Below are 230,686 nucleotides of genomic sequence, written 5' to 3'. Positions count from 1 at the left end.
AGGCTAAAAACCGCGTTTTGTTTGAGGACATAAGTGCGAATTTTGACTCGCCTAGCTTTTCCAACAGCGCACTTGATGGTTATGTCTTTGCTTTTGAAGATAAGGATGAGCCTTTAAACATAAAAGGCAGCATTTTTGCGGGGGATTTTAAGGAATATGAACTTGGCAAAAATGAAGCTTATAAAATAATGACCGGTGCTAAAATTCCAAACAATGCAGATACGGTGTTAATGATAGAAGATGAGCTTATAAAAGATGGCAAACTCATCGTAAAAAAGGACATAAAGGCCTTTAATGCTGTTAGGATAAGGGGTGAGGAGTTTAAAAAAGATGAATTATTGCTTAAAAAAGGTGAAATTTTAAACTCAGCACGCATAGCTCTTTTAGCCTCTCAAGGAATTTCAAAGCTAAAGGTGGCTAAAAAACTAAATATAGCCGTTTTTTCAAGCGGAAATGAAGTGGTTGAGCCCTCGCAAAAAAAAGAAGATTTTCAAATTTATAATGCCAACGCAAGTGCTATCATAGCCATGCTTGGCAATGAAAATCTAAACATAAGCTATCTTGGCATTATAAAAGATAAGTTAGATAGTATCAAACAAGCACTAGGTACCGATAAATACGACATTGTGATTACAAGCGGCGGTGCTAGCGTAGGAGAGGCTGACTTTATGAAACAGGCCTTAGAGGAGTTGTCATTTAAAGAGATATTTAGCAAAACCGAGGCTAAATTTATAAAGCCAACGAAGCTATTTTGTAAAAATTCTAATTTCGTGCTTGTCTTGCCAGGAAACACGGTCTCGGCGCTTTTTTCTTTATTTTTCTTTGCTAAGACTTTGATTTTTAGCTTGCTTGGTGCAAATTTTGAGTTTGAGTTTATAAGTGCTAAGTGCAAGGATGAGATAAGATTAAAAAATAAAAGAAATAATATCTTGCTTGGCGAGCTAGAAAATGGGTATTTTATACCAGATATGAGCTTATCTGCTGCTAAAATCACTGTTTTGGCTAGAAATTCTTATATTTTCATTAGCGATTATTTTAAGGAAAGCATAAAAGAAAATGAGGAGATAAAACTCATAAAAATGCTTGACTTTTAACGTCTTTTAATATAAAATTACACTTCTTTGCGGGAATAGCTCAGTGGTAGAGCACAACCTTGCCAAGGTTGGGGTCGCGAGTTCGAACCTCGTTTCCCGCTCCACTTTTTAAAATTCACTTTCACTTCATTTTCCATTCACACAATCTTCACATACTATGGGTATCATTACAGCATAAATTCACTTTAAGGAGAAAATATGAAAAAGTTAAAAGTTGTAGCTTTGGTTACTTTGTTTTGTGCGAGTTCTTTGCTTGCGGATATGGCTGTTGCGCCAAATACCCTACCGGCTAAAATTCATAGCTTTGTAAAACAACACTTCAAAGGTGCTAACATAATGTTTGCTGAAAGAGATATGACTTCTTATGATATAGACCTTTCAGACGGAACAAAGATAGAATTTAACATAAATGGTGATTGGACTGATATAGACGGAAGATATAAGCCTATACCTACAACCTTCTTGCCAAATGCTGTAACATCAAAGGTAAAAGCTTCGCAGCCAAATGCTCAAATCATAGAAATTGACAGAACCATAAATGGCTACAAGTTCAAATTTAACAATATGATGGAAGTTTATACTGATGCTAATGGTAATGTTATAGGTCAAAAATTTGATGATTAAAAGAGTTTTAAACTCTTAGGATTTTTCAAGGAGCAAGAAAACTTGCTCCTAATTATCTAAATTATCTAAATTATAATCTAATCACCTCTAACACGAAACTTTCCTTTCGCGTCAGAGTTTTATTTCACAACAACTCAAGACAAACTAAAACCTCACCCCATATTCAACCTTAGCATTAAAGTCTATATTTTCTTTATATCACTTTAAAATAATACTCTAGAATAAAACCTAAATTTAAGATTTCAGAGCTATCAAAACACCCTCTATCAGTTTTTTTATGTCTCCGTCTAAGATGGCTTCTACATTGCTAAAAGCTTCATTTGAGCGGTTGTCTTTGACTTGTTGGTAAGGAAAAAGCACATAAGATCTTATCTGATGTCCCCAGGCTATATCGCTTTTTTCGCCAGCATTATTTTGCGCTTCTTGTTTCATAAGTTCTAGTTCATAAAGCCTTGATTTAAGCATTTTCATAGCTGTGGCTTTATTTTTATGCTGGGAGCGATCGTTTTGACACTGCACTACTATACCGCTTGGAAAATGCGTAATTCTAACAGCTGATTCTGTTTTATTTATATGCTGGCCCCCTGCTCCACTGGCTCTGTAATAATCTATCCTTATATCCTTATCTTCTATATCTATTTCTATATCATCATCAAGTTCAGCACTTACCATAACACTACAAAAACTTGTATGTCTTCTACCTGCACTATCAAAAGGAGAGGTTCTAACTAGGCGGTGTATGCCATTTTCAGCCTTTAAATAGCCATAAGCATTATCGCCCTTTACCAAAAAACTCACATCCTTTATACCTGCTTCCTCGCCCTCTTGAAAGTCCAAAGTTTCTACCTTAAAACCCTCCCTCTCGCAAAATCTAAGATACATTCTATAAAGCATAGAAGCCCAGTCATTGCTCTCAGTGCCACCTGCTCCTGGATGTATGCTAACTATAGCATTTTTACTATCTTTTTCATCGCTTAAAAGCATAGCTATTTCAAGACTTACTATGCTTTCTTCTAAATTTTTACTATCCTCAAAAAGTGCTTTTAAAGTCTCCTCATCATTTTCTAAATTCGCTAAATCAAAAAGTTCTTTTGCGTCATTTATGGAATTTTTAGCATTTTCATACTGCTTTAACAAGTTTTCAAGCTTTGTTTTTTCCTTGCCTAAAATTCCAGCTCTTTTTACATCCTGCCAAAAATCAGGCGAATTTTCAAGTTCGCTTATTTCTTTTAATCTTTTTAAGCCTTGATCTGGGTTTATGATGGATCTTATGTTATCCACCTTATTTTGAAGGGTTTTTAATAATTCGCTGTATTCGTAGTTATCCATAGAAGTCTTTCTTAAAATTTTTCTTGATTTTAACAAAAAAATCAAAACAATACATTTTGTTTTACGAAATTTAATTTTGGCTTTAAAATTTAAGAACCGTTCTTAAACAAGATAGAACCAAGTCTTATCATATTTGAACCGCATTTTATAGCCAGCTCATAATCCGAGCTCATTCCCATAGAGCAAATGTTTGCTCCGTATTTTTGAAGCTTTTCATAAAGTTTATATGTGGCTTCAAAGCTTTTTTGAATTTCTTTTTTATCAGCACTGTTTGCACCTATGCTCATCACCCCACAAAGCCTTATATTTTTACATTCTTCTTTGATTTGCAAATACTCATCAAGTGCTTTTTGAATATCAAGCCCTGTTTTAGAAAGCTCATTGGCTGAATTTATCTCAAGCAAGGTATCAAGCTCATAATCAAGCCTCTTATTTACAGCCCTTGCTAACTTTAAGCCATTGCAAGACTGCCATAAAATAGGTCTTTGTTTTAGTAAAAGATTTATTTTATTGCTTTGTAAATTTCCTATAAAGTGCCATTTTATAGGCAAATCCTTTAGCTCCTCTTTTTTTAAAGCAAGAGCTTTGACCTGATTTTCTCCAAATTCTAAAATTCCTTGCTTAAATTTTTCCCTTATAGCCTTAGCATCCACATACTTACTAGCAGCTACAACCCGCACATTTAACTTAAGTATCTCATCTATCATTTTTTACCTCGCTTACCTTATCTAAAAGATAGACTATATGCTGCCAAGATATGTTTGTAGCGTCACTTAAGCCTATCTCGCAAGTGCTTGAGCTTGAAAAGGCTAAATTTACATTCTTATCCTCATAAAATCTAGCTAAGTTTTTTGTGGCATTTATATTAAGCTCTGGCGTAAAAAAGCCCTTATACCCAGCAAAACCGCAACAAGCTGTGTTGTGCTCTAAAATTCTTTTGCTGGTGCATTTTTTAGCAAGTTCTTTCATATCTAAATCTATACCCATCTTTTTAGATGCACACATAGAATAAAGTGCTATATCCTCATCCAAGCACCTTAGCTCAAGTCTTGGTAAAACTTCTTTAAGTAAATATGTGCTTAGATCATAGATTAAAAACTCAGCTTTTAAGTCCTTTATAAGCCTTGCACTACAGGCTGAGTGATCTATGACTATGGGTATAGTGCCATTTTTGCTTAGTTTTTTTAGTATGCTTTTATTTTTTTCTAAATTTTTTTGCATTATATCTTCATAGTTTTCAAAAGCCTTGCCACAACACATAGTTTTTATCTCCTTTGGATAAAGCACAGATATAAAAGCCTTTTTACAGATATTTTCAAAGACTTCTTGTATGCTTCTTTTATCATTTGCTAAGTGTGACGGTGCAAAGGCTCTATTTATACAGCTTGTAAAATAAATCACAGACTTTTCCTTGCTAAAATGCTTGTTTTTTAGCTCGTATGAATTAGCTCTTGGCATAAATTTTCTAGTAGCAGGAGTAAATTTTAGGCTTTTTCTTAGGCTTATGCTAAAATTTGATAACTTATTAAGATGAAAAAGTGAGCTGGTTTTTAAGGAAAATTTAGCCATATCTATGCTTGTGCTAAAATTTTCATAAGCATAAGAGGCTATTTTTTGAGAAAATTTTGAGCTTTTTTTCCTTTCTTCTAATGCTAATCTCGCAGTATCTATGCCTATAGGGCAAAGCTCTTCGCACATAGAACAAGCAGCACAGGTTTCATTTGAAAAGTATTTTAAGCCTCTTTTTAGCTCTTTTAGCTTTTTTTTGCTATCCTCATCTTTTAAATTTTGTAGTCTTTTAAGCTCTCTTTGCAGGGCTATTCTTTGTCTAGGACTTAGGCTAAGTTTATTTGATGGACAATTTTTCTCGCAAAATCCGCAGTCCATACAGCCCTCTAAAAATTCTTGATCTAGCTCTGTGATTTCTTTAATATTTTTTTTGTAAATATCCTTATCATCACTTATGATAACATCGGGATTTATAAGTCTTTTTTCATCAAAAATTTCTTTTATCTTTTTATTTATCTTATAAGCTTTTTTGCCCCATTCAAGCTCTACAAAAGGAGCTATCATCCTGCCTGTACCGTGCTCTGCTTTTATACTGCCACCAAAAGAAGCTATCATCTTAGCCATATCAGAGATTAAATTTGAGAAATTTTCAAATTCTTTTTTATCGTTTAAATTTGGAGTGATGATAAAGTGCATATTTCCAGCCAAGGCGTGTCCTAGCAAAATGGCATTGTCAGCAAAAGAGTGCTTTTTAAAAAGCTCTAAAAGCTCTGAAATTCCTCTTGCAAGATCCTTTAGCTCAAAGCAAATATCCTCAGTTATGACAGAGGTTCCTTTTTTTCTAGCACTTGCAGCTATGGGTAAAAGTCCTTTTCTTATCTTCCACCAAGAAGCACATTCTTTTTCATCCTTTGAAAAACGTAAAGGCAAGGAACTAGGATGAGCACTTAGGGCATTTTTTATCTTTTGTATATTTTCATCCAAAAGTTTTTCATTATCATTTTCCGTTTGTATCAGTATGCAAGCCGTGTCTTTTTTTACAGATTTTAAAAACTCAGGCACTCCTTTAAATTTTGAAGCTGTTTTTAAACAAGCATAATCCATAATCTCAGCACTGCTAATAAGCTCATTTAAAGAAGCTAGGGTATTTACGACCTCACAAGCTTTTATAATGTCTTCATAAAAGAGCAAGGCACAGGCTTTATAGGGCTTATCCTCTACGCATTCAAGCTCCACCCTTGAAAGAAAGCCAAGTGTGCCCTCGCTTCCCACAAAAAGATGAGTGATGATGTCTATAATGTCCTCAAAATCAAGCAAGGCATTTATGCTATAACCTGTGGTATTTTTTATCTTGTATTTTTTTCTTATAAGCTCTTGCAAGGCTTTATCTTTTAAAATTTCAGCCCTTAAGGCTAAAAGCTCATCAATCATCTTTTTATGTGTTTTTTTAAACTCACTTATGCTTTTTTCATCGCTGGTATCAAGTAAAAAGCCATCTGCTAGTATCACTCGAATGGATTTTATAGTGTTGTATGAGTTTTGCTTTACCCCGCAACACATCCCGCTTGAGTTGTTATTTACAATTCCAGCTATGTGTGCTGCTGCTATGGTGGCTGGGTCAGGTCCTATTTTTTTATTAAATTCTTTCAAGGCTAAATTTGCATCAGAGCCTATAACTCCTGCATCAAGCATTATGCTTCTTGCATTTTTTGAAATTTTTATCTTAGAAAAAGAAGAATCTAGTACGATTAAAATACTATCACAAGAGCTTTGACCGCTTAAGCTAGTACCAGCACCGCGAAAGCAAAGCGGGGTATTATACTTCTTAGACAAAGCAAAGGCTCTTATCACTTCTTCTTCGCTTTTTAATAAACACACAAGTTTTGGAGTTAGGGCATAACAACTCGCATCAACTCCATAAGCAAAACATCTTAAATAATCCTTATAAACCCTGCCTTTAAAAAGCTCCTTAGCTTCCTTATAAAAACCTTCATAATCTTGCATATTACTCCTTTTTAATTAGGATAAAATTTGACTTTTTTATGTAATTTTGCTAAAATTATAGTCTTTTTCTTGTAAAAGAAAGCTAAACTTAAGATGAAAGGAAGTGAGGATGAATAGCATTAAAATCAAGTCTATTTTTCTTGCTTCTTTTAAAAGTACTATGTCTTGTTGTATGCACACTTTTGTGTGCAAAAATTCTTAATCTCATTTAGTATATACATATACATTCTGGTTTTCAAACTAAAGTTTTTTAATGTTTTTTTAACTCTTTAAGGAGATAAATTTGAATGAAATTAAACAAAAATATCTAATAAATTTTTGGGAAAATAAAAAAGGTTTTATAGCACTTGGAGTTTTTTCTGCTGCTTATTTTGGTATCTTTGCTGTTAATTGGGGAGTAACTAGCGAGATGACAAGACTTGGAGGAGAATTTTTAGAGCTTTTTGGAGCTGATTTAAGCTCTTATTCTTACTATCAAAATTTAGGACTTCATGGTAATGCAACAACTAGAATTTCAGGCATAATGCTTCTTGGTATGTCTATAGGTTGTATAGTTGCAGCACTCTTAGCAAATAAGGTTAAATTTCGCTTACCAGCTAGTTCTTTAAGGGTATTTCAAGCTATAGTTGGAGGACTGCTCTCAGGCTTTGGAGCCAGACTTGCCTTTGGTTGTAATTTGGGAAATTTTTTCTCTGGCATTCCTTATTTTTCCTTGCATACTTGGCTTTTTGCTCTTTTTATGGTGCTTGGAATTTATCTAGCCGTAAAGCTTACAAATACTAAATTTTTTAAACCAAAAGCAAAACTTGTAAGGGTAAATAAAAAGGATGAGGGTTTAGAAATACACGAAAAAAGAGCTAAATTTTACTTTTTCTTAGGTATATTTGTCTTTGTTCTTTTTCTTTCTTGGCTGCTTTATCTTTTGATAAATTACCACGATATTAATCCTAGCGATAGAAAAAGTATGCTTTCTTTAGCTTTAGTTTTTGGTTTTATCTTTGGTTTTATCATATCAAAATGCCAAATTTGCTTTACTTCTTGCTTTAGGGATCTGTTTTTATTTGGTAGAGATTCAGCCATAAAAGGTGCTATCATAGGTATGATGATAGCTACTATCATAGCCTTTGCCTTTACTCTTTATGGGCACGAGCCAAAGCTTACTCAGCTTTCTTTAAGCGTGGCTATGGGAGCTTTTTTGTTTGGCTTTGGTATAGTTTTTGCCGGAGCTTGCGAGTGCGGCTGGGCTTATAGAATGTGGGAGGGACAAAGTCATTTTATGATAGTTGGAGCTGCTAACATAGCAGGAACTATGATACTAGCCTTAAGTTATGATTTCTTTCCGCAAGGCTTTAAGGAGGGCGTAAAGATAAATCTTCTTGATAGCTTTTCAAATTTAGGTGGGCTTGCTTTAAACTTGCTCTTTTTACTTTCTATGCTTATCTTAGCATTAGCTTATAAAAGATATTTTTTCAAAAGGATACAAAGATGAATATAACTTATACTTTAAATTTACAAGGTGAGGCTTGTCCTTATCCTGCTATGGCTACCATAGACGCTCTAGCTGAACTGAAAACTGGAGAAATATTAGAGGTTTTATGCGACTGTCCTCAAAGCATAAATTCCATACCGGATGACGCTAAAAATAGAGGTTTTGAGGTGCTTGAGATAAATCAAGATGGACCCGTGCTTAGATTTTTAATCAAAAAGCCTTGAAAAAGCACTGCCTTTTGGGCGGTGTTTTAAGTGGCGCGCTCAAGAGGATTCGAACCTCTGACCTTTTGAACCGCAATCAAATGCTCTATCCAGCTGAGCTATGAGCGCAAGAAAAAGCAAAATTATAGCGAATTTTCCTTAACTTAAACTTCTTTTAGCATAAAATTCTTTTTTAAACTCCGAAAAACTATCTTTTAAAATGGCTTCTTGCATAGCTTTTACTAAGCTTAAATAATAATGCAAATTATGCAAACTTGCAAGTCTAAAAAAAGTAAGCTCTTTTGCTCTAAAAAGATGATGTAAATATCCTCTTGAAAAATTCTTGCAAGTATAGCACTTGCAATCTTCATCTATAGCCCTTTCATCTCTTAAAAACTCAGCTTTTTTGATATTTATTTTGCCAAAATTTGTAAAAAGAGTGCCATTTCTAGCATTTCTAGTAGGCATAACGCAATCAAACATATCCACCCCTCTTTCAACGCATTCTACCAAATCTTCAGGTGTTCCAACTCCCATTAAGTATCTAGGTCTATTCTCATCTATAAATTCACTCACAGCCTCAACAGTATCATACATCAAAGCATTTTCCTCTCCTACGCTAAGTCCTCCTATAGCAAGTCCGTCAAAGGATAGTTCGCAAAGCTCTAAGGCACAAAGCTTTCTTTGCTCATAAGAAGTGCCTCCTTGTATGATGGCAAAGATGTTATTATCTAGGTTAAGTCCTTTGCTTTGCCTTTCTTTATGATAGTTTATGGACTCTTTAGCCCATTTTATAGTCCTTTGCACGGACAAGATCACTCTTTTTTCATCACTTGGCAAGGCAACTAAGTCATCAAGCACCATCATAATATCTGAATTTAAAAGATATTGCGTATCAAGCACTGATTTAGGAGTAAAAAAATGCCTTGAGCCGTCTATGTGGCTTTTAAATTCTATGCCTTCTTCTTTGTGTTTTGAATTTTTGCTTAATGAAAAGGCTTGAAAGCCCCCACTATCTGTTAAAAAAGACCTTGAAAAGCCTGTAAAGCCGTGTAAGCCCTTAAATTTAGCTACTATGTCAGCACCCGGACGCAAATAAAGATGATAAGTGTTTGCAAGTATGATTTTTGCATCAAGTATAAGAGAAAGGTCTAAAAAATCAAGACTTTTCACACAAGCAGCCGTGCCAACAGGCATAAAAATAGGAGTTGTAAAAGAACTATGGCTTGTTTTTATCTCGCAAACTCTTGCTCTACTATCTTTATGTTTTATTTTAAATTCCATTTGTTATAATTAGCCTTTTTCTTTTGGAGTTTATATGAATCAAATTTTACTCATACTTGATGGAATTTTAGCAAAGTATTTCTTAGAAAGGCTTTGTTTGCAAAAAACTTCTGATTATCATTTTGATGTGGTGTATTACAATGAGGACTCAATAGACTTAAAACTAGAAAATGAGTATATAAAATTTATAAAATTTGACCCAAGCTCGGCTAGTAAGCTAAAAACTTTGTTTTTGAAAAATTCTTACAGCCAAGTTTTTATACATATGAAAGAGGAATTTGATGTAAAAGCCGTTTATGACAATATAAGGCAGATTGATGAGGAAGTAAATATAGTTTTGGTCGATTTTTGGGGGCTTAGTATAAATGATGATAAATGCGATCTTGTAGATGTTAGAAGCTCTTTGAGTGAGTATTTATTATCTTTCTTGCCGGATGTGCCAAATTTAGCTCATAATATAGGGCTTTCAATCGGAGAGATTATGGAGGTAAAAGTGCCAGCTTATAGCATTTTTGCTTATAGACATATCTCGTCTATATCGCAGAAAAAATACAAAATAGCACTAATTTACAGAAATAAAAGAATTCTCGTACCAAGCCAATCAACCATGATAATTCCTAATGACAGCTTGCTTTTAGTGGGCGAACCCTCGGTTTTACAAGGAGTTTATCATAATATCAAAGGCGGCACAGGCCAGTTTCCCTCACCTTTTGGCAATAATTTATACTTGTTTTTGGACATGGCTTTGTGTAGCGAAAATGAGCTTTTAAAAGCTTATAATGCAGCCTTGTTGATGCAGAGCAAAACATCTAGCAAAAGGCTTTTTATACATGTTATAAATGTCAAGCTTTCTAAGCTTTATGATGAGTTAAAATCAAATTCTAAGGCCTTTATAACCGTTTATTTTGATTATAAAAATACAAGCACGAAAAATATCAAAAGCATGCTTATGAATGATGATTTGGGGCTTATAATAATAGACGATAAGAATTTCAAAAAAAGAAAAGCAGAATTATTTAAGCTTAAAATTCCTGTTTTAAAGATAGGTGACTGTGATTTTGACGAGCTTAGTGAAGCTGTGATTTTAAATTCAAACGAAAACGAGCTAGAAAACCAAGCAAATCTCATGATAGATTTAAGCAAACAACTAAAACTAAAAGCTTTGCTGTATCATTACGAGCCTGAAAATGACTCTAAAAAGTTGATAGAACACATAAATAGCCTTTCAAAGCTATACAACAAAGAACTTCAAATCATAAATAATAAAGGCAAAAACCCGATAATAGAACTATCAAACAAGCAGGCCATGCTTCAGTTTATATACTTTAAAAAAGATTTGCTCGATTTTTCTTTACAAAACATCTTTAGTATGGATTTAAATACCTTGTATTACAAGCTTAACAAAAATTATCAATTTTTTATACCAATTAGCTAAGTTAGGATAAAATAAAAGTATGAAAATAGAAGTAAAACTAAAAGAAAATTCGTATCAAGTCTTTATAAATGAGCTTAAAGAGCTTGAATTTAAGGGCAAAGTAGCTATCATTAGCAATGCAAAAGTAGCCGGACTTCATATGCAAAGCTTACTTTCAAAGATAAAAGCTGATGAGCTTTTTATAATTACCATAAAAGATGGCGAAGAGTATAAAAGCCTTGCTACGGCTGAGGAAATTTTAAATCAACTTTTTACTTCCAAGCTAGATAGAAAAAGCACTTTAATAGCACTTGGAGGAGGAGTTATCAGCGATATAGTGGGCTTTGTAGCTAGCATTTATCAAAGAGGGATTGATTTTATAAACATACCCACCACGCTTTTAGCTTGCGTAGATGCTGCTGTGGGCGGAAAAACAGGTGTGAATAATTCTTTTGGCAAGAACTTAATAGGCACTTTCAAACAGCCAAAGGCAGTGTATTGCGAAAGCTCTTTTTTAAAGACCTTGCCTCAAAGAGAGCTTAGTGCTGGTATGGCTGAATTTATCAAAATGGCTTTAAGCTTTGATGAAAAGAGCTTAGAATTTATAGAAAAGCTAGATGAAAAAGATTTTTTTGAAAGCTTTGATGATGAAATATACAAGCAAATCATAGCAAAAAGCGTAGAGCTAAAGGCTGATGTAGTTAGCAAAGATGAAAAAGAAAATAACTTAAGAATGCTCTTAAACTACGGACACACCTTTGCTCACATAATAGAAAATCAAACAGCATACAAAGGCTTTTTGCACGGTGAGGCAGTGGCTATAGGTATGAATATGGCAAATCGCCTTGCCTTAAATTTAGGACTTTTAAAAGAAGATGAAGTAAAAAAAGTACAAAGACTTTTAAGCAAATTTAAGCTACCTACAAGCTATAAAATAGAGGATGTAAATGAGTTTTACGAAGCCTTTTTCCTAGATAAAAAAACGCATAATGAAAAGATAAATTTTATACTCTTATCAAAACTAGGCGAGGCTTTTATAAAAAATGATGTGCCAAAGGATGTGCTTTTAAGGACCTTAGAGGAATTTAAATGAAGCAAAAATTATATTTTAAGACCTTTGGTTGCAGGACAAATATCTATGATACAGAGCTTTTAAAGTCTTACATAAAAGATTATGAGATTATAAATGATGAAAAAGAGGCAAATGTCATAGTAGTAAATTCTTGCACCGTTACAAATGGTGCTGATAGCGGCACGAAAGCTTATATAAATTCTATGCAAAATAAGGGCGTAAAGATAGTTTTTACAGGTTGTGGGCTTGAGCTTGGTAAAAAAATGCTAGATGAGGGTAAAATTTTTGGACTTTTAGCTCCTGCAAAGAAAGCTAAGATAAATTCCTTACTTTTAAAAAATGAGAAATTTTTAGAGCTAGGAGACTTAAAATTTAAAGATAATGCCTTGCTAAATTCTTTTCAAGCACATACAAAAGCCTTTGTGAAAATTCAAGAAGGCTGTGATTTTAACTGCTCTTACTGCATAATCCCATCAGTTAGAGGTAAATCAAGAAGCCTTGATGAAAACTACATACTAAAACAATGCGAACTTTTGCTTGAAAACGGGCATAGTGAGCTAGTTTTAACAGGTACAAATATAGGCTCTTACGGACTTAAGGAAAAAAGCACACTAGGTAAGCTTTTGCAAAAAATTTTTAAGCTAAGGGGCTTAAAAAGACTAAGGCTTGGAAGTTTAGAACCTAGCCAGATAGATGAAAGCTTTAAAGAAATTTTAGATGAAAGCATACTAGAAAGACATCTACACATAGCACTTCAGCACACAAGCGATACTATGCTAAAGATAATGAAAAGAAGATCAAGGCTTGATGAGGATAAGGCTTTATTTTCCTTTCTTAAAGACAAGGGCTTTGCCTTGGGAACTGATTTTATAGTAGCACATCCCGGAGAAAGCGAGGCTGTTTGGCAAGAGGCTTTAGAAAATTTTAAGGATTTTGCCTTAACTCATATACACGCTTTTATTTTTTCTCCTAGAAAAGACACTGCCTCAGCTTTGATGAAAAATGATATAGAAAAAAATGTAGCAAAACAAAGACTTCACACTCTAAGAGCTATAGTAAAGGATAATAACTATAAATTTAGGCAAGAAAACAAAGATAAAAGTCTTTATGTTTTGATAGAGCAAAAAAAGGATGGGTATTTTGAGGGCTATGATCAATTTTACAATAAGCTTAAGATAAAAAGCGAAAAAAATTTAGAAAAAACTTGGCTAAAACTAGACAAATACGAGGTTTTAAGAGATTATAATGAAAACTTAGGAGTAAATTTTGAGTAAAAATAAAAAGATTATAATTGCTTCTTTGCTGGTGCTTTGTGTTTTATTTGGCATAGTTTATATAAAAAATGAACCAGAATATATAGACAAGGCTCTTTATCAAAGTTTTTTGGATAAAAATTTGATAGAAAAAGCTATCTTAAATGACAATGAAATCATCTTTAAGGCAGCAGGAAGCAAGTATGTCATCATAAAAGAGGGCATTGACATAGATGAGCTTTTAAGAAAGGTGCCTATAGAATTAAAAAAAGATTATGATTTTTTATTTTTTGTTTTCATACTTACAGCCTTGTTAGCTATGTTTTTTTCTATACTTTATTTTGCAAGAAAAAGGACAAATTTCATCATACAAAGCCCACAAAATAAGCAAAATCAAAACGCCATCTCAAATTTAGACTACTCAAATTCCATAAAACCTGTGATTTCTAATATAAGCTTTGATGATGTGGCAGGTGTTGATGATGTAAAACTTGAGCTAAGCGAGATAGTGGATTTTCTTAAAAATCCTAAAAAATACAAGGACTTTGGTATAAAAATGCCAAAGGGCGTTTTAATGGTAGGACCTCCGGGCGTTGGTAAAACCCTCATAGCAAAGGCTGTAGCAGGAGAGGCTTCCGTGCCATTTTTTTATCAAAGCGGAGCTTCTTTTGTAGAAATTTATGTAGGAATGGGAGCAAAAAGAGTAAGAGAGCTTTTTTCTCGTGCTAAAATGATGTCTCCAAGTATCATTTTTATAGACGAGATAGACGCTGTGGGCAAGGCTAGAGGAGAAATTTCAAATGTAGAAAGGGATAATACCCTAAATCAACTCCTAACCCAAATGGACGGCTTTGAGGACAATAGCGGAGTGATAGTAATAGCCGCTACAAATAAAATAGAACTTATGGATCCAGCCTTGCTTCGCTCAGGTCGCTTTGATAGAAGGGTTTTTTTATCCTTGCCAGATTTTAAAGATAGGCTTAAAATTTTAGAAATTTATATGAATGATAAAAAGCACAAGGCTGATTTAAGTGTTATAGCTAAAGCAACGGTTGGTTTTAGCGGGGCTGCTCTTGAAACCTTGGTAAATGAGGCTGCTATAAATGCCTTAAGAAGAGAGGCTAAGGAGGTTGAGGAAAGTGATTTTTTCGCTGTTTTAAACAAGGTTTTAACAGGAAAGAAAAAGATTTTAAGCTTTAGTGAAGAAGAAAAGAAAATTCAGGCTACCTATCAGGCGGCTAAGGCTCTTTGTGCTTATTATTTTGATGTGGGCTTTGATAAGATCACCTTGATAGAGGATAGATTTAAGGAGTATGAAAAACATATAAAATCAAAATCAGAGCTTTTAAATAAGATCAAGGTTTATCTTGCTGGAAGCTGTGCTATGAGGCTAATTTGCAATGAAACTTATACAAATTCACAAAATGATTTGCTAAGGGTAAAAGAGCTTGTAAATTTTATGCTAAACTTTGATATGAGTGATGACTTTTCCTTAGATGAGCAAAAAAAAGAGCTAGAAAAATACATAGAAAGTATGAAGGATAAGATATTAAAACTTGCTGATTTACTTTTAGAACAGGAAAAGCTTGAGAGTGCTGATGTAGCTATGATCTTAAATGAGGGTATGTAGTGGATATAGTAAAAATAGGCATTCTTAGCATAAGCGATAGGGCTAGTGCCGGAGTTTATGAGGACAAATCAGGCAAAGAGATAAAAAAACTTTTACAAAGCTACATAAAAAATGAAATGATCTTTCATTATGAACTAATACCAGATGAATACGAACTGATAAAGCAAAAGCTAATATACCTAAGCGATGAAAAAAAATGCGATCTCATCTTAAGCACAGGTGGCACGGGACCTGCACCAAGAGATGTAACGCCAGAAGCAACTGAGGCTGTTTGCGAGAAAATGCTGCCTGGCTTTGCTGAGCTAATGAGGCAAGAAAGCTTAAAATTCGTGCCAACTGCTATACTTTCAAGGCAAGTAGCTGGTATAAGAAAAAAAAGCCTCATCATAAATTTACCCGGTCAGCCAAAGGCGATAAAAGAATGCTTAGAGCCGGTATTTGCAGCCATACCTTACTGCATAGACTTAATAGGCGGTGCTTATATAAAGACAAATGAGGATATTATAAAAGCTTTTAGACCTAAAAAATAAGTTTTTAATAAAAACTATAAAGAGCTAAAGCAAGTTTAGAATTTGTTTTTTTTTTTTTGATATACTTACCATCTTTATTGTAGCAAAAAAGGATTAAATTTTTAATAAAGGCAAAGAATGACAGCTTATGTGCATATAGGAACGCCAAAAACTGGCACTACTAGCTTACAATGGTTTATGGCTAAGAATTATGAAGTTTTAAAAAACAAAGGTTTTGTTTATAGTAGGGTTAGCTTATCACTGGCTAGGCATGGTTATCTCAATCGCATAGTTAGATTGTATTTAGAAGGTAAAACAGAGGATAAATTTGTAAAAGATACTATTAAAAATTTAAAAGAAGAGCTTAAGCAAAATACTAACAAAGACTTTATTTTTTCTTCTGAGGATATTCTTTGGTGGCATAAGGATGTGGATAAAGCAGCTCTTGCTTTGAAAGACTTTTTCACTGAAGTGGGATTTGATGATATAAGGATAATTCTTTATATACGCTCTCAAGAGGATTTGCTTCTTTCTTTGTGTTCTCAGGAGACTAAAAATGCTGACCCAACTTACAATGCGAAGGAAAGCAAACCAGAAAATAGTCCTAGATTTCAAATGTATGAATATAAGGCTTTAGCTAAAGCTTTTATGAATACCTTTGGCAAGGAAAATCTCATACTAAGGCTTTTTGATAAGAATGAATTTTATCAAGGTGATTTAATAAAAGATTTTTTACATATATTTAACTTAGACTTGGATGAAAGTTTTGTGCTTATCCCAAACAAAAATGAGAGTCTTGATTTGATAGGTTTTGAGCTCTTAGAAAGTATAAATACACATTTCAAATGCTTTACTTGGGAGCATAATGGTAGGAATAGTTTTATACCTAATTATTTAGCGATGGAGACATTTCTATCCAAAGACCCCTCCCTTAAATTTATGCCTAAAAAAGAAATATATGAATCTTATATAACTTATTTTGAAGAATCAAATGAATGGGTAAGAAAAGAATTTTTTCCTCATAAAGAAAGACTCTTTCCTAAAAAAGATTTAAGCACTTATAAAGAAAACTATGAGTTAAAAGAAATGAAACCAGAGTATTGGGATAGAATAGCAAATTTTATAGTTGATTTTGCCAAGGATAGAAAAAATATCATAGATAATAAAGATAAAAAGATACAAGAGCTAAATACTCAAGTTTCAAATTTAAATTTAAATGTCTCAAACTTACAAAACGAAAATTCCTCTTTAAAACAAATTCTATCCTCTCAAGAACACAAAGCAAAAACACTAAAACTTTCTTTCTTAGAAGAAAAGGTAAAAAGAAAAGTTCTTAAAAATACACTTTTGGAAAAAAATTTAGGCTTTACTCATGAGGATATATTGCAAAGTAAAATTCTAAATCAAAAAGTAAAAGATTTAGAAAATCTTTTATCAAACATTCAAAGCCCTCAAGCAAATATCTACACAAGTGCAAAACTTAGAGTGCAAAATCATCTAGCCTACAAACTTGGACAAGCCCTAATCTTAAATTCAAAATCTCTAAAAGGCTATATAAGAATGCCTTATGTTTTATCTTATATAAAAGAAAAGCATAAACTTGAACAAAAAGCTTATAATGAAAAAATCTCAAAAAATCCTTATTTAAAATTACCTTCTTTGGATACTTACCCAGACTATGCAGCTGCCTTAAAAGAAAAGGAATGCCTTACATATAAACTTGGCGAAGCCTTGATAGAGGCTAATAAACGGGGGGGGGGCATTGAAATATATAAGATTTATGAAAGATGTGCGTAGGATAAAGAAAGAATTTAAAAGGATAAAAAATAAAGAGCTTAAGTAAAAGCCCTTTTACACTGCTGTTTTTGCGTTTATCCTGTGAAATCTTTCAAAAATGTCTTTTGCCTCAGATAAAACCAAATCTGTTGGCATTCTAAAGCCATTTTTATAAGCCTCATCAAAGCTAGGTCCATAAGCAGCAGCCTTGCCATACTCACTTCCTCTTACTCCAAAGTTCTCTTCAGCCCACAAAGAAAAGTGCAGTGTTGAAAATCTATCACTGTTAGCATTTTCTAGGATATAGTTCATAAAGTCAAATTGGGAATTTAGCAAAGCTATATCCATAGGCTTTTCGTGTTTGCTTAGTTTTTCCATAGCCATATTATAAATTTCAACCTTAGGATCAAGCTTTGTGTCTCCTCCGCCTAAGGCAGGGCTTGAGCTTTTGATAAAGCTTAGAAATAAAGACTCTAAGCTTTTGCTACCGTCCTCATTTTCATACATAGAAAAATCAGGATTAAAGCTAAATTCACTACTTATATCAGCGTCTTTTTTCATATTTGTATTAAAATCAAGCTCAAGCACACCTGAATAATCAATACCCATAGTCATCAAAGATAAATAAATATCATTTTTCTCTTTTATATCAGCCTCATTTTTATAGATATGTGTTACTGAGACATCGCTTATATCGTGGGTATGGCTTATAAAATCGTATTTTGATTTACTATACTCTACTCCCTTTGGCAAAGCCTCTAAATCACTTTGAGAAAAAGAGTCCTTGTCAAAAAATGAAGCCTTTTTTGCAAAATCAGCAAAGAGATTATAATTTTGCCCTATGATGTGAGCCATATCAAGCTCGGCAAAATAAGACTTAGCACCTACATAGGAGGCTCTGTGAGGATTGTTTGATTTATTTTGTGCATACCTTTCCATCTCATCTAAAGTGCTTTTGTGAATTTTAAAATCAAGTGGTATATTTGCAGCTAGGTTAAAATCAGCACCCATAAAGCCTTTTTCATCGACAGAGTAGCCGTAAGCAAAATTTGATTTTACAGTTTTATCAAGTGATGATAGGGCAGATATTATGCCTAAATCAGCCTTTTTTACCTCAGTGTTAAGGCTTGATAAATTTTTATTTTTGTATTCTATCTTTGCTTCGCTTAAGGCATTTTGTAAGGCGTTATCTTGTTGTATTTCATATAATTTTGAGTTTAAATTTTGTGCAAAGACATTAGCAAAATTTAAAGACGAACTTTGTTTTGCTTCTTTTTTGGCCTTTGAGTAGGCTAGTATAGAGGAATTATCGTAAGGATTTATAACTGACATTTTACATCCTTTTGGGGCAAGCATTAGAAAGTATCTAATGCTTGTAAGTTTAGTTTAAAAGTGAGGCGATTTTGGTTTGTAAAATATTGTTTTGATGAGCCATCATAAAAGAGGCTGAATTTTGCTTTAAAAAGCCTTCGTTTAGTTGATTTACATTTACTGCCATATCATTATTTAAAAGCCTGTTTTCAGCGTCTTTTAAATTTACGCTATTTTCCATACTTGCGTTCATATTGCTATAAATGGCATTTATCCCAGCACCTATATCAGCTCTTAATCTTGACACATCCTCTGAAAATCTTTGTATGGCGTCTGTATTATCAAGGCTTAATTCGCTTGTGTTTATAGGATTTAAATTGGTCTGCTCCACTCCTGAACCAACCACAAATTCCATAGACTGAAACACATTTTTGCCATTATACTGAGTATTATTAAAAGCGTCGTTTATAGATGTTATAACTCTTTGTGCTTCGGTATTTAGCATAGCTCTTTGGTTATCGCTTAGTGCAGCGTTATTAGAGCGGACAGAAAGCTCACTTAGCCTGTCAGCACTTTCATTTATGCGGTTTAAACTAGAATCAGCAATTTGCAAAACAGCTATCGCATCATAAGAATTTGCTATGCCCTGATCTACAGTGCTATATTGCGACATTAAAGAATCTGCTATAGCCAAATTTGCTCCGTCTTTTCCATCTATAGCACGCATAGCAGCTATGCGGTCTAGTGCTGTATCACTAGTTTTCTTAGCGTCGTTTAGGTAGTTCGCCTGAGAAATTCCTTGCGGATTGTTATTTATAGTCATATTAACCCCCTTATCTAACTTTTATCATTATATGCTTTGTCAGCTGTTTTGAAACTTAAAAAGAACAATATAGCTTGAAAAATAACCAAAATTTTAGCAAGCAACTCACTTTGTTTATGAAAGGAAGCAAAATCCTCGCTAGCAAAGTAAGATATATCTAGTTCCTTACTCATCACCTGCACTTGAAAATCAAGCATAGGCAAGGTGTAATAAAATAAGAAAAGCAAAGATAGTGCCAAAATTATCACAGAAAGTATAATTTTTAAAATTTTTAACTTCTTATCCTTAGAAAAGCTCTCATAAACGGCATTTACAAAGGATACAAAAAGCAAAAAATAAGCAAATTTAAGAAATATTTGCGTCATTATCAGCCCACTTTCAAACCTATCAAGCAAAATTTCGCCATCAAGACCACTTGGCGGGTAGAATATATAAGATGTTACAACTATACCTATGAAAAGCTCTATGCCTATTACAGAGGCTAAAAGCAGTAAATTTACAGCTCTCATAACCGTCCTTGAGATAATAATTTGTGTTGATTTTATTTGTAAAATATTAACGAAGCTTAAATTCAAGCTCTCTTTGGCGAAAATCAGGCATAAGTTTTTGCAAATTCTCGTAAAATTCTCTTTGATGGTGAGGAAATTTTAGGTGGTTTAGCTCGTGCAAGATGACATATTCTATAGCTTTTAAGCTTTTTGATAAGAGGTTTAAATTTAAGTTTATGTAAGCTTTTGAGTGATTGCAAGAACCCCAACGCGTTTTCATCTTTTTTATCTTAACTTTTTTTATCTGTCTTGGAAATTTATCTTGCCATTTTTTTATATAAAAGCCAAAAATTTTCTCAGCACTCTTTCGTAAAAAAAGCTCGTATTCTTGCTGATTTTTACTAAGTATCATGCCTTTATGCACCTTACTTTTGCTTATATTTTCATCAAAGCATAATTTATAAGCCTTGCCTAGAAAAAATACCCTTGATGTATCCTGCTCTTTTGCCTTTCTTAAAAGTTCGTATTTCTCGCAAAGCCATTTGTAGTGTTTGTCTAAAAATAACTTCACATCATCATCCAAGCAAGTAAAAGGCACTGTTAGCTTTAAATTTAAGTTTTTATCAATTTTTAATCTTAGATATTTTACTTTCTTGTATTCTTTTAGTATGCTGAAATTTTTATATCTAAGCTCTTCTAAACCAAAGATTTTCCTTGCCATTTCCTACTCTTCCACCTAAAAGCATTAGTAAGCCCTCTAAAAAATTCATCACACAAAAACCCTATCCAAACACCCAAAATTCCAAGCGAAAAATAAAAACACAAAACATAAGCAACAGGCAGCGACACGCCTAACATAAAAACACAAGCACTTAAAAATGGAAACCTAGCATCCCCGCTTGCACGCAAGGAATTTACCATGACTATGTTAAATGTTCTTGACACTTCTAAAAATATAGAAAGCAAAAACAAAGGCTTCATTATGTCCTTAAATTCTTGGCCTAAATTTAAGATATTCATAATAAAATCTTGAAAAATATAAAAACACACAACAACAAACAAGGTTACAAGGATAGAAAAATAAAAAGCCCTCCAAGTGTGCTTGTAAGCGACATTTAAGAAATTTGCCCCTACTAATTTGCCTATGATTATCTCATTTGCTACGCTAATTGCCTGTCCTGTTAGCATTACAAACATAGAAATTTGAAAATAAACAGTTTGAACGCTTAAATTTGCGGGACCCAAAGAGGCAACGAAAGAAAAGGCTATGGCGTACTGCACCACCCAAATCAAATTTTCACCGGCAGAAAAAACACCCACGCCTAAAATTTTCTTAAGCACAGAAGTGTCAAGCCTTAGCAATTCTTTAAAATCTATTTTAACCTTTAACTTAAAGAAAAACACAAAAAGCAGTATGCTTATGGCAAAAAATCTTGATATGATATTTGCTACACCTACTCCAAAAAGCTCTAAATTGGTGTAGTTTAGTACATAATAATTCACACTCACAACGACAAGATCCATGGTAAATGAAGCTATCATAACCCAATACACAAGATTATAAACCCTTATAATAGCTGCTAAAACTATGGCTATGGCGTCAAAAAACAGACAAATGGCCAGCAAATGCAAGTAAATTTTACTATGGGCTAAAAGCTCTTTTGGTATATTCATAAGTTCTAGTAAAAAATCCCCGCACAAAAATATAAATACAGCACAAATAAGGCCTAAAATAGCATTAAAAAACAAGCTTTGATGTATAGCTTTTTTGGCCAAAACACTATCTCTTGCACCGATGGCCTGGGCGATAACTATGCTACAGCCAACGCTTAGAAAGCTAAAAATTGTAAAAAATATGCCTATGATTTGATTGCCAGCACCCATGGCACCGACTAAGTAGTTTGAATACTGCGTGACCATGTATGTATTTATGATGATTGTTAAATACCTTAGCAACATCTCTAAAAAAATGGGTATTGTAAGCTTGTGTAAAGATAGCTGCTTAGTAGCCATAAATTTCCTTTCAAAAACCGTTCATTATAGCAAATAAATCAAAACAAATATAAAATTAAAATATATGTGCTAGAATGCTGGCAAAGGATTTTAAAATGTATGATAAAAAAGAATTTTACCTAGTGATTGCGTGCGTGAATTTATGCTTATTATCACTGTGTTTATTTTTCTTTAAAAATAGCTTCTTAAATATCATTTTAAGCTTTGAGCTCGCCTTCATAGCAAGCTTTTTGATAATATTTTTATCCTTTAAATCATACGAAAAAAATATCACATCCAAAAGCCATGATATAAAAGCAACTTTAAAAGAGCCACTTTTTGAACTAAAAAAGATTAAAAAAAATCCTATCTTTGTAAAATTTTATGTAAAAAATGACGATTTAAGGCCAAATTCAAAAGAAAAGATAAAATATATGGTTTGGTTTTTTAGCATTTCTAAAATCTTGTCTTATGTTTTTTTGGTATTATTGTTTTTGTTTTTAAATAAGAATGGATATTTGGTAGTAGGTGCGTTCTTGCTTGGAGTTGCTATTTTGCCGCTTAGTGTTCTTGTACTTACTGTAAAAAGAGTAAGATAAACTGTTAAGAGAAAAAGCGATGATTAAGAGAATTTTATTTTCAATGTCTTCTTTATTCATATCAATGGCGTTTCTTTTTGTTGGAAATTCATTGATAATAAGCTCTGTTGGTGTTATACTAAAAGAAAGTGGGATGAGTTCTTTTGGTATAGGGCTTGTGAATTCTTGCTTTTACTTTGGGGCTTTGCTTGGCACCATATCAGCTCATAAAATAATCTCAAAGATAGGCCATATCAGAGCTTTTGGTGTTTTTACCTCCTTATTTTCAATCTGTATAATCTTGCACTCGCTAAGCTATAATGTAATTTTTTGGTCTGTGCTTCGCTTTATCTTAGGCTTTTGTTACTGCGCCTTGCTTATGCTAATAGAATCTTGGCTAAATGAAAAGGCTAAAAATACCGTTCGTTCAACAGTGCTTGGCTTTTACGAAACTGTGTTTTATTTCTCCTTTGGTATAGGTGTTTTGCTAATTGGCGTGAATTTTGATAATGCCACTATCTTTGCTATAAGTGCTTGTTTGATTATGTTTTCATCTTTACCTCTTAATCTAATCCGCATAAAACAACCGCAACAACCAAAAGCAAGCAAAATTTCCCTGCCAAAAATATACACCCTAGTTCCTTTGGCCTTAGTAACTAGCATAATAGCTGGCATGCTTTTAAATGGCTTTTTTTCCATGTCCTCGCTTTTTATACTTCTTCAGGGATACGGCGCTAAGGAAGTTTCTTACTTTATGTTTAGCGTTGTGCTTGGTGGCTTTTTGTCTCAGTTTTTAATAGGCACAATTTCTGATAAAATGGGTAGGAAATTTACCATTATACTTTGTGCTAGCATTTCTCTTGCTGTTATGCTCTTGTTTTTATTTTTTGATATGAATATATATTTGCAGTGCGTTTTTGCCTTTTTGTTAGGAACTTTAACCTGTCTTTATGCTTTGGCCTTGGCTAGAGCCAATGACATGCTAGAGGATAAGTCTTTGACTGTTGAAGTCGGCAGGGCTGTGCTTTTTTGCTATTATCTTTCCTCTTTATTCTCTCCTTTGATACTTGGCTTTTTAATGCAAAAATTCGGCCACATGGGCTTTGTGTGGTTCTATACTGCATGTTTAGTCTTTTTAATACTCTTTGCCATAGGAAAACCAAACATACAAAGGGGAAGATATAAACGAAATCCGGGCAATATGGTGATTTACGATGATTAATACTCAAGTAAGAAACAGCATAAATGTAAGCTCGAACAAAACGGATTTAAAGGATGTTGTTGGCAAGCAAAACCAAAGCGATAACACCAAAGATGCCCTAGCTCTTGCACTAAAAAAAAATTTAGGCCTAATACAACAGGGCACAAACCCTTCTCAACTCCCGCTTAACGACACGCAAGAGCTTAATTTAAAGCTAAAAAGTTTAATTAATAAATTTCTAGACCAACTTCACTCGCAAGGTTCTACTAGCGATAAATTCATAAAGCAAGGCTCTGCCTTAAATTTCGCACCAAATTTTAGCAATGAGCTTAAATTTTTAGCAAGCGAAATGCAAAAAAGCGATATTTTTAAGGATGTTTTAGTAAAGCTAGAGCAAATTTTAAAACCTGCAAGCGAGACTAAAACTAGCAATCTAGCAATGCTTTTTAAAAACTCGGGCGTATTTTTTGAGGCGAAATTAAAAGACGCTTTAAGCCCTGAGCTTTTACCAAAAAGCTTTCATAGCCTTGTAAATGCCATTAAATCCGTAAGTAGTGATAAGATAGCTAATGAAATAATAGCCTTAGCAAATAAAGAGCTAGACCCTAAATCTTCTTTAAGCGAATTAAAAAATATCATACAAAATGAGCAAAATATAAATAAAGAAGTCATTAAAAATAGCTCTTTTAAAGCCTTGCTAGAGCTTGGCTCAAAGCTTGAAAATTTCAAAAAATACATAAGCAAAAATCCAAGCCTTGCCCAAGAAAAGATACAAAATTTAGCAAGTAAAATTTTAACTGACTTGAACAAATTAGAACCAAAATTAAAAGCGGAGATAAATAAATTAGAAAATTTGGCCTTAAAGGACACAAGTTTTTTAAAGAATTTAAATCAGTCTTTTTTAAGCCTAAAAGAAAATTTAAAAAACATCTTAAACCCTACGCCCCAAAACAAAAATCCCTCAAATAACAATACGCCACAAATAAACACGGTTAATATAAAAACTCAAGAAAAAGAACACACAAATCCATTTTTTAGCAAAAACACAAATAACGATAATAAAACAAGCCAAAAGCTAGAACCAAGCAGTGTTGAAGCAAAAAATGACAGTATTTTAAAAAATGAACTTAAAGATGAAAAAATAGAGACAACAAAGGATAAGATAGAAGCTGATAAAGAAGTTGATATAAAAGAAAATTCCAACAAAAACTTGCAAAAAAGCACTAAAGTAGAAGCTAATGAGCTTAAAAATGATGATAACAATACAGATAAAAATTCACAAACAAAGATAGAAAACACAGACGTAAAAGAAGAAGAGCAAATAAAACAGAGTGAAAATAAAGAAGCAGTAGATGTAGAGGAAAGCAAACAAGAGGTTTCAAAAGAAAATAAAGAAGAAATTTCAAAAGAGAGTAAAGAAGAAATTTTAGATGAAAAGCAACAAGACAATAAAACAAGCACAAAAAATGACAAAGAAATAAAATTAGATGAAAATAAAAGCAAAAACACCGCAAATTTAAACGATGTTAAAGATGATATAAAAAAAGATAGCATAAAAACTGATAATGTTAATGTCAAAGATGATGAGGCGGTGCAAAATAAGGACTTGAAAGCAAATTCACAAAGTCAAAATACAGCAAAAGAAACAAGCCAAAATCCGCAACAACAAATTCAGCAAAAGCAAGAAACGGTTAAAAATCTCATATTTGCAAATGAAAAAATGCAAATGAAAGAGCTTGAAAATTTAAATCAAGATATAAACAAGCTCATAAAAAGAGTAAATGAGGGCTTAAAGCAGCTTGATTCTAGCTCTTTTGAGGCAAAGCTAAACATTAACGACATCAAAAATATAGAACATAAAATCAAAGAAGCGGTGAAAGACCTAGCAAAAATTACAGTTAAAAATAACGATGACATAGCAAACGAACTAAGAAACGATATAAAATCCACCCTGCTTCAAACAGCAAGCCTAGCAAAAGCAAATGATAACGAAGCTGTGGCAAATCAAGCAAACCGCCTTTTAGCACAAATTGAAATCAACCAGCTACTATCCTTAGCAAATGATTCTATAAACACGCACATACCATTTTTCTGGGAGGATTTAAACGAATCTAAGGTTATATTTAAAAGAGGAAAAAAGGATAAATATTTTGCTCAAATTAAGCTAAATTTCGCAAAGCTTGGCGAACTCGATGTGTTAATTTCCTTAAACAATGAAAAATACATAGATATCAATATCATGGCTGAAAACAAAGAATTTAGAAAAACCATATACGAAAATGCTCACGAACTAAAAAGAGCCTTAAATAAAGTAGGACTGTTAAGCTCAAATTTCTTTGTAGGAGATATAATCCGCTCTAAATTTGACACGATAAGCGTTAAAAACCGTGCCTATGACTTTGAAATGGGTATAGATAAAAAGGCTTAGGTAGTGGCTAAAGAGGTGCAAAAAAGAAAAAAAGCCGTGGCCTTAGGCTATAAAAAAGAAGTAAATAATGCTCCTAAAATTTTAGCAAGCGGCAAGGGCGAAAGTGCTGCAAAGATGATAAGTCTAGCAAAAGAACACGGAGTGCCGATAAAAGAGGATGAGGACTTGGTTGAAATTTTATCAAAGCTTGATTTAGGAGATGAAATTCCACCAAGCATGTATAAGGCTGTAGCTGAAGTCTTTGCCTTTATTTATCAAATGGCTAATAAAAAATAAGCTAGCCTTAAACTAGCTTATTATCTTTTTAATTGATTGACTATAGAAAGCATTTCATCGCTTGTAGTTATTGCCTTTGAGCCTGCTTCATAAGCTCTTTGTCCTGTGATTAAATCTGTCATTTCCTCAACAAGCTGCACGTTACTCATTTCCACAAAACCGTGTCTTATAGCTCCAAAACCATCTTGTCCTGCAACTCCTATAGTAGGCGCACCGCTTGCTCCTGTTTCAAGATATAAATTATCGCCCATTGAGTGAAGTCCGGCTGGGTTGATGAAATTTGCTATTTCAATTTGGCCTATTTGAGTTTCTTCAGTTTCTCCAGGAAGCATAACAGAAACCGTACCATCCTTTGCTATGCTTAAATACTGCGAACCTTCTGGAATAGTCATTTGAGGTATGAGATAGTATCCATCTGAATTTACTATATTACCTTCTGAATCCTTTGTAAATTGTCCATTTCTAGTGTAAGCTGTAGTACCATCTGGAAGCTGAACCTGAAAAAAGCCATTTCCTTCGATAGCCACATCAAAATTCTCAGTGCTTGTAGCCTTATATGAGCCTGGAGAAAATATCTTAGTTACAGCTGTTGGACGCACACCAAGCCCTACTTCTATGCCTGAGGGATGCAAGGTGGTATTTGAAGTCGAAGTTCCAGCATATTTCATAACCTGATACATAAGATCAGCAAATTCGGCACGTGATTTTTTAAAGCCTACAGTGTTAACATTTGAGATATTGTTTGATGTAACATCTATTTGAGTTTGTTGAGCTATCATTCCTGTAGCTGCTGTATGCAAAGATCTTAACATTTTTACTCCTTTATAAAGCTAATCATTCTACGCATTTACAGACGCTAATTTATTAATGGCGTCTTGATTTAGATCATCCATGTGCGAAGTCATCACCTTTTGATACATTTCAACCATACGGTTTGCCTCGATAAGTCCTGTCATTTCCAAAACAGCATTGACATTAGAACCTTGAGAAAATCCCTGTCTTATGGAATTTGAATCTTCTAAATCCCTAATTCTTGTCAAATCATCATCATAAATTCTATAAACATTGTCGCCGTCTTTTTTGAGATTTCTTACATCATCAACTTGAGCGACAAAAAATCTAGCCACATTTGCCCCATCTACTTCTATATTGCCATCTTTATCGGCATTTATGAAAGTTGCACCCTGTTCTATTTGTATGCCGTCATCTTCTGGATTATTAAAATAATTTGAGCTAAGAACCCTGTATCCTTGCTTATTTACCAAAAAACCATCAGAGTCAAGCTGCAAATTCCCATCCTTGCTTAGTCTTATCTCACCATTGCTTGTTTTAACAAGATAAAAAGTATCCTCTCTTGTCATGGCAAAATCAAGCTGATTATTAGTGGCTTTTAATGTGCCTGTGCTAAAGTCTGTATAGGTATGATTTACCTGCGGAACTCTGTCTATGGTGGTATTTACAAATCTTGAAGCATCTCTTGTATGATTTTCAATAGGAAGCTCGTCCTGAACCTCTCTAAAGATGCGTTTAAAATCCGCTATTACCACATCTTCTTTTTTATAGCCGCTGGTGTTTATGTTGGCTAGATTGTTACTAATAACATCTACTCGGTTTAGCTGAGTTACCATTCCTCCAACGGCTTGATAATATCCATTTTGCATAATTAACCCCTAAAATTACTTAATTTGTCTGTGTTAAAGCAAAGACTGTGCCAAGTTTAAAAAGTCTAAATTTAAAGTAAAATTTATTAGCAAAGTGATACAATGTAAGGTTAAATCAAAAAATAAGGAAAATTCTATGTCTCCTAAAACAGATAAACAACTAGAAGAATGCTTTATAACTAACGCTAAAAACTACATAACTTACGAAAAATTAGTTAAATTTATGTCAAAACCACCAACGCTAGCAACAGCTAAGAAAATTGATTCTCTTAGCAAAAAATACAAAGTAAAACTCTACTCATCAGCCGAAATAGCAAAGATGAAAAACATAGCAGAGGCAAAAAAAGAGCAAGAGGAAAAAGAAAAGCTGCAAAATATGAATTTCGAGCAGGAATTTGATTTGGCTAGCGAAAATGAATTGCTTGAATGGTCAAGGTCTGATTCGCCTGTTAGGATGTATCTAAGGGAAATGGGGCAAATTTCCTTGCTTAGCAAAGACGAGGAAATTGAAATTTCTAAAAAAATAGAGCTAGGCGAAGATATCATCATAGACGCTTTTTGCTCCGTGCCTTATCTCATAGACTTTATACTTGATTATAAAGAGCCTTTGATAAATAGAGAAAGAAGAGTTAAGGAGCTTTTTAAGAGCTTTGATGACGAGGAAAAAGATGAGGATGATTACGAGGAAAAAGATGAGGATTTAGATAGCGAGGATTTGGACGAAAATTCTAACGATATGCAAGGCAAAAGGCCTAAGAAACAAAATGACAAAAAAGACGATGAGAGGGCTTTAAAGGTTATAGAGAAATTTAAAGCGCTTGAAAAGGCTAAAAAAGAATGGCTTAAAACTACTCAAAATTTCAAGGAAGTAGAAAGTAACGAGCTTTTTAACAAGCTTAGCATAGCGTTTAAGAAAAATATACTAAAAGAAAAGCTCATGGACTTAGGGCCTACTTCTAAGCTAATTTCTGAGATAGTAAAGTCAATGGAAACTGCTTTAAAAAGTGATAGCGACTTTGACAAGGAACTTAAAAGGCTTGAATACCGCTTGCCTATGTTTTCTGACGAGCTTAAGAATAGACACAAAGACATACTTAAAAACATAACACAGTTAAGCAAGGAAGAAATCAGCGAAATGGCTTTAGAAACCACCATGGTGAGCACTTACATGGAGATTAAAAAGCTTTTTCAAACAAAGGAAGCCAGCAAAAAAAGCTTTGATTTGGAAAAAGAGCAGCTAAAAGAAATTTTGGAGCAGATTAAAAGAGGTAAGAAAATTTCGGATGAGGCTAAGGGCAGAATGGCCAAGTCAAATTTAAGGCTTGTAGTCAGCATAGCCAAAAGATATACAAATAGAGGCTTGCCGTTTTTAGACCTCATACAAGAGGGAAATATAGGGCTTATGAAAGCTGTGGATAAATTTGAGTATAAAAGAGGATACAAATTCTCAACCTACGCTACTTGGTGGATAAGACAAGCCATATCAAGAGCCATAGCCGACCAAGCAAGAACTATAAGAATTCCTATACATATGATAGAAACCATAAATCAAATCAACAAAATAATAAGAGAATATCTGCAAAAAAACGGCAAAGAGCCTGATGTAATGACCATAGCAAATGAAGTGGGTTTAAATGTAGATAAGGTAAAGCAAGTTATAAAGATAACTAAAGAACCAATCTCACTAGAAGCACCTATTGGCAATGAGGATGATGGTAAATTTGGGGACTTCGTAGAGGACAGAAGCTCGCTCTCGCCAATGGATCATATACTTAAAAATGATTTAAAAGAACAAATTGATGAAGTTTTAGACCAGCTAAATGACAGGGAAAAAGCTGTTATAAAAATGCGTTTTGGGCTAATGGATGATGAAAGCGATAGAACTCTTGAAGAAATCGGCAAGGAACTAAATGTAACAAGAGAAAGAGTTAGACAAATAGAAAGCTCAGCGATTAAAAAACTAAAACACCCTAAGGTTGGTAGAAAGCTTAAAAACTACATAGAGGGCTGGAAGTAAGATACTTCCAGCTTAAATTATTTTACAGCGCAACCGCAACTGCAACCGCAGCTTGAACTCATAAATTCTTTCAAAGCTTGCACATTTGGCATTTCTGTGATTTCTTTTACTATCTCTTTATAAGCTATCTTGCCGTCTTTTATAACGAAAACAGCTCTAGCCAACAAGCCTTTTAAAGCACTATCAGCTATTAAAACGCCGTATTTTTGAGCTAGTTCTTTCGAAACGAAATCGCTTGCAACTCTTAAATTTTCAATTCCCTCAGTTGTGCAAAATCTTCCCATAGCAAATGGCAAATCTTGGCTTACAACTATCACTTCAGCCGCTGCACCAGCCGCATTTTTGTTAAATTCTCTAGCCTCGGTAGCGCAAACAGGAGTATCAAGGCTTGGAACAGTTAAGATAACTTGTGTCTTGCCCTTTTCACCTACAACTATATCGCTTAAATCTTGCGCCTTTAAAGTAACAACAGGAGCGTCATCTCCAACATTTAAAGTATTTCCCTCAAGCTTTACAGCGTTACCCTTAAAAGTTACTGAACTCATATTTTTCCTTTCTTTTTTAAATTTTTAACTGATTATAATGCTAATTTATTAATAAATGCGAAGCTTTGGCAAAAAAATTTAATTTATCTCAATAAATATATCGGTTTTTCAAAAAATCGTAATTGTTGTATCTTTTGAATTGAAAATTATTTTTCTTGAAATGTTTTTTAAAGCTTAGATTGTAATTTATATTAAAATTAAGAAATATGCTTGTGCTTGTGGGTAACTCGCTTTGATAATCCTGCCTGATTAAAGATATGTTAAAGATAGGATAAGGACTATAGTTTATAGACTGGGTGCTTTTTTCGCTATCTATCACAAAATCCACCCCGATAGCACTATAAATAGGCAACCTTAAATTTATCCCTATCTCCGTATCATCTTTTATAAGCTTGTCATCAAAATCATAATAATTTGTAAAAAACTTAAAATAATTTCCGTAAGCAAATTCACTGCCAAATGTGTAAAGTTTGTTTTCTTGATAAGTGTTTATAAAGCCGTTAAAACCGAAGGTAAAATCGCCTTGATAAAATCTATTTACAAGACCATTATAGTAATTTACATAATTTACATCCACAAATAATTCTCTTTGAAAAAGCAAGGAGGAAAAGTGATTTTCATAAAGCAAATTTATGTTTTTTATATTAACAGTTTTGCTGTTAAAGTCTATATTGTTTATGGTATTATCAGCCGCTGAACCGCTTTCTAAAATTCTGGATAAAAATACATTTGTATTGTTGCTAAAGTCAAAGCTTTCGCCGCTATATCTATTTATTGGCTTAAACAAGCTCGTATTTAAATCATACAGCTTCCATTCGGTAGCAAAAACAAAAATGCAAGATAAAAAAAGATATAAAAAATACTTCATAGCTTAAAAATAGCGTCTAAATATAAATTTATAACAACAAATAAAATGATTTAAATTTTCATAATTATATAAAAATAATTACAAACAAATATTTAACTTTAAATTCAAAATACAAATAGCCCTATGTTTGCTTCAATGACAGTCGCTGACATAATTTTGATTTTTTATAAAATTTATATATTTTTAAAAAATTATCAAAGCTCGTCTCATCTCTTTATCAAATGCTAATTTAAGAGAGGTTAAAAGATCTACATAAGTTTTTATAACCTTTCTTATATCAACTTGAAGTTCGATAGGATCTGCTTCTTTGCTGCTTAGGAAAACTATATCTTCATACTCTTTTTTACGAACACTTGTCTTTATAAAATCAAAATTAAGAACACTATTAAAGCCGCTATGTTGTGAAATTTTTATAGAAATATCAGGTCTTAGGATAAAATTTATAAATTTATAGGCATTATCTACATTTTTAGCATTGCTTGTGATAGCTAGATAATCAATCCATATAGCACCATTTTCTTTAGGAAATATAAATTCTAAATTCGCATCTTCTTTTTTCATAACAAAGGCTTCATTAATCCACATGGTAGCCAAGGCTATATCTTTCATATATCTAACACTAACTCTTTCTTTTAGAGGAAGTTTTGTATCGATATTTATAAATTTAGCAGACTTTAAAATAGACAATAAATTATCATAAGCTTTTTTTATCTCATCGTTATCTCTTGTATTTCTTAGATATCCAAGAGACATGAGAGAAATTTGTAGCATCTTATCAGGTTCATTTAACAAAAGAATTTTATCTTTAAATTTTACATCAAACAAATCACTCCAAGAATTTATATTTAAATCCCCTAAAGCAAGCTTGTTATAAAGTAAGCCCATAATCCTAGCTGTTAAAGGGATAGAGTATTCTTGGTGAAGGTCAAAAGCTTGATTTGTATAATTTATCATAATCTTATCTAGATTATTTATCCTTTTTTTATCTAGTTTTCGCAAAAGCCCTCTATCCCTAAGAGCTAAAATCATATAGCTTGCAGGTGTTATTAAATCATAATTTGCATCATATGTCATTCTCAGCTTTGAATACATCTCAAAATTATCTTTAAAGGTGCTTAAATTTACTTTTATACCGCTTTCGTTTTCAAATTCATCTAAAATTTCCTTAGAAAAATATGAATCCAAGGCATATAAATTTAACTCCTTAGCCCCTAAGAACGAAAAAAGCACGAGAAACAAAATCGCAAATTTCATAAACAATCCTAGTAAAAGCTAGGCCAGTTGTATTGATTAGGCCATTTATCTTTATCTAAAATTTTTCTATTAAATTCAAGCCCCATATAATAAATATACTCATTGTTTATGTCATCCTTTACTTTAAGTGCAACATAAAACACTCTATCGTTGTTTTCATCTTTAATTAACATATCATCCAAATACATAGATAAAACAGAATATTTACCATCAATTCTTACAAAGCTTTGTGCCTCTAAAGAATTTGAATATTCGTAAAAATTAAAGATAAAAGAGCCCAAGAAAGAATTACCTGAATGTAAAATTTGAGTAGTTTTGGATGCAGCAGCTGTACTTAATCTAGGACTTTTAAAATTAATATCTGTGATATTTAAATCTATAAATCTAAATTTAGCAAGAGCCGCATTGTAAGCTGTGGATTTTGCTAGCTTGACCTGAGTTTCATTGTCTAAAATAAAAAGCTTGTATTCCAAAGGCACAGCATTTAAACTTATAGAATTTATGATAGAAAGTGCATTTTTAGCCCAGTTAGAAATTTGCTTCTCGTTTTTAAAGACTAAATTTACAGATGATGGAGCCTTTATGCTTTGATTTTCATCACTATCTCCTACTATATTTAGCAAAGTATCTCTAAGCGATATCAATTCACTAGGGCTTAAAGAGGCATTAGCATCACCGTCTTTATAAATAGGAAAATTTTTAAATTTGTCTTGCAGGGATTTTGCATCTTGCATACCGTGTATCCAAGAATCCTTTCTCATTAAATTTTCACCACTTTTAAATAACTTATACCACCAAGGTATGTTATTACCAATACCTGCATATTTTAAGGCAAAGTCCTTTGTGCCTATAATGCTAAAAATTTTATTTGCTTCTATAGCAGATGAAGAAAGACTAAGCCAAGCTTTTATAAAAGAATCACAAAGCTCAGAAAAACTAGGGCTTAATTTTGCCATTTTCTCCTCTAAGTTTCTTAAGGCATTTTCACTTTCGACCAAAAGCTGTCTTGGCAGAGAATTTGACTTTGTTTCTTGTAAAATTTTATAAGTATTTGAGTAGATGTTATAAAGCTCGGCATTTATATCATTTGCCTTTGCCTTAGATATAAAAGTATAAAATTCATTATAATCTTTAAAAGACGGAGATAAAGAATCAGCATAAGAAGCCCAATATCTTATAAAAGCAACAGAGTAAGAATTCATCACATCATAAATGCTTTTAAAATCACCCAAAGCATTTGAAAAATCAAGACTTAAATCATCTTTAAATATCTTGTGTGTAATTTCCCAAAAGGTTTTTATATATTTTTGCGCAACTCTAGGACTATACTCTTTTTTATAATTTAAATCAAAATAAATAGACTTATTAAAAATGCTTATATTATCATCCTCTTTAGCGACTAAATCCATCATTTCAATAGTAGTCTTAGGGTATGAGCTAAGCATGGTTTCAGCCCATTTAGCCTCTGAGTACTGTGCTGTTTGAGAGTGCATAATCTTTAGTCTTGATATTAAAGCTGAGAGCATTTTGTCGTTTTCGTATTTTTTTTCATACTCTTTTAGCTTGTCTAAATTTTTAACTACCTTTTCTTGATAGTTTTCTAATAGAAGTAGCAAGTTATCGTTAACATCTACTATTGTTATAGCAGGATTATAAGCAAGCTCAAACAACTCACTAACTACAACATATAAAGGAGTTTTTGCTTTTTGCTCATCGGGTTCTGTATTTTCAAAAATAGGAGCAATGACGCCTACATTAAATGTTTGCAAAGATGAGTAGTTTTCATCAACAACCATTAAGCTATTTCTATTGCTTTCCTCTAGGTATATATTGCTTATTGAATATTCTGTGCCTCTTGAATAGTTTTTTGCATACGATCTTAAAAAGTCAAAATCTTCTTTGTGAAGTTTCATAAAATCCTCATAAGATATAGATGCAAGAAATAAGAAATTAAATCTCCCTCCTATATTTGCATTTTTGCTTATAAATTCGGTATTTTCAAGCTTTAAATCTATAAAATTTATAGACTGCTTAAGCAAATTTGAATGCAAATTCTCTCTTTCATAAATAGAAGTAAAATAATCAGCATTGCTTTGTAGATTATTTTTACTAAAATTTGATATATCCATAGAATTTAACTCATTTATGAGATTGTTAAGCTCTAAGCTAGAGTAAATTAAAGTTGTAACCTGTTTATAAAAAGAATCTGGGTATATAGAACCATCAAGCCAAGCATTAATCATAGAATTCACTCCCGCTCTAACTCCGTTTATATAAGAACTAGATAAGATTAAAGATTCTGTAAATTTTTCATCATCAAAACAAAAGTGCATATTGCTTGGAGACATATATAAAAGTATGTCTTTATTTAACTCTGGCAGGATAAAAGCAAGCATAGCACCTGCTTCTTTGAACTGCTCGCAAGATTTTGCACTAGATAAATTAAGCAAAGCCTTTAAAGCCTCTCTTTTTTTGAGGCTAAAAGGTTCTAAAGCACTCCTTGTAAAGTGTTTTTCTAAGGTTTCAACAAGAGGGATTAAAACCATTTTTTTATATACAGAATTAAATAAAAAAGACCTTTTCTCCCAAGCTATATTAGATGAGTTAAATTTCAAAAAACTAGCAAATTTAAAGCCAAAAGGAGCAGTCCATTTAGCTTCAGAATCTCTTAAAGAGCTTAGATAAAATCCCTCTCTACTTAAAAGTGAATCATGCGGCATAACTTCTGCACCATAATACACTCCATCAGCCTCATGTCCAAGTCCTATTAATACAGAATTATCTATATCTTTTAAAGAAAAAAGGTCGGCTAATTCTCTATAGTAATGAGGATTATTTCCTATGCTATCTTTAATGGAATCTTGATTAAACAAAATAGCGCCAAGCCAAGATAAAGAGAAAAAAACTACGATAAAAAGTGATATGAAGTGTGGTATATTGCGTCTTAAAAGCTCTTTTGGAGTGAAAGTAGCAAGTTTTAAGTCCTTAAAAATTTGATACTTAAACAACCTATCTATAAAAAAGCCTTGTCTTTGCATAAGCTCCTCAGAAACAGGTGCTTCATCTATGCTTTTATTGTGTAATTTTGCAAAATGTTTATTTAAAGAATATCCGCCATCTTTTGCTGAAGTAAAATACAAGCCCTCAAACAAAAGAGAAGAATTAAGAGATGATTTTTTATCGGAAAAAATTATTTCAAAATATATTTCTAAATTTGTGCTTAGCTCATTTACATTTTCAGCAAACATATAAATTTTAGAAGCTTCATCAAGTCTATTAAATTCATCTTTTGTGATATCGTGTCTTAGCAATAAACCGTTTCTGCCAAGTCTTAATTTATGTATAAAATCCTGCCAGAAATTAGAAAATTCCATCTCATCATAAAAATGATCTTTGCTTTTATATCCTAATTCCGTGCTTTTAATCTCATCGCTTACATTTGAAAAATACTCTCTAAAGCCTGATATAACGTCCATTTTTGTTACAAGCACATAGCAAGGCAAGGACATTCCAAGGCCATTTAACAAACGATTTGTTTCATTTTTTATAATATTAGCCTTTTTTCTGCTTAAATTTTCATCATCTACAAATAAAGAATCTGCAGGAATTGTGATTATTAAAGCAGATAAAGGCTCTTTTTTATGCTTCTTTTTTAAGGTATTTATGATGCCATACCACTGCGAACTACTTCCATCAAACCAGGTATCAAAAAACACCCTACCACTAACATCAGCTACTACTGCATTATTGTTTAGCCAAAATTTTATAAAAGGAGGCTTTCTACTACCATTTTTTCCAACTTCATCATCTTGAGTGCTAACCATATCCTGACTTGAGCTAGCTATCAGGGTGGATTTACCAGATGAGGGCTCGCCTAAAATCATAAACCAAGGATTATCATATAAGCCTTTAAAATTATCCTTTAGTTTTTCTTTGCAAAGCTCAAAAGAAGTTCTAATAATCTCAAGCTCATCTTTTGACATCTTCTTTTTTATATCATCGCTATCCTTGCCACCTCTTGCTAAATGTGCTATCCTTTTCCAAATAGCAAGCTCATTTTTTATCTTTTTGCTTTCTTTCATCTTGGAGATAGAGGATTTTAACTTCATAAATCTTGGCAGCAAAAACGCAAATAAAACTAAACAACATATTACAATAAAAACAATAAAAATAATATTCGTAACACTCATAAATCTAACCTTATTCTAAAGAGCTTGATGAGGAGGCATTGTAGCTTGCGTTTACAGCATCTACTGCCTCATCTATACTTTGCATAATATAGGCTATATTTTCATCAAAAACATAGTAATTCAAAGACAAGGATATAAAAAATGCCACAAAAGCAGCTATGTAAGAAAAAAGTAAAATTTTGTTTTTGCTATATTTTGGTTTTTTTTCTGTAAGCTCATCGTATTTTATATCGCTTATCTTAGTCTTATTTATATCAAGTTTTTCAGAAAGTCTGCCTAAGCACTGTTTCATTTTTTTATCTATTTTTTTAAGATCGTTTTTATAAACACCGTTAAAACCAAGCCCCATGAAAATATATAAAAGCTCCACTCTGTCATTTCCCATAGGATCTTCTAAGGTTTCATCTAAAATATCAAAGAATTTATCATCACCCGAAAGCTCGTTGTATTTTCTACTAAGATTTTTCCAAGTTTTTGAAAAGGAAAAATCGCCCTCCTTAATGGTATAATCTATAAAAAACACCAAAGCCTTTTCTATGTATGAAAATTCTTGTGCTAGCATAGGGTTGCTATAGCATTTATCTTTTATTTGATTTAGCATTATATTTATATCATTTATTATCATATCTTCATTTGGTTCTGTGTGCTTTAACTTGAAAGAATATATATCACACATGTATAATATCAAAGGTCTTATAAGTTCTTCTAGCCTGTTTGTTTGCATTATTCCTCTTCCTTATTGTAAACAAAAAATAAAGAAGCCTTAAAATCAGCAAACATTTCAGGTAGCAAATCTATCACAGCACAAGCTTCTTTACAAATATTATCCCAAGCTTGATTTGGTATTATCTTAAAAAACAAACCATCTCTTACAGCGGGTAAATATCTAGGTGGGTTTCTTAGCTCTTTTAACTTAACTCCTCTAGTTCTATTTTCAAGCTCACTTTTTGCTAGTAATTTAAAATTATCCCCCTGCTCTACCGCCAACTTAACCGCATCTACATTGGAACTAGTATTTATACAGATATAAAATTCATTTGAATTTTTTACATCATCTAGCTTAAAAACACTTGTATAGTGATCATCATTTAATGTAAAGTCATATTGTATATAGTCTAAATACCCTCCCATAGACAGCACCGATCTTATATTGGTAAATAAATCAGAAAAAACTTCCATTAAGTTGTTGTGATCATATTCTAAAACCTCGTCTTTGTTTGACAATGGAAATAAAGCACAAAGCTCGCCCAAAAAAGATCTTAGTTTTAAATACATTTCAAAAGGGCTTATCTTATCCGTTTGAAGCGTAGATGATATGTAAGGCTCGTAGGAATTTAATAATCTAAGCTGCATTGTGTTAAAAAGATTATCCCCAATAATCCTTTCTGTGCTATATCCAAAACTTCTTAAATCCTCTTTGATGTGATTGATCTTTTTTCTTATTAGGTGTAATAGCTCCAGTAAATACTCTTTTAAAACACAGTCGCTACTTATCACAAAAAAAGGAGGACAATACCTCTTATCTATGCCTATCCTAGGCGAATTTACATTTCTTGAAATCCAAAAAAGCCTACAAACAGGTAAATATATATAGTTTTCATCTTTATTATCTGTGCTTAACTTGACATTATAAACTCTTTTTAGAAGTGAAATTTCATTATTGCCTGTATTTTCATCATTTACTATATATTCTTTAGTGCTGTATAATTTGTTTTGTTCTATCTTAGAATTTAAATTTGGCTCATTTTCGCTATACACAGGCAAAGCTAAATAAAGTAAAAAATTATCCTTATCTAAGCAGGAATCTACATCTATATCGCAGTTTTTTAACACAGCATTACCCGGCATAGAAAGCTCTACTCCATTAGGCATAATGGCAGAAAATTTCCTAAGTCCTATACGAAGGTCATCTAAAAGCTCCTCTTTTATCTCACAGTCTATAAAACCATAATGATAAAAATTACAAAGTCTAAATAAAGCCCTGCTATTATCAAAGATAGAATTTTGCATTTGTTGAAAATGATGCGGCTGTAAAAAAAGCCCATCAGACCAATGTATGTATTCTTTAAACATAATCTTAACACTCCTTACTTATCATAAGATGGCTTTGAATCAATAAAGGTAAGCCCTGTAGGTCTAAGTTCTATATAATAATGAGTTTTTCTTAGAAAATAAGACTTTATATCAGTAGGCTTTATGGACTTCATAATTTTTCTAGCATTATCATCAAGTCCTGGTAAATTTACAAGCACGATTAAGTCTGTAAAACCTTTTTTGTTCCAAGCCTTCCATTGTTTTTCATGTTCTGAAAACAACTGCTCTGGTTCTTTATTAGATGAAAAATGTATGGTGTATGGCTCCAAACTCTTTCTTAAAGGATTATCAACCTCAAAATATGTATCTATCTTATAATTTTCTAGCCACCTTTTCTCGCTTTCATTCACACCAACTATATCAAGTTCTAAACTAGGATAATAGCCATACTCTTCTTTTAAATCAGGCGAGAAATAAACAGTGATATTGTATTTAGAACAAGCACAAAAAAGTAAGGTAAAAAAAGTTAGCAAGATAAATTTTAAAGTATTATTCATCCTCATCTCCTCTAAAGCGTGTATTTTTAACTTCCTTTCTTTCTTGCATTAAGATAAGCTCATGCGGTGCCTTATCTTTACTTAAACTTTCTTCCCAATTATCCTTACCATAAGCTATATCAAGTCCCATTTTAAAAAATAACTCATATCTTTGCTTAGGCTTTCTTTCTCCTTTTTCTAAGGATAATTTAACCAAGGCTGCCTTTGCTGTGTTTGAAACTAATGCATTTGGAGCTTTTACAAAAAGCTCACCTTGTAAATTTAAATTTCCATAAGCATAAAAAGTGCTTAAGGCTAAAAGTCCCTCAGCATCGCCTTCTATGCCACTTGCACTTTCAAAAACCTTTTTGCTATTTTCCTCATCTGGAGATACTATCCAAGCATATATGGAATTTAAAGCATTATTTATCCTTGCTTTGTGTTTAGCTTCATCTTTTTTTGGAAAATAAAGCTCAAGTTGTTCCTCTATCTCTTTTTTATTTTCATCTAGTTTTGCTTTTAATTTATCCATCTCTTTTTTTAAATCACTATTTTCATACTCATCCTCAAAGACTGGATTTTTAGCCTTTTCAATGAGTTCTTCTTGATATTTTGGAAGATAAATTCCTGTTTCTTTTTCTATCTCTTTATATATATTTTCTTTTATAAAGTTAAACTCAGCTAGAATTTCAGGCTCTACCTGTGCTTCTAGCTCCTTATGTCTAGCCTTTAACTTTTCTATCTCTGCTTCTAACTCGCCTTGTTTTTTCTCAAATTCTTTTTGTGCCTCTTTTGCATTTTCCTTTGCCTTTGCAATAAGCTCATCAAACCACTGCGGCATAGCAAAGGAATTATCTTTTTTATCTTTACTTTCTTTAAGCTCAAGCTCTTTGAGTTCTTTTAAAAGCTCTAATTCGCAGCTATAAAGCCACCATATCATCACTCTTTTATGTAGGGCATAAACTAAGAAATCACAAGCTTGCTTAAAAAGTTTATTTTTCTCTAAAAGCTCCAAAAAAACAAAAACATCATCATTGCTTTGCTTTGCTAATTCTTCTAAGTTCTCATCTAAAACATAGCCCTCTTGTTCTATCATATCCTTTAAACCACTGTGCTTAAAAAATATGATATGTTTATCTTTCCATTCTAATTTATCTGACATTTGTTACTCTTTCTAATTATTAGTTTCTACATCTAATCTGCGAACCCTGATATTGGCACCTTCAGTGCCTGTAACTATTTGTTCTGCTTGTTGGACAGCTGATCCACTATCTGCTAAATTTTGCCCTGAATTGCTACCGTTGGTGGATTGTCTTCTAAGAGATTGACTACGGTCTTCTCCTACTTGTCTGTCTGCTTGTAATGATTGGCTAGTTTCACTCACAGATGTAGTATTGCCTCCTACATAATTTTCAATCTTTTTTCTAAATGCTGCAAATATCATAGGAGATAAGGCAGTAATAGCTATAGATGCACTTGCATAGCCAGCAGCCATTTGTAATAATCTATTTGAAGCTTCATCATTATCTTTAACTTTCTTTTTTATTACAACTAACATATTATCAATCCTTTTATTTTGTTTCAACTGAAGAAACAATATCAAAACAAGTATCTATTATATCACGAGCTACTTTCACAGAACTTTTAAAAATATCTTTAGCTATATCAGGCTCAATGCCAATCTCGATACCTGCTGTCTCATCGTTTTTAACATACTCAAATTTAATAAGTCCAGTATTAAGTTCAGTATTTGGACCACTTAAGGACATAGATGTTTTTCTAAAGGAAGCAAGAGGTTCTTTTTTTATAGCTTTATATAGCATATAGATAATAGATGCCAACGCTATTGTAGCTTGTTTAGCTGCTATAGAAGCTGCTAAGGCTGTTTCAGCATCATCTACGTTTTTCTTTTTTAATTTCATAATCTTTAATATAAAAGAATTTACTTCTATTTCAAGTGCAAACATATAATTTATTAGATCTATAATATTTTCAGACTTTACCTTTTTCAAAACAAATAATTTATATAGAATGCTTCCAAATGCTTTTAAATATTTTAACTTATAAACATCATCATAATAAGGTTCTGCTTTACTCTGTCCTTTTTTTATATCATTTATCTTAAAAGATAAATCAACTGTTCTACTTAAGGACTCAGAAACTTTCACAAGAGAACTAGGCGAGGTAAATCTTATATTATGAGAGTGCATTTTAGCATAAGCACAACCAAGATATAAACTTGAGCCATTTCCATTTAAATCTAGATTAAAATCAGCTCTAGCTGATATATCAGGCCCTTCTATACTTACACCATCTACAGGTTCTATAGATAAGGAACTATTAAAAACAGAAGAAGAATGATGCGTAGCATTTAGATGAATTCCAGCCTCTGTTATCTCTATAGAATTTTTACCCACTCTAAATACTATGCTTTTTGGTGATTTTATCTCTATGGTATTTTCTGTGGTTACAAAAAGATCATTAGCAGCTAGATACATATCTTTGCCACTATGTGCGAAAATATGTTCATCGGCGTCTAAATTTATACTACCGGCTGTGTCTAAGACTATTTGATAGCTTGGTGTGAAATTTTGATCTTTTTTTATATCAAAATTATCACTAAGACTCAAAGAATCTGAAGTTCCTAGTATATCATTATACATGCTTTCTTTTCTTTCTTTCATAGATCTTTTATTCCAATATTCTATAGTCTTGTCAAAAGCATAGTTTTTGCCTATCCCTATGTAACTACCATTTCTGGTAAATTTATCGTTAGCACTATCTTTTTCTATCTTGTACTCATAAGATAAGAAAAGCTGGTCTAATAAATCATCAAGTAATTCATTTTCTTGATTGGTAGATTCTTTAAAAATACTAGCTTGCTTACTTCTATCCAAAGTTGATTCTTTTTCCTCTAATAAATAAGAGTGTAAAAACCACTCAGAGCCTGCCTTCATAACTAGCACAACATCATTTACTTTAGGCCTTCTAAAAAAAGTGCTTGTTAGACCACCAATAGCACTTGTTATATAAACTGTTATAGTAGTGCTTGTGCCATCTAAAAGCTTTGCTTCAAAAGTATTGTAAGTTTTATTATTAGTGTTGCTCACATTTGAAACATAAGCTTTTTGTATAAACGAACTTGCATTAAGCTCTGTATTGTTAAGAGCGGCAGTTTTTAACTCTGTATTTAAGGCTAGGCTAGGATTAAAATTTTTAGTATTTACGCTTCGCACAGTATTTAAGGCTAGGCTAGGATTAAAATTTTTAGCATTTACGTTTCGCACAGTATTTAAGGCTTCATCATTAGCACTATCTATATAGCCATAATAATTTACATCTTCTTTTTTAAAGGCTACAAAGTCTATATTTATCTCATTTGTATTATCTATGCCAAGTACATTATCTTCGCTTATCTTTTTGCTAACAAATAAGTTAAAGGCACAGACTCTAGCTTCTATATCTTGAGAAAAATTTTCCTTAGAAAATTTTACAATGCTTGTAAGATCTAATTCTATATCAGCACAGTTTGCATAAATCTTGCTCTTTGTTCTAATCATTTTATTTATATTCTTTGTGAAAAAGTCATTTATATCTTTTTCAAAGTTATTGTCTGCTACATATTGAAGAGCGTATCTTCTATCATCTTTTATTTCTAAAAAGCTATCAGTTAGACTTAAAGAGTTTAAACCCAAGATCTCATTTGAATTTATAGTTTTGCCCAAAAAACTTAAACCCGTGCTTAGTTCTATAGAATTTTCTTTGTAATAATAATTAAGCCCGTATAACCTTAAAAGTTTCTTAACATAGCTTAAATTGCTTTCTTGTTGTTGCTGATATATGATTTTATGTGTGTTATTAAAATATTCTTTATCCCTAAGAGAAGGGCTTATATTTTGCTCTACAAATAATGCCTTTACAATATAATCAAAATCTTTATCCTTAAATTCTCTAGTTTTTAGCTCCAAACCTTGTAAGATAGCCTTAGGCCTTACATCAAATTCATAAGCATAAGCTTTTATCTCCTCATTTCCAAGGGAGTTAAATTTCAAAAAGCCCTTATTTCTCATTGCACTTAAGATGCCAAAAAATTTCTTATTTTTTGTCTTGCCATCCTTTATGTGACTTATGTTTATCTCTATGTCTTTTTGTTTAAAATTAAGCAAATCATCATAAGTTTTGTCATTTTTTAATAAAACAAAGACTTTGTACTCATACTCACTAGATATACTTTCCTTTGCCTCAAATTTATGAGCTATCATAAAATCATCTAAGCTAGTATCGCTTTTAAATGATACTTTTATTTCTATGTTATCAGCATTCATATTTTTACCTATTTTAAAGTTGTAAGCACCATTGACTGAGCTACTGGCATTGAAAGTGGCACACCTGTTATAGGATTACTTCCTGTTATCATACTTGTAAGCACTGCCACTGGTTTTCCGCCATAAAGCTTATTTATAGCACTTGTGCTTGATATAACTCCAACTATATTCGCTCCGCTAACGCTATCTCCTACGCAACTTACAGGCATACCCTTGTATATAGACTTTACATAACCCGGTGCACTTACTATATCTGCTGTAGCTGACATAGATGTTAGGGTAGCAACTGGCATTGGCATTTAATCCTCCTTATACTCAAATACATACTCAAACTTAGAATCGCTCGCGCTTATACTAAGCTTACTTATCTTTTTATTTTGCATAACGCTATTTAAAAAGTTCATACTAAGATCTGGCAAAAGCTCATTATTTATAATGCTATCTATCATTCTAGCACCAAAGGCTGAGTTATCACACCTTGATATAAGCTCATCTTTTAGACTGTCATTATAGCTTAGCTCTGCCTTGTAATTTTGGCGTATCCTATCTTGTATCTTTTTAAGTTTTAAATCTATTATCTTATATAAATTCTTTTTTGATAGTGGATAATAAGGCACTACAACAAGCCTACCAAGCAAAGCTGGTGGAAAAACCTTTTGCATAGGTTCTCTTATAGCTCTTTCTAAAATTTCTGCACTTGGGTAATTATTTTCGTCCTCGCAAAGATTAAAAATTTCCTCATCTCCTACATTTGTAGTAAGTATGATAATGGTATTTCTAAAATCCACAAGCTTACCAGCACCATCTTCCATCCTACCCTTATCAAAGACTTGAAAGAAAAGCTCATGCACATCCTTATGTGCCTTTTCTATCTCATCAAGCAAGATAACGCTATAAGGCTTTTTCCTAACAGCCTCTGTTAAAATTCCACCCTCTGAATACCCAACATAGCCCGGAGGTGCTCCTTTTAAGCTAGATACCGTGTGTGCTTCTTGGAATTCACTCATATTTATAGTTATGATGTTATTTTCGCTACCATAAACAAGTTCTGCTATACTTAAAGCAGTTTGAGTTTTACCAACCCCAGAAGGTCCAGCTAACATAAAGATAGCTTGAGGTTTGCTCTCATCTGATAATTTAGCTCTTGATGTGATAATTCTTTTAGCTATTAGCTCTAGGCTATGATCTTGCCCTATAACATTCTTGCAAAGCTCTTCTTTTAAATTTAAGATATTTTTAAGCTCAGTATTTAACATCCTGCCTAGTGGAATTCCTGTGTATTCCGATATTACAAGGGCTATGGCTTGTTCATCTACAAAAGGAAGCACCATAGGATCATCTTCTTGCAAGGAGTATAAATCTTTTAAAATTTCTTTAAGCTCTTCTTTAGAGCTTAAGTCTTCTTTTTCATCTGCTAAAATTTTTTCTCTTAGGCTCTTATATTTAGCAACAAGCTCATTTTCCTTAACAAATTTATCCTCTAACTTTGCCTTTTTACTTTCTAAATTTTTTATATCCTCTTTTATTTTTTCTATAGCTTCACTGTGCTTAAAGCCCTCTTTTTCCTCTCTTTGCAAAAGTTCAAGCTCTAAGCTTTTAGCCTCTATCTCTTTTATAAGATTTTCTATATTGCTAGGCAAGGAAGATTGCGAAAGTGCCACTCTAGCACAAGCTGTATCTAAGATACTCATAGCCTTATCAGGTAGCTTTCTAGTTGGTAAATACCTCCTTGTAAGCTTAACACTTGCTATTATAGCCTCATTACTTATACTAACTTTATGAAAATCTTGCAAAGAAGAGGTCATTTTTCTCATCATCTGTATGCATTTTTCATCATCTGGCTCATCTACAGCTATATTTTGAAAACGTCTTGAAAGGGCTGGATCTTTTTCAAAATACTTAGTATATTCTTGCCAAGTAGTAGCAGCTATACATCTTAATTCTCCTCTTGCAAGTGCTGGTTTTAAGATATTAGCAGCGTCATTTTGCCCTGCACTACCCCCAGCACCGATTAAAGAATGTGCCTCATCTATAAAAAGTATGATTTTAGAATCTGAATTTTGAATGCTTTGTATAAGATTTTTAAACCTTTCTTCAAATTCTCCTTTCATACTAGCACCGGCCTGAAGTAAGGTCATATCCAGACTTAAAAGCTTAAAGCCCTTTAAAAAGCTAGGCACTTCATCTTTTGCAAGTTTCACAGCTAAACCCTCCACAAGAGCTGTTTTTCCAACTCCTGCCTCTCCTGTTAGGATAGGATTATTTTGCCTTCTTCGCATTAAGATATCTATCATCTTTCTTATCTCTTCATCTCTGCCTACTATCTCATCTATCTTGCCTTCTTTTGCTCTTTGTGTTAAATCAAGAGTATAAAGACTTAAAGCATCGCTTAGACCCTTATCATTTAAAAGCTTATCAGCCTGTCCTGTAGAAAGCTTTGAGCTTTTTTCATCTTGATTAGCTTCTATACTATCCTTTGTTATATTTAAAAAATTTTCCTGCAATAAATCAGCATTTATCTTGATAAATTCCTCACTCATATTTTCAAGCCTTGATGAGAGGTTTTTATTTTGCTTTAAGGCTAGTAAAATATGTCCTGTTCTAATCTTATCCACAGCAAAGACTATAGAAGAAAAGATCCAAGCTTCTTGTATAAGAAGCTCTATATCATTTGAGAAATTTTGTATGCTAGAAGCACCTCTTGGTAAGCTATCTAAATATTTAATAAGATCCTTAGATAAAACAGAAAAATCAAGCTCAAAATGAGAGATTATTTGGTGAAAATCGGTATTTTCGCTCATTATTATCTGATTTATAAAATGCACTATTTCAACATAAGGATTGCCCCTTGTTTTACATAAAATAGTAGCACTTTCTAAGGACTGATAAGAAGTTTTATTTAATTTTGAAAAAAGATGAATTCTTTTAATCTTAGCCATTTAATTTACTACCTTTCATTTTTAAAGCCCAGTTAAAGGCATTTATCTGTATATCTAACTCAGCATTTTTGGATGAAAGCCAAGAGTTAACACCTAAGGCACTTTTAGCATCTAGATAGCTTTTTACATCGCTATCCTTTTTTAGCCTAAATTTTATAATGTATTCTATGGGCTTACTTAGATACATATTTATAAGAGCTATAAGTCTTAAAAATCCTAAGCTTCTCGGTATAAAATTTTTATAATCTTTTAAAGAAATTTGATCTAGCTCTAAAATTATCCTTTTATTCTTGCTAAAATAATGCTTACCTATTTGGGTATTTTTTCCTAAAATAGCACTTTTTGGATTAGACAAAACACATAAAAACTCCTTAGGTATACTAGACTTTGTGTTTATATGAGTAAGAATTCTAAAAGGGAGCTTAAAAAAAGTGCTTAAAATTTTTTCAAGCCCATCCTTGCTTCTAATCTTTTTTGATAAAAAATGAGCATAAGTAATTTGAGTATCATAGGGAAGTATATGCTTTTTGTCTCTGTGTAAATTTTGAGTATTTGCACAAAAAGAGCTTATCATATCATAAAAATTATCCTCTTCTTTAGAAAAGCTTAATGTTTGATTATTCACACTCTTAGCCTTATAATATAGGCTTAGCATTCTGTGGTTTATGATGTCTAAAAAGGATTGTATGCCTTTGTCTTGATGATTAAAACTTCTATTCATCACAAAATTTGTAAATTCAAGAGGCATAACAGAATTTGGACCCAAAAGTCCAAAGAAATACACCTTAAGAAGCACTTTATCATCTTTGATGTCTATATCAGCTATCTCGCTTTCTGCAAATTTCAGATGAGGAACTTGAGAGAATCTTATAATTTCATCCTCATAGTTTAAAGCGTATCCAAGCTTTGTTTTTTTAGGATATTTGCTTTCTATATATCTTAGCAAGGTAAAAAAGTCAGGCAAACTTTGCTTTTTTTCTATCCTTTTTTTTATATCTTTAACTAAGAATCTAATGTCGTCCATCTTTTTACAAAACCTTGTTCTTCCGTGTATAAATTCATTTCTATGTGTGAATTTAAAGGCGAAAAAAACCTAAAAAAATTCCACAAAACATTTGCAAATACAAAATAACCAACATCTTTCATCTTTTGCTCAGAAAAAAGTACATCAAGGCTAAAACCTTGTTCGTAAAAAATATTATTATCATCTATAAATCTAAAATTTTTGGTGTTCACCTCTATAGATAAAATGCTATTTAAAATTCTTTCAATTTCTTCTAATGCTAAGGTACTGTATGATTTTATGATTTTTCTTATGATATGAAGCAAATTTGAAGAATCTTGCCAAAGTATATTTGATAAATTTATCATTATGTGATTTAATCTTTGCCACTCATCTTTACTTGATAATAAAGAAGTTTTTGGTTTGCTAGGAAAGGAGTGTAAGATAGCTTCTTTTATGTATTTATTTGTAAAAATAGCACTATGTCCTTCTTTTAAAAACAACGGTAAATCTCTATTTGTACAAGTTATATCTGCGTCAAATTGATAAATTTTATCTATTTTTTCATTATATTTTTCCCCAGCTATACTTACAAAAACATCTTCTCCTACATAAGAGCTTCTGTTTGAGCTGTTTAAATCCTTGCTTTTTCTATGTGTGGAAAAATAATCATAATTTTGCTCCAAAGCAAGCTCATTATCAGTGTAGTAAAAAGGCTTTGCAGAAAAAAGTAAGGAAGTATTATCATCATAAAAATTTACACTCTCAACATCATAAACCTCATAGTCATTTGTATTTAAGGTATCTGGCACTATGTGATAGCTAAATTTTGGCTCAAAAAAAGATTTATTTGTCCTTTTTTTAAACAAATTTATCAAAGCTATGTAATTTATCTTTATGCTATCTGTGCTAATGATATTTTTAATATCAAAGGAACTTTTTTTAAAGGCAAAAATAAGCTCAAAGCCGCCTGAATTTAAATTTTTAAAGAGCTCTTTTAAGTTTTTAAGTCTAAAAAATTTAAATAAATTTGGATAAGAAAAATACTCCTCAAAAGCAAGCAAAGAATATAATTCTTTAGCATAAGAATCAAGATATCTAAGCTCTTCATCAAGGGCTAGTAAAGATACTTTTGCATCTTTTGAAGAATAGATCTTGTCATCTTGTCTAAGATATACACAGTCTAAATTTGATATTAAATAAGAAAGTATCAAAGAAGCATTAGATTCTGTTTGATTTATATAAAAATCAATAAAATCAAAATTCTCATTTAAATTTAAGCTTGTGGAAAGACTTAAAATGAGTAAGGATTTTACATCTTCAGCCACAGCATAAGTTTGCAAATCCTTATCAACATACTGCAACTTATCTATCTTAAATGGATATAAAAAGCTTTGCCACATAGGTCGGTATCTACAAAGAACCGAACTAAAATCTAGCTTAAAATCAAAAAATTCGTCCCTTGTTATCTCTAAACAAGTATCTAACTCATCTTGTTTAATATCTAGCTCAAGTATAGCACAAGATGGAATGGGACAAAGACTTTTAGAAGAAAGTGAGTTTAATACACTCTCAAGTATATTGGTAAAATTAGAATTTATACCTTCATCAATCCTAGCGGCAAGAAAGGCGCTTCCTTCTAATAATCTTTCAACAAAGGGATCCTCACAGTCAAACTGCGATATATCAAGTCTTGAAGCTATTTTTGGAAAATTCTTAGCAAAATCAGAGGCAGAGCTTTTTATGTAATGTAAATTTTTTAAATAATAATCCAAAAAGTTATTATTCAAATTTTTCTCCTAAAAAATCTATAGAACAAGAACTTCTCTCAAAATCAAAATTTAAATTAAAAATAAATTCTTCTCTTACATCATTTATATTAATCAAAGCAGAAATTCTCAGCTCATACAAATATTTTAAGCCGTTATCAAGTAAGGATATATCCAAGCTATTTTTATCAATCCTTGGCTCAAAGGATGAAATTTGATAAATAATCTCATCTTTAAATTTTTCTATACTAATTTTAGATAAATTCTCCCCTGAAAAATCCTTCATCCCGTAGCATAAAACAGTATCTTTAAATCTTTCATCTAGTATATGAGACTTTGAATGAAAAAGCATTTTAAGATTACTCATAATATCTTGTTTTAAAATTTGCAAACTAGACTTATCATAATCCCTCTCATAAGAGGGATTATCATCTAGCAATTTACTCAAAGTAAAAGGTAAGGATGAGTAATGCTTTTTACTATGCATAAAACTATCCGTTTATGGTTTGATCAAATGAAGCTTCCACAACACCATCTTTGGTATTATCAGGTTTTATAGGTGTAACCTTCCAAGTGATTTTTCCAGCTATCAATTCCACTTTTTCTATGGCTTGATAAGCAGTGTCTGCTTCTACTTTACGAGCTACAGTTGATATTTCAGCCTTTGAAATTTTTACACTTTCCATGGTTAATTCATAGGTTGGAATTTGATTATTACCTATAGAACGACAAACTTGAAATTCTATCTTATTTATCTTTTGTCCTGTCATACAATAATGCTGTAATTTAGGAGTAGCCTTATCTACAACATGAGTAAAAGAAAAAGGTATAAGATGTCCGCGTCCTGAAACCTCGTGCGATTTCCCAATAGCTACATTTTGCATAGCACCGTGAGAAAAGTCAATAACCTCTATCCATTTTTGGTGATTTTGTTCATTTGACTCACCGTCAATACCCTCAATTTTTATAAAAAAATCAGTAACCATATTTTCTCCTTAAAATAAAATTATTTTTGCCCACTAGGCAGTTTCGAAACAAGTCTTAGCGAGGTAGTTAAGCCCTCTAGTTGATAATGCGGTCTCATATAAAACTTAGCACTATAATAACCCGGTTGTCCCTCTATAGAATCAACCTCTACCTTAGCCTCAGCTAAAGGATACTTAGCCTTAACTTCCTCAGGTGCGTTAGGATCGCTTGTTACATAATTAGCAATCCAATTACTAAGCCAATTTTGCATATCAGCTTTTTCTTTAAAAGATCCTATCTTATCTCTAACTATACACTTAAGATAGTGTGCAAAACGACTAACCGCAAATATATAAGGTAATCTTGCTGATAAATTTGCATTGGCAGTGGCTTCTTTATTATCATACTCTTTTGGCTTATTTACAGTTTGTCCTCCTAAAAATACAGCATAATCAGTATTTTTCCAGTAACAAAGCGGCAAGAAACCATTACTAGAAAGCTCGGCCTCTCTTCTATCTGTTATAGCTATTTCTGTAGGACATTTCATAGCTACAGAGCCATCATCTGAAGGAAAGGTATGAGTAGGTAAAGACTCAACTATACCACCACTTTCAACACCTCTAATCCTAGCACACCAACCATACTCTGCAAAAGAACGGTTTATATTTACACCCATTCCATAAGCAGCATTCATCCAAGCATACTTAGAGCTATCTCCACTACCTGTATCTTCTTCAAAGGCAAATTCTTCTACAGGATTAGAATTGGCTCCATAAGGAGCTCTGCTTAAAACCCTAGGAAGTGTTAAAGCTACATATCTACTATCATCTGAATCCCTAAAGGATCTCCAAGAGGCATATTCAGGTGTACTAAAAATTTTGTTTATATCCCTAGGGTTTGCTAAATCCTGCCAAGAATTTAAATTCATCATAGAAGGATCAACTGATGATATAAAAGGCGCATGAGACGCAGCAGCTATTTGTGCTATACCCTTTAAAAGCTCTATATCAGGTGCACTTTGATTAAAATAATAATCACCCACCAAACAACCAAAAGGCTCTCCACCGGCTGTTCCATATTCTTCTTCGTATATCTTTTTAAATAAAGGGCTTTGATCCCAAGCTGTGCCTTTGTATTTCTTTAAGGTTTTTAACAATTCGCTTTTACTGATATTAAAGACCTTTATTTTTAAATTCTCACTTGTAGCGGTATTGCTAACTAAATAGTCAAGACCACGCCAAGCACTTTCCATAGTCTTAAATTCCTCGTGATGTATAATTTCGTTTAATTGCTCACTTAGGTTTTTATCAAGCTCTGCTATTATGCTTTCTATAGTGCTTAACACATCACTTTTGATTAAATTTGCATTAGACACAGCCTGAGCTATTAAGGTTTTAACAGCACTATGCACAGCCTCATTTGCTTCATCTGACTTTGGTTGAAATTCCTCATTTAGCAACTTTTCAAAGTCGCTAAACTCCATATTTTGATTTAAAACTTCATTTTCTTTTAAATTTTCGCTCATTTTCTTATCCATTTATTCTTTTGTTTCTGTTTCTTTTGCTTTTGCTGATAAAGCTTTTAACAAGGCATCATCGTTTAGTATCTTGTTGAGCAATTCTTCAGCTCCTGCCTTTCCGTCCATATAGCTTAAAAGATTTGCAAGCTGTTCTCTAGCCTCTAAAATTTGCTTTAAGCCATCTACTTTTTTGGCTATCTTAGCAGGAGAGAAATCATCCATATTTTCAAAGCTTATATCAACAGCTATTTGAGTGCTTTCATCAAGCTTATTTGGAACCATAAAGGCAACTCTTGGTTTAATCTTTTTCATAACATCGTTAAAATTTGAGCTATCAATATCTATGAAATTCTTATCATCAACCTTAGTTTTAATCTCTGACTTACCAGATAAATCAGATAAAACGCCCATAACGAACGGTAGATTTACCTTCTTTTCGGCACCATAAAGCTCAACATCATACTCAACTTGAACTCTTGGAGCCCTATTTTTACCTACAAATTTTTGACTATTCGCCATTAAATCTCCTTAAATTAGTTTTTAGGTATGCCAAGCACATCTTTAATCCTATCAACATAACCTGGTTCTATATCCTTTAATAAATCAACAAAATTCATATCAGCCATTCTCAAAGCCCTTTGCAATAAAAATGGAATTGGATTGCTAGGCTCGTGTTTGCTGAAATAATCAGCACTTTTTTGCAAAAGAAGCAAGGCTTCTTGTCTATTTTTAGGGTTATATGAGCTTAAATCACTTATATTCATAGTATTAACAAGCTCCTTTGTTTCCTTTAAATTTGTATCATTATTTAAATCTATATCATTATTCGTGTTTTCATCAGGCTTTAAAGAGGAATAAAATTTTAATAAAAAATTTAAATCATCCTTTAATAAAGTAAAATAAAAAGCTTGCTGTGTTTTTTCATAAAGTTCTTTTTCTATTGAATCTAAGACAGTTAAAATATCATTTACTAAGGCTATTTTTTGAGCTAACTCATCCTGTGAAACGTTCTTACATTCAGCTTCAAACAAGGATAAATTTAAATCACTCTCGCTATTTTCAAGTTCTCCCTTAGCAAACAAAAGGTCTTTATAAGAATAAGTTAAAGAGGAGAATAATTTTATATCTCTAAATTTAATTAAAAATAAGCAAATGCCTCCACCCGTATCACTAGGAGAGAGAATTTGAAGTATGTTAAATCTTTCTGTAGGATCCATTTCATCATCAGGATCTAATAGTGGGTACATATCATCCCACAAATTTTTTACTAAAAAATCTATAAGTCTTAAACCATCATAAAGTCCATTCAAGCCGTAAAGCTGGGTATTTGCAAAGGTAAGATATGTAGCTACTCTTAAATCTCTTGTGCTTTTCCAAAGCTCTATACAAACATCACTTAATTTTTTATAATCAGGCTCCTTAGCACTAATGACAGAATCGCCCATAACGCTTTCTTCTTCACCCTCTGCTAAGCCTTGCATACTTAGATAAAGTTGGTTGTATTCTTCATTAGTCCCTGCTACATTATCCTCGCTAACAAAAGTAGATAAAGTTTCAAAATCCACTCATAAAACCCTTAAAAATCCATCTTAGTTATATAAGGAGGGAATTGTATTAAAAAAACGTAAAGATGTCAATAACCATCACAAAAAATCTGGTGTCCCCGGCAGGATTCGAACCTGCGGCCTCAAAATTAGGAATTTTGCGCTCTATCCTGCTGAGCTACGAGGACAAGATAGCAGGGTAAAAAAACCCTGCTTTACTTAGCCGTTTCTTTTCTTAATGATTTCCTCAGAAACATTTTTTGGAACCTCATCATAGTGATCAAATTCCATAGTATAAGTAGCACGGCCTTGGGTTTGAGATCTAAGATCAGTTGAGTATCCAAACATCTCAGCCAAAGGACAAAAAGCGGTGATAACCTTGTTTCCGCCTCTTTCGTCCATAGAATTTACCTGCCCTCTTCTTTTGTTTAGATCTCCTATAACATCACCCATATATTCCTCAGGAGTTTCAACCTCAACCTTCATCATAGGTTCAAGTATAACAGCACCAGCCTTTCTAGCACCTTCCTTAAAGCCCATAGAGGCGGCTAGTTTAAAGGCCATTTCAGATGAATCCACCTCGTGATAAGAACCATCATAAACAGTAACCTTAACATCCTCCATAGGATAACCAGCCAAAACGCCATTTTGCAAGGCTTCTTGCACACCCTTATCCACAGCTGGAATATATTCTTTAGGTATCACACCACCCTTTATATCATTTACAAATTCATAGCCGCTTCCAGCTTCCATAGGCTCGATACGCAAGAAAACATGTCCGTATTGACCGCGTCCACCTGATTGCTTAGCGTATTTATACTCTTGCTCAACCATTTTTCTTATAGTTTCTCTGTAAGCAACCTGAGGCTGTCCAACCTCAGCCTCTACTTTAAATTCTCTAAGCATTCTATCTACTATTATCTCAAGGTGAAGCTCTCCCATACCTGAAATTATAGTTTGTCCGCTTTCTTCATCGGTATTTACCCTAAAGCTTGGATCTTCTTGGGCTAATTTATTAAGAGCTATAGACATTTTTTCTTGATCAGCCTTAGTCTTAGGCTCAACAGCCACAGAGATAACAGGATCTGGAAAGTCCATTCTCTCAAGTATAACCTTGTCTTTTTCACTTGCTAAGGTATCGCCTGTTAAGGTATCTTTAAGTCCTACCACAGCTCCTATTTCTCCTGCGTAAAGGACCTTGATTTCTTCTCTTTTATTAGAGTGCATTTTTAAAAGACGCCCTATTCTTTCTTTTTTATCCTTAGTGGAGTTATAAGCATAAGAGCCACTTTCAAGGCTACCTCTATAAACTCTTATAAAGGTAAGCTGTCCAACAAAAGGATCCGTCATTATCTTAAAGGCAAGAGCTGCAAATTCGCCATCATCAGTTGATTTTACAGAGGTTTCACTTCCATCCTCATACTCGCCTCTTATATTTGCAACCTCATCAGGAGCTGGTAAATAAGCAATAACCGCATCAAGCAGTGGCTGAACGCCTTTGTTTTTAAAAGCAGTACCGCAAAGCATAGGCACTATGCTAAGACTTAAACAACCCGCCTTAAGACCTGCTCTTATCTCATCTATACTTAAATCCTCTCCACCCAAATACTTTTCCATAAGCTCATCAGAGGTTTCAGATACAGCTTCTATCATCTTTGTGCGGTATTCCTCAGCCTTTTCTTTAAGCTCGGCTGGAATTTCTTTTTCAACATAATCAGTAGGCTTAGTATCATCTTCCCAAACCAAGGCTTTCATAGTAACTAAGTCTATAACGCCCTTAAAATCATCCTCTGCACCGATTGGAATTTGTATAGGAACTGGATTTGCCTTAAGCCTTGTCTTAATTTGCTCTTCTACATTGTAAAAATTTGCACCAATTCTATCCATCTTATTTACAAAGACTATTCTTGGAACGCCGTATTTATTCGCCTGTCTCCAAACAGTTTCACTTTGAGGCTGCACACCGCCCACAGAACAAAACACAGCCACAGCACCGTCTAAAACACGCATAGATCTTTCAACCTCTATGGTAAAATCAACGTGGCCCGGAGTATCTATAAGATTTATTTGAAAATCTTTCCAAAAACAAGTGGTAGCAGCGGAGGTTATGGTTATACCTCTTTCTTTTTCCTGCTCCATCCAGTCCATAGTAGCAGCACCGTCATGCACCTCGCCTATCTTATGACTCATACCAGTAAAAAATAAAATTCTCTCACTTGTAGTAGTCTTTCCAGCATCTATGTGAGCTGCTATACCTATATTTCTAACCCTTTTTAATGGAGTGCTTCTTGACATACAAATCCTTTCTTACCAGCGATAGTGAGCAAAGGCTTTGTTAGCTTCTGCCATTTTATAAGTATCTTCTTTCTTCTTAAATGAAGCACCTTTGCTATTTGCAGCGTCTAAAAGCTCAGCAGATAGCTTTTCTATCATAGTTCTTTCACTTCTTTTTCTAGCAAAAGAAATTATCCAGCGAATGGCTAAAGCTTGCTGTCTAGCAGGACGCACTTCGACCGGCACTTGATAAGTTGCCCCTCCAACACGGCGGGATTTTACCTCAAGTATAGGCTTTATATTTTCAATGGCCTCATTAAAAATTTCTATGCCTTTTTTCTCGCCACCTTTTTTGTCTATGTTTTCTAAGGCACCATAAAGTATAGAGGTAGCAACGCTTTTCTTGCCATCATACATAAGGGCATTTATAAATTTTGTGATTACTTTGCTTGCATAAATCGGATCGGGTAAAACTTCTCTAACGGGAGCTTTTCTTCTTCTCATTTTTTTCCTTCAAATTTAAAATTTTACTCAAACAAAATCAAATCTAACGGATTTGCCTGTCTTTATATTTATTTAGCCGCACCTGCTTTAGGTTTTTTGGCACCGTATTTAGAACGAGATACAGTTCTTTTTGCAACACCAGCAGTATCAAGCGCACCACGCACTATATGATACTTCACACCCGGTAAGTCCTTTACCCTACCCCCACGCACTAAAACTATGCTGTGTTCTTGTAGGTTATGACCCTCACCGCCTATGTAGCTGATAACTTCAAAGCCAGAAGTTAATCTTACTTTGGCAACTTTTCTAAGAGCTGAGTTTGGTTTTTTAGGTGTTGTTGTATAAACCCTAGTGCAAACTCCTCTCCTTTGTGGACAATTCTTAAGCGCTGGAGACTTAGACTTTACTAAGACTTTTTTACGCTCTTTTCTAACCAATTGATTTATGGTTGGCACAAGTAATCCTTTCTTAAACAAAATTAAAGACTAGATACTAGCTAAATTTTGCTTAATTTTACTTAAATATTTACGAACATTTGGATATAATGAGATTTTTATAACATAAAAAAGGCTTCATTGTGTTTAATTTAAAAAAAGCTATTATAAAAAAAGAGCTTGAGTTTTTATACTCAAAAGAGCTTATAAACAAAGAAGATTTTGAAAAGATAAAAAAGCATTATGAATTTAAAAGTGATAATGCCTCATATCTTGCCATCTTGCTTGGCTTTTTATTTTTAGGACTTTCTTTGCTTTGTTTAGTAGCTTATAATTGGCAAGATTTATCAAGAGCCTTGCAAACTATCTTTTTGCTAGCACTCTTACTGCTAACACAAGTTTTAAGTTTGGTTTTAAAAAATGAAAATTTAAAAATTGCCTTTGCCTTTTTTAGCATCTTTGCACTACTAGCAAATATGGCTCTTTTATCCCAGCTTTATCATCTAGGGGATAATACTTCTTTTGCCCTGCTATTAGCAGCCCTTTGTGCCCTGGTTTTAGCCTCTCATTTTAACTCTTTTTGGCTCTTTATGCAAAGCTATATACTTGCTTATATTGCCTTTGCTTTGGGCATTGAAAGTTTTGATGGCCTTGTGGCTCATTTTTTTGTGATATTTTTAATTTTAGGCTTTTTGATACAGTTTTTAACAGCTTCTAAAATACTAGCCTTTTTAAATTTCATCTTTTTATACTCTTATGTGAATTTTTTAAGCCTTGGATTTAAGTTTTATAATTATGACTTTTTACTAGGCTTTCTTACTTGGTATGTGCCTATATGTTTCATAGCTATAAGGGCTAGGAATTACTACAATCTATCATATTTTACCCTTATATGCCTCTTTTTATTCTATAGTTTTAATATAAATGAAATGTTTTTTTTACAATATAGCTTTTTCTTTAATATATATAGTGCGGTATTAATCTTGCTTCTTATCTTAAACTTATATCTTAAAAGATTTTTCATAGCCTTTTTAATCTGTGCTATATATTTTGCAGACCTTATAACATCCTTTGCTTATGCAAAATATGAATTTGACATAGTTAGCTTTTATTTTTCTATGCTAAGCCTAGCCCTTGGGCTTTATTTGCTTAAAAGCTCTAAAATTTATCTAGGACTTTTCGCTGTTTTTGCGGTGGCTTTTATAAATTTTGTAGATGTGGATAATTTGCTAAAAAGCTCTATATACTTTACTATCTTTGCTATTTTTATACTTTTAATAGGATTTTTTATAAGGAACAAAAATGAAAAATAAAAACCTTGCCTTTATCTTTGCCGCACAATTTATCATAATAGCCTTGATGTTTGTCTCGGCTTTTTTACCTGTATTTTTAGGAAAGGAAGTGAGGCTTTTAGCAAGTGGCTTTGATCCTAGGGATTTGCTTGCAGGACATTATGTAAGGCTTAATTATGATATAAATTTAAAGACTAAAGACTATGGAAGCTCTTTTTCTAAATTTTCTAATGAAAAAGAAAGCTTTTACATAAGCTTGAAAGAAGAGCAAAACGGGCTTTACAGCTTTGATAAGCTTTATGAAAACGAAAAACCAAAAGAAGGACTTTTCATAGAAGCAAAAAGGACTTATGGCTTAAATTTAGAATTAAAATACATAGATAAATACTTTGCCACAAAAGAAAGGGCCTTAGAGCTTGAAAAAAGACTTTTAAGTGAAAAAATCATAGTAGTAGCAAAAATTTTAAACGGCAAGGCAAGGATAGTTGGGCTAGAAGCTGTGAAATAAATTTGCTTCTTATAAGCTTAAATGATGAAAAAGTATGGTGCCAAAAGCCTATGTATCATTTAGCTTGTATAAAAAGTGTGCCATTTGACCAAGGGCTATCGAGCTATCATTTACCGGAAATTCAAAGCCTGTTTTGAAGCTAAAATTCTTACTTTTTAATATATTAAGCAAGGTTTTGTTTTGAAAAACGCCGCCGCATAGGACTATGTCTTTGTTTTGCGTGTGTTTGTGCTGTGCTGAGTAAGTGATTATCAAATTTGCTATGGCGTTTAAAAGCCCGGTGCTAACATGCCTTTTATCATCTTTTAAGGCCGCTTTAAAGGCGTTTTTAAAGCAAATTTCACCACTTTTTATCTCAAATTCATAGCTATAATTTAGATTAATATCATAGTAATTTTCCATCAAAAGACCAATCTGTGCTTCAAAATCAAGCACATCTATATCAAAGGCTATACTACCAAAAGCATCAATAATTCGGCCTAAAGATGTGGTATAAAGGCTAGAAAGCTTGTAAATTTTTTCTAAATTTCTAAGTTTTTTCGCCTCTATTTTTTGCAAAAAATAAGCAGCCTCATCTTGCAAATTCCACTTAAATATAAGGGCTAGAGCCAAATTTTGTATATTTTTAATATCAGCATTTATAAGCTTAAATTCTGTAAAATGCCCTACTCTTTCATACTCTTTCAAAGACGCCTTTAAAATTTCGCCACCCCAAATTTTTTTATCATCTCCATAGCCGGTGCCATCAAAGCAAAAGGCTACAACAGCATCATAAATTTTATGCTCAAAAAGCACGGCGCAAAGATGTGCGTAGTGGTGCTGTATAAATAAATTTGGCTTGAAATTCTTAGCATATGCAAAATGTGGATGTTTATCAGCTAAGATAAAATCAAAGCTAAGATCGTAAGTTTTTTTAAAAAAATCAAGCAAAATTTTCATTCTCTCTTGCACAGCCAAGCTTTTCATATCCCCCAAATAAGGAGAGAGCAAAAGCTTATCATCATAGGCTATAACAAATTCATTTTTAAGCTCTGAGCCTAAAGCTAGGGCATTTGCCGTTTTAAATTCCTTATCTAGCTTTATGTACTGCGGCCTTTTGCCCCTTGAGGTGCGTAAATACATAGGCTTTTTATCAAAAATTTGAGCTATACTATCATCGCTTGGGTTTATTATCTCTCTATCATAGTCTAAATATAAATCAAAAACATCGCCAAGCTTAGAAAGCAAATCATCCTCTTTATACAAAATGCTTTCTGTGCTTATGTTAGCACTTGTGGCTACTATTGGGTTTTGAAAATACTCAAATAAAAGCAAATGAAGCGGGCTGTAAGCTAGCATAATGCCTATTTTATCACTCTCAAAAGCTATTTGCTCAAGGCATTGTTTAGCCTTTAAAAGGACTATAGGAGCTTCCTTTGAGCAAAGCAGCTTCGCCTCATCCTCATCTATAAAGGCTAGCTTTAAGGCCTCATCCAAATTTTTACACATTATGGCTAGAGGCTTTTTGGCTCTTTTTTTTCTAAGTCTTAATTCCTTTATAGCTTCTTTGTTTAAGGCGTCGCAAACCAAATGAAAGCCGCCAATGCCTTTAATGGCTAAAATTTTGCCCTCCTTTAAAGCCTTGGCACAGCTTCTTATGGCCTGCTTATCTTCACAAAGCACTTGTTTAGCCTTATCTTTAAGGTAAATGCTTATCTTGCACTTAGGACAAGATAGAGGCTGTGCGTGAAAGCGGCGGTTTGATGGATTTTGGTATTCTTGTTTGCAAAACTCGCACATATTAAAAGCACTCATGCTTGTGTTCGCTCTATCGTAAGGAAGACTTTTGATTATAGAAAATCTTACCCCGCAGTGCGTGCAAGTTATGAAAGGATACTTAAAACGAGGATTTGTGCTGTCGTAAAATTCCTGCTTGCAGTCCTTACATAAAGCATAATCGCTTAAGATGGCCGAAGTTTTTAAATTTATCTTGGATGGTGTAATCTTAAAGTCTTTGTAGTCTAAATTTTCTAGCCTTGTAAATTCTAGCTTATCTATTCTTGCTAGCTTAGGCTTGTAATTTCTTAAATCTTTTATAAAAAGCTCAAGTTCCTTTTCCTCGCATGCAAGTATGATAACTACGCCTTTGCTGTCGTTATACACCTCGCCATTTAGCTTATGTTTTTTTGCTAAATTATAAACAAAGGGTCTAAAGCCAACCCCTTGAACTAGGCCGCAAAGCTCTATCTTAAACCCGCAAGGCAACATTGCTAAGTTTTATATCTCTTAAGTGTTTTATACAAAGCCTTGTTAAAGACCTGCTTTCAAACAAAGAACCGCTTATTATAGCTATCTTTACTTGTGCTTTTTGTCTTAATTCATCATAAGTATCTCTTAAAAAATAAGCCAAGCTTTCTATAAGCCCGTACGCTATGTCGTTTTTAGATACTCCTGCCAACATAAAACTCATCACAGAACGAACGGTTTTTATGTAATCAAAATCCTTAGAATTCTCTTTTAGCTTAAAATCTATCCTAACTCCGCGTTCCAATCTGCTAGTATCGCAAAGTTCTATAAGCTTTTTCGCAGCCTCATGCGTGTTAGTATCAAGCCCAAGCACCATACCAACTATGCCAAATAAAGAAAAAAAGTTGTTTTTAGCCTTGATATCTGCGTCTAAAACATCAAATTCTTTTTTAAAATTATTTAAAAGTCTTTTGCCTGTGTCATCTCTACACAGCTCTTGATAAAGCTCTTTAAAAGAACTTGGCAGGGAAAGATTTAGGATGTTTATCTCCTTATCTATCAGTAAAATGTCATCATGTTCCTTGCTAAGCTCTAGCACAAGAGCATCTTCTTTAAACGAGCTTAGTATGTATGAAAGCTTAGCCATGTTTTTATCATCTTTGCTAAGTATCAAATCTCTTGCTTTTGAGTTGATAAAGTCAAGGCCGCTTACAACAACAAGCCTTTTGCTCTCCTCAAAAACCTCAAAATCATCGGCAAAATGCTCAAGTTTTTGAAAGCTTAAAAATTTAATATCGTCTTTAAAAAGCTCAAGACCCAAGGCAAATAAAAATAAATTGTTAGCAAATTTAACAGGAAAAAAGGTACTTTTGGGTCCGTATTTTTGTCTAAAAGGTTGAGAAAATTTTAATCTTACAAGCGGTTTTTCAAGGCTTGCTAGGAGTTTTAAATTCTCATTAGAAGCCACAAAAGCTGTTTTTAAGGCCTTTACATCACTTGGCATTAAAAAATCATGTAAATTTTGATTATCAAAAATAGAAATTTTATAAAGTCCTAAATGATTTTTAATAAAAATACAAGCACCGCTTTTTAAGCTGCTTATGCTTTGCGTTAAAAGCTCTGTGAAATTTGATTTTTCTATCTTTTTATACTCTTTTTCATCAAAGGATAATAAATCATTTACAAAAACGCCCCATTCGTTGTCTAGCAAGTCTTGGTTTTGCCTGTAAGCCTCGCTATTTTTTTGCGTTAGAAAATCCATCTTAACAAAGTCTTTATCGCTTTCTTTGCTAGGCTCAAACTCGCCCTCAACAGCCTTAACATCAAAGCCTTGCAAAAATAAAGAATTTGCCATAAAATTAAAATTATCACAAAAGCTTGCTAACTCGGCCTCGCTAGCTCTTACCTTAAGCATTATATTATCAGCCTCTCTTTGCAAGCTGTATTCATAATCCTTAGCGTAGTATCTAAGCAAGTATTCAAAAAAATCATTATCACTCGTATAAGTAAAATCAAACTGTAAAAACAAAATCAACCCCTTAAAAATTTAGAATATAACAAAATTTAACTTAAGAAAAAGCAATAAAAGCCCTATCGTAACCTTGCAAATCTTTATAAAAAGTAGCTTTAAAACCATTTTGTTTTAAAATATCTTCTAAAATTTCTTTTTGATCATAGCCAAATTCACAGGCCAAACATTTAGCCTTTCTTTCTTTTGCAAAACTTATCAAATTGTGCAAGAACTCATAACCCTTATCGCCTCCTATTAAGGCTGAGCTTGGTTCATTTTTCACATAAGCATCAAGAGGATATGTACTTGCTATGTATGGCGGATTTGAAAAGATAAAATCATACTCACAGTTAAGCTTATCATAAGAGCTAAGCTTAAAATCAAGCAAATGCTCAACCTTATGAAGCTTGGCATTTTGCAAGGCCACATGTAAAGCCTTTTCATTTATGTCGCAAGCACTGATTTTTAAGGCAAGTTTTAAGGCTAGAACAATGCTTAAAACCCCGCTTCCAAAGCCAATTTCTAAGATATTTTTATAAGAATTTACGCAAAGTTCTTTAAGGCATAAATTTAACAAAATTTCGCTATCAAAGCGAGGTATTAACACACCTTCTTCTATCTTAAAATCAAGGCCATAAAATGAAACTTTATTAAAAATATACTCAAAGGCCAATTTATCCTTTAAAAATTTATCAAGACAAGTGCGATAAAAGCTTTCATCAAAGTCATAATCTAAATTTAAATACAACCAGGCCTTATCTTTGCTTAAGCATTCACAAAGTATAAAAACAAGCTCATTTTGCAAGCTTTTATCGTTTTTTTTAATCTCCTCTAAAGCGTCTTTAACTTTCATCTAAGGCTTTAATCCTATCGCTAATGCTTGGGTGGCTAAGATGAAAAAAGGTGTAAATTTTGCTATTTTTTACAAAGGCTTTATTTTCTTTTGCCAAGCAAATGAGTGCATTTTTCATATCATCCTTTGAGGTAAGTTTTGCTCCGTGCATATCAGCCTTAAATTCATTAAACCTGCTTAAGGCATTTAAAAAAGGAGACAAAATAAAGACTACAAGCTCTCCTAATATAAAAATAAGCGCAAAAACTCCAGCATTCACATCAAGCAAGGAACTTTGCTCGTAAAAAGCAAGCGGCAGGTGCGCAAAGATGAAAAAGATTGAAAAATAAATCAAGGCCGAAAGAGCTAGTAATTTCAGTATATCTTTATGCACGAAATGCCCAAGTTCGTGTCCTAAAACAGCCAATAATTCTTTAGTATTTAAGGCCTTTAATAAGGTATCAAAAAGCACAACCCTTTTGCTTTTAAACAAGCCTCCAAAATAAGCATTTAAACGCTTGTCCCTCTTGCTTGCGTCTATGCTGTAAATTCCATTTGAAGAAAATCCACATTTTTGCATAAGAGCTGAAATTTCAGCTAACAAACTCTCATCCTCTATCTTTTGCATTTTATTAAACATAGGAACTATGATGATAGGATAAATAACATTAGCAAGCAAGGCTACGAAAAAGGCTATCAAAAAGGCGTAAAACCACCAATATTCGCCCAAAAACTCATAACAATACAATAAAGCATAAAGCAGAGCAAAGCCTATGATAAGCAGCAAAACAAGTTGTTTTATAAAATCAAGCACAAAGGTTTTAACAGTGATATTTGAAAAGCCTTGTTTTTTATCCTTAAAAAAACTTGAGTATATACTTAAAGGCAAGGATAAAAAAGCACCTATCACAAAAAATGCTAGCAAAAATAAGGTATTTTCAAGTATGGAATTATCCTTTATAAAATACTGCTTTAAAAAGGCAAAACCAAAGCTAATCCAAGCTATGTTTATAAAAAAAGAATAAAGATTGGAAAAGATAGAAAATTTTTTATTCTCTATGGAAATTTCTATAGCTTCCTTGTAGTCTTTTTCGCTAAGTATAACAGCCTGTGTGTTTTTTTCTTTTTTTAAAAAAGATATTTCGCAAAAACTTATAAAAAGCAAAGCAAAGGTATAAAGTCCCAATATCACAATCAAACTCATAAAAGGTCCTTAAAATAAAATAAGCTAATTTTATAAAAAGAGCGTTAAAATTTAAGCAAGATTTGTATAAAATTTGAAAAATAAAGGAGAGGCTATGTTTAAGAAAAGCAATACAAAGCCAAGCATAAAAAGAGAAAAAATCGATATAAACGACTATATCTTAGATGACAGACTGTATGAATTTACCAAAAAAATCAAAGAAATAGCAAAGGATAAGGACAAAGCCTCTATCTTGGCTAAGCAATTTAGCGAACTAATAAAAGCTGATAAGAATTTCAAGTCCTAGTCTATCTTTTGCAAGACTTCAAAATACTCTTCCTCTAGCCTAGCCACTTCATCTTGTAGCTTTTGAAGCTCATTATAGCTTTCTTGCAAATTTACATTCTCATAATTTTGAGGATTATACAAAAGCTCGTTTAAGTCCTTTATCTTGCTTTCTAAGTCCTTAATTAGCTCTGGGTTTTGATTTAAAATCAAATTTTCTTTATAGCTTAATTTTACATTATTTTTTTGCTTGAAATTTTGCTCTGAGCTATCTTTTACATATTCCTTTAGCTCGGCAAAATCAAGCTCATTTTCTAGATACTGCGTGTAAGATGTGTGATAAATTTCTATACGCTCGTTTTCAAAGGCATAAAGCTTTGTAGCTATTTTATCTACAAAATACCTATCGTGAGACACAAGCAAGATAGCGCCTTCATAAGATATAAGATAATCTTCTAAAATATTTATAGTGGCTATATCTAAGTCATTTGTTGGTTCATCAAGCACCAAAATGTCATAAACTTGCGAAAAAAGCAAGGCTAGTGCTAGTCTGGTCTTTTCTCCGCCACTTAAAAATCCTATCTTTTGTTCTAAAAATTCCTTAGGAAATAAAAATTTTTTCAAATAACCATAAACATGCATGTTTTTTCCGTTGATATTAACAGTATCGCCGCCATTTGGACAAAAAAGCTCAAGTATGCTTAGTTTAGGGTCTAAATTTCTTTTGCTTTGCTCAAAATACGCTATCTTAAAATCGCCCCTCTTAAGCTCTCCTGTGTCTAAATTCAACTCGCCCATTAAAATTTTTAAAAAGCTTGACTTGCCGCAGCCGTTTTTACCAACTACTGCTATTCTTTCTCCTTGTAAAATTCTCGTGCTAAAGTCTTTAAAAAGCACTTTATTTGCTATGTTTTTGGAAGCGTTTTTAAGCTCGAAAAGCATTTTTTTGCGGTTTGTATCAGGCCTTTCTTTGTAACTGTTATTGGCTCTCATTAGCTCCACTTTTAGCTGAGATATTTTAGCCGGGTTAGTTTTTAGCTCTTGACGCATTTTTAATAACCGTTCTTTCCTGCCCTCATTCCTCTTTAATCTTGCTTTTACGCCTCTGCTTAGCCACTCTTCTTCCCTTTTTAAAAGCTTGAGCATATTTTCGTGAGCCTTATTTAAAGCGGCTAAAATTTGAAGCTTTTTCGAAAGATAAAGGCTGTAATTTCCATCAAAAAAGCTAAGTTTGCCCTGCTCTAACTCAAGGCAAGCAGAGGCGATTTTATCTATAAAATACCTATCGTGAGATATGAAAAGAATGCAAGATTTGCTTTTTTTAAGCATTTCTTCTAAAAAGGCACTCATATACACATCTAGGTGATTTGTCGGCTCATCAAGCAGCATAATATCTGGCTTTTTAAGCAAGATAGCACACAAAGCAAGTCTTCTTAGCTCGCCCCCGCTCAAAGAGCCTAAAGCGTCATTTGCCCGATCATAAAGCTTAAATTCTTGCAAAATTCTTTTTATCTTGTATTCTATATCCCAGGCTTCCTTGCTTTCTAAAAAGTCGCTTAATATTTGCAATTCTTTTAGCAAGCTTGTATCATTTTCTTTTTTTGAAAGCTCTAAATTTAGGCTTTTGTATTCTTTTAAGGCTTGAAAAATATCGTCTAAATAAAGCCTTAAAGCCTCCTGCACGCTTAAATTTAAATCAAAATTTATATCCTGAGTAAGCATGGCAATGCTGGCTGTGTTTTTTATATTGATAGAGCCAAAATCCAAGGCCAAGCTTCCATAAATAGCCTTTAAAAGCGTGGATTTTCCCTCGCCATTTTTGCCTATGATAGCTACCTTATCTCCTTCATTAAGGCTTAAACTCACATTATCTAAGACTGTTTTATTAGCAAATTTTTTGCTTGCATTTATAACTTGAACCAAGGACATAGCTTCTCCTAAAGCCTAAATGAAAACTCGCTAAATTCGCCTAATTTGCTTGAAATTTGCAAATGTGAGCCGTGCAAAAGTAAAATTTTTTTAACCAAAAAAAGACCTATACCGAAGGAGTTTTCACTGCTGCTATCAATCTTATAGAATTTCTTGCTAACTAATTTTATATGCTCTTTTGCGATACCTATGCCAAAGTCTTTTACTATAAGTTCCTTATCTTTGACCGTTAAAATGACTTCTTTTTTGCTGTATTTTAAAGCATTGTTTAGCAAATTTATTATCACCTGTTCTATTAAAAACACATCAGCATCTACATAGGAGCTTTGACCTTGCAAGATGACTCTGTTAAAATTATGCTCTTGTATGATATTTTTGCAAAGCTCATACAAATCAAATTCAAGCCTTTGTATTTCTTTTGACTTTAAGTTAAAGACTAAATTTAGCTTTGAGCTTAGCATATTGATTTTTTGACATTGTTTTCTTATCTTATCTAGCAAGGCCTTGTTTTTAATCTTTTCATTTTCTAAGATATCAAGGCTTAAATTTATAACAGATAAAGGATTTTTAAGCTCGTGGGATATGGCTGAGATGATATTTAAAAACTGCATGTTTTTTATATTTATTTTTTTGTATTGCTTTTTATTTTCCTTTTGTTTTTTTGCAAATTCATACTTGGCACCGTAAAGCGCGCTATTTAGCTCGTTTAATTCTGCAAAAACTGTGTTTTGCAGCCCATTTGTATTTTTTTTATCTATATTTTTTAAAAAAGAAACGCTGTTTTTAAAAAACGCCCTAAATTTATAAAAAAAGTAAAAGGCAAAAAATAAACAAAACAAAAGCAAACAAAAAGATAGGGAAGAAAAAAGTAAGTGATTATCATAAAATAACATCAAGAAATTTAAGACAAAAAAGGCTACAAAAAACAAAGCTAAGATAAGAAAAAAATACTTAAATTTAAGTTCTAGCATAGCTTGTAGCCAACGCCCCTTATGCTGTGTATTTGTTCTTTTAAGACCTTAAATTTATTTCTAAGTCTTGTAATAGCAATATTTATACTTTTATCATTTGTAAACTCATCAAGCCATACATTTTCACTTAAAAACTGCCTAGTTAAAAGCACATTTTTGTTCTCGAAAAAACACTTTAACAATTCAAATTCTAAATTTGAGACTTTTACTTCTTGATTATCCTCAAAACACTGCCTATTTTCAATGTCAAGCAGGATGTTTTTAAAAGATATCTTTGAATTTTGTCTTTTGCTTCGCTTAAGCAAGGCTTTCATACGCAACAAAAGCTCATCAAAATCAAAGGGCTTGCACACATAATCATCGCAACCGCTCTCAAAACCCTCTAAAATGTCTCTTTTCAAAGCCTTTGCTGTTAAAAATATCACGGGTTCGTTATAAGCTTCTTCCCTTAAGCTTTTTACGAAATTTAGGGCATCTTCGCCGCAAATATTTCTATCAAGTATCAATAAATCTATCTCATTTTCATCAAGACAAGTTTTTACGCAGTCTAAATTTAAAAAAGAATGCACCTCATAAGATAGCGACTTAAACCTCAAAGTAAGCAGCTCATTTAAGTCGCTATCATCCTCTACTAATAAAATTCTCATCACAACTCTGCATACTTAGCGAAAGAACAAGCCTCTAAGTCGTTAATCTGCTCAAGGAGCTTATCATCAGCCTTTTCATCTATAAGTATAACGGCCAAGGCGTATCCGTAGCCGTCTCTACCTAGTCTAAAATCAGCTATGTTGATATGGTTTTTCGCCAAAATTCCACTAATATCGGCTATGAAACCTGGTATATCTTGATTTTTAGTTATAATCATCTTGCCTTTAGGCTTAAAATCAGTTCTAAAGCCGTTTAAATCAATAATCCTTAACTCGCTCTCGCCAAAAACAGTTCCTGAAATACTAAAACTAGAATTTTGAGTTAGAATTCTCACGGTTAGTTTGTTATTGTAGCCACTACTTGTTGGTAAGACTTTGTATTCTAAGTCTATATCTTTATCTTTGGCCACAAAATCAACATTTATATAATTTATGCTATCTCCTAAAATTCGTCTAAGTGCAGAAACAGCAGCGAAATTTAGCATAGAATGCGCATGCTGAGAGATAGCTCCCTCAGCCTCCAAACTTACAGCCTTGATAACATCTTTATTTTCAACTTGCGAACAAAGATAAGCCATCTTAGATACAAGCTCAACATAAGGCAAGGCAAAGTCCGGCAAATCCTCTGTTTTCACCGGCAAATTCAAGGCATTTGGATATGAAATTTCCCTAGCAGCACTTAGCGCTTGTTCACAGGCTTGTATGGCTATGTTTGTTTGGCTTTCAACAGTATTTGCACCAAGGTGAGCACTTACAGAGATGTTTTCGCATTCTAACAATGGATGATTTGTGGCTGGTTCTTTGGAAAAAACATCTATGCCAAGCCAAGCTATTTTATTGCTTTGCAAAGCGTTGTATAAGGCATCTTCCACATAAAGCCCTCCTCTAGCACAGTTAATTAGCCTCACTCCGTCTTTCATCTTGGCTATTTCTTTTTCTCCTATCATGGCGTTGGTTTCTTTTGTTTTTGGAGTGTGTATGGTGATAAAATCGCTTTTAGTGAGCACATCATCCAAATTTTGAGTGTATTGCATATCCAAATCCACAGCCTTAGAAGCTGGTATATAAGGGTCGTACACCAAAATATTCATACCAAAGGATTTTGCTCTTATAGCCACCCTAGAGCCTATGTGCCCAAAGCCTATAACGCCCAAGGTCTTGCCCTTAAGCTCTACCCCGTACCATTTTTCTCTATCCCACTTTCTTTCTTGTTTTAGCTGATTATGTGAATTTACAAAAGACCTTGCAGAGGTTAAAAGGTGCGTCATGGTAAGTTCAACGGCTGCTATTGTGTTTGCAGTTGGAACATTCATAACTATAACGCCCTTTTTGGAGGCATAAGCTATATCAACATTATCAACGCCAACACCAGCACGAACAACAGCTTTTAAATTCTTAGCCGCATCTAAAAATTTCTCATCAACATCAGTAGAACTCCTAGTGATAGCTATATCCACATCTGCTAGCATCGTAAGCAATTTATCTTTTGGAATTTTAGCAGCCTCAATCAACTCAACATCATTAGCATTTCTTAATATATCAACGCCAATATCTAAAATCGCGTCACAAACGATAATTTTTTTCAAAGCCAAATCTCCTTTACTTGCGTATTTATATTATAAACAGTTAAAGCCTTTTGTATAGCCTCTAAGATAAGTTTGTTATCAGTATCTAAGAATATCTCGGTTTCATCCTTACTTCTAGTAAGAGAATACTTAACATCAAATGAATTTAGTGTTTGTTTTAAGCAGAATACAGAATAAATGTCGTTTTTATCTATGATAAGTTGATAAAATTTGCTCTTAGGTTGCAAAGCGGTAGTATCTACATCAAAAACCATAGAAAAATTCTCAACGGCCGGGGAATAATTCTTGGTTTTTATACTTAAAAATCTATCTTGCCAAGCCTTAGAATTTTGAGAAACAGGCTCAGCAAGTTCTGTGTCATTATCGTCAAAGATAGACTGAGATATAGGCAACTTGTCTGTTTGAGTAGCAAAAAACACATAAAAAACAACAGCGACAAGGGCTACGAAAAAAACAAATAAAACAGAGAAAAAAATATACCTTTTCATACTACTAAGACAGTTGTTCTTTTATGATGTCTCCCAAAGTTATCTTTTCTGTATTGTTAATCTCGTTTAAAACTTCTCTTTCTTTGATTTTATTCAAATTTCTAACACTAAGTCTTATACGATTTTTCTTTTCATCTATCAAAGATATGGCAGCTTCTATCTCATCACCAACTTTTAAATTTTCAAGATCTTTAGAGCTTATGTCATCTTTATGTATGAGCGCATCCACATTTTCATCCAATTCAACAAATACGCCAAAATCTTTTATATCTTTTATCTTGCCCTTAACTATATCTCCGTTCTTATGCTTTTTCGAATAAGAGTGTATAGGGCTTTGCACTAGCTCTTTCACACTTAGAGATACCTTTTGATTTTGCGGGTCTATCTTGATAATCTTTACCTCAAGCTCATCGCCAACCTTGTATAAATCCTTGCATTTTGTTTCCCTCTCCCAAGAGCAATCATCATTGTGTAGCAAGGCTTCTATACTTGCGATTTTAACAAAAGCGCCAAAATTTGTAATAGAAGTAACAAGACCTTTTACAACATCTCCAACCTTATAAGTCTTTAAAAACTCATCAAAAGGTTTTAGCAGTAAATTCCTCAAAGAAACTCTAAGCCTTTTTTGCTCAGCGTCTATTTCTATAACCTCTACATTTATATCATCACCCTTGTTTATATAATCTTTTGGGTGCTTGATATTTTTATCCCAAGAAATTTCACTTATATGCAAAAAGCCTTCTATGTCGTTACCAAGGTCAACAAAGGCTCCGTAAGGTTCGATATTAGAAACAGTAACTTTGATAGTATCGCCCACTTCCAAGCCATCTTTTATCTCATTCCAAGGATCTGGCATAGCAGCCTTTATGGACAATGAAAGATGTTTTTTGTCTTTATCATAACCTATGGCTTTAACTAGGACTTTATCGCCTTCGTTGTAGTGCATGCTAGGATTTACATGGCCTTTGTATGAAATTTCACTATAATGAACCAAGCCATCTATTCCGCCAACATCTACAAACATACCATAAGAGGTTATTTTCTTTACTATTCCTTCTATGGTCTTATCAGCTTCCATTATGCCTTTTACTAATTCTCTTTTCTTTTTTCTTTCCTCTTCTGAAACTTTCTTTCGCGAAACAACTATGCTGCATTCATCTTTATCTATCTTTATAATCTTAACTTTTAATTTTTTTTGCTTGAAGTTTTTATTATCTTTTATGCTTATATACTGTGAGCGAGGTAGAAAAAATTCAACACCGTTAGAATCTATAGCCACATAGCCGCCGGCATTTTTTGAGATTATCTCAACTTCTATTATATTTTCTTTATCTTCATCTTTAAAGTTATTTATAAATTCCTCTATCTTAGCCTTTCTTAAAGCTTTTTGGTAAGAAATTTTTGACTTAGAGCCTCTGTTTCCAAGCAAGGCCACTCTTATCGTATCCCCTTTTTTAAAGATAAGATTTCCATCAACTTGTATTTCACTTATAGGTAAGGTAGCCTCCTCTTTTTCCCCTATATCTACGCAAACTTCGCCTATGTCCTCTCTTATATCAACAATGACACCGTCTATAATCGAGCCCTTACTTTGTCTGTTATCATGCTCTTCAAGCAAAGACTGAAAATCGTCTTCTTGATAATCTTCTAAATCCATTATATCTTTCTTAGAATGAGCCACACTTACTCCCTTTTTTTATACTTAAAAAGTAGCTTTGATTTTATCTTACTTTTTCTTTAATTATAGTTAAATTTTCATATTTTTTCTATTTTTTCAATAACCTTATTAATTATCCAATCAGGCGTGCTAGCACCCGCACTAACACCGCAATGTTTTTTGCCTTCAAACCATTCTTTTTTAAGTTCTTTTTCATTCTCAATCAAATAGCTATCCTCGCAGTTATTTTTAGCTATCAAAAACAACTGCTTTGTATTTGATGAATTTTTACCGCCAACAACTATAACCACATCGCTTCTTTTTGAAAGCTCCTCTATGGCTTCTTGATTTTTAAAAGTTGCATCGCAAATTGTATTAAAAACCCTTACTTCCTTTACCCTAAGCATTAAGTAATTAGCAATTTGCATAAATTTTTGCACCTTTTTAGTGGTTTGGCTTACAAGTGCTATCTTGTTAGGAAGCTTGACATTATCAAGTTCCTTTTCATCTAAAATCACATAAGATTTTGTGCTAACATAGCTCTTAACCCCCTTTACTTCGGGGTGATTTTCATCTCCAAAGATAACTACCTCATATCCTTCCTTGCTAACAGTCTCGCAGATATTTTGAGGCTTTTTAACAAAGGGACAAGTTGCGTCATAAATTTCGATATCCTTTTGCTTTAGCTCCTGCAAATCCTGCTTTGTTATGCCATGAGTTCTTATGATAGCTTTTTTCTCGTCTTTTAATTCGTGTATGTTTTCTAGGGTTTTTACATTAAAATTTACATTAAGTCTATTTATTTCCTCATTATTGTGTATGAGCGGTCCTATTGTAGCTGCGTCTCGTATCTTTTCTGCTTTTTTGATAGCTTGTTTCACGCCAAAACAAAAGCCGTAATCCTTAGCCAACTCAATCTTCAACTCTAGCCCCCAAAGACATTAAAATATCCTTAAAATTTGGAAAAGAGGTGTTGATACAGTCACAGTCTGTAATACTCATACCTGATTTAAGTCCTAAAATAGCCATACTCATAGCTATTCTATGATCTCCAAAGCTATCCACTTCAGAAAATTTAGCCTCAGAGCCAATTATCTCAAAACCGTCATCTAATTCCTTAGCCTCGATACCGCATTTTCTAAGATTGCTAACCATAGCCTTAATCCTATCGCTTTCTTTAACCCTAAGTTCCTTAGCATTTCTTAAAACACTCCTACCCTTAGCACAAGCAAAAGCAACAGCAAGAGCTGGAGCTTCATCTATAAGCCAAGATATATTTTCACTAAGTTCAACAGCCTGTAAAGTAGAGCTTTGAACATGAATTTCGCCAATATCCTCATAAGAGCTGCTAGTCTTTTTAAAGCTTATCTTAGCACCCATTTTTTCAAGCACTTTATAAGCTTGTATTCTAGTTTTATTAAGCAAGACATTTTTAATTACTATCTTAGAATTAGGACATATGCTAGCAGCAAGAGCAAAATAAAACGCCGAGGATGGGTCATTTGCTATGCTTATATCAAGTGGCTTTAAAGGTTTTTGAAGTGGGTTTATCTCTATGCTTAGCTCATTATCTGAAGTTGTGATAGGCGCATTCATGGCTTTTAGCATGTTTTCGCTATGATTTCTACTAAGTTTGCTTTCAGAAAAAAAGCACTTATCCTTCGCTTTTAAAGCAGCTAAAATGAGAGCTGTTTTTACCTGAGCTGATGAAATCTCACTTTCGTACGAAAAAGCTTCTAGCTTCGAATTTCCTTCTATGCAAATGGGGGCTAAATTTGCATTATCTCTTCCGTAAATTTTAGCTCCTATTTTACACAAGGGCGTTGAAATTCTTTTCATAGGTCTATTGTTTAGATATTTATCGCCACTCAACACAAAAAATCCATCAACAGCACTTAAAAAGCCCATCATTAAACGCATTGCCGTGCCGGAATTCCCGCACTCAAGAATGGAATTTGGGGATACAATTTTTGAAGGCGGTTTTATGCTAACATTTGATTTCTCTAAAGAAACAGTAGCACCCAAAGACCTTAAAATTTGAAGAGTGTTTAAGGTGTCTTCGGCTAAAAGATAATTTTTAGCAAAGCTTTCTTTCTCGCAAAGCATAGAAAAGATAGCAAAACGGTGGCTTATGCTCTTGTCTGCTGCTATATGCTCTAAGTCCTTATCAAAAGCTTGTATTGGATAAATTCTCATCTTAAGTCCAAATTTAAATTATCTTTTAAAGAAGTGATAATCCTATCCATAACAACTGCAACTTCGCTATCCTCAAGCGTTTTATCTAAATTTTGAAAAGTGAAATTTATAGTCAGGCTATAAAACTCTTTTAAGCTTTCATCATGATATAAATCAATTAGCCTAAAATCACTTAAAATGTCTATTTTTAAATCCTGTATGCAGTTTTTTATCCTCTCATAGCCAAAATCCTTTGGAACTAGCAAGCTTATATCCCTGCTAATTGCAGGAAATTTAGAATAAGGCTTAGCAATCTTTTCCTCATCTTTTAAAGCAGATAAATCAAGTTCGCACACATAGGTTTTTAAAAGCGATCTTTTATCTTCTATCTTTATATGAAGCCTGCCTATAAAGCCTATTTTGACATTGTTTTTATACACGAAAGCTTGTTCGTATGGGCTTAAAAAACCAAAAGATGAAAGCTTTAAGTCAAAATTTCCAATTATATTTTGTATATCTGTTAAAAAGGTGTAAAAGTCTATCAAATCAGGCTTTGCCTTATTTGAAATTTTAGCTTCCTCCTTATAGCCAGAACTTAAAAAAGCTATTTTGCTAAATTCATTGGCATGAGCATCAAAGCTTGAACCACTCTCAAAAAGCTTTATACTCTTTTTGGAATTGCTAGTATTATACGAAGCAGAATGAAGCAGGTGGTTGATTAAGGTTGTTCTTAAGGAATTTAATTCCTTTGTGATAGGATTTACAAGCTCAAGCTTAACGGTTTCAAAACCAAGCTCCTCAAGCTCTTCTTTGCTATCTAAGACATAATGAACTGTCTCAAAATAGCCATTATGAACCGCTTTTTGTCTAAGAGAAAGAAGCTTTTTGTAAGTTTTGTAGGTGTTGTTGATATTAATTTTTTCAGCAAATTCTAAAGGCTTTGACTTGATGTTATTAATGCCTATCATACGCATAATTTCTTCGCAAATATCAGCTAAATTTTTAATATCATGATGTCTATAATAAGGCACTTTCACGCTAAATGAATGCCCCTCAGCAGAAAGAACCATCTCAAAACCAAGTCTTTTAAGTATATTTACTATGTCGTTTTTGTCTATATCGCTTCCTATAAGCTTGTTAATCTTTTCTATGTTAATTTTAATCTCTGTTTGCTCCTTGCTAAAAGGAATATGCTGAGATGAAGTATATATGTAGAAATCAGGACACTTAGACATAACTGAGAGCAAGTATTTCACACCAAGGTCTAAATCCGTTTCAGAACCCCTGAAGCTCCTATATAACATATCGTTATCGTGATTTTTATAGTAATTTTTAGCATTTGAAATCACATCAGGAAAGGAATACTGTGCCTCTATGATAATCATACTCGTATCATCAGTGATTTTTGCAAAGGATTCTTGAGAAATTCCCGCAACGCTAATTACTTTATCTTTGCAAGAAATCACGGTCTCTCCGTGCTCTTGCTTAGAAATTTTTAAGCTTATTTCCTCATCATTAGGCTCTAAGGCTTTAAAATCATAAGCATTAAATATAACTCCAACCGAGTGTGTGGCATAAGCTAGGTAATTTAGCACAACATTATCTTTTAAGGCATTAATGGTGGCTAATCTTAACTTTAGCAGCAAGCTAAGCTCGATTTTACCTTTAAGTTCTACAACTCTAAAATTAAAAATACTATTTAAATCCTTATCAGAACTTAGTCTTAACACCCTGCCTATACCTATGGTATTATCAGGTTCTGTAAATTTAACTTTTTTAATATTTTCATTGAAAAACACAGCCAAATCTCTTGCTATGCCATAAATGCTAAGGCAGTCTCCTCTATTTGGCGTAAGTTCAACTTCCAAGAAATCATCATTAAAGATAGCATAGCTGTTTAATTCCTTGCCTAACTCAAGCTCACCTATGCTATCATCAAGAACCATAATGCCGTCATTTATCTTTGCAAGATTAAGTTCAGTACTTGAGCAAATCATACCCTCAGAAACAACGCCTCTTATCTTGGTTCTTTTAATGCAAATATCTCCTATCATGGCACCTTCTAAGGCCACTGCTACGAACTGCCCTTCATCTACATTAGAAGCGCCACATATGATTTGCAAATCCCTATCGCCTATATCAACCTTGCAAATATTTAATTTATCTGAATTCTCATGCTTAATCTTTTCTTTGACAAAACCAACAACGACTTTATCGGCAACCCTTAAGCTTCTAGCACTATCCACTTCTATGCCTATTGAATTTAGGGCATTTGTTATATCATTTAAGTCTTTATTTTCAAGTTCTATAAATTCATTTAACCAAGTTCTAGTAAGTATCATCTAAACTGCTCCAACAACCTTAAATCACCCTCATACATTGATCTTAAATCAGGAATTTTATGCAAAAGCATAGCAAATCTTTCTATGCCAAGTCCAAAGGCGTATCCACTCACATTTTCATAAGAAACAAAGTTAAAAACATTGCTATCAACAACCCCACAACCAAGCACTTCCAGCCAACCCGTATGCTTACAAACCCTACATCCACTACCCTTGCAAAAAACACAGGATATATCTACTTCAGCCGAAGGTTCTGTAAATGGGAAAAAGCTTGGTCTAAAACGAATTTTAACATCGCCAAAGATGTATATTAAAAATTCCTCTAACAAGCTCTTTAAATTCGCAAAACTAACTCTATCGCCATCCTCGACAACAAGACCTTCTATCTGATGAAACATAGGAGTGTGCGTTATGTCAAAGTCCCTTCTAAATACAGCACCAGGAGCTATAATTCTAATCGGTGGTTTTTGTTTTAACATGGTTCGTATTTGAACAGGCGATGTGTGTGTTCTTAGCAAATTCTTGTTTTTAAAATAAAAAGTATCTTGCATATCTCTAGCTGGATGAGAACTAGGCAAATTTAAGGCTTCAAAATTATGAAAATCATCCTCTATCAAAGGGCCGCTTTCTATACTGAAATTTAAATTCACAAAATAATTTATTATCTTATCCATAGTTTGCATAAGCGGATGAAAAGCAGCTGTCTTAGCCCTATCATCAAAATAAGCAAAATTAAACACATTTTCTTGCATTTTAAGCTCTAGTTCTTTTTCTTGCAAGAGCTGGGCTTTTTCGTTGTAGTATTTATTAAATTCGTCTTTTTCTTTGTTTAGATTAGCAGCTGTCTTTTTTTTACTATCCTCATCTAAATTCTTAAGCTCTGCAAATTTGCGACTTAAAGAACCATTTTTACCTAAAACACTAATCCTTAGCTCCTCAAGCTCTTGCATACTAGCACAAGCTTGAATTTGATTTATAATATTTTTTTGCATATATTTTGATTTACCCCTTTGTTGATGTCGTGTTATTTTAGTGATAATTTATTTAATTAAGCTTAAAATTTAAATATTAAGACTTATCAAGTATAATATCTGTGAAAATGCCTTAAGGAAATAAAATGAGAGAAAAAACAGTATTTGAACTTATAATTGAAGGTAAAATTCCATCGACTAAAGTGCTAGAAAGTGAGGATTTTTTAGCTTTTAATGATATAAACCCTAAAGCGAAAATTCATATTTTAATAATTCCTAAAAAACACTTCAAAGACTTTCAGGAAGTAGATGCAAACACTATGGCTAAGATGACTGATTTTATACACGAGGTGGCAAGGTTGGTTGAAGCCGATAAAAACGGCTATAAGCTTCTTACAAATTGCGGTAAAAACGCAGGGCAAGAGGTGTTTCACCTGCATTTTCACTTATTATCTGGTTTTTAGCTAGATTTTAAAAAATTTTCTAAAAGTTCAATTTGCTTTTCTACGCTCTTTATAGAGCTAGAGCCCTCGCTTTGCTTTAAATTTAGTGAGTTTTCAAAGGATAGTAATGAATTTGCTTCCTCGTCAAAATTCTCATCATAGTCTTTTAAATTTTTTATTTCGCATATATCAATGCCTTCTTTTTCAGCCTTAGCAACTATCTTGCCAACGATAAAATGTGCCTGTCTAAATGGAAGTTGTTTTTTTCTAACCAAATAATCAGCCAAATCAGTAGCAAGCAAGTGCCCTTTTTGACAAGCTTTTAGCATATTTTCCTTATTTATTTTTAGCTCTTTTAGCATAGCATTTAAAATCTCTAAGGAAGCAAGTGCAGTATTTACGCTATCAAAAAGTCCTTCTTTGTCCTCTTGCATATCTTTGTTATAAGCAAGTGGCAGGGCTTTCATCGTGGTTAATAAGGATATTAAATTCCCATAAACCCTGCCTGTTTTACCTCTAATAAGCTCACAAACATCGGGATTTTTCTTTTGAGGCATTATGGATGAGCCTGTAGAAAAGGAATCGCTTATGCTTATAAAGCTAAATTCAGAGCTTGAAAAAAGTATAAGCTCTTCACAAAGTCTTGATGTGTGTGTAAAAATTACAGCTATGTCATAAAGCAAATCAAGAGCAAAATCCCTATCACTAACTGCGTCCATAGCATTTGGCATAGGCTCTTTAAAAGAAAGCAAAGTAGCAGAAAGCTTTCTATTTGTTTTATAACTAGTTCCAGCTAAGGCACAAGCTCCAAGAGGCGAATAATTGGCTAAATCATAAGAGGCTTTTAATCTTTTAATATCTCTTAAAAACATAAAGCCATAAGCTAGGATATAAAAAGAAAAGCTTACCACCTGTGCGTGTTGTAGGTGAGTAAAGCTTGGCATTATGCTTGTTTTATGCTCTTTTGCAAGGCTTAAGATAGTTTTTATAAGCTCTTTTAAAAGGCTTTGAATTTTTAAATTTGAGCTCTTTGCAAAGAGCTTAAAATCAGTAGCTACTTGGTCATTTCTACTTCTTGCTGTGTGAAGTTTGCCACCTATTTCAGCACCTATTAAAGCGGAAAGTCTTTTTTCTATAGCCATATGTATGTCTTCATCTCTTATATCGAAGATGAAGTTTTTATTTTCTATCTCTTCTTGAATTTCTTTTAAGCCTTTTTCTATAGCCTTAAACTCATCCTTGCTTAGAATTTCACATTCACAAAGCATTTGTGCGTGGGCTAAGGAGCCTTTTATATCCTCTTTAAAAAGATCTTTATCTACATTTAAGGAGGCGTTAAATTCCTCTAAAAGCTTAGAGCTAAAGCCCTCAAACCTACCTGACCACATCTCATTTTTCAAAGCTTAGGTCCTAGTTCTTTGTATAATTCGCCCTCTTTTACATCCTCATAACGAGAGAAATTTTTTATAAATCTTTGTGCTAATTCAGCCCTAGTTTTTATAAAATCCTCCTTATCCTCCCAAGTATTTATAGGATTTAAAAGCTTTGTTTCTACGCCTTTTAGCTCCTTTGGTATGGCTATGTTAAAGACATCGTAGTTTTCAAATTCGCACTCATTTATGCTTCCGTCAAGTATGGCATTTACACAAGCTCTTGTTGCCTTTATGCTCATTCTTTTACCAACTCCGTACCTACCGCCGCTCCAGCCGGTATTTACTAGATATACATTTACGCCGTGTTTTTTTATCTTTTCTCCTAAAAGCCTTGCATAAACCGTTGGATGTAAGGTCATAAAAGGCTCTCCAAAACAAGCCGAAAAAGTAGCTTGAGGCTCTGTTACACCTCTTTCTGTGCCAGCTACTCTAGCTGTGTAGCCACTTAGAAAATAATACATTGCCTGTTCTTCGCTTAACTTAGAAACAGGGGGCAAAACCCCAAAGGCATCGGCTGTTAAAAAGATGATATTTTTTGGGTGATTACCTCTTAAGCTTTTTTCGTGATTTTTTATATGCTCTATTGGGTAAGAAACTCTGGTATTTTCGGTCTTAGAACTATCAGAAAAATCAACACTTTTATCAGCTCTTAAAACTACATTTTCCAAAAGGGCATTTCTTTTTATAGCGGCGTAAATTTCAGGCTCTGATTTTGGGTCTAAATTTATGCACTTAGCATAACAACCACCCTCGAAATTAAATACTCCCTCATCATCCCAGCCATGCTCATCATCACCTATCAATTTTCTATCAGGATCGGTTGAAAGAGTGGTTTTTCCTGTACCACTAAGTCCAAAGAAAAGGGCAGTGTCTCCGTCTTTTCCTATGTTTGCACTGCAGTGCATAGGAAGCTTGTTTTCAAGAGGCAGCCAGTAATTCATCATAGAAAATATGCCTTTTTTCATCTCTCCACCATACCAAGTACCGCCTATAACAGCTATATTTTCCTCTACATTAAAGATAATAAAAACTTCAGAATTTAAGCCATCTTTTTCATAGTCTTTGTTTACGCACTTGCAAGCATTATAAACCACAAAGTCTTCTTTGAAATTCTTAAGCTCATCATCACTTGGTCTTATAAACATATTTTTAACAAAATGTGCTTGCCAAGCTACTTGGGTTACAAATCTAATTGATTTTCTACTATTTAAGGAAGAGCCGCAGTAAACATCCTGTACGTATATGTCGCTAGAACTTAACTGCTCTTGTGCTAGTTTTAAAAGTTTATCAAATGTTTCTTTTGTTATAGGGCGATTTAGTTTTCCCCAAGCTATATATTTTGCAGATGGGTCAGATTTTACAAAATACTTATCCTTAGGGCTTCTACCTGTAAAAATTCCTGTATCAACGCTAAAAGTTCCATTAGCACTTAACTCGCCCTCTTTATTTTTAAGCTCATGTTCAAATAATTCATCATAAGACAGGTTATGATAAACATTTTTCACATCCTTTAAGCCTAATTTTTCAAAATCAATCATTTGCTTTCCTTTATCAAAGCCACAGCCTGTCCCTCGCTAACAGACTCGCCTGTTTTTACTAAAATTTCATCTATAATGCCAGACTTAGTAGCATTTACTTCTATTTCCATTTTCATAGCCTCTAAAACCATTATCGCTTGTCCTTCTTTTACCTCGTCCCCTGCTTGAGCATAAATTTTAAAGACATTTCCAGATATGCTAGCCTTTATAGCATTTTCATTATCATCATTTACAGCTTCTTTTATGGTGTGTTTATCTACATTTTTTATATTAACATCGTTATCAAAGCCATCGTGAAGTTCCACGTGGTATTTGTTACCATTTACAGAGACTGTGAATTTATTTCCGTCTGTGCTTTGATGAGGCTTTGGCATTTGTGAAATTTTTCTTACATTTACCTTAGCTTCTCCTTTTAAAAAGGCAATTCCTTTTTCCTTACAAGCTGCGGCTATAAAGATATTTTCCTCGCTACACTCAATGCCCTCTTTTTCAAGCAAGGACCTTGTGTAGGCTATGCTTTTAGTTTCGTCTTTATTTGCTATGCTTATGGCACTTTGCGTGGTTGGCTCTAAGTTTAATTGCTTTGCTGCTAATTCAACTACCTTGCTATCAGGTTTTACAGGAGTTTTTCCAAAATAGCCTAGCACCATTTTTCCGTATCCATCGGCTATTTTTTGCCAAGGACCAAACATTACATTATTAAAGGCTTGTTGGAAATAAAACTGAGATACAGGGGTTACCGAGGTTCCAAAACCCCCTTTTTCAACCACCTCACGCATAGCCTTTATAACCTCTGGGAATTTATCTAAGATATTATTATCCCTCATCATCTGTGTATTTGCAGTTAAAGCACCACCAGGCATTGGCGAAAATGGTATCAAAGGACTTACCATAGTAGCCTCAGGTGGCATAAAATAATCCTTAAGACAGTCTTTTAAGACTTCTTCGTATTTTAAAATTTTTTCTAAGTCAAAACCAAAATCATAATCCTCGCCCTTAAGTGCGTGCATCATAGTTAAAATATCAGGTTGGGATGTACCACCGCTAACAGGAGCTGCTGCTAAGTCTATGCCGTCAGCTCCTGCTTCTAAGGCAGCCTTGTAACAAGCTACGCTAACTCCGGCTGTTTCGTGTGTGTGAAGTCTTATGTGAGTATTTTCAGGCAGGAGTTTTCTAGCCATTTTTATGGTTTCATAAATTTTGTTTGGACTTGAGGTTCCGCTAGCGTCCTTAAAGCATATACTATCAAAAGGAAGATTTGAATCTAAAATGTCTCTTAAACTTTTTTCATAAAAGGCCACATCGTGAGCTCCCACACAGCCCGGTGGTAAATCCATAAGAGTAACTGTTACCTCGTGTTTTAAGCCGTATTTTACTATACATTCAGCACTAAATTTTAAATTTTCTACATCATTTAATGCGTCAAAATTTCTTATAGTTGTAGTTCCGTGTTTAGCGAATAATTTTGCGTGTAAGTCTATTATCTCTTCGCTACCTGTATCAAGGGTTACGGTATTTACTCCTCTTGCTAGAGTTTGTAAATTTGCTTCCTTGCCCACAATTTCTCTAAATTTATCCATCATCTTAAAAGCATCTTCATTTAGATAAAAATAAAGGCTTTGAAACCTAGCCCCACCACCAAATTCAAAATGCCTTATACCAGCTTCTTTTGCGGCTTCTAAGGCAGGAAGAAAGTCTTGCATTAAAACCCTAGCACCATAAACAGACTGAAAGCCGTCTCTAAAAGTGGTATCCATAATGTCGATAAATTTTTTAGCCATAACAAATCCTTTTTACGAAGCTAATTTTACTTGAAATTCTTAAAGATGTAGCAAAAATTAGACAAAAATTTGATAAATCATAGTTATCAAAATTGCAAAAACAGCCACAAATCTAAGGCAAAACAGCCAAATTTTAAATACTTTTTTAGACATAAATTTAGAAAAAAGTTTATAAATTTTTTTCACATCAACAAAAAAACCAACAAAGATAGCGACTAGCAAACTTCCCAAAGGAAGCAAGATATTTGAGCTAAATTTATCTAAGATAGTAAAAAAATCATAAGAAAAAAAGCTAAAAAAGCTTGAAAAATCTTTATTTATAGACAAAATACAAGCACAAGATAAGGCAAAAACCAAAAAAGACAAGAAAAATAAGGCTTTTTTTCTAGAAAACTTATACTCATTGATAAGATAAAAGGTAAGTGGTTCTATCATAGACACAGCAGAGCTAATACCTGCTAAAAAAAGAGCTAAAAAGAAGTAAAAGGCTAAGAAATTTCCAAGATAGCCTAGATTATAAAACAAGCTCATTAAGGATATAAAGACAAGTGAAGAGCCTTGCTCATCTACTTTGACATCAAATTCAAAGATGAAGGTAAAAACTATAAGTCCCATTAAAAGAGATATTAAGACATTTAAAAAAACTACCACAAGTGAGCTAGTTATGAAATTTGTCTTTGAGTTTAAGGAAGCTGAGTAAGTTACTATGCAACCTATGCCAAGACATAGGGTAAAAAGTGCTAGACCCAAAGCATTTAAGGCTGAGCTAAAGCTTAGATTTTCTAACTTTGGATAAAAAAGATAAGAAAATGCCTGTGAAAAACCTTTTTCAAAGCTAAAGCAATAAAATAGCAAAAATAAAAGCATTATAAAAAGTGTTGGCATTAGGATTAAATTTAGCCTTTCAATGCCCTTTATTATGCCCTTTGAAACTATAAAGATAGTAAGTAAAAAAGATATGATAAAAAACAAAAAAGATGAGTAAAGCTCTGTGCTTATAAGATTTTGAAAATCTATTTTAGCCTCATATAAGCTGCTTGGAAGATAAAAAAGTGAGACCCACATATATCTTAAAGCCCAAGCCATAACCACAAGGTAAAAGGATAAAACAAAGATACCTGTAAGCATAGAAAGACCGGCAAAACGCCATTTTTTGCCATTTTTTACAGCTAAACTCTCATAAGCATTTGCTAAATCACTTCCACTTAACCTACCCATAGCAAGTTCAGCTAAAAAGAGAGCTAAACCTACAAAAATAGCAAAGAAAAGATAAAGCAAAACAAAGAAAAAGCCACCATTTTCGCCAACTAGGGTTGGAAATTTCCAAGCGTTTCCAAGCCCTATGGCTCCACCAGCTACTGATAAAACAAAACCTATCTTGCTAAAGGTATTCAACTTAAATCTCAGCTAAAAATAAATAAAGCTTTTAAATAAGCAAATATATAAGCAAAAAGCTGAGGATAAATTTGATTTATCACAACTATGATTATAGCAAGTGGGGATATGTATCTTAAAAAGAAATACCAAAGAGAAAAGAAAAAGTCATTCATATATGGAGAAAATAAAATTTTAAGCCCCTCTTTTTTCATAATAAAGCCTACAAAGATAGCCGCACAAAAGCCACCTATTGGCATTATGATATTTGATGAGAGATAATCAAGTATATCAAAAACGCTTTTAGTCCCAAAAAAGATTAAAGAGCCATTTGTAAAACTCATAAAGGATAAGATACATAGCACTCCAAGCACAAAAACAACTATAGCTATATAAGCAAGTGCCTTTTTTCTAGTAAAATTATAAGTGTTTATAAGATAAAGTGCAAAAGGCTCTATCATAGACACGGCTGATGTGATACCTGCAAAGAAAAGCGAGATAAAAAAGCATACGGCTAGGACATTACCAAAGCTACCAAGATTAGAAAAAAGCGTGGTTAAAGAAACAAAGATAAGTCCTGGTCCTTGAGAAACCTCGCCTCCAAATTCAAAAACATAGGTAAATACCACAAAGCCCATCATAATGCCTATGAGGATGTTTATGAAAATTATCACCAAGCTTGCCTGTATGAAATTTGTTTTATCTGGTAAGGAGGCTGAATATGTTATTATCGTGCCAACTCCTAAGGATAAGGAAAAAAAGGCTAGTCCAAGTGCAGAAAGCACTGAATTTTCATTTATCTTACCAAATACAGCTTCAAAAAAGCCAAGCTCTTTTATGGTGCTTAACTCAGGAAAGATTAAAAAATGATAAGCCTTTTCAAAGCCAGAAAAAGACATAGAATAAAGTAGCATAAATAAAAGCAAGATGAAAAGTATGGGCATTAGCCAGACATTTAGCCTTTCTATGCCGTTTTTAATGCCCTTTGAAACTATGTAAAACATAAGTATAAAAACAAAGAGAAAGCAAAAAAACTGCGATGTAAAATCCTCGCTCATAAAATTTTGAAAAAGTTCGCCGCTTTGTTTTATATCATCTGGCAAACTTGAAAAAGAAATCAAGGTGTATTTTACTATCCAGCCTATAACCAGACTATAAAAGGAAACGATTAAGATAGCTCCTATCATAGAAAAACCAGCAAAGCCCCAGAGATTTTTATAACTTGGTGCTAGAGTTTTATAAGCATTTACCGGATCTTTTTCGCTTAGCTTTCCTATGCTAAGCTCAGCTAAAAAGATAACAAGTCCTACTATAAGAGTTAAGAGAAGATATAACAGTATAAAGCCTATACCACCATTTTGCCCCACCATAGTAGGAAATTTCCACGCATTACCAAGTCCCACAGCAGATCCAGCCACTGCTAGTATGAAGCCTATCTTAGAAAATTTAGCATTCAAAAAACAATCCTTTAAAATTCTTGATTGAAAAATTAAAGCAAAATATAAATTTAATTTATCTTAATCCTTTCAAATTAAAAAAAAATAAAGTTTAAAAAGGTTAGAATGTAGCTTTTATTTTAAAATTGTGCTTTGAAATTTAAGTAGGGATACGCAAGCCGAACTATTTTGAAGTCAATTTAAGAAAGGACACATTATGAAAAAAGTTTTGTTTTTAACATTTGCTTTAGCTGCTGTTGCTTTTGCAAATACAGGTGCAGATGCTGATGTGATGAATGGCTGGATAAAAGCTTTCTCAGTTTTAGCTGCTGGTCTTGGACTTGGTGTTGCTGCTCTTGGTGGTGCCATTGGTATGGGTAACACAGCTGCTGCTACTATAGCTGGAACAGCTAGAAATCCTGGTCTTGGCGGAAAGCTTATGACTACTATGTTTATCGCCTTAGCTATGATAGAAGCTCAAGTTATCTACGCTTTGGTTATCTCTCTTATCGTTCTTTACGCAAATCCTTTTGGACCTTTCTAAGAACTTACAAGCCCTTTTTTACAAGGGCTAAATTTTTACGCGGTTGTGGTGGAATTGGTAGACACGCTATCTTGAGGGGGTAGTGCATCTTCATGCGTGCGAGTTCAAGTCTCGCCAACCGCACCACGAAGTATAGCTTTTCCCTCGTCGTTTATACTCTTGGCCTTAGAGTATTTTTTCACAAAAGATAAGATTAAAGCATGAAAAATTTGATAAAGCTCATAAAGCTCACATTTTTTGCCTAGAATTTCACACAAAATATCTTGTTTGATTTCTATCCCACTTTCAAAAAACTCTCTACACTCATCATAGCTTTCAAATTCATAGTTTAAGGCTTTTGCAAGTCTATTTGTATAAGCATCAACTACTAAAATTTCTTTTTTACAAAGATAATTTAGTATACTATCAGCACTTTCAAAACCAAGTCCTTTTATATTTAAAAGCCAAGTCCTATCTACAGAGGCTTTGAAAGTTTGCAAATCCTTAAATTCACTTAAAATCGCACTTACAAGCTCTTTTATACGCTTTGCTTTAGTGTTATAAAAGCCGCTTGGCTTTATCAAAATAGCAAGTTTTTCTTTGTCCAAACTATCTAAAAGCTCTAGGCTGCTTATCCTAGCTTCTTTTAAGTTGTTTAGGGCTTTTAAAACATTATTCCAATTAGTGTTTTGAGTAAGGATAATAGAGATTAATATCTCAAATTCACTCAAAGAACGATTTTCAAGCCAGTCAAAATTCTCATACTCAAGCTTCAAGCCTAAAAGAGCCTTGAAAATTTCATAGCCATTCATTTTAATATATCCTTAAAGGCTATAAAAAACTGCTTTGCTGTGCGACCAGAACGCGAGGCCCTAAGCATAGAAAATTCCTTTGCCTTTGCGTGAAGTTCCTTTTTATCTCCCTTAAAATCCTTGAAATAAAAATCAACTACATTTAAATATTCATCAAAATTTCCTTGATAAAAACTTATCCAAAGCCCAAATCTATCACTTAAAGAAAGCTTTTCATCTATGCTATCGCCTAAATGTAAATCTTCATTGCTAAAACTTACATCATCATTATCACTTTGCTTTTCTTTTAGCAAATGTCTTCTGTTTGAGGAAGCGTAAAATAAGATATTGGAAGGGATTTTTTCTATGCTTCCATCCAGTAGTGGTTTTAGGAATTTATAGGTATTATCATTTTCTTCAAAGGATAAATCATCGCAAAATATTATAAATTTATAGCTTTCTTTTCTTAGCTCATCTATTATATCTACTAAAAAGCTTAAATCATCTTTGCAAAGCTCTACAAGCCTTAAATTCTTATGTTTTAATTCGCAAAAAACAGCTCTAACAAGACTTGATTTGCCACAACCTTTAGCACCCCAAAGCAAGCTATGATGGGCTTCTTTGCCCTCTATGAAATTTAAGGTATTTTGATAAAGGGCTTCTTTTTGTCTATCAAGCCCTAAAAGATCCTTAAAATAAATCTCATCTATCTCCTCTACAGGCTTTAAACTCTCTTTTCTAGCTCTAAAAATAGCAGCCTCATACCTTTGCCAGTCCATTTAAACCTCTTTCATTCCTTAGTTTTTCCAAGATAAAAGCTAAAACATCCCCATCGTCCTTGCTTTTAGCCTTGAGTACAATTTTTTGCGAATTCATATCCACAAATTGTATGTTATCATCATAGCTGCTAATTAGCAAATACCTATCTTTTGCTAGAATTTTAATTATGATTAAATCTAAGAAATTTTTTGTAAATTTATCTAGTTTGCCAAACCTATCCTCGATTTCTCCTGCTATCTCATACACATCACTTACTAACTCACACTTGCTAAGCCTCCTGTAAAGCTCGAGGCGAAGCCTATCCTCGCTTATTAAGTCCTCATTTAAAAAAGCATTGATATTTAATTTTAAATCCACCTTGCTAAGCTCAACATCCTTTCCCTTGCTAAGTGCATTTATCTCATCTTCTAGCATTTTGATGTAAAGGGAATATCCGATTTGCTCTATATGGCCACTTTGATCAACTCCAAGCAAATTCCCGCCACCTCTTATTTCTAAATCATGATAAGCTAGTATAGAACCAGCCCCTAAGAACGAATTACTCTCTAAGGAGGCCAATCGTTTTAAAGCATCCTCTTTTAAACTTTTTTTATCGTCTATTAAAAAATAACAATACCCCTGCCTGTCGCTTCGCCCTACTCTGCCCCTTAGTTGGTGCAAATCAGCTATGCCAAATCTATTTGCTTGTTCTACGATTATGGTGTTTACATTAGGTAGGTCTATGCCGCTTTCAACTATGCTTGTACAAAGTAGCAAATCATACTGCTTATCCTCAAATTTAAGCATTTCCTCTTCCGTACTCTTGGCATCTATCTTTGAGTGAAGTATCAAAATTCTTAAATTTGGAAAAAGCTCTAACAAATCCTTTTTGCAAGACTGTATGCTTGCTATGTGATTATGTATGTAAAAAATTTGCCCTGCTCTTCTTAGCTCTCTTAATATAGCCTCTTTTATCAAGCTTTCGTTTTTTTCTTTAACAAAGGTTCTTACATCCAGCCTATCATTTGGTGGAGTTTGCAAGGTGCTGTATGATTTGATAGAGCTTAGAGCTTGATTTAAACTCCTTGGTATAGGAGTAGCCGACATAGACAATATGTGTGCATTTTGTGAAAATTCTTTTAGTTTTTCCTTTTGTTTTACACCAAATTTATGCTCCTCATCTATGACAACAAGGGCTAAATTATCGCATTTCACATTTAAAAGTGCGTGCGTTCCTACGAGCACAAAGGCATCGTTTTTGGCTAGCTTTTCTGCGATGTATTTTTTCTCCTTTGCACTAGTAAATCTATCAAGTTTTAAAACCTCTATATCAAAGGCTTGCAAACGTTTTTTTAAATTTTTATAGTGCTGTTGAGATAAAAGCGTAGTTGGCACGAAAAATAAAGCACAGTAGCCGCTTTTAACAACCGTAAAAATAGCATTCATAGCAACTTCAGTCTTGCCAAAGCCCACATCTCCGCTTAAAAGCCTATCCATAACCTTTGAGCTTTTAAAATCAGCTCTAATATCTTCGCAGACCTTGAGCTGATCGCTAGTGTAGGTAAAATTCGCACTTTTTATGAAGGCAAGCTCTTCTTTTTCGTCACTTCTTACATCTTTTGCACGGATTAAAGCCCGTTTTGCAGCCATTTCAACTATACTTGAAGCTATGGCAAAAAGCTTTGCCTTAAGCCTTTCTTTAAGCTTTACAAAAGTACCTTTTCCAAGCTTATCAAGTATAGGAATGCTAGAGCTTGAAGCTATGTATTTGTCTATTAGGTGCAAATTTTCAACAGGCAATAATAACTTATCATCTCCTTGATAAGCAATGCTTACAAAATCTTTCTTAACGCCTGAAATTTCAATCATCTCAAGTCCCAAAAACTTGCCAATACCGTAATCCTCATGCACTACAAAATCCCCGATACTAAGCTCGTCTATGATGATACTTGCTTTTTTTGCTTTCTTAGCCTTGTATTTTTTGTTTAAAGATACGATGAGTTCTTTGGCCGAGCCTATATTAAGCACAAGATTGCTATTAACATACTTGATATTGCTAAATTCTTTTAAATTTAGCTCATCAACAAGACTTTCATTTCGCGCTAACACGGTGATATTTTTGTCCTTATTAAGCAAAAAGAAGTCTCTAGTAAAAGAACTTAGCTCTAAGGACTTAAAATGCTTTGCCTCGCCTATAATCTTATCTTTTACATCAAATTCTTGCAAATCCTTGATAGCGTAATAATCAAGCTCTAAATAATCGCACAAATCATCTATACACCACAAACCAAGCGAGACAAAGTCATTAAGCAAAACATCAGTATCTTTTTCTTTTAATCTATCTTGCACACTCTCATACTCATCTTGAGAAAAATGAGCTAAAAACGGACAAATATTAATGCGGTCAAGCTCTGTTTGAAGAGATTTTTGAGTGTTTATATCAAAATACCTGATACTTTCTATCTCATCTTCAAAAAATAAAATTCTAATAGGATTTTGCTCATTTACACTAAAAATATCTATAATATCATTTCTAATGCTAAGCTCTGCCTTATCTTGAACAATATCGACAAAGTCATAGCCCATTAGCAAAAGCTCTTGTTTAAAGCTTTGCAAATCAAATTTATCTTTTTTGTTTAAGGTGAGAGGTTTTAGGTGTTTTTTGCCTGGAAGTTTATGCAAAACTGTCTTGATTGGGGATATGAGAATTTTTTTATCCTCATAATTATGATAGCTATATAAAATTTCAGATATAGAAAAAAGTTCTTTTAAAAAGGCTCTTAAATCATCGCCTTGCTCGGCACGAAAATCAGGCAAAATAAAAGATTTAAAGCCAAGAAATTCACACACATCAGCAAGTAAATCCGCCTCCTTGCTATCTTCGCAAAGTAACAAAGAGGCTGATTTTTCTTGTAAGAATTCAAAAAGCCTAGCTTGCATATAAATTTAGTTATTGTTATTTTCTATTAAATTAATGCTACCTACTCCGTCTCTAAAGCTTGAATTTCCTATAAATTTACCGCCGTTTTCTATGGCTATTTGATTTATGCTTATATTTCCATTTACAAGTCCACCAGCTAAAACCTCTAAACTATCAGCATTTAGCTCGCCTTCAAACACGCCATTTACAACCACCTTATCAGCACTTAGCTGTCCTTTTAAAACGCCTGTTTTCCCTATGATAACTACAGATTGAGATTGCACCACACCGTTAATCTCACCATCTAAGTGAAGTATGGAGTTAAAATAAAACTGACCTTCTATCCTAGCACCTGATGAAATTACCGTTGTTTCTGAGATGCCTGAGTCGACATTAGATTTATTAAAGATTGCCACGGAATTCTCCTTTCTTGTTTAAAAAATTTATCCATATTTACCCTGCTTAAATTCATGAAATACAAAGGCTCTAAGGTTTTGTTTATGAAACGAACCTCATAGTGCAAATGCGGTCCTGTTGACATACCTGTATTTCCAGAATACGCTATGTGCTGCCCCTTTTTTACAAACTGACCTGCCTGAACCACTTGCCTTCTTTCTAAATGTGCATAAACAGTCTTAAAGCCGTAGTTATGCAGCAAAATAACAGTATATCCATAGCCGTTATTGTTCCAGCCCGAAAACTCCACAACTGCATTCGCAGGCGCATAAACAGGAGTGCCCTCAGCTGCTCTTAAGTCTATGCCAGCGTGAAATTCCCTTCTATCTAAAACCGGGTGCTGTCTCCAGCCGTAATTTCCAGAAATTCCTATGTTTTTAATAGGCCAGCCATTTGGAATTTGCATTAAAACCCCAACTTGCTGTTCGTTGGTTAGGTTTAAATTCTCCATTCTTTGAGTTAGACTTAATTTATTATCCACATTAAGTCCTAGCTGCTCCTCAAAGGCGGCTAATTGCTCATTAATCGAGGCGTATTCCTCTGCTTTTTGCGCTACGCTTTTTTGCATTTCCTCATTTGCTATTATTAAATCCTTGCTTCTTTGCACGAGTTCTTGTTCTTTTTTGCTAAGCTCATCCACTTTATTATCCAAATACCTTATGTAAAGCACAGAAACTACTAAAACAAGTATAATAAAGGAGGCTACATAAAGAGCAATTTTTTTGACTATCTGACTTAGATAAAAATGCCTAGAACCGTTGATATCCGTGATGGTTATAGTAAATTTATTTAAAAGTCTTTTATGTTTTATCAAAAATCGCCTTTCAAGAATTTCTCAACCAAAAGAAAAGAACCAAAAACAAGATAAAGTTCATCATCTTTTATGCCTGTAAATTTTTCACAAGCTATATCAAGCTCTTTAGCTATCTTAAAAACTTCATCTGAAGCTAGTTTTCTCTCGCTTTCGTAATCGTAAAGCATAATTTTAGCACTTATAGGTTTTAAAATGCTTAATATAGAAAAAATATTTTTATCCAAAAAGAAATTGCAAACTAAATTTAGCTTTTTTCCTTTGAAAAAGTCGCACATAGCCCTTGCCGCACCTTCATTGTGCCCCACATCTATATAGATATTTTTAGCTATCTTTTCACATCTTGCCCTAAGTTTTAAGGCTTTTAACTCTTTCATAGCTTTTATAAGCTCGTCTTTAGAAAAATAAAAAGATAGAGCCTCTAAGGCTAAACTTAGGTTTTTTTCTAAAAAAGCGGGTAAACCGTATTCTTTTACATAAAATTTTACATATTTTTTTACATCAGTATCTAAGGATGAAAATATTAACTCGCTTGCCTTTAAACAAGCTATTTTTTTAGCTAGTGCCAAAACATTTTCATCTTGCTTTTCATAAATCACTGCTTTTTTGGCCATTGTTTTAAGCTTTGTTCTTGCGATGTCTTCTAAATTATCTCCTAAAATTTCAATATGGTCGTAAGATATGCTAGTAAAAACACTAATATCTCTTTTAAAAAGTGAGGTGCTGTCATATTCGCCTCCAAGTCCGGCCTCAAGCACTATAAAATCACAATCTTTAAAGATAAAAGGAGCTAAAAAATTTGAATACTCAAAATAAGAAAGCCTTTCTAAGTCCTCTTTCATAAGCTCTTTAAGTTCTTTATGAGCGTTTTCTAAAAGCTCATCACTTGCTACATCGCCATTTAAAAAAAATCTTTCATTAAAAGAAAAGATATGAGGGCTTGTAAAATGCCCTACCTTGAAATTTAAGCCTTCTAAAAGCTGGGTTATAAATCTACCCGTGCTACCCTTGCCGTTTGTGCCAACTATGTGAAAAACGGTTTGTTTTTGGCTAAAGTCTAAATTTTGCTTGTATTTTTCAAAGAGCTTAAAGGCACGAAACCTATCAATGCCTGTATAAAGCTGGGATTTAGTATCTAAAAAACGCTTAAATTCAAGCATCTTCTCTCAATTTTTTTAAAATTTCATCAAGTAAATTTATATGAGGAAAGGAAGCTTTGTCCATAAAAAAGCTTACTGTGAAAGGTTTTACCACATCTTGTTTGTAGATAAATTTGAAATTTTCAATAGCCGTGCTGCATGTTTGCATAAAGGAGATAACATCCTCGTAACTTGTGTTGCTTAGCACAACAAGGTAGGATTTTTCATCTAAAATCCAAAGCTCATCCTCATCCTTGCAATTATCTTTTAAAATCTTTTTAAAGCGAACCAAAATTTCATTTAAATTTCCTACGCCGTATTTTTGCATTATGTATTTATAATTACTCACAGAAAAAACACACAAGGCGTAATTAATCTTTTCTTTCAAAAAAAGCTCATCTAGCCTTAAAATTCGGCTTTTCAAAGTCCAAGCCTCTCTTTGCTTTTCATCGCTCATATTTTTTACCTTGGATGAAACGGTTTCTAAAAGCCTGTCGTTTAAATCCAAAAATTTACTCTTTAACTCATCAAAACTTATGCTTACATTGCCCTTGTCATCTTGTTTTAAGCTTTTTACAAAGTCTTTATTGCTTTTGTTTATCAAGTCTATGTCATCTAAAATTTTATTTAGGCTTTGCAAATTTTGATTAAAAAAGGAAAGATGTTGTTGGGTGTATATATTATCTACATTTATTCTGGTATTTACTATATTAAACAGCTCTAGTTCAAATTCATCATTTTCATCTTTTTTTGATAATAAATACGGCTTTTCTTTGATTTTAGTGCTGAAATTTTCTATCTTATCACTCTTTGCCAAAGATGGCGGCAAACAAAGAGCTATGAACCTTGCAAACCTTTCGTAAGACCTTTGTTCAAGCTCTTTTAGGAGTTTTTTTATGGTTGAAACAAATTCATCATTTCTTATACCAAAACTCTTGAGTCTTTCATCTAAATCAGCATCGTTGTAGTTTTGCGCAAATTCTATCCATTTTTTACTAAGCAAGAAAATATGCTTTATCTCCATAGTCTTTGATATATTTGCCAGGGTAAAACTTGCTAATTCTTTGACTTTTTTATCCTTGCTTGCTAATAAATTTTGCATAATGTTGTGCAAAAGCTCGAAAAATTCGTCAGCCTTTGTGCTGTTTTTTTGATTTAAATTAGATATTAAAAAGCTTATAAATTCTTCTATATTTCTTATAGAACGGCTTTTAAGCTTATCTTGATAGTAAGGGATTAATAAATTTTGATATTTTTGTATCTTTTCTTTCAAGCCTGTGCTCAAGCCAGCTTTTAAGGATAATTCCTCAAAAACTTCAGAATAATTCTCAGGAGTAGCTTTTAAGCCCCTTTCTTTAAGTAAGAGCAGGGTTTCTTTAGCTATATCATTTATCTTTAGCATGCCTTTGTCCTTTAATGGCTATAACAGATACAAATTCATCAAAAGCCTCATCAGAAGCAGCTCTTATCGCCTCATATCTAGCGTTGTCACTTATAATACTATTTGGCAAGATGTCAAAATCATAATCACCGCTTGTAGTGATGAATTCTTGCAAACCATTTTGCAAGACAAGTTTTATCTCTAAGAATAATTTAGCCCTATACCCGACCACATAACCATTTTCATCATAAATAATAGGCTGAAAATCTAAATTTCCCATTTTAACATAGATAAAATCTTTAGCCTCATTCTTTTGAACTAGGTTTTTGCCAAATTTATTGATAATTATATCCCTTATAGCATCAACCACAAAGATAGAATTCTTAGGGTCTTTATCTGCAATTTCAACCTCTAAATACACATCATCATGAAAGATATTATTAGCCATCTTGCTTGTTGGCACATAGCCACAAGCACAGAAAAACAAGGCTAAAAATACAAAAATATATCTCATCTAACAACCAAATTCACAAGCTTTTTTTCTATGTAAATTTCTTTTACAAGCTCCTTATCCTTAAGCCACTTAAAAACAGCCTTTTTTGCCTCTTGTAAAATTTCATCCTTTAAAGCAGAGCTCAAAACTTCTATCTCTGCTCTTTTTTTGCCATTTACACTAACAGCTAGTTTAATGCTATCTTGCAAGAAAATTTCAGGCCTTAGCTCTGGAAGAGTTTTAAAATTTTCAAGTTCAAAAAGCATATCGCTTAATTCAAAGCAAATATGAGGGATTATAGGCTCAAGTATATTTAAGATAATATAAAAGGCTTCTTTGTTTAACTTATCATTATCTACCGCACTTAAGGCGTTTAAGCTTTCCATACAAGCTGCGATTAAGGTATTAAAAGCAAAGCTTTTTTCATAAACCTCACTTGATTTTTTAAGTGCTTCATATACCTTTAATCTAGCGTATTTTTCGTCCTTAGAAAGCTCATCTTGCCTTATATCTAAGGAGGCATTTTTATCTATTTTCAAAGCCCTTTCATAAAGCTTGTTTATGAATTTATAAGCTCCCTCGATAGCATTATCATTCCACACAAGCTCTTTTACAGGAGGTGCTAAGAAAAGTATAAAAAGCCTAGCAGTATCAGCTCCGTATTTATTTATAATATCATCTGGATCTACTACATTTCCCTTTGACTTACTCATCTTAAAGCCATCTTTTATAACCATACCCTGGGTTAAAAGTCTAGCAAAGGGCTCATCATCCTTTAAATAGCCCATATCTCTTAGGACTTTTTGAAAAAATCTTGCATAAAGCAAATGAAGTATGGCGTGTTCTATGCCGCCTACATACTGATCCACATTCAGCCAATAATTTACAGATTTTTCATCAAAGGCTCTTGTGTTCCAAGTTTTTTCATCGCTTGCAAACCTAGCATAATACCAAGAGCTTTGAAAAAAGGTATCCAAGGTATCGCATTCCCTTACCGCCTCGCCCTTGCATTTAGGACAGGTACAAAATTTCCAAGTTGGATGTTTTTCTAAGGGATTGCCCTCGCCTGTTATTTCTACATCATCTGGCAAGGTTATAGGCAAGGATGAAAGCTCGCAAGGCACTATGCCGCATTTTTCACATCTTATCATAGGTATGGCAGCTCCCCAATATCTTTGCCTAGAAACTCCCCAATCTCTTATTTTATAATTTATCACCCTCTTGCCAAGTTTTAAGTCTTCAAATTTAGCTATGATTTTTTCCCTAGCCTCATTGCACTCAAGCTCGTTAAATTCGGCACTATTTATCAAAAAGCCTGATTTTTCTGTGTATGGAGCGTCCTCTTGCTTAGTATCTTTAGAAATGATAACTTGTTTTATAGGCAAGTTATATTTTTTAGCAAAGTCAAAATCCCTTTCATCGTGTGCTGGCACAGCCATAACAGCTCCGCTTCCATAATCAATCAAAACAAAATTTGCCACCCAAACAGGAATTTTTTCATTCGTAAGAGGATGGATTGCGTAAGTATTTAAAAAATAGCCCTTTTTCTCATCTGCTTGTCTTTGTCTTGGGCTTTGATTTTGAATTTCTTTTATAGAATCTATAGTGCTTTCATCTAAAAGCTTTTTACTTATAAGCTCTTTTACTATGCTATGCTCAGGTGCAAGGGCGATGTAAGAAACACCATATATAGTATCAGCCCTTGTGGTAAAAACCTCAAAACTCTTTGTATCAAAGCTTTCATCAGCAAGTTTAAAAGAAAATTCAAGCCCATAACTTTGTCCTATCCAATTTTCTTGCATAGTTAAAACCTGATTTGGCCACTTATTTTCCAAGAGTTTTAAACCCTCTAAAAGCTCTTTGGCATAAGAAGTTATCTTTACATAGTAGCCGGGCATTTGCTTTTGCACTACCTCGCTACCACATCTCCAGCATTTTCCATCCTCAACTTGTTCGTTTGCTAAAACGGTCTTATCATTTTCACACCAATTAACAGTGGCTTCTTTTGTATATATAAGCCCTTTTTCATACATCTTTATAAAAAATTCTTGCTCAAATTTAGTATAAAGAGGGTCTGAGGTGGCTAAAATTCTATTTCTTGAAAAAGAAAAGCCCAAGGAAAAAAGCTCTTTTTTCATATAGTCTATATTTTCATAGGTCCATTTTTTAGGATGAATTTTATGTTTTATAGCAGCATTTTCAGCAGGCATTCCAAAGCTATCAAAGCCTATGGGATGTAAGACATTAAAGCCCTTTTTTCTGTAATACCTAGCTAGTGCATCGCTTATGCTATAGTTTCTAACATGCCCCATATGAATTCTACCGCTTGGGTAAGGAAACATAGAAAGTATGTATTTTTTCTCTAAGCTATAATCATCTTTTGGCTCAAAATAATCCTGCTCTTGCCAAAGTTTTTGCCATTTTTTTTCTATCTCTCTTGCATTATAAGACATTAAATACTCCCCTTTTCATACATAGCCCTTTGCTTTTCTTTTTCTGCTTTTAGCTTTGCTTTTTTAGCCTCTTTTTCTCTATAAGCAGACACTGAAAATTTAAACCAAAGCAAGGCCGGACTTGCTACAAAGATAGATGAAAGCGTTCCAGCAACCATACCAACTATTAAAGCTAAGGCAAAGCCCTCTATAGTAGAGCCTCCAAAAAGATAAAGTATGATAACAGTTACTAAGGTAAGTCCTGAGGTAAGCACGGTTCTTGATAAGGTGGCCGAAACAGATTCGTTTATAATAGAAGCAAAGTCTGTTTTTTTGTTTGTTTTTATGCCCTCTCTTATCCTATCAAAGATGATAATGGTATCATTTAGTGAATATCCAAGCACGGTTAAAACCGCAGCTAAGATGTCTAAATTTACATCTATTCTAAATAAAGAAATAGCTCCAAGCGTTATGATAACATCGTGAATTTCAGTTATAATGGCAGCCATAGCAAAACGCCACTCAAATCTTAAGGCTATATATATAAGTATGGCCACTAAAGAAACTATAATAGCCATAAGTCCCTTTTGTCTGAGCTCATCTCCAACCTTAGGTCCCACCACATCAGCCTTTCTTACCTCAAAGCTTCCGGTATCCTTTAAAAGAGCTGAAATTTGCTGGGCTATGTCAAGATTTACATTTTCATTGCTTCCTAAAAAACGTATATTTACCTCGTTTTCACTGCCAAATTCAGTAACTGAAAGGTTTTGAAACTCGCCTTTTGCCTCTAAAAGTTCTCTAATTTGTGCTATAGGTGCTTTTTCCTCGTATCTTAACTGTATAAGTGTGCCTCCTGCAAAGTCTATACCATACTGAAGCCCTCTATCAAAAAGCAAATATATAGAAGCAAGTACTAAAAAGGCTGAAAGAGAAATAGCAGCAAAACGCATCTTCATAAAATCATAAATTTTCTTTTGACTAAAAAACTGCATTATTTTCTCCTATATCCAAACCAAAGCACTGTGTTATTGCTTTTTTCTATATTTTTCATAAAAAACTCAAACAGCCCGTGAGTTCCCCAAATAGCTGTTATCATAGAGGCAACTATACCTATGCCCAAGGTTACAGCAAAGCCCTTTACAGGTCCCGTGCCATAAGCATAAAGAGCTACTGAGGTAACTAAAGAAGTGATATTTGAATCTATAATGGCACTCATAGCGTTTTTATAGCCATTTTCTATGCTTTGCCTTATCTTTACACCCTCTCTTAAAAGCTCTCTTATACGTTCATTTATAATAACATTTGCATCCACAGCCATACCCACAGTTAAAACAAGCCCGGCCATTCCCGGCAGGGTCAAAGTAGCTCCAAACATAGCCATAACAGCAACAATTGCTAAGATATTTACAATAAGAGCAATATTAGCAAAAATTCCAGCTATACCATAATACAGCACCATAAATACAACTATAAAGATAGAAGCACCTATTAGGGCTATCATACTAAGTTTTATACTATCAGCACCAAGTGAGGGACCTATACTTCTTTGCTCAAGCAAGACAACAGGAGCAAGCAAGGCTCCGCTTCTTAAGGCCACAGCCACATCTCTTGCCTCTTCTTGGGTAAAAGAGCCACTTATTTGTCCGCTTCCACCGCCTATTCTTTCATTTATGGAAGGAGCTGAATAGACCTTATTATCAAGCACTATGGCAAGTCTTTTGCCCACATTTGCACCTGTGTAATCAGCAAAAATTCTAGCACCCTGTGAATTTAAGGTAAAATTTATAACAGGAGAGCCACCTTGCTGTGAAAAGGCCACAGTTGCGTCAGTTAGCATAGAACCATCTAGCACGGGTATATTTTTTAAAGGATATTTGATATTTTCATTCTTTGCATCACTTAGTATGACAAGTCCGTAGCTAGCAGCCTCTGCCTCACTCATAAAAGCAGCCTGTGATAATTTGCTATCATCTACTTCCATAAGCTGAAGATGTGCTGAAGTCGTTATCCTTTCTCTAGCCCTTAGCTCATCTTCTCTTGTCTTAATGCCTGCTAACTCAACTAAAATTTTATCCTCGCCCTGCTTTGCAACCGTTGGCTCTGCAAGTCCAAAGCCATCTAATCTGTTTCTTATAGTTTGTACTGCCTGTAAAAGAGCGTAGTCCTTGGTGGATTTTATTTCAGCTTCATTTAAGCCTATTTTGTAGTGTAAATTTGAAAAATCAACCGCAAGTCCTTGTATGTCTTTTAAAACAAGGTCTATCTTCTGCTTATCATTTTCATCATAGACAGAAAATTCTATAAATTCGCCATTGATTTTAAGATCATCAACCAAAAGATTTTGCTTTGTAATCTCATAATTAAGTGCTGAAGCTATGGATTTTATCTTGGACTTTATAGCCTCATCATTATCAACTCCTAAGAGCATATAAAGCCCACCTTGCAAATCAAGCCCTAAATTTATCTTTTTTCCACTATCAGTTTGAAATAAAGAAGGTATTGAAAATATCACGCTAAGGGCTAAAACTACTATAAATACAAGCAAACGGTAGCTTAGCCTTGAACTACTCATTAATCTTCTTTGCTATAAAATCTCTAGAAACTTTTACTATAACATTCTCATCATTAAGCTTAACTTTGATAAAATCCTCCTCAGGTTTTACGACCTCGCAAATTAACCCTCCACTTGTGATTATCTTATCGCCTTTTTGTAGGGACTCAAGCATTTGTCTATGTGCCTTTGCTTGTTTTTGCTGTGGTCTTATAACCAAGAAATAAAATATTGCAAAAAGCACTACTAGGGGAAGTAATGAACTTAAAAGTGAACCTTGTTCCATATTTTTTTCCTTTTGTGAAAAAATTAAATTATAATTCTAGCAGTTTTAAAATAATAAAAGCCTTTTTTATAGCTTTTTTGATTTTAAATTCAATATTTATATCCTTTTACCCTAACTTAGCCCTGCAAATTCTATCTCCATTTTTATCTATATGGGGCTTTGTCTTGTTGCTACGAAGCGACGGCAAGGGGTATTTTTACACAGGATTTTTTCTAGGAATTTTACTTTTTTATTGGATTTCTTTTTCATCTATTTATTTTAATCTAGCCTGGATAATTCCATTTGAAATACTAGGAATTGGGCTTTTTTACGCTATTTTATTTAGGCTAATATATATGCTTAAATTTGATTTTTTAAGGCTTAGTGCAGTTTTTGCCCTTAGTTTTTTACATCCGCTTGGCTTTGATTGGCTTAATTGGGGAATTTTAACCGTGTATGGAAGCTTTGATGCGAGTTATAAGGGCATTATTTGTATATTTTTAATAGCCTATTTTTACTACGAAAAATACATATCAAGGTATTATAAAATAGCCATTATACTTTTTTTGTTCTTTTTGGGAACTCAGTATGAAGATAAGCAAGTTCATAAACTAAATTTAGATTATAAATTAGTAAATACCAATATTTCTCAAGACCAAAAACTGCTAGCGCAAAAAGCCGGGGAGTATTCTGATGATATTATAAATGAGGTTTTTAAGGCTATAACGCAAGGCAAAGAGCTCATAATCCTACCCGAAGCGGCTTTTAATTTTGACTTAAAGACTTATTTTGGTGGTTTTTACTACGAATTTCTTAAAGAATTATCTAAGCAAATCACCATAATAGTGGGCGCGCAAAGCGAGGAAGATAAGAAATTTTACAATAGCACCTATATTTTTAGTAATAACGAGGTCTTTACTATGCACAAGCATTATTTGGTGCCTTTTGGTGAGGAAATGCCGTTTTTTAAGGATTTTTTCAGGCAGTATCTTTTGCAGGGCTTTAGTGATTTTTCAAGAGGAGAGCCTTTAAATCAATACGAGCTAAACGGACAGATAATCACAAATGCCCTATGTTATGAGGCCACAAAAGAGGAGCTTTACAAACACTCAAAGATAATCATAGCCCTATCAAACAACGCTTGGTTTGAACCATCTAGCGAGCCTATTTTACAGGGCTTATTAATTAAATTTTATGCTAGTAAATACGGAGTTACCGTGTATCACGCAACAAATGGTGGCGGAAGTGCTGTGATAGAACCTAAGAAATCTTTATTTAAAAAATACATACTAGATAACATTCCAACATTCTATAAAGAAATAAAAGATAATAATAAAAGCCTAATAGATGGAAATTTAAGCCTTGATGAAAACGAAAGTTTAGACGAAAATTTAAGCTTAGAACTTAATCAAAGCAAAACCGAGGCCAATGAAAGCTTATAAGAGCTTTCATTCATGCCTTATCTCTTAGTTTTTTTGTAAAGAAAATTGCCAAGCAGCTGTATGATTTGAACCAAAACAAGTAAAAGAATGATTGTTTGTATCATGATTTCTTCATTAAATCTCTCATAACCATAACGAATAGCAACATCGCCAAGCCCGCCTCCGCCTATGGTTCCAGCCATAGCAGAAAAACCTATAACTACTATTAAAGTAAGGGTTAGGCCGTTTATCAAAGATGGCAAAGACTCAACAAACATAACCTTGAATATCACTTGAACATTGCTAGAACCGTAAGATTTGGCAGCTTCTATAATGCTTTTATCAACCTCTTTTAAAGAGCTTTCTATCATCTTGGCTAAAAATGGAGCGATACCCAAGGTAAGCGGCACGATAGTAGCCGTTGTTCCTATGCTGGTGCCAATTATTAGCTTGGTAAGTGGCATCAAAGCTATGATTAGGATGATAAATGGAAAAGAGCGAACTATATTTACGAAAAAATCAAGCACATTATAAGCCACTTTGTTTTCGCACAGTCCGCCTTTATCCCACACAGTAAGCAAAACGCCCGGAATTATGGCGATTAAAAAACCAAGTATGGTGGAAACAAAACTCATATATAAGGTTTCTAGTAAGGCTGGGTAAAGAATTGTTGTAAAATTTGAAATTATTTGTTCAAAATTCATCTGCTAACTCCCACAAAACGCCGCTTTTTTGTATATATTCAAGTATGGCGTCTTTGTTTTCTTTTTTTACATTTATTACTAAATTTCCAAGTGCTATTTCATTTAGCTTTTCTATCCTGCCCCAAACTATGTTAAAATCAAGATTAAGCTCCCTTGCCATAGATGTGATTAAGCTTTTTTGTGCAACTTCCTTTGGAAAATAAAGCTTTATATTTACACCCTCACTAGGTAAAAAATCACTTTCTCCTAGAAAGTCTCTCATTTTTTTATTTGGCTTTAAGAAAAGCTCTGAAATTTCGCCACTTCCTATAATCTTGCCCTGTTCTAGCAAAATGGCTTTTTGAGCTATTTCTTTTACAACTTCCATTTCGTGAGTTACTAAAACTACGGTTATTCCAAGCTCTTTATTTATCTTGGAAATAAGCTCTAAGATATTTTTTGTAGTGTTTGGATCAAGTGCTGAAGTAGCCTCATCACTAAGTAAAATTTTAGGCTTTAGTGCTAAGGCTCTAGCTATGGCAACTCTTTGTTTTTGCCCACCGCTTAACTCACTTGGATACGAAGTCGCTTTTTCTAAAAGTCCAACAAGCTTTAAAAGCTCATTTACTCTAGCTTTCATATCCTCTTTGCTCATATATTCTTTATTTAAAAGCTTGGCTGCAAATTTACAAGTGCTATAATGAGTTTTTAAAGGCATAGCCACATTTTCAAAGACATTTTTCCTACTCATCAAAGCAAAGTGCTGAAAGATCATACCTATATCTTTTCTTAAGCTTATAAGCCTTTTAGAATTCTTTGATAATGTGGAAATTTCTTCATCAAATACCTTTAAACTACCGCCTTGATAGCTCTCAAGTGCATTTATACACCTTAAAAGAGTGGATTTTCCAGCCCCGCTATGTCCTACTATGGCAAAAATTTCGCCCTTTTTTATCTCTAAACTAACATCATCTATAACCAAGGATGAGCCGTAGTATTTTTTTAAATTTTTTATCTCAATCACTTAAGCTCCTTAAATTACTAAGCTCTGTTTGCACTTTTAAAAGCCTTTCATTTACACTTTCTAAGGCTTTTTGATTTTGTAAAACTAGCTCTTTTGGGGCATTTTTTACAAAATTTTCATTAGAAAGCATAGAAGAAAGCTTTTCTTTTTCTTTTTGTAATTTGCTTTCTTGAGAGCTTAGTCTATTTAAAATAGCACTTAAATCAAGCCCCTCAAGCGGCACAAAGCTTTCTAAATTCACACTTATATCAGAGCTGCAATCTTTCATCTTAGTATCTACAAAATCCACATCCTCGCTTTTTGATAGTAAGGATATGAAATGTTTGTATTTTTGCAAGGAGTGCTTTAAGCTTTCATCATTTAACTTTATATAAGCTTTTTTTATCTTTGTAAGCTCTAGCAAACTTTTTGCCCTTCTTATAGAAACTATGCTTTCTATGATTAAGGCAAAAAGCTTTTCAGTCTCCTCATCTCTTTTGCTAAATTTAGGATAAGGCTTTATCATAATGCTTTCATCATTTTCTAAGGAAGTGCCACTAAGCTTGTGATACAAATACTCGCTTATAAAAGGCATAAAAACTGATAGAGCTTTTAAAGCCTCTTTAAATATAGCTCCAAGCTCGGCTACGCTTGATTTTTCAGCCTTAGAAAGCTCTATGCCAAAGTCGCAAAACTCATCCCAAAAAAAGCGGTAAAGCACGGTTGCAGCGTCATTAAAGCGGTAAATGTCTAAATTTTCTCTAAGTTCTTTTATACAAAGATTAAAACGAGATAAAATATACTTTCCAAGCTTACTTTTTACATCTAACTCATCTAAATTTTTAAAAGAGCTTTCATTTAAAAGCAAATAATTTGTGGCATTGTAAAGCTTGTTTGTGAAATTTCTAACCTGCACTAATTTATCCTCGCTAAGCCTTATATCCCTACCCTGAATGGCTAGTAAGGCTAGGGTAAAGCGAAGTATGTCAGCACTATAATCTTTTATAAGCTCCTTTGGATCTATTATGTTGCCAAGTGATTTACTCATCTTTCTGCCAAGCTCATCCTTTACTAAAGCGTGTAAATAAACCTCCTTAAATGGCAATTGCTTAAGGGCATTTGTGCTTTGAAACATCATCCTAGCCACCCAAAAAAAGAGTATATCAAAGCCTGTTATAAGCAAGGAATTTGGATAAAAATTCTTTAAATCATCGCTATTATAAAGCTCACCTTCCTTAAAGCCCCTGTTTCCCCAGCCTAAAGTACTCATAGCCCAAAGTCCCGAAGAAAACCAAGTATCAAGCACATCCTCATCTTGTTTAAAATTTACACCCTTGCATTTAGGGCAATGCTTAGGCTCATCCTTTGAGGCAAATTCGTGTGAGCATTCGCAGTAATACACAGGAATTTGATGTCCCCACCAAAGCTGTCTTGATATACACCAGTCTTTAAGCTCTCTCATCCAAGCATTAAAGCTATTTATCCAGTGAGAGGGAAAAAATTTCATCTTAGAATCAGCAACCTGCTCTATGCTTTGCTTTGCTATGTCTTTGCTAACAAACCATTGTTTTGATATATAAGGCTCTACGACATTTTTACAGCGGTAGCAATAAGCCACTTGATTATTATGTTTTTCTATTTTCTCTATAAAGCCCTCTTCTTCAAGTTTTTTAACGACAAGCTCTCTTGCTTTTAGCCTATCAAGTCCTTTAAATTCCAAGCAATTTTCATTTAACACACCCTTTTCATCAAAGACTACTACAAAGTCAAGTCCGTGTCTAAGCCCTACCTCATAGTCATTTACATCGTGAGCTGGAGTAACCTTTACAAGTCCGGTTCCAAAACTCATATCAACATACTCATCAGCTATTATCTTTACTTCTTTTTTGCTTAGTGGCAAAACAAGAGTTTTACCCACTAAGTGCTTGTATCTCTCATCATTTGGATTTACCATAACAGCACTATCGCCAAAAAAGGTTTCAGGTCTTGTAGTAGCCACTACCACATACTCAGTACTATCTTTTAAAAAATACCTTATATGATATAAAAAGCCCTCATTTTCCTTGTGTTCTACCTCTATATCGCTGATAGCTCCATCGTGAATACACCAATTTATCATCTTATCAGCTCTAAAGATAAGTCCCTTTTCATAAAGATCGACAAAGGCTTCTTTTACTGCATTCACGAGCCCCTCATCCATAGTAAATCTAAGCCTAGACCAAGCAGGAGTAATGCCTAAAAGCCTCATTTGTTCTAAAATTTGCCCTCCGCTTTGCTCTTTCCACTGCCAAACCCTTTTTACAAAGGCTTCTCTGCCTAGTTTTTCCTTGCTTAAACCCTCTTTTAAAAGCAAATTTTGCACTACATTTTGAGTAGCAATTCCGGCATGATCAAGTCCGGGCTGATAAAGGGTTTTATAACCATCCATTCTTTTGTATCTAACCATTATATCTTGCAGGGTAAAGGTTAATGCGTGTCCTATGTGTAAAACTCCTGTTACATTAGGAGGTGGCATCATTATGCAAAAATATTTATCTTTTTCTTGGATATTTTTATTTGAATCAAGCTCAAAATACCCTCTTTGCTCACAAATTTTATAATAATCTTGCTCTATACTTTTATCATACATAAATCAAAACCTTTTTTACATAAAAACTATACTAGCACAGCGATTTTCATAGGAATTTGTGCTAAGTAAAGAATCTTTTCCATAAGAATCAAGAGTGATTTTGCCAACCTGCCTTAAAAACTCACTTGCCACAGCTGCACTTCTTTTTAAGCCTAAGGCGTAATTATAAGCCCTTGAGCCGCTTTCATCAGTATAACCACTTATTTGCATAGCCTTAATCTTTGCATTTTTACCCAAAGAAAGCTTTAAATCTTTCATATAAAAGCTATTTTTTATGCTTAAAACATTAGCTTTGTTAAATTTAAAAAGCATATTAGGTAGGGCATTTGCATTTAGCTTTTCCCATTTATTATTATTTAGCAAATCCTTGTTGAAAACATAAAGTCTTAAGTTTTCATTGCTTATTTTTTGCACAAAAATTTCATAAACAAAATACCCGCCTCGTATAGAAAAAGTAGTAGTAATCTCATTTACAAGTTTTCTTTGTGCCTTAGTAAGCTTAGCACTATCTAAAATATAAACATTATATCTTGGCTCTCCTAGGCTTGTATCTCTTTTTGATTTAGCTAAAAGCTCGTTGTATTCTTTACTTAAATCACTATTTGCCAAATTTGCTTGTTTGTTTGTGGGCTTTGTTTGTGTTGCTGGCTCTTTGGCTTTTTGTGTTATTTCATTTTTTTCATCTTGTTTTTTGGATGAAATTACTTTGATTTCTTGTTTTTTACTCTCTTGTTTTTTATCTTTTTCTTTATTAGCTGTATTATTAATTTCTCTGCTTATATTATCCTCGCTAAAAATAATAGACTTAGGATTTGAGTTAGAAAATAAATAAAATAAAACCCCGGCTAAAATAAGCAAAATAAGTAGCAATAAAAACATAAGCTTTTTTGAATTCATAAAAACCCTTTTTTGAAATTTGCAAAAAATTATATCTAAAAGATTGATTGATTTTGTAAATTTTTATAAAAAAAGCAAGGGGAAATTTAAGATATTTTTATCTATAATCCTCTCTTTTAAAGGAGTTAAATGCCGCTTTCAAGACTGAACGAGGAACAATTTAAAGCAGCTAGCACAAAACTTGGGCATAATCTAATAATAGCAAGCGCTGGCACAGGAAAAACATCAACCATAGTAGCTAGGATAGCGTATTTGCTGCAAAATGAAGTGGCACCGCATGAAATTTTACTCCTTACTTTTACAAACAAAGCTTCAAAAGAAATGATAGATAGGCTTGGAAAGTATTTTGATAAAAAAATTACAAAAAATATCCTAGCAGGCACCTTTCACGGCGTGGCTTACGAGCTTTTAAAAAGAAAAAATAAAAATATAAGCTTAAAAATGCCTTCCGAGCTTAAAAATTTATTTAAAAGCATATACGCTAGGAGGAAATTTGCTCATATTAGCGATGTAAAGCCTTATGAAGCCTCTTACTTGTATGAGATATATTCTTTATTTCAAAACAAAAGCGAAAACGAAAATTTTGCAGACTTTTTTTTACGAAATTACAACAAAGAACAAGCCGTGTTTTTGCAAATTTATGAAGACCTTTTAAGAGAATATGAGGAGGAAAAAAGACGCTTTGATTATGTTGATTTTAATGACTTGCTTTTGAGATTAAAAGAGGAGCTTTTAAATGAAAAAATGGAATTTACTGAAATTTTGGTTGATGAATATCAAGATACAAATTCCTTGCAAGCTTCTTTGATTGATTCTTTTAAAAGCAAGAGTTTGTTTTGCGTGGGTGATTATGATCAGAGCATTTATGCTTTTAATGGTGCTGACATAAGCATTATAGGAAATTTTCAAAAGAGATTTAAAGACGCTAATATTTATTCTTTAAACAAAAACTACCGCTCGTCAAATGAAATTTTACAAATAGCAAATAAGGTTATTTTAAACAATGAAAGATTATACCCCAAACAACTTGTAGTCACTAGAGAGGGGAATTTTAGAAAGCCTGCTTTATTAGTTTATGATGATTTGTATGAGCAGTATAAAGAAATAGCTAAAATAATCTATCAAAGCTCTGTAAAGCACGAGGATATAGCTATATTGTTTAGAAATAAAGCAAGCGCAGATGGCATGGAACTAGCCCTAAGAAGCCATGGGATAAATTGCGTTAGAAAAGGTACTTGGAGCTTTTTTGACAGCAAGGAGGTAAAGGCGTATTGTGCCTTTTTGTCTCTTTTTGTAAATCCTAAGGACATCATGGCTTTTATGTATTTAATGGAGCATGCAAAGGGTGTTGGCTCTGCACTTTCAAAGGAATTATTTGATAATTTAAGCAAGCTTGGGCATGGAAATTTAATTAAGGCCTTTTTGGAACCAGATAGCAATGTAAAGCTTGAAAAAAGCGTGAAAATAAATAGTAGCTTAGGGCTTTTTGATGATTTAGAACCAAGGGTAAATACAAGCCGCTTTGAACTAAATAGCGATTTTAAAACGCATCCTATACTTGATTTTACCAAGATTAATGAGGATATGGCCAAGGTTTTGGAGCAGCTTTATTTGTATTTAAAACAAGCAAAAGCGTGTGAAAATTCATATGAGCTAAGTAATATTATAAGTTCTAATAGATTTTTTATAAAACTTTGCGAACTATTTATAAATCAAAGATGCGTAAATAAGGCCGGACAAATAGATTCTAACAAGAAAGAAGAAGCTATCTTAAGAATGCAAGAAAAAATCAACAAGCTTGTAGAATACAGCAAAGAATACAAAGATATAAGAAATTATTACAATTTTTTAAGTCTTGCTACAAGTGATATCAGCTCAGGCAAAGGCGTAAATTTGCTTACAATACACGCTAGCAAAGGGCTTGAGTTTAAAACAGTCTTCATTATAGATTTGGTACAAGAACGTTTCCCAAATAAAAAACTAATGAGCAGAATGGGAGGAAGTTTAGAAGAAGAAAGGAGGCTTTTTTATGTAGCTGCTACTAGGGCTATGGATATGCTTTATCTAAGCTACGCAAAAAAAGATAGCAAAAACAAGGACAAGGAATACAAGCCTTCTTGCTTTTTATTCGAAGCTGCCTTGTGCTAAAAACTTTCTTTCGTACCTTTTTAACATGCTTGAATTTCCGCTCAAACCGCCTTGGTGTATGTATAAAAGTGGATTTTTAAATTCAATTTTATTTTCTAAAATAGTATAAAGCCCTACCGTATCATACAATAAATCAAATTCTAAGCCTTGATTTAAAGCCTTTTTATAAAGCTTAAAAAGCTCTTCATAAGGTTTTGCAAAGTGAAATTTTCTAGTCTTTTTTAGTATAAACAGATTTTTTGGAATGCTGCCTAGATTTAGCATTTGTTCTTTTAAATACTCATCATTTCCAACACAAGAGCAAGTATAAACATTGAAATTTATATTTTTAGCGAGAAAAAAAGCACTAGTTCCAGTGCCTGAGGGCAAGAAAATATCAAATTTTATGTCTAAAGCCTTGCTTTGCTCTTCTATCTCCTTGGCCAAAATTTTAAGCCCAACTTCGGCTTCTTTCATAGCAATGCCTTCATTTATGAAAATATCGCCCTTTTTATAAAGGCTTAAAGCCATGTCTTTTTTATCCTTAAAGTCTAAATTTTCAAGTATTAAAGCTTTGTTTTTAAGTGCTAAGGCATAGTTTCCCTGCGGATTTTGCTTTAAAAAAGATGAAATTTTTTCACAAACAAAAAACAAATTTAAGCCTTTATTTTTACAAAAGATACTTAAAGCTGCAAGAGCATTGCTTTGAGAGGAGCCGTAAGATATGAACCTTGTGCCTTGCTTATAGTTTTTATCCATAAAAAAGGCCATTTTTCTAGCCTTGTTGCCATTTATCTCGCCTAATAAATCATCCCTTTTCACATAAAATGAAAAAGAGCAAAGGCTAAATTTTTCTATGGGGCTAATACAAAAAGTTTTCAAATTTTTCTATGATTGCTTTGTGTGATACGGTAAAATAAATTTTAACCCTATTGCTAGCTGCCTTATCCTCAACACCATTCACTAAAACAGGCTGAGAAAAGGACTTGCCGCTGGCTAAAATTAGGCTTGATAATCTGTCGTTTTTATAAAAGGAATTTATAAAGCCAAGTAGCTCATAAGCTCTTTTGTGCGATAAATCAAGCTTATACATATAAGATGAACCTTGTGAGTCTGTGTGAACTTCTATGATGATATGCTCTAGGCTTTGACTTAGTTCTTTATTTTCTAAAATAGCGTCAAAATACTCACTTAAAACCTTTCTTAGCTTGGATTTTGCCTCGCTTTTAAGATTATAAGATGATTCGTTAAATAAAGAATCAGATGAAATCACAACAGCCCCGCTTTGAGAATCAAGACTAATATTCGCATCAAGTATAGCCTGAAGCGCTAAGATAGTATCACTTTGCAAAAAGCTAAGCTCTAAAATTCTTTTTTTTGCTAGATTAAAATTGTTTTTAAGAGAGTTAAGCTCATCCTCTTGCTTTTGAAACTGCGTTAATAAAAGTAAGAAATCTCTATCTTTTGAATTCAAATTCACAGTTTGATTTAAATCTAAATTCTTAGACAAAGAAAGGATTAAATCCTGCCTTTGTTTAAAGTCTTTTTTGCTTTGTTCAAAGGCTTCTTTTTGATTTAGTAGTTTTTTGTATTCCTCTTGTATCTCAGCTTTTGCCGCTACATTTTTATATAAAAGTGCGCAAAAGATAAATAAAAAAAGTACGAATAATACCGCAATAAGCAAGGGATAAAACATATAAAATGAATTATTCTTGTTTATCTCTTGCATCTTCTTCTTTCTTTTGGCTCTTATCCTCTTTGACAAGCTTCGCTATAACTTCGCTTGCTTCGTTATCAAGCTCACTCATTTCCTGTCTTAGCTGTGTCATCATATCTATCTTATCGTCTATGCTCTTTTCTTCCTCGTAAATTTCTTTAAATTCTCTCATGCCGTGAATTAAAGCATTTTTAAAGCCTGAAAAAACCTTTTCCTGATTTTCAAGCATTGAAATTTGATAGGATTCAAAATTCTTTTTCAAGGCATCTATACGTTCATCAAGCATAAGAAGTGTTTTATCAAGGTGCGAAATTCTATCTTGACTAACATCTAACAGCCTGTTATACTGCTCTGCCATTCTTGAGCTGATGTCTTTGAAATTTTGATTAAGAGTTGAGATGTTGTTAGTCATTTCAAGATAAACCTTGCTTAAATCTCTTTGATTTCTATGCGCTCTGCTGAGCTCTGTCATGGTTTGCTTTATATGCTCACTACTAACCCTTATAGCCTTTTCCTCCACGTTTAACATCTCTTGGAAAAGTCCAAATTTGCGTTCTATGCTGTGGTCTAGCTCTTTAAAAAAGTCCTCATTGCTAACTTGTTCGAAAATGATAGCTATCTTGTCAAAATGCTGTGAGGATTTTTCTAAATACCTTTGCCTAAGCTCCTCTTTAGACCAAAAAAACGAACTTGTAGCATTTTTTTGCCTATCTAATAAAACCTGAATTTTAATCTTTCCAAAACGTTCAAAAAATATCCACCACAAAGAAAGAAAAACACCATATATACATATATAAAACGCACTAGCAACACCGCTTAAAAGCCTTGACATATCTTGTTCTAAAGACGAGGCATTTAAATTTGTAAAGCTTGGTATGTAAAATGCCATACTTATAAAGGTTCCTAAAATTCCCAAAAGAGGAAAAATGGCACTTGCTATGGCTGAAAAATTCTCATTTCTAAAATCCCTCATATAAGATAAGGCAAAATCATCGAAAGAGGCATTGCATTTAGTTTCCTTGCCTATGGTAAGAAAATTTTTCATAATGTATCTTTTAAGAGCCTGCTTAAATTCATCTTTTTGCTGCTCAAAGATACTAGAAGTGTATTCTGCGTTGTATTTAGCAAAAATCAAAGCTATTAAAAATATGCAAGTAATCAAGCTTAGTTCTACAATGCTAACTTTTAAGTCTATGTAGCCCAAATACCCACAAAAAACAATGGCAAAAAGTATAAAAGGTAAAAAAATTACCTTAAGATATACTAAAAAACCGCTTCTTTTTTTTACATCTGGCAGAACAACTTCTAAATTTTCTTTATCCATAAACGACCTAATTTTTATTTATACAGTTTAAATCTTCAAAGGCTCTTTCTAGCCTTTTTACCATACTTTCTTCACCGGCTCTTAGCCACACTCTTGGATCATAATATTTTTTATTAGGCTTGTCCTCACCTTGTGGATTTCCAATCTGTGCTTGAAGGTAGTCTTTATTTTGCTTTTCATAAAGCCTAACCCCATCCCAAAAAGCCCACTGCGTATCTGTGTCTATATTCATCTTAATAACGCCGTAGCTTATAGCTTCTTTTATGTCGCTAAGCTCGGAGCCAGAGCCCCCGTGAAATACAAAATTTATAGGCTTATCATCAATTAGCTTAAATTTATCCTTAACATAGCTTTGTGAATTTTTTAGTATGCTAGGTTGTAAACTTACATTGCCCGGTTTATAAACTCCATGCACATTGCCAAAGGAAGCCGCTATGCTAAAATTATCGCTTATCTTGCTAAGCCTTTCATAAGCTAGTGCCACATCTTCAGGCTGGGTGTATAATTTAGCATTATCAATGCCGGTATTATCTACGCCGTCTTCCTCTCCTCCGGTGCAGCCAAGTTCTATTTCAAGTGAAATTCCCAAAGCACAAAGCTTTTTTAAGTACTCTTCGCAGGTGCTTAAATTTTCTTCCAAGCTTTCTTCGCTCAAATCAAGCATGTGAGAAGAAAACAAAGCCTGTCCTTCCTTAGCCTTAAATTCAGCATTTGCCTTTATAAGCCCATCTATCCAAGGCAGCAGTTTCCTTGCAGCATGATCTGTATGTAAAATAACAGGCACGCCGTAAGCTTTAGCTAGCAAATGAACATGTCTTGCACCGCTTATCGCACCTAAAACATCTCCATTTTCGCAGTTTTTGCCAGCTACAAATTTAGCTCCTCCGTTTGAAAATTGGATAATTACAGGAGAATTTACCTTCTTGGCTGCCTCAAGCACAGAATTTATGGAATTTGTGCCTACGACATTAACAGCAGGTATGGCAAAACCTTCACTCTTAGCATAAGCATAAAGCTTGTTTAAATCCTCTCCGCTCACAACACCAGAGCTTACTATATCTAAAACGCCCATTATTTTATCTCTACTTTAGCGCCTTGAAAAAGCTCCATGGCTTTTTTATTCATAAGCTGTTGAACTTCTTGAATTTTAAGTTGATTTTCTATGAAATTCTTTACAGACGCATCGCTTAGGGTTAGCTGTTTTCTAGCTTTAGAATCCTCTTTTAAGATAACATGAAAGCCGTATTGGGTTTTAACAGGAGTTCTTGTAAAAGTGCCATTTTTAAGAGAAAAAGCAGCATCACTGAAAGGTTTTACCATATCTTGCTGACCAAACCAGCCCAAATCTCCACCTCTTGATGCTGAACCTGGGTCAATTGACTTAGACCTTGCAAGTTCTTCAAATTTTTGAGTTAAAGCAGAACCTTTTAAAGAACCTAGCTCAGAAATTATTTCCTTAGCTTCCGCGTCACTTTTAACCAATATATGTCTTGCCTTAACTTGCGCTGGCTCTACAAACTGCGCCTTATTTTTATCATATAAAGCCTTGACCTTTGAGTTATCAATCTTTACCTTATCAGCCATTTTTTGCTGATAAACACCTAGCAATATATCTTCCTTTGCTAATTCCAAATTCTCAGTATAAAGCTTATCTTTTTCTAAATTTTGCTTTCTTGCGTCATCAAGGATTAAGTACTGGGCTATGTATTGTTGGATTATAGCTCTTTTTTGTTCAGCTGGTAGTGAGGATATAGACTTTCCAGCCAAAACTCGTTCTAGTTTTTTATCTATTTCGCTATCTGTTATGTCTTTGCCATTAACGGTTGCCACAACAGCAGCATTTAAGAATGTTACACTTGCGCACAAGGCCGTGATTAAAACTTTTTTCATTGAATTTCCTTTGTTAGTTAAAGTTTATTAATAAAATTATAATTTAATTTCGTTAAAAATCAGTAATTAGAACGCAAAAATGACAAGAAACTTAAAGATAAAAGAACTTTTTTTACAAAATTATGAGAAGGCAAAAACAGAATTAGTCTTTAAAAATCCTTACGAATTAATCGTTTGCGTTATGCTCTCAGCACAGTGCACCGATAAAAGAGTGAATTTGATAACTCCTGCTCTTTTTGAGGCCTATCCTGATGTTAAAAGTCTTTCTAAGGCTAAGCTTGGCTCTGTTAAAAACTACATAAAATCTTGCTCTTTTTTCAATAACAAGGCTGAAAATTTAATCAAAATGGCAAAGGCTGTGTGCGAAAATTTTAACGGCGAAATTCCGCTTAATGAAAAGGATTTAACATCCTTAGCAGGAGTGGGGCGAAAAACCGCTCATGTGGTTTTGATAGAATGGTGCGGGGCAAATTTTATGGCTGTTGATACGCATGTTTTTAGAGTTTCTCATAGGTTAAATTTAAGCAAGGCAAAAAGTCCTGAAAAAACAGAGGAAGATTTAAGTATGATTTTTAAGGATAATCTAAACTACTTACATCAAGCCATGGTGCTTTTTGGACGCTACATTTGCAAGGCTAAAAATCCACTTTGCAAGGACTGCTTTTTATCTCATCTTTGCACTAGTAAAGATAAAAATTTAGCTTAGCTTTTGCTTTGGATAAAAAAATGGCAAAAACTTGAAAAATTGCTAATTAAAAATTGATAATAGATATAAAAATCTTGTAGAATTATTTAAAAACTTACTGTAAAATTAAGCAAGTACAAATTTTATATTTTAGGAGACAAAATGCTGTCAAAAGAAGTTATAAATTTATTAAACGAGCAAATAGCAAAGGAGATGTTCGCATCAAATCTTTACCTTTCTATGTCCTCTTGGTGCTTTGAAAATAGCTACGACGGTGCTGGTGAGTTTTTATTACAACACGCAGCTGAGGAGAGTGAGCATGCTAAAAAGCTGATAAAATACCTAAACGAGACAGATTCTCACGTAAAATTAGCTTCCATACCAAGCCCTGATGATGAATTTAAATCCTTGTTAGATGTCTTTGAACAAACTTACGAACACGAACAATCAATCACAAAGTCAATCAACGAATTGGTTGATTTTATGTTAGAGCATAAGGACTACCCTACCTTTAATTTCTTGCAATGGTATGTTGCAGAGCAGCACGAGGAGGAGGCTTTGTTTAGAGGAATTGTAGATAAAATAAAACTCATCAAAGACAACGCAAATGGTCTTTATTTGGCCGACCAATACATAAAAACTCTAGTAAATAAATAAATTTAACTTTTTCTAAGGCTATAAAAAGTAGAATGAAGCCTTAGAAATTTTGTATATCAAGTGTGGCTGTATGACTTATTTTTCCTTAGAATTTTCTTTAATGATGATAGCTTTTTTTGCTATTTATTGGTTATTTAAAGAAAAATACAAACTCCAAAATTTACTTGTTTTGTTCTTTAGCTACACGGTTTATATTCTTGTTAATCCATACTTTGCACTAGTTTTGTTTATATATACCTTTTTTATACACTATTTTGCACTTTTAATCTTTGTAAGACAGAAAAAATACATATTCTTAAGCTGCATAGCATGCGTTGTTTTGACTCTGTCCTTTTTTAAATATTTTTCTAGTATAAAAGATACCTTTGATGCTTTTTTGATGTTTTTTGGCTTTGAATATTTAGATAGTGATTTGATATTCCCAATAGGCATAAGTTTTTATGTCTTTGCTTCCATAACTTACCTAGTAAATGTATACAAAGAAAAAAAGATAGAAAGCTTCTTAAATGTTGCTATGTATTTATCTTTCTTCCCTACCTTGCTAAGCGGTCCTATCATGAGAAGCACATTTTTCTTTGAGCAAATTCACAGACAAAGAGAATTTAAACATGCTAATTTGATTATAGTTTTGCTGCTTTTTGGGATAATAAAAAAGGTTTTAATAGCTAATTATTTAGGCATTTATTCAAAGGAAATTTTAAACGACCCAAGCTCTTATAATTTCTTAGAGCTACTTTGTGCGATATATGCTTTTTCTGTGCAAATTTACTGCGATTTTTCTGGTTATGTGGATTTAGTCTGTGCCTTTGCACTAATGCTTGGCTTTCACTTGCCGCCAAATTTCAACATGCCTTATTTGGCTAAAAACTTAAGAGAATTTTGGAGCAGATGGCATATATCCCTTTCAAGCTTCATAAGAGATTATGTTTATATACCTCTTGGAGGCAATAAAAAAGGTCGCGTAAGAACTTATTTTAACCTTATCTTTGCCTTTATTTTGTCTGGAATTTGGCATGGAAATACTATTAATTTCTTGATATGGGGCTTGTTGCATGGTATTGGCGTTGCTTTTTTGCACATACCGCTTGTCAAAAAGATAAATTTAAGTAAAATTCCGTATCTTCCTGTGTTCATAACCTTTCACTTTGTAACCTTTGCTTGGATATTTTTTTACTATCCTAGCTTCAATGCAGCCTTAGAATACATCAAAGCTTGTTACAATAACTTTTTTATGCCTGTTGATTACAATGATATATATATGTTTATAATCTTTTGTTCCTTGTTCATAACCTATCCTTTGTTTGTAAATTTCAAGGATTATTGTGTGAAAATTCTTGCTATAACACCTTTGCTTTTAAAGCCTATTTTGCTAGCATTTATACTGCTTTTAGTCTTTGCTTTTATGCCAAGCGGGATACCACAGTTTATATATGAGAGTTTTTAATGAGAATTCTTAAGTTTTTTTTGGTTTTGCTTATTACCTTTGTTTTGGTTTGTTTCGTGATGAATAAGAGCATAAGCTCTTACCTAGAACAAAGATATCATATATACATAGCTCTTGATAATGAAATTTTAGATGAGGCAAATTCGCTTAAAATCAAACTAGAGCAAATCAAAACAGTGCTTAGCAATGATTCTTTTACTACAAATTATGAAATTCTACAAGAATTAGCCCAAAAAAATGAGGAAAATCTAAGTCTTGCTGTGGCTACTGAACTGATAAATGATGTAAATAATACAAGTGATGAAAATTTAAGCAAAACAAAGCTAGTGAATTTAGAGGATATGAACATAACCGTAAAAGATGGTGAAGAGTTTTTGATAATAGGCGATTCTTTAATGCAAGGCGTTGCACTCTCCTTGGTAAAAGACTTGCAAGCTCTTGATATAAATAGCACAAATTTAAGCAAGCAAAATACAGGACTTTCTTATAAATCATATTTTAATTGGGCTAAGGCAACTCAAGCTGCCTTTTTAAGTAATGATAAGATAAAATATGTAGTGGTTTTGCTTGGTGCGAACGATCCTTGGGCTATAAAATTAAACAACAAATACCACCAATTCAACACAACACAGTGGCTATCCATATACACAAGCAGGGTAAATGAGATACTGCAAATAGCTAAAAACTACGGTGCCAGGGTATTTTGGTATGAAATTCCTCCGGTAAAAGATAAAAATTTAAACACAAAACTAAAGGTTCTAAATCAAATTTATAAAAACGAACTTGCAAATAATGAAGAAATTTTCATACAAACGCAGTCTGTGCTTAGCGATAATGGAGAATACTCAAGTTATGTAAAAGATGAAAACAACAAAAGCATTAAGGTAAGGGCTGATGATGGAACGCATTTTAATATAAAAGGCGCTAAGATTATGTCAAATCTTTTGTTAAAGCATATAAATAAATGAAGTTATTTTATTTTGCTTTAGCCCTTTTTTCAGGGCTTGTAATAAGTGCTTGTTTTTTTAGCGATGATACTTTAAAAAAAACTCATTCAAAAAATTCTATCAAACAAAACATACAAAAAAGCGAAAAAAGCGCCTTGCTTAATTACTATAGCAAAGAGGATTTGCTAAGCTTAAAACATAAATTAAACTCAGATAATTTTAATATGAGAATTTTTGGGGATTCTCATATGGCTGCTGATTTTTTTTCAAGAGAGCTTAGAAAAAACTTCATACAAGTAAATTCAATAGGCATAGTCTATCCCCTGCAGCCAAAATATCAGCAGGTTTTAATGCTAGATTACGAAAGCAAGGATTTTGACATCATTAATTCAAGAAGCAGCGCAAACGAGCATTACGCTGTGGGCGGAATTTTAGCAAGAGCAAAAAAGGCCAATGCTTATATAAAGCTAAGCTCAAATTTAAAAGAACAAGTTTTTAATGTGGGAATTTTTTACAAAGCCAAGGATAAGGGTTTTGTAATAAATGATAAAAAGGCAAAAAAATACACAGCAAAGAAAAAAAATAAAAACAACTTTGTATATGAGGAATTTAGCAAACTAAGCTTTCCAATCACCATAAAAGCCCTTGATAAAAATGCCGAACTTGGCGCTTTTATAATATACAACGATGATAAAAATGTAAAAACCTTTGATACCCTAGGCATTAATGGTGCAAGATCTGATATATGGCTTAGATGGGATAAAGATACTATGAAAAAAAGTTTTGGAGTCATTAAAAACGACTTAATCATACTAGCCTACGGCTCTAACGACGCCTTAATGGACAGGTTTAACAAAAAGGATTTTAAAAGCAAATATAAAAATTTCATATATTTTTTAAAAAAATACAACCCAAATGTCAAATTTATACTAATCTCACCGCCAACGGTTACTAAAAAAATAGATGATGAAACTTACGCACTAACGCCAAATTTTTACGAAGTGAGAAAGGCTATATATGAGTTAGCAAGGGAGGAGAAAATAATTTTATTTGATATGCACACTGCTATGGAGCAAAACGGGGGCAAAGAGCTTTGGATAGAACAAGGCTTAAGCAATAAAGATGTGCATTTAACCGTAGAAGGATACAGCCTCTTAGCTACCAAATTTCAAAAGGATTTTGAAAAACTACTATCTGGTCTTTAAAGAGTTTGCTAAATTAGCGCAAGCCAAAGAAAGTATCTTGTATGTTTCATCGAAATTTCCACTATACCAAGGGTCAGGAACATTATCATAAGGAAGTTCTTTTGCATACTCGGTTATTTTTTTAATCTTAGTGTTTATGTTTTTGTAATTTTTCATCACAGTTTTATAATTAAATTCATCCATAACTATAATCAAATCGCTACTATCGCACAATGCCTGGCTTAATTTTTTGCTTTTAAACATAGATGTTTTTATGCCCACACTATGAAGCTTTGACTTAGTTTTATAGTGCATATCCTCGCCATCATGCTCGCCAGAAGTTCCAGCACTTAAGACCTTTATATCAAGATTTTGTTTTAAAGCTATGTCTTTCATGATGTATTCTGCCATTGGAGAGCGACAAATATTTCCTAAACATACAAAAATTATTTGCATTTAAAAAGCCTTTAAAATAATTTTATTAAAAATATCATACAATATTTTCATGGTAAATTTCAAAAAAACACTTTTAGTTTGTTGGTTTGGTTGCTTTACAACATCAATGGGACTTAGCCAAATAGCACCCATTTTACCTTTCTTTTTAAGAGAACTAGGACTAAGCACTCACGATGATATAGCCTTTTACTCTGGCCTTAGTTTTGGTGTAACTTCTTTACTATTAGCTATTTTTTCACCACTGTGGAGCTTCTTAGGGGCTAAATTTGGTTATAAAAAAATGCTTTTAAGAGCCTCTCTTGGCATGGCTATTTTTACCTTTCTTATAGCTTTATCTAGGGATGTATTTGATGTTATAATTCTTAGAGTTCTAACGGGCATTGTAGCGGGCTTTAACACCACAGCTGTAGTTTACATAGCCATACAAGCTCCTAGAAAATTCTCTGCTTATGCACTTGGCACACTCTCAACAGCTTCGGTTAGCGGAAGCTTATTAGGGCCATTATTAGGCGGCTTGTTGGCTGAATTTATAGGACTTAGATTTTCCTTTGTCTTTGTGGCAATCTTGCTTTTTTTATCATTTGCAACCGTCTTATTTTTCATAGATGAGAAGAAAACACAACGCAAAAGCACAGAAAAAGAGGAAAACACAAAAACAAATTTCAAAATGGTTCTAATCTTATGCTTTCTTACCATAGTGGTGCAATTTGGAACCTTTGGCATAGCACCATTAGTAAGCTTATATGTAGAAAGCCTGCACAAAAGTAAAGAATTTATGGTCTTTTTATCTGGTTTGGTCGTCGCAGCAAGTGGAATTAGCAATGTGTTTTTTGCGCAAAAATTAGGGCGTATGGCTGATAGGATTGGATATGAAAGGGTTATACCGTATTGTTTATTATTTTGCGGGATTTTGTTTTGCTTGCACTCCTTGGCACAAACTGTCTTTGTTTTATTTTGCTTAAGATTTGCCTTAGGAATTGGCCTTGGAGGGCTTTTGCCTTGCATAAATGCTATGCTTAAAAAAATCAGTTCAAAGGCTAAGCTAAGCGTTGTACTTGGTATGAATCAATCATCACACGCAATAGGCGGCTTTATGAGCTCAGTTGGGAATGGATATTTAGCAGCCATTTTTGACATAAGAACTGTTTTTGTGATAATTTCTTTAAGTTTTATTTTAAGTGCTTTTTTATTTCTTATAGCAAATAAATTTTTTAAAACTCACTAAAAATCTTGTAGATAAAAGCACCGGCATGGCTTTTATTAAATTATTCTCGTTGCAAGCTTTGAATTTTAAGCCTTAAATTATAATAAATCTAAGGCTATTTTTGAATTTTTAATCTCTTTGATTTTAACATTAACCTTGTCATTTTCTTTTAGCTTATCTTTGATTTTAGATATATGCAAAAGCCCATCGATACCGTCTTTAAGCTCCACAAAAACCCCAAAAGCAGCCACTGTTTTAACAGTGCCTTCAAATTCTTGTCCCACAAAAAATTCATCTAAGCTCTTTTTTGCACCCTTCTTTTTATCAAATTTACTATCCTTTGAGGTTATGCTTATGATGTAATCTTTTGCCGCTTTTACTTGTTCATTTTGATTGCCAGCTATCTTTACTTCGCCTTTTTCTCTATCTAAATCAACCGAAACGCCGAATTTATCGATAATTTCTTTAATTGTCTTTCCAGCCTGTCCTATAATATCAACTATCTTAGAAGGCTCCACATTAAACAATTCCAGCTTAGGCAAGACATCCTCATTCACAACTATCTTATCGTTAGCTTCTTGCATAATGTCTAGGATGTGAATTCTAGCCTCTTTTGCCTGATACAAAGCCTCTTTTAGAGTTTGCTTATCAATACCGCCAAGCTTTATATCCATTTGCAAGGCCGTAATTCCATCTTTAGTTCCAGCAACCTTAAAATCCATATCCCCGTCGTGATCCTCAAGTCCCATTATATCGGTTAAAATGGCGTATTTATCTCCCTCAAAAACAAGACCCATAGCAACGCCAGCAACTAATTTTATACTATCTACCCCAGCCGCTCTTAAGGCCAAGGAACCACCGCAAACAGTTGCCATGGATGATGAGCCGTTGCTTTCAAGAATTTCAGATACTAATCTTATGACATAAGGATAATTCTCACTCACACTAGGATACAAAGCTCTTTTTGCCAAATTTCCGTGTCCTAATTCCCTCCTGCCAGGTGCTTTTATAGGGCTTGCCTCGCCTACTGAAAAGCCAGGGAAGTTATAATTTACCATAAACCTTTCGGTGATTGCACTTTTTTCGCTTAAACTATCATATAGCTGCGCATCACTGTCATTTCCTAAAGTGGCCACAACAAGGGCTTGAGTTTGCCCTCTAGTAAATAAGCAAGAACCGTGAGCACTAGGCAAGATATTTGTCTCTATACTTATATCTCTTACATCTTTTAATCCTCTGCCGTCAGCTCTTATACCCTCATTTATAATCTGTGCTCTTACTAGCTCCCTTTTAAAGCTATGCAAGGCCTTTGTTATATCCTCTTCGCTCCACTCTTTTTGCTCAGCTTCATTAAGTGATAGAATTTCTTTTGCTATTTTGGATATTTCGCTTGCTCTTTCGCTCTTTGCCATTTGCTTAATGGCTTCTTTTAATTTAGGCTCGTAAGAATTTTTAACAAAGTTTAAAAGCTCTAAATTCTCCTCCTGCACCCTAAGGCTTAAAGAGGATTGTTTTTTGTGTTTTAAAAAGGCTTCCTCGTAAGCATTTGAACCATTTAAAATAGCTTTTGAAGCCATATCTAAAGCCTGCAAAACCTCGTCTTCGCTAAGTTCATTCATAAGTTGTTCGCAAGGGTTGTTCAAAATCACTTCAGGAAATGGGGTATTAAGAGATAATAAATCAGGATTAACACTAGGTAAGGCTCTCATTTCTATCATTAAAAGCTCATCCTTCACGCCAGAAACAAACAAATCAACAGTGCTTTGCTTAAGCTCACTAAGACTTGGATTTAAAACAAATTCATCATTTATCCTAGCTATTCTAACCCCACAAACAGGCGCTTTTATATCTATATCACTAAGATAAAGTGCCACACTTGCAGCGTTTAAGCTCACAACCTGTAAATCAACCTCTTCGTCAACAGAAAGCACCATTACAACTATTTGGGTAGGATAGTTATAGCCCTTTGGAAATAAGGGCCTTAAGCTTCTATCTATAATCCTTGATGTAAGCGTTTCTAAATCGCCCGGCTTTGTTTCTCTTTTGATGTATCCTCCGGGAATTTTTCCAGCCGCATAAGCTTTTTCTATATATTGAACAGTAAGTGGTAAAAAGTCCTCATCAACAGCCTTTTCTTCTCTTGCAACAGCTGCTAAAACCACACATTTTCCAACCGTCATTAAAACAGAGCCACAAGCTTGTTTTGCTACCTTATCTATATCAAAAATTTCTATATTTTTATTTACTTCTATTTTATACTGCATATACTATCTCCTTGAGCGTTAATTTAGCTAATTATTTATTACAACTAGCTTATTTATATAGAATTTACCATACTTTCATTTTCTTGCAGGGCAAAATCATAAGAAACGCCGCCGATTGGATAAAGATTAAAGGTAAAATAAATTCCATTTTTTTTGTTTGCTTTAATACCGCCACTTGTAAGCTGAGGGTCTACCCTTTCTCTATATGTTAAAGAATAATTCCAGCACTTTCTTTGAAAAACATAGCCAAGCTCCCAATAATTTACACCAGACCTGTTGGTATCAAACCAAATTCCAGAAAGTAATTTATAATTAGCATTTAAATCATAACTTGCATTAGCACCTATGAAGCTGTACTGTGCTATATAAGAATTTGAAGTGTTTGTGCTAGAGCTATATCCAGCGCCGTATTTATAAGCGTGCGACAAGGTAAAACTAAAATAATTAGCATAGATATCAACATAAGTTAATGACTTTGTAAATCTGCCAAGCTCGTGCGAATACTGTGCTTCGTTTGAAATAGATATATCATCATCAAAATAATACTGTATGAGATTATTTACATTATCAAGACTAAAGGTATCGGTGTTATAGCTTAAATTTAGTCTATGTTTTAGCTTTTTATCCCCGGCTTCATTGTAAAAATACTGCAAGGCACTTAGATTAAAGGATGAAGTATCCTCAGGGCTTTTCACAAATTCTTGAGAAATATCACCTGTCTTAGCACCAACTAAAAAATAATCAGCTCCAAAATAAACAGTATGATAAAAATTATCATAAGCCTTAGAAAGCTCTGTGTAAAGTGCGAAATTGTGATTATTTCTTAAGAGTTGTTCATTATCTTTGCCGTTTGTATTGTCGGTATATTCCACAAAGGATGCGTATAAACTTTCGGTAAATTGAAAGTGTAAAAAATCATCAAAAAAGCTCTGATGATAAGTAAGAGGCAAATTAAAATTAAACAATGTAGCATGAACGCCCACATCTCTATAATATCTATTAAAATTCGCGTCAAATGAGTACTGTATTGTGTTATTAAAAAGCCCATTTAAAAAACGGTGATACTGAAAAGACGGATACTCTTGTAAGGTAGAGCTATTAGAAACTGCTGCTGTATCTATGTAATAATTAGCATAAGCTGCGTAGTAATTATTTTCATCTGCTAAAAAATAGCTAAATTTAGATGTGGCCAAGGAGGTTAAATCCCTGTAATCCCTGCGACCTAAATTCAAATAATCAACATCATTTAAATATATAGCATCAAGCCACAAGCCTTCTTGTACATTTGAGCCTAAGTCGAGTAAATTTACAAATAAATTATCTCTGTGGTATTTTAACTCCAAACCTCTATGACTTTTGTTTTTTAAATTCTCCTTGTGGTAGTAAGCATCGTTTTCTAAAAAAACACCGGTGTTAAACTCACCGCTAGAAAACTCAGAATCCATAAATCTAAAGCTTGCGTAAGCCCCAACGCCTCTTGAGGTTCTAAGCTGAGGATTAACTTGCATGTCCCAATTATTTGCAAAGGCAAAATATATGGGTTGTTCATAATAAAAGCCATCGTCTTGATTGATTTCAAATATAGGTATTAAAAGACCTGTTCGTCTTGAAGTATCTGCTGAAAATCCGATGTAGGGCGTATAAAAAACAGGAACATTTTTTATGTAGAATTTAGCATGATGCAAATGAACGAAATTATCCTCTCTATCAAATTCGCCCTCACTAAAACGAATTTCCCAGTCCGGATTTTCTACATTGCAACTTGAAACTATGGAGTTTTTACCGCTAAATGTTTTATCATCAAGCCTGCTTTCTTCGCTTTTAAACCACACTTCCATATCGCTATTTGCAAAAAAGAAGTTCTTAAATTCAGCCTTATTTGTATCTAAATTTAGCTTTGCATAGCAAGAATTAGAGCGATCCTTTTCGCCCCTTAGTATATTTACATCTCCAAAAAGTTCTAAATCTCTTGTGTTTTCGTCGTAGGTAGCTTTGTTTGCACTGATAAAATAAGAATTAGAAAAGACTAAGACATCGTTGTCTGCCTTTATTAAGCTTTCTTCTTTTTCTACCTTGGTAGCGTATATATCAACCTCTTGTGCCTCCATGAAAGCAAGAGTTAAGATACATACTAAAGAAAGCTTACGCAACTTCAATTACCACAGTCTTTGCCACATAATCTTGCCAAGTTTTTCTACTATCATTCCCAAAGGCCCAAAAATAACCCAACATAAAACAATTCTCGCTTACATTTCGCATTATAGCTCTAATCGCACTTTGCAATAAATTTGGTTTATCAAGCAGCCTATCATCCACTATAGCTATCTTGCACACAAATTTACCCACACTTGCTCCGTATAAAAATGCGAAAATAAAGTGATACAAAAAATTTACAAGAAATACAGTAATTATCATCTTTCTTGTTAAATCAGCTGCGTTTTCGTAATTTGTATTAGCTAGATCATCCACAAAAATAAAGCTAAGTATAACAGAGATGACAAAAAAATCCACCAAATAAGCTATAATCCTCTTTTCAAAAGAGGCTAGTTTCAAGCCCTCTCTATGCAACCTTTCTAAAAGCTCATTATTCATCTAAGTGCCTGATACGCTATATCTTTTCTAAACTGCATTCCGTCAAAGCTAACATTTTCACAAAGCTCATAGGCCAAATCTCTAGCCTCTTTAAGCTCGGACGCTAAAGCAACGCACACAAGCACCCTGCCCCCGCTAGCAAAAAGCTTTTCTTTTTCTTTAGATACTCCAGCATAAGAAATATGCGAATTTTTAGGAAGTGATTTTATGCTAATCTCAGCCTTTGGCGAAGATGAAAAAGGATAATTTTTACTAGCACAAACAACAGCCACGGCAAAGTCTTTCTTAAGCTTTAAATTAAAATTCTTAAGCTTTTTTTGCGTACAAGCTAAAAATAAATCCAAAGGATTTTCTATCAAAGGCATTAAAACTTCGCATTCTGGGTCTCCAAAACGAACATTAAATTCCAAAACATAAGGTTTTGAATTCACAATCATAAGCCCAGCAAAAAGCACGCCCTTAAATTCATTACCCTCATCCTTCATGGCTTTTAAGGTTGGTTTTATTATATCATTTTTAATTTCTTCTAAAAGAGCGTCATTTGCCAATGGGCTTGGAGCATACGCACCCATACCGCCGGTGTTTGGCCCCTCATCGTTATCTTTTAATTTTTTATGATCTTGAGTAGCTGGCAATACAACAAAATCATCCCCATCACTTAAAGCAAAAATGCTTAACTCAAAACCATCCAAAAATTCCTCTATAACAACAGTTTTTCCAGCCTGTGCAAAGCTCTTTCCGCTAAGCATATCACTAGCTACCGTTATAGCCTCATCGTGGCTTTTAGCTATGATCACGCCTTTGCCAGCACACAAGCCATCGGCTTTCACTACTATTGGCGGAGTAAGACTTTTGATAAAATCACTAGCTTGTTTTATATCTGTAAAAATTCCAAAAGCGGCCGTGCGTATTTTATTTCTCTTTAAAAAATCTTTCATAAAGGCTTTAGAGCTCTCAAGCATGGCAGCTCTTTTGCTAGGACCAAAAATATCAATACCGTGCTTTTGAAAAATATCAACGACGCCTTTTTCTAGAAAGTCTTCACTGCCGACTATACAAAGATCTATGGAATTTTCTTTTGAAAAAGAGGCCAAATTCTCTAAATCGCTAAATTCTAAATTTGTGCCCAAATTTGAGGTAGCACCGTTTCCTGGTGCAAAATAAAATTCTAAATTTTTATTTTCATTTTTAAGTGCCAAGGCTATAGAATACTCTCTAGCTCCACTACCTAATATTAAAATTTTCATATCGCTCTCCATAAAAACCCAAATGGTCGCAAAACAAGATAAGACCCCAAAGTCTTAAAAAAACCGTTAGGCAAACGCTTAAGGCTGCAGCTTCTCGCACTTTTACATGCTCAAACGAAGTCACAGAACACAGAGAATTTGCACAATCACAGTAGATAGATTAGTGTTGGATCCTCTTTGTAATATATCGAGCCATTCAGGCAAGATGATTATACTTTAAATTTCTAAATAAGCTTAAATTTAGTCTTTCCATATACGTCAAATCGCTTACCCTCAAGTATAATATCAGCCACATTTTCCCAAGCTGTTTTTTCATCTATATAAACAACATCAAAGACATTATCACGCATTAAAGATTGATAATTAACCTTTTTGGGTGCGTATTTTACTATATAATAAGGACTTAGTGTAAAAATCTGAACCTTAACCTTAGTAAGTAACTCAGAATCAGAAGTGACAACTAAGAATTTCTTTCTATAATCATTAATAATTTTTTGTATATAAGCTAATAATTTTTGGTCTCCTTGACTTAGCAAAGTCTTATCTAGCCTACTTAAATACAACTCCGCAAAAGACATGGAGCAAAAAGAATTTTCATTATCATTACGTGAAAAATATGAATTTTTAACACCAGCAGACTTTAAAGAAATTTGCCAAATTCTAGTGTCTATAATGGTTGCACATATATTAAGCCCGGAGATAATTTTTTGAAACAACTTCTCTCTTGAAAGCTTAAAGGCATTTTCAAAAACAGAATAATTTTTCTTGTAAAATTCTGATCTTAAGCCTTCTAATCTCTCAAGAGATGATTTAAAATAATTAATTTCCTTTACAAGCTCTTCTATTCTTTCTTGCTTAGCCTTAAGTTTAGCTTGGTCTGGATTTGGCTTTGAAGCTTGCATTTTATAATCCATCTTAGCACTTCTTAGCTGGTGTTCACAGGCGCTAAGTCTATTTTTCCTAGTATCAATAGCAGCCACTAATGCCTGATAATGACACTGAACCGAAAGGAATTTTTCATTAAAAATTTTAGTGATATTTAAAAGCTTTTGCTTATCTCTCATATCGTTGTATGAGTTTTCTAGGTGCATTGTTATGCTTCTTATCGTTGCAAATTGGGTTTGATTGATTGAATTATCCATAAATATTAGGGTATCAAAAGCCTTATTTAAAAATCTTTTAAGAATGAAATAATTAAGCGTAACAGGGGCTTGCTCGCTGTTTTCCATATTTATTTTAAGTGCTTCAACCGATAAAATTTCACCCTCGAAATGCTTTTGTATCGCTTGAGGTATGGTGATTGAAAGCGGTATGTGGTCTAAGGTATCAAAATCCGTGCTTCTAAAAAGCTGCGTTATATAAGCTGAACGTCTTGAATTTTGTATGTCCTCTAGCTCGTCGTCATTGTTAGTTCGCCAAAAATCCTGCTCTGTTATAAAATCACCCTCTTTAAATTCTTGATATTTAGATGGTTTTATGGAGGTTATTCTCTTACCGTCTGCGTGAAATTCGACAAAAGTTCCTTGGCTTGGCATACTTTTTTTATCATGCCAATTTTGTCTGTTAAAATCAAAAAATGCCTTTGATAAATTCATAACAGTGCCTCTACCTGTGGCATCCATATACATCATAATTTTACCATGCATAAAACTAACCCTTAAAAATACAAAAAAGTAAAGATAATTCTATTAAAATATTATAAAAATAATATAAATAAAACTTCAAGACTTAATACAAAATTCACAAAAATATAATAAAATTAGACCGCTAATTATGAAATACATTGAAAAGAGGGAATATTGTTTATAAAACATTATATAAAAAATCCAAAACAAACCGGTGCAATTTGCTCTAGCTCCAAAAAACTAGCTTCCATGATGATAAAGGGAATTGACATAAACAAGGCAAATTGTATAGTAGAAATAGGACCTGGAATGGGTGCTTTCACAAAAGAAATTTTAAAAAACAAGCAAAAAGAAAGCAAATTTTTTGCCATAGAAATAAATAAAGATATGGCACAAAAGCTTAAAAACGAAATACCAAACCTCGAAATAATCACTCAAAATGCCTTAAATTTAGAAAGTATTATAAAGGCTAAAAAAATTGACAAGATAGATAACATAATATCTGGAATTCCTTGGGCTTTGTTAGATACTAAAGAACAGATTGCCTTACTAAAAGTCATACATCACAATCTAAGTCAAAATGGCTATTTTACTACCTTTGCTTACATCCTGCCAAGTCCGCAAGCAGCTGTTTTTAAAAAATTATTAGGTAAATTTTTCAAAGAGGTTAGGAAATCAAAAATAGTATGGCAAAATGTCCCGCCAGCCTTTGTATATTACTGTAAAAAATAATTAATTTTTTCTTAAATAATAAATCAAAGCCCTATCATTAGAAAAACTTATGCTAAATCTCAAAGGAAGTATTTTTAAATAAGTAGCACTTTTAGCCTTTAAAAAATCAGCTTCGACCGTATCTTTAATCTTAACATCTAAGGTGTTAAAACAACTTAAAAGCTTTTCTTTGTGCTTGTTTAAAAATCTAAGCTTTAAATCCTTGCTCATATCATCATCAATTAAACCCAAATCGGTTTTTTTTAGATAAAGCAAGTCTTTTTCATCATAATATATGTCGCAAACATACTCTTCATAAACATCTTTGCTTTGAACCATTGCTGGAGAAATGTTTTCGTTTTGGTGAAAAAGTATATAATTTTGAGTGCTAAGCTCAGCCCAAAATATAAATTCACTCCGGGCTAAGCTATTTAAACAAAGTAGTATTAGTAGGCAAACAACTCTTTCCACTTAGTCTCGTCTATCTTAAGTTCTACATTCACTCTATAAAGACCTTGATTGAAGCTCTCATCTATAACACTAGCATTTTTTATAAGTCCATTTACTTGAGCTGTGATGGTAGAGCTACCAAGCATAGCGTCTTTCACTGTATCTTTACCGTTAATCTTAACGCCATAAAGCTTGCTTGCAAGTTGGCGATAAGCATCGGCTACAGCTGCTCTTTTGGCTAGGGCTAGAGCTTGTGCTGATGAGACTGTATTCATAGGAGCTATACCCTCGCCAACGGCACCAAAGGTAAGTTCGTTTTCGGAGCTATCAAGGGCAAGCATTTTTTCTTGTCTTATAATATCTCTAACATCGTCTTTATCAACCTTTTGCACCACAACATCAGGATTGTCGTTGCCCCTAGAAAAGGAACTTAACAAGGAATTTGAAGTTGTCCCTGTGCTCTGAGTGCTTGGGGTAGCATTTGAAATTCTATTTACCGCACTACTGTTTCCAGCAGTAGACTTTGGAACCGCACAACCTCCGACTATAAAAGCCGCCGTAACGAATAAAACTAAATTCTTCATCGTTCAACCTTCAAAATATTGTATTTGCTATATGAAAGCAACAACCGTTCCAAATTTTACTCACTAGGCTCTAACTCAGTATCTAAGTCAGTGCTATCATCTTGCTTAGGACATTTATCTATGCTTATCACCTCTTCATTTTCAACATTTACAACTATAACGCCTATGGTATTTCTGCTAGATTTTTTAATGCCTTGCATATCAACTCTTATGGTTTTACCGCTGCTTGTAGCTGCCATTAAGTCCATATTCTCATCAACAGTCACAACGCATACTAAATCCTTGGTCTTATCTGTAAGCTTCATGCAGATAACACCTTTACCGCCTCTATTTTGCAGTCTATACTCGCCTGCTGTGGTTCTTTTTCCTATACCTTTTTTGCTGATACTTAGAATTTCTTGCTCATCATTTTCCACAAGCACAGCTCCAACCACTTCATCATCTTTTTCCTTAAAGCGAATAGCTGTTACACCTCTGCTTACGCGCCCTATTTCTCTAACGCTAGCCAGCGGGAATTTAATACACATACCCTTTTTAGTGGCTATGAAAATCATCTTGGAATTGTATTTTGAATTTTCATCAAATTCCACATTTTCCATATCTGCTTCAAATTCATCTTTTTGCGCTACAAAGGCTGCCACAAGCTCATCACCCTCGTCTAAATTAATGGCTCTTACTCCATTTGCTCTATTGCTTTTATACTCGCTTAAATTTGTTCTTTTAATAATCCCTCGCTTCGTAAAAAAGCACAAAGACTTATCCTCACTAAAATCATCATTAGCAGGAATTACAGTCATAATCTTTTCTTTATCCTTATCAAAGCCGTCAAGGATATTTGATATATGTCTTCCTATGGCTGTTCTGTCTTTATCATCTATCTTGTAAACATCTTTTTTATAAAGTTGCCCTTTATTTGTAACAAACATAAGCACATCGTGAGTATTTGCGGTAAAAAAGTGCTTTATAAAGTCATCATCGTGCGTGGTTAAAGCAAGTTTTCCCTTGCCACCTCTTTTTTGCCTTTCATAAATTTTACTATCAACCCTCTTTATATAGCCTTTTTCTGTTATAGTAACAACTACGCTTTTATTTGGAACTGTGCTTTTATCATCGCTTTCTTCTATCTCATCTACAATTTCGGTAATTCTTGGCACATTAAATTTAGACTTAATCTCTAAAAGCTCCTCTTTTATGAGTTTTTCAAGCTCTTCTTCGCTTTTTAAAATTCCTTCTAATCTAGCTATTTCTTTTATAAGCTCTTGTAATTCATTATCTATCTTTTCTCTTTCAAGACCTGTTAAGCGCGCTAGTCTCATTTCTAAAATAGCATTTGCTTGCAGTTCGCTAAGCGTGAAATTCGACATCAAGGCTTCTTTTGCGCTAGCGTTATCCTTACTATTTTTTATAAGATTTATAACCTTGTCTATATCATCAAGTGCTATTTTTAAGCCCTCTAAAATATGCGCTCTTGCTCTTGCTTTTTGCAAATCAAATATAGTTCTTCTTATGATAACCGTTTTTCTGTGATTTAAAAAGAGTTTTAAAAGCTCTATCAAAGAGAAAATTTTAGGCTCTTTGTTGTGTATAGCAAGCATTATTATGCTAAAGGTATTTTCCATAGCTGTGGATTTGAAAAGATTGTTTAAGGTTGCATTAGTATCAGCATCCCTTTTTAGCTCTATAACAACTCTTATGCCCTCTCTATCGCTTTCATCTCTTATATCAGCTATACCTTGTATAATCTTTTCTTTTGCCAAATCAGCAATTTGTTCTATAAGTCTTGCTTTATTTGTTTGATAAGGAAGCTCATCAATCACTATAATATCTTTATTTGACTTGGTTTCTATATGGGTTTTTGCACGAACCTTAACCCTACCCCTTCCATGCCTATAAGCATCTATAATGCCCTTTTTGCCATAAATAATACCAGCGGTTGGAAAGTCTGGTCCTTTTATGAATTCCATTAGCTCTTCTAAGCTAGCTTCTTTATTTTCTAAAAAGTATATAAGTCCGTCGATTAGCTCATTAAGACTGTGAGGAGGGATATTTGTAGCCATACCAACGGCTATACCGCTAGAGCCATTTAACAATAAATTTGGCAATCTCGCAGGCAGCACATCAGGCTCGCTCAAAGAATCATCATAGTTTGGCACAAAATCAACAGTGTCTTTGTCTATATCTCTTAAAAGCTCCTCGGCCAAAATAGTCATTCTAGCTTCAGTGTAACGCATAGCAGCAGCTCCGTCTCCGTCGATAGAGCCAAAATTTCCTTGTCCGTCTATGCTAGGATAACGCATAGAAAAGCTTTGAGCCATTCTCACCAAGGCATAATACACCGCTGCATCGCCGTGAGGGTGGTATTTACCGATAACATCACCCACTATACGAGCTGACTTTTTATAAGCACTTCTAGAGCCAACACCCAAATCATTCATAGCATATAAAATTCGCCTATGCACAGGCTTAAGCCCGTCTCTAGCATCAGGCAAAGCCCTGCCTATAATAACGCTCATAGAATAATCAAGATAGCTGGTTTTGATAGAATTTTCTATATCAATTTCTTCTACATCCAAATCTTTGTTAAAGATATCCATACAAATCCTTGCATTAAAGTAAGTTTTACTAAATTTATCGCTACGCTATAAATTTTTTATTATACAGTCTTTTAACTAATAAATCAAAATACATTTTACTGCTTAGCATCAGCTAAAACCAAGGCAAACAAGGTCTCAATACCATGCTTTGCCAAAGTTTTTTTAGCCTCAAGTATAGAAAGTCCGGTTGTTACTATGTCATCAACTAAGATAACAGGTGAATTTAGAGGCTTTAACAAAACATAATCTCTTTTATTTTTAAGGCGAAATTCCACGCTTTTGCCAGAATATTTACACTTAGACCTTGAGTGCAAAACACCGAATTTAAGCTTTATAGCTTTGCTTTTTAACTGTCTTGCTAAGATAGCAGAATGAGAATATAAAGAATTCTCAACCCTATCATCTAAGGCTATGGCTGTGATTTGGCTGTCTATTTTAAACATATCTTTAAATTTAGCAAAGCTAAGTTTAGCAAGTGAATTTAAGACAAAATAGCCGTGAAATTTATGTTTAGAATGAAGCAAGTGTTTTATTTCGCTGTATTTATAAAAATAATAAACCTTAAAGCCCTCTTCAAGCTCCCTAAAACCAAGAGAAAGCTCTGAAAGCTCTTGATAACAAGCATCACAAAAGCTTAACAGAGAAAAACAGTGGCAGTTATAACATCTCAAAGTGATGAAATAATGCTGGCTACTTTATTAGCCATTTGTTTTATAAGTAAAAAAGTATAAAAACTTATCTCTTTTTCGTTTTTAAAGCCCACAACATCTTGCTTTGTTCTTACAGTAAGTGTTTTATCGGTATTTATATCCTTAAGTTGTAAGCTAGCTACGATATTAGAATGAAGTCCGGTTCTATCTAGCTTGGACCTAAAATCCACAAAAGAAAGATCGAGCCTTAAAACATAAGGAGAATTGTTAATACCATCAACCACAACTATACCTCTTGATTTTAACTCTTGCTCTAAGAAAAGATAAAAGGCTAGATTAAACTGCTCGTTTATAAAATATCTATCATTTTCTATATAAAATACTTTCTTTTCTTCTGCTAAATCATTTATCCTGTGTAAATACACTTTTTTAATAGCCACACTTGTATCAAGCGTTCTTTTATCTGCACAACACTGAAGTCCAACATCGCTAAGATATAAGAGGCCTTGAATTTTAGCCTCAAAACCTTGCAAGCTGTTGCAGTCATAGCAAGATTGTTGGGAAGCAACATCAGCTGCCTTTTGTAAAGTACTCTTAGGAGCTACGCAAGCTGAAAGCAAAAGTGCTAAAGCCATGAAAAAGCTATATTTTAATAATTTCATACAAAATCCTTAACAAAAATTTATTTAGCTATTTTAACAAAAAATTTAAAACAACATCTCATCTGCACTCATTGAATGTATACTTTTTTGCGGAAGTGGTGATTGTTTTGTGTAAAACTCGACATTACCATTATATGTTCCTTTAAAAACTCCGCTTGGCACATCAAAGCTTTTTTTACTTTGTGGAAAATACTTAAGATAATCCGTTAAAAACACCTTAAACACCGGTGCAGCTGTTCTTGAGCCACCTTCTGTTGCTTTCATAGGTTTGTTATTATCATTTCCGTACCATATCACAGCCTCTATTTCTGGGGTTATGCCTACAAACCAAGTATCGATACTGTCATTGCTTGTACCTGTTTTTCCAGCTATTTCCATGCCCGGCACCCTAGCGTTAAATCCTGTTCCTCTAGCCACAACATTTCTCATCATATCAACGGTTAAAAATACCTGTTGTGGTTCGCTTACCTTGGTTGCGTTGCTTTCGTATTGCAAGACTATATTTTGCTCTCTATCCTTAACTGTTTTCACTATGACAGGCTCTCTTATAATGCCATAAGTTCCAAACATGGAAAACATTTTTGAAAATTCTAAAGGTGAAATTCCAAAAGAACCTAAAACTATGGACAAATCAGCTGGAATTTTATCACTAAAGCCAAAGTCTAGCATTTTTTTATAAAGCACATCAAGGCCTATATCAAGTGCTAAATTTATGGTTGCTAAATTTCTTGAACGGGTCAAAGCTTCTTTTAGCGTAACAAGACCGGCCAAGGAACCGCCTAAATTCTTAGGAACCCAATCATCTTTTCCGTCTGAATTTTCAAATATCCTTGATATGTCAGCTATTTCGCTCATAGGAGAATAACCTTCATTTATGGCTATTTGATATAAAAAAGGCTTAAAGGTACTGCCGGGCTGTCTTGAGCTTTGAGTAGCTCTGTTAAAATTACTTTTATTATAATCAACCCCGCCAACCAAGGCTAACACATCGCCATTTTGATGGTCCATAACAACCATAGCCCCATTTAAAACACTTAAATTCGCGTCCTTATCCCTTTTTACTATCTCATCATAACCAAAACGCAAAGCATGCTCGGCCGCCATTTGAACTGATAAATCGATACCCAAATCAACAGTATAGCCAGCAGTTCTTAAATCAGGTAAAACAGGCTCTAATCTTTTTATAACCTCATCCACAACATAAGGTGCGACATTTTGCGTAAGGGTATCATCATAAACTGTAGGAATTTCATCCATGGCTTCTCTATATTCGCTCTCAGAAATCCAGCCTATGTTATACATCCTTTGTATTACAGCATTTGCTCTTGAAAGAGATAAATTTAAATTTCTAGTAGGGTCATAAGAACTTGGTGCCTTTGGCATACCAACAAGCATGGCTATTTCTTTTAAGCTAAGTTGCGATAGCTCCTTTCTAAAATATCCTCTTGCAGCGGTTTTAACACCGTAGTATCCGTGCCCAAAAAATATATAATTTAAATACCTTTCTAAAATTTCTTCCTTACTAAGCTCGTTTTCTAGTTTATAGGCTAGTAAAATTTCTTTTACCTTTCTATTTATAGTTCTTTCTGGGCTTAGTTCTGTATTTTTGATAAGCTGTTGAGTGAGAGTTGAAGCGCCTTCAACCGTTTCTCCAGCACTTGCTATTATCTTTAACCCTGCTCTTGCCACAGCATCTAAATTCACCCCGTTATGTTCAAAAAACACTGTATCTTCTATCGCTAATAAAGCTTCTATAAGGCGTGGGGGTATATCTTTGTATTCTACATAAAATCTATGCTCTTTATCAAAAATATTAGCTATTAACTTTCCATTTTTATCATAAATTTGCGTTGAAAGCTGTGGTTTGTATTCTTTAAAACTATAATTTTCAAAATTTGAATCAGATACTAGATAAAAGGCGTAGCCAGCACCTGATATAACTACAAATACAATCAAAGCTAATATAATCTTTAAAATCCTCATAAATTCTCCTTAAAACAAAGCAAGTATTTTATCTATTATTTTTTAACCTCGCTTAAAAATTGAAGTTTTTGTTAAATAAAATTTGCCTTATTTGTCATTTTTTTGCTAGAATTTGAACGATTTAGCTTAGTTTTAGCAAGCTTATAAAATATTGGAATGCTTTTTGCTTTATTTTACTTAAAGTTCAAAGGTTAGGATATGTCGATGATGGTAGAAATGTTTAAGTCTAAGCAACTTGTAGCTTCAGCTTTAGCTGGTAGAAATCTTAGAAATCAGCTTATAAATTCGAACCTTGCAAATGTTAACACTCCGTTTTACAAGTCAAGGGATATAGAATTTGAAACTGCCTTGGTAAATAAATCAAAAGAAATTTTTAAAAAAGGCAAAGACTTAGAACTTAAAATGGCACAAACTAACGAAAATCATCAAGAACCTTGGAAATTTCCTGACCCTAATAAATCTACCATCTACCTAAGAGACGGGCATTTAGCTAGAAATGACGCAAATACCGTTGATTTGGATGTAGAAACAACAGAACTTAGCAAAAATACAGCGATGATAACAGCACTTGATGGCGTTTTAAGGCGACAAGGAAATATCGTAACCGCCATACTAGACGCTAGTTCAAAGCTTAGTTAAGGAGTAAGAGATGGCATATTTAAGTGATTTTGATATAAGCGGATACGGACTTAGCGCACAAAGATTTAGACTTAATGTTATAAGCTCAAACATAGCCAATGCAAACACTACAAGAACTGCAGAGGGCGGGCCTTACAGAAGAAGAGAGGTTATCTTTAAGGCAAATGATTTTAGCGAGCTTTTAAACAAGCAAATAAAAGAAGATAATAATCTCTTAGAGTATGAAAATCCTCTAAATGACCCTAGCTCACAAAAAGACGCTCATCCGGCCGTTATGAGCGTGGTTGTGGATAAGGTAGTAAGAGATGATAGAGAATTTAGGATGAAATACGAGCCAGGACATCCAGACGCTAATGCTGAAGGCTATGTTGCTTATCCAAATATAAATCCTGTTATAGAAATGGCCGATTTAATAGAAGCAACTAGGGCATATCAAGCAAATGTAGCGGCCTTTAATAGCACAAAAAGCATAGCTCAAAGTGCCATAGAATTGCTAAGGGGGTAATAGATGATAAATGATATTAATAAATTAAATTCTTTAAATAAAACAAACGAACTTAAAAATCAAAACAACCAAAATATAGGCGATGAATTTGCCAACATGCTTAAAAAATCCATAAGTGATTTGGATGCTGCACAAAAGAGTGGCGAAGCGGCTATGACCGACATCGCAACAGGCGAGGTAAAAGACTTGCACCAAGCAGCACTTGCCATTAGCAAGGCTGAAACAAGCATGAAATTTATGCTAGAGGTGAGAAATAAAGCAATAAACGCATATAAAGAAATAACTAGAACACAAATTTAATGCAAGACAAAAATAGAGTTTCTAAGGTTGCCTTTGCATTTATTATGTCCTTGCTCTTTATGTTGCTGTTTTTAAGCTCTACCTTTTTTTTAACCTCCAAACGCAATATCCCAAACACCGAAAAAGACCAATACGACACAGCCTTAAGAGGCTCTATAATCAGCAAAGATGGTTTTACTGTAGCTTCATCAAAAGAGCTTTACAGAGCGGAGATTGATTTAAGAAGCATAGATGAAAATAAATTAGAACTTTTTTTAAAACTGTTTCAAATCTATAGCGGCCTAGATGACAAGCAAATGCAAGATATAAGAACTAGACTTGCAAATGCAAGCAAAAGAAAAAACTACAACTTCATACTAGCTCAAAATTTAAGCCCCAAAACCGCCTCTCACCTGAAAGAACTAGCCAAAAAGCTTTATGTGCAAGGCTTTTTCAAGGCTTTTTCAAACGATAACAACAGAGTTGAAACAAGAGGTTTGAGTATTATAGAGCATAAAGAAGATAGAATTTATATGTCAAAAGATGCCTTAACTCCGGCCATAGGATATACAAGAGTGGTGCTGGATGAGGAGAGCAAAATTCTAAAAAATGTTGGCGTAAAGGGTTTGGAAAAATTTTATGAAGACTGCCTTAACGATACGCAAAATGAAAAAGTGCAAGGCTTAAAGGACATCAGCGGAAACATTATCTTAAATTTAAACTCGCTTCAAAAAAGAAAGATAAATGGCTGCAATCTCTACATAAATGTGCATCTAAAATTACAAAAAAGCATAGAAAGGATGATAAGTGCTCAAAATAAGGATTTAAACGCCACCGAAATAATAGCCGCTGTCATGCAAAGCGATACAGGTAAAATCATAAGCCTAGCTAGCACAAGGAGATACGACCCTTCAAACAGGGGCAAGGATTTGTCAGTGCTAAACGCAAGTGCGATAGAGTATGGCTATGAGCCCGGCTCTGTTATAAAGCCCTTTATCTTTGTAACTGCACTTAGGCTTTCAAAGCTAAAACTAGGTGAAAAAATAGATACAAATGACGGATACTACAAGCTAGGTCGCTTTACCATACAAGATAGTCATAAGGCCAAAAGTATGAGTGCTGAGGAAGTTTTGATGTACTCATCAAACGTAGGCATGATACAAATTGCTAAAAGGCTCAGCAATTTTGAAGCGGTTTCAGGGCTTAAAATCTTTCATTTTGGCGATAAAAGCGGTATAGATTTGCCTTATGAACAAAGAGGCGAAGTACCAAATCCTCAAAGAATAAGGGATATAGAAAAGTCGGTTCTAAGCTACGGATATGGGCTAAAAACCACCTTTATGCAGTTACTAGCCGCTTACAATGTCTTTAACAACGGAGGGCTTTACATAAGTCCAAATTTGGCTGAAAAATTTTACAAAAATGGAAAAATGCAAGAGCTAGAGGAAAATATAATAAAAGAAAGAATTTTATCAAGCGAAGCAAGCAAACAAATGCAAAATATCCTAATAGCCACGGTTGAAAAAGGTACAAGCAAAAGGGCAAAAACGCAAGGACTTATAGTAGGCGGCAAAACAGGAACGGCAAGGATAGCTGAAAAACAAGGTTATAATTCAGGCAGATACAACGCCTCATTTTTTGGCTTTGCAAATGACGCACATAGCAAATTTACCATAGGAGTTTTGGTAAGAAACCCTACAAAAAGCTATTATTCAGCACAAAGCGCCTTGCCCGTTTTTAAAGGGGTGATTGACATACTTATAGATGAAGGTTTTTTAATACCAAATAAAATGTAAATATTATGATATAGTTTAGGCTTAAAGCCTAAACACTTATATAAAATTTATTCACAGTCATAAACATCAGCAAAAACATAGTAAGCTGATACTAACGTAACTTTTGTTGAATCTAGCTGCCAACAATCTATTTCTTTTCGTTCGCTTGTAAAAAATCCAGTTATTATAACATCGCATTTTTCATCTTTTATTTTAAGTTTTACGTCTGTTCCAAATTTAACAGATTTGTTTCTTAGGTCATTATAAGCATTCATTTTAAGTTCTGAATTTGACTTAACAGCTGACATGCCTGCATTTTTGTCTAAGCCACTAACATTGCCTACGAGCTTGCAAGTCTTATCGATATTATCGCTAATTGCTATACCTTGAGCCTTCGGATTTAACGGGATAGATGTAGTAGAGCAAGCACTAAAAAGTAGCAATAAGGCTAATGCCCCCCATATACAAAAATTTATACATTATTCCTCCTTAAATATTATTGATATGAATAACATTATACTATAAAAAGACTAAATAAATTTTGTTTTAAATTTTACTTTCTATAAATTTGATAAATTCATCACTATAATTTGGGCAAGATAAGACCTTGTATTCATTCTTAGCCACCTTTCTATACTCTATATCAAGTTCAAAAACAGTTTCAGAGCAATCTATGCAAAAAGATATAGGACAAATTATAGCTTTTTTATCAAGCTTTTCTATAAGATCTCCCGTGTTTGGTTCTAGCCATTTTACAGGACCAAGCTTTGATTGATAACCTAAAAGAAAGGAGTCAAAATAAGTCTCAAGCCTTTTTGATAAAAGCTTTACATGCTCATTTATGTGTTTTTCGTAAAGATCCCCTCTTTTTATAATAGACATAGGCAAGGAATGAGCAGAAAAAAGTAAGACCTTCTTTTCATTTGGATAAAAGCTCTCATTTGCTTCTAAAATTTGTTTTATTAACATTTCATTATAAAGCTCGTCCTCATAAAATATATCTATCACAGATAATTTTGAATTTATGTTTAAAAGTCTTATAGCCTCCTTTACCTTTACTACAGATGTTGTAACTGTAGTTTGTGAGTGATGAGGATAAAGCGGAAATAACACTATCTCATCATCTTCTTTAAACTCGTATTTTTTTAAAACATCAATAACAAAGGGCTTTACATATAAATTTATAAAATCAAAACAAAAGCCATCCTTATCAAGCTTAGAACAAAGTTTTTTTGTTATATCATTTAAAGGGGACTTGCCTCCTATGTGTTTGTAGCTTTCTTGCATAGCCTTTAGTCTTGATTTTCTTATCATAAAGCCTACAAAGGATCTTAAAAGCTTATTTTTAATGGGCAAGATATACTCATCGCTAAACATATTTTTCAAAAAAACATCGCAATCTTGCAAATTCTCAGCCCCGCCCATATTTATAAAAAAAACATATTTCATTGCTTTTCCAAAAGCTCTTGTATGATGATAGAATTATCGATATTTGCCAGGTAAGATGAGTTTTTATTTTTAATCAATGATAAAAGATGAGTATGCTCACCCTCTAAAGGAGTGCTTTTTGATAGTGGTATTAAGGAGCCATTTTTTTTCAGGCTAAAATTTAGCAAATCAGCACTATAAATAGCATTTTCGCTTATAATATCAAGCTGCCTTAAAGCAAGATTTGAATTCCAGCTTTGATGAAGCGTAGCTATACTAGAATCAAAGGCAAGAGAAAGTATAGCCTCATCATCCTTTTTTTCATCCTTTACAGCTAGTTTAAAAATCTCACTTTTAAGCGGTCTTTTACCTAGAAAATAAAGCACAAGGTCTAAATCATGCACACTTAAATCCCTTAAAATTCCAACATCTGTAATCCTAAAAGGATAAGGAGAAAATCTTCTTATATTTATACTGATTATCTTTTCATCTCTTAGCTCATTTTTAAGAGCTATAATGGCAGGATTAAACCTCTCGCTAAAGCCAACCGCCACGGCCACCTCGTTTTTTAAAGCCTCTTCTTTTAGCTCTTTCATTTCCTTTAAATTTAAAGCCAAAGGCTTTTCTATCAAAAGCGTTTTTACCTTCTTAAAACAAGCCTTTGCCAAACTTAAGTGAGTATTAGTAGGCGATGAAATGATAACGCAGTCTAAGTCTGTGCTTAAAAAATCATCTATATTATCAAAAAAAGGATAGGCTAAATTTTCATTTAGCTTTAAATCAAGCAAGGCTTTAATCTTAAAATTCTCATTTTTAGAAAGCTCTTTTAAATGGTTTTGCCCCATCTTTCCAAGGCCTATTATGCCTATATTCATTCAAAAGCCCTTATAACCTTTTCTTGCTCCTCATCCTTTAAAAATGCACTCATAGGTAAGGATAAAATTTCCTCACTGACTAGCTCTGTATTAGGCAAAGAACCTTTTTTATAAGAAAGATAAGCATAAGCCTTTTGTAAATGAAGCCCTAAAGGATAATGAATGGCACTTGGAATTCCTAGCTCATCAAGTCTTTTTACTATAGCATCTCTATTTTTTACCCTTATAGAATACTGAGCCCAGACGCTAGTAAAGCCCTCTTTTATCTTAGGTAGGATTAGGTTTTTATCCTTTAAGCCCTCATTATAAGCCTTAGCTAATTCTTCTCTTCTTACAAGCTCTTTTTCTAAGTGTTTTAATTTTACCCTTAAAACAGCTGCTTGTATGCTGTCAAGCCTACCATTAAAGCCTATGAGCTCGTGTTTATATCTTTCATTTTGTCCGTGATTAAGATAAATTCTAATCTTTTTTGCATACTCATCATTATCAGTAAATACAGCCCCAGCATCGCCGTAAGCACCAAGGGGTTTTGAAGGGAAAAAGGAAGTGCAAGAAATATCGGCCATAGAACAAGATTTAAAATCATCTTGCCTAGCCCCAAAGCTTTGTGCGCCGTCCTCTATAAGATAAAGTCCTTTACTTTTGCAAAAATTCTTTAAGGCTAGTAAGTCAGGCATTTGTCCAAAGATAGACACAGCTATGATAGCCTTAGTTTTGTCTGTGATTAAGTTTTTAACCGTATCTACATTGATATTATAATCCTCTAAAGAAATGTCTGCAAATACAGGCTTTGCTCCAAGTAAGCTTACCATTTCAGCTGTAGCAACAAAGGTAAAAGAAGGAACTATAATCTCATCGCCTCTTTTTATATCCAAGGCTAAAAGTGCTAAAAGCAGGGATGAAGTGCCAGATGAGCAACCTATGGCGTGTTTAACTCCTACAAAAGAGGCTAATTCTTTTTCAAAATCGTCTAAAACCCTACCTCCTATAAAAGATGAGCTTTCTAAAACCTCGCTTATAGCCTTATCTATCTCGCTTTTATAAGCTTGATACTGGGCTTTTAAATTTATAAAAGGAAAGTGCATTTTAAACCTTTGATTTTATTTAAAAAACCTGTATTATATTTCATTTTTGCTTAAATTTAAGATATTTTGCTATCATTTTGCAAAAATATTTTTAAGCTAGGAATTATTAAAGATGGATGTAAGAGAAGAATTTTTGAAATTTTTTAAGTCAAAAGGACATAGCATAGTAGCTTCTGCACCTCTTGTGCCAGAGGATGAAAGCTTACTTTTCACAAATGCTGGAATGGTGCCTTTTAAAAGAATTTTTACAGGCGATGAACCAAGACCAAATCCACCTAGAAACACAAGCTGTCAAACCTGCATAAGAGCTGGAGGAAAGCACAATGACCTTGATAATGTAGGATACACCGCAAGACATCACACCTTTTTTGAAATGCTTGGAAATTTCAGCTTTGGAGATTATTTCAAAAAAGAAGCCATTGCCTATGCCTGGGAATTTGTAACTCAGGTTTTAAAACTGCCTAAAGATAGACTTTATGTAACAGTGCATACAAGTGATGATGAGGCTTTTTTGCTTTGGCAAGAGCATATAGAAAAAGAAAGAATTTATAAATTTGGAGATAAGGATAATTTCTGGCAAATGGGCGATACAGGACCTTGCGGACCTTGTAGCGAGATATTTTATGATCAAGGAGCTGAGCATTTTAACAGTGATGAGGACTATATGGGCGGAGATGGAGACCGCTTCTTAGAAATTTGGAATTTAGTCTTTATGCAGTATGAAAGAAGTGCTGATGGCACACTCATTCCACTACCAAAGCCTAGCATAGATACGGGTATGGGACTTGAAAGAGTTTGTGCCATAAAAGAGGGTAAAGTTAGTAATTTTGATAGCTCTTTATTTATGCCCTTGATAAAAGAGATAGAAAAACTATGTAAAAGACCTTATGTTTATGAAAGCGGAGCTTCGTATAGAGTGATAGCTGATCATATAAGATCCTCTGTTTTTTTACTAGCACAAGGACTTAGCTTTGATAAGGAAGGTAGGGGCTATGTTTTAAGAAGAATTCTAAGAAGAGCCTTAAGACACGGATATTTACTAGGACTTAAAAAACCCTTTATGTATAAATTAGTAGATAAGGTCTGCGAGCTTATGGGCGGACATTATAGCTATCTAAATGAAAAAAAAGAAAATGTAAAAGAGCAAATTTTGCTTGAGGAAGAAAGGTTTTTAAGCACTATAGAAAAGGGTATCGAGCTTTTTAACGAAGAGCTTAAAAATACCAAAGAAATTTTTAGCGGAGAAGTAGCCTTTAAGCTTTATGATACCTATGGTTTTCCACTTGATTTAACCACAGATATGCTAAGAGAGCTAAATTTAAAGGTGGATGAGGCTAAATTTGATGAGCTAATGAAGGAACAAAAAGACAGGGCAAAGGCTTCTTGGAAAGGAAGTGGAGATAAGATAGCTTCTGGGGATTTTAAACTTTTGCTTGAGGATTTTGGCTTAAATTCCTTCGTAGGTTATGAAAGCTTAGAAAGTGAGAGTAAAATTTTAGCTATTTTGGATGAGAATTTTAAAAAAAGCTCTTCTTTAAAAAAAGGAGAGAAAGCTTGGCTAATGCTTGATAAAACTCCATTTTATGCTACAAGCGGAGGACAGATTGCTGATAGTGGAAAAGTTGGTAAAAGCGAAATTTTAGATGTGGCTAAATTTTTGGATATAAATTTATGCCTTGTTTTAGCAAATGAGGATATAAAAACAAATGATGTGCTTTTAGCAAGTGTTGATAAGGATAAAAGGGCACAAGTTGCAAGACATCACAGCGCTACACATCTGCTTCACTATGCCTTAAGAGAAATTTTAGGCTCTCACATAGCTCAAGCCGGTTCTTTGGTGGAGGAAAACAAGCTTAGATTTGACTTTACGCACTCAAAGCCCTTGAGTGAAGAAGAGCTAACAAAGATAGAAAATTTAGTAAATGAGCTTATAATAAAAGCTGATACAAGCACAACCAAGATAATGGCCTTAGATGAAGCAAAAAAAAGCGGAGCCATAGCTTTGTTTAATGAAAAATATCAAGATAAGGTAAGGGTAGTAAGCCTTGGAGAGAGCAAGGAGCTTTGTGGTGGGACACATGTAAAAAATAGCGCTGAAATTGGCTCTTTTTACATAGTAAAAGAAAGCGGCGTTTCTGCTGGAGTTAGGCGAATAGAAGCTGTGGTATCAAAGGCTGCGTTAAACTACGCAAAATCTTTCATAAAAGAAAGTGCTTTATTAAAAACAGAGCTTAAAAGCGCTGATAATATCTTAGCGGTAAAGAAACTAAAAGATGAGCTTTCTAAGCTTAAAAATAGCCTTAAGCAAAGTGGTGGCGTGAAGCTTGATTTTAAGGATATAAACGGGACTAAGCTTTGTGTATGCGAGGTAGAAAATGGCGATATAAAGGCTATGATAGATGATTTTAAAAACAAATTTGAAAAAGCAGTCATTTTAATCGCACAAAAACAAGATGAGAAAGTTTGCTTTGCTTGCGGGGTAAAAAATGCACCTTTAAAGGCTGGTGCCTTGGTAAAGGAAATAGCTCAAGCTCTTGGTGGAAATGGAGGAGGCAGGGATGATTTTGCCACTGCAGGAGCAAAAAACAGTTCAAAACTTAATGAGGCCTTAAAAGAAATCTATGAAAGCATAGAAAAAAGCTTGAAATAAATATTTGTCACCAAATTTTGCGTATCAATAAATTTAAAAAATTTAAAAATCCGTGCAAAAACACGGATTACATATAATTTAAGAGGCTTAGTTGAGACATAGTGCTTGTTGCTTTTAGTGCTGCTTGGTAATTAATTTGTGTTTGCATCATATTTGTTAAAACCGCTGCTAAATCAATGTCTATAACGCCTGACCTTATCTCTTTTACATTAAGTTTTAACATAGTAGCCCTATCAGCAGTCTTTTCAACAGCAGCAGCGTCCGCACCTATGATAGTTCTTTGCTTTCTTAAATGCTCTCCTAAGTGATCTAGTCTTGCAAGAGCTCCTTGCATACCTGTATTTCTAGGATCTTCGCTGTTAGCATCCGCTCTTATGTAGCCCTTTGAAACCGCCTCTATCATATTATCCAAATCCTTTATAAAATCAACATGCGGTTCATCTATAATCAAGGCATTGTTAGCATTAAAAGAAAGCGATGCCCCCTCTGTCACATTCGCTGTAGTGCTAAATGGCGGCTGGGCAAATTGGGTTGAGTTGCTATCGTGAATGGCAACGCCTATGTTTGTTCCTGTTGATAATCTATCAGTGACAGTAATTCTACCCTTATAATCAAGATTTACCTCAACGGTTGACTTAGAATCTTGCAAGGCTGTTTGATAGGTTTGGTAATCCGCCGCGTTGATTTGATTATTTACAGCATTTATGCTTGTTGTTGGAACTTGATCCGAGGCAAAAAGGCCTATGATGTCGTTTAATTGCTTGTAGCTTATTTCATTGCTAGGGGTTACTATACCTGAATTTCCTGTTAAAGGGTCAGTTTGCATGATAGGAAAGCTCACAACCTGGCCTGCTGCATTTGTGTAAGACACAGTTGAGTTACCAAGATCAACGCTTACTTCGTAAGTATTTCCTCCCTTTGAATTTACGGTTAAATTTAAGACTGTGTTTTCAAGAGAGGTGCCTGAAACTTCGCTTAACTTGGTTGATTCGCTGGCATACTCACCGCTTGCTTGGATGATTTGAGAAACATTGCCGTAAACTTTATTTCCGTCTCTTTCAAAAAATACATTATCATAATCAGCGCCGTTGATTTGATTTCCATCAGTATCTGTCATGTTGCCTGATATAAATTCGGTCGAACTTAAACCAAATTCATAATTAACACCGTCAATGCCAACAGTAACAGGAGGATTTAAATTTGTAATATCACCGCCACTCGCATTTAAGGCCTCTTGCATAATAGCATTTGTAAGGTCTTCTAAGGTATTGCCTTGATTTTCCAAGCTCTCTAAAACATCATGATACTGCTCCTCGCTTTCAAACTGAGGCGTAAAGGCCACTGCGTGAAAATCCAAGGAATTATTGCCTTGCTTTAAATCTTTGATTTGAATTTGACCGCTTTCATTAATGCTTATATCAACAACCTTGTTAGTGCTGGTATTTCCATAAACAGCGCCTATCTTATCAAACATGCTTTGCAAGGTATCATCTGGCTCTACTAGCACAGAGCTTTTAAAACTAGTTCCATCAGGCCTTTTGCCTTGCACATATAAAACTGTTGGTGGCAAATCAAGCGGTTCATCCTCAAAATGCTTTTTAGGATCAAGCCAAGCATTATCCTCAAAATAATTCAAACCAACCAAATTTTTAAAAGAATCGCTTGCTGTTAGGTATCTTGTTTTATCCGGATTATCAACTAAATTATAACGATTATCAGTAAAACTAACATTAGTGGTTATTTGCTTGTAAAAATCATTATCTGGCTTAAAAAACAAATCATAACCGGGAATATTGTAGGAATTTGTAGTTCTATCACCAGTTACAATATTTAAATCCTCTTGATTTCCAAAATAATTTCCATAAATATCAAAAGGCTTTGTATTGGTCAAAGAACCAGAGAAAAGATACTGCCCATTTACGCTTGTATTTGCTAAATTTACAATCTCTTCCTTAATCCTAGTAAGCTCCTTTGCTATGGCTTCCCTTGAGGTTTGCGACTGAGTAGCATTGACTGCTTGAGTTACCTTTACTTGAAACTGACTTATTAAAGATACCATTTGCTCCAAGGCAGAATCTGTATTTTTCATCATCTCAGAAGCCATACTAGCCGCTTTTTCAACCTGCTCTAATGTTTGTATTTCATACTCTAGCCTGGCACTGTCTATGTAGGTATTTGCACCTTCGTAAGAATTTGATATCTGGTAGCCCGAATTAAGCTGCTGATTTATCTTATAAAAGGTATTCATGCCGCTTTGAACCGAGGTTAAAGAGTTATAAGCATTCATATTATTTGTTACACGCATAGCCTTGCCTTTCTTTAAATTTAACAAATGTAAAGCAAAAATAATTCCACTTTTTATAAAAACAAAATCGGCATAAGTTCTTATCTTTAAAGACTTTTTAAAAATAAAAAGTTATAATTTACTCCTTAATTCAGCCCAAGTGGTGAAACTGGTAGACGCGCTAGACTCAAAATCTAGTAAGGGCAACCTTGTGTCGGTTCGAGTCCGACCTTGGGCACCATTTTATTTTGAAAAGTGACTATGCTTCTAACCATACTTTATATAATAGCCATATCAGCTGAAGCTATGACCGGGGCGATTGCTGCTGGAAGATATAAGATGGACTTTTTTGGCGTTGTTTTTATCGCCTTAGTGACTGCCATAGGTGGCGGAAGCATTAGAGATATGCTTTTAGGCCATTATCCTCTTACTTGGGTGGCACATCCTGAGTATGTTATTTTGATTTGCTTTTGTGCTTTATTTGCTACTAAGATACCAAGCCTCGTCGTAAAACTTGAAAGCTTGTTTTTAACACTTGATGCCATAGGGCTTGTTACCTTCTCCATACTTGGCGCTCAAGTTGCAATAGATGGAAATTTAGGCTTTATCATAGCGGTTAGCTCAGCTGTTATAACCGGGGTTTTTGGCGGGATATTTAGAGATGTGTTGTGTGGTAAAATTCCCCTTGTTTTTAGAAAAGAAGTTTATGCCTCAGTAGCTATTTTTGCTGGAATTTTATACTATGTTTTGACTGTGTTTTTAAAGCTTGATTTGCTAAGCGCAAGCCTTATAACTTTATTTTTGGGCGTATCGTTTAGGTTGCTAGCCATTAAAAACAAATGGTCCTTGCCTATCTTTTCTTATGATGATGAGGAAAGAAAGAAATTTTAGTCTTTAAAAGCCAGAAAAGTCTCAAAATTAGCCCACTTAAAAATGCTTTCTATCCTTTTAAAACCAGCATTTTCAAGCAGGGCTAAATTTTCTTTCTCGCTATATGGCACAAGCACATTTTCCAAAGCCTCTCTTTTGTTTGAAATTTCAAGGCTAGAATAACCATTTTTAAGTTTATACTCTTGATGAAGCTCTATCATTTTCTTGCTTAAAAAACCATCCTCAAAGATGATTTTTTCACTTAAGATAAAAAAGCCTCCCTCATTTAAATTCTCATAAATTTTATTAACAAGCTCTTGTCTTTTTAGGGGTCTAATGAACTGGATAGTATAATTTGCTATGAAAACATCGGCTTTAAAAAAACTAAACTCGCTTAGATTAAAATAATGAAAGCTTATATTTGCTCCGTAAGCCTTAGCTCTTTTTTTAGCATTATCAAGCATAGGCTTTGAATTATCCACGCCGTGCAAAAGCAAATCAGGCCTTTTTTTAAAGGCTTCAAGCAAAAAAGTAGCAGTAGAACAGCCCAAATCACACAGCAAGGAATTTTTCTTAGCAAATTTAGCTAACAAAGCCACGCAAAGCCTTAAATTTTCATCATAAAAAGGCACAGAGCGACTTATCATATCATCAAAAACAGCTACCACACTTTCATCAAATTCAAACTGCTTTTTGCTATCCTTTTTAAAAAGCTCATCTTTCATTAAGTTTTTCCTTTTTTAAAATGCTACTTGCCTCATCGCAGTCTTTTAGAATTTGCTTTTTAAGCTCGTATAAATTTTGAAATTTTTGATTTTCTCTTAAAAAGTCTAGAAAAAATACCCTAGCTTCTTTAAAATTTTCTTCTTTAAAATCCTCTAAAATGTGCGTTTCAAGGCTAAAATTTAAGTCTGTATTTCTAATGCCTACAAAGGATACTGACTTAAAAAGCTTAGAATTTATCTTTGTAACTGTGGCATAAACGCCGTTTTTGGGTAGCAAATACTTATCTTCGCAGTCTAAATTTATAGTAGCTACTAGCTCTTTTGAGCCAAGTCCTTGCCCCTTTATGATTTTGCCCTTTACACTATAGCTCCTGCCTAAAAATTTATTTGCCTTTTGTATCTTACCCTCTTTTAAAAATTCTCTTATTAGCTTTGAATGCACACTTAAGCCATCAAGCTTAAACTCTGGCACTACCACGGTTTTAATCCCACTTATCCTTTCCACATCATAAGCACTAAAGGCTCTATTTAGCCCAAAGCGAAAATCATAGCCCAAAACAAGCTTTTTTAAAGACTTAAACTCAAGCTTTAAAGCCCTTAAAAACTCATCTCCTTGCATAGTTTTAATTTCCTTAAAATCCAAAGAAAAGATACTAAAATTTAGGATTTTCTTTTTATCCTCGTTTGGACTTAGATTGTATTTATAAGATTTATCTATCAGTAAAATTCCTGCCTTATCTGTAAGTTCTTTAAAAAGGGCAAAATGTGCTAAGTGAAGCCCATCAAAGCAACCTATGGCTAGGTCTTTTAACTCATCCTTTTTGGTAATAGTAAAAATACTCGATATTTCCATTCTTTCCTCTTAAAGTAGAAGCCTTGCTAAGTCTTAAGCTCCAGCACAAAGCCTCGCACTGTTTTTGAAAATTTTGCCTTGCAAAACTTATCTTTTCTTCATCCAAACAAAGCCCGTTTTTGCTTCTTTTTGCCTCTATGCCTAACTCAAATTGGGGTTTAAAAAGCAAAATTATATCCTTTTTTGCAAAATTATCTATATATTTTAAAAGTTTTATCAAGGATATAAAGCTCACATCACAGGTTATCAAATCAAATTTCACAGTGCTTTTAAAGTCCCTTAAATCCGTCTTTTCCACAGATCTTACCTTTGAATTTTCTCTTAAGCTCTCATCAAGCTGCATAGAGCCTACATCTAAGGCTGTGATTTCCTTAGCACCCTTTTCAAGCAAAAGCTCTACAAAACCGCCCTTTGAAGCCCCGATGTCAAGGCAAATTTTATCCTTTATATCTAGGCTTAGCTCCTCTAAAAAGCCCTTTAGTTTAAAAGCTGCCCTGCTTACATAAATTTTTTCCCTTAGCTCCAAGCTTAAAAGCTTATTTTCTAAAATATCATCGGTATTTTTTAAGTTTTTATCAAGGCTTAAAAGATAGTTTGCAACGTTAAAAGAGGGCTTAAAATGCAAGGAATTTAAAGAAATTTGTTCTTTTTCTATGAGTTCTAAGGCTTTATTTCTTGAAATTTTAAGCCTTTTACTTACAAAGCTATCATATCTCATTTAAAGCCTTTTCAAGCTCTTTTTCAAGCTCTTTTTTTTCAGCACTAAACCACCAAAAGCCTATATCAAGAGCTGATTTTTCTAAAATTTGCTTAAAGCTTTTTAAAAAATGTACATTGTGCTTTAAATTTTCTTTGATATAAGTTAAATTTTCATCTAAGATATTGGCATTTTTAATGTTTTCAAAGATAAAGGGCAAGGAATCTTGATAAATCTTTTCCTTATTTCTCTTATCATCATAAACAAAAAATAAAAGCAATCCTAAAAATAAAACAAGAAAGATATAAGCCTTTTTACGAAAGCAAAAAGAGTATAGAAAGCCAAGCGCTAAAAAGGAAAAAAAAGAATTTATAAAATCAAAGCAAAAGATTAAGATTTCTATGGCGAGATTATCAAAATAAAGCAATAAAAAATTCTTTAAAACAGCTAGGATATGCACGCCTTGAGAGAAAAAATTTAAAAAAGAAAAAGAGCTTATCTTATAAAGATCTATATTTTCTTTAAGATAAACAAAGGCTTCTAAGGGCTCTTTAGTAAATGCATTTAAAATAGCATAAATAAGGGCTGAAAAAAAGGCTGAAAAGGCTATGAAATAAAAGATATTATAAGAGCTTGACTTAAACTGGCTTTTTAAAATAAATTTAAGAAGTAAAAAAACAAGAGGAAAAATCAAAAAGAAAAAAAGCAAATCAAGCTTATTTGCATACATCAAATTTAAAAGCAAGGAGCATACTAAGCTTATACTAAAACAAAAAGAAAGTATCTTAGTATAAGCCCTGCCCTTGCTAAGCTTATCAAAAAAAGAATTTTTTTGTATGCTTGCCTTTTTTATGATGAGCTTTCTAGCCTTTAAAAAACTTAAATTTTCTCTATAAATAGCATAAAAGATAAAGATAGAAAAGAAAAATACATAAACAAGATCTTGCCAAGCAAGAGCTATTATAAAAAGAGCTAGGATAGCAAAAAAACTCATACTAATAAAGAGTTAAACTCTTCCTCACTAAGTATCTTAATGCCTAGTGCCTTAGCCTTTTCAAGCTTTGAGCCAGCATCCTTGCCGCATAGTAAAAAATCAGTCTTTGCTGAGATAGAAGAAGATACCTTTGCTCCCATACTCTCAAGCAAAGCCTTAAACTCATCTCTTGGTTTTGATAAGCTTCCTGTTATTACCACTACCTTGCCTGTAAATATAGAAGTTTTACTTTCTTGCTGGGTGTTTTTAAGCCTTAAAATGCTGTAAAAATGCAAAATTCTTTCTTTATTTATAGCTAAAAAATCCTCCAAAGAAAGTGCCATTTGCTCTCCAAAGCCCTCTAGCTTTTCAAAATCCTCTTTTTTCTTATCCAGCCACTCAAAGGAAAAGCAAGAAGCTATCTTTTTAGCAGCCACCTCTCCTATGTGCTCTATGCCAAGTGCTGAGATGAATTTAAAAAGCTCATTATCCTTTGAAGCTTCTATGGAGCTTAAAAGATTGTTTATCTTCTTATCCTTAAAGCCCTCTAAATTTTCAAAATCACTATATTTTAAAGAATATATGCTTTCTATGGAAGATATCTTTTTGTGCTTATATAGAAGCTCTACTATGCTTTCTCCAAGCCCGTCTATGTTCATACATCTTTTTGAAACAAAGTAGATTATGGAATTAACAAGCCTAGCCTCGCAGTTTAAGTTCTGACATCTTATCAAAATTCCCTCATCCAAAAGCTCACTTTCACAAACAGGACAAAGCCTTGGACGACTTATTAAAAGCTCTTTGCCCTCTCTTCTATCTTTATAAACATTAGTTATCTTTGGTATGACATCACCGCTTCTAATCACAGCTACATAGTCATTTATCCTTATATCAAGACGGGCAATCTCATCAAAATTATGCAAGCTTGCAGAGCTTACTCTAACGCCGTCTAGCTCAACAGGCTCTAAAACTGCAACCGGAGTTACAAGCCCACTTCTTCCAACCTGTAAATTCACTCCAAGTAATTTTGTGCTTTTTTCAAGAGCTGGAAATTTAAAGGCTGCCATAAATCTTGGAAATTTAACCGTGTAGCCAAGGCTTTCACAAAGAGCTAAATCATCTATCCTAACAACCATACCATCCATCATCATAGGCTTTTTATCTCTTAGGGCTAAAAGCTCCTTATAGGCTTTTAAAACCTCATCTAAATTTTCACAAAGCCTTATAAAATCATCCTTTAAAAAGCCAAGAGCTCTTATAAAGTCCATAATCTCGCTATGTTTTTTAAAATTTAAAGAATGCTCTCCCACACCCCAAGGATAAAATTTAAGCTTTCTAGCCCTTGTTATGCTGGTATCAAGCTGTCTTAAAGAGCCAGAAGCTGCGTTTCTAGGATTTGCAAAAAGACTTTGTGCCTCTTTTGCCCTGCTTTCGTTTAAGGCTTCAAAATCATCCTTTAGTATCAAAACCTCTCCGCGAATTTCTATTTTTCCTTTATAGGCTATAGTTTTTGGTATATTATCTATCTCTAAGACATTTAAGCTTATGTCCTCTCCTACTTCTCCATCTCCTCTAGTAGCACCGCTTATTAGTTTGCCATCTTCATAAAGCAAATTTAAACTAGCTCCGTCAAATTTAGCCTCCACAAAAAAGCCCTTTTCACACCTTGCTCTTTTTGCCCAAGCTCTTAGCTCCTCTTCATCAAAAACATCTTCCATAGACCACATCTTTTTTAAATGTCTTATCTTTTTAAACTCACTTTGTATAACAGAGCCTATGTATTGAGTGGGGCTATCTTTTGATATTAAGCTTTCGTTTTTGCTTTCAAAGTCCTTAAGTTCTCTTAAAAGTTTGTCGTATTCTTCATCACTTGCTAAGGGTTTATCATCCACATAATATGCCTTTACATATTTTTTAGCTAAGCTTACTTTTTCTAAATACTGCTCATAATCCATAAAAAGCCTTAAATTTTTTTAAATTTATTATAACAAAGCCTAGTTAAGAAAGCTTTAAACCCTTAGATCCTTTTTATTTAAAAGGTTTAAAATTTCCTTGCTTAAACTCATAAATTCATTTAAGCTATCTTTTTGTTTTAAGTCAAGTGATGAGAGTTTTTTATACAAAGAAAGCACTTTTTCATATCTTAGCTTTTCAGGGTTCTTTACTTTTTCATAGGCTTTTTTAAGCATTTTTCATACTTTGCTTTGCTTTCTTGCTGCATTCATTTGTTCCTGCTTTATAGCAAGTCCTATGAGCTCAAGAATTTGAGCCATTATTTGAAGAGCTTGTGAATTTAGCATCATTTTCATCTTAGGATCATCTGTTTTATCCATTTGCTCTTTAATTTTTTCAAGCTGCTTATAAAGCTCTCTTATAAGATCCATAAGGCTAAATTCATCACTATCACTAGCCTTTTTATTCTCTATGCCCATTCTTTCTTTTAACTTTTCTAATGCCTCTGGCAAGGAGTAGGCTTTAGTGTTATCATTTTTGTTAAAAGCTGTGCTAAAAGAGTAAAAAGCATTTCCATCAAGCCTTATCATTTTAGCCTCCTTTTTAAAAACCCTTAGTACAAAATCGGCTAAAATAAGATTTATTTTATAGCTAGCTCTTTCATAGCCTTAGCCATAGCAAAAAGCTGTTTATGCTCCTTAACATCGTGTGTTCTTATGATACTTGCTCCATTTTCATAAGCTTTTAGGTGTAAAAACAAGCTTCCGGGCAGTCTTTGCTCGACCTCGCTTTCATAGTAAGCATTTATCACGCTTTTTCTACTAGCACCCACAAGCAAGGGTTTTTGAAAGTGTAAAAAATGCTCTAAATGCTTGATTAAAACTAAGTTATGCTCAGCACTCTTACCAAAGCCTATGCCAACATCAAGCAAAATTTCATCGACTCCAAAAGAGGATAAAAGCTCAAGTTTTTCCTTAAAAAAAGCCTCAATATCAGCTAGGATGAAGTCATAATGCGGATTATCTTGCATATTATGCGGCTCATTTTGCATATGCATTAAGCAGTATTTTGCCTTGTATTTTTCAGCTAAAATAGCTAAGTTTTTATTTCTTAAACCCTGTATATCATTTATGAGCTTAAAGCCTTTGTTTAAGGCGTATTCTAAGCAGTATTCATCAAAGCTATCAAGGCTAAAAATCGCCCTTTCATAGTAGTTTTTTTTATATATCAAATCAAGAGCAAAGTTAAGCCTTTTAAATTCCTCTTCCTTGCCGCAGTAGCGTGAGCCTGGACGCGATGAAACCGCTCCTATATCTATATAATCAGCCCCCTCATCAAGCATAGCTAAAAGCCTTTTTTCAAAGTCTGTTTCATCCACCCTACTTTGCTTGTTAAAGCTGTCATTGTTTAAATTTAAAACGCCCATAATCTTTACTTTTTCTGGCTTAGCAAAGTCTTTTTCTAAAAATTTAGCTAAATCCTTTAGCTTAAAATCTTGCTTTTTTTCTTTGATAATAAGCTTTGAAATTTGCTCTTTTGTGGCCATTAAAAGTGCCTTGCTTGGCTCTTTATCGCCTAAAATCACACTTTCTTTAGTTATTAGCTCAGCACCAACTCTTAAGGCGTCTTGTTTTAAGATATTTGCAGCAGCAGAGCTAATATCTTTTATGTAAAAAAAGTGAATTTTACTTTTTTCAGACATTATCTTTTGTCCTACCTTATGAGGCCTTATATCAGCACAAAGCTTGTTAAAATCACTCTGTGAGCTTATCTTAAAAACTTGCATTAAAGCCTTTCTTGCAAAAGTAAAAACATAGCTGAGATTATAATACTTGCCCTTGAATTAAGCCTTGCAAGCTCATAGAATTTGTAAAAATACTCAAGCTCTTTTTCGTCTAAATTTTTATACTGACAAGTTTTCATGGCAAAATCTTGTATGAAATCTAGCAGTTCATTTTTATCCATATTTTCATTTTTTTGCAAAAATGCGAAAAAATTCTTTAAATCCAAATTTTTTGGGCTTAAATCAAAGTCTTTTTTAATCTTTTGCTCTTTTAAATTCTCGCAAATAAATCTAGACCTAACAGTAGCAAGCAACAAATTCCTAGAGGGGCTTACTAGTAAAAATTTGATATTTTTTGGCGGTTCTTCAAAGAGTTTTAGCAAGAAATTTTGCGCCTCGTTTCTAAAAGAATTTGCCATTATAACTATGATTTTTTCTTTGTTTTCAGCTATAAAACTTTCTCTTTGCACCTCTTTTGCATTGTCCATTAAAAATTCATCTGTAACTTCTTTGGGTATGAATTTGATTATGCTAGAAGAATACTCACTTAAAAGTTTTTCTTTAACGGCTTCAAAATTACTACTAATTATAATCTTGCTAACAAAGCTCAAATATTAACCCTAGAAAGCAAGATAGCGTCTAACAAGCTATCAAAAAAATTATAAAACGATATAAGTTTGCTATCTAAATTTACATCTTGTTGGTTTATAAAAAGGCTATTTTGCACATGCTCATCATCAAAAACTATAAAAAAACTATCAGACCTTGACTTTGCAATATTAGCCATATTACTAGCACTTAAGCCAACATAAAAATAAACAAAACCATTTGGAAATGTAATTTCTAGCAAATCATTGACAAGGCTTATATCCTCGTTGTTTTTAATCTGTCTTTTGCATAAAGAATTTAAGGAAAAAAACGGGATTAGTGGTCTGTTAGACTTTGAGTTGATGTTTTGTAAAAAATACTCCTCATACCACAGCCTATTGTCATCACTTACAAAGATAAAAGCCCTGCCGTCTTGGATTAGCAATTTTAATCTATTAAAAAGCAACGGTGCTAATTCTAATCTCTTATCCTCAAGCCAAGACATAGAAGCACTGTCATGCCTTATCAAATCAAGTGTGTATTTTAAAAACTCTGTCATTTCTTATCCAGCTCATAAGCCTTATGCAAGGCTCTTACGGCTAATTCTGCGTATTTTTCATCCACTATCATAGAAATTTTTATCTCGCTTGTAGAAATCATACCTATGTTTATGCCCTCATCAGCCAAACTTTTAAAAGCCTTTGAGGCAACTCCTGAGTGTGATTTCATACCAACACCCACAACAGAAACCTTAACCACCTCGCTATCTGTTTCTATAAGTGCATTTTCTCCTAGGAGCTTTCGCATGATATTTTTGGCAAGTTCAAGCTCATTTTCAGGCACGGTAAAGCCTAAATTTGTAGCTCCGTCCCTACCTACATTTTGTATAATCATATCAACATTTATATTTTCATTCGCAAGAGCTGTAAAAATTTCAGCCGCGATGCCTGGTTTATCCTCTATATTTCTTAGTGTTAGCCTTGCTTGATTTTTATCAAGAGCTATACCGCTTACTAATGCTTGTTCCATCTTATCATCCTCTTTACTTATAATGGTTCCTTCGTTTGTGTTAAAAGAACTTCTAGTTACTAATCTTACATTAAGCTTTTTTGCTAGCTCAACGGAGCGGTTTTGCAAAACCTTAGCCCCCAAAGAAGCAAGCTCTAACATCTCATCATAAGAAATCACATCAAGCTTTCTAGCCTTTGGTTCTATCCTAGGATCAGTAGTATAAACCCCATCAACATCAGTATAAATTTCACACAAATCAGCCTTTAAAGCCCCTGCTAAGGCAACGGCACTAAGATCGCTTCCGCCCCTGCCCAAGGTTGTAGCAAAGCCCTTTTCATCAATGCCTTGAAAGCCGGCAACTACGACTATATTATCCTCATCTAAGGCTTTGTTTATGTTTGTTGTGTCTATTTTATTTATCCTGGCCTTGGTATGAACGCTATCTGTGTAAATTCCAGCCAAACGACCGCTAAAAGCTATGCTTTTAAAACCGGCCTCATTTAAAGCTATAGACAATAAAGCTGAAGTAACTCTTTCACCACTACTTAAAAGCAAATCAAGCTCTCTTGGACTAGGATTTTTTGAAAAATACTGCGCCTTGTCTATCAAGTCATTTGTAACCCCACTCATAGCAGAGACAACAACAACTAATTTTACGCCGTCTTTTTTCGAAGCGATTACCCTTTGTGCCACAGCTTGTATTCGCTCTAAGCTTCCAACGCTTGTTCCGCCGTATTTTTGAACTATAAGCATTAAATATAACCTTTTTCTTGAAAATATTTTATTACCTTTACATAAAGCGGTCTTTTAAAATGAGTAATAATCTTAAACAATTCTTGCAAATTCACAAATTTATAAGAGCTAAATTCAGGGTGCTTTGTCCTTAAATTTATCTTAGCACTAGGCCTTAATCTAAGCAAAAAATACTTCTGGCTTTGCCCGTCATAAGGATACATCTTATGAGCTATCTTGCTTGGGAAGTCATAATTAAGCCATTTTGGATAAGTGGCTATAAATTCAACATCTTTTGTGCCAATTTCTTCTTCTAACTCCCTTAATATAGCACTTTTAGGATTTTCATTCTCATCTATGCCGCCTTGTGGAAACTGCCAAACATCATCCATATCATTTCTCTTAGCTATAAAAACACGGCAATCAAATGGATACGAGCTAGAAAGTATCACAGCTGCGACATTTAGTCTGTATTTTTTATCTTGCAAAATAAATCCTATAAGAAAATAATTTTGGATTAATTTTAACCTATTTCAAATAAAAATTTAATTAGAATAAAAGAAAAAATTGGTTTTTAATGCAAAAAAATTTATACATACACATACCATTTTGTGAGAGCAAATGCCACTACTGCTCTTTCACCTCTTTAAAAAAAAGAGAATTAAAGCCCTATTTTGACGCCTTGTTTTTAGACATAAAAGAGGCTTTGCATAAATTTGGGGTGAAAAACAAGTCCTTGCAAACGGTTTTTATAGGCGGTGGAACGCCTAGTTGCGTGCATTTTTCTTATTATGAAAAAATTTTTGATTTTTTAAAACAATTTTTAAGTGAAAAATGCGAAATCACAAGCGAGGCAAATCCAAATTCAAGCACTTATGAATGGCTTAAGGCCATGAAAGAATTTGGGGTAAATAGGCTGTCTTTTGGGGCTCAAAGTTTTAATGAGGATAAATTAAAATTTTTAGGCAGAATTCACAGCAAAAAAGAAATTTTAAAAGCCTTAGATAATACAAAAAAGCTAAATTTCAACAATATAAACATAGACCTCATATATGATAGTAAATTTGATGATAAAAAAATGCTAAATTACGAGCTTGCTTGCGTAAAAGATTTAAGCTTAAGCCACATAAGTGCTTATTCTTTGGAGCTTGAGGGCGCATTTACAAACAAAATAAGCTATAAAAAATACTCAAGCTTCCTTGCAAAATACCTAATAAAATCTTTGGAAAATTTAGGTTTTAAGCAATACGAAATAAGTAATTTTGGTAAAACTTGCAAGCATAATCTTTCATATTGGACAGGTGCAAACTACATCGGTTGCGGTCTTTCAAGCGTTGGTTTTTACAAAGATACAAGATTTTACAGCACAAGAAATTTAAGCTCTTATATACAAAATCCACTTTTGAAAACAAAGGAAAAATTAAACGATGAGGATTTGCTTACAGAGCATGTGTTTTTAGGGCTTCGCTCCTGTGTTGGCGTAGATGAAAAAAGGCTAAATGACAAGCAAAAAGAAAAAGCAGAGCTTTTAACAAAAAAGAAAAAATTGAAATTCGACAAAAAAAATGCAAGGTTTTTTAACACAAACTATCTTTTAAGCGATGAATTAGCGTTATTTTTACTTTGCTAGAATTTTTAATATTTTTATTGTAAAATAGATACTTATGCTAGAAAATTTTTAAGGACAAACTCTTATGAGTATGGGCGAAATCATAGTTATTTTAGTTGTTGCAATTCTTGTTTTAGGGCCTGATAAACTGCCTGATGCGGCTATACAAATAGCCAAATTCTTAAAGGCTGCGAAAAAACACGTAGATGATATAAAAGACAGTATAGACAAAGAAGTTAGGATTAACGAAATCAAAGAGGAAGCCAAAAAATACAAAGATGAGTTTTCGCAGTATAACCAAAACATAAGGCAAAAATTAAGTTTTGAGGAATTTGATGAGCTAAAAAAAGACATTTTATCAAGTGCAAAAGAGGACAAAGAAAATCAAAATTTAAAAGATGATAAAAACACAGATAAAACAGCAGCAAACGAGGATAAAGAAAAAAATGTTTGAGGAATTAAGACCGCATTTAATAGAGCTTAGAAAAAGATTGTTTATATCTGTCGTGTGCGTGATTGTGATGTTTTTTGTCTGCCTTAGCTTTCATGAGTACATACTTAAGTTTTTAACAATTCCTGTTGAAAATGCACTGCCTGAATTTTCTAAGAAAATGACTTTCGTAGAGCTTCCAGAGCCTCTATTTACGGCTATGAAGGTTAGTTTTTTTACGGGATTTTTATTTTCTTTGCCTGTAATTTTTTGGCAATTTTGGCTTTTTGTAGCACCGGGGCTGTATGATAATGAAAAAAAATTAGTTCTTCCTTTCGTTTTGAGCGCTACTTTTATGTTTTTGCTTGGGGCTTCTTTTTGTTATTTGATTGTAATTCCTATGGCTTTTAAATTTCTAATCATCTTTGGTTCGGCAAACAACCTCACACCGCTAATTAGCATAGGGCTTTATGTGGGCTTTTTTATAAAGCTTATGCTAGCCTTTGGACTTGCCTTTGAAATGCCTATTTTTACATATTTTCTAGCAAAACTTGGCATAGTAAATGACGCTTTTTTGAAAAAACACTTTAGAATAGCTATCTTGCTAATCTTCATCTTTGCAGCACTCATGACGCCACCTGATGTTTTATCTCAATTTTTAATGGCCATACCGCTTTGCTTGCTTTACGCACTTTCAATCTACATAGCAAAAAAGGTAAATCCTGCAAAAGATGAAGATAATGCTTAATGAGGATTTGCTCTTAAAAAATTATGATTATAAGCTTGATGAAAGCTTGATAGCAAAGTATCCAGTGCTGCCAAAAGAAGAGGCTAGATTATTAGTTTATTACAGAAAAACAGATGAGCTTAAACACCTAAAATTTAAGGATTTAAACCAAATTTTACCGCAATGTAGCATAATTTTTAACGATAGCAAGGTAATAAAGGCTAGAATTTACGGGCATAAGATAAGCGGGGCTAAGGTGGAGCTTTTTTTTCATAAGGCACTTAACAACTTTGAGTTTATAGTGCAACTTAGAGCTAGGGTAAAAAAGGATGATGTTTTACTTTTTGCTGAGGGCTTAAAGGCTAGAGTGATAGAGCTTTTGCCTGATGGACTTAGAAAGGTAGAATTTTTTAAGGAAAAAAAACTAGAGCACAAAGAGCTTTTAGAGTTTTTGGAAAAAAACGGGCATATTCCTCTGCCCCCTTACATAAAAAGGGCTGATGAAAAAGCCGATGAAAAAGAATATCAAAGCATCTTTGCAAAAAATTTAGGCTCAGTGGCTGCACCGACTGCTTCTTTGCATTTTTCTAAAGAGCTTTTAAAAGAGCTTGAAAAAAAACACAAACTTTATTATCTAAGCTTACACATAGGAGCAGGAACATTTAAAAATGTAGAATGCGAAAATATAAATGAGCATAAAATGCACGAAGAAGCCTTTTTTATAGATGAAAATTTAGAAAAAATACTGCTAAGCGAGGAAAAAATCCTAGCCGTTGGCACAACAGTAGCAAGAACTATAGAAAATTTTCAAAGAACAGGGCAAAAAACAGGACTTTGCTCCTTATTTTTACATCCTAAAAATCCGCCACAAAGGATTGATTATTTGCTTACAAATTTTCACTTGCCAAAATCAAGTCTAATAATGCTAGTATCAGCTTTCATAGGCAGAAAAAAAACCTTAGAGCTTTATGAGCTAGCTATGAAAGAAAGATACCGCTTTTATTCTTATGGTGATGCTATGTTGATTTTATGATTTGGAATCCTTTTTGCTTTTATCCTTGAAAATACGCAAAGGAGCAACAATGTCAGCTATAAGCAAATACCAAAAAGATTTTGAAGAATACTCTCAGCTTTTAGGTCTTAAAGAGGATAAAAGTTTTGAGAATTTAAACGAGACAGAGCAAAAAAAGTTACTAGAACTAATCAAATCAGCCTTTGATATAGTACAAAAAGACCACAAAATGTGTGTAAGTTCTATTGATATAAACAAAAAAGATATAAGCACGGTTGCTACTGTGAATATAGGTTTAAAAGATGAGGGTATAAGCCTTATAGAACTTTCAAAAGAGCTTAACGAAATAACAAGCAAAAATGAAACTTTGCTGATTTAATTGCTTTGTATGTATCCTAGCTCCATTAATTTTTTATAAATTTCAGCTGTTATTTTAGCCGTGGTGGTGTTTCTACCACCGTGTTCTAAAAGCACTGTAACTGAATACTTAGGATTTTTATAAGGTGCATAGCTAGTAAGCCAGGTGTGCGAGCGGGTGTAGTATTCTAAATCAGCCTCTCTTATGTTTTTCTTTTCGGCTTGAGAAAATGAAATAACCTGTGCTGTTCCCGTTTTGCCAGCTACTTTTATAGGGAAATTTGAAAAATATCTATAAGCTGTTCCGCCAGCTTCATTCATAACAGCATACATACCCTCTCTAATGCTAGGCAGTTGTGCCTTATCAAAGCTGGTAAAAATCTCATTTTCAAACTTTTCTTCATTTGTGATATTGTTTTCTACAGCCTTTAAAAGATGTAAATTTACGCCTTTGCCTGTCGCAAGCTGAGCTGTGTATTTAGCAACCTGCATAGGAGTAACCAAAAAAGAGCCTTGCCCTATGCTTGTATTTAAGGTTTCACCTTGCGTCCAAGACCTTTTATATCTGTGCATTTTCCATTCTCTTGAAGGAACCGTTCCTACAAATTCATTAGGCAAATCAATGCCCGTTTTTGAACCAAAGCCTAGATTGCTAAGCACGGGTGCTATCTTATCTATGCCCACTCTTAAACCGCCTTCGTAAAAATACACATCACAACTATGCTGTAAGGCGTGTTTTAAATTCATATGCCCATGACCACTTCTGTTCCAACACCTAAAATTTCTACCTCCAAGCTCCACAAAACCTTCGCAAAATGATGAAGTAGCTGAATTCATAAGACCGGATTTTAAGAAAGAAAGTGCAACGCCCATTTTAACAACAGAACCAGGCGGGTAAAGTCCATTTACCATTTTGTTTGTAAAAGGATGGTCAGGGTTGTTTGAAAGTTCTTTCCACGAGGCAACTGAAATTCCATCAACAAAGGTATTTAAATCATACTCAGGAAAACTACCGGCAGCAAGCAAAGAACTATCTGACAAATCTACTATGATGACAGCCCCGGCATTGTCAGCAAAAATTTCACTCAAAAACTGCTGAATTCTTATGTCTATGCTAAGATTTATATCCTTTGAGCTTGTTGCCTTGAAATTTAGCTCCTCTATTTCTTTGTTAAAAGCATTTATGCGAACCTCTCTAAATCCGCTTTCACCTTGCAAAATATCATTATAATATCTCTCAACTCCACTCTTGCCTGTGTAGTTTGTAAGCTTTGAGATGGGATTTTCCTTTATATCTTGGGTATTTGCCTTGCCTATATAGCCTATTATATGCGAGGCTACATGGGAGTAAGGATACTTGCGTTTGACTTGTGGTAGAATTTGTAGATTATCTCTTAAATTTAAATTCGAATAATGAGCAATCATATCATCATATGATATAAAATCAACAACCTTTATAAAGTCTTGATTATAATAAGAATCCTCTCTTATATAATTTCTTTTCAAAGCACTAGCATTTAAATCAGGAAAGGCCTGAACTATATGCAAAATTTCTTCATCCAAGAATTCACGGTTGCTTTTTTTAATATGCAAATAAGGCTTTATGGCTATGCTAAAACCAAGCTCATTTATGGCTAAAAGCTCTCCATTTCTATCTGAGATAAAGCCGCGAACCGGCGCTAAAAGTTGGGTTTTGACTGAATTTTGTTTGGCAAGCTCTTCATAGTAGGTATTTGATTTGATGGCAAAATAATACACCCTCGCCAAAATAAGCACAAAAAACAAGAAAATGAAAGCATAAACAAAACGCATTCTCATTTTATCTTATCCTTAAAAAAGATATAAGATAAAAAGGACTCAATGCACAGTATAAAAAGCAAATAATTTAGGCTGAAAATGGATAATTTTTTATTATCTAAATAAGACAGTAAATTATCAAAAAATATTAATAAAGCATAAGCACACACAACAAAAACTATGGGCAATAATTTACCTATCTTGAAATTTACCTTTAGCCAATCGGCAAAAAAGTAGTGAAAGCAAAGAAAGGCAAACAGCGATGAAAAAAGATAAAAATTATGAGTTATATCAATAAACAAGATATAAAATACAGAAAAATACCACCTAAAATCCAAGTCATAAAGGCTTTTATCTCTTTCTTGCAACAAACAATACATATAACAAAAGAAAAAGCCCAACATCAAGGGCATATATGAAAATATGGAGCTTAAAATTTGATATACAATAAAACAAATAGCCGTAAATACATAAAAACCGTCTATATAATGACTATATGTTTTGCTTCCATATTTTCTTCTTGGCATTACTACTCCAAAGTTAATTGTAAAATTTTATTTTCCAAGTCTTTTAAGCCTGTTTTTTTTGTGTTTGAAACAAGCAAGAAATCTTCTTGGGCCTTGCTTTTTAGATGATGTAACTCGCTTTGATTTAATTTATCTGCTTTTGTAAAAACTGTGAGTAAATTTTGCCTTTCATTCATTAACGATAGTAAATATTTTCTAACAAAATCATCAAGTTCTAAGTCGCTGTGCCTTGCGTCTATTAAATGTATAAAAAGTTTTATGCTCTTTCTTAGCTTTAAAAACTCGTCTAAATTTTTATCCCAAATTCTTTTTAAGGCCTTTGAAACCCTAGCATAACCAAAACCTGGCATGTCTATAAATATAAAATTATGCAAATTTTCATCATCCTTTATACGAACATCAAAAAGATTTATAAGTCTTGTTTTGCCCGGAGTGGATGAGGATTTGGCTAGTTTTTTGTTATTGCACAGTGAATTTATAAGGGAGCTTTTACCTACATTTGAGCGACCTAGAAAGACTATTTCTATGCCACTTTTTTCGTAATCTTCAAAGCTAGATAAGGATTTTATAAAAGAAGCGCTACTTACCATCAACAAAGCCTTTATTTCAAAAAGCTAATTCTACAATACTTTCATAAAAAGAGCTTTAAAAGATGATAAATTTAACTAAAGAAAGAAAACTATGCCAAGGTGACATAGTTTTGTATTTTAGTAAGGCCAAATAGCTTCTAAGATACTAACACCCCAAGGTTTTTTGGTACTTCTTGCAACATCTCCTTCGGTTTTATATAAAATTTTAGCATCAGCTATGTAACGGCTGTCTATTGTATTGTCTTGACCTATGTCATAAGGCCTTATAACACCGCTTAATTGTATGGTTTGCTTTTCGCCATTTATCAAAAGCTCTCTTGAACCCTCTATGAAATAATTGCCATTAGGTAAAATTTTAATCACTCTAGTAGAAACGGTTGTGTTAAAGCTTTCGTTTCTACTATTAGAGCCTGTGCCTGTGTAATTTGTGCTTGAAGAGCTTTGCATGCCTATATTAGAATAATCGCTAATGGTATTTGCAATAGAGCTTAGCATTCCGCCAGCAGTAATAGTCGCGCCGCCTAAATTTGTATTATTTGTTCTTGAGGTACTTCTGTCAGCTGAAGTGCTTTGGCTTGTGTTTTCTTGTATTACAACAGTAACTAAGTCATTTACATTCATCGCCTTTTTATCTGAAAACAAAGGATTATCACCCTTACCAAAGAGCGAGCCAGGTGAAGTTTCTATATTATTGCTTTGCTTTGGGGCTAATTCCTCAACATAAGCTGGAGGAGCCATGCTGATTTGCGGTTCTATGCTGGCTGTACAAGCTGAAAAAACAAAAAGTAACAATAAGAGATAAAAATTTATCATTTTCATAATAAGCCGTCCTTGATGTGAAATCTTATGTTACAATTAAAGCAATTTAAGTTCCAAAATTTTTAAAGGAGGTAAAGTATGAGAACTTTGTACCTTGTAAGAGGAAAAGATGAAAATTTAAACTCAAAGCTAGCAAAGTCGCTCTTAGAAAATTTAAGCAAAAAGCACAAAAATCTTTGTATTTTCTGCCCTGTTAAAAGCAAGGATGATAGCTTGTTTGCCGAGCTTGACTCAAATTTTAAGCTTGAGACTGTTTTTGATGAGCAAGACGCTTTAAAAAGCTATGTTTGCGATGTGAGTTTGTTTACTCAAAAACTAATCGCTTCTTTTGAAGACCTGAAGCAAAAATATGATTTTGTATTTGTTCTTGGTCTTTTTAATTTCGGTTCTTTGGGAACTTTAGAACTTGATGTTAAATTTGCGAAGGATTTTAATAGTCCTATTTTTGCAATCAATCCTAACAAAGATAGCACTGTAAGCTTTTATCTTAAAGAAAAACTATGTGGCGCACCTTTTGTAGAACTTGATGAGAATTTCAACTCTCAAGATATAAAAGAAATACCACAATACGACTTTTTAACCCCTAGCCGCTTTTCTTATAAAAGCGTTAGCTTGGCCAAGGCTAAGAAAAAAACCGTTGTTTTACCAGAAAGCGATGATGAGAGAATTTTACAAGCTGCACATATTTTACTAGAACAAGACATAGTAAATTTGATACTGCTAGGAGATGAAAAAGAGATAAGAGAAAAAGAAAAAGAATTAAAGCTAAATTTAAGCAAGGCACAAATCATAAACAACAAAACATCAGAGCTAATAAAAAACTTTGCCACGAAGTTATATGAGGCTAGAAAGCATAAAGGAATGCAAGAAAATGAGGCTTTAGAGCTCATAAAGGATAGAACATATTTCGCAACTATGCTTGTGCATACGAAAAAGGCTGATGCAATGGTAAGCGGAGCCTCTACAACAACAGCTGAGACCATAAGACCGGCACTTCAGTTTGTGAAAACAAAAGAGGGTGTTAGCATAGTGTCTGGAATGTTTTTTATGCTCTTAGAAGACAGGGTTTTGGTTTTTGCCGACTGTGCCGTTGCTACAAACCCAAGTCCAGAACAAATAGCAGAGATAGCCTACTCAAGTGCTAAAACAGCACAGGCTTTTGACATAAAACCAAAGGTTGCCCTACTTTCGTATTCTACGGGAAATAGTGGAAGCGGAACAAGCGTAGATGCCACAAAAGAAGCCTTAAACATAGCAAAACAAAGATACAAAGACTTAGAAATCGACGGACCTTTGCAATTTGACGCTGCCATAGATGAAAAAACAGCAAAAAGCAAAATGCCTAACTCAACAGTGGCTGGCAAGGCAAATGTATTTATCTTTCCTGATTTAAATGCGGCAAATATATGCTATAAGGCGGTGCAAAGAACGGCTAAATCATTAGCTATAGGACCTATACTTCAGGGCTTAAATAAGCCTATAAATGATTTGAGTAGAGGTTGTTTAGTGGATGATGTGGTAAATACAGTTATATTAAGTGCTATACAAGCAGATTAAGGAGAAAAAATGAAAATTTTAGTTTTAAACTCAGGTTCATCATCAATCAAATTTAAGCTTTACAATGACGATAAGGCTGTGGCCTTAGGTTTGGTTGAAAAAATAGGAGAAAACACTTCAAAGGTAGAGCTTAAAAATTTAGGCACAGATGAAAAATTTATTAAAGAACAAGCCATAAAAAATCACGAGGAAGGTTTGGATTTGGTAAATGAGCTTTTTAAACAGTCTGGCTTGCTTGAGGATTTAAGCACTCTTGATGGTTGCGGACACAGAGTTGTGCAAGGTGGCCCAAATTTGATGAAACATTGCTTGGTAACTCAAGATGTTATCGATGAGATTGATAGAGTAAGTATAATGGCACCTCTTCACAATCCAGCACACCTAGCAGGTATAAAAACTATGGTCAAAAAAGCGCCAAAGGTTCCTAATGTAGTGGTATTTGATACGGCTTTTCACTCTACCATGCCAGATTATGCTTATATGTATGCTTTGCCTTATGAGTATTATGAAAAAGATAAAATTCGCAGATACGGCTTTCATGGCACATCGCATTCTTATGTAAGTAGAAAGGGTGCTGAATTTTTGGGCATTGATTATGCCAACTTTAATGCCATAACAGCTCACCTTAGAAACGGTGCCAGCATAAGTGCGATAGAAAATGGAAAATGCGTGGATACTTCCATGGGACTTACTCCGCTTGAAGGACTTATGATGGGAACTAGATGTGGGGATATAGACCCAGCCATAGTTCCTTATATACAAAAACTTAAGAATTTAAGTCCTGATGAAGTTGATACTGTGATGAATAAAAAGAGCGGATTTTTGGGAGTTTGTGGATATAACGATGTAAGAGATGTAGAAGCTCGTATTGAGAAAAACGACGCTAAGGCCAAACTAGCAAGCAAGATGTATAATTACCGCCTTGCTAAATACATAGGTTCGTATTTTGCTATCTTGCCAAGAACGGATGCTTTGATATTTACGGCTGGAGTTGGCGAAAACGCTATATCTGTTAGAAAAAATACTTGTGATTTAATTAAACATCTTGGTTTTGAAATAGATGAGGACTTAAACAACACAAGGTCAAAACTAACAGTCATATCAAAAGCTAGCTCAAAGGTAAAAATTTTAATCGTTCCAACAGATGAGGAATTTGAAATAGCAAATACTACAAAAGAAATAATATCTAAATAATTTACTGCCTTAATGGCGGTAAATTCATACTTTCAAATCTAAAAAGATATAAATATATTTATCAGCAAGAATTGATAAAAATTAAATTTAATAAATTTAAAACACTCAAAAAGCTTTAATTTAATAAATTTCCAAAGCAAAATCAAAGTTAAAAATATAAATTAAAATATAACTTTCACTTAGTTTTTATAAGATGAATTTGCTAAGTCCTGCAAAGAAAAATCAGCTATTTTTTCGCAAGAAAAGCCCTCTTTTTCAAGGTGTTTTATAACTGTGTCTATCATGATTTTAGAAGCATTTACAATCTCTTTTGAAAGCTCAAAGCTCATCTGTTCTATGCGTTTTGGAACGCAAGCAAGAATTTGAGTTTGAGGCAAGTCTCCTACAAGCTCCATATATTGCAAGGTTTGAAGCATTTCAACCTCGTGAGCGCTTCCGCTCCAAGATATTTTTTTAGGCATAGCATCATAAGGAAAGAAAAACACATCTCCTGCCTTAGCATCATCAGCATCTATGCAGTCTATGACTATCATCTTATCATACTGCGCTATGATGTAGCTAAGTTGCAAAGCCAAGGTTCCGCCATCCACAAAATCTATACTATGTTTATCACTTGTAAATTTGTAGTTTTTTTCTAGCTGTTTGCAAAGATGAACGCCTAAGCCCTCATCTGCAAACACTATATTACCAATGCCAAGAATTAGAAATTTCAACTATGAATACTCTCGTCTTCGTATTTGTATCCACTAACTATAGCATCGGTGGAGCCGTCTTTATTTTTGATAGAATTTAGAACAACTATATAAATATGTATAGGCACAAAGATAATCACAAACCAAGTAAATAACTTATGCCAAACTCTAACCTCAGCAAGCCCTCCAAACATATACTCAATAGGACTTAAAAAGGTCATTAACAAACCTCCTAGTCCATTATGGTAATTATGCATATAAAGTATAAGACCTGTTAAGATAAGTCCCACAAAAACAACATAAAGAACAAAATATGTTATGAACTGGATAGGATTATAAGCACCCTTTAAGTGAGGGTGATTTCCTATACAAAGGTAAAATTTAATTTGCTCTAACCAAATTTGTTTGTTTGAAAGGTCTTTTACGCTAGCTCTTTCTATCTTGCTTGTTTTGTCTGTAAAAAACAAATAAATTTTAAAGAGTATGCAAGCAATAAAGATAAAGCCAAAAATTTCGTGTGCGAAACGATATAAATTTTGCACCAATGTTTTTTCAACCGGATATTGAAAAACATAAGAAATATAAAAGCCTGTAAAGACCAAAATAACAATACTAATAGCCCTTATCCAGTGTGCAAGACGCAGTCCAAGGCTGAATTCATAGACTGCTACTCTTTTACCATCTTGGTTTTTCTTATAAATGGCTTTTTGCATTACAAATCCTTTTAAGAATTAAGGTTTATTTTGTATTCGCTCAAATTATTACCCTTAGTATCCATAACATGAACAGCACAAGCAATACAAGGATCGTAAGAATGTATCTTTCTAATAATCTCAAGCGGTTGCTTAACATCAGCTATCTTAAGTCCTATTAAACACTGTTCGTAGCTTCCTCCAACCCCTTTTGCGTCTTTTGGACTAGCATTCCAAGTAGATGGAACCACGGCTTGCCAATTTGCGATAACGCCATTTTCTATACGACACCAATGGCTTAACATACCTCTTGGAACATTGCCTATATATCTTCCTTTGTATGATTTGTTAGGGTCTATTTGGTATTTAGCACAAGTGCTTTCATCTATCTTTAAATTTTCAACCAAATTATTAAAGGCTTCAAAGGTTGCCTCGGCTATTATCTTAGCTTCTACACAACGAGTAGCGGTTCTACCTAGTGTGCTAAGAACAGCACTGATAGGAAGATTAGAATCTTTTAAGAACTGGTCTACCGCTGCTACAACTCTTTTATTACCCTTAGCGTAATTCACAGCTATGTTTGCTAAAGGCCCTACTTGCATAGGCTCGCCATTATATCTAGGTGCTTTTATCCAGCTATATTTTCCTTGGGTGTCAAAGGCTTTTGAGTGAACTAAATTTCCCTTGCCATCAATGGTATCAGCATCTACCAAGCCGGTGTAGTTTGGTTCTGTTTCGCCATCATAAGGGTGTAAAGGCTTGTCGTTTTTATACCAAGAATGCGTAGCTTCCTCAGTGATTAAGGCTTCATCCACTTCATAAACCTTGCTTAGGTCTCCATTTTTGATATAACCACTCTCAAACAACCACTCATTAGCACCTAATTGGAATTCCTTATAAGTAAGTAAATTTGGAACACCAACATCGTTTATAACACTTGCTTCGTTAGCATAGGCCTTACCAGCCATAATCAAGTCAGGATAATAAGCACGGTTAACAAAATCAGCAACCTCTTTTAATTTTTCCAAATACTCGCCCAATCTCGCAGGAGATAATAAATCCATAACACAAGTTACGCCACCAACAGTCAGGCTTTGAGGGTGAGGCTGCTTAGCACCGAAAATAGCCATAGCTTGAGCTATAATCCTTTGTACTCTTAAGCACTCAAGATAGTGTGAAAGTGCTATCAAATTTTGCTCAGGGCTTAGTCTATATGTAGGATGTCCGTAGTAAGCATTAGCAAAAGGCCCTAAATTTCCTTTATCAACGAAGGCTTTAACCTTTTTTTGAACCTCTAGCAACTTGTCAGCACCGGTTGCAAAAGGAACTTCTGTGTATTTGAAAGCCTCATCGCTTGCCTTCTTAACATCAGCACTTAAGGCGCTTACTATATCAACCCAATCAAGTGCGTGCAATTGATAAAAATGCACTATATGATCGTGCAAAAACAAGGCTGAATTCATCAATGTTCTAGTAAGGATAGCATTTAAAGGAGGTGTTATGCCTAATGCGTCCTCAACTGCGACAATACCGGCTTTATAGTGAGAAAAGGTACAAACGCCGCAAATTCTTTGTGTCAAAAAGCCTGCATCTCTTGGGTCGCGTCCTTTTACTATAGTTTCTATACCTCTCCAAAGCGTAGAGCCTGAATATGCTTCTTTTACAACATTATTTTCATCTACTATAACTTCAACTCTTAAGTGTCCTTCAATTCTAGTGATTGGATCTACTATAATTCTTTTTGTCATTTTTTATCCCTCTTTGTTCTTTTTCATTGAAGCTAAAGCAGCATGAGCAACGATAGCAACACCTGTTAAGCAAAGCACGCCTACGCCTATCTTATCAGCAAGCGCATCAGAACCATAACCAAAAGCAAGCGGTCTGCCATGCAATGGCTCCTCAAAAGGTCTCATAGTATCCCAGAAATTTGGCTCAGAACAACCTATGCAGCCGTGTCCAGCTTGTATAGGCCAAGATGTGTGAGAATTAAATCTTTCTTTTGAACAGTTATTAAAGGTGTAAGGCCCCTTACAGCCAACCTTATATAAACAATAACCATTTTTAGCACCCTCGTCGCCAAATGATTGCACAAATTCACCAGCGTCAAAATGCCCTCTTCTTTCGCACAAATCATGAATTCTCAAGCCATAAGCCCATTTTGGACGGTTATAAACATCAAGAGCAGGAGCTTCGTTGAACAATAAAAACTGAAGTATATTTCCAACTATGTTTTTCTCGCTAGGAGGACAGCCAGGGACATTGATTACAGTTTTATTTGTAACTGCACTAAGTGGCTTTGCGTTGCTAGGATTTGGATTAGCAGCTTGAATTCCGCCAAAAGACGAACAGGTTCCAATGGCCAAAATAGCCTTTGCATTATCACAGGCTTCTTTTGCGTGTTGATAACCGGTTTTGCCGTGCGGTCCTATGGTTAGGTAATTTTCAGTATCACCGGTAGGTATACCGCCCTCAACCATTAGAAAATAATTACCTTTGTGCTTTTTGATAGAGTCTTCTAAAATTTCTTCAGCTTGCCAACCAGAAGCCGCCATAACAGTTTCATGATACTCAAGCGAGATATGGTCAAATATCAAGCTATCTATTGTAGGAGTATCGCTTCTTAAAAGACTTTCAGAACAACCTGTACACTCGGCCATATGCAACCAAATAACAGGCACCCTATCAGCAAGCTCAGCAGCCCTTGCAACAAGAGGAGTAAAGGTAGAAGGTAAGGCCAAAAATGCGGTCATAGCACCCGCCCACTTCATAAAATCTCTCCTAGAAAAACCAGCTTCTTCCAAAGCCTTAGGTATAGATAGTTCAGGCTTTATGGAAGGCATTTGCTCTAGCTCATTTAAACGAGCTTCCATGTGTTGTAATGTCATAAATAACCTTTAATAATAAAGTATCTTTCGCTTATCATTATAATAGAAAAAGTGAGATTTTGCAACAAAAATATTAAAAAAAATTATTTTTTATATAAAATTGTATTACTATCTTGTGAATTTTTTACACAGCCAAAAGCAAGAAAAATAAGGCTTTATCTGTCTTAATTACTAAAAAGCAATTCTATCATTTGTGAATTTTGTGCTTGTGATTTTATAGTATAAATTCTGCGTCTTGAGCAAACTTAGCTTTTGTCTTAAGATTTCTTGATGAGAATTTATATAGTTATTTTGCGCATCTAAAAAGTCTTTAAGCTCTACCTTGCCGGCTTCATACTTTAACTGATAGGCATTTTTTATCCTTGCTTGTTTTTCATTGATTACTATAATATTTTCTAAAAGCTTTCCATAAAATTCATAATCCTTTTTGCAAAGTAAAAATTCATTTATGGCAGTTTGCAGGCTTTGCTCGTAGTTTAATTTTAGTTTTTCATATTCTAGGCTGGATAATTTTATATTTTTTTTAACTCTTGCATAGTCTAAAAATGGCAAAGAAAGTTCTGCAGAGCCGTTTAAAACCATCAATTTAAAACTATCATCAAATTTATTAGAAGTTCCTCTTAAATTTCCGCCCAAACTTATACTTGGAAAAATAGACTTTTCAAGTGCTGAAACATCCTTAAACGCAGCCTTTAAGGAATTCAAAGAAGACTGTATGTCGGGTCTGTTTTCAAGATAAGTAAGAGGTACATTGAAATTTAATTCCTTGCTTTGAAAATCACTAAATCTAAGCTTGTTTAAGTACTCTATCTCCTTAAATTCGCTTTTTGCACCTAGTAAATCTTTGAGATTTTTTATTATTAATTCTTTATTTTGCTCGTTACTTAATATGTTTTGCTTTGCGTTTAAAACAGACTGTTCTAAATTTAGCAAGTCAAGTTCTTCTATCTTGCCAAAATTGTATTTAATGGTATAAAGCTCCTTTGATAGCTCCAAATTCTTTAAATAATCATTAAGCAAGATTGAAACCTCGTTGAAATAAACAAGGTCAAAAACATAATCAACGCTTGAATTTACCAAGCTTAATTTCAAACTTTCAAGCTCATAAGCACTAGCATTTGCACTAAATTTAGCAGAATCAATCTCATCTCGTATCTTGCCATATATATCAAGCTCGTAACTTAAATTTAAAGCATTAGAAAAATTAAATCCCGCTTTTGTTCCGTTGTTTAAATTTCTAGAATTAGAAAGGCCTAAATTTCCGCTTAAGGTAGGATAAAGGTCTAAGTCAAGCAAATCATATCTAGTAACAGCACTTAATAAATTTAATCTTGCGACATTGATTTCTGAGTTATGTTTTAAAACCTTATCTACAAAGGAATTTAAATAAACATTTTCGTAAGTTTTCCACCAATTATCGTATAAAAAGGAAGTATCATTTAAACTCTTGCTAAAATCCTTTTCTTTCACAGAACAAGAAAGGAAAAATAAACTCAAAAATATAAAGAGCACTCTCATCATCATTCCTTTGATAAAGCGGTTATAGGATTTAAATTTGCAGCATTTTTTGCAGGGACAAAACCAAAGATTACGCCTATTAAAACAGAACTAAACAAACCGAGTAAAATAGCGCCGTAAGACATCACCATATAAGAACTAGTACTTATGTAATTAAAAGCAAAAAACACGCAAAAAGAAAGCAGCACGCCAAGCAAAGCACCTATTGAGCATATCATAATGGCTTCTATTAAAAACTGCATTAAGATATCCTCTCTCCTCGCGCCTATTGCCATTCTTATGCCTATTTCTCTTGTCCTTTCGCTAACTGAAACGAGCATTATATTCATAACGCCTATACCACCGACAATTAAAGATACCAAGGCTATGGAGGTTATTAAAATTGTCATGGTTTGCATATTTTCATTTATAGTTTGTCTAATCGCATCTGAATTTATAGTAAAAAAGTCCTTTTGTCCTCTTTTTATCTCTAAAATTCTTATTATTGCTTGTTCTGCTACATTAGGAGAGACATCATCAGCTACCTTGGTTACTATGTGATTTAAGAGCCTATCTCCTGTTATTTTATTCATCATGGTTGTGTAAGGTATATAAAGTCTTACCGTTACATCTTCGGCTCGGCGGTTTGCATCCTTTTTTAAGACACCTATTACAACAAAGGGTTGGGAATTAAATATTACTGTTTTGCCTATTATATCATTTACATTAAAGCCTTCAAAAAGCCCGTTGCGTCCGTTGTAATCAAGCACTACCACATTAGCATTTTCCCTTATATCGGCCTCGCTTAACACCCTACCTGCCTCAAGCTCTAAGCCTTTTATCTTTATCTCATTTATACCAACGCCCTCGCCCCTGGCATTTAAGGATATATTTTTGTAAGTTGCTATGCCTGATGAATTTACCCTAGCTTCCACAGCTTCAAGTTGAGGCAGGGTTCTTAAGGTGCGTAAATCGCTCACATTTAGCCAGGTTCTACCTGAGCGAATATCTCCAAAACCACGTCCTGGATGCACTTCTATGGTATTTGTGCCAAGTCTTGATATAGAGGCTAGAATTTGTTCTTGAGAACCCTTGCCAAGCGCTACCACAATTACAACAGAAGCTATTCCTATGATAATGCCAAGCATGGTTAAGATAGAGCGAAGTTTATGTGCTATGATAGATGAAAAGGCTATTTTAAAACATTCAAAGAGTTGATTTTTAAGCAAGGTGTAGCTTTTTATCTCTAATGGCATTTTTTCTAAATTTACAGGCTTTGTTTCAAATTTAGCCTTACTGTCGCTTAAAATTTCGCCATCTTTGATTTCAATAATCCTATTTGCCTGCTGTGCTATACTTCTATCATGAGTTACTAAAACTATGGTGTGGCCTGCTTTATTTAACTCTTTTAAAATTTCTAAAACCATAACACCGCTTTTGCTATCAAGTGCTCCGGTTGGCTCATCAGCTAAGATTAAATCGCCACCATTCATCAAAGCCCTTGCTATACTTACTCTTTGTTGCTGTCCTCCGCTTAATTCATTTGGTTTTGACTCAAATTTCAAAGAAAGCTCTAAATCACTTAAAAGCTTTTTAGCTCTTTCATTTCTAACTTCGGTTTTTTCACCAGCATACACGGCAGGCAAGGCTACATTTTCCCTGGCATTTAGTAGAGTTAAAAGATTGTATCTTTGAAAGATAAAGCCTATATTTTCCCTTCTAAGCCTTGCTTTTTCGTCCTTATCAAGCTTTGTAACCTCGTATTTGTCAAAGATATATGAGCCTGAGCTTATCTCATCAAGCGTACCTATGATATTTAAAAGCGAGGTTTTCCCAGAGCCACTTTGGCCTATAATAGCTACAAATTCACCCCTTTGTATCTCTAGGCTTACATTTTTTAAAATTTCATTTTGCCCTATGTTTTTGCAAATGTTTTTTAGTATTATCATCTAGCTCTCGCGTAAGGAGACAGTGATGAGGAGCTTTTTGTATTCGTATCTGCTATGATTAACATATCGTTTTCGTTTAGCCCGTCCAAAATTTGCGTGTTTATATTGTCTTTTATACCAAGTTTAAGGTATTTTTTACGCACAGTATCACCCTCTAAAACTTCTGCAAAATAACCCTCACTATCGCTTTTTATGGTGTAGGTAGGGATTGCTATAACATTTTTAGCACTTGCTGTTACAATCTCATTTTCTGTGCTCATTCCTATGCGTAAAAAATTATTTTCATTTTTGACAAAGAATTTAGCATAGTAATAAATCGCACTTGATGTCGAACTTGAGCTTGAGCTTGCTGAGCTGGAACTTGTAGCATCACTTGTTGAGGTATCTGCAGGGTCTATACTTGCAATCTTAGCTTCAAATTGAGTATCTGGGTCACTTAAAATAGCAAATTTAACGCTTTCTGCAAGCTCGATTTTATTTACATCAGCTTCAGCTATTTCCATGCGAACTTCCATTTCGTCTAAATTTGCTATGCGAACTATGGTTGGGGTGTTTTGATTAGCATTCACAGTTTGCCCCTCATCAACCGCTACATTTATTATAACTCCGTCCATTGGTGCTCGTATAACCGTGTAGCCCAAATCTTTTTCAGCATTTTTAAGCGTGATTTCAAGCTGAACAACTTGTGCCTTAAGTTCTGCCACATTTGCCTTTAGTGTGTAGTAGTTATTTTTAAGGGTTTCAAGCAGTTCCAAAGAAGTTGCCTTTTTATCGTATAAGCTTTGCTCTCTTTCGTACTGTTTAGTAGCGATTTCTAGGGCAACCTCTTTGCTTTCTAAATTCGCCTTAGCACTTTCAAGCTGTGCTTTGTAGATATTTAAATCATTTTCTTGTTTATCTTTATCAATTTGAGCTATCAAATCCCCTTCCTTTACCTTATCTCCTATATCTACATAAAGCTTTATGATTTGACCGCTAACTTGCGCACCCACATCGACTTGTTCTTTTGCATAAACCTTACCTATGGCTTCTATGCTTTGGTAAATGTCCATTCTAGAAACTGCTTGGGTTACAAAATTCGTTTGTTTATTTTTAGGATAAAAAACATAGCAAATTAAAAGCAAAATTAAAATAAAAACAATAAATATTATCTTTTTCTTTCTTCTAATTTTTGACAAAAAAGACAGAGCAAGATTTTTAAAATCTATCTTAGACAAAGCTATTTCCTTGTTTTGATTTGACTTGCTTATTATAGTAACAAAAAGTGAATTTAAGATAAATTCCACTAAGTCTAGCAAGCTTAAGATGATATAATAAAGCATTTTCTTTTGAAAGGATTTTTATGAATATATTTGAAAAACGTTTTTCTTGCAGGGAATTTTTAGATAAACAAATCGACGCAGATGATTTTAGGAAAATTTTAGAAGCAACCAGACTTTCTCCAAGTTCTTTGGGGCTTGAGCCATGGAAATTCATAGCTACACAAGATAAAAACAAGATAAAAGAACTAGGCGTAATTGCCAATAATCAAGTCCATGTAAGCTCTGCGGCTGCTTTGATAATCATAGTTTCAAGATATGACTTTGCTGTGTATTTTGAGGAAAAGCTTAGACAAAGAGCTATGCCAAAAGAGGAGATAGAAAAAAGGATAAAAACTTACAAGCCTTTTTTAGAGGGTATGAGCTTTGAAGAGAAAAAATCCTACTCAAAACAGCAAGCCTACCTAGCACTTGCTAGCATTTTATACGCTGCTACTGCTTTAAATTTAGGCTCTTGTGCCATAGGTGGCTTTTGCCAACAAGACCTAGATAAATATTTAGGTCTTGATACAGGAAAAGAACAAGCCACAGTTATGGTGGCACTAGGACATAAAGACGAGGCTAAGACAAGCGAAAAAGCTCGTTTTAGCTTTGATGAAGTGGTGAAATTTATATAGTTTCTCCCAAATTTATGGCTTTTTAAGTTTGTTTAAAGAAAAAATGATAGAATTATAGCTTTAATTTTTAAGGAGGGTATTTTGGAAAGGACGCTTTCTATAATCAAACCAGACGCTGTTAAAAAGCAAGTAATTGGCAAAATTTTAGATAGATTTGAGAGTAACGGTCTAAGGATAGCAGCCCTAAAAAAACTTCAATTAAGCAAAGAACAAGCACAAAAATTTTATGAAATTCACAAAGATAGACCATTTTATAACGATCTTGTGAATTTTATGATAAGCGGACCGGTGGTGGTTTCTGTGCTTGAGGGTGAAAATGCAGTGCTTAAAAATAGAGATTTAATGGGTGCTACAAATCCAAAAGAAGCCAAAAAAGGAACAATAAGAGCTGATTTTGCCGAAAACATAGACGCAAATGCAGTTCACGGAAGCGACAGCTTAGAAAATGCGAAAATAGAAATAGAATTCTTTTTCAAGGCTGATGAGCTTAACTAGATGAAAATTCATTTCTCTAGGATTAGCAAAACTCCATATACATTTGACTTAAGCCTTGACGGTGTAGCTTTTAGTGGCTCTTGCGTTAAAGAATCTAGCAAATTTGCTAAGCTTAATATGTGTATGAAAGGTTCTAAGGATATAATTTGCGATTCTTGCGGAGATGACTTAAGGCTTAATATAGACGAAAATATAGAGCTTTTATTAAGCGATGGTGAATTTAAGGACAGCGGAGGTTCTTTAAAGGATATAGTTGAATTTTATGATGGCTATATAGATTTTACAGAACTTTGTGAAGGGGAGCTTGAAGCATTTTTAAGTTCCTATTTTTACTGCGAAAATTGTAAAGAAAAACAATGAAAGGAGAATAAAATGGCAGTTCCAAAGAGAAGAGTTAGCAAAACTCGTGCAGCAAAGAGAAGAACTCATTACAAAATAACTCTTGTAAGACCTGTTAGGGATAAGGACGGCACATATAAAATACCACACAGAGTTAATCCCTTAACTAAGGAATACTAAATGATAAGCATTGCCGTAGATGCAATGGGTGGTGATTTTGGCGAAAAACCGATAATAGACGGTGTTTTGCAAGCACTTGAGGAAAACAAGTCCTTTAATGTGGTTTTAGTAGGCGATGAAAATCTTTTAAAGCCACTGATACCTGAGCATCTAAAGCAATTTGTAAGTTATGAACACTGCAAATTAGTCTTTCCTATGGATGAGAGTGCCACAGAAGCACTTAAATACAAAGAAAGCACCATATACAAAGCTATAGATTTACTCAGAGAAAAAAAAGTACAAGCTGTTCTTTCCGCAGGACATAGCGGTGCTACCATGTCTTTAGCTACACTTAGGGTTGGTAGATTAAAAAATGTCCTAAGACCGGCAATAGCTACCTTAATGCCTAATATAAACGATAAAACCTTATTTTTAGATGTTGGAGCAAATACAGACTGCAAAAGTGAGCATTTATTTCAATTTGCCGTTATGGGTGAGGCTTATGCAAAAGAGCTGATGAATATTAGCAAACCAAGAGTGGCTCTACTATCAAATGGCGAAGAGGATAGCAAGGGAAATGAATTAACAAAAGAAAGTCATAAACTCTTAAAAAAGCTACCAAATTTCGTTGGAAATGCCGAAGGTAGAGATATTTTTAATGGAAAAATAGATGTTTTAGTCTGTGATGGTTTTAGCGGAAATATTATACTAAAGGCTTGTGAGGGTGTTGCTACTGCTATTTTTTCTATGCTAAAAGATAAAACTAAGAAATCTAAGATAGCATTGCTTGGCGCTATGTTGATGAAGCCTGTTTTTAAAAGCTTGAAAAAGCATATAGATTGGCAAGAATACGGCGGTGCTCCTTTACTAGGAATAAAGGGCTGCGTTATAATAAGTCACGGAAAAAGCGACTCAAGAGCTATAAAAAATGCCATATTTCAAGCCTTGAAATTTAGCAAATCAAACATTTATCAAGTCATAGAAAGCGAGTTAGAGAATTTTGAAAAATAAAGCTTCGATAAAAAGCATAGCAGCTTATGTACCAAATAAAATTTTAGACAATAAAGACTTAGAGAAATTCCTAGATACTGATGATGAATGGATTAGCAAAAGAACAGGAATTAAAGAAAGACGCATAGCAGAGGATGATGAAAAAACTAGCGACCTAGGAACTAAAGCTGCAATACTAGCCATACAAAGAGCTGGCCTAGAAGCTAAGGATATAGACGCTATCATAGTGGCTACCTTAAGTCCTGATTATTTCACCATGCCTTCAACGGCCTGTAAAATAGCTGCAAATTTAGGATTAAAAGACATCACAGCATTTGATATTTCAGCAGCTTGTTCTGGCTTTATATACTTACTTGAACTTGCCAAATCCTTTATAGAAAGCTCTCTTAAGAAAAATGTTTTAATAATAGGTGCTGAAAAAGCAAGCTCTGTGATGGATTACAACGATAGGGGTGTTTGTATTTTGTTTGGCGACGGTGCAGGAGCTTGTGTAGTTAGTGCTGATAATGATTTTCCTATCATAGATGTTCATACGGCAAGTGATGGGAGTTATTCTGATTTACTCATGATACAAAGGTCTCAAAAAGCTGATGTAAAAATGCCTCTGGCCATGCAAATGAAAGGCAATGAGGTATTTAAAGTTGCAGTGCAAACCCTGCAAAACGACGCTATTAATATATTAAAAAAGAACAATTTAAGCAAAGATGATATAGATTTGTTTATACCGCATCAAGCAAATTTAAGGATTATCAAAGCCGTACAGGAAAAACTTGGCTTAGATGATAAAAAATGTATTTTAACAGTGCAAAAATTTGGCAATACCTCCGCTGCTTCTATACCTATGGCCATGAATGAAGCTTATGAAAATAACATCTTAAAAAGAGGAAATATAATCTTACTAGATGCCTTTGGCGGGGGCTTTGTTTGGGGTTCTGCCTTGCTTAAATTTGGCGGTAAGAATTATAGCGACTTATAAAGGGCTAGCAAATGGCTGCTGATGACCAAGAAAAAACAGAAGAAGCCACCTCCAAAAAAATAGAAGATGCAAGACGCGAAGGAAATGTTCCTAAGTCTCAGGATTTAGCCGCTGTAGTTACGCTTGTTGTTGGCGTTGTTGTGGTTTTGTTTTTAATAGGCTATCTTTCTGAGCGAATTATGAACTTATACAGATACTACCAAAGCTTTATAGGCGTTGAGTTAGACCTTAAAATTCTACAAGCAATAACCATAAAAACAATGTTTGAGCTAATCATAATGCTTTTACCAATAGTTTTAAGCATTATGGTAGCAGGTGTTATAGGAAATTTAATGCAATTTGGCTTTATTTTCACAACAAAACCAATCACGCCGAATTTATCCAAAATAGACCCCATAAAGGGTTTAAAGAATTTATTTTCCATGAAAAAAGCCGTGGATTCTATAAAAATCACTCTAAAAGTCGGCGTAGTTTTTAGTATAGCCTTTGTGTTTTTACTGCAGTTTATGACGGAGCTGCCAAAGGTAGAACTTTACGATGTAGTATCTCAGCTAGTATGGCTTAAAGAAAAGGCCATCATACTAGCAGCTATCGTTATCATCGCCTTTATATTTATAGGGATTATAGATATTTTCTTGGTTAGGTTTCAGTATTTTAAGTCCTTAAGGATGAGCAAGCAAGAAATTAAAGATGAGTATAAACAAATGGAGGGAGACCCGCAGGTAAAGGGTAGAATTCGCAGAATGCAAATGGAAGCTGCAAGAAGAAGGATGGTTCAAGATGTGGCACAGGCCGATGTTGTAATCACAAACCCTACCCATTATGCAATAGCCTTAAGATACGATAGCTCAAAGGAAGCTGCACCTAGGATAATGGCTAAGGGGGTTGATTTCTTAGCACTTAGAATTAAAGAAGTTGCATATGAAAATGAAGTTTTGGTGTATGAAAATCCTCCACTAGCAAGAGAGCTTTACAAGCTTTGCGATGTAGGAGATATGATACCTAGGGAGCTTTTTGAAGCCGTGGCTGAGGTTCTTAGCTTCGTTTATGCTTCAAATAAGAAAAAATTTAAAAACAAACACTAAAGTGAATTCAAGCAACCATCGCAATGCACGCTTTAAAAATCCTTTGCTTAAAACCTGTATAAACAATGGTATTTTTAAGAAAAAATTTATGAATTTAGCCTAATTTTGCTAAACTAAGCTTAAAATTTTAAGGTTTATTATGTTTATTTTTATGCCTTTATTTAGTATCTTTGTCTTTCTTGCTGGGGGTTATCTTGCAAAAAGTGTGAAAATTTTAAAACCAAAACAAGCTAGAACCTTTTTAGACTTTGCCGTAATCTTTGCCCTGCCTTGCTTGATATTTGATAAAATCTATCATTTAAATCTTGATTTTTCTTTGATTTTTATAGTATTTATGGGGCTTTTTAGCTCTGTATTTTCATCCTTTGTAGCTGTCTTGCTTGGTAAAATTTTTTCTTTTTCTAAAAATACCATAGTCAGTATGTTTTTACTTTCTTGTTTTGGAAATACTATATTTATAGGTGTGCCAATAATTTCAGAGCTTTTTAAAGACCCTCAGCATAGCGGCGAAGCTATCTTTTATGACGCTATAGCAACCACCATAGCTATTTCTTTGTTTGGAGCCTTTATACTCTCTTTTGCGAGCGATAAAAAGATAAATTTTAAGGATAATCTCAAAAAGATAGCGACTTTTCCACCTTTTTTAGCCCTTGTGCTAGGACTTGTTTTAAAGGTTTTTTCTTTGCCTGAGTTTATCTTTGAGCCGCTTCGTTTATTTGGTGCTTGTGCTACTCCACTAGCGCTTTTTGCCATAGGTTTAAGCCTTGCTTTTAGTGCTATAAAATCCTCTTACAAAGCAACTATAATAGTAATCTTTGCTAAGATGATTTTAACGCCCCTTGTTTTTATCATCTTGCTTAAAATTTTTTCCCTAGATTTAACAGCTTCTAGCATAGTAGCCATTATAGAAAGCGCAACCCCTACTATGACCTTAGCAGGAGCTATGATAATGAAGGCTAAGCTAGATTCAAACTTAGCAGTAAGCGTTATAGCCTTTGGAATTTTATTTTCCTTTATCTCTATGCCTAGCCTAGTTTTTATACTAATGTAAAAGCACTTTTAAAAGTGCTTTTTTCTTTAGCCAAGCCAAAATAAATCAGAAAATTCATTAAAATTCATATCCTCTAATCTTTTTTGATCCTCGCAAATTTTACTTATCTTTTCACATTGTTTTGGGCTTAGTCTTGTGGCTAGATTAGCCTTAAATTTAGCAAGTAAAACAGGCACACCCTCACTTCTTCTTCTTTTATGTCCTATTGGGTATTCAACCTCTATTTTTTGGGTTTTAGAGCCATCTTTAAAGAAAACTTGAACTGCATTTGCTATGCTTCTTTTATCGCTTTGTAAATACTCTTTTGTATATCTATCATCTACTTCAACCACCATTTTTGCTCTTAAAGAATCTATCCTGCTATCTTTTGCTACCTCATCTTCATAATCATCAGCCACAAGGCGTCCAAAGATAAGAGGCACCGCCACCATATACTGGATACAATGATCTCTATCAGCTGGATTTGCCAGCTCTCCTACCTTATTTATTATCCTATGTCCTGATTCTTGCGTTGTGATAACTATCTTTTCTATCTCATCAAGCCTATCTTTAACTTCATTATGTAGTTTTAATGCAGCTTCTACCGCTGTTTGAGCGTGAAATTCAGCTGGAAAAGAAATTTTAAATAAAATATTTTCCATAACATAAGAGCCAAATTCTTGTGCTACAACTAGCTTTTGTCCCTTCATCTTCACATCTTCATAGCCCCAAAATTTAGCACTTAAAGCTGATGGATAGCCCATTTCACCACTTCTTGCCTTAAGGGCTAAATCAACGCCCCTACTTGAGGCATCTCCTGCAGCCCAACTCTTTCTACTACCTGTATTTGGTGCGTGACGATATGTTCTTAAAGCTCCTCCGTCTATAAAAGCATTTGAAAGAGCATTTCTAATCTCTTCAAAATCACAGCCCAAAAGCTTAGCAGCCACAGCCGTGCTAGCTATCCTAACCAGTAAAACATGGTCAAGCCCTACTTTATTAAAACAATTTTCAAGAGCTAAGACGCCTTGAATTTCATGTGCCTTTATCATAGCCTTTAAAACACAAGAAACCTTTAAAGGCTCTTTGCCCTGACTTATGTTTTTTCTACTTACATAATCAGCCACAGCCCAAATCGCACCCAAATTATCGCTTGGATGTCCCCACTCAGCCGCAAGCCAAGTATCGTTAAAATCAAGCCACCTAACCATAGCTCCCACATTAAAAGCAGCTCTTATAGGCTCTAGCTGATAAGAAGTGCCCGGTATCTTTGCACCAAGAGGTCTAAACTCAGCTCCTTCTACACTAGGTCCTAAAAGCTTAGTGCAAGCTGGATACTTAAGTGCTAAAAGTCCACAACCTATGGTATCCATAAGACAATATCTAGCCGTTTCTAAGGCTAAATCACTTTTTATCTCATATTCATCTACATATCTTGCAATCTTGCTTAAAAGCTCGTCAAATTCAGGTCTTTTTGCCTCTAAAATTCCCATATCATTACTCATTTTATCTCTCCTGTATCTGTGTAAATTTTCTTGGTTCTGGTCCTATGTATTCACTACTTGGACGGATTATTTTATTATTTGCTCTTTGCTCTTTTATGTGCGCACACCAACCACTTACCCTACTCATTATAAAAATAGGAGTAAAATATTCAGTTGGAATACCCATAAAATGATAAGCTGAAGCGCTGTAAAAATCAGCATTTGGAGGTAAATTTGGCTTCTTTTCTTTCATAAGCATTTCTATAGCCTCGCTAACCTTATAAAGCATACTATCTCCTCCTAGTTTTTTGCTCCACTCTTTTATAAGAGCATTTCTAGGATCGCCTCCAAGCCCATAAACCCTGTGTCCAAAGCCCATTAAAAGCTCCTTTTTTTCAAGTTTTTCATTTACTCCTTTTATAGCCTCCTCTACGCTAGAAAAGCTTTGTATCAAGTGCATTGCCGCTTCGTTTGCTCCGCCGTGCAATGGTCCTCTTAAAGCACCAATAGCTGCTGCTACGGCACTAAAAATATCACTTCTTGTAGAGGCACAAACTCTAGCGGTAAAGGTTGAGGCATTAAACTCGTGCTCTGCATAAAGTATCAAAGAGCAATGCATAGCATTTATAAAATCCTCTCTAGGCTCTTTTAAGTCTAGTTTTTCTAGGAAATATCCAGCTATAGTTTTTTGCTCACTTTTAAAATCAATTTCCTTGCCAAAATTTGCATAATGATGCCAGTAGCAAAGCACAGAGGGTAAAATTCCAAGAAGTCTTATAATCTTTTCATCTTGATCGCTAAAGTCCTCTTTTTCACCCTCCAAAGCTCCTAAAGCAGCAACTGCACTTTGCATTAAATTCATAGGATGCACATCCTTTGGTATGGCTCTTAAGATGGCTTTTAAATTCTCATTTAGCTCTCTATTTGCTGAAATTTTTTCTTTATAGTCCTCAAGCTCAGCCTTGTTTGGTAGCTTTGCAAACTGAAGCAAATACGCAACCTCCTCAAAAGTAGCTTCATTAGCAAGATCTTCTATGCTGTATCCGTAGTAATTTAGACCATTTCCAAGCCCACAAGTGCAAATTGCCGAGCTACCAGCTACAACTCCAGCAAGTCCCCCTACCTTTTTTTTAGCCTCGCTTACACTCATTTTTTATCCTTTTTAAATAAATTATCAAGTTTTTGCTCATAAGAATAATAATCAAGCATAGAGTATAACTCCTCTCTTGTTTCCATTAAATCTAAAACCTCTTTTTGATGTCCATTTTTAAGTATGCTTTCATAGACTTTGTAAGCTGCTTTGTTTATGGCTCTATTTGCTGAAAGTGGGTAAAGAACCATTGAAATTCCAACCTCTGCTAGTTCTTTTTGAGTGAAATAAGGAGTTTTTCCAAATTCTGTTATATTTGCTAAAACTGGCACCTTTATAAGATCGGTAAATTGCTTATACTCATCAAGGCTATGTATAGCCTCAGCAAAAATCATTTCAGCCCCAGCCTCAACATAGGCTAAAGCTCTTTCTATGGCTTTTTCTTGTCCTTCTATGGCGTGTGCATCTGTCCTTGCCATCACTACAAAATCAGGATCTATCTTTGCATCCACAGCAGCCTTTATCCTATCGCACATCTCATCCTTGCTTACAAGCTCTTTATTTGGACGATGCCCACATCTTTTTTGACTTACCTGATCCTCTATATGAGTTGCAGCTGCTCCTGCGCGAATTAGCTCTTTTATAGTCCTTGCTATGTTAAAAGCTCCTCCAAAGCCAGTATCTGCGTCAACTAGCAAGGGAGTATCTACTCTAGCACAAATTCTACGCACATCTATGCAAACCTCTTCAAGAGCTATAATGCCAAGATCGGGTAAGCCATAACTTGCACTTGCCACACCAGAGCCAGAAAGATAAAGAGCCTTATGTCCTATCTTTGTGGCTTGTAAAGCCTGATAAGCATTTATAGCGCCTACTATGGCAAGGGGTTTGCTTGTCTTTACAAGTTCTTTAAATTTTTTTCCAGCACTCATTCTTCTTTTCCTTTCTTTTCTTTTGGATAACCAAGCTTGTTTATAGCTATTTGACACTGTTTTAAAACATTTTCATCTTCTATGGTAGGTGGAATTTTAAGCTCTAGCCCGTCAGCTATTTCTCTTAAATTTTTTCTTAGAATTTTACCTGACCTAGTCTTTGGCAAGGCATCAACAACGGTTGCTATCTTAAAAGAAGCCACAGCTCCTATCTCGTGCCTTACTAAAGAAACTACGCCCTCAACTATACCTGCGTGATCCCTTTCTATACCGCTTTTAAGCACGATAAAACCCATAGGAATTTCGCCCTTTAACTCATCATTTACACCAATTACAGCACATTCGGCAACATCTGGATGTTTTGCTACTATTTCTTCCATTTCTCCGGTTGAAAGCCTATGTCCTGCAACATTTATAATGCCGTCCATTCTGCCTAAAACATAAACATAACCGTCCTTATCTATGTAGCCAGTATCTCCTGTGAGATAATAGCCCGGATATTGTTCTAAGTAGCCCTTTCTATATCTTTCATCATTTTCCCAAATTCCCATTAAACAAGCTGGAGGTAAAGGAAGCTTTAAAACCAAAGCACCTTTTTTTCCAGCAGCTAGTTCTTTGCCATTTTCATCTAATACCTTTAGATTGAAGCCTGGCATTGCTTTTGTAGGGCTTCCGGGTTTTACAGGGTGAGGCTCAAGTCCCATAGGATTTGCAGCTATAGCCCAGCTAGTCTCTGTTTGCCACCAATTATCTATAACATCTTTTTTTGTAACCTTTTGTATCCATTTAAGAGTATCACTATCACATCTTTCGCCGGCTACAAAGATGGTTCTTAGGCTGTCAAGATTGTATTTTTTTACCCACTCAGCCTTTGGATCTTCTTTTTTTATGGCACGAAAGGCAGTTGGAGCTGAAAAAAGCACATTTACCTTATACTCATCCACTATACGCCAAAAGGCTGATGGATTAGGAGTTCTAACCGGCTTTCCCTCATAAACTATGGTGGTGCAGCCATTCATCAAAGGTGCATAAACTATATAAGAGTGCCCTACAACCCAGCCAACATCAGAGGCTGTGAAAAAAACATCGCCTGCCTTAGCATTGTAGATATTATCCATAGACCATTTCATAGCCACAGAATGCCCTCCATTTGACCTTATAACACCCTTTGGAAGTCCTGTAGTTCCTGATGTGTATAAGATATACAAAGGATCTGTTGCTAAAACAGGCACTGGATCAACTCCTCTGGTTTTTTCCTCCTCACTTTCCCAATCCACATCACGCCAAGGAAGCATATTTGCCCTGTACTGTGGTCTTTGCCAGATAATACAAGTAGTAGGCTTGTGAGAGCTTTTCTTAATAGCCTCATCAAGTATAGGCTTATACTCTATGATATTGCTAACCTCTATACCACAGCTTGCACTCATCACAACTCTAGGTTTAGCGTCCTCTATCCTAGTGGCTAATTCGTGTGCTGCAAAACCTCCAAAAACAACACTATGAATAGCTCCTAATCTAGCACAAGCAAGCATTGCTATAACAGCTTCAGGTATCATAGGCATATAAATGATAACCCTATCGCCCTTTACAACGCCTTTGTTTGCTAAAATTCCAGCCACCTTAGCAACCCTGTCTCTTAGCTGTTTATAAGTGTATTTTTTCTTAGTATCAGTAACCGGAGAATCATAGATTAAGGCTACTTGATCGCCTCTTCCATTATGCACATGCAAGTCAAGAGCGTTATAGCAAGTATTCATATAACCGCCTACAAACCACTTATAGTGCCCATCGCTATCATCAAGCACCTTATCCCATTCATTATACCAATGAACTTTTTTAGCAGCCTCTGCCCAGAATTTTTCCGGATTTTCTAAGGACTCTTTATATGCTTTTTCATAAGCTGACATAGCCTTTCCTTTCTTTGCGAAATTTCAAGTATTATAAGTGTTTTTTTAAAAAAATAAAAGGTAAAAAAACTTTACATTATGTTGCAAATTCACACTAAAAAAATTTTTTTGCATATTTTTTATACATTTTTTAAGAGATTGTATAAAAATATTGTAGAATTTACAGGCATTTAAAATTTAACTTATAAGCTTTTGTGTAAAGAATAGTAACATTTTTTAAAAGGATGAAAAGTTATGCTAAATACTAGAGAAAAAATGCAAGAAATCTTTAAAAAATCAGCACTAAGTCTAAGCAAATTTGCAAAAATCTTAGGCAAAGATAGAAGAACTATACTTTCTTGGTTAGAAAATAAAGATAAAAAAGAGCTTGATAAAGATAGCAAGGAAAAAATATGCGAATTCTTTCGCTATCCACTTAAAATTTGGGATAGCGATGATGTGGAATTTCATAGCATTTTAAATGGTCTTTTTAAAGAGGAGATTAAAATCATAGACGAAGGTTATGTAGGGGGACTAAAATATATATATGAAAATGAAAATGAGGGCTCTTTAATCTTACATCCTTCTTTTCCAAATCCAGCCTACAGAGACTTTATAGTGCCCTCAGTGTATCAAAACATAGATAGCGAAGAAGCTAGATACTACCGTAAAAAAAGAGGGGAGAAAATGCGTGCTTACTCCTTTGCGGCAAGTGAGTGGTACTCTATAAAATCCTTGCTTGAATTTTGCTTTTCGCCCATAGGAAATTTTTACACGAAAGAACAAAAACTCGCTATTTTAGAGCTTATGCTACACACTTTTAAGGATAATTTAAACAAGTCCCTATACTTTTTTGACTCTTATTCTTTAAAAATTTATGGACTTGATATCTTTTATCTGTCTATAAACATAAAGGAAAATTTTATGTTTTTTAAGGCTCCACTTGAAATGTTGCTTGTAGAAATTCGTAACAGTGCCTTGATATACAAACTTCATCATCATTATACAAATGCTAAAAAATGCCCAGCTCATATAGAGCCAAAGGAGGCTTGCTCCGTGCTTGAGCTTTTAATAAGCTGCTTGGATAATAATTTGGACCTGCTTAAAAGCTATGAATTTATAGAAAGCAAGAGCAAATATGCAGAGTTTTTCAAAAAAAGCATTAGTTTATAGCTTTTACAAAGAAATTTTATCCTTTAAATCCTCATTTAAAATATCTGTGATAAACATAAAGCCCGGTGCGTGAGTTATGACAAAGGGAAGCTTTGTTTTCATTATGACATTTTGAGGTGTAACTCCACAAGCCCAAAAAACAGGTACTTCGCCTTCTTTTATCAAAGGTTTATCGCCAAAATCAGGCTCATTTATATTAGAAATTCCAAGCTCTTTTTCATCTCCTATATGCACGGGCTCTCCGTGAACTAAGGGAAATCTTTTAGTTATATCATAAGCTTTTTTTGCCTCATTTAAGCTAAATGGTCTCATAGAAAGCACCATTTCTCCCTCAAAAATTCCCACTTTTTTAAGCTTTATATTGCTCTTATACATAGGCACATTTCTTTTTAAGCTTATATGCCTTATCTCAAGTCCTTCTTTCATAAGAGCTTCCTCAAAAGAAAAAGAACAGCCCAGCAAAAAGCCTACAAAATCATCCTTATAATATTTGCTTACATCGTATTCTTCAGCTACTTTTACTCCATTTTCGTATATGAAATACTTTGGTAAATCGCTGTAAATGTCTGCACCCTTAGCTATTTTTTTACTTATTTTACCCTCAAGCACCTCTAAAATAGGGCAAGGTTTGCTATTTTCTTTACAAAACTTCTCAAAATCTTTCGCATAAACTCTTGGTAAAATCACTAAATTTGCTTGTGCAAAACCAAGAGCCATACCTGAGGTTTGTTCCTTTATCTCGCCCTTTCTTATAAGCTCTCTTAGTTCTTTAGGGCTTGTTTTAGAATAATCTTTCAAAATTTAAATTCATCCTTTCATCTAATTTTTTAAGCTCTTTTATTCTTTCTTTATACAAGCTTAAGGCTTCATTTATATCTACTTCTATAAATTCTATAAAAGAGCCAAGTTTTGCTTGGGCTAGTAAGGATAAGTCATTTTCTATCACCGTTGCTATCTTTGTATATCCTCCTGTGCTTTGCCTACCCGCCATTAGTATGATAGGAAGTCCATTTTGAGGCACTTGTATATTGCCAAATACTGCTGGATCTGATATTATATCAGCCTTATCTTTATGCTCTATCTTTTCATCTGCTTCTGTGTGTATAGCCATTCTATCGCTTTTAGAGCTTATTTTATATCTTGTATTAAAAAAGGTATTTAAGCCTTTTTCAGTGAAAGATTCTTTATCTGTGCCTATTAAAACCCTTATTTCTAGTGTTTGAGCTAAATTTTCATAAGGATTTTCACACTCTCTTTTTTCTAGATTAAAGGGCTTAAAGCTATTTTTACACTCTAAAATATCTCCTTTTTGCATAGCTCTTCCATCAAAAAGTCCAACGCCCATTTTAAAATCAGAACTCTTACTTGCTAAAAATTCCTTACACTCAAAGCCACCAGCCACGCATAAATACCCTCTAAAGCCAAATTTGGCTAATCCTAGCTCTAAAATATCTCCTTTTTTAGCCTTATATACCTTGCATGTTTTTATGTCTTTTGAGTTTAATTTAGCACAAAAATCAGCCCCACTTAAGCAAAAATAATGCTCATCTAAAAACTCGTAAGTCCCGCCATTTAAGCAAAGCTCAAGCCCAGCCTCTGCGTAAAAATTTCCAAGCAAGATATTTGCTATCATTAAAGAATGAGTATCACAAGCGCCGCTTCTTGCTATACCAAAATTTGCGTAATTTTTCCTACCAAGATCTTGTAAGCTTGAATTTATAGAAGGCTTAAGAACCCTTATACTCATAAAGCTCCCTTTTATAAGCCTTTTTATCTACGGCTTCTTTTATCTCATAGTATTCTTTTTTATCTATAGCCTTAAATTTCAAAAACATTCCAGCCTCAAGTAAAACAGGCTTACTTTCGTTTTGCTTATCAAAAAATGAAAGCGGGCTTCTAGCGATGATTTGCCAACCGCCCGGACTTTTTATAGGATAAATTCCGGTTTGTTTATCAGCTATGCCAACGCTACCGCTTTCTAAGCTTGTGCGAGGACTTTTAAGTCTAGGCGTAAAAAGCCTCTCATCAAGCCCTCCAAGATATGCAAAACCGGCCATAAAACCCAACATATAAATTCTATAAAAAGGCTTTGTGTGAAGTTTTATAAGCTCATCTTTACTAAGCCTTGTATGTGAGCAAACAAAGTCCAAATCAAGCCCAAATTCCTCATCATAACATAGAGGAACATTCATACACAAAGAGCTTTTTTGCTCTATGTTTAGTCTTTCTTTTTTTATATTTTCTAAAAAGTCTTTTAAAGAGGATAAAGAAAGTTTAAAAGGATCATAATAAACAAGCAAGGAAGCATAAGCACTAACAAGCTCTTGTATGCCTAAAATTTCAAATTTACACCTTGCCCTTTCTATCCTTTCTTTTAGGGCTAAAACCTGTGAATTTATAGCAGGGCTGATTTCTTGCTTAAATTTAAGCAAAATGCTATCTGTGCTGTTTATGTATATATCAAACATCTAAAAAAGCTTTAGCATAGTAAGCACCGCCATTACAGACATCAAAGCAACTATTAAAAGTCCAAAGGCACTCATTAGTTTTGGGTGCTTGTAATCACCAACTATACTTGTTTTGTGCGCTGCTATAATCATCACAAGCAAGGTTATAGGCAGTATAAAGCCATTAATAGTTCCTGCTAGTATAAGTAGCTGGGTAGGAGACTGTCCCAAGATACAAAAAACAGCTGTTGAAAAGGCTATAAAAAACATAACCACAAAGCGATTATACTTATCAAGTAAGCTATGAAAGGATCTTATAAAAGAAACAGAAGTATATGCAGCTCCTATGACAGAGGAAATAGCTGCTAAAAACAAGACCACTCCAAAGAATTTAAGCCCTAAGTCCCCTAAAGCCTCTTTAAAAACTGAACCTGCTGGATTTTCCTTATCTATTATAAAACCAGAGCTTACAACTCCTAAAACAGCTAAGAATAAAAGAACTCTCATAACAGCAGTTACGAGTATGCCACTTACAGCTGCCTTGTTTATGTGTTTTAAATTTTCTTGACCTACTAATTTTGCATCTATTAGCCTATGAGCTCCTGAAAAAACTATGTATCCGCCAACCGTGCCACCTACTAGGGTAACTATGGCTAAGGTGTCTATCTTTGAGGGTATGAAACTTTCTTTTAAGGCTAATAAATAAGGAGGATTTGACGAAAAAGCCACATAAGCTGTTATGATAATCATAACAAATCCTGCTAAGACTATAAATTTATCCATAAGCTCACCAGCTTTTTTAAAGATAAAGATCCCAAGTGCTATAACACAGCTAATAATAGCAGCGCTAATTAAATCTATACCAAAGATGAGTTTTAAGCCCAAGGCAGAGCCTGCTATATTTCCCATATTAAAAATAAAGCCACCAAGAGCTACTAAAATAGCTATAAAAGCACCAAGTCCGGGAAATACCATATTTGCAATGTCTTGCCCTCTTTTTTTAGCTACTCCTATAACCCTCCAGATATTAAGCTGTGCTCCTATATCTAAGATGATGGATACTAAGATAACAAAACCAAAAGAGGCAAGCAAGGTAGAAGTAAAACTTGCAGTTTGGGTTAAAAAGCCCGGTCCTATGGCTGAAGTAGCCATTAAAAAAGCTGCTCCTATTAAGGCTGTTTTGTTTTGCATTAGACAAGCTCCTCTAAGCTAGAAATTTTAATACCGGCATTTTTAAGCTCTAAGCTTATATTTTTAACAAAGTCCAAAGCCTTTGCATTATCTCCGTGAACACAGATACTATCAGCTTTTATGTCTATTTCCTTGCCATTTATAGTGCTAACTTTTCCATTTTTTACCATATTGATCACTCTTTTTATAGCCTCTTGTTCATCGTCTATTACAGAGCCTTTTATAGACCTTGAAACAAGAGTGCCGTCCTCATTGTAAGCCCTATCTGCAAAGACTTCATTTGCATATCTTAGTCCTTTTTTTCTTGCACTCTCACACATTAAAGAAGAGCTAAGTCCAAGCAAAATGATATTTTCATCAAATGAAGCTATCGCTTCGCATAAAGCAAGAGAAAGCATTTCATCTTTACAAGCCATATTATAAAAAGCTCCGTGTGCTTTTAAGTGAGAAATTTTTGTATTATGTGCCTTTGCAAAGGCTGATAAAGCACCTAATTGATAAAGCGTGTAGTTTTTTGCTTCATCAAAACTAATCTTCATCTCCCGGCGTCCAAATCCCAAAAGGTCTGGAAATGAAGGGTGAGCACCTATTTTGACATTATTTGTCTTAGCTAAAGATATTGTTTTATCCATAACCATAGGATCGCCAGCGTGAAAGCCGCAAGCTATATTAGCAGAGCTTATGTATTTTAAAATTTCCTCATCAAGCCCCATTTTATAAATAGAAAAAGCTTCACCTAAATCGCTATTTAAATCAACTTTTAACATTATTTAGCCTTTTAGTTTAGATTATAATAAATTTTTCATTAAAAAACACAGTATAAAATAAATTTTTATATATAACAAAAGGAAAATTATGAATTTAGCTCATTTTCACATTATGTTTTTTGCCGTTACTATGGGGCTTGGAGGCTTTGCTATGGCTTATAGGGAGCTTATAAAAATAGCATTTTTTTCTGATTTTTATTTCATACTTCTTAGATTTTTTGTAAGCTTTTTGTTTTGTCTTATAACTTTGCTTTATATTATTAAGATATTTAAACATTTTGATGAGGTCAAAAAAGAATTTTCTAATACCATAAAGATAAATTTCTTTTCCACCTTTCCTATATCTTTGCTGATTTTAGCAAATTTATGGCAAGATTTTGTGTTCTTGCACGATACTTTATTTTATATAGCCTTAGTCCTTCAAACTTATTTGAGCTTTTATATCATTTCTTTTTGGATAAATAAAAATTTAGAGATAGAGCATTCAAGCCCGGCTTGGTTTATACCAGTGGTTGGGAATTTGATTATAATTGTAGGAGCTAGAACGGTTGAGCCTTGGCTTTGGTTTTATTTTTCTTTGGCTATGTTTTTTTGGTTGGTTCTTTTTTGTATCATTTTTTACAGGATTTTATTTCACTCACAACTTCCAAATAAATTTATGCCAACGCTTTTTATAATGATAGCGCCGCCTTCGGTTGGCTTTTTAGACTATTTAAAACTAACTAATAGCTTTGATGTTTTTGCTATAATGCTTTTAAATTTAGCCTTGTTTTTTAGTATATTATTAGTATTTATGTATAAAAACTTTTTAAAGCTAAATTTTGCTTTATCTTGGTGGGCTTTTACCTTTCCAAGTGCAGCTATGTGCATAGCTTGTTTTAAAGCTTATGAATTAAGCGCTTCGTCATTTTTTATGAATTTTGCCTTGTTCATATTTCTTGCTTTAGTCCTTATGATAGTTTTTATATCCTATCACACTATAAAGAATATACTAAACAAAAGTATTTTTTCAGATTAAGGAGACTTTATGCCTGTCATTATAAACAGAGCTTTTATTTACATTCTTTTTACAAATCTTTTCTTGCTTGCTTTGGTGCATTTATCGCCATTAGTATATCCTGGTTTTTGGGAGTTTTTGGAAAAAATGTCTGTATTTTTGAGACGAAATTTTGCTGTTTTATTTGTCTTATTTTTTATACTTGCTTTTTTGCCAAAATTTTTAAATACCTTTTTACAAAGGCTGCTTGTAGGCATTTGTTTTGTGCTTGCTATTGTAAATACTTTTTTGTTTTTACAATTTGATTCTTTTTTAAATGCTGCCTTTGTTGAGGTTTTGTTTTTAACAAGAGTAGCAGAGATTAATGAATTTTTCAGCTCTTACCTAACAATGAAGACGGGGGGGGGGATTGCTCTTTTTATAATCATTTCTGTTTTAATCTTTAAACTTCCTTTTAAAAAAATAAATATCCCAAACAAATACCACCTTTTAGACATCTTTAAAATTTTGCTTTTCTTGCTCTGTCTTTTTCAAGTGATAAAAAAACACGAAGCATACTTAAGCGATGATATAATACTTTTGCAAAACTACGAGGTTTTAAGCTCTGTTTTTGGAAAAAATAATAAATATATAAATGAGTTAGAAAGCCTTAAAAAGCTTCTAGATGACTTTGATGAAAACAATTACTCCGTCACAAATAAACTTAAAATTCCAAAGGTAGTTTTAATACTAGGCGAATCTACGCAAAGAAATTATATGAGTTTGTATAATTATCCTTTAAAAACTACTCCAAATTTAGACAAAATAAAAGAAGAAGGCAATCTTTTTGTATTTAAGGATGTGATCTCATCTCATAGCAATACAAATCCAGCACTTAGTAGAGCCTTAACATTTATAAATTATGAAAATGCCTCAAAACCTTGGTTTAAGCATATGAATATAGTTGATTTGATGAAAAAGGCAGGATACTACACCTACTGGCTTTCTAACCAAGAAGCTATTTCTGTGTATGGCAATGCACCCGAAAGCATAGCAAGAAGAGCTCATAAAAATTTATACATAGGCAAAGCTTTTTCTACTAAATCAGTCGCAAAAGATGAGGGGCTTATAAAAGAACTTCCTAATATCAAGGAGGACAAAGACTTTGAATTTTATGTCTTTCATCTTATGGGAACTCACGTATCTTATGAGCAAAGATATCCTAAAAACTTTGATAAATTTAGCGAAAAGGATTTACAAGATAACAAACTTGACAAACTAAATGAAAGTGAGAAACTAAGCAAAAAACAAGCTAGGATAAAGTCTCATTATCTTAATGCAGTGTATTATAACGACTTTGTTGTGAGTGAGATTTTTAAGCATTTTAAAGACGAGGAAGCAATCATCTTTTATTTTAGTGATCATGGCGATGAGGTGTATGATTTTAGAGACCTTTACGGGCACACTCACGTCTCACCATCAAGATATATGGCTGAAATTCCTTTTATGATTTTTCTAAGTGATTCTTTTAAAAGCTCTTATCCTGCAGTACTTCAAAGGATACAAAAAGCGCAAGAAAAAGCTTTTATGAATGATAATTTCTTGCATTCTTTTTTAGATATTTTAGGAATTTATAGCAAGGATTATGATGAAACTTACTCTATCTTTTCGCAAAATTACGATGAAAAACGAAAGAGACTTTATGTGGAAAGTAGGGATTATGACTTAGAATTAAAACAAGCTTATCCATTTAAAGCACCTGCTAAAATTTGGTTACACAGAACTAATGAAATTAAGAAATTTGAGGATTTTAGCAAGATTTATCAAAATTATGAAATAGATGTGTATTTTTTAGATAATTATTTTGATGTGGGACACGATGGCAAGGATACATCTATAAATTTGGACTTAAAAACTATGCTAAACTTAGTCTCAAAAAGAAAGGAAGAAAGTGGTTTTGAAGCTAAAATTTGGCTTGATTTTAAAAATTTAGATGAAAACAATAAAGAAAAAGCCTTAAAAACACTTTTGCAAATTTCAAAAGAAAGTGATTTTGATATAAAAAATTTCATTATAGAAAGTCGTAATTACAAGGCTTTGGCACTTTTTAAAGAAGCTGGATTTTACACAAGTTATTACTTAACTTTTAATGAGGAAAATTTTGATGAAAAGGCCAAAAAGCATATACAAGAAGTGATAGATAGCAAAGCTATAAATGCCATTTCATTTCCTCATAAGCTTTATGAAAAAGTAAAAAATGCAAATTTCACAGTAAAAGAAAGAGGCTTTGAAAAGGATTTAGATCTTTTGCTTTGGAATCATAATAAAAATTTTTACGCAAATTCACAAGAAGCTTATTTTTACGATGCTCAGGTAAAGGTTATCTTAGCTGGAGAGAAAGGAGAGTATAGGTAGTGACCTATACTCAATACTAGCGTATTTTAGCGGCAAATTTAGCTTACTTTAGTAAATAAGATAGTATTTATCTTATTTTAAGTTTTTTGCTGATAGCATAGGGGCAAAAAACTTGAAAGGTAAGTATGAATTTGGCATTTTTTCAAAATTTTATAATGATTTCTACACCGCAAACCGTGTTTGTTTTGCTCACACTTTTTGTGATATTTTATCTGCTTAAAAAAATGCGTGATTTTAAATACAACTTTTCGTTTAGGATGTTTATCGCGCTTATTGTGGGGCTTGGCTTTGGATTTGTATTGCAATTTTTTGCCGATTTTCCAGACAAAGAAAATGCGGTGCTGTGGTTTAAGGAAGCTAAGCATTATTTCTCCTTTTTTAGCTCTGTGTTTGTAGCCTTTATAAAAATGCTTGTAATCCCTCTTGTAAGCGTATGTATAATAAAGGTTATTATAGAAATCGATAAAAACATCAAACTTTCCTCCTTGCTTAGCATAAGCCTTTTTTGGATACTTTTTAGCACAGCAATAGCCGCTATTATAGGACTTGCATTGGCGTATATGTTTGATTTAGGCTCTAATTTTAATGACAATGCTGGAGCAAGAGAGCTAAGAGAAATTCAAAGCTTTTCAAGCATAATCTTAAATTTAATCCCAAGCAATCTCATAACAGCTTACAGTAAAGAAAACATAATAGCCATAGTGATTTTTTCATTCTTAATAGGACTTTGCGCAAAGCAAATTTCAAAACAAGCAGAGTATGAAAAAGCCTTTGTTAGCTTTGAAAATTTCATAAATATTTCCCACGGCATAATGATGAACATGACAAAAATAGTTATAAAATTTATGCCATACGCTGTTGTTTGCATGATGTCAAATGTAATACTTAGCAATGGCTTTGAAGCCATAAAAACGGCCGGCCTTTTCATAGTGCTTACTTATGTAGCCATGTTTATAATGTTTGGAGTGCATTTTTTACTACTACTTTCTCAAGGGCTTAACCCTATAAAATACGCTAAAAAAGCCTTTAGCGTGTGGCTTTTTGCCTTTAGTTCTAGATCGTCTCTTGGAACGCTACCGATGACGGTTTCTGTCTTAGAAAAAAAGCTAGGAGTTAGTCCTGTGGTAGCAAATTTCGTAGCTTCCATAGGCAGCACCACAGGACTGAACGGCTGTGCTGGATATTTTCCTGCTATGGCTGCTGTATTTGTTTGCTTTGCTTTGGGCGTGGAATTTGATATTTCTTTTGCTCTTATGATAGTGCTTGTAGCCGTGCTTGGCTCTTTGGGCATAGCAGGAGTTCCGGGAAGTGCGACAATGGCTGCTTCTATCATGCTGGCTGGACTTGGCTTTGGGGATAATTTTATGATGTTAAGCCTTATACTAGCCATAGATCCTATCATAGATATGGCAAGAACAGCTAGTAATGTATCAGGTGCTATGACTTCGGCACTTTGCACTGCTAAAAATTTAAAAACACTTGATAAAAAAGTGTATGATAGCTGAAATTTACTAGCTCAAAAGGCTGGTAAATTCTAACTCAAGCTAATTATGACAAATGAGTGGCTAAAACTAGTCCTGCTAAGGGTGCAAACCTTATTCTTAAGCAAAATTAAGCTTCAAATAAAATTCTCTCCTTATTACTCACATCAATTTGTCCACTTAGATAAAAGAATTTCCTTAAAACTAGCAAATTTAAAAGCGTTTCAAGCTTTTCATCTTTAAATTTCTCACAGTATAAATTTGCGTTCGCTATGATTTCTTTTGCTAACTCTGTATTTTCTAAGATGAAGCTCACTCTCTCCTCAAAGTCGATATGATCATCTTTGATAAGAAGATAATGAAAATTTTCTTTTAATTTTCCCTCCATAAACCAAGTTTCAAATTTTGGCTTTGGCATTATTGCTAGTGAATTTGAACTCATTAGCCATTTTAAGTTGCTAGCCACATCGTTTCCCTCAAGATTTAATATAAGCTTATAATTTAAATGTTCTTTTAAGGAAGCTTTTTTATTTGTAGCCCAGCTTTTAAGCTCCTTATCTTTTAAAGAATTTTTATGCCCTATATGTGCTGCGTTTAAAAAAGTCTTGCCAAAATGCTTTCTCATAAATTCACGTCTATGAATTTGATAGCACCCTCCCCTAAAAAATACCTTATCTAGCTTATCCTCATATCTTGGCACAGAGCTTAAGAAATCTTTGCTTAAAAATCTAAAATGCCTTCTTGCTTCAAGTTTTAATAAAATATTATTACTTTTTTCTATCTTTACAGGCCTGCTTTTTGCAAAGGAGGGCTCTTTTGCCTCGTAATTTACATCGCCAAATTCCAGATTGTATTTCAAGCTCTTATCAAAATAAAATATTTATAAAAATCGAACCAATACACCGAGCCGCCGTCTTTGTAGTAGGTGTTATTGTAAATTTTAGGAAGCTCTTTAAAATCACAGTAATAATCAAGCCTTTGTTTTATCTCATTTATTTTATCGTCATACTCTAAAAGTAATTTTGATAAAAGTTTTTCTAAGTTATTTTTTCTAAAAGTTCTATAATATAGTCCCTTTAAATTATAAACAAACTTGCTCTCAAAGCCCTGCTTTGCTAGGCAAAATTTAGACATTTACAAATCCTTTCTTATCTCTTTTTAAGCTCTTTTAAAAAGCTTTCTATGTCATAAATTTTTCTATAATCCTCGCTTAAAAGATGTATAAGTATGTCGCCTAAATCAAGTACGCTCCATTCATCGCTGCTTTCTATATTTAAAAAGCTCTCATTTTGCGCCTTTAGCCTCATTTTTAGCTCATCCACTAAAGAAGCGGCGTGTTTTTGTGCTAAGGTGGTAGCAATGACTACGAAAGACACAAAATACTCACTATCTCTCATATCCAAAATTTCTACATCCTCAGCCTTTTTATCCTCTAAAATTTTTACTATCTCTTCAACTCTTTTCATTCTTATCCTTGCAGTAGCATTTAAATACATCATCTTTTATATGTGTATCAACCGCCTTTATATATAAATTTTCCCTTATAAAACTTGATGAAATATCAGCACTTATATCTAAAATTTTAAAGCTCTTTGGTATCTTTATCTCTCCTCTTTTTGCAACCACAAATTCTACCTTTTTTCGTAAATCCTCATATCTATACCAAGAGCTTAGCTTTTCTAAATGGTCAGCTCCTATGATGAGATAAATTTTATCGCACTCATACTTTTTTTCAAAAAACTCCACCGTTTCTATGCTAGGCACAGGCCTTTTTTGCAAAAGCTCATAATCTGAAATTTCAAGCCTTTCTAAATTTCGCCAAATAAGACTAACCCACTCAAATCTCTTTTTCTCATCAGCCTTAAAAGAGCTTTTAAAAGGACTTATAAAAGTTGGTATGATGATGAGTTTATCTATATCAAGGCTTTGCAAGGCTTTTTTGACAATGGCATCGTGTCCAAAATGAGGTGGGTCAAAACTTCCTCCAAAAAGTGCTATCTTCATAATTTAATTTTAACCTTTTTTTTGTAGAATTTCAACATTTATTTTCAAAAAGGAAAGAAAATGGCTGTAAAGATAGCGATAAACGGCTTTGGTCGCATTGGAAGATGTGTAGCAAGGATAGTTTTACAAAGAGATGATGTAGAGCTTGTAGCTATAAATGACACTACCGATATAGAACTTACGAAATACCTTTTTAAGTATGATACCGTGCATGGCGAATTTAAGGGCGAGATAGATAGCGTAGATGATGATTTGCTCATAAATGGCAAGAGGATAAAGGTATTTAAAAGTAGAGATATAAAAGAGCTTGATTTTGCAGCCTTTGGTGCTGATATAGTTTTAGAATGCACAGGAGTGCATTTAAAGCTTGAAAAATGCAAGGACTTTTTAGATAAGGGTATTAAAAAAGTAATTATGTCAGCACCTGCAAAGGATGATACGCCTACTTATGTGATGGGTGTAAATTCTCATCTTTATAAAGGAGAAAAAATCATCTCAAATGCAAGCTGCACCACAAACTGCTTAGGTCCTGTGTGTAGGGTTTTAGAGGATAATTTTAAAATTCAAAAAGGACTTATGACTACCATACACGCTTATACAAATGGACAAAGCATAATAGACGCAAAAACAAAGGATAAAAGAAGAAGTAGAGCCGCAGCACAAAACATCATCCCAACCACAACCGGAGCTGCAAAGGCTATGAAACTTGTTATGCCAGAGCTTGACGGCAAGCTTCACGGCCAAAGTATGCGTGTGCCTGTCATAGATGTATCAAGCGTTGATTTAACCGCACAGCTTGGCAAAAAAGTAAGCAAGGATGAGCTAAATGAAGCCTTTAGAAAGGCAGCCGCTACGAATTTAAAGGGCTTTTTAGCCGTGGATGATGATGAGAGAGTTTCAAGCGATTTCATAGGCTCATCTTATGGTGCTATAGTGGCAAGTGATTTAACACAGGTAATTTGCGATGATTTTGTAAAGATTATAGCTTGGTATGATAATGAATGGGGCTACTCATCAAGGCTTGTGGATATGGCTGTTTATGTGGCTGATAAGAACTAAAGGAAAAATATGTTAGATGAAAAAAACGAGATAATCTCCATAAAAGACATAGACTTAGCCGGTAAAAAAGTCTTGATAAGGTGCGATTTTAATGTACCTCAGGATGAGTTTTTAAACATAACAGATGATAGAAGAATTCGCTCTGCAATCCCTACGATAAGATATTGTTTAGACAATGGCTGTGCTGTTATCTTAGCCTCTCATCTTGGACGCCCAAAAGAAATTAGCTCAAAATACTCACTAGAGCCCGTTGCAAAAAGACTTGCAAGACTACTTAAAAAAGAAGTTTTACTAGCTAAAGACATCGTGGGAGAGGACGCAAAAACAAAGGCTAAGAACTTACCCGCTAGTGAAATTTTAATGCTTGAAAATTTGCGTTTTGAAAAGGGCGAGACAAAAAACGATGAAAACCTAGCTAAGGAACTAGCCTCTATGGCTGAAATTTACATAAATGACGCCTTTGGGGTTTGTCATAGAGCACACGCTAGTGTAGAGGCTATAACTAATTTCTTTGATGATGATAAAAAGGCGGCTGGCTTTTTACTTTTAAAAGAGATAGAATTTGCTGAAAATTTGATAAAAAAACCTGCTAGACCTTTTGTGGCCATAGTTGGAGGCTCTAAGGTAAGCGGGAAGCTACAAGCTTTAACAAATCTCTTACCAAGGGTTGATAAATTAATCATAGGCGGAGGTATGGCCTTTACCTTCTTAAAGGCACTTGGCTATGATATAGGAAATTCGCTTTTAGAAGAAGACTTGATAGAAGAAGCAAATAAAATTCTAATCAAGGGCAAAAATTTAGGCGTGAAAATTTACCTGCCTGTTGATGTGGTAAGTGCGCAAACTTGCTCACAAGATGCGATGATACATTTTTCGCCTTGCCAAGAAATTCCAAATGGCTATATGGGGCTTGACATAGGTCCTGCTAGCGTGAGGCTTTTTAAGGAAGTGATTTCTGATGCTCATACTATCTGGTGGAATGGTCCTATGGGTGTTTTTGAGATAGATAAATTTAGCAAGGGTAGCATAAAGATGAGCCACTACATAGCCGAAAGCCACGCTACAACTGTTATAGGTGGGGGCGATACTGCTGATGTTGTTGCAAGGGCTGGGGACGCTGATGAGATGACCTTTATATCGACAGGTGGTGGTGCTTCTTTAGAGCTTATAGAGGGTAAGGAATTGCCCGGAGTTAAGCCGCTTAGGATAAAGCAGTGATATTTGCAGCAAATTTAAAATGCAATCACAGCAGAGCCTCCTTTGAACTTTACGCAAAAAGGCTGAATGAATTTTTAGGGCTAAATAAAAGAGAAGTCTTTGTCTTTCCTCCTAGCACGGCCTTGTTGCAAGGAGATTTTAAGTTTGAACTAGGAGTGCAAAATTTTTACCCTTGCATAAACGGAGCTTTCACAGGCGAGCTTGGCAAAGAGCATTTAGACGAATTTGGCGTAAAAGCTGTATTGATAGGACACTCTGAAAGAAGAGCCTTGGGCGATAATGATGAGCTTATAAGGGCTAAATTTGACTTTGCAAAAAAGCATAAATACAAGATAATCTTTTGCATAGGAGAGGATTTAAACACAAAAAAAGAAAATAAAACAAAAGAGTTTTTAGCAGCACAAATCAAAGACATAGATTTAGCCTATGAAAATTTAATCCTAGCTTATGAGCCCATATACTCCATAGGCACAGGACTTAGTGCAGGTAGTAAGGATATAGCTGAAGTGCTAAGCTTTTTGACTTCTAAAACTAAGGCTCCTTTACTTTACGGCGGCAGTGTGAATGATAAAAATATAAATGAAATTCTAAGCATAAAAGACTGCGACGGTGTTTTGGTTGGCTCCTTTGCTTTAAAAATTGAAAATTTCATAAATTTAATTAAAAGCTACAAAGTACAGTAAGACGCTTAAATTTACAGCCTAAACACTGTTTTAATTTTTCGCAAGACATTGTGGGAATTTTAAGACCCGCAAGTCTTACATAAGAAAGCTTTAAAAAATATATAATTTGCTTTTTGAGCAAATGCTTTTTGGTGTTTGTGTATTCGCACAAGCCAAGACAAACCGAGATTTGATATGTATTTGCTTTGTGAGCTTTAAAGAAAAACAAAAAACCTATACAAAAGCTTTCTTTTGCTTAGGCTTTCAAAATATTATTTTAAAACTAAGAATTTCCCTCCCAAAGCACTAGGACTTTGAGAGGCTTTAATTAAAAATTATACACATAGCTTAGGTAAGCAACTACCGGTCTTTTCATCTTTGTTGTAGTGTTGTTTATAACTGTTGTAGTTGTAATTGGCACTCCTCCTCCAATAGCACCAGCTATAGCATCTCCCGCAGCTTGCATTAAAGACGATGTGCCGTGTCCTTCAAAAATTTGTGATTCAAGCATGTAAAATCTAGCGCCTATTTCTATGCCATGGTTTTTAGCTATAGTTCCGCGAAGACCTACATTTAGTATGGTTTGGAAATTTGCATAAGATTCGCCCGGGCCTTGCTGAGGCTTATATCTTTTTCCATTTGCTATCCAAGTTTCGCCACCTATTGCCACGCCAGCATAAACACCAAAGCTATCAGAGCCTTTGTTCATGAAATTATAAAGCACATCAGCACCGATACCATACTCTAAGACATTGTTATAATAAGTGTTGTTAGTAGTAGTAAAGATAGAGCCGTTTGAAACGCCTTGCATAATGCTTAAGCCCCCGTTATAAGATACATTTTTCATAGAGCTGTATCCATAACCAAAATACACATATTTTCTATAACCAAAATTTTCGTTAAAAAAGGACTTGTCACCGAATTTTAACATCAAATTTGGCATGCTGTTGTTAGCTGTGATGTCGCCTACTCTATTTTGTGCTGGTATGGGTAGTACACCCACCACGCTTGTAGTAGTATCTATATCTTGCTTAAATTTAGCCTCGCCCCCACCAAGCTCAACAGCCAAATAAAGCCCATCATCCTCAGCCACAGCAGCAGTGCTTAGACAGGCCACACAGGCGAGCGAACCTAGAACCTTTTTTATATTTTTCATGAATTTTCCTTTTGTTTTTATTTTTGCAAATTTTTATTTTATCGTTTTTTTTTTTTTGTAAAAGCTTTTTTTTTGAATTTTTGATAAAAAAGTGCTTTTTTGTGTAAATTTTATACAATTTTAAGCAGTTTATCTGGACAAAACAGCTTCAAGTTTATTTTTTATATCCAAGCAGGTTTGATAAACATTTTCACTTTGCATAATGGCGGATGAAAAGGCTAGAGAATTGACAAACATTCCCTTGAAAGATAAGATATTTTCATCCTTTATGCCACCTATGGCCACTGTTTTTAGGGAGTATTTTTTTTCTTTTATGTGGCTTGTAAGCTCGTTAAGTCCCTTAAGTCCTATCACGGAGCTATCTTTTGTAAGGCTTTTATAAATCGCCCCACAGCCTACATAAGTAGCACCAAATTTACACGCCTCATCGATTTGTTCTTTTGTCTTAGTGCTTATGCCTATGATTTTCTCATTTCCTAAAAGCTTTCTAGCCTCTTTTAGTGGCAAATCATCTTGTCCTAAATGTACCCCGCAGGCATTAACAGCCAAGGCTATATCCACTCTATCATTTATAATCAAAGTAGTTTTTAGCTCATCGCAAAGTGCTTTTACTCTCATCGCTAATTTATAAAAATCCCTAGCACAAAGATTTTTTTCTCTAAGCTGAATTACACAAACTCCGCCTTTTACGGCCTCTTTTAGTATATTTAAAAATTTTTCCTCGCTAAGCTTATCTTTAGAAGCCACAAGATAAAAGCTTAAATTCAAGACTAGTCCTTAAGAAAATAAAAATGATTTGTCGGCCCGCAACCCTTGCCAAGCTCTAAAGAATGCAAGATAGCGCTATAAACATAATCTTTTGCCTTTTTAACCGCCTCGTACAAATCATAATCCTTGGCTAAATTTGAAGCTATGGCTGACGAAAGCGTGCAGCCGGTTCCGTGTGTGTTTTTAGTATCTATTTTTTGAGATTTTAAGATATAAATTTCCTTGCCATCATACAAGACATCATCGGCGTTATCATCTCTGTGGCCTCCTTTTACAAGCACGGCCTTAGCACCTAAGGATCTTAAGGTTTTAGCAGCCTTGATCATGTCATCTTGATTTTTTATCTCAAAGCCACATAAATACTGTGCTTCTGGTATGTTTGGAGTTAAGACATCAGCAAGGCTTAGCATGGTTTTTTTAAAATGCTCACAGTTTTGCGGTGGCATTAAGGCAAAACCATTTTTTGCAAACATAACAGGATCGATGACTATATTTTCGGCCTCAAAGTTCTTTAAATTTAAGGCTACGCAGTCCATGAGCTCCTTTGAAGCTATCATGCCTATCTTAACGGCCTTTGGCCTTATGTCCTCAAATACAGCTAAAATTTGCTCATCGACAACATTTTTAGGTATATCATAAGCTGAGATTACCCTTGCGGTATTTTCAGCAACCACGCTTAAAATCACACTCATGCCAAAAAGATTGTGAGCACTAAAGGTCTTTAAATCAGCCTGAACTCCAGCCCCGCCGCTGCAATCGCTTCCGGCTATTGTTAAAACGGGAATTTTTTTTACAGTTTGTGCCTTTTGCATAATCATCCTTACAAATTTATCTTTTTTAGCTCTAAACTAAGCTGTGTTTTAAAACCTCATCAAAGCTATCTACAGGGATGATTTTCATATTTTCTTTTACCTCTTCTGGTATGTCTTTTAAATCCCTTTCGTAATTTTTACTAGGAATGAGTGCAAATTTGATGTCGGCCTTGTAAGCAGCTATTAGCTTTTCTTTTAAACCGCCTATAGGCAAGACCTTACCCGTTAAATCAATCTCGCCCGTCATAGCCACATCCGCCCTAACCTTTCTTTGAGAAAACACTGAAGCCAGGGCTGTGCTTATGGTTATGCCCGCACTTGGCCCATCCTTTGGCGTGGCTCCGTCTGGAACATGGATGTGTATGTTGTATAAATCATAGATATTTTGAGCTTCTTTATAAAAAAGCTTTTTAGGTATTTTTATCTTGTTTTCATCTATTAAAACCTTTATCATGCTAAAGGCTATATGTGCTGATTCTTTCATCACATCGCCTAAAGAGCCTGTTAGGGTTAATTCGCCTTTTCCTCTTATCTTTACCGCCTCTATCTTTAGCACATCTCCGCCAACAGGCGTGTAGGCTAGACCATTTACCTGGCCCACCTTCGCATCTTTTTCGCTTTTTTCTATCTCATAGACCTTTTTATCAATGAACTTGCTTAAATTCTTGGCGTTTATGTTTAATTTCTTATCATCGCTTAACAAAATTTGCTTCACAGCCTTCCTGCATAAAGAAGCTATTTTGCGTCTTAAATTTCTTACTCCAGATTCTCTAGTATAATCACTTATCAAAAGCTCAATAGCTTCTTTGCTTATGTTAAGTTCGCTAGCTTTTAAGCCGTGCTTTTTAAGCTCATCAGGTATTAAATAATTCTTGGCTATGTGGAATTTCTCATTAGGCGTATAAGAGCTAAGCTCTATAAATTCCATTCTATCTCTTAAAGCTGATGGGATGTTGCTTATATCGTTTGCTGTGGCTATAAAAATTATCTTGCTTAAATCTATATTAAAATTTAGGTAATAATCCCTGAATTTAGTATTTTGCTCCGGGTCTAAAATTTCAAGCAAAACAGCTGAAGGGTCCCCTCTAAAGCTACGGTTTAATTTATCTATCTCGTCTAAAACAACCACAGGATTTGCTTGCTTCGCCTCTATAAGACCTTGTATAATGCGTCCCGGCATAGCACCTATGTAAGTTCTTCTGTGTCCTCTTAGCTCATTTACATCCTCTAAGCCTCCAAGGGCTATTCTTATAAGCTCTCTTTTTAAAGCTCTTGCGACAGAATTTGCCAAGGAAGTTTTACCAACTCCTGGAGGCCCATAAAGGCACAGTATGACCTTAGCGCCGTCTTTATCTGAGACTTTTCTTTTTTCTAAAAGCTCTCTTACGGCAAAATACTCCTCTATGCGTTCTTTTGGCTTTAAAAGGGCGTAATGGTCTTTATTCAGCTGCTTGCTAACCTCTTTAATGTCAAGCTTTTTTTTGGATACTTTTTCAAAAGGCACTTCAAGAGCTGTTTCTATGTATGTTTGTATCATGGAAGCTTCTGAATTGTCTTGATGAATTCTTTCAAATTTTTCTATTTGTTTTTTGATTTCTTTGTAGGCCTCTTCATACATAAATTTCTTTTTGGCCTCTAGTTTTGCGTAGTATTCTTTTGTATCATCCTCTTTTTGAGTGTCGCTGCCTAGTTCTTTTTGAATTTGCCTTAGCTGTTCTTTTAAGAAATATTCTTTATTTACCTGGTCTATGCGAGAGTGAACCCTGCTTTTTATCTCTTTTCTTAATTTATTTGTCTCGATTTCCTCGGCTATTAATTCTATGAGTTTTAAAATTTTGCTTTCTAAATTTGTTTCTATGAAAAATTCATAGGCAAGTTGTTTTCTAATTCTTATAGTGTTAAGGATTAAATCACAAATCCTTGAGGCGTCCAAGCCCTCCTCTATAGTTCTTAGCAAATCAGGAGAAAAATAATGACTTATGGTAGCTAAGGCCTTAACCTTTTCTTTTAGCACAGTTAGTAAGGCTTCGCCCTTTTTACCTAAATTTAAATCCTCTTTAATCAAGTCTATATTTGCTTGTAAAGGTTTGCTAGAAAGCCTTTCTATGATCTTGGCCTTCGCATAGCCTTGAAACAAAATCTTTATCCTACCATCTGGCAAAGGCACCTTTCTCATGATCATGCCTATAACGCCACAATCATAAATATCATCAAAGCTCCTAGCACCATCCACCTTTGAAGGTGCTATAAAAACCATACTTTCGTTTTTTATGGCAAGCTCCATTGCCTTGATATTTTGCATATCACTTAGAAAAATAGGCGTTATCATAAAGGGATATAAAAATAACTCATCCTCTACTATTATGGGAAGTTTGGTGGGGTAATTTTGCACATTATCAATTTCCATATCTATTCCTTATTCAAATATTCTTCTATACCAAGCACTTCTTGCCTTTATCATAGGCACATCTTTAAGCATTGATTCTTCTAGTCTTAATTTATAAACCTCATAGCTTTCCTCTCTGCCTGTGCGTTTGTATAAATCAGCTATGCTCTCATCCAAGGCAAAATACGCTAAGCGAAATTTAGTAAGCATGGTACCTACTAAAATGCTGTATTGAGTATTTGGATATGAGTTTGAAAATTCATCTATCTGGTTCATAGTTTCTATCAAAAGCCCTTGTTCGCGGTTTGGCTGGGCAAAGGACTCGAATTTAGAACGAATTTGCATGTATCTTATAAAATCTAAATTCTTTGAGGTTCCAAATTTTTTAGCATTTTCATCCAGATAAAAATTAGCCATTTTATATTCTTCCTCATCTATATGTGCCTGTGCCAATATAAGAGCGATAGGCTCTAGCAAAGGGTCAGATACATGCTCGCTTGACATAGATGTGTAATGCTCATCAGCCTTTTCTAAGTCTCTATCTTGCAAATCCTTGATAATTTGTTTGTACCACTGCGAAGAGCTTAGATTATAAAGTTCATCGTCTTTAGTGCTACAAGAAATAAAAAATAAAGAAAGGGTAATCAGTATAAAAAAATTTTTAAGCATAAAACACCACTTTTTAATTATGATATAAAATGCGATAGTAACAGTTTTTTTAAAACAAAGAATAAACTACTGTTCAAAAAACTTCTTAGCCTTTTGTATTTTTTGTATTTGAACAGCCACTTTGTTTTTTTTGTTTTGCATTAAAGTGAGTGCCTCATCCATAAGGGCTTTTGCTTGTCTTAGTTCATTCATATCCGTACTTGATATTTTCGTGTCAAGTAGCTTTTCTATAGAATTTACATCCTCATCTATGATAGCTAGTTTAAAATCATTTATCCATTGCTGCATCTTGATGTATTTCCCTCCAAGCTTCCAAAAGACCTTTAACTACATTTATGACTTCATCCACCTTGGTTTCGTCATTTTTCAAATTTGCTAAAGATAAGAGCTGAATTTCTCTCATATAAAGCCCATTAAGATAATACGCCACATCTCCGCCTTTTTCATAATCAAGGCTGTTAATAAGCTCGATAAATATCGCTGTTGCTCTTTTTACATAATATGTTCTTTGTTCTATATCCTCATTTTTTATACAGACTTTAATCCTAGAACAAAATTTAAGCAAACCCTCATAAAGCATTTCTATCAATTTTTGAGGCGATTCAATGCCTACCTGATTTTCAGTGTAGGCATTATAGGCTAGATTATTTTGCATTTTAATCCTTTTATGAATTTGAGTTGCTGCTACTCATAGAAGCTATCATAGCATTTACAGCCTGAGCTTGAGTATTAATCTTTGATATGATAAGCTCGTATTGTATCCAAGTTTCCTCTAAGGTCTCATACTTTGTGTCGATTGAAGTTTGGGTTTTTTCCTTGCTATCTTGCAAAGCTTTGTTTTCGGTTGTTAGCTGTTGTTCATAAAGGGTTAGTGTGCCGTCTGTGCCGGTTAAGCCCTTTAAATAGTCATTAAGCTTAGCAAAAACACCAGTTCCTTGCTCTAACTGAGGAGAAAGCTGAGTAGCACTTAAACCTAACTTATCTTTTAAGAAATCATCTTTTCCTTCCACCTTAAAATCAGAGCCATTGTCGCTATCAAATTTAAGCGCATACTGCGTTGTTTTTTGTCCTTGAGCGTCTGTAACAGAAACTTCTTCCAAGCTAACATTTAAATCCTCTATGCCAAAGCTATTTATATGTTCTAAAAGCTTTCTAGCTCTTTCAGCAGCGTCAGCTCCTGTTAAAACAAAGTCTTTTCCATCGACTGTTTTTGACAAATCATAAGTTGTTTCATTAAAGGTTATCTTAAAGCCTGAGTCTTTAAAGTCTATATCTTGGTCTAGCTTGATTTGCTCGCCAACATAGTTTAAATTCTCAAAGCCAGAAACACCGGCGAAGAACTTCTCAGCAAAGCTTATATCCTCTGACATCTTGGATGTAAATTCACTTGATGTAAATGTTAAAAGCCCGTCCTCAGTCATATTTAAACCAAAATCCTGCAATGAAACCGCGACATTAGCAGGTATGTCATTTCCGTTTTCATCTTTTATAGTTCCAGCAACTGTTTGGGTTTGAAAGAGTATGGAAACTAAATTTGTTCTTATGTTATTTACCTCACTTACACCTTGCAAATCCCCGCTAGTGCCTGTCTCGGTATCATACTTGGTAACTTCTGAGAGATAATTTACTAAATCATTATACTTTTCTACCAGCTCTTCCATAGCGGTGCTTAAGCTCTCTGTATCTTGTTTGATACTGAAATTTATCTCACCGGCTGTTTTTAAAGTAAGAGTAAGGCCTGTTCCTATGTCTTTTACCTCATTGCTTTGTCTTGTCATCTTAACGCCATCAACTGTAAAGATAGCATTTTGAGCTTGTTTTATATGATACTCGCCGTTTGGGTCATCCACGCCGTATTTTTTAACTACATTTATGCCCAAAGTATTGCTTAATAAAGATGAAGCATTCGCATCTGTTTGGAAATTCCCACCAGAGCCAACACCACCATCTTGAGCCCCGTCAAAAACGGTTACCGTAGCACCATTTGGAGCATTAACACCAGCTGAAAAACTAAAATTAAACTCGCCCTTAACATTTCCAGCAGCTGATAGCTGAACCTTTGAGCCTGTTACCTGGTCTACTCTATCTATTAAATCTTGATAAGTATCGGTAGTCTTAGCCTCTATCTCAAAAGCTTCCTCTCCAACAAAAACAGTGAATTTTGTATCTTGCGCTATACCAAGACTAGTTTGTAAGCCTGTTGTGCTAGAACCTAAGTTGATTTTGTTAATAGAGCTTGACGAAAAGCCTTTAAAGTTATCAGGAGCAAAGTCAGTTGTTTTTAAATTCCAACCAAGCGATGATAAGACTTGCACTGCATTAGAATCTTCTTGATATATACCATTGCTCTTAGTTCCAGCGTAAAAGCCTATGGCATTGTCAGTTCCTGTTTCTTTACTTGTGAGGGTTAATCTGTAAGGATTAGTTTTCTCGCCTGTGTTGATAATCTTTGCTTGTATATTGCCACCTGTGGCGTTGTTGATTTTATCTGCTAATTCTCTAAAGGTGGTGTTTGAATCCACTTCTATGCTGTACTCTTTATCATTTTGCACCAAGGTAAATGTAGCCTTTGTTCCGCTAGGTAAATTTGGTGCTATCATGTCTGTGTCTTTGTTAAAGCCTTTGCTTTGATACACATCATTTTTAGCTATTTGTTCAACAGTTACTAATAAATCCTGTATATTAACACCACTTGCTGCATCCAACGAAGCTGCGGCATTGTCTCCTGTTACGCTAGCGTCTACCTTTCTGTTAGAAAAGGCTGTAGAATCGCCCAAGGAAGAAATAGCAGTCTTAAAAGCTGAAAGCTTTGTTGTAAGCTCGGTTAAAGCAGTCTTTTTAGCCGTATTTATTTCTATCTTGGTATCATAAGGTTTTATTTGATTACTCTCGTCAAGCTCTTTCATTTTATTAATTAAGTCTGATGTAAGTACATTTGAAGCAATACCTAAACTTCCTAATTGTCCTAAAGCCATTTTTATCCCTCCTTATCAAATAACATACCAACTATATTTTTAAGGTGTTCCTTAAGCTTCATAGCCTCTTCTGTTGGTATTTGTCTAATCAAAGCTCCGGTGTCCTTTTCTACGACACTGATGTAAAGCTCGCCAATCTCATCGTTAAATTCAAATTTAACATTAGCATTAAGAGAGCTCATCTGTTCGTTTAAACTCTTTGTTAAATCATTTAAGCCGATGTTCTCATCACCTTGCTTGCTATCCTTAGGATTATCATTGGATAACACAGCAGCATGAGACGGTCTTTGCAAAGAACCAAGCTTTGCTATACTAGCAGACACGTTGGTATCTGCATTACTTATCTTACCTATATCCATCGTTAATACCCCTCCCCTATGGCAAATTGATTTCTCCTTACATGCCATATCGACATTAACTGAAAAAATTTAACATTTTTATCGTAAAAATTTTAAATTTATGATGTGTAAGCAAAAACTGTTCTAACTTTTTTCTAAATATTTTTCAAGCAAGCTATCTAGGAGTTTAAGGTCTATTATAAAGCTTTTCATGGCCTCTGTGATGAGATTTATAAGTTGTAAATTTTTTTGCACTTCCTCGCTATTGCTGTAAGTTTTGCAAACAAAAATTTTAGTAAAAGAAAGGCGAAAATTAGACAAATCACTTGTTAAAACATTCAAAAGAGCTGGATTTTTATCTAAAAATTCAGAAAATTCATCCATAAAAGCAAGCAAAAACGAAACAATTTCCCTACTTTTAAGCAAATCATCCTTATCGCCGTTAAAAAGCTCGATGGCTTTTAGCATGGTATTTTCTAAATTCTTAATACCTTGCTTGCAAATTAAATTTAACTTTTGCATTTCTTTATAAATTTTTTCTAAAAGCTTTGGTGCATTTTTTCTAGGCTCTAAGTCCTTAAAAGGCTTTTTAAGGACTTCATCAAGCAAGGTTTCGCAGTCTTTAAAGCTAAGTTCTTGTGTGTAATTTATCCTAGCACCGCCCTGCGTAGCGTTTATCAGCCTTACTTGTTTATTTTTATTATTTTGAATGTTTAAGCACATTTTTTCTAAAACGCCCTTAAAAAACTTCCAAATTTTATGACTTTTAACAGTTCCCACGCCACCATAAGCTACAAGCTCTTCCTCGCCTTGCAAATCATTTGATTCAAAAAATTCAGTGTAAATATAATCCTTGCTATGCGAAGCACCTTTACTATCATAAGCTAAATCCTGTCCTATAAAGATGATATTTTGATGTTCTAGCTGATACGCTAATTCTAGGGCATTATGAGCAACGGATGAGCCTATGTTTAAGTAGCCAAAATCCTGAAGTTTTAAGGACTTTATAAAGGCTGCTTCATAGCTTACTATGATGAATTTTCTAGCACTTTCTTTTAAGTACTTAACAGCAAGCGGAGATACTACGGACGTTAAGACAAAGATTATATCTTTATCAATTTGAGGGAAATTTTGCTCAAATAATTTAGCCGTCACATCTGTTCTTTCACACATCAATACATAATCTGGTTTAACATCATGCTTTGCTAAGATAGAATACGCAGAATCCGCACAAAAAATACTAGCCCTTTGCTCGTAAGCTTTTAACAAAGGAAGCTGTTTGTGTAAGGAAGGTCCGGTAGATACTATGATAGCCGTCTTTGAAGCCTTTCTTCTTAGGCTTATAAGCTCTTTTAGGCTTGAGTTTGAAACCATATCTTGTATATTATCAACTGTGTTTCGCATGCCTACTAAGGTATCTGCGGCTGAGTTGCCTTTGGAAATAACAGTTTCTTTTATAAGGCTTGAAATTTTATTTTGCAAGGCTAAAATTTCACTCTCATATCTTAGATAAAAATCGCTGCAAATATCTAAAAAATACACTCTTAAGCTATCAAAAATGCCTTTAGAGACAAACAAAGAACGCATTATATTTTCATCATTTTTGCTTAAAAGTATGAGTTTGTTTTCTTTAAAATACTTAGAATAATCATACTCGCTTAACACACAGCTTAAAAGCTCTAAATCATCATCAAAAATTACTACATGCTTTAAATTTGGATTTTTTAAAAGTAAAATGTAAAGATAAGCATTTGCAAAACCATAAAAATACAAAACCTTATAAAGCTCGTATTTTTCATAAAATTTAAGCTTTTCTTTGTAAAAGGTGGCACTGTCTTTAAAAATTAGCTCGTTTGTGTGAACATCAAGGATGTTTGAATTTTCTAACCCCCCCCCGTTCACAATAATCTTATATCTAGTGTTTTTAACCTGCGTTAAAGCCTCTTTAAGACTTTGGCTGTGAAGGCTGGATAAATTTTTTGCTAAAATTTTATTCACCATAAATTCCATCGACTAAGGAATTCACATAAGCATTATAATCAAAGCTAACTATGTCATCTTTAGCTTCTCCAAGCCCTATATAGAGGATATTTAACTCAAGCTCTCTTGCTATGCTAAGCAGCACGCCTCCCTTTGCCGTGCCATCAAGCTTGGTGATAATCAAGCCATCAAGGCTCACAAGCTCATTAAAAACCCTTGCCTGTTCTAAGGCTGTATTTCCTTGAGTGCCATCTAAGATTAAAATTTTCCTATGCGGCGCACCCTCTAGGGCTTTGTTTGATACTCTTATTATCTTTTCGAGTTCTTGATTGAGATTTTTTTGATTTTGCAATCTTCCAGCAGTATCAAGCAAAACCCTATCATAAGACTTGCTAAGTGCTTTTTGTATGCTATCATAAGCTATGGCTGAGGGGTCATTTGACTGCTCATTTGCAACTATATCTATGTTTAATTTATCCGCCCAAAGTTTTAGCTGCTTTGTTGCCCCGGCTCTAAATGTATCACAAGCTCCCAAAAGCACTTTAAAATTCTCTTTTTTATATAAATTTGCTAGCTTAGCAACAGTGGTTGTCTTGCCAGCTCCATTAACTCCTAAAATAAGCTCTACAAATGGTTTTGCCTCTTTTATATCCTTCTTATCGTACATAAAATACGAGGACATAACCCTTCTTAAATCCTCCTTATTTACCTTATCACTAGGTGGAAGATAGTATAAAATTTCCTCCACAACATCATAACTCACATCAGCTTCTAAAAGCATTTCCTCTAGCAAATCCTTAGTAAGATGCTGATTTTGCTTAACCTTAGATAAGGACGCTATGGTTTTTTTAAGATAAGAAATCATTACATTATAGCCTTTTGTATGTCTATATCTAGCATTTCTTGAGGGATGATACCTATATATTTTTTAGCAAAAATTCCATCGCTTTTATATAATATTATTGTTGGGATAGCATTTATTCCGCCAACTCCTTTTGTAAGTAAAAAATTATTATCCCCAAATGCTAAAGGGAAATTTAGCTTATTTGCAAGTCTAAAATCCCCAATATCTAAATTTGCACTATCATCTATAATCACGCCTATGACATTAAAGCCGTCTCTGTATTTTTCTTGCAGGGCATTTAAATGCGGAAGCTGAACCAAACAAGGAGTGCACCAAGTACTCATAAAGAAAAACATAGTGGCCTTTTGCTCGCTATCAAATTCCAAAAGATTATTACTTGCCTTAATGGCAATGCTTTTGTTATTGTCTAATTTTAAGTCAAATTTTATGCTCTCATTAGATCTTAAGGAAGCTGAGGCATTTTTATCCTCATCTTGTGTTTTATCGCAAGCACTTATAAAAAATACGGCAAAAAATAAGATAAAATAAGAGCTAAATTTTAATAAAGTCATGATATCAAACTCCAAATTTATTTTGATAAAATCTGGATTATATATGAAAAAGGTTAAGGATATGTTGTCAAAAGATGAAATTAGAAAAACTTGCAAAACTCTTTTAAAAAAGCACAGCACAAGGGCTTTTAAAAGGGATTTTTCCGTCTTTAAAGAAATAAAACATATCATAAAAGAAAAGAAAGCAAAAAATGTCTTGATATACATACCTTTGGATTACGAGATAAATTTGTTTCGTTTTAGAAAAAATTTAAGCAAAACTTGCAATCTTTTTGTTCCATTTATGCAAGATAAAAGCTTAAAAATTGTAAAATTACGGTTGCCTTTGTATAAAAAAAGGTTTGGGATTTTAGAGCCATTTAAGTCTGATTTGAATTTAAAGCTGGATTTAGCCGTTGTTCCTGTGATAGCGGTTGATAAAAATTTAAAGCGGATAGGCCATGGGAAAGGTTTTTACGATATGTTTTTTTCAAATTTAACTTATAAACCGCTTGTAGTTTTCATACAAGGCCTTGATTTGTTTTATAATGAAAATTTGACTCAAAAACACGATGTAAGAGCTGATTACTTCATAAATCCTTACAAAAAATATTTTAAGAAAGAGTTTTCAAATGTTAATAATATTTTACATATTTATAGCCGTTATCATAGGCGTGGGGATAGGATATTTAGTTGCTAAAAAGATAGATGAAGCCAAATACAACATCTTTGTAGAACAAGCCAAAGCAAGAGCAAAAGCCATAGAACACGAGGCCGAACTTGTTTTAAAAGATGCGAAAAATCATATCTTAAATGCCGAGCTTGAAATTAAGAAAAAATACGAGGATAAAAGCCACAAGGTTCAAAAAGAATACAACCAAAAAATAGAGGAATTGAGCAAAAAAGAGCAAAAAATCAAAGCTTATGAAAGCGAAATCGAAAAAAGCAAAGAAGAGCTTGATAAAAGTAAAAGCAAGGCTGTAAATCTCTACAATGAAAATTTGAGATTAAAGGATAGCTATAACACAAAGCTAGACGAGCTTATAAGAGTTTTAGAGCACTCATCAGGACTTACGCAAAATGAGGCAAGGGAAATCATACTTAAAAAGGTCGAGGAAAAATCAAGAGATGAAATTTCGCACATAGTAAGAAAATATGAGGAGGAAGCCAAGAGCGAAGCCAAGAGAAAGGCAAACTACATCATAGCGCAAGCTACCTCGCGTTTTGCCGGTGAATTTGCAGCCGAAAGACTTATAAATGTTATAAATATAAAAAATGACGAGCTTAAAGGACGCATCATAGGCAAGGAAGGAAGAAATGTAAAAACCCTTGAAATGCTACTTGGCGTTGATATCATCATAGACGACACTCCAGGAGCTATAATAATTAGCTGCTTTAACCTTTACAGAAGAGCAATAGCAACTAAGGTTATAGAACTTTTGGTAGAAGATGGCCGCATACAACCAGCTAGAATAGAAGAAATTTACGAAAAGGTATGCAAAGAATTTGAAGACAGTATACTTGAGGAAGGGCAAACCATACTCATGGATTTAAACATTTCTAAAATGCACCCTGAAATAGTTAAATTAATAGGTAAATTAAAATACCGTGCATCCTACGGACAAAACGCCTTAGCACACTCATTAGAAGTAGCACATCTAGCTGGAATTATAGCAGCTGAGTGTGGGGGCGATGAGAATTTAGCAAGAAGAGCTGGAATTTTACACGATATAGGAAAAGCCTTAACACATGATTTTGAAGGCTCTCATGTGGATTTAGGAGCTGAACTTTGCAAAAGATACAAAGAACACGATGTGGTTATAAATGCCATTTACGCGCACCACGGACACGAGGAGGCAACCAGCATAGAAAGTGCGGCTGTATGTGCGGCTGATACCTTAAGTGCTGCAAGACCGGGTGCTAGACGCGAGGTTTTAGAAGCTTTCTTAAAAAGAGTAAGCGAACTTGAGGATATAGCAAAATCAAAACAAGGTATTAAGAATGCCTATGCGATAAATGCTGGCAGAGAAATAAGAGTAATAGTTAATGCAGAGCTTGTAAATGACGATGAATCGGTACTTTTGGCCAAAGAAATTGCAGATGAAATTCAAGAAAAAGTGCAGTATCCTGGCGAAATAAAGGTAAATGTCATAAGAGAGCTTAGAGCTGTGGATTACGCAAGGTAAGCCATGCAAGAGATGATTGACACCCTGCTTAGCTGGGGTTATGCCATACTTTTCATCTACTCCTTAGGCGGTGGAATGGTAGGAATTTTAGCGGCTGGGCTTTTGAGTGCTTCTGGGCATTTTTCTTTAGCACTTTGTATTTTTTTAGCTTTTTTTGCAAACACCTTGGGTTCAACCGTGCTTTTCTTGCTGGGTAGATATGGCAAAAAAGACATAATGCCTTATTTTAAAAAACACAGACGCAAAATAGCCCTAGCCCAGCTTAAGATAAAAAAGCACGGAGTAAGCCTTATCTTGCTTCAAAAATTCATCTATGGACTTAAGACCTTCATACCACTTGCAGCAGGCTTTGCGAAATATGATTTTATGAAATTTTTTATCTTAAATCTTCTAGCTACTGTAATCTGGGCTGTAGGGCTTGGATACCTTGGCTTTGCCTTTGGTGCTTCTATATCTTATGTAGTGGATGCTTTTTCTGAGTATTCGTATCTTGTGCCTATATTTTTGCTAATCTTACTAATCTTATTGTGGTTTTATTTGTCAAAATTTTCAAAAAAACCTAAATGAAATTTTCGCAAAAACATAAAGAATTCTTTACGCTAACAGCTTTTTGTCTTTTTGTTTTTGCGTTTAATCTACTTTATGAGTATCTTTGCTTTATAGATTTTAAGGAAAATAAGCATAAATTATTAGAAAATGCCCTAGTTTTACAAAGTTATAATAAAACAAACGAAAAGGGCAGAACTTACGGTGTTTTGAAATTACAATACAAGAATTTCAACTTCTACACAACAAGCAAAAAAGATAATAATATCAGCAGATATGAGCTTTTAAATTTAAGAGTTATCAACAGTTCTGTAAATTTTAAGGATTTTTTATCAAAAAATTTTTACATGCCAAGCTATGATTTAAACACAAGTACTAACACATATAAACAAAATCCTATCATAACTTATTTTTTAAAGCAACACAAAGATGAAAAGATAAAAGAATTTTACGGAGCCTTATTTTTTGCCCTGCCAGTGTCTTTGGAGCTTAGAACAGATGTAAATTACTACGGTATAGCACATTTAATAGCTATCAGTGGCTATCACATAGGGCTTATATTTTCTTTTTTGTTTTTCATACTTTATCCTTTTTATAGCTTTTTGCAAAAAAGATATTTTCCTTACAGAAATTTAAGGCTTGATATATCGGTACTGATTTTTATATTTTTGTTTTGCTACGCTTATTTAATAGGCTTCGTGCCATCTTTTATAAGGTCTTTGGTGATGGCCTTGTTTGCCTTTTACCTGCTTTTAAAAAATATAAGGCTGTTAAATTACTCCACATTATTTTTCTCTATCCTCATATGTATAGCCTTGTTTCCGCAACTTTTATTTAGCGTTGGCTTCTTTTTCTCAATCTTTGGCGTCTTTTTTATCTTTTTATACATGAATCATTTTTCTAAATTCTTTAGCAATTTCACAAATGTAGTCTTGTTAAATTTATGGACCTTTTTTGCTATGATTGTGCCTGTTTTGTATTTTTTCCCATTAATTAGCTTGCAACAGCTTCTTTGCATACCTTTATCTGTACTATTTGTGGTATTTTATCCTTTGGTGTTGTGCTTACATATCTTAAATTTTGGATATATTTTAGACGACCTTTTACTTGACTTTTTCTCTATCAAATTTTATGCAAAAAACATCAGCATTAATTTTTATATTTTTATAAGCTATGTATGCTTATCTTTGCTTAGCATGCGTTTTGCTTATTTGGCTTTTTTTGTTGTTCTTGCCAATGTTATTCCCTTTATTTTGCTCTACATATAAGCTAAAATAATGATAAGTCTTAAAGCCAAAAAGATAAATAATCCACGATATATAAATCCATATAAAGAAAAATAAAAGCACAGAAAAAGAGCCATAAATATTAGTATAAGCCTTGTTATACACTACATAATACACAAATAAATTCTTACCTATATACCACACAGTAGCACTTACCAAAGATGTGATTAAAAGGTATTTTAAATTCCCTTTTTGCAAAGAACTTGAAAAAGATATAAAAAACAAAGCCCAAATGATGATAAATGGCAGTATCTCAAAGAAATTCAGGCCTATTTTAAAATCATCAAGTGTTTTTTGTATGTAAGCAGAAATGTAAAAAGAAAGTCCGAGCCCCAAAGGAACTAAGGTTAATAGCGTCCAATAAGCACTAATGCTATGCCAAAGCCCTCTAGGCTCGCTTTTTGTGATACGGTTTATAGTGTAATCATAGCTTGAAAAAAAGGCCAAAGATGTAAAAGCCATGGCCACAAGTCCTATTATACCTATATTTACGCTATTTTTTAAAAAGGTATCAAGATAGCTTGAGATAAGCTCTTGTTGTGTTGGTATCAAAAAAGTAAAAATTAAATTTTTAATCCTATCATAATACACATCAAAACTAGGAATTTGAGTAAAAACAGAAAAACATACAAACAGTATAGGTATCAAAGACAAAACAGTGTGAAAACTAAGTGCAGCACTATGATTCATCACTTCCTTATCTTTGAAAAGTGCTAAAAATCCTATGGTTTTTCTTAGCATTAAAGTCCCATTTTGTTTGGATTTAAGATATTATTTGGATCAAAGGCATTTTTAATCGCACGCATAATGTTCATCTCAGCCTCGCTAAAGGCTAGTTTCATAAAAGGAGCCTTGCTCACCCCTATGCCGTGCTCTCCGCTTAGTGTGCCATCAAGCTTTATGGCTAGTTTGAAAATTTCAGTGATAGCCTCGTGCCCTTTTTTTACTTGCTCTTCGTCGTTTTTATCCTCAACCATAACATTTACATGCACATTTCCATCTCCGGTATGCCCAAAACAAGGAATTTTAAAGCCGTATTTTTTAGAGATTTCATTTATGCCGCTAAGCAAGGCAGGTAGCTTAGATCTTGGCACGGTTACATCTTCATTTAATTTCAAATTCCCATACACAGTTATACTTTGAGAGCAGTTTCTTCTAGCAAACCATATATCAGCAGCTTCTTTTTCATCCTTTGCTATCTTAAATTCACTAGCCCCAGCTTCCTTAAAACAAGCCTCAAGCATTTTTAAATCATCATCCAAGCTTTGTTCTACATTGCCATCAACATCGGCTATAAGTATAGCGCCAGCCTCAACAGGCAGACCTTTTTGAAATTTGCTCTCAACCGCTCTTATGCTAAGATTGTCTAAAAATTCCATAGATACAGGTCTAACACCCTTTGCTAAAGAGGTATAAACAGCTTTCATAGCCTCATCCACACTTTTAAAAATCCCAAGAGCAGTTTTTTTAAGCTTTGGCAAGGGCATAAGTTTTAAACAAATTTCAGTGATGACTGCTAAGGTTCCCTCACTAGCTATTAAAATTCCTGCTAGATTGTATCCTGCTACATCTTTTATCGTTCTTTTTCCAGCTCTTATTATATCTCCGTTTGGCAAAACTGCTCGAAGTGCTAAAACATAGTCCTTTGTTATGCCATATTTTGCCGCTCTCATACCACCTGCGTTTTCGCTTACATTTCCGCCTATGCTTGAAAAATCCATACTAGCAGGATCAGGTGGGTAAAAAAGTCCGTGTTTTTTAAGCTCTTCTTGTAGTTTCGAATTTATCAGTGCTGGCTGCACTACTGCCACTAAATTTTCAAGGTCTATTTCTAAAATTTTATTCATGTGTTTTTCAAGGGCTAAAACTACCCCACCATTTACACTCAAACTTCCGCCCGTAAAGCCAGAACCAGCCCCTCTTGGCACGACTATTATCTTATTTTCATTGCAAAATTTTAAAATTTCACTTATTTCTTTCTCATTTTTAGGAAAAAGTACCCCATCTGGCAAAAAATGCTTTCTAGTGGCATCATAACTATAAGCTCTTTTATGAACCTCATCAAATTTGGCATCATCACCCAAAAGTTTCGTAAAATACGACTTAAATTCAGCTTTCATCTTTGTATCCTATAAGCTTTTTATAATAAGCATAATAATCTTTCACCCTGCTTTCAAAAAAATTAAATATAACCTTTTGATAACCATCAATCCTTGAGTAAAACGGGGTTTGCACCTCAGTTGATGAAAAGTTAAATTCGTTTTCATAAAGTATAGAAAAGCTCCAACAATCCACAAAAACAACCGACTTTTCAAGTGCAAACACTATAAGACCCAAAGCATTATTAGAGCACATAAGCTCAAAATCCTCTTTTTTAGGACTTAGCTTATATTCTCTTATCATATAAGCACCCAAAATATCAGGGTGTAAGAAATAAATTTGACTAAATCTAGCTTCCACTTCGTTGTAGCTTTGTTCATTTGGTGCGATTAGCATAGCCCTATCATACAAGAAATTCAAACGAACCGTGTCCCCAACTTGTATCTTTGTATCTGGTCTTGGCAAGGCTTCTTGCTTGATAATGTCGTATTCTTCTAGCTTGAGCTTTATAAACTCATCTTGTATATCATTAACACTTACTCTAGCTATGGCAGTTTCAATACCTGCTATATTTTGTATGACAACAGCACTTGCGCCAATTTTTGTTTGTATATTGTTGTTTTGTATATAAAACTCATTGTTTTCAATCTTAAAAATCTTTGTATCCACAGGAGCAATGGCGTATAAATTTAACAAGAAAAAAAATAAAAAATAAAAAGAGGCTTTAAAATACAAATAAACTCCTTTGATTTTGCAAATTTTTCCAAATTATAATCTAAAATTATTACATTTTTGTAAGAAATTTAAAGTAAAATAGGCTTTTTTCTAGCTTCACAAAAGGATTAATCATCATTATGAAAAAAATTGCATTGTTTTTTTGTTTATATTTACCGTTATTTTCGCTTTCTGTTATGGAGGAAAGGGAGTGGGCAAAGAATGAATTTTTCCTAAGTTTTTTAGAGCATAATTCCTTGCCCTTGTCTTTGTATTGGGATTTAGACCCGCAAGATAGAGAGCTTGCCTCAGAAATCAAAGAGGGTGAAAAGTATCAAATTTTATGGGATAATGAAAAAAACGAGATAGAGCAAATTTTAATCCCAATAAACGGCTCTGATTTGCAAATTCACATATATAAAGACATAAACGATAAATTCACCCTAAGCTTTACCCCTGTTGCTTACGAAGTGGAAGAAAGGGTGCTTTCTATAGAAATAGAACGTTCTGCATATCAAGATGTTGAAACTATAAGCGGTAGCACCCCACTTGCTAGAGCCATGAGAAACGCTTTTAGAGGAAGTATAGATTTTACAGCTATGCAAAAGGGAGACAAGGTAAGCATACTTTACGAAAGAAAGGAAAGGCTGGGACAAAGATTTGGTGATATAGTGGTTAAAATGGTTACTGTCGAAGTCAATAAAAAGCCTAATAGCGTGTTTTTCTTTAACGATACCTATTATGATGCTAATGGTAAAGAATTAGAATCCTTTTTGCTAACCCAGCCTGTTAAATACACCAGGATAAGCTCTTATTTTACAAGGTCTAGATATCATCCGGTGCTTAGAAAATACCGTGCTCACTTAGGAGTTGATTTTGCAGCACCGACAGGAACTCCCGTTAGAAGTGCAGGAAGCGGGGTTGTAAGCTTTGTAGGAACTAAGGGCGGATACGGCAAAACAGTTCAAGTAAATCACGGACAAGGTTACAGCACGCTTTATGCACATCTTAGTAGATTTGCTGCCATAAAAAGAGGCCAAAAGGTAAAGCAAGGACAAACTATAGCTTATGTTGGCTCAACCGGAGTTAGCACAGGACCTCATCTACACTTTGGTTTATATCTAAATAACAGAGCGATAAATCCTTTATCTGTAGTTAAAATTTCAAGGTCAGAACTAAAAGGCGACAAGAAAAAGGAATTTGAAAATACGATTGTCTTGTATCAAGAAAGATTGCAAGAATTTATAAAAAATAAAAACACAGTTCCTAAAAAAGAATCCTTGCCTTTTGAAAACTATGTGGAGCTTTGATGTCTGAAGCGCTTGATAGTGCAAAAAGCTTTTTAAAAGAAGCCTCTGTTAAAGACTGCAATGCAGATGAGTTGATAGAGGCCTTAAAGCTCGTAAAAGAACTTGATGAAGAATTCTACGAAAACACATTAAAAGCACTAACCATAAACAACCTAGCCAACACAGCTGTTTTAATGCCTGATTATATGCTAAATGACTTGCTTAACTGTTTTAGTACCTCAGCTGTGGCAAAGGCTATCGAAGAGCTTGAAAGCGATGATGCTACCGATTTGATACAAAATTTAGAACACCTTGACGAAAGCAAAGCCAAACTCATCTTAAATAGCATAGAAAAAGAACACAAAAAAGACATATCCTTACTTAAAACTTATGAGCAAAACTCGGCTGGGGCTTACATGCAAACAGAGTTTTTGCAAGCTTTTTTAAATGAGAGCTTGCAAGAGGCTGTGCAAAGATACAAAAAACTTAAGCAAAGCGGGGAATTAGATCAGGTGCAGCAGTTTTTTGTCACCGATGAAAAGGGGGTTTTGCAATACTGCTTGCCTTTTGGAGAGGCTTTGCTGTGGAATTTTGACACCACTTTCAAAGATATTATGAAAGATAATAGCGATAAATTAATAAAAAATTTTGTTTATGATAACGATGATATACATAGCGTTGTAAATTTAGTTAAAAGCTATGATTTAAGCGTTGTAGCCGTGGTTGATAAAAACAAAAATTTGATGGGTCGCATAACTTATGATGATATACATGATTATTTGCAAGAACAAGCCACAGAGCAAATTTACAACCTAGCAGGCGTTTCAGATGAAGCAGAGGAAGAAACAGTAAGTAAGGCTACGCAGGCTAGAGGTTTTTGGCTATTTATAAATCTTTTTACATCTTTGATTTCAGCAAATATCATATCTTTATTTTCAGGAGAAATCGAACAATTAGTAGCCCTTGCAATACTCATGCCTATAGTTGCTTCAATGGGAGGAAACACAGGCTCTCAGGCACTCACAGTTACTGTTAGAAAAATATCCTTAGGAGATATCAAATTTTCTAATGCAAAGCATATTATCTTTAGGGAACTACGAATTTCTTTGTTTAACGGTGCCTTTTTTGCTTGTGTTATGGGACTTGTTGCTTATTTTTGGTTTAATATCACAATGCTAGGTCTTGTAATAGCACTGTCCATGCTTATAAATTTAGGCTTGGCTGGCTTTATAGGCTCGGTAGTACCTCTTACGCTTAAAAAATTAGGCTACGACCCAGCGGTTGGCTCAAGCGTTATCTTAACTGCCTTAACCGATGCCTTGGGATTTTTTAGCTTTTTGCTTTTGGCTAAGATGATTTTATTATAAGGCAAAATACTTACTTTTTCTAGCTTCATCTTGCATATTTTGTATATATCTTTGCATAAGTTTTTTACTAAATTCCCCTACTTCTCCAGAATTTATAAGTCTTTCATCAACCTTTACAACGGGTAGTGTTGGCAATGAAGCAGCGTAAATAAAAACCTCATCGGCATTATAAACATCTTGCATGCTAAAGGCTCTTTCATCTACCTTAAGCCCAAGCTCGCTAGCAAAGCTTAGAATTTTATCGTTTGGTAGCGGTTTGGCAATTAAATTTTTATCTTTTATTATAAAGACTGATGAATTTAAGCTATATGCTATATAGTCATTTTCTACAAAAAAGCCATCATAAGCCTTAGCCTTTGTAATCATTTTTTGGGCATAGCACCGTGCTGCGAAGGAACCACTTTTTTTATATATTTTTTTCCATTGAATCTCAGGCAGTAAAATAATGGTCACGCCGCTTTTTACTAGAGGATTATTTTCTATCTTATACTCATAAACATAGGCCATAATAATTGGCTCAAACCACTCAACAAGGTCAAAATCCTTTGAAGATACTCCCTTGCTTACTTTAAAATATAAGAAACCTTCTTTAAGGGAATTTTTCTCAATAAGCTTTTGCAAATTTTCCTCTAATTCATCCTCATTAAAAACAAAGTCTACAAATTCGGCTTCTAAACTTCTTTTAAGTCTGGCAAAAAATTCATTTTTATATACCAACACCCCAAACATAACAGGAGCTACTTCAACCAAATCAGCAAAGGTAAAAACACTATCAAAATCACTAACTTTTGCCTCATTTTTGTGTAAAAATTCCCCGTCTAAAAACACTATATCCTTTTCTTGCATTTTTACTCCAAATAATCCAAAATTTGATTTTGAAATTTCATATACTCAAGCTCATATCTTAATTCTTTATTCTCCTCGCTTAAAACATCTTCTTGACTTCTTAAGGTTGCTATTTCCCTACTTAGATAATATATATTATTTCTTATGTAAATTTGTGGGATGAACACTATGCAAGCAAAGGCGATTAACAGCATAGAAAATAAAAGATTATTAAAATTTAAGTTTTTTACCTCGGCCATGGCCTGATTATAGCCGTCAAGCAGCATGGTTTTGGTTTTTTCCGAATTTTCGCTTTCTGTATTTTTTACTTCTTTTAGGGCCTTATTTTCTTGTTTTTTTGGCTCTTTTTTTGGAATTTTTATAGTTTGTGGTTTTTCTTGGGCTTTTTTTAAATTTTCTTTCTTTTTTTTTCTATCTTTTTTCTTAAAAAATGCAAAATTAGCCCTCTTTTTTTCCTCCAATTTCACATTTATTAAATCCTTTTTTAAGTAGATATTGCCGCTGCTTTGTTTTTCCTCTTCATATAAGTGATAAAAATCATCAAGGCTATGTTTATTTTTTTTGCTCACTCTTTTTTTTAGTAAATTCTCATCATCTTCTAATTTTACATTAAAATCATCGTCTAAATTTACTTGCTTGCCCTCTTTTATGGCGCGCGAGTATTTAAGCATTTTTTCACGAATACTTTGTCTTTCTTGCAAAAAATCATCATTTAACATTTCAAACCTTAAATAAAATGAAAGACCCTCATTTTAGCACAAGATGAGCGAGAATTCATCTTTATTTCACTAGAACTTGCAACAAGCGGTTTTTTATTTATAATTTTACCTAAACTGTGATTGTTTCCACAAACGCATTTATAAAGATTTTCATCGCATATGCAAGATTTTGCCCATTGTTTAAACGCTGTTTTAACCAAAGCATCCTCTAAAGAATGAAAGGATATGATGAGTAATTTGCAGTTTCTAAGCCCTGCTTTAGACACGGTTTCTAGCAATTCTTGCAAGGCTTTTAGCTCTTGATTTACTTCTATTCTTAGTGCTTGAAAAACAAGAACGGATTTTAAAATAGACCTATTTTTAAGCTTTTCATTACCTATAAGCTGTGCTAGCTCCTTGGCCGAGCTTATGTAATGTTTTTGTCTGTAAGCACAAATTTTCTCAGCTAAATTTTTTGCATCTTTTAACTGAGCATAATTTATAAAAAGCTCTGCTAGCTGTTCTTTGCTATATGTGTTAATGACTGTTTTAGCGTCTAAATCAAGGCTTGTATCCATACGCATATCTAAAAAATTTGACCTTATGCTAAAACCTCTTTCGTCTTTGTCTAGCTGATAGGAAGAAAGCCCTATATCAGCAAGTATCAATCTCAAAGATTTGATTTCATCAGCATTTAATTTTTTAAAAATATCCTTAAAATCACTCTTAAAAATCTTTACCCTATCTTTAAAATTCTTTAACTCCTCTTTAGCAAAAGAAATCGCCTCATCGTCTTTGTCACAAGCTATAAGTTTTGTATTTTTAGTATTTTCTAGCATAGCCTTGCTGTGCCCTGCAAAACCTAAGGTACAGTCAAGCATACAAGCATTTTCATCTATATCTTTTGTGCATTTTAAAACTTCATCCAACAAAACAGGTATATGCTTACAAGACATCCTAAACACTTTTTACTAATTTAATTTAAAATAATAGCAAAATTCTTGTTACATTTTAAACCTTATTAATGTATAATAATGACTTTTAAGCTATATAGGATTTTTAATGATAACTTGGATGCAAAGACACAAAAAATGGCTTGTTGTAACTATTTGGATAAGCGTTATAGCATTTGTTGGTGCTGGTTTTGTCGGCTGGGGTGATTATGATTTTAACACAGACCGTTCCTCTTCGCTTGCTAAAGTGGCAGATGAAAAGGTGAGCCCGGTAGAATTTAGACACAGATATGCTCAAATTTTTTCTTACTATCAAGAGTTAAACAACGGCACACTAACCGAACAGCAAGCAAAAGAAAGGGGCTTGGACGCTCTAGCCTTGCAAACTTTAATAGATGATAAGCTTTTAATCTCCTTTGCCAAAAAACTAGGTATAGGTGTGAGCGATGATGAAATTTTAAGGGTTTTAATAAGTGATGAAAATTTCATGGACCAAAACGGCTTGTTTGATAAAAACCTCTACTACAGCATTCTAGCTCAAAACAACATCAAAACAACGCAGTATGAACAAATGATAGCGGATCAAATTCTACTAAAAAAACTATCTGTCTTGTTTAATGTTCCGGTTTCTAATGAGGACTTGGAAATGTTAGCAGCAAATTTCTTTATGCAAGATGTATTAAGTATCGAGCCTATAAAGGCTGACAAGCTTTCAAACAGCGCTATAAATGAAGAGGAATTGCAAAAATTTTGGAACGAAAGAAAAAATGATTATAAGACCGAAAAACGATATGAGCTTATGACATATTTTATGCCGCTTGATTTATCAAACATAGATGAAAATTCTTTGCAGTCTTTTTATGAGGCAAACAAGCATAATTACAAGGATTTTACAGGTAAAATTTTACCTCTTAACGATGTTAAAGATGATCTTATAAAAGACTACGCTTTTGATAAATACAAAAACGAAGCAAATGTTAAATATATGGCTTTAAACAAGGGAGAGGATAAATTTCAAAAAGATATAAATGTGAGCGAATTTGATGTATTTTTTCCTTTGCAAATTTTGCGAACAGCAAAGCCTGGCGATGTTTTGCGACCATTTAAATTTAAAGAAAATGGAAAAGAAGGCTACATGATAGCCAAGGTTAAATTTATAGATAATGTTAGAACTAAAAGTTTTGAAGAAGCAAGAGAGGAAATTTTACCATCTTACATAAGCTTTAAAAGTAAAGAAATCTTGCAGGAAAAGGCAACAAAGGCTCTTGAAAATTTCAAGGGAAAAAATATCGGCACAGTTAGCAGAGACACAAGCAAAGATTCAATGCGAGTGCCTGATACTGTGATGAATGACGCTGAATTTAGTATTTTTTTAATGAATGTATTTAATCAAGATAAAAAGAAATCCTTCGTGCTTTTTGATGACAAGGCTATCTTGTATGAAATCAAAGACCAAACTTTGTTAAATACCTCAAAAATGGAGCAATACAAGAACAACCTAAAAGAAAATTTAGCCTCCATAAAGGCTTCCTTGCTTAAAGAAAATTTGCTAAAAAAACTCAAGCAAGAACAAAAGATTGAAATTTATTATAAAGGGAATTGAACTTGAATATCTTAGGAATTGATTTAGGCTCAACTCAAACTTGTGCGATTTTAGCACAAAAAGACGAGGATAACCGCCTTAATATCATCGGTTTTGGCAAGGTAAAAACTCAAGGCGTAAAAAAAGGTGCTATAACAAACATAGAAAACGCTTCAAATTCCATAGCTCAAGCAGTAAAAGAAGCGCAAATGGTAGCTGGTATGCACTATGATAAGGTTGTAGTGTCTATATCTGGCGCTTATGCAAAGAGCGTAAATAGCGTTGGGGTTGTTAATATACCAGGAAATGAAATCAGTATAAAAGAAATTCACAGAGCCGTAAGCACAGCAAAACACACTGCTAACATACCTACCGGTTACAGAGTTGTGCATGTTTTACCTTACAGCTTTAAAGTAAATGACCTTGAAAATGTAGATGACCCTCTTGGAATGAGCGGCAACAGACTAGAGGTTTTAACGCATATAGTAATATCTCAGGATTCTCATATCAAAAATTTAGAAAAAGCTGTGGCCTTAGCAAATTTAAGGGTTGATAATCTAGTCTTATCTGGCTATGCTTCCTCCATAGCTTGCTTAGATGACAGCGAAAGAGAGCTCGGAGCTATCTTAGTTGATATGGGTGGTGCAATTTGTGATATAGTGATACATATGGGAAATTCTATAAGATACAACGACTGCCTTTTAATAGGCTCTATAAATATAACTCAGGATTTAGCAGTATCTTTACACACTCCATTAAAAGAGGCTGAGAAAATCAAGCTTAACTACGCAAATTTGTCCCAAGAGCCTGAAAATTTAGTAAAAGTGCCGTCTATTGGCGATGAGAAAAAAATGAATGATGTAAAACTAGAAGTAATTTCTAATGTTATTTACGCAAGGGCTGAAGAAACCTTAATGATCTTAGCAAAAATGCTAAGCGAAAATTCTTACGCAAACAACGCTGGTGCTGGCATAGTATTAACGGGCGGAATGACTAAATTAGCTAGGATTGATGAGCTTAGCTACGCTATGTTTGATAATAAATCTGTGAGAATAGCCTCGGCAACAAATGATTTGATATTTGGTTTTAGCGATGTTATAACAGACCCTGAAAATACTTGTGCTATAGGACTTTGTTTGTATGGGGCTGGGTATTTTACTCCTTATGAGCTTGATTCTAAGGACAAGTTAAGATATAAGGGAGAACCCGAACTATCTAATAAACCCATAAAAAACGAACTATTTGTTGATGAAATAGAGGATGAAAAAAGTGAAAATTATACTGAAAATTCAAAAGAAAATGATACAATAGCACTAAGAGATAGTCTAGAACTTGATAGCGTAAGCAAAGATAAAAAA

General features: G+C 33.9%; 207 protein-coding genes, 5 tRNA genes and 2 pseudogenes (2 of these 214 running past the window's edge). 68 read left to right on the top strand and 146 right to left on the bottom strand.

What is annotated here, in order from left to right; genetic code table 11:
- The 3 genes from CAV_RS04335 to CAV_RS04325 form a co-directional block, all read left to right on the top strand.
- Positions 1-1,094, top strand: partial view of a molybdopterin molybdotransferase MoeA gene (locus CAV_RS04335; RefSeq protein ID WP_094325280.1) — the 3' portion only. Its footprint begins 82 nt before the window's first position; only the last 1,094 of its 1,176 coding nucleotides appear in the window; its start codon lies off the left edge, out of view; the stop codon is at positions 1,092-1,094.
- Between the two features lie 29 nt (positions 1,095-1,123).
- Positions 1,124-1,198, top strand: a tRNA-Gly gene (locus CAV_RS04330).
- A 94-nt stretch (positions 1,199-1,292) separates the two neighbouring features.
- Positions 1,293-1,718, top strand: coding sequence for a PepSY-like domain-containing protein (locus CAV_RS04325; protein WP_094325279.1), 426 nt, complete (start codon positions 1,293-1,295; stop codon positions 1,716-1,718).
- Positions 1,719-1,952: 234 nt separating this feature from the next.
- On the opposite strand, the gene prfB is transcribed toward CAV_RS04325, so the two are convergent.
- The 3 genes from prfB to CAV_RS04310 all read right to left on the bottom strand — a co-directional run bounded on the left by prfB (position 1,953) and on the right by CAV_RS04310 (position 6,560).
- Complete coding sequence (gene prfB / locus CAV_RS04320) at positions 1,953-3,047, bottom strand: peptide chain release factor 2 (RefSeq protein ID WP_094325278.1); 1,095 nt, start codon at positions 3,045-3,047, stop codon at positions 1,953-1,955.
- Between the two features lie 89 nt (positions 3,048-3,136).
- Positions 3,137-3,754, bottom strand: coding sequence for a YggS family pyridoxal phosphate-dependent enzyme (locus CAV_RS04315; protein WP_094325277.1), 618 nt, complete (start codon positions 3,752-3,754; stop codon positions 3,137-3,139).
- The gene (locus tag CAV_RS04310) at positions 3,744-6,560 is read right to left on the bottom strand and encodes an FAD-binding and (Fe-S)-binding domain-containing protein (RefSeq protein ID WP_094325276.1); all 2,817 of its coding nucleotides are present in this window, start codon (positions 6,558-6,560) and stop codon (positions 3,744-3,746) included. The genes CAV_RS04315 and CAV_RS04310 overlap by 11 nt, the downstream gene beginning before the upstream one ends.
- A gap of 283 nt (positions 6,561-6,843) precedes the next feature.
- Here CAV_RS04310 and yedE point away from each other — a divergent pair, with 283 nt between their 5' ends.
- Entirely contained in the window at positions 6,844-8,049 is a 1,206-nt protein-coding gene (gene yedE / locus CAV_RS04305) for a selenium metabolism membrane protein YedE/FdhT (protein WP_094325275.1), read from the top strand.
- Positions 8,046-8,273: a sulfurtransferase-like selenium metabolism protein YedF gene (yedF, locus tag CAV_RS04300; RefSeq protein WP_094325274.1), complete on the top strand. Its 228-nt coding sequence runs from the start codon at positions 8,046-8,048 to the stop codon at positions 8,271-8,273. The genes yedE and yedF overlap by 4 nt, the downstream gene beginning before the upstream one ends.
- Positions 8,274-8,304: 31 nt before the next feature.
- Here the strand turns inward: yedF and CAV_RS04295 are convergent.
- Together CAV_RS04295 and tgt are read right to left on the bottom strand one after the other, a co-directional pair.
- Positions 8,305-8,381, bottom strand: a tRNA-Arg gene (locus CAV_RS04295).
- Positions 8,382-8,411: 30 nt separating this feature from the next.
- Complete coding sequence (gene tgt, locus CAV_RS04290) at positions 8,412-9,536, bottom strand: tRNA guanosine(34) transglycosylase Tgt (protein WP_094325273.1); 1,125 nt, start codon at positions 9,534-9,536, stop codon at positions 8,412-8,414.
- A 34-nt stretch (positions 9,537-9,570) separates the two neighbouring features.
- On the opposite strand from tgt, the gene CAV_RS04285 reads away from it, so the two are divergent.
- The 6 genes from CAV_RS04285 to CAV_RS09030 all read left to right on the top strand — a co-directional run bounded on the left by CAV_RS04285 (position 9,571) and on the right by CAV_RS09030 (position 17,211).
- Entirely contained in the window at positions 9,571-10,971 is a 1,401-nt protein-coding gene (locus CAV_RS04285) for a COG3400 family protein (RefSeq protein WP_094325272.1), read from the top strand.
- 19 nt (positions 10,972-10,990) lie between these two features.
- Complete coding sequence (gene aroB, locus CAV_RS04280) at positions 10,991-12,043, top strand: 3-dehydroquinate synthase (RefSeq protein ID WP_094325271.1); 1,053 nt, start codon at positions 10,991-10,993, stop codon at positions 12,041-12,043.
- Complete coding sequence (gene mtaB, locus CAV_RS04275; RefSeq protein ID WP_094325270.1) at positions 12,040-13,296, top strand: tRNA (N(6)-L-threonylcarbamoyladenosine(37)-C(2))-methylthiotransferase MtaB; 1,257 nt, start codon at positions 12,040-12,042, stop codon at positions 13,294-13,296. The genes aroB and mtaB overlap by 4 nt, the downstream gene beginning before the upstream one ends.
- On the top strand, positions 13,289-14,905 hold the full coding sequence (locus CAV_RS04270) for an AAA family ATPase (protein ID WP_245807437.1): 1,617 nt from the start codon (positions 13,289-13,291) through the stop codon (positions 14,903-14,905). Before mtaB ends, CAV_RS04270 begins: the two co-directional genes overlap by 8 nt.
- Entirely contained in the window at positions 14,905-15,435 is a 531-nt protein-coding gene (gene mog, locus CAV_RS04265) for a molybdopterin adenylyltransferase (RefSeq protein ID WP_094325269.1), read from the top strand. Before CAV_RS04270 ends, mog begins: the two co-directional genes overlap by 1 nt.
- A gap of 117 nt (positions 15,436-15,552) precedes the next feature.
- A complete protein-coding gene (locus CAV_RS09030; protein ID WP_094752823.1) occupies positions 15,553-17,211 on the top strand; it encodes a hypothetical protein in 1,659 nt (552 codons plus the stop codon).
- Between the two features lie 54 nt (positions 17,212-17,265).
- Here CAV_RS09030 and CAV_RS04255 read toward each other — a convergent pair whose 3' ends face one another.
- From CAV_RS04255 to CAV_RS04235, 5 genes are read right to left on the bottom strand one after another with little or no spacing between them, the layout of a single operon-like run.
- Positions 17,266-18,522 (bottom strand): Cj0814 family flagellar-dependent secreted protein, encoded by a 1,257-nt coding sequence (locus CAV_RS04255; RefSeq protein WP_094325267.1) that lies wholly within the window; start codon positions 18,520-18,522, stop codon positions 17,266-17,268.
- 49 nt (positions 18,523-18,571) lie between these two features.
- Positions 18,572-19,324: a flagellin gene (locus CAV_RS04250; RefSeq protein WP_094325266.1), complete on the bottom strand. Its 753-nt coding sequence runs from the start codon at positions 19,322-19,324 to the stop codon at positions 18,572-18,574.
- 14 nt (positions 19,325-19,338) lie between these two features.
- Positions 19,339-19,833, bottom strand: a complete 495-nt coding sequence (locus CAV_RS04245) for a DUF4149 domain-containing protein (protein ID WP_094325265.1) — start codon at positions 19,831-19,833, stop codon at positions 19,339-19,341.
- A gap of 46 nt (positions 19,834-19,879) precedes the next feature.
- Positions 19,880-20,533, bottom strand: a complete 654-nt coding sequence (locus CAV_RS04240) for a SprT-like domain-containing protein (RefSeq protein ID WP_094325264.1) — start codon at positions 20,531-20,533, stop codon at positions 19,880-19,882.
- The gene (locus CAV_RS04235) at positions 20,509-21,825 is read right to left on the bottom strand and encodes an MATE family efflux transporter (protein WP_094325263.1); all 1,317 of its coding nucleotides are present in this window, start codon (positions 21,823-21,825) and stop codon (positions 20,509-20,511) included. The genes CAV_RS04240 and CAV_RS04235 overlap by 25 nt, the downstream gene beginning before the upstream one ends.
- Before the next feature lie 95 nt (positions 21,826-21,920).
- On the opposite strand from CAV_RS04235, the gene CAV_RS04230 reads away from it, so the two are divergent.
- The 4 genes from CAV_RS04230 to CAV_RS04215 are packed head-to-tail and all read left to right on the top strand — an operon-like array spanning position 21,921 to position 26,287.
- Positions 21,921-22,403 (top strand): hypothetical protein, encoded by a 483-nt coding sequence (locus CAV_RS04230; protein WP_094325262.1) that lies wholly within the window; start codon positions 21,921-21,923, stop codon positions 22,401-22,403.
- 19 nt (positions 22,404-22,422) lie between these two features.
- Positions 22,423-23,604 (top strand): MFS transporter, encoded by a 1,182-nt coding sequence (locus CAV_RS04225; RefSeq protein WP_245807436.1) that lies wholly within the window; start codon positions 22,423-22,425, stop codon positions 23,602-23,604.
- Positions 23,597-26,011, top strand: coding sequence for a flagellar hook-length control protein FliK (gene fliK, locus CAV_RS04220; RefSeq protein ID WP_094325260.1), 2,415 nt, complete (start codon positions 23,597-23,599; stop codon positions 26,009-26,011). Before CAV_RS04225 ends, fliK begins: the two co-directional genes overlap by 8 nt.
- Before the next feature lie 3 nt (positions 26,012-26,014).
- Complete coding sequence (locus CAV_RS04215; RefSeq protein ID WP_094325259.1) at positions 26,015-26,287, top strand: FlhB-like flagellar biosynthesis protein; 273 nt, start codon at positions 26,015-26,017, stop codon at positions 26,285-26,287.
- Positions 26,288-26,307: 20 nt separating this feature from the next.
- Here CAV_RS04215 and flgG read toward each other — a convergent pair whose 3' ends face one another.
- Positions 26,308-27,099, bottom strand: a complete 792-nt coding sequence (gene flgG, locus CAV_RS04210; RefSeq protein ID WP_094325258.1) for a flagellar basal-body rod protein FlgG — start codon at positions 27,097-27,099, stop codon at positions 26,308-26,310.
- 27 nt (positions 27,100-27,126) lie between these two features.
- Positions 27,127-27,948 carry a flagellar hook-basal body protein gene (locus CAV_RS04205; RefSeq protein WP_094325257.1) on the bottom strand — a complete coding sequence of 274 codons (822 nt, stop codon included), beginning with the start codon at positions 27,946-27,948 and terminating at the stop codon, positions 27,127-27,129.
- Between the two features lie 136 nt (positions 27,949-28,084).
- Here CAV_RS04205 and rpoD point away from each other — a divergent pair, with 136 nt between their 5' ends.
- Positions 28,085-29,965, top strand: coding sequence for an RNA polymerase sigma factor RpoD (gene rpoD, locus CAV_RS04200; RefSeq protein WP_094325256.1), 1,881 nt, complete (start codon positions 28,085-28,087; stop codon positions 29,963-29,965).
- 17 nt (positions 29,966-29,982) lie between these two features.
- On the opposite strand, the gene tpx is transcribed toward rpoD, so the two are convergent.
- From tpx to rpsL, 23 genes are all read right to left on the bottom strand, one after another.
- Complete coding sequence (gene tpx, locus CAV_RS04195) at positions 29,983-30,510, bottom strand: thiol peroxidase (protein WP_094325255.1); 528 nt, start codon at positions 30,508-30,510, stop codon at positions 29,983-29,985.
- Positions 30,511-30,598: 88 nt separating this feature from the next.
- Entirely contained in the window at positions 30,599-31,378 is a 780-nt protein-coding gene (locus CAV_RS04190; RefSeq protein WP_094325254.1) for a hypothetical protein, read from the bottom strand.
- A 183-nt stretch (positions 31,379-31,561) separates the two neighbouring features.
- Positions 31,562-32,632: an extracellular solute-binding protein gene (locus tag CAV_RS04185; RefSeq protein ID WP_094325253.1), complete on the bottom strand. Its 1,071-nt coding sequence runs from the start codon at positions 32,630-32,632 to the stop codon at positions 31,562-31,564.
- Positions 32,633-32,640: 8 nt separating this feature from the next.
- Entirely contained in the window at positions 32,641-36,822 is a 4,182-nt protein-coding gene (locus tag CAV_RS04180) for a type VI secretion protein IcmF/TssM N-terminal domain-containing protein (protein WP_094325252.1), read from the bottom strand.
- A 10-nt stretch (positions 36,823-36,832) separates the two neighbouring features.
- Positions 36,833-37,546: a DotU family type IV/VI secretion system protein gene (locus CAV_RS04175; RefSeq protein ID WP_094325251.1), complete on the bottom strand. Its 714-nt coding sequence runs from the start codon at positions 37,544-37,546 to the stop codon at positions 36,833-36,835.
- Positions 37,546-38,895, bottom strand: coding sequence for a type VI secretion system baseplate subunit TssK (gene tssK / locus CAV_RS04170; protein WP_245807435.1), 1,350 nt, complete (start codon positions 38,893-38,895; stop codon positions 37,546-37,548). The genes CAV_RS04175 and tssK overlap by 1 nt, the downstream gene beginning before the upstream one ends.
- Before the next feature lie 14 nt (positions 38,896-38,909).
- Positions 38,910-39,413, bottom strand: coding sequence for a hypothetical protein (locus tag CAV_RS04165; protein WP_094325249.1), 504 nt, complete (start codon positions 39,411-39,413; stop codon positions 38,910-38,912).
- Positions 39,406-40,554, bottom strand: a complete 1,149-nt coding sequence (locus CAV_RS04160; protein WP_094325248.1) for a DUF6931 family protein — start codon at positions 40,552-40,554, stop codon at positions 39,406-39,408. The genes CAV_RS04165 and CAV_RS04160 overlap by 8 nt, the downstream gene beginning before the upstream one ends.
- Before the next feature lie 12 nt (positions 40,555-40,566).
- The gene (locus CAV_RS04155; RefSeq protein ID WP_094325247.1) at positions 40,567-40,950 is read right to left on the bottom strand and encodes a hypothetical protein; all 384 of its coding nucleotides are present in this window, start codon (positions 40,948-40,950) and stop codon (positions 40,567-40,569) included.
- Positions 40,951-40,963: 13 nt separating this feature from the next.
- On the bottom strand, positions 40,964-43,717 hold the full coding sequence (locus CAV_RS04150; protein ID WP_094325246.1) for a contractile injection system protein, VgrG/Pvc8 family: 2,754 nt from the start codon (positions 43,715-43,717) through the stop codon (positions 40,964-40,966).
- A gap of 8 nt (positions 43,718-43,725) precedes the next feature.
- Entirely contained in the window at positions 43,726-44,016 is a 291-nt protein-coding gene (locus CAV_RS04145; RefSeq protein WP_094325245.1) for a hypothetical protein, read from the bottom strand.
- A complete protein-coding gene (tssH, locus tag CAV_RS04140; protein ID WP_094325244.1) occupies positions 44,017-46,656 on the bottom strand; it encodes a type VI secretion system ATPase TssH in 2,640 nt (879 codons plus the stop codon). It abuts the gene before it with no gap.
- Positions 46,649-47,680, bottom strand: a complete 1,032-nt coding sequence (gene tssG / locus CAV_RS04135; protein ID WP_094325243.1) for a type VI secretion system baseplate subunit TssG — start codon at positions 47,678-47,680, stop codon at positions 46,649-46,651. Before tssG ends, tssH begins: the two co-directional genes overlap by 8 nt.
- Positions 47,659-49,449, bottom strand: a complete 1,791-nt coding sequence (gene tssF / locus CAV_RS04130) for a type VI secretion system baseplate subunit TssF (RefSeq protein WP_094325242.1) — start codon at positions 49,447-49,449, stop codon at positions 47,659-47,661. The genes tssG and tssF overlap by 22 nt, the downstream gene beginning before the upstream one ends.
- A complete protein-coding gene (locus CAV_RS04125) occupies positions 49,442-49,915 on the bottom strand; it encodes a GPW/gp25 family protein (protein WP_094325241.1) in 474 nt (157 codons plus the stop codon). The genes tssF and CAV_RS04125 overlap by 8 nt, the downstream gene beginning before the upstream one ends.
- 4 nt (positions 49,916-49,919) lie before the next feature.
- A complete protein-coding gene (locus CAV_RS04120; protein WP_094325240.1) occupies positions 49,920-50,414 on the bottom strand; it encodes an Hcp family type VI secretion system effector in 495 nt (164 codons plus the stop codon).
- A gap of 20 nt (positions 50,415-50,434) precedes the next feature.
- Complete coding sequence (tssC, locus tag CAV_RS04115; protein WP_094325543.1) at positions 50,435-51,919, bottom strand: type VI secretion system contractile sheath large subunit; 1,485 nt, start codon at positions 51,917-51,919, stop codon at positions 50,435-50,437.
- Positions 51,920-51,931: 12 nt separating this feature from the next.
- Positions 51,932-52,432: a type VI secretion system contractile sheath small subunit gene (tssB, locus tag CAV_RS04110; RefSeq protein WP_094325239.1), complete on the bottom strand. Its 501-nt coding sequence runs from the start codon at positions 52,430-52,432 to the stop codon at positions 51,932-51,934.
- Positions 52,433-52,446: 14 nt separating this feature from the next.
- Entirely contained in the window at positions 52,447-53,478 is a 1,032-nt protein-coding gene (gene tssA / locus CAV_RS04105; RefSeq protein WP_094325238.1) for a type VI secretion system protein TssA, read from the bottom strand.
- Positions 53,479-53,568: 90 nt separating this feature from the next.
- Positions 53,569-53,645 (bottom strand) — tRNA-Arg (locus CAV_RS04100).
- 31 nt (positions 53,646-53,676) lie between these two features.
- On the bottom strand, positions 53,677-55,752 hold the full coding sequence (fusA, locus tag CAV_RS04095; RefSeq protein ID WP_094325237.1) for an elongation factor G: 2,076 nt from the start codon (positions 55,750-55,752) through the stop codon (positions 53,677-53,679).
- A 12-nt stretch (positions 55,753-55,764) separates the two neighbouring features.
- A complete protein-coding gene (gene rpsG, locus CAV_RS04090; protein WP_094325236.1) occupies positions 55,765-56,235 on the bottom strand; it encodes a 30S ribosomal protein S7 in 471 nt (156 codons plus the stop codon).
- Positions 56,236-56,303: 68 nt separating this feature from the next.
- Positions 56,304-56,690 (bottom strand): 30S ribosomal protein S12, encoded by a 387-nt coding sequence (rpsL, locus tag CAV_RS04085; protein ID WP_094325235.1) that lies wholly within the window; start codon positions 56,688-56,690, stop codon positions 56,304-56,306.
- A gap of 122 nt (positions 56,691-56,812) precedes the next feature.
- Here rpsL and CAV_RS04080 point away from each other — a divergent pair, with 122 nt between their 5' ends.
- On the top strand, positions 56,813-57,982 hold the full coding sequence (locus CAV_RS04080) for a DUF2157 domain-containing protein (RefSeq protein ID WP_157676317.1): 1,170 nt from the start codon (positions 56,813-56,815) through the stop codon (positions 57,980-57,982).
- Positions 57,972-58,469 carry a GDYXXLXY domain-containing protein gene (locus CAV_RS04075; RefSeq protein WP_094325233.1) on the top strand — a complete coding sequence of 166 codons (498 nt, stop codon included), beginning with the start codon at positions 57,972-57,974 and terminating at the stop codon, positions 58,467-58,469. The genes CAV_RS04080 and CAV_RS04075 overlap by 11 nt, the downstream gene beginning before the upstream one ends.
- Before the next feature lie 48 nt (positions 58,470-58,517).
- Here CAV_RS04075 and hypF read toward each other — a convergent pair whose 3' ends face one another.
- Genes hypF through CAV_RS04055 form a run of 4 tightly spaced genes read right to left on the bottom strand, consistent with a single transcriptional unit; the run spans position 58,518 to position 64,241 of the window.
- Positions 58,518-60,716, bottom strand: coding sequence for a carbamoyltransferase HypF (gene hypF / locus CAV_RS04070; RefSeq protein WP_094325232.1), 2,199 nt, complete (start codon positions 60,714-60,716; stop codon positions 58,518-58,520).
- Positions 60,697-62,223, bottom strand: a complete 1,527-nt coding sequence (locus CAV_RS04065; protein ID WP_094325231.1) for a carbamoyltransferase HypF — start codon at positions 62,221-62,223, stop codon at positions 60,697-60,699. Before CAV_RS04065 ends, hypF begins: the two co-directional genes overlap by 20 nt.
- Before the next feature lie 40 nt (positions 62,224-62,263).
- On the bottom strand, positions 62,264-63,058 hold the full coding sequence (locus CAV_RS04060; protein ID WP_094325230.1) for a HemK/PrmC family methyltransferase: 795 nt from the start codon (positions 63,056-63,058) through the stop codon (positions 62,264-62,266).
- Positions 63,048-64,241, bottom strand: a complete 1,194-nt coding sequence (locus tag CAV_RS04055; RefSeq protein ID WP_094325229.1) for a M48 family metallopeptidase — start codon at positions 64,239-64,241, stop codon at positions 63,048-63,050. The genes CAV_RS04060 and CAV_RS04055 overlap by 11 nt, the downstream gene beginning before the upstream one ends.
- 94 nt (positions 64,242-64,335) lie before the next feature.
- On the opposite strand from CAV_RS04055, the gene CAV_RS04050 reads away from it, so the two are divergent.
- Entirely contained in the window at positions 64,336-64,527 is a 192-nt protein-coding gene (locus tag CAV_RS04050; protein WP_094325228.1) for a molybdenum cofactor biosynthesis protein, read from the top strand.
- Here CAV_RS04050 and abc-f read toward each other — a convergent pair.
- The 10 genes from abc-f to pheS form a co-directional block, all read right to left on the bottom strand.
- Positions 64,524-66,434, bottom strand: coding sequence for a ribosomal protection-like ABC-F family protein (gene abc-f, locus CAV_RS04045; RefSeq protein ID WP_094325227.1), 1,911 nt, complete (start codon positions 66,432-66,434; stop codon positions 64,524-64,526). The genes CAV_RS04050 and abc-f overlap by 4 nt on opposite strands.
- A gap of 8 nt (positions 66,435-66,442) precedes the next feature.
- On the bottom strand, positions 66,443-67,405 hold the full coding sequence (locus CAV_RS04040) for a sensor histidine kinase (protein WP_094325226.1): 963 nt from the start codon (positions 67,403-67,405) through the stop codon (positions 66,443-66,445).
- A complete protein-coding gene (locus CAV_RS04035) occupies positions 67,399-68,052 on the bottom strand; it encodes a response regulator transcription factor (RefSeq protein WP_094325225.1) in 654 nt (217 codons plus the stop codon). The genes CAV_RS04040 and CAV_RS04035 overlap by 7 nt, the downstream gene beginning before the upstream one ends.
- On the bottom strand, positions 68,052-69,638 hold the full coding sequence (gene serA / locus CAV_RS04030; protein WP_094325224.1) for a phosphoglycerate dehydrogenase: 1,587 nt from the start codon (positions 69,636-69,638) through the stop codon (positions 68,052-68,054). The genes CAV_RS04035 and serA overlap by 1 nt, the downstream gene beginning before the upstream one ends.
- A complete protein-coding gene (locus CAV_RS04025; RefSeq protein WP_094325223.1) occupies positions 69,635-70,126 on the bottom strand; it encodes a hypothetical protein in 492 nt (163 codons plus the stop codon). Before CAV_RS04025 ends, serA begins: the two co-directional genes overlap by 4 nt.
- 4 nt (positions 70,127-70,130) lie before the next feature.
- Positions 70,131-71,783, bottom strand: a complete 1,653-nt coding sequence (locus CAV_RS04020) for a 30S ribosomal protein S1 (RefSeq protein ID WP_094325542.1) — start codon at positions 71,781-71,783, stop codon at positions 70,131-70,133.
- 98 nt (positions 71,784-71,881) lie between these two features.
- Positions 71,882-72,706, bottom strand: a complete 825-nt coding sequence (locus CAV_RS04015) for a 4-hydroxy-3-methylbut-2-enyl diphosphate reductase (protein WP_094325222.1) — start codon at positions 72,704-72,706, stop codon at positions 71,882-71,884.
- Positions 72,696-73,979, bottom strand: a complete 1,284-nt coding sequence (gene aroA / locus CAV_RS04010; RefSeq protein WP_094325221.1) for a 3-phosphoshikimate 1-carboxyvinyltransferase — start codon at positions 73,977-73,979, stop codon at positions 72,696-72,698. Before aroA ends, CAV_RS04015 begins: the two co-directional genes overlap by 11 nt.
- The gene (gene pheT / locus CAV_RS04005; RefSeq protein WP_094325220.1) at positions 73,976-76,300 is read right to left on the bottom strand and encodes a phenylalanine--tRNA ligase subunit beta; all 2,325 of its coding nucleotides are present in this window, start codon (positions 76,298-76,300) and stop codon (positions 73,976-73,978) included. The genes aroA and pheT overlap by 4 nt, the downstream gene beginning before the upstream one ends.
- Positions 76,297-77,292 carry a phenylalanine--tRNA ligase subunit alpha gene (pheS, locus tag CAV_RS04000; protein ID WP_094325219.1) on the bottom strand — a complete coding sequence of 332 codons (996 nt, stop codon included), beginning with the start codon at positions 77,290-77,292 and terminating at the stop codon, positions 76,297-76,299. The genes pheT and pheS overlap by 4 nt, the downstream gene beginning before the upstream one ends.
- 125 nt (positions 77,293-77,417) lie before the next feature.
- Between pheS and CAV_RS03995 the strand changes: the two genes are divergently transcribed.
- On the top strand, positions 77,418-77,735 hold the full coding sequence (locus CAV_RS03995) for a histidine triad nucleotide-binding protein (RefSeq protein WP_094325218.1): 318 nt from the start codon (positions 77,418-77,420) through the stop codon (positions 77,733-77,735).
- On the opposite strand, the gene argH is transcribed toward CAV_RS03995, so the two are convergent.
- Genes argH through CAV_RS03970 form a run of 5 tightly spaced genes read right to left on the bottom strand, consistent with a single transcriptional unit; the run spans position 77,732 to position 85,297 of the window.
- On the bottom strand, positions 77,732-79,114 hold the full coding sequence (gene argH / locus CAV_RS03990; protein ID WP_094325217.1) for an argininosuccinate lyase: 1,383 nt from the start codon (positions 79,112-79,114) through the stop codon (positions 77,732-77,734). The genes CAV_RS03995 and argH overlap by 4 nt on opposite strands.
- Positions 79,111-80,685 carry a phosphoenolpyruvate carboxykinase (ATP) gene (gene pckA / locus CAV_RS03985; RefSeq protein ID WP_094325216.1) on the bottom strand — a complete coding sequence of 525 codons (1,575 nt, stop codon included), beginning with the start codon at positions 80,683-80,685 and terminating at the stop codon, positions 79,111-79,113. Before pckA ends, argH begins: the two co-directional genes overlap by 4 nt.
- On the bottom strand, positions 80,682-82,466 hold the full coding sequence (locus CAV_RS03980) for a biotin/lipoyl-containing protein (RefSeq protein WP_094325215.1): 1,785 nt from the start codon (positions 82,464-82,466) through the stop codon (positions 80,682-80,684). The genes pckA and CAV_RS03980 overlap by 4 nt, the downstream gene beginning before the upstream one ends.
- Positions 82,467-82,523: 57 nt before the next feature.
- Entirely contained in the window at positions 82,524-83,861 is a 1,338-nt protein-coding gene (locus CAV_RS03975) for a sodium-dependent transporter (protein WP_094325214.1), read from the bottom strand.
- Positions 83,862-83,869: 8 nt separating this feature from the next.
- Entirely contained in the window at positions 83,870-85,297 is a 1,428-nt protein-coding gene (locus CAV_RS03970; RefSeq protein WP_094325213.1) for a sodium-dependent transporter, read from the bottom strand.
- Positions 85,298-85,493: 196 nt separating this feature from the next.
- Here CAV_RS03970 and CAV_RS03965 point away from each other — a divergent pair, with 196 nt between their 5' ends.
- Positions 85,494-85,820 (top strand): F0F1 ATP synthase subunit C, encoded by a 327-nt coding sequence (locus CAV_RS03965; protein ID WP_094325212.1) that lies wholly within the window; start codon positions 85,494-85,496, stop codon positions 85,818-85,820.
- 39 nt (positions 85,821-85,859) lie between these two features.
- Positions 85,860-85,946, top strand: a tRNA-Leu gene (locus CAV_RS03960).
- On the opposite strand, the gene CAV_RS03955 is transcribed toward CAV_RS03960, so the two are convergent.
- From CAV_RS03955 to yajC, 12 genes are read right to left on the bottom strand one after another with little or no spacing between them, the layout of a single operon-like run.
- Positions 85,925-86,611 carry a 3-methyladenine DNA glycosylase gene (locus CAV_RS03955; protein WP_094325211.1) on the bottom strand — a complete coding sequence of 229 codons (687 nt, stop codon included), beginning with the start codon at positions 86,609-86,611 and terminating at the stop codon, positions 85,925-85,927. The genes CAV_RS03960 and CAV_RS03955 overlap by 22 nt on opposite strands.
- Positions 86,608-87,369 (bottom strand): ATP-binding protein, encoded by a 762-nt coding sequence (locus CAV_RS03950; protein ID WP_094325210.1) that lies wholly within the window; start codon positions 87,367-87,369, stop codon positions 86,608-86,610. Before CAV_RS03950 ends, CAV_RS03955 begins: the two co-directional genes overlap by 4 nt.
- Positions 87,350-90,289, bottom strand: a complete 2,940-nt coding sequence (mfd, locus tag CAV_RS03945; RefSeq protein ID WP_094325209.1) for a transcription-repair coupling factor — start codon at positions 90,287-90,289, stop codon at positions 87,350-87,352. Before mfd ends, CAV_RS03950 begins: the two co-directional genes overlap by 20 nt.
- A gap of 6 nt (positions 90,290-90,295) precedes the next feature.
- A complete protein-coding gene (locus CAV_RS03940; RefSeq protein ID WP_094325208.1) occupies positions 90,296-90,685 on the bottom strand; it encodes a bactofilin family protein in 390 nt (129 codons plus the stop codon).
- On the bottom strand, positions 90,631-91,536 hold the full coding sequence (locus CAV_RS03935) for a M23 family metallopeptidase (RefSeq protein WP_094325541.1): 906 nt from the start codon (positions 91,534-91,536) through the stop codon (positions 90,631-90,633). The genes CAV_RS03940 and CAV_RS03935 overlap by 55 nt, the downstream gene beginning before the upstream one ends.
- On the bottom strand, positions 91,536-92,696 hold the full coding sequence (locus CAV_RS03930) for a Mur ligase family protein (RefSeq protein ID WP_094325207.1): 1,161 nt from the start codon (positions 92,694-92,696) through the stop codon (positions 91,536-91,538). Before CAV_RS03930 ends, CAV_RS03935 begins: the two co-directional genes overlap by 1 nt.
- Positions 92,689-94,077, bottom strand: a complete 1,389-nt coding sequence (locus CAV_RS03925) for a diguanylate cyclase domain-containing protein (RefSeq protein WP_094325206.1) — start codon at positions 94,075-94,077, stop codon at positions 92,689-92,691. The genes CAV_RS03930 and CAV_RS03925 overlap by 8 nt, the downstream gene beginning before the upstream one ends.
- Positions 94,061-94,570: an LPS assembly lipoprotein LptE gene (lptE, locus tag CAV_RS03920; protein WP_094325205.1), complete on the bottom strand. Its 510-nt coding sequence runs from the start codon at positions 94,568-94,570 to the stop codon at positions 94,061-94,063. The genes CAV_RS03925 and lptE overlap by 17 nt, the downstream gene beginning before the upstream one ends.
- On the bottom strand, positions 94,567-97,002 hold the full coding sequence (gene leuS / locus CAV_RS03915) for a leucine--tRNA ligase (RefSeq protein ID WP_094325204.1): 2,436 nt from the start codon (positions 97,000-97,002) through the stop codon (positions 94,567-94,569). The genes lptE and leuS overlap by 4 nt, the downstream gene beginning before the upstream one ends.
- The gene (gene secF, locus CAV_RS03910) at positions 97,002-97,973 is read right to left on the bottom strand and encodes a protein translocase subunit SecF (protein WP_094325203.1); all 972 of its coding nucleotides are present in this window, start codon (positions 97,971-97,973) and stop codon (positions 97,002-97,004) included. Before secF ends, leuS begins: the two co-directional genes overlap by 1 nt.
- Positions 97,973-99,553, bottom strand: a complete 1,581-nt coding sequence (secD, locus tag CAV_RS03905; RefSeq protein ID WP_094325202.1) for a protein translocase subunit SecD — start codon at positions 99,551-99,553, stop codon at positions 97,973-97,975. Before secD ends, secF begins: the two co-directional genes overlap by 1 nt.
- Entirely contained in the window at positions 99,546-99,818 is a 273-nt protein-coding gene (gene yajC / locus CAV_RS03900; RefSeq protein WP_094325201.1) for a preprotein translocase subunit YajC, read from the bottom strand. The genes secD and yajC overlap by 8 nt, the downstream gene beginning before the upstream one ends.
- Between yajC and CAV_RS03895 the strand changes: the two are divergent.
- Positions 99,791-101,083 (top strand): annotated as a pseudogene (locus CAV_RS03895) (apolipoprotein N-acyltransferase); the annotation flags it as partial. The gene yajC and the pseudogene CAV_RS03895 overlap by 28 nt on opposite strands.
- A gap of 179 nt (positions 101,084-101,262) precedes the next feature.
- On the opposite strand, the pseudogene CAV_RS03890 reads toward CAV_RS03895, so the two are convergent.
- The 4 genes and pseudogenes from CAV_RS03890 to CAV_RS03875 all read right to left on the bottom strand — a co-directional run.
- A pseudogene (locus tag CAV_RS03890) lies at positions 101,263-101,898 on the bottom strand (methionine ABC transporter permease); the annotation flags it as partial.
- A gap of 13 nt (positions 101,899-101,911) precedes the next feature.
- On the bottom strand, positions 101,912-102,925 hold the full coding sequence (locus tag CAV_RS03885) for a methionine ABC transporter ATP-binding protein (RefSeq protein WP_094325198.1): 1,014 nt from the start codon (positions 102,923-102,925) through the stop codon (positions 101,912-101,914).
- Entirely contained in the window at positions 102,918-105,533 is a 2,616-nt protein-coding gene (locus CAV_RS03880; protein ID WP_094325197.1) for a valine--tRNA ligase, read from the bottom strand. Before CAV_RS03880 ends, CAV_RS03885 begins: the two co-directional genes overlap by 8 nt.
- Positions 105,534-105,548: 15 nt before the next feature.
- Positions 105,549-106,430: an OmpA family protein gene (locus CAV_RS03875; RefSeq protein ID WP_094325196.1), complete on the bottom strand. Its 882-nt coding sequence runs from the start codon at positions 106,428-106,430 to the stop codon at positions 105,549-105,551.
- A 129-nt stretch (positions 106,431-106,559) separates the two neighbouring features.
- On the opposite strand from CAV_RS03875, the gene CAV_RS03870 reads away from it, so the two are divergent.
- Complete coding sequence (locus tag CAV_RS03870; RefSeq protein ID WP_094325195.1) at positions 106,560-108,578, top strand: ATP-dependent helicase; 2,019 nt, start codon at positions 106,560-106,562, stop codon at positions 108,576-108,578.
- Here CAV_RS03870 and CAV_RS03865 read toward each other — a convergent pair.
- Genes CAV_RS03865 through CAV_RS03845 form a run of 5 tightly spaced genes read right to left on the bottom strand, consistent with a single transcriptional unit; the run spans position 108,555 to position 113,488 of the window.
- Entirely contained in the window at positions 108,555-109,439 is an 885-nt protein-coding gene (locus CAV_RS03865; RefSeq protein WP_245807434.1) for a 1-aminocyclopropane-1-carboxylate deaminase/D-cysteine desulfhydrase, read from the bottom strand. The genes CAV_RS03870 and CAV_RS03865 overlap by 24 nt on opposite strands.
- Positions 109,420-110,286 (bottom strand): OmpA family protein, encoded by an 867-nt coding sequence (locus tag CAV_RS03860; RefSeq protein WP_094325194.1) that lies wholly within the window; start codon positions 110,284-110,286, stop codon positions 109,420-109,422. Before CAV_RS03860 ends, CAV_RS03865 begins: the two co-directional genes overlap by 20 nt.
- Entirely contained in the window at positions 110,264-111,598 is a 1,335-nt protein-coding gene (locus CAV_RS03855) for a MotA/TolQ/ExbB proton channel family protein (protein ID WP_094325193.1), read from the bottom strand. Before CAV_RS03855 ends, CAV_RS03860 begins: the two co-directional genes overlap by 23 nt.
- 7 nt (positions 111,599-111,605) lie before the next feature.
- Positions 111,606-112,670, bottom strand: a complete 1,065-nt coding sequence (gene fbaA, locus CAV_RS03850) for a class II fructose-bisphosphate aldolase (protein ID WP_094325192.1) — start codon at positions 112,668-112,670, stop codon at positions 111,606-111,608.
- A complete protein-coding gene (locus tag CAV_RS03845; RefSeq protein ID WP_094325191.1) occupies positions 112,670-113,488 on the bottom strand; it encodes a peptidylprolyl isomerase in 819 nt (272 codons plus the stop codon). The genes fbaA and CAV_RS03845 overlap by 1 nt, the downstream gene beginning before the upstream one ends.
- A gap of 79 nt (positions 113,489-113,567) precedes the next feature.
- Here CAV_RS03845 and nth point away from each other — a divergent pair, with 79 nt between their 5' ends.
- The 5 genes from nth (at position 113,568) to CAV_RS03820 (ending at position 118,426) form a co-directional block, all read left to right on the top strand.
- Entirely contained in the window at positions 113,568-114,194 is a 627-nt protein-coding gene (nth, locus tag CAV_RS03840; protein WP_094752822.1) for an endonuclease III, read from the top strand.
- A gap of 141 nt (positions 114,195-114,335) precedes the next feature.
- Positions 114,336-114,830, top strand: coding sequence for a ferritin (locus tag CAV_RS03835; protein WP_094752821.1), 495 nt, complete (start codon positions 114,336-114,338; stop codon positions 114,828-114,830).
- A 70-nt stretch (positions 114,831-114,900) separates the two neighbouring features.
- Positions 114,901-116,274 (top strand): MBOAT family O-acyltransferase, encoded by a 1,374-nt coding sequence (locus tag CAV_RS03830; protein ID WP_094325188.1) that lies wholly within the window; start codon positions 114,901-114,903, stop codon positions 116,272-116,274.
- Positions 116,274-117,242, top strand: a complete 969-nt coding sequence (locus tag CAV_RS03825) for an SGNH/GDSL hydrolase family protein (RefSeq protein WP_094752820.1) — start codon at positions 116,274-116,276, stop codon at positions 117,240-117,242. The genes CAV_RS03830 and CAV_RS03825 overlap by 1 nt, the downstream gene beginning before the upstream one ends.
- Entirely contained in the window at positions 117,239-118,426 is a 1,188-nt protein-coding gene (locus tag CAV_RS03820) for a GDSL-type esterase/lipase family protein (RefSeq protein WP_094752819.1), read from the top strand. Before CAV_RS03825 ends, CAV_RS03820 begins: the two co-directional genes overlap by 4 nt.
- Here the strand turns inward: CAV_RS03820 and CAV_RS03815 are convergent.
- On the bottom strand, positions 118,412-118,861 hold the full coding sequence (locus tag CAV_RS03815) for a low molecular weight protein-tyrosine-phosphatase (protein ID WP_094752818.1): 450 nt from the start codon (positions 118,859-118,861) through the stop codon (positions 118,412-118,414). The genes CAV_RS03820 and CAV_RS03815 overlap by 15 nt on opposite strands.
- A 49-nt stretch (positions 118,862-118,910) precedes the next feature.
- On the opposite strand from CAV_RS03815, the gene CAV_RS03810 reads away from it, so the two are divergent.
- Positions 118,911-120,086, top strand: a complete 1,176-nt coding sequence (locus CAV_RS03810) for an MFS transporter (protein ID WP_094752817.1) — start codon at positions 118,911-118,913, stop codon at positions 120,084-120,086.
- 77 nt (positions 120,087-120,163) lie between these two features.
- Here CAV_RS03810 and CAV_RS03805 read toward each other — a convergent pair whose 3' ends face one another.
- The 5 genes from CAV_RS03805 to CAV_RS03785 all read right to left on the bottom strand — a co-directional run bounded on the left by CAV_RS03805 (position 120,164) and on the right by CAV_RS03785 (position 127,814).
- Positions 120,164-122,329 carry a polyribonucleotide nucleotidyltransferase gene (locus CAV_RS03805; RefSeq protein WP_094325183.1) on the bottom strand — a complete coding sequence of 722 codons (2,166 nt, stop codon included), beginning with the start codon at positions 122,327-122,329 and terminating at the stop codon, positions 120,164-120,166.
- Positions 122,330-122,382: 53 nt separating this feature from the next.
- Complete coding sequence (locus CAV_RS03800) at positions 122,383-124,437, bottom strand: LPS-assembly protein LptD (protein ID WP_094325539.1); 2,055 nt, start codon at positions 124,435-124,437, stop codon at positions 122,383-122,385.
- A gap of 34 nt (positions 124,438-124,471) precedes the next feature.
- Positions 124,472-124,921, bottom strand: a complete 450-nt coding sequence (locus CAV_RS03795; RefSeq protein ID WP_094325182.1) for an RDD family protein — start codon at positions 124,919-124,921, stop codon at positions 124,472-124,474.
- Positions 124,918-126,168 (bottom strand): phosphoribosylamine--glycine ligase, encoded by a 1,251-nt coding sequence (gene purD / locus CAV_RS03790; protein ID WP_094325181.1) that lies wholly within the window; start codon positions 126,166-126,168, stop codon positions 124,918-124,920. The genes CAV_RS03795 and purD overlap by 4 nt, the downstream gene beginning before the upstream one ends.
- Positions 126,169-126,392: 224 nt before the next feature.
- Positions 126,393-127,814: a hypothetical protein gene (locus tag CAV_RS03785; RefSeq protein WP_094752816.1), complete on the bottom strand. Its 1,422-nt coding sequence runs from the start codon at positions 127,812-127,814 to the stop codon at positions 126,393-126,395.
- Between the two features lie 153 nt (positions 127,815-127,967).
- Between CAV_RS03785 and CAV_RS03780 the strand changes: the two genes are divergently transcribed.
- Positions 127,968-128,525 (top strand): class I SAM-dependent methyltransferase, encoded by a 558-nt coding sequence (locus CAV_RS03780; protein WP_094325180.1) that lies wholly within the window; start codon positions 127,968-127,970, stop codon positions 128,523-128,525.
- Here CAV_RS03780 and CAV_RS03775 read toward each other — a convergent pair whose 3' ends face one another.
- From CAV_RS03775 to CAV_RS03750, 6 genes are all read right to left on the bottom strand, one after another.
- Positions 128,526-128,975: a hypothetical protein gene (locus CAV_RS03775; protein ID WP_094325179.1), complete on the bottom strand. Its 450-nt coding sequence runs from the start codon at positions 128,973-128,975 to the stop codon at positions 128,526-128,528.
- Complete coding sequence (locus CAV_RS03770) at positions 128,951-129,538, bottom strand: LPP20 family lipoprotein (RefSeq protein ID WP_094325178.1); 588 nt, start codon at positions 129,536-129,538, stop codon at positions 128,951-128,953. Before CAV_RS03770 ends, CAV_RS03775 begins: the two co-directional genes overlap by 25 nt.
- A gap of 56 nt (positions 129,539-129,594) precedes the next feature.
- Positions 129,595-132,132, bottom strand: a complete 2,538-nt coding sequence (gyrA, locus tag CAV_RS03765; protein ID WP_094325177.1) for a DNA gyrase subunit A — start codon at positions 132,130-132,132, stop codon at positions 129,595-129,597.
- Positions 132,133-132,227: 95 nt separating this feature from the next.
- On the bottom strand, positions 132,228-132,803 hold the full coding sequence (locus CAV_RS03760; protein WP_094325176.1) for a ComF family protein: 576 nt from the start codon (positions 132,801-132,803) through the stop codon (positions 132,228-132,230).
- Complete coding sequence (mapA, locus tag CAV_RS03755) at positions 132,800-133,444, bottom strand: outer membrane lipoprotein MapA (protein ID WP_094325175.1); 645 nt, start codon at positions 133,442-133,444, stop codon at positions 132,800-132,802. Before mapA ends, CAV_RS03760 begins: the two co-directional genes overlap by 4 nt.
- A 45-nt stretch (positions 133,445-133,489) precedes the next feature.
- Positions 133,490-135,427: a PBP1A family penicillin-binding protein gene (locus CAV_RS03750; RefSeq protein WP_094325174.1), complete on the bottom strand. Its 1,938-nt coding sequence runs from the start codon at positions 135,425-135,427 to the stop codon at positions 133,490-133,492.
- Positions 135,428-135,634: 207 nt separating this feature from the next.
- Between CAV_RS03750 and flgB the strand changes: the two genes are divergently transcribed.
- The 4 genes from flgB to CAV_RS03730 are packed head-to-tail and all read left to right on the top strand — an operon-like array spanning position 135,635 to position 138,646.
- Positions 135,635-136,066, top strand: a complete 432-nt coding sequence (flgB, locus tag CAV_RS03745) for a flagellar basal body rod protein FlgB (RefSeq protein ID WP_094325538.1) — start codon at positions 135,635-135,637, stop codon at positions 136,064-136,066.
- A 10-nt stretch (positions 136,067-136,076) separates the two neighbouring features.
- A complete protein-coding gene (gene flgC / locus CAV_RS03740; RefSeq protein WP_094325173.1) occupies positions 136,077-136,571 on the top strand; it encodes a flagellar basal body rod protein FlgC in 495 nt (164 codons plus the stop codon).
- Positions 136,572-136,574: 3 nt separating this feature from the next.
- Positions 136,575-136,871, top strand: a complete 297-nt coding sequence (gene fliE, locus CAV_RS03735; protein WP_390088627.1) for a flagellar hook-basal body complex protein FliE — start codon at positions 136,575-136,577, stop codon at positions 136,869-136,871.
- Positions 136,871-138,646 (top strand): peptidoglycan D,D-transpeptidase FtsI family protein, encoded by a 1,776-nt coding sequence (locus CAV_RS03730; RefSeq protein ID WP_094325172.1) that lies wholly within the window; start codon positions 136,871-136,873, stop codon positions 138,644-138,646. Before fliE ends, CAV_RS03730 begins: the two co-directional genes overlap by 1 nt.
- Before the next feature lie 47 nt (positions 138,647-138,693).
- Here the strand turns inward: CAV_RS03730 and CAV_RS03725 are convergent, their stop codons facing one another.
- From CAV_RS03725 to CAV_RS03710, 4 genes are all read right to left on the bottom strand, one after another.
- Positions 138,694-139,068, bottom strand: a complete 375-nt coding sequence (locus CAV_RS03725) for a DUF4156 domain-containing protein (RefSeq protein ID WP_094325171.1) — start codon at positions 139,066-139,068, stop codon at positions 138,694-138,696.
- Between the two features lie 103 nt (positions 139,069-139,171).
- Positions 139,172-140,074 (bottom strand): ferrochelatase, encoded by a 903-nt coding sequence (hemH, locus tag CAV_RS03720; protein ID WP_094325170.1) that lies wholly within the window; start codon positions 140,072-140,074, stop codon positions 139,172-139,174.
- Positions 140,071-140,928 carry a Gfo/Idh/MocA family protein gene (locus tag CAV_RS03715; protein WP_094325169.1) on the bottom strand — a complete coding sequence of 286 codons (858 nt, stop codon included), beginning with the start codon at positions 140,926-140,928 and terminating at the stop codon, positions 140,071-140,073. The genes hemH and CAV_RS03715 overlap by 4 nt, the downstream gene beginning before the upstream one ends.
- Positions 140,925-142,013, bottom strand: a complete 1,089-nt coding sequence (locus tag CAV_RS03710; protein WP_094325168.1) for a DegT/DnrJ/EryC1/StrS family aminotransferase — start codon at positions 142,011-142,013, stop codon at positions 140,925-140,927. The genes CAV_RS03715 and CAV_RS03710 overlap by 4 nt, the downstream gene beginning before the upstream one ends.
- Positions 142,014-142,125: 112 nt before the next feature.
- Here CAV_RS03710 and alaS point away from each other — a divergent pair, with 112 nt between their 5' ends.
- Positions 142,126-144,663 carry an alanine--tRNA ligase gene (alaS, locus tag CAV_RS03705; RefSeq protein ID WP_094325167.1) on the top strand — a complete coding sequence of 846 codons (2,538 nt, stop codon included), beginning with the start codon at positions 142,126-142,128 and terminating at the stop codon, positions 144,661-144,663.
- Between the two features lie 67 nt (positions 144,664-144,730).
- Here alaS and flgL read toward each other — a convergent pair whose 3' ends face one another.
- A complete protein-coding gene (gene flgL, locus CAV_RS03700; RefSeq protein WP_094325166.1) occupies positions 144,731-146,968 on the bottom strand; it encodes a flagellar hook-associated protein FlgL in 2,238 nt (745 codons plus the stop codon).
- A 133-nt stretch (positions 146,969-147,101) separates the two neighbouring features.
- Between flgL and CAV_RS03695 the strand changes: the two genes are divergently transcribed.
- Positions 147,102-147,188 (top strand) — tRNA-Leu (locus tag CAV_RS03695).
- Positions 147,189-147,208: 20 nt separating this feature from the next.
- Positions 147,209-147,838, top strand: a complete 630-nt coding sequence (locus CAV_RS03690; protein ID WP_094325165.1) for a trimeric intracellular cation channel family protein — start codon at positions 147,209-147,211, stop codon at positions 147,836-147,838.
- Here the strand turns inward: CAV_RS03690 and cmoA are convergent.
- Genes cmoA through CAV_RS03630 form a run of 12 tightly spaced genes read right to left on the bottom strand, consistent with a single transcriptional unit; the run spans position 147,835 to position 157,623 of the window.
- Positions 147,835-148,542: a carboxy-S-adenosyl-L-methionine synthase CmoA gene (gene cmoA / locus CAV_RS03685; RefSeq protein WP_094325164.1), complete on the bottom strand. Its 708-nt coding sequence runs from the start codon at positions 148,540-148,542 to the stop codon at positions 147,835-147,837. The genes CAV_RS03690 and cmoA overlap by 4 nt on opposite strands.
- Positions 148,532-149,395 (bottom strand): bifunctional riboflavin kinase/FAD synthetase, encoded by an 864-nt coding sequence (locus CAV_RS03680; RefSeq protein WP_094325163.1) that lies wholly within the window; start codon positions 149,393-149,395, stop codon positions 148,532-148,534. Before CAV_RS03680 ends, cmoA begins: the two co-directional genes overlap by 11 nt.
- Positions 149,355-150,113: a 23S rRNA (cytidine-2'-O)-methyltransferase TlyA gene (tlyA, locus tag CAV_RS03675; RefSeq protein ID WP_094325162.1), complete on the bottom strand. Its 759-nt coding sequence runs from the start codon at positions 150,111-150,113 to the stop codon at positions 149,355-149,357. Before tlyA ends, CAV_RS03680 begins: the two co-directional genes overlap by 41 nt.
- Positions 150,103-151,086: a hypothetical protein gene (locus CAV_RS03670; protein WP_094325161.1), complete on the bottom strand. Its 984-nt coding sequence runs from the start codon at positions 151,084-151,086 to the stop codon at positions 150,103-150,105. The genes tlyA and CAV_RS03670 overlap by 11 nt, the downstream gene beginning before the upstream one ends.
- Positions 151,083-153,020: an NAD-dependent DNA ligase LigA gene (gene ligA, locus CAV_RS03665; protein ID WP_094325160.1), complete on the bottom strand. Its 1,938-nt coding sequence runs from the start codon at positions 153,018-153,020 to the stop codon at positions 151,083-151,085. Before ligA ends, CAV_RS03670 begins: the two co-directional genes overlap by 4 nt.
- A 54-nt stretch (positions 153,021-153,074) precedes the next feature.
- A complete protein-coding gene (locus tag CAV_RS03660; RefSeq protein WP_094325159.1) occupies positions 153,075-153,254 on the bottom strand; it encodes a hypothetical protein in 180 nt (59 codons plus the stop codon).
- Positions 153,255-153,257: 3 nt separating this feature from the next.
- Positions 153,258-153,608, bottom strand: coding sequence for a hypothetical protein (locus tag CAV_RS03655; RefSeq protein ID WP_094325158.1), 351 nt, complete (start codon positions 153,606-153,608; stop codon positions 153,258-153,260).
- A 50-nt stretch (positions 153,609-153,658) separates the two neighbouring features.
- Positions 153,659-154,804 (bottom strand): dihydropteroate synthase, encoded by a 1,146-nt coding sequence (gene folP, locus CAV_RS03650; RefSeq protein WP_094325157.1) that lies wholly within the window; start codon positions 154,802-154,804, stop codon positions 153,659-153,661.
- Entirely contained in the window at positions 154,804-155,412 is a 609-nt protein-coding gene (locus CAV_RS03645; protein ID WP_094325156.1) for a DNA polymerase III subunit delta', read from the bottom strand. The genes folP and CAV_RS03645 overlap by 1 nt, the downstream gene beginning before the upstream one ends.
- The gene (locus tag CAV_RS03640; protein ID WP_094325155.1) at positions 155,409-155,948 is read right to left on the bottom strand and encodes a HobA family DNA replication regulator; all 540 of its coding nucleotides are present in this window, start codon (positions 155,946-155,948) and stop codon (positions 155,409-155,411) included. The genes CAV_RS03645 and CAV_RS03640 overlap by 4 nt, the downstream gene beginning before the upstream one ends.
- On the bottom strand, positions 155,945-157,153 hold the full coding sequence (locus tag CAV_RS03635; protein ID WP_094325154.1) for an aspartate kinase: 1,209 nt from the start codon (positions 157,151-157,153) through the stop codon (positions 155,945-155,947). Before CAV_RS03635 ends, CAV_RS03640 begins: the two co-directional genes overlap by 4 nt.
- Entirely contained in the window at positions 157,153-157,623 is a 471-nt protein-coding gene (locus CAV_RS03630) for an RNA pyrophosphohydrolase (RefSeq protein ID WP_094325153.1), read from the bottom strand. The genes CAV_RS03635 and CAV_RS03630 overlap by 1 nt, the downstream gene beginning before the upstream one ends.
- 86 nt (positions 157,624-157,709) lie before the next feature.
- Between CAV_RS03630 and hemW the strand changes: the two genes are divergently transcribed.
- The 5 genes from hemW (at position 157,710) to CAV_RS03605 (ending at position 161,289) form a co-directional block, all read left to right on the top strand.
- On the top strand, positions 157,710-158,762 hold the full coding sequence (gene hemW, locus CAV_RS03625) for a radical SAM family heme chaperone HemW (protein WP_094325152.1): 1,053 nt from the start codon (positions 157,710-157,712) through the stop codon (positions 158,760-158,762).
- 64 nt (positions 158,763-158,826) lie between these two features.
- Entirely contained in the window at positions 158,827-159,195 is a 369-nt protein-coding gene (tatB, locus tag CAV_RS03620; protein WP_094325151.1) for a Sec-independent protein translocase protein TatB, read from the top strand.
- Positions 159,188-159,919 carry a twin-arginine translocase subunit TatC gene (gene tatC, locus CAV_RS03615; protein WP_094325150.1) on the top strand — a complete coding sequence of 244 codons (732 nt, stop codon included), beginning with the start codon at positions 159,188-159,190 and terminating at the stop codon, positions 159,917-159,919. Before tatB ends, tatC begins: the two co-directional genes overlap by 8 nt.
- Positions 159,912-160,931, top strand: coding sequence for a tRNA preQ1(34) S-adenosylmethionine ribosyltransferase-isomerase QueA (gene queA / locus CAV_RS03610; protein ID WP_094325536.1), 1,020 nt, complete (start codon positions 159,912-159,914; stop codon positions 160,929-160,931). Before tatC ends, queA begins: the two co-directional genes overlap by 8 nt.
- A gap of 49 nt (positions 160,932-160,980) precedes the next feature.
- Positions 160,981-161,289, top strand: coding sequence for a hypothetical protein (locus tag CAV_RS03605; protein WP_094325149.1), 309 nt, complete (start codon positions 160,981-160,983; stop codon positions 161,287-161,289).
- On the opposite strand, the gene mrdA is transcribed toward CAV_RS03605, so the two are convergent.
- The 4 genes from mrdA to flgH all read right to left on the bottom strand — a co-directional run bounded on the left by mrdA (position 161,286) and on the right by flgH (position 165,000).
- Complete coding sequence (gene mrdA / locus CAV_RS03600; protein ID WP_094325148.1) at positions 161,286-163,085, bottom strand: penicillin-binding protein 2; 1,800 nt, start codon at positions 163,083-163,085, stop codon at positions 161,286-161,288. The two genes, CAV_RS03605 and mrdA, sit on opposite strands and share 4 nt — an antisense overlap.
- Positions 163,082-163,591, bottom strand: a complete 510-nt coding sequence (locus CAV_RS03595; RefSeq protein WP_094325147.1) for a hypothetical protein — start codon at positions 163,589-163,591, stop codon at positions 163,082-163,084. Before CAV_RS03595 ends, mrdA begins: the two co-directional genes overlap by 4 nt.
- Positions 163,592-163,593: 2 nt before the next feature.
- On the bottom strand, positions 163,594-164,181 hold the full coding sequence (gene yihA / locus CAV_RS03590; protein WP_094325146.1) for a ribosome biogenesis GTP-binding protein YihA/YsxC: 588 nt from the start codon (positions 164,179-164,181) through the stop codon (positions 163,594-163,596).
- Between the two features lie 117 nt (positions 164,182-164,298).
- Positions 164,299-165,000: a flagellar basal body L-ring protein FlgH gene (gene flgH, locus CAV_RS03585; RefSeq protein ID WP_094325145.1), complete on the bottom strand. Its 702-nt coding sequence runs from the start codon at positions 164,998-165,000 to the stop codon at positions 164,299-164,301.
- Between the two features lie 78 nt (positions 165,001-165,078).
- Between flgH and pta the strand changes: the two genes are divergently transcribed.
- The gene (gene pta, locus CAV_RS03580) at positions 165,079-166,557 is read left to right on the top strand and encodes a phosphate acetyltransferase (protein ID WP_094752815.1); all 1,479 of its coding nucleotides are present in this window, start codon (positions 165,079-165,081) and stop codon (positions 166,555-166,557) included.
- Positions 166,558-166,566: 9 nt separating this feature from the next.
- On the top strand, positions 166,567-167,751 hold the full coding sequence (locus CAV_RS03575) for an acetate kinase (protein ID WP_094752814.1): 1,185 nt from the start codon (positions 166,567-166,569) through the stop codon (positions 167,749-167,751).
- Positions 167,752-167,930: 179 nt separating this feature from the next.
- Here CAV_RS03575 and CAV_RS03570 read toward each other — a convergent pair whose 3' ends face one another.
- The 7 genes from CAV_RS03570 to CAV_RS03540 all read right to left on the bottom strand — a co-directional run bounded on the left by CAV_RS03570 (position 167,931) and on the right by CAV_RS03540 (position 176,788).
- Entirely contained in the window at positions 167,931-168,464 is a 534-nt protein-coding gene (locus CAV_RS03570) for a HyaD/HybD family hydrogenase maturation endopeptidase (RefSeq protein WP_094325142.1), read from the bottom strand.
- Positions 168,461-169,144 carry a Ni/Fe-hydrogenase, b-type cytochrome subunit gene (gene cybH / locus CAV_RS03565; protein WP_390088850.1) on the bottom strand — a complete coding sequence of 228 codons (684 nt, stop codon included), beginning with the start codon at positions 169,142-169,144 and terminating at the stop codon, positions 168,461-168,463. Before cybH ends, CAV_RS03570 begins: the two co-directional genes overlap by 4 nt.
- Positions 169,145-169,167: 23 nt before the next feature.
- Complete coding sequence (locus CAV_RS03560) at positions 169,168-170,883, bottom strand: nickel-dependent hydrogenase large subunit (RefSeq protein WP_094325140.1); 1,716 nt, start codon at positions 170,881-170,883, stop codon at positions 169,168-169,170.
- A 3-nt stretch (positions 170,884-170,886) separates the two neighbouring features.
- A complete protein-coding gene (locus CAV_RS03555) occupies positions 170,887-172,020 on the bottom strand; it encodes a hydrogenase small subunit (protein WP_094325139.1) in 1,134 nt (377 codons plus the stop codon).
- Positions 172,021-172,191: 171 nt separating this feature from the next.
- Positions 172,192-173,541: a TolC family protein gene (locus CAV_RS03550; RefSeq protein ID WP_094325138.1), complete on the bottom strand. Its 1,350-nt coding sequence runs from the start codon at positions 173,539-173,541 to the stop codon at positions 172,192-172,194.
- On the bottom strand, positions 173,541-175,466 hold the full coding sequence (locus CAV_RS03545) for an ABC transporter permease (RefSeq protein WP_094325137.1): 1,926 nt from the start codon (positions 175,464-175,466) through the stop codon (positions 173,541-173,543). The genes CAV_RS03550 and CAV_RS03545 overlap by 1 nt, the downstream gene beginning before the upstream one ends.
- Positions 175,463-176,788, bottom strand: a complete 1,326-nt coding sequence (locus tag CAV_RS03540; RefSeq protein ID WP_094325136.1) for an efflux RND transporter periplasmic adaptor subunit — start codon at positions 176,786-176,788, stop codon at positions 175,463-175,465. Before CAV_RS03540 ends, CAV_RS03545 begins: the two co-directional genes overlap by 4 nt.
- Positions 176,789-176,808: 20 nt before the next feature.
- On the opposite strand from CAV_RS03540, the gene CAV_RS03535 reads away from it, so the two are divergent.
- The 8 genes from CAV_RS03535 (at position 176,809) to CAV_RS03500 (ending at position 182,518) form a co-directional block, all read left to right on the top strand.
- Positions 176,809-177,402 carry a nitroreductase family protein gene (locus CAV_RS03535; protein ID WP_094325135.1) on the top strand — a complete coding sequence of 198 codons (594 nt, stop codon included), beginning with the start codon at positions 176,809-176,811 and terminating at the stop codon, positions 177,400-177,402.
- 81 nt (positions 177,403-177,483) lie between these two features.
- Positions 177,484-177,897 (top strand): nucleoside-diphosphate kinase, encoded by a 414-nt coding sequence (ndk, locus tag CAV_RS03530; RefSeq protein WP_094325134.1) that lies wholly within the window; start codon positions 177,484-177,486, stop codon positions 177,895-177,897.
- On the top strand, positions 177,898-178,257 hold the full coding sequence (locus CAV_RS03525) for a hypothetical protein (RefSeq protein ID WP_094325133.1): 360 nt from the start codon (positions 177,898-177,900) through the stop codon (positions 178,255-178,257).
- Between the two features lie 12 nt (positions 178,258-178,269).
- Positions 178,270-178,416, top strand: coding sequence for a 50S ribosomal protein L32 (gene rpmF, locus CAV_RS03520; RefSeq protein ID WP_094325132.1), 147 nt, complete (start codon positions 178,270-178,272; stop codon positions 178,414-178,416).
- Entirely contained in the window at positions 178,417-179,406 is a 990-nt protein-coding gene (gene plsX, locus CAV_RS03515) for a phosphate acyltransferase PlsX (RefSeq protein ID WP_094325131.1), read from the top strand.
- Positions 179,396-180,382: a beta-ketoacyl-ACP synthase III gene (locus tag CAV_RS03510; protein WP_245807433.1), complete on the top strand. Its 987-nt coding sequence runs from the start codon at positions 179,396-179,398 to the stop codon at positions 180,380-180,382. Before plsX ends, CAV_RS03510 begins: the two co-directional genes overlap by 11 nt.
- Before the next feature lie 11 nt (positions 180,383-180,393).
- Entirely contained in the window at positions 180,394-181,467 is a 1,074-nt protein-coding gene (flhB, locus tag CAV_RS03505) for a flagellar biosynthesis protein FlhB (RefSeq protein WP_094325129.1), read from the top strand.
- Between the two features lie 139 nt (positions 181,468-181,606).
- Entirely contained in the window at positions 181,607-182,518 is a 912-nt protein-coding gene (locus tag CAV_RS03500; protein ID WP_094325128.1) for an AEC family transporter, read from the top strand.
- 26 nt (positions 182,519-182,544) lie between these two features.
- Here CAV_RS03500 and prpD read toward each other — a convergent pair whose 3' ends face one another.
- Genes prpD through CAV_RS03480 form a run of 4 tightly spaced genes read right to left on the bottom strand, consistent with a single transcriptional unit; the run spans position 182,545 to position 187,910 of the window.
- Positions 182,545-184,002: a 2-methylcitrate dehydratase gene (gene prpD / locus CAV_RS03495; RefSeq protein ID WP_094325127.1), complete on the bottom strand. Its 1,458-nt coding sequence runs from the start codon at positions 184,000-184,002 to the stop codon at positions 182,545-182,547.
- Position 184,003: 1 nt separating this feature from the next.
- Positions 184,004-185,131, bottom strand: coding sequence for a citrate/2-methylcitrate synthase (locus CAV_RS03490; protein ID WP_094325126.1), 1,128 nt, complete (start codon positions 185,129-185,131; stop codon positions 184,004-184,006).
- Positions 185,128-186,003, bottom strand: coding sequence for a methylisocitrate lyase (prpB, locus tag CAV_RS03485; RefSeq protein ID WP_094325125.1), 876 nt, complete (start codon positions 186,001-186,003; stop codon positions 185,128-185,130). Before prpB ends, CAV_RS03490 begins: the two co-directional genes overlap by 4 nt.
- Entirely contained in the window at positions 186,000-187,910 is a 1,911-nt protein-coding gene (locus tag CAV_RS03480; RefSeq protein ID WP_094325124.1) for a propionyl-CoA synthetase, read from the bottom strand. The genes prpB and CAV_RS03480 overlap by 4 nt, the downstream gene beginning before the upstream one ends.
- A 234-nt stretch (positions 187,911-188,144) precedes the next feature.
- On the opposite strand from CAV_RS03480, the gene CAV_RS03475 reads away from it, so the two are divergent.
- Complete coding sequence (locus CAV_RS03475) at positions 188,145-189,062, top strand: hypothetical protein (RefSeq protein WP_094752813.1); 918 nt, start codon at positions 188,145-188,147, stop codon at positions 189,060-189,062.
- A 3-nt stretch (positions 189,063-189,065) separates the two neighbouring features.
- Here the strand turns inward: CAV_RS03475 and CAV_RS03470 are convergent, their stop codons facing one another.
- The 5 genes from CAV_RS03470 to CAV_RS03450 are packed head-to-tail and all read right to left on the bottom strand — an operon-like array spanning position 189,066 to position 193,467.
- Entirely contained in the window at positions 189,066-189,860 is a 795-nt protein-coding gene (locus tag CAV_RS03470) for a putative hydro-lyase (RefSeq protein WP_094325123.1), read from the bottom strand.
- Entirely contained in the window at positions 189,844-190,809 is a 966-nt protein-coding gene (locus CAV_RS03465; protein ID WP_094325122.1) for a 5-oxoprolinase subunit C family protein, read from the bottom strand. The genes CAV_RS03470 and CAV_RS03465 overlap by 17 nt, the downstream gene beginning before the upstream one ends.
- Positions 190,790-191,530, bottom strand: a complete 741-nt coding sequence (gene pxpB / locus CAV_RS03460) for a 5-oxoprolinase subunit PxpB (protein ID WP_094325121.1) — start codon at positions 191,528-191,530, stop codon at positions 190,790-190,792. Before pxpB ends, CAV_RS03465 begins: the two co-directional genes overlap by 20 nt.
- Positions 191,531-192,700, bottom strand: coding sequence for an NRAMP family divalent metal transporter (locus tag CAV_RS03455; protein ID WP_094325120.1), 1,170 nt, complete (start codon positions 192,698-192,700; stop codon positions 191,531-191,533).
- A complete protein-coding gene (locus CAV_RS03450) occupies positions 192,700-193,467 on the bottom strand; it encodes a LamB/YcsF family protein (RefSeq protein ID WP_094325119.1) in 768 nt (255 codons plus the stop codon). The genes CAV_RS03455 and CAV_RS03450 overlap by 1 nt, the downstream gene beginning before the upstream one ends.
- An 88-nt stretch (positions 193,468-193,555) precedes the next feature.
- On the opposite strand from CAV_RS03450, the gene CAV_RS03445 reads away from it, so the two are divergent.
- The 3 genes from CAV_RS03445 to CAV_RS03435 all read left to right on the top strand — a co-directional run bounded on the left by CAV_RS03445 (position 193,556) and on the right by CAV_RS03435 (position 198,363).
- Complete coding sequence (locus tag CAV_RS03445; RefSeq protein WP_094325118.1) at positions 193,556-194,485, top strand: SLAC1 anion channel family protein; 930 nt, start codon at positions 193,556-193,558, stop codon at positions 194,483-194,485.
- Between the two features lie 9 nt (positions 194,486-194,494).
- Positions 194,495-196,858 (top strand): phosphoethanolamine transferase family protein, encoded by a 2,364-nt coding sequence (locus tag CAV_RS03440; RefSeq protein WP_094325117.1) that lies wholly within the window; start codon positions 194,495-194,497, stop codon positions 196,856-196,858.
- A 125-nt stretch (positions 196,859-196,983) separates the two neighbouring features.
- Entirely contained in the window at positions 196,984-198,363 is a 1,380-nt protein-coding gene (locus CAV_RS03435) for a cation:dicarboxylate symporter family transporter (protein WP_094325116.1), read from the top strand.
- Between the two features lie 106 nt (positions 198,364-198,469).
- On the opposite strand, the gene CAV_RS03430 is transcribed toward CAV_RS03435, so the two are convergent.
- Genes CAV_RS03430 through nadD form a run of 4 tightly spaced genes read right to left on the bottom strand, consistent with a single transcriptional unit; the run spans position 198,470 to position 200,343 of the window.
- Complete coding sequence (locus CAV_RS03430; protein ID WP_157676315.1) at positions 198,470-199,198, bottom strand: glycosyl transferase family 90; 729 nt, start codon at positions 199,196-199,198, stop codon at positions 198,470-198,472.
- Positions 199,195-199,473 carry a hypothetical protein gene (locus tag CAV_RS03425; protein WP_094325114.1) on the bottom strand — a complete coding sequence of 93 codons (279 nt, stop codon included), beginning with the start codon at positions 199,471-199,473 and terminating at the stop codon, positions 199,195-199,197. Before CAV_RS03425 ends, CAV_RS03430 begins: the two co-directional genes overlap by 4 nt.
- A gap of 14 nt (positions 199,474-199,487) precedes the next feature.
- Positions 199,488-199,805: a ribosome silencing factor gene (gene rsfS / locus CAV_RS08980; protein WP_169711635.1), complete on the bottom strand. Its 318-nt coding sequence runs from the start codon at positions 199,803-199,805 to the stop codon at positions 199,488-199,490.
- The gene (nadD, locus tag CAV_RS08975) at positions 199,792-200,343 is read right to left on the bottom strand and encodes a nicotinate (nicotinamide) nucleotide adenylyltransferase (RefSeq protein WP_169711634.1); all 552 of its coding nucleotides are present in this window, start codon (positions 200,341-200,343) and stop codon (positions 199,792-199,794) included. Before nadD ends, rsfS begins: the two co-directional genes overlap by 14 nt.
- A 60-nt stretch (positions 200,344-200,403) precedes the next feature.
- Between nadD and gap the strand changes: the two genes are divergently transcribed.
- The 3 genes from gap to CAV_RS03405 are packed head-to-tail and all read left to right on the top strand — an operon-like array spanning position 200,404 to position 203,303.
- The gene (gene gap, locus CAV_RS03415) at positions 200,404-201,402 is read left to right on the top strand and encodes a type I glyceraldehyde-3-phosphate dehydrogenase (protein WP_094325113.1); all 999 of its coding nucleotides are present in this window, start codon (positions 200,404-200,406) and stop codon (positions 201,400-201,402) included.
- 9 nt (positions 201,403-201,411) lie between these two features.
- Positions 201,412-202,620, top strand: coding sequence for a phosphoglycerate kinase (locus tag CAV_RS03410; protein WP_094325112.1), 1,209 nt, complete (start codon positions 201,412-201,414; stop codon positions 202,618-202,620).
- Positions 202,617-203,303 (top strand): triose-phosphate isomerase, encoded by a 687-nt coding sequence (locus CAV_RS03405; protein WP_094325111.1) that lies wholly within the window; start codon positions 202,617-202,619, stop codon positions 203,301-203,303. Before CAV_RS03410 ends, CAV_RS03405 begins: the two co-directional genes overlap by 4 nt.
- 307 nt (positions 203,304-203,610) lie before the next feature.
- Here CAV_RS03405 and CAV_RS03395 read toward each other — a convergent pair whose 3' ends face one another.
- The 12 genes from CAV_RS03395 to CAV_RS03340 form a co-directional block, all read right to left on the bottom strand.
- A complete protein-coding gene (locus CAV_RS03395) occupies positions 203,611-204,438 on the bottom strand; it encodes an outer membrane beta-barrel protein (RefSeq protein ID WP_094325109.1) in 828 nt (275 codons plus the stop codon).
- Between the two features lie 129 nt (positions 204,439-204,567).
- The gene (gene thiE, locus CAV_RS03390; protein WP_094325108.1) at positions 204,568-205,206 is read right to left on the bottom strand and encodes a thiamine phosphate synthase; all 639 of its coding nucleotides are present in this window, start codon (positions 205,204-205,206) and stop codon (positions 204,568-204,570) included.
- 2 nt (positions 205,207-205,208) lie between these two features.
- Positions 205,209-206,018, bottom strand: a complete 810-nt coding sequence (gene thiD, locus CAV_RS03385; protein ID WP_094325107.1) for a bifunctional hydroxymethylpyrimidine kinase/phosphomethylpyrimidine kinase — start codon at positions 206,016-206,018, stop codon at positions 205,209-205,211.
- Between the two features lie 31 nt (positions 206,019-206,049).
- Positions 206,050-208,425, bottom strand: a complete 2,376-nt coding sequence (gene lon / locus CAV_RS03380; protein WP_094325106.1) for an endopeptidase La — start codon at positions 208,423-208,425, stop codon at positions 206,050-206,052.
- A gap of 9 nt (positions 208,426-208,434) precedes the next feature.
- Entirely contained in the window at positions 208,435-209,073 is a 639-nt protein-coding gene (gene bamD / locus CAV_RS03375) for an outer membrane protein assembly factor BamD (protein WP_094325105.1), read from the bottom strand.
- A 66-nt stretch (positions 209,074-209,139) separates the two neighbouring features.
- Positions 209,140-209,361 carry a hypothetical protein gene (locus CAV_RS03370; RefSeq protein WP_094325104.1) on the bottom strand — a complete coding sequence of 74 codons (222 nt, stop codon included), beginning with the start codon at positions 209,359-209,361 and terminating at the stop codon, positions 209,140-209,142.
- A complete protein-coding gene (fliS, locus tag CAV_RS03365; RefSeq protein ID WP_094325103.1) occupies positions 209,342-209,728 on the bottom strand; it encodes a flagellar export chaperone FliS in 387 nt (128 codons plus the stop codon). Before fliS ends, CAV_RS03370 begins: the two co-directional genes overlap by 20 nt.
- Before the next feature lie 10 nt (positions 209,729-209,738).
- Entirely contained in the window at positions 209,739-212,048 is a 2,310-nt protein-coding gene (gene fliD, locus CAV_RS03360) for a flagellar filament capping protein FliD (RefSeq protein WP_094325102.1), read from the bottom strand.
- Positions 212,049-212,050: 2 nt separating this feature from the next.
- Positions 212,051-212,407, bottom strand: a complete 357-nt coding sequence (locus CAV_RS09190; protein WP_094325101.1) for a flagellar protein FlaG — start codon at positions 212,405-212,407, stop codon at positions 212,051-212,053.
- A gap of 123 nt (positions 212,408-212,530) precedes the next feature.
- On the bottom strand, positions 212,531-214,384 hold the full coding sequence (locus CAV_RS03350) for a motility associated factor glycosyltransferase family protein (RefSeq protein ID WP_157676313.1): 1,854 nt from the start codon (positions 214,382-214,384) through the stop codon (positions 212,531-212,533).
- Complete coding sequence (gene ftsY / locus CAV_RS03345; RefSeq protein WP_094325099.1) at positions 214,377-215,231, bottom strand: signal recognition particle-docking protein FtsY; 855 nt, start codon at positions 215,229-215,231, stop codon at positions 214,377-214,379. Before ftsY ends, CAV_RS03350 begins: the two co-directional genes overlap by 8 nt.
- Positions 215,231-215,782 (bottom strand): TlpA family protein disulfide reductase, encoded by a 552-nt coding sequence (locus CAV_RS03340; RefSeq protein WP_157676311.1) that lies wholly within the window; start codon positions 215,780-215,782, stop codon positions 215,231-215,233. The genes ftsY and CAV_RS03340 overlap by 1 nt, the downstream gene beginning before the upstream one ends.
- Positions 215,783-215,846: 64 nt before the next feature.
- Here CAV_RS03340 and CAV_RS03335 point away from each other — a divergent pair, with 64 nt between their 5' ends.
- The 4 genes from CAV_RS03335 to CAV_RS03320 are packed head-to-tail and all read left to right on the top strand — an operon-like array spanning position 215,847 to position 219,761.
- Positions 215,847-216,461 carry a 5-formyltetrahydrofolate cyclo-ligase gene (locus CAV_RS03335; RefSeq protein WP_425426157.1) on the top strand — a complete coding sequence of 205 codons (615 nt, stop codon included), beginning with the start codon at positions 215,847-215,849 and terminating at the stop codon, positions 216,459-216,461.
- The gene (rny, locus tag CAV_RS03330) at positions 216,394-217,947 is read left to right on the top strand and encodes a ribonuclease Y (RefSeq protein WP_094325096.1); all 1,554 of its coding nucleotides are present in this window, start codon (positions 216,394-216,396) and stop codon (positions 217,945-217,947) included. Before CAV_RS03335 ends, rny begins: the two co-directional genes overlap by 68 nt.
- A gap of 3 nt (positions 217,948-217,950) precedes the next feature.
- Positions 217,951-218,514: a DedA family protein gene (locus CAV_RS03325; RefSeq protein WP_094325095.1), complete on the top strand. Its 564-nt coding sequence runs from the start codon at positions 217,951-217,953 to the stop codon at positions 218,512-218,514.
- Entirely contained in the window at positions 218,511-219,761 is a 1,251-nt protein-coding gene (locus tag CAV_RS03320; RefSeq protein ID WP_094325094.1) for a ComEC/Rec2 family competence protein, read from the top strand. The genes CAV_RS03325 and CAV_RS03320 overlap by 4 nt, the downstream gene beginning before the upstream one ends.
- On the opposite strand, the gene CAV_RS03315 is transcribed toward CAV_RS03320, so the two are convergent.
- The 3 genes from CAV_RS03315 to CAV_RS03305 are packed head-to-tail and all read right to left on the bottom strand — an operon-like array spanning position 219,675 to position 222,614.
- The gene (locus CAV_RS03315) at positions 219,675-220,520 is read right to left on the bottom strand and encodes a YihY/virulence factor BrkB family protein (RefSeq protein WP_094325093.1); all 846 of its coding nucleotides are present in this window, start codon (positions 220,518-220,520) and stop codon (positions 219,675-219,677) included. The two genes, CAV_RS03320 and CAV_RS03315, sit on opposite strands and share 87 nt — an antisense overlap.
- The gene (locus tag CAV_RS03310) at positions 220,520-221,899 is read right to left on the bottom strand and encodes an FAD-linked oxidase C-terminal domain-containing protein (RefSeq protein WP_094325092.1); all 1,380 of its coding nucleotides are present in this window, start codon (positions 221,897-221,899) and stop codon (positions 220,520-220,522) included. The genes CAV_RS03315 and CAV_RS03310 overlap by 1 nt, the downstream gene beginning before the upstream one ends.
- Positions 221,889-222,614 (bottom strand): plasminogen-binding N-terminal domain-containing protein, encoded by a 726-nt coding sequence (locus CAV_RS03305; RefSeq protein WP_157676309.1) that lies wholly within the window; start codon positions 222,612-222,614, stop codon positions 221,889-221,891. Before CAV_RS03305 ends, CAV_RS03310 begins: the two co-directional genes overlap by 11 nt.
- A gap of 119 nt (positions 222,615-222,733) precedes the next feature.
- On the opposite strand from CAV_RS03305, the gene CAV_RS03300 reads away from it, so the two are divergent.
- Together CAV_RS03300 and mgtE are read left to right on the top strand one after the other, a co-directional pair.
- The gene (locus CAV_RS03300) at positions 222,734-223,903 is read left to right on the top strand and encodes a peptidoglycan DD-metalloendopeptidase family protein (protein ID WP_094325090.1); all 1,170 of its coding nucleotides are present in this window, start codon (positions 222,734-222,736) and stop codon (positions 223,901-223,903) included.
- On the top strand, positions 223,903-225,249 hold the full coding sequence (mgtE, locus tag CAV_RS03295) for a magnesium transporter (protein WP_245807431.1): 1,347 nt from the start codon (positions 223,903-223,905) through the stop codon (positions 225,247-225,249). The genes CAV_RS03300 and mgtE overlap by 1 nt, the downstream gene beginning before the upstream one ends.
- Here mgtE and CAV_RS03290 read toward each other — a convergent pair.
- Genes CAV_RS03290 through rsmH form a run of 3 tightly spaced genes read right to left on the bottom strand, consistent with a single transcriptional unit; the run spans position 225,244 to position 227,749 of the window.
- The gene (locus CAV_RS03290) at positions 225,244-226,095 is read right to left on the bottom strand and encodes an aminotransferase class IV (protein WP_094325088.1); all 852 of its coding nucleotides are present in this window, start codon (positions 226,093-226,095) and stop codon (positions 225,244-225,246) included. The two genes, mgtE and CAV_RS03290, sit on opposite strands and share 6 nt — an antisense overlap.
- 2 nt (positions 226,096-226,097) lie before the next feature.
- The gene (locus CAV_RS03285) at positions 226,098-226,814 is read right to left on the bottom strand and encodes a hypothetical protein (protein ID WP_094325087.1); all 717 of its coding nucleotides are present in this window, start codon (positions 226,812-226,814) and stop codon (positions 226,098-226,100) included.
- 8 nt (positions 226,815-226,822) lie between these two features.
- The gene (gene rsmH / locus CAV_RS03280) at positions 226,823-227,749 is read right to left on the bottom strand and encodes a 16S rRNA (cytosine(1402)-N(4))-methyltransferase RsmH (protein ID WP_094325086.1); all 927 of its coding nucleotides are present in this window, start codon (positions 227,747-227,749) and stop codon (positions 226,823-226,825) included.
- A 106-nt stretch (positions 227,750-227,855) separates the two neighbouring features.
- Here rsmH and CAV_RS03275 point away from each other — a divergent pair, with 106 nt between their 5' ends.
- On the top strand, positions 227,856-229,349 hold the full coding sequence (locus tag CAV_RS03275; RefSeq protein WP_094325085.1) for a peptidylprolyl isomerase: 1,494 nt from the start codon (positions 227,856-227,858) through the stop codon (positions 229,347-229,349).
- Positions 229,346-230,686 carry the 5' portion of a cell division protein FtsA gene (ftsA, locus tag CAV_RS03270; RefSeq protein ID WP_390088574.1) on the top strand. Its footprint extends 48 nt past the window's final position, so 1,341 of the gene's 1,389 nt are visible here — the first part of the coding sequence; it begins with the start codon at positions 229,346-229,348; its stop codon lies beyond the right edge, outside the window. The genes CAV_RS03275 and ftsA overlap by 4 nt, the downstream gene beginning before the upstream one ends.

Origin of the sequence: Campylobacter avium LMG 24591 (assembly GCF_002238335.1) — a bacterium.
In the GTDB taxonomy this organism is placed as follows: Bacteria; Campylobacterota; Campylobacteria; order Campylobacterales; family Campylobacteraceae; genus Campylobacter_D; species Campylobacter_D avium.
This window is presented reverse-complemented; position numbering and strand designations above follow the sequence as displayed.

What these genes read in the sequence shown, in the direction of transcription:
- CAV_RS04325 (WP_094325279.1), top strand. Translation starts at nt 1,293, where the DNA reads ATGAAAAAGTTAAAAGTTGTAGCTTTGGTTACTTTGTTTTGTGCGAGT.
- prfB (WP_094325278.1), bottom strand. Translation starts at nt 3,047, where the DNA reads ATGGATAACTACGAATACAGCGAATTATTAAAAACCCTTCAAAATAAG.
- CAV_RS04315 (WP_094325277.1), bottom strand. Translation starts at nt 3,754, where the DNA reads ATGATAGATGAGATACTTAAGTTAAATGTGCGGGTTGTAGCTGCTAGT.
- CAV_RS04310 (WP_094325276.1), bottom strand. Translation starts at nt 6,560, where the DNA reads ATGCAAGATTATGAAGGTTTTTATAAGGAAGCTAAGGAGCTTTTTAAA.
- yedF (WP_094325274.1), top strand. Translation starts at nt 8,046, where the DNA reads ATGAATATAACTTATACTTTAAATTTACAAGGTGAGGCTTGTCCTTAT.
- tgt (WP_094325273.1), bottom strand. Translation starts at nt 9,536, where the DNA reads ATGGAATTTAAAATAAAACATAAAGATAGTAGAGCAAGAGTTTGCGAG.
- CAV_RS04285 (WP_094325272.1), top strand. Translation starts at nt 9,571, where the DNA reads ATGAATCAAATTTTACTCATACTTGATGGAATTTTAGCAAAGTATTTC.
- aroB (WP_094325271.1), top strand. Translation starts at nt 10,991, where the DNA reads ATGAAAATAGAAGTAAAACTAAAAGAAAATTCGTATCAAGTCTTTATA.
- mtaB (WP_094325270.1), top strand. Translation starts at nt 12,040, where the DNA reads ATGAAGCAAAAATTATATTTTAAGACCTTTGGTTGCAGGACAAATATC.
- CAV_RS09030 (WP_094752823.1), top strand. Translation starts at nt 15,553, where the DNA reads ATGACAGCTTATGTGCATATAGGAACGCCAAAAACTGGCACTACTAGC.
- CAV_RS04255 (WP_094325267.1), bottom strand. Translation starts at nt 18,522, where the DNA reads ATGTCAGTTATAAATCCTTACGATAATTCCTCTATACTAGCCTACTCA.
- CAV_RS04250 (WP_094325266.1), bottom strand. Translation starts at nt 19,324, where the DNA reads ATGACTATAAATAACAATCCGCAAGGAATTTCTCAGGCGAACTACCTA.
- CAV_RS04245 (WP_094325265.1), bottom strand. Translation starts at nt 19,833, where the DNA reads ATGAGAGCTGTAAATTTACTGCTTTTAGCCTCTGTAATAGGCATAGAG.
- CAV_RS04240 (WP_094325264.1), bottom strand. Translation starts at nt 20,533, where the DNA reads ATGGCAAGGAAAATCTTTGGTTTAGAAGAGCTTAGATATAAAAATTTC.
- CAV_RS04235 (WP_094325263.1), bottom strand. Translation starts at nt 21,825, where the DNA reads ATGGCTACTAAGCAGCTATCTTTACACAAGCTTACAATACCCATTTTT.
- CAV_RS04230 (WP_094325262.1), top strand. Translation starts at nt 21,921, where the DNA reads ATGTATGATAAAAAAGAATTTTACCTAGTGATTGCGTGCGTGAATTTA.
- CAV_RS04225 (WP_245807436.1), top strand. Translation starts at nt 22,423, where the DNA reads ATGATTAAGAGAATTTTATTTTCAATGTCTTCTTTATTCATATCAATG.
- fliK (WP_094325260.1), top strand. Translation starts at nt 23,597, where the DNA reads ATGATTAATACTCAAGTAAGAAACAGCATAAATGTAAGCTCGAACAAA.
- flgG (WP_094325258.1), bottom strand. Translation starts at nt 27,099, where the DNA reads ATGTTAAGATCTTTGCATACAGCAGCTACAGGAATGATAGCTCAACAA.
- CAV_RS04205 (WP_094325257.1), bottom strand. Translation starts at nt 27,948, where the DNA reads ATGCAAAATGGATATTATCAAGCCGTTGGAGGAATGGTAACTCAGCTA.
- rpoD (WP_094325256.1), top strand. Translation starts at nt 28,085, where the DNA reads ATGTCTCCTAAAACAGATAAACAACTAGAAGAATGCTTTATAACTAAC.
- tpx (WP_094325255.1), bottom strand. Translation starts at nt 30,510, where the DNA reads ATGAGTTCAGTAACTTTTAAGGGTAACGCTGTAAAGCTTGAGGGAAAT.
- CAV_RS04190 (WP_094325254.1), bottom strand. Translation starts at nt 31,378, where the DNA reads ATGAAGTATTTTTTATATCTTTTTTTATCTTGCATTTTTGTTTTTGCT.
- CAV_RS04185 (WP_094325253.1), bottom strand. Translation starts at nt 32,632, where the DNA reads ATGAAATTTGCGATTTTGTTTCTCGTGCTTTTTTCGTTCTTAGGGGCT.
- CAV_RS04180 (WP_094325252.1), bottom strand. Translation starts at nt 36,822, where the DNA reads ATGAGTGTTACGAATATTATTTTTATTGTTTTTATTGTAATATGTTGT.
- CAV_RS04175 (WP_094325251.1), bottom strand. Translation starts at nt 37,546, where the DNA reads ATGCAAACAAACAGGCTAGAAGAACTTATAAGACCTTTGATATTATAC.
- tssK (WP_245807435.1), bottom strand. Translation starts at nt 38,895, where the DNA reads ATGTTTAAAGAATACATACATTGGTCTGATGGGCTTTTTTTACAGCCG.
- CAV_RS04165 (WP_094325249.1), bottom strand. Translation starts at nt 39,413, where the DNA reads ATGAATAATACTTTAAAATTTATCTTGCTAACTTTTTTTACCTTACTT.
- CAV_RS04160 (WP_094325248.1), bottom strand. Translation starts at nt 40,554, where the DNA reads ATGTCAGATAAATTAGAATGGAAAGATAAACATATCATATTTTTTAAG.
- CAV_RS04155 (WP_094325247.1), bottom strand. Translation starts at nt 40,950, where the DNA reads ATGTTAGTTGTAATAAAAAAGAAAGTTAAAGATAATGATGAAGCTTCA.
- CAV_RS04150 (WP_094325246.1), bottom strand. Translation starts at nt 43,717, where the DNA reads ATGAATGCTGATAACATAGAAATAAAAGTATCATTTAAAAGCGATACT.
- CAV_RS04145 (WP_094325245.1), bottom strand. Translation starts at nt 44,016, where the DNA reads ATGCCAATGCCAGTTGCTACCCTAACATCTATGTCAGCTACAGCAGAT.
- tssH (WP_094325244.1), bottom strand. Translation starts at nt 46,656, where the DNA reads ATGGCTAAGATTAAAAGAATTCATCTTTTTTCAAAATTAAATAAAACT.
- tssG (WP_094325243.1), bottom strand. Translation starts at nt 47,680, where the DNA reads ATGGACGACATTAGATTCTTAGTTAAAGATATAAAAAAAAGGATAGAA.
- CAV_RS04125 (WP_094325241.1), bottom strand. Translation starts at nt 49,915, where the DNA reads ATGCATAGTAAAAAGCATTACTCATCCTTACCTTTTACTTTGAGTAAA.
- CAV_RS04120 (WP_094325240.1), bottom strand. Translation starts at nt 50,414, where the DNA reads ATGGTTACTGATTTTTTTATAAAAATTGAGGGTATTGACGGTGAGTCA.
- tssC (WP_094325543.1), bottom strand. Translation starts at nt 51,919, where the DNA reads ATGAGCGAAAATTTAAAAGAAAATGAAGTTTTAAATCAAAATATGGAG.
- tssB (WP_094325239.1), bottom strand. Translation starts at nt 52,432, where the DNA reads ATGGCGAATAGTCAAAAATTTGTAGGTAAAAATAGGGCTCCAAGAGTT.
- fusA (WP_094325237.1), bottom strand. Translation starts at nt 55,752, where the DNA reads ATGTCAAGAAGCACTCCATTAAAAAGGGTTAGAAATATAGGTATAGCA.
- rpsG (WP_094325236.1), bottom strand. Translation starts at nt 56,235, where the DNA reads ATGAGAAGAAGAAAAGCTCCCGTTAGAGAAGTTTTACCCGATCCGATT.
- CAV_RS04075 (WP_094325233.1), top strand. Translation starts at nt 57,972, where the DNA reads ATGAAAAATAAAAACCTTGCCTTTATCTTTGCCGCACAATTTATCATA.
- hypF (WP_094325232.1), bottom strand. Translation starts at nt 60,716, where the DNA reads ATGTTGCCTTGCGGGTTTAAGATAGAGCTTTGCGGCCTAGTTCAAGGG.
- CAV_RS04060 (WP_094325230.1), bottom strand. Translation starts at nt 63,058, where the DNA reads ATGAAAGTTAAAGACGCTTTAGAGGAGATTAAAAAAAACGATAAAAGC.
- CAV_RS04055 (WP_094325229.1), bottom strand. Translation starts at nt 64,241, where the DNA reads ATGAGTTTGATTGTGATATTGGGACTTTATACCTTTGCTTTGCTTTTT.
- CAV_RS04050 (WP_094325228.1), top strand. Translation starts at nt 64,336, where the DNA reads ATGTTTAAGAAAAGCAATACAAAGCCAAGCATAAAAAGAGAAAAAATC.
- abc-f (WP_094325227.1), bottom strand. Translation starts at nt 66,434, where the DNA reads ATGTCCTTGGTTCAAGTTATAAATGCAAGCAAAAAATTTGCTAATAAA.
- CAV_RS04040 (WP_094325226.1), bottom strand. Translation starts at nt 67,405, where the DNA reads ATGCTAGAACTTAAATTTAAGTATTTTTTTCTTATCTTAGCTTTGTTT.
- CAV_RS04035 (WP_094325225.1), bottom strand. Translation starts at nt 68,052, where the DNA reads ATGAGAATTTTATTAGTAGAGGATGATAGCGACTTAAATGAGCTGCTT.
- CAV_RS04025 (WP_094325223.1), bottom strand. Translation starts at nt 70,126, where the DNA reads ATGAAAAGGTATATTTTTTTCTCTGTTTTATTTGTTTTTTTCGTAGCC.
- CAV_RS04020 (WP_094325542.1), bottom strand. Translation starts at nt 71,783, where the DNA reads ATGGATTTAGAAGATTATCAAGAAGACGATTTTCAGTCTTTGCTTGAA.
- aroA (WP_094325221.1), bottom strand. Translation starts at nt 73,979, where the DNA reads ATGAGAATTTATCCAATACAAGCTTTTGATAAGGACTTAGAGCATATA.
- pheT (WP_094325220.1), bottom strand. Translation starts at nt 76,300, where the DNA reads ATGATACTTACTAGAACTTGGTTAAATGAATTTATAGAACTTGAAAAT.
- pheS (WP_094325219.1), bottom strand. Translation starts at nt 77,292, where the DNA reads ATGCAAAAAAATATTATAAATCAAATTCAAGCTTGTGCTAGTATGCAA.
- CAV_RS03995 (WP_094325218.1), top strand. Translation starts at nt 77,418, where the DNA reads ATGAGAGAAAAAACAGTATTTGAACTTATAATTGAAGGTAAAATTCCA.
- pckA (WP_094325216.1), bottom strand. Translation starts at nt 80,685, where the DNA reads ATGATTGATTTTGAAAAATTAGGCTTAAAGGATGTGAAAAATGTTTAT.
- CAV_RS03980 (WP_094325215.1), bottom strand. Translation starts at nt 82,466, where the DNA reads ATGGCTAAAAAATTTATCGACATTATGGATACCACTTTTAGAGACGGC.
- CAV_RS03965 (WP_094325212.1), top strand. Translation starts at nt 85,494, where the DNA reads ATGAAAAAAGTTTTGTTTTTAACATTTGCTTTAGCTGCTGTTGCTTTT.
- CAV_RS03955 (WP_094325211.1), bottom strand. Translation starts at nt 86,611, where the DNA reads ATGAATGGCTATGAAATTTTCAAGGCTCTTTTAGGCTTGAAGCTTGAG.
- CAV_RS03950 (WP_094325210.1), bottom strand. Translation starts at nt 87,369, where the DNA reads ATGGACTGGCAAAGGTATGAGGCTGCTATTTTTAGAGCTAGAAAAGAG.
- mfd (WP_094325209.1), bottom strand. Translation starts at nt 90,289, where the DNA reads ATGCAAGCTAGGCTTTTTGAATTCTTACAAGAAAAATCAGCCTCTTTG.
- CAV_RS03930 (WP_094325207.1), bottom strand. Translation starts at nt 92,696, where the DNA reads ATGCTTGAATTTAAGCGTTTTTTAGATACTAAATCCCAGCTTTATACA.
- CAV_RS03925 (WP_094325206.1), bottom strand. Translation starts at nt 94,077, where the DNA reads ATGCTAAAGATAAATGATATAGCTAAAGAAACCCTGCTCTTACTTAAA.
- lptE (WP_094325205.1), bottom strand. Translation starts at nt 94,570, where the DNA reads ATGAGATATATTTTTGTATTTTTAGCCTTGTTTTTCTGTGCTTGTGGC.
- leuS (WP_094325204.1), bottom strand. Translation starts at nt 97,002, where the DNA reads ATGTCTTATAATGCAAGAGAGATAGAAAAAAAATGGCAAAAACTTTGG.
- secF (WP_094325203.1), bottom strand. Translation starts at nt 97,973, where the DNA reads ATGCAGTTTTTTAGTCAAAAGAAAATTTATGATTTTATGAAGATGCGT.
- secD (WP_094325202.1), bottom strand. Translation starts at nt 99,553, where the DNA reads ATGAGTAGTTCAAGGCTAAGCTACCGTTTGCTTGTATTTATAGTAGTT.
- yajC (WP_094325201.1), bottom strand. Translation starts at nt 99,818, where the DNA reads ATGGAACAAGGTTCACTTTTAAGTTCATTACTTCCCCTAGTAGTGCTT.
- CAV_RS03880 (WP_094325197.1), bottom strand. Translation starts at nt 105,533, where the DNA reads ATGTATGATAAAAGTATAGAGCAAGATTATTATAAAATTTGTGAGCAA.
- CAV_RS03875 (WP_094325196.1), bottom strand. Translation starts at nt 106,430, where the DNA reads ATGAATTCAAAAAAGCTTATGTTTTTATTGCTACTTATTTTGCTTATT.
- CAV_RS03870 (WP_094325195.1), top strand. Translation starts at nt 106,560, where the DNA reads ATGCCGCTTTCAAGACTGAACGAGGAACAATTTAAAGCAGCTAGCACA.
- CAV_RS03860 (WP_094325194.1), bottom strand. Translation starts at nt 110,286, where the DNA reads ATGCAAGAGATAAACAAGAATAATTCATTTTATATGTTTTATCCCTTG.
- CAV_RS03855 (WP_094325193.1), bottom strand. Translation starts at nt 111,598, where the DNA reads ATGGATAAAGAAAATTTAGAAGTTGTTCTGCCAGATGTAAAAAAAAGA.
- fbaA (WP_094325192.1), bottom strand. Translation starts at nt 112,670, where the DNA reads ATGGGCGTTTTAGATATAGTAAGCTCTGGTGTTGTGAGCGGAGAGGAT.
- CAV_RS03845 (WP_094325191.1), bottom strand. Translation starts at nt 113,488, where the DNA reads ATGAAAAAAGTTTTAATCACGGCCTTGTGCGCAAGTGTAACATTCTTA.
- nth (WP_094752822.1), top strand. Translation starts at nt 113,568, where the DNA reads ATGACAAGAAACTTAAAGATAAAAGAACTTTTTTTACAAAATTATGAG.
- CAV_RS03835 (WP_094752821.1), top strand. Translation starts at nt 114,336, where the DNA reads ATGCTGTCAAAAGAAGTTATAAATTTATTAAACGAGCAAATAGCAAAG.
- CAV_RS03830 (WP_094325188.1), top strand. Translation starts at nt 114,901, where the DNA reads ATGACTTATTTTTCCTTAGAATTTTCTTTAATGATGATAGCTTTTTTT.
- CAV_RS03825 (WP_094752820.1), top strand. Translation starts at nt 116,274, where the DNA reads ATGAGAATTCTTAAGTTTTTTTTGGTTTTGCTTATTACCTTTGTTTTG.
- CAV_RS03820 (WP_094752819.1), top strand. Translation starts at nt 117,239, where the DNA reads ATGAAGTTATTTTATTTTGCTTTAGCCCTTTTTTCAGGGCTTGTAATA.
- CAV_RS03815 (WP_094752818.1), bottom strand. Translation starts at nt 118,861, where the DNA reads ATGCAAATAATTTTTGTATGTTTAGGAAATATTTGTCGCTCTCCAATG.
- CAV_RS03810 (WP_094752817.1), top strand. Translation starts at nt 118,911, where the DNA reads ATGGTAAATTTCAAAAAAACACTTTTAGTTTGTTGGTTTGGTTGCTTT.
- CAV_RS03805 (WP_094325183.1), bottom strand. Translation starts at nt 122,329, where the DNA reads ATGCAGTATAAAATAGAAGTAAATAAAAATATAGAAATTTTTGATATA.
- CAV_RS03800 (WP_094325539.1), bottom strand. Translation starts at nt 124,437, where the DNA reads ATGGAGGCACAAGAGGTTGATATATACGCTACCAAGGTAGAAAAAGAA.
- CAV_RS03795 (WP_094325182.1), bottom strand. Translation starts at nt 124,921, where the DNA reads ATGAATAATGAGCTTTTAGAAAGGTTGCATAGAGAGGGCTTGAAACTA.
- purD (WP_094325181.1), bottom strand. Translation starts at nt 126,168, where the DNA reads ATGAAAATTTTAATATTAGGTAGTGGAGCTAGAGAGTATTCTATAGCC.
- CAV_RS03785 (WP_094752816.1), bottom strand. Translation starts at nt 127,814, where the DNA reads ATGCATGGTAAAATTATGATGTATATGGATGCCACAGGTAGAGGCACT.
- CAV_RS03770 (WP_094325178.1), bottom strand. Translation starts at nt 129,538, where the DNA reads ATGAAGAATTTAGTTTTATTCGTTACGGCGGCTTTTATAGTCGGAGGT.
- gyrA (WP_094325177.1), bottom strand. Translation starts at nt 132,132, where the DNA reads ATGGATATCTTTAACAAAGATTTGGATGTAGAAGAAATTGATATAGAA.
- mapA (WP_094325175.1), bottom strand. Translation starts at nt 133,444, where the DNA reads ATGAAATTATTAAAATATAGCTTTTTCATGGCTTTAGCACTTTTGCTT.
- CAV_RS03750 (WP_094325174.1), bottom strand. Translation starts at nt 135,427, where the DNA reads ATGAGGATTTTAAAGATTATATTAGCTTTGATTGTATTTGTAGTTATA.
- flgB (WP_094325538.1), top strand. Translation starts at nt 135,635, where the DNA reads ATGGTAGAAATGTTTAAGTCTAAGCAACTTGTAGCTTCAGCTTTAGCT.
- flgC (WP_094325173.1), top strand. Translation starts at nt 136,077, where the DNA reads ATGGCATATTTAAGTGATTTTGATATAAGCGGATACGGACTTAGCGCA.
- fliE (WP_390088627.1), top strand. Translation starts at nt 136,575, where the DNA reads ATGATAAATGATATTAATAAATTAAATTCTTTAAATAAAACAAACGAA.
- CAV_RS03730 (WP_094325172.1), top strand. Translation starts at nt 136,871, where the DNA reads ATGCAAGACAAAAATAGAGTTTCTAAGGTTGCCTTTGCATTTATTATG.
- hemH (WP_094325170.1), bottom strand. Translation starts at nt 140,074, where the DNA reads ATGAAATATGTTTTTTTTATAAATATGGGCGGGGCTGAGAATTTGCAA.
- CAV_RS03715 (WP_094325169.1), bottom strand. Translation starts at nt 140,928, where the DNA reads ATGAATATAGGCATAATAGGCCTTGGAAAGATGGGGCAAAACCATTTA.
- CAV_RS03710 (WP_094325168.1), bottom strand. Translation starts at nt 142,013, where the DNA reads ATGCACTTTCCTTTTATAAATTTAAAAGCCCAGTATCAAGCTTATAAA.
- alaS (WP_094325167.1), top strand. Translation starts at nt 142,126, where the DNA reads ATGGATGTAAGAGAAGAATTTTTGAAATTTTTTAAGTCAAAAGGACAT.
- flgL (WP_094325166.1), bottom strand. Translation starts at nt 146,968, where the DNA reads ATGCGTGTAACAAATAATATGAATGCTTATAACTCTTTAACCTCGGTT.
- CAV_RS03690 (WP_094325165.1), top strand. Translation starts at nt 147,209, where the DNA reads ATGCTTCTAACCATACTTTATATAATAGCCATATCAGCTGAAGCTATG.
- cmoA (WP_094325164.1), bottom strand. Translation starts at nt 148,542, where the DNA reads ATGAAAGATGAGCTTTTTAAAAAGGATAGCAAAAAGCAGTTTGAATTT.
- CAV_RS03680 (WP_094325163.1), bottom strand. Translation starts at nt 149,395, where the DNA reads ATGGAAATATCGAGTATTTTTACTATTACCAAAAAGGATGAGTTAAAA.
- tlyA (WP_094325162.1), bottom strand. Translation starts at nt 150,113, where the DNA reads ATGAGATATGATAGCTTTGTAAGTAAAAGGCTTAAAATTTCAAGAAAT.
- CAV_RS03670 (WP_094325161.1), bottom strand. Translation starts at nt 151,086, where the DNA reads ATGAGTTTTTTTGCTATCCTAGCTCTTTTTATAATAGCTCTTGCTTGG.
- ligA (WP_094325160.1), bottom strand. Translation starts at nt 153,020, where the DNA reads ATGGATTATGAGCAGTATTTAGAAAAAGTAAGCTTAGCTAAAAAATAT.
- CAV_RS03660 (WP_094325159.1), bottom strand. Translation starts at nt 153,254, where the DNA reads ATGCTTAAAAAAGCCTATGAAAAAGTAAAGAACCCTGAAAAGCTAAGA.
- CAV_RS03655 (WP_094325158.1), bottom strand. Translation starts at nt 153,608, where the DNA reads ATGATAAGGCTTGATGGAAATGCTTTTTACTCTTTTAGCACAGCTTTT.
- folP (WP_094325157.1), bottom strand. Translation starts at nt 154,804, where the DNA reads ATGCAAGTTTTTAAGATAAGCTCACAGAGTGATTTTAACAAGCTTTGT.
- CAV_RS03640 (WP_094325155.1), bottom strand. Translation starts at nt 155,948, where the DNA reads ATGACAGAGTTTTTAAAATACACACTTGATTTGATAAGGCATGACAGT.
- CAV_RS03635 (WP_094325154.1), bottom strand. Translation starts at nt 157,153, where the DNA reads ATGCTTATAGTTCAAAAATACGGCGGAACAAGCGTTGGAAGCTTAGAG.
- hemW (WP_094325152.1), top strand. Translation starts at nt 157,710, where the DNA reads ATGCAAAAAAATTTATACATACACATACCATTTTGTGAGAGCAAATGC.
- tatB (WP_094325151.1), top strand. Translation starts at nt 158,827, where the DNA reads ATGAGTATGGGCGAAATCATAGTTATTTTAGTTGTTGCAATTCTTGTT.
- tatC (WP_094325150.1), top strand. Translation starts at nt 159,188, where the DNA reads ATGTTTGAGGAATTAAGACCGCATTTAATAGAGCTTAGAAAAAGATTG.
- queA (WP_094325536.1), top strand. Translation starts at nt 159,912, where the DNA reads ATGCTTAATGAGGATTTGCTCTTAAAAAATTATGATTATAAGCTTGAT.
- CAV_RS03605 (WP_094325149.1), top strand. Translation starts at nt 160,981, where the DNA reads ATGTCAGCTATAAGCAAATACCAAAAAGATTTTGAAGAATACTCTCAG.
- mrdA (WP_094325148.1), bottom strand. Translation starts at nt 163,085, where the DNA reads ATGAGAATGCGTTTTGTTTATGCTTTCATTTTCTTGTTTTTTGTGCTT.
- CAV_RS03595 (WP_094325147.1), bottom strand. Translation starts at nt 163,591, where the DNA reads ATGCCAAGAAGAAAATATGGAAGCAAAACATATAGTCATTATATAGAC.
- yihA (WP_094325146.1), bottom strand. Translation starts at nt 164,181, where the DNA reads ATGGTAAGTAGCGCTTCTTTTATAAAATCCTTATCTAGCTTTGAAGAT.
- flgH (WP_094325145.1), bottom strand. Translation starts at nt 165,000, where the DNA reads ATGAAAATGATAAATTTTTATCTCTTATTGTTACTTTTTGTTTTTTCA.
- pta (WP_094752815.1), top strand. Translation starts at nt 165,079, where the DNA reads ATGAGAACTTTGTACCTTGTAAGAGGAAAAGATGAAAATTTAAACTCA.
- CAV_RS03575 (WP_094752814.1), top strand. Translation starts at nt 166,567, where the DNA reads ATGAAAATTTTAGTTTTAAACTCAGGTTCATCATCAATCAAATTTAAG.
- CAV_RS03560 (WP_094325140.1), bottom strand. Translation starts at nt 170,883, where the DNA reads ATGACAAAAAGAATTATAGTAGATCCAATCACTAGAATTGAAGGACAC.
- CAV_RS03555 (WP_094325139.1), bottom strand. Translation starts at nt 172,020, where the DNA reads ATGACATTACAACACATGGAAGCTCGTTTAAATGAGCTAGAGCAAATG.
- CAV_RS03550 (WP_094325138.1), bottom strand. Translation starts at nt 173,541, where the DNA reads ATGATGAGAGTGCTCTTTATATTTTTGAGTTTATTTTTCCTTTCTTGT.
- CAV_RS03545 (WP_094325137.1), bottom strand. Translation starts at nt 175,466, where the DNA reads ATGATAATACTAAAAAACATTTGCAAAAACATAGGGCAAAATGAAATT.
- CAV_RS03540 (WP_094325136.1), bottom strand. Translation starts at nt 176,788, where the DNA reads ATGCTTTATTATATCATCTTAAGCTTGCTAGACTTAGTGGAATTTATC.
- CAV_RS03535 (WP_094325135.1), top strand. Translation starts at nt 176,809, where the DNA reads ATGAATATATTTGAAAAACGTTTTTCTTGCAGGGAATTTTTAGATAAA.
- CAV_RS03525 (WP_094325133.1), top strand. Translation starts at nt 177,898, where the DNA reads ATGAAAATTCATTTCTCTAGGATTAGCAAAACTCCATATACATTTGAC.
- rpmF (WP_094325132.1), top strand. Translation starts at nt 178,270, where the DNA reads ATGGCAGTTCCAAAGAGAAGAGTTAGCAAAACTCGTGCAGCAAAGAGA.
- plsX (WP_094325131.1), top strand. Translation starts at nt 178,417, where the DNA reads ATGATAAGCATTGCCGTAGATGCAATGGGTGGTGATTTTGGCGAAAAA.
- flhB (WP_094325129.1), top strand. Translation starts at nt 180,394, where the DNA reads ATGGCTGCTGATGACCAAGAAAAAACAGAAGAAGCCACCTCCAAAAAA.
- CAV_RS03500 (WP_094325128.1), top strand. Translation starts at nt 181,607, where the DNA reads ATGTTTATTTTTATGCCTTTATTTAGTATCTTTGTCTTTCTTGCTGGG.
- prpD (WP_094325127.1), bottom strand. Translation starts at nt 184,002, where the DNA reads ATGAGTAATGATATGGGAATTTTAGAGGCAAAAAGACCTGAATTTGAC.
- CAV_RS03490 (WP_094325126.1), bottom strand. Translation starts at nt 185,131, where the DNA reads ATGAGTGTAAGCGAGGCTAAAAAAAAGGTAGGGGGACTTGCTGGAGTT.
- prpB (WP_094325125.1), bottom strand. Translation starts at nt 186,003, where the DNA reads ATGAGTGCTGGAAAAAAATTTAAAGAACTTGTAAAGACAAGCAAACCC.
- CAV_RS03480 (WP_094325124.1), bottom strand. Translation starts at nt 187,910, where the DNA reads ATGTCAGCTTATGAAAAAGCATATAAAGAGTCCTTAGAAAATCCGGAA.
- CAV_RS03475 (WP_094752813.1), top strand. Translation starts at nt 188,145, where the DNA reads ATGCTAAATACTAGAGAAAAAATGCAAGAAATCTTTAAAAAATCAGCA.
- CAV_RS03465 (WP_094325122.1), bottom strand. Translation starts at nt 190,809, where the DNA reads ATGAGTATAAGGGTTCTTAAGCCTTCTATAAATTCAAGCTTACAAGAT.
- pxpB (WP_094325121.1), bottom strand. Translation starts at nt 191,530, where the DNA reads ATGTTTGATATATACATAAACAGCACAGATAGCATTTTGCTTAAATTT.
- CAV_RS03455 (WP_094325120.1), bottom strand. Translation starts at nt 192,700, where the DNA reads ATGCAAAACAAAACAGCCTTAATAGGAGCAGCTTTTTTAATGGCTACT.
- CAV_RS03450 (WP_094325119.1), bottom strand. Translation starts at nt 193,467, where the DNA reads ATGTTAAAAGTTGATTTAAATAGCGATTTAGGTGAAGCTTTTTCTATT.
- CAV_RS03445 (WP_094325118.1), top strand. Translation starts at nt 193,556, where the DNA reads ATGAATTTAGCTCATTTTCACATTATGTTTTTTGCCGTTACTATGGGG.
- CAV_RS03440 (WP_094325117.1), top strand. Translation starts at nt 194,495, where the DNA reads ATGCCTGTCATTATAAACAGAGCTTTTATTTACATTCTTTTTACAAAT.
- CAV_RS03435 (WP_094325116.1), top strand. Translation starts at nt 196,984, where the DNA reads ATGAATTTGGCATTTTTTCAAAATTTTATAATGATTTCTACACCGCAA.
- CAV_RS03425 (WP_094325114.1), bottom strand. Translation starts at nt 199,473, where the DNA reads ATGTCTAAATTTTGCCTAGCAAAGCAGGGCTTTGAGAGCAAGTTTGTT.
- rsfS (WP_169711635.1), bottom strand. Translation starts at nt 199,805, where the DNA reads ATGAAAAGAGTTGAAGAGATAGTAAAAATTTTAGAGGATAAAAAGGCT.
- nadD (WP_169711634.1), bottom strand. Translation starts at nt 200,343, where the DNA reads ATGAAGATAGCACTTTTTGGAGGAAGTTTTGACCCACCTCATTTTGGA.
- gap (WP_094325113.1), top strand. Translation starts at nt 200,404, where the DNA reads ATGGCTGTAAAGATAGCGATAAACGGCTTTGGTCGCATTGGAAGATGT.
- CAV_RS03410 (WP_094325112.1), top strand. Translation starts at nt 201,412, where the DNA reads ATGTTAGATGAAAAAAACGAGATAATCTCCATAAAAGACATAGACTTA.
- CAV_RS03395 (WP_094325109.1), bottom strand. Translation starts at nt 204,438, where the DNA reads ATGAAAAATATAAAAAAGGTTCTAGGTTCGCTCGCCTGTGTGGCCTGT.
- thiD (WP_094325107.1), bottom strand. Translation starts at nt 206,018, where the DNA reads ATGCAAAAGGCACAAACTGTAAAAAAAATTCCCGTTTTAACAATAGCC.
- lon (WP_094325106.1), bottom strand. Translation starts at nt 208,425, where the DNA reads ATGGAAATTGATAATGTGCAAAATTACCCCACCAAACTTCCCATAATA.
- bamD (WP_094325105.1), bottom strand. Translation starts at nt 209,073, where the DNA reads ATGCTTAAAAATTTTTTTATACTGATTACCCTTTCTTTATTTTTTATT.
- CAV_RS03370 (WP_094325104.1), bottom strand. Translation starts at nt 209,361, where the DNA reads ATGCAGCAATGGATAAATGATTTTAAACTAGCTATCATAGATGAGGAT.
- fliS (WP_094325103.1), bottom strand. Translation starts at nt 209,728, where the DNA reads ATGCAAAATAATCTAGCCTATAATGCCTACACTGAAAATCAGGTAGGC.
- fliD (WP_094325102.1), bottom strand. Translation starts at nt 212,048, where the DNA reads ATGGCTTTAGGACAATTAGGAAGTTTAGGTATTGCTTCAAATGTACTT.
- CAV_RS09190 (WP_094325101.1), bottom strand. Translation starts at nt 212,407, where the DNA reads ATGGATATAGGTAAGATAAGTAATGCAGATACCAACGTGTCTGCTAGT.
- ftsY (WP_094325099.1), bottom strand. Translation starts at nt 215,231, where the DNA reads ATGATTTCTTATCTTAAAAAAACCATAGCGTCCTTATCTAAGGTTAAG.
- CAV_RS03340 (WP_157676311.1), bottom strand. Translation starts at nt 215,782, where the DNA reads ATGACTTTATTAAAATTTAGCTCTTATTTTATCTTATTTTTTGCCGTA.
- rny (WP_094325096.1), top strand. Translation starts at nt 216,394, where the DNA reads ATGTTAATAATATTTTACATATTTATAGCCGTTATCATAGGCGTGGGG.
- CAV_RS03325 (WP_094325095.1), top strand. Translation starts at nt 217,951, where the DNA reads ATGCAAGAGATGATTGACACCCTGCTTAGCTGGGGTTATGCCATACTT.
- CAV_RS03320 (WP_094325094.1), top strand. Translation starts at nt 218,511, where the DNA reads ATGAAATTTTCGCAAAAACATAAAGAATTCTTTACGCTAACAGCTTTT.
- CAV_RS03315 (WP_094325093.1), bottom strand. Translation starts at nt 220,520, where the DNA reads ATGCTAAGAAAAACCATAGGATTTTTAGCACTTTTCAAAGATAAGGAA.
- CAV_RS03310 (WP_094325092.1), bottom strand. Translation starts at nt 221,899, where the DNA reads ATGAAAGCTGAATTTAAGTCGTATTTTACGAAACTTTTGGGTGATGAT.
- CAV_RS03300 (WP_094325090.1), top strand. Translation starts at nt 222,734, where the DNA reads ATGAAAAAAATTGCATTGTTTTTTTGTTTATATTTACCGTTATTTTCG.
- mgtE (WP_245807431.1), top strand. Translation starts at nt 223,903, where the DNA reads ATGTCTGAAGCGCTTGATAGTGCAAAAAGCTTTTTAAAAGAAGCCTCT.
- CAV_RS03290 (WP_094325088.1), bottom strand. Translation starts at nt 226,095, where the DNA reads ATGCAAGAAAAGGATATAGTGTTTTTAGACGGGGAATTTTTACACAAA.
- CAV_RS03285 (WP_094325087.1), bottom strand. Translation starts at nt 226,814, where the DNA reads ATGTTAAATGATGATTTTTTGCAAGAAAGACAAAGTATTCGTGAAAAA.
- rsmH (WP_094325086.1), bottom strand. Translation starts at nt 227,749, where the DNA reads ATGTCTTGTAAGCATATACCTGTTTTGTTGGATGAAGTTTTAAAATGC.
- CAV_RS03275 (WP_094325085.1), top strand. Translation starts at nt 227,856, where the DNA reads ATGATAACTTGGATGCAAAGACACAAAAAATGGCTTGTTGTAACTATT.